The following is a 224370-nucleotide window of genomic DNA, read 5'->3' as shown; positions in this document are numbered from 1 at the left end:
GCGGGCCCTGGTGGCGATCGTCTCCGAGCTGCTCACGGTCGACGCCGGCGTCGAGGACGACTTCTTCGAGCTCGGCGGTGACTCGGTCCTGGCGACGGCCACCGTGGCGCGAATCCGGAAGTGGCTGGACACCCCGACCGTCGGCGTGCCCGACATCTTCGCCGCCCGGACCGTGCGAGCGCTGGCGCAGCGGCTCATCGGCCGCGAGGACGGCAGCGGGCGACTGGAAATGGTCGCCGAGCTCTACCTGGAGATTGCTGAGATGAACCACGACGACGTGCTCACCGCGCTGGATCCGGCGGCTGTCTCATGACCGAAATGGGATCGGCCTCCGCGACTGGGCTGAAAGGCGCCTTCGCGCCATGGATCAAGCACTACCCGGGCACCGGCGACGCTGGGGCCGTGGTGGTCTTCCCGCATGCCGGCGGTGCCGCGGTGGCCTACCGGGACCTGGCAACTGCCTTGTCGGGCAAGGGGATCGACACGTACGTCGTGCAGTATCCGCGCCGTGCCGATCGGCTCGCGCATCCGGCGCACCCGACGGTCGAGCAGCTCGCCGCGGACCTGTTCGCCGCGGGCGACTGGGCGGCCGCGGGCCCGCTGCGGCTCGTCGGGCACTGCATGGGTGCGGTGGTGGCATTCGAGTTCGCCCGGGTCGCCGAACAGAGCGGAGCCACCGTGCACAGTCTCTGGGCATCCGCCGGCCAGGCGCCGTGCGATGTGGTCGACGCGCCTCCGCTGCCCACCGGACCTCGCGAAATGCTTGCGGAGATGGTCGATCTCGGGGGTACCGACCCCCGGCTGCTCGCCGACCCAGATTTCGTCGAACTCCTGTTGATGGCGGTGAGTGCCGACTACGAAGCACTCAACCGGTACCTCGGCGGCGGCCGCATCGCCGCCGACATCCACGCCCTCGGCGGACGCAACGACCATCGCATCGACCAGGACATGCTGCGCCGCTGGGAAGATCACACGTCGGGTGCCTTCACCCTGACCGAATTCGACGGCGGTCACTTCTATCTCAACGACCAGCTGGACGCGATCGCGGAAGTGATCAGTGCGCGCTGACTTGATGGGCACGGACGATCCGGTGGTCATCGTCGGGATGGCGGTCGAAGCGCCCGGTGACGTGGACAATGCCGAAAGCTATTGGCAGTTGCTGTCTTCCGGACGCGAGGCGCTGAGCACGTTCCCGGAGGACCGGGGCTGGGCCGTGCGTGACCTGCTCGCGGGCTCGCGCCGCGACGGATTCAAGCGCATCCACAACCGCGGCGGCTTCCTCTCGGGCGCCGCCCTGTTCGATCCGTCGTTCTTCGGTATCTCGCCGCGCGAGGCGGTGGCGATGGACCCGCAGCAGCGAGTGGCACTGCGGGTGACGTGGCGGGCGCTGGAGGACGCCGGGATCAACCCGGACGAGCTGGCCGGACATGACGTCGGCTGCTACATCGGCGCCTCGGGCACCGGGTATGGCCCCGACCTTGCCGAATACTCGGACTTGAGCGGGCATCTGATCACCGGGACGTCGCTGGGCGTGATCTCCGGACGCATCGGTTACCTGCTGGGCCTCGATGGTCCGGCGCTGACGGTCGACACGTCGTGTTCGTCGGCGCTGACCGCGTTCCACACCGCGGTGCAGGCACTGCGCGCGGGTGATTGCAGCATGGCGCTGGCCGGCGGCGTATGCGTGATGGGGTCGCCGGGATACTTCGTCGAATTCGCCAAGCAGCACGCACTTTCCGACGACGGGCACTGCCGGCCCTACAGCGCGCAGGCCAGCGGCACCGTGTGGGCCGAAGGCGCCGGCATGTTCGTGCTCGAGCGAAAGTCGGTGGCGCAGCGCAACGGGCACCGCGTGCTCGCGGAGGTGCGCGCCAGCTGCCTCAACCAGGACGGACGCAGCACCGGCCTGACCGCGCCGAGCGGTCCGGCCCAGGCCCGGCTGTTCGGCCGCGCACTCGACCAATCCGGCGCCCGGCCGGACCAGATCGGGATGATCGAAGGGCACGGCACCGGAACCAAACTCGGGGACCGGACCGAATTGAACTCGCTGGCCCAGACCTACGGTGCCACCGCACCGGGGCAGGGCGCGGTCCTGGGTTCGGTGAAATCCAATGTCGGACACAGCCAGGCCGCCGCGGGCGCGCTCGGACTGGCCAAGGTGCTGGTCTCGGCCGAGCACGCCACCATCCCGGCGAGCCTGCACACCGCGCAGGCCAGCGCTGAAATCGACTGGAACGCACAGGGACTGACGCTCGCCACCGACCACACGCCGTGGCCTGCGGTGAACGGCGAACGTCTTGCCGCGGTTTCGGCTTTCGGCATGAGTGGCACCAATGCGCACGTCATCGTCGCCATGCCCGAGGAGCGGGTGGCGTGATGAGCCTTTCGCACCTTCCTGACGGCCGCGTACCCGTGCTGCTCAGCGCGCACACCGAAGAGCTGCTGGCGGCTGAGGCGACCGGCGTCGCCGACTACCTGGACCGGATCGGGGCCGTGAGCCTCGGCGCGGTGGCCGCGATGATGTTGCGGCTGCGCCGTCGTCGTCGGTTCCGCGCCGTGGTCCGGGCGCACGACGCCGCCGAGCTGGCTGCCGCGCTGCGGGCGCTGGCGGCGGGCGAGGAGCACCCCCTGGTGGCGGTGTCCTCCCGGACCGCAGCCCCCCGGACGGCCTTCGTGTACCCGGGCAACGGCGGCCAGTGGCCGTCGATGGGCACCGACGCATATCGGCAGCTGCCGGTCTACCGCGCCGCGGTCGACCGCTGCACCGACGCGTTCGTCGCCGCGGGAATCGACTCGCCACTGGACTTCCTGGTCGACCCCGTCGACCGCAAATGGACCCAAATCCACAGTCAGAGCGCGCAGTTCACGCACGCCGTCGGACTGACCTCGGTCTGGCAGGCGCTGGGCATCGAGCCCGACGTCACGCTGGGGCACAGCCTCGGTGAAATCGCCGCGGCCCATGTCGCCGGTGCCATGACGCTCGCGGAAGCCGTCGCAGTGGTGATCGCCCGGGCCGGGGCATTGGACAGCCTGGCCGGCGACTTCGGCGCGGCGAGTCTGGGCGTGAGTGTCGACGAAGCGCGGCAAGCGGTTTCGGATGCCGCCGGCTGGATGGAATTGTCGGTGGTCAACTCGGCGGCCTCGGTGGTGGTGTCCGGGGACCGTACCGCCATCGCGGACCTGGTGTCCGACCTGCAATCGCGCGGTCGCTTCGCGCGCGTCATCGCCATGAGCTTCCCCGCCCACACCAGTGCGCTGGATCCGCTGCGGGCACAACTGCTCGCCGGGGTGCCGGAGTCTCGATTCGGCGATGGCACGGTGCCGTTCATCGGATCGGTGACCGGTGAGGTCGTCGGCGCGGACACGGAATTCGCCGAGTACTGGTACCGGAATCTGCGGAGCACCGTGCGGTTCGACCGGGCCGCCGAGACGGTCCGGGACAGCGGCGTCGAGGGATTCGTCGAGATGTCGGCGCACCCCGCGTTGCTGCACGCGCTCGCCGATACCGATGCGCCGCTCATCGTCGGGTCGGGACGCCGCGACGAGGCCCTCGTCGACGTGCTCTCCGACAACATCGCCACCGTGGCCGTGGCGGACCCCGACTACGACTGGGCCGAGCACATCGAGCCGAATCAACCGATGCTGCGCGGATTTCCGCATGCCCCGATGGCAGCGATGCACCTGTGGGCCGCGCCGGAACCGCTGCCCGCGGTGGCCGGACTGACGGTCAGCGCCGAACACTGGCTGCCGCAGCCCGATGAGACCGTGCCGTTGATCATTCGGCGTGCCGCGGTGCTGGACGTGCCGGGACCGCGGGGTGAGCTGGCCGACCGGATCCGCGACGGTGTGCGGGCCAACCTCGGCACCGTGCTGGTCGAGCCGGCCGAGGCCGATCTGCTCATCGTCGTCGCACCGATGCTCGACCACCCCGACACCGAGGCGGCGATCACGGACCTCGCCGAGCTGATCCGAGGTGGACTCTGCGACTACCCGAATGCCATTGGGTCACAATGCAACGACGTGTGGCTGGTGACGGTCGGCGGCGAGCACGTGCGCGACGATGAGCCGGTAGCGCTACCGGCCCAGGCGGCCCTCGCCGCCATGCACCGCAGTATCGGTTTCGACCATCCGGATCAGTCCTTCCGCCACCTTGACCTGGCCTCCTGGGAAATTGACACGTCGGCGGCGACCGCCGTCGTCGAGACCATGCTGGGCACGGGAACCGAAGTGGCGCTGCGTGATTCACAGCAGTACCGGCGCGGCCTGGCGGCCCTGCCGGATGCTGACGCTCCGGCGCCCGGGTTACTGGACAACGTGGTGATCACCGGCGGAAACGGTGCCGTCGGCCTGCATTTCGCGCGGACTCTCGCCGCCGCAGGCGCCCGGCGCATCGTGCTGGTCAGCCGCAGTGGCACCGATGCGCAGCAACTGGCCGGGTTCGACGGCACCGACGTGGTGTCGGTGCAGTGCGACATCACGTCGTCCGAACAGGTTTCGGCCGCCGCGGCCGCCCACGCCGGTGACGGTGCGACGCTCGTGGTCCATGCGGCCGGTGCGGCGGCGTTCGGCACGACGGTCGGCGCGGATGATTTCATCGCCACCGCGGCCGCGAAGGTCGCCGGTCTGGCCCGGCTGGCCGAGTCCTGGCCGTTGCGTCCTGATGCCCGAATCCTGGTGTGCTCATCGGTGTCCGGACTGTGGGGCGGGCTCGGTCATGTCGCCTACGCAGCCGTGAACCGCGTGCAGGATGTGCTGGCCGGGCAGTTCCGCGCCAAGGGGCTCGACTGTGTGGCCGTGCGGTGGGGACTGTGGCCGGGCGCCGGCATCGTCGGTGCCGAGGAGGTGGCGCGGATCGAGCGCGCCGGGCTGCGGGAGATGGATCCCGTCGTCGCCATCGAGGCGGCCCTGGGGACCTCCGCGCCCGCGCCGCTGATCTTCAGCGCCGATGCCGAGCGGTTGGCGACGCTGCTCGGTGCTGCCCCTACTGAGGCGGAACCGGCTGTACCGCAGCCGGTTCCGGTCGCCATCAGTGCCGGTGCCGACGCCGAAGACGTCGTCCGGCACGAGCTTTCGGCGGTGCTCAAACTGGGCGACCCCGGCGGCATCGACCTGACCGCGGCCCTGTTCGACCTGGGCCTGGATTCGCTGCTGGCACTGGACCTGCGCAAGCGGCTGCGCCGGGGCACCGGCCGGTCCGTGCCGTTGGCCGGGCTGCTGAGCGGCATCACCGGTATCGAACTGGTGGATTTGCTAACCGATAGATCAGAAAAGGTGGAGAGCTAGCGTGACCGAGACCGACATCCGGGCAGAAGACGCTCGCCTGGAGCTGTTGCGGCGCAAGCTGGCCGAGCGCGGCCTGCAGTCCCAGGGCAACACGCAGTCGAACGATGGGGCGCCGGTGGTGCCGGTGCTGTCCGACGGCCAGCGCCGGATGTGGTTCGTGCAGACCGCCGAACCCGCGGGCGCCCTGCTCAATGTCTGTGTGTCCTTCGCGATCACCGGCGAACTCGACCACCAGCGCCTGCGGGCTGCGGTGACCGCGGTGGCCGGCCGGCACGCGGTACTGCGCACCACGTACCGGGCGGACGCGACCGGCGAACCCGGCCTGACGGTGCACGACCAGTTGGCACCGGGCTGGAGCACCCACGACCTGAGTGAGCTCTCGGAAGCGTCGCGCGCCCTGCGCCTCGAGGTGCTGGCACAGCGGGAATTCGGCACGCCGTTCCAGCTCGACACCGAATCGCCCTTGCGGATCAGCCTGATTCGCACCGCGGCGGACGAGCACATCATGCTGCTCACCGCACACCACATCGCCTGGGACGACGCGTCCTGGCAGGTCTTTTTCGGCGATCTCACGCGGGCGTACGACGGCGCGCAGCTGGCCGAGGTGGTTCCGGCGGCGGTGCCCGCCGATGACCACACCGACGCCCTGGAGTACTGGCGCGGCGTGCTCGCCGATCCGCCTGAGCCGCTGGAACTTCCGGGCCCGCACGGTTCCCTGGTGCCGACCGGTCACCGCTCGCAGCGCGTCACCCGGCGCATCGATGCCGACGCCGTGGCCCGCATCTCCGAGTTGGCTCGCCAGACCGGATCCACGCCGTACACCGTGCTGCTGGCGGCGTTCGGCACCTTGCTGCACCGCTACACCCACGCCGACGATGTCCTGGTCGCGACGCCGGTGCTCAACCGCAGCGGTGGCACCGAGGAAGCGCTGGGGTACTACGGCAACACGGTGGCGCTGCGCCTGCGCCCCGAATCACGTCAGAGTTTCGGCGAATTCGTCACTCAGGCCAAGGACACCACCCACGGCGCCTTCGCGCATCAGCAGATCAACCTGGACCGGGTGGTGCGCGAGCTCAACCCGGACCGCCGGCACGGCGTGGAGCGGCTGGCACGGGTCTCGTTCGGCGCCCGCGAGGCCGACGGCCGCGGCTTCTGCCCGTCCGGTATCACCTGCCGCCGGGCCGAGTACCGGGGCCACCAGACGCAGCTGCCGCTGGGCTTCATGGTCGAGTTCGAGGACGACGGGGCAGTGGTCGAGGCGGAGTACCTGACCGAAATCCTCGATGCCGCACTGGCCGACCAACTGCTGCGGCACTACGTGGTGCTGCTGGAGTCCGCGCTGGCCGACCCGACCCGGGCGCTGGCCGAGCTGGATCTGATGGACGACCACGACGCCGACTGGCTGCGGCAGATGGCGGGCGGGGAGCAGTTCAGCACTCCGGACACCACGTTGGCCGCGTTGATCGAGGCACAGACCGAGCGCACGCCGGACTCGGTCGCCGTCGCGTACGAAGGCCGCTACTTCACCTACCGCGAGCTCAACGCCGAGGCGAACCGGTTGGCGCACTGGCTGATCGGCCAGGGCATCGGCACCGAGGACCGGGTTGCGGTCCTGCTGGAGAAGTCGCCCGAACTGGTGATCACCGCGCTGGCTGTGGTCAAGGCCGGTGGCGTGTACCTGCCGGTCGATCCGACGTACCCCGAGGACCGGCTGTCCTTCATCCTGGGCGACGGTGACCCGAAACTCGTGATCCGCGAACCGATCACCGACCTGGCGGGGCAGCGAGACGACAATCCCACCGACGCCGATCGGGTCCGGCCGCTGACGGCAGGCAACACCGCCTACCTGATCTACACGTCGGGTTCGACCGGTCTGCCCAAGGGCGTTCCGGTGCCGCACCGTCCGGTCGCCGAGTACTTCGTGTGGTTCGTCGACGAATACCAGATCGACGCCGACGAGCGGCTGCTGCAGGTCGCCTCGCCGAGCTTCGACGTGTCGATCGCCGAGGTGTTCGGCATGCTGGCGTGCGGTGCGCGCCTGGTCATTCCGCGCCCGGGCGGCCTCAACGACATCGGGTACCTGACCGAGCTGCTGCGCGGTGAGGGCATCACGTCCATGCACTTCGTGCCTTCGCTGTTGGGACTGTTCCTGTCCCTGCCGGGCGTCAACGAATGGCGCAGCCTCAAGCGGGTGCCGATCGGTGGTGAGGCGCTACCGGGTGAGGTGGCGGACAAGTTCCACGCCACCTTCGACGCGCTGCTGCACAACTTCTACGGACCGACCGAGACGGTCATCAATGCCAGCCGGTACCGCGTCGAGGGCAAGCAGGGCACGCGCATCGTGCCGATCGGCAAGCCGAAGATCAACACGCAGATGCACCTGCTCGACGACGCCCTGCGGCCGGTGCCGGTCGGCGTCATCGGCGAGATCTACATCGGCGGAACACATGTCGCGCACGGATACCACCGGCGCCCGGGCCTGACCGCCGAGCGCTTCGTCGCCGACCCGTTCACCGCGGGTGGCCGGCTCTATCGCTCCGGTGACCTGGCTCGTCTCAACAGCGACGGTGACATCGAATTCGTCGGCCGCGCCGACGAGCAGGTCAAGATCCGCGGCTTCCGCATCGAACTCGGCGAGATCGCCGCCGCCATCGCCGTGGACCCCAGCGTCGGCCAGGCCGTCGTCGTGGCGAGCGACCTGCCCGGGCTGGGCAAGAGCCTCGTCGGCTACCTCACCCCGGCCGATCGCGGTGACCTGGAATCGGTTGACGTGCAACGAATCAAGGCCCGGGTGGCGGCAGCGCTGCCGGAGTACATGGTGCCGGCCGGCTACGTCGTGCTCGACGAAATCCCGATCACCGCGCACGGCAAGATCGACCGCCGCGCGCTGCCCGATCCGGATATCCAGTCCCGCACCGCCTTCCGTGCACTGACCAGCGACACCGAGCGGAAGGTTGCCGAACTATTCGCCGACCTGCTCGGCGTCGACCAGATCGGTGCCGACGACTCCTTCTTCGAACTCGGCGGGCACTCGCTGCTGGCCACCAAACTGGTCGCGGCGATCCGGGCGCGCTGCAACGCCGAGATCGGCGTTCGTGAGGTGTTCGAGCTGGGCACCGTCGCCGAGATCGCCGCCCGGGTCGACACCGGGGCGCCGCACAATCGGCCGCCGCTGCTGGCGATCGAGCACACCGGCCCGCGCCAGATGTCGGCATCGCAGCTGCGCCAATGGTTCCAGTACCGCATCGACGGTCCCGGCCCGGTCAACAACATCCCGTTCGCGGCCCGGATCACCGGCCCGTGCGACGTCGACGCCTTCGTCGCCGCGCTCGGTGATCTGGTCGAGCGGCATGAGGTGCTGCGCACCACCTACACCGAAATCGACGGCGTGCCTTACCAGGTCGTGAACGACCCGGCGCCGCTGCCGGTCCGCCGCGCCCGCGGCGCCGACGAGGAGTGGTTGCAGGCCGAACTCGACCAGGAACGCCGGTACGTGTTCGACCTGGAGGCGCAGTGGCCGATCCGGGCCGCGGTGCTGTCGATCCCGGGGCAGCACGTGCTGTCGATCATGGTGCACCACATCGCCGCCGATCACTGGTCAGCCGGCGTGCTGTTCACCGACCTGGTCACCGCGTACCGGGCTCGCCTCGAGCAGCGCGCTCCCGAGTTCGCGCCGCTGCCGATCCAGTACTCGGACTACGCGGCCTGGCAGGCCACCCTGCTGTCCGATGAGTCGGGAATGCTTGCCGAGCAACGGGACTACTGGCGCGGCCAACTCGCCGCGCCGGCCGCCGACCCGGGTCTGCGGCCCGACTTCACCCGGCCGCCGGTGCTCTCCGGTGAAGGCGCGTCGGTGCCGTTCGTCATCGACCCCGATGTGCGGGCCAAGCTGACCGCGCTGACCCGCGAACTCGGTATCACCGACTTCATGCTGCTGCAGTCCGCGGTGGCCGTGGCGCTCGCGAAATCGGGGGAGGGGCTCGACATTCCGCTCGGCACCCCGGTCGCCGGCCGCACGGAAGCCGAACTCGATGCTCTGGTGGGCTTTTTCATCAACATCCTCGTGCTGCGCAACGACCTGAGCGGGGACCCGACCCTGCGCGAGATTCTGGTCCGGTCTCGGGACACCGCCCTGGCTGCCTACGCGCATCAGGACCTGCCGTTCGATCACGTCGTCGATGCGGTCAGCCCGGCCCGGTCGTTGTCGCGCAACCCGCTGTTCGGCGTCGTCGTGCACGTGCGGGAAGACCTGCCCACCGACCACGTCATCGATTCGCGTGCCGACGGCGACACCACGTTCACTGCGCTCGAGCCGACGTTCGATGTGGCGCACGCCGACCTGTCGGTGAATTTCTTTGCCACGCAGGACGGTTACCGCGGTCACCTGATCTTCCGCACCGATCTGTACACGCGGCAGACGGCGGAGCGGCTCGCTGATCGGCTGGTCCGGGTGATCACCGGCATCGCCGAGAACGCCGATCAGCGCTTGCGGGATCTGCGTGTCGATGAGGCGGTCGAAGGTACCGATGGGGTGCTGGTGCTCGACGAGTGGCGTCAGCCCGTGGGCGTCGGTGTGGTGGGTGACATCTACGACGCCGCAACAGGTTCGGAGCCGACCGGCGAACGCGGCAGGTGGCTGGCACACGGGCAGCTCGAGCGCATCGAGGCCGTACAGCTGCGCACGGCACGAATGGGGACGACCGTCCCTGAATTGTCCGTACCCGCGCGCACCGACACCGAACGCGCCCTCATCGCCCTGCTGGCCGAGGTGCTCGACGCCGACGCCGAGATCGGACGCAACGACGACTACTTCAGTCTGGGTGGCGACAGCATCAAGGCAGTGCAGCTGGCGGCCCGGGGCCGCGACATGGGCCTGAAGCTGACCGCTCGCATGGTGTTCGAGTATCCGATGGTCCACGAGTTGGCGGCGGCGATCGACGCCCGGTCGTCCGCGGAAACCGAAGAAGCTCAGGGTGCGGACCGCGAGCACGCGCCGATGACGGTATCGGGTCTGTCCGCGGCAGAGTTGGCTGAGTTGACCGCGTCGTTCGCGACGTCGCAGGAGCCGCAGTGACCACACTGCAACCGGCACCGGTAATCGAGGACGTGCTGGCGCTCAGCCCGCTGCAGCACGGGCTGTACTCGATGGCCCAGCTCGATCAGGCGGACGATCCGTACCTGATCGCGATGTCGGCCGACATCGATGGCGATGTCGACGCAGCGCTCCTGCGGGACTGCGCGGCAGCGTTGTTGGTGCGGCATCCGAACCTGCGTGCCAGCTTCGTGCAGGCCGGAACCCGGACGGTGCAGTTGATTCCGAGTGCCGTCGAGCTGCCGTGGCAGCAGCTCACGGCCGAGTCGTCCGAAGATGCGGACCACCTCGAAGCGCGGGAACGGCGCCGTCCGTTCGCTCTGGAGCGCGGTCCGGCCGTCCGCTTCCTGCTCATCGAAATGCCGGAGCGGCGTTGGCGTTTCGCGGTCGTCGCGCATCACATCGTGATCGACGGCTGGTCGCTGCCGTTGTTCGTGGGCGAACTGCTCGCGCTGTACGCCGCCGGAGGCGACATCACGGTGTTGCCCGCCGCACCTCGTCCGTATCGCGACTACATCGGATGGCTCGCGGCCCGCGACCCGGGGGCCAGCCGCCGGCTCTGGCAGCAGCACCTGTCCGGACTCGACGGCCCGACCATGCTGGCTCCGGCGCTCGGCTCGGGCGAACTCGGCGATGATCTGCCGCACAGCACCGAGATCAAGGCGTCCCGCGATGACACGCACCGTCTGGTCGAGGCTGCGCGGACGCGCGGCGTCACGGTCAACACTCTCACGCAGATGGCCTGGGCGGCAATACTGTCGGTGCTCACCGACCGGCGCGACGTCGTCTTCGGCGTCACCGTCTCGGGGCGGCCGGGAGAACTGGCCGGCGTCGAGTCGATGGTCGGGCTGTTCATCAACACCGTGCCGCTGCGGATCCGACTGGACCCGTTGCGGCGCGTCGGCGAGCAGTGTCTGGCACTGCAGCGGGACGCCGCCGAGTTGCGGGAGCACAGCTACCTGACGCACACCGAACTCCGATCCCTCGGCGGTGTCGGTGAACTGTTCGACAGCCTCTTGGTCTACGAGAACTTCCCGCCGGGCGCCTTGGTCGGCAGCGGCGAATTCGAGGTCCGCGGCGCCACTTTCCGGCCCCGGGCACTGCAGAGCCTCGCGCATTTCCCGGTCACCGTCGCTGCGCACCTGACCGACGGCGAACTGACCATCCTGGTCGAGACGAAAGACGGTGCCACCGGGCTGCTTTCGCCCGAGAGTCTCGGACGACAGGTGCTCGCGGTGATGCAGCGGCTTGTCGACGGCTGGGACCGTCCGTTGCGGGATATCGGCATCCATCTGACGGCGCCCGATGTGGCGGGCGCGTCCGCCACCACCGAAACCGGTGGCATCCATGAGAAATTCACCGCCGCCGCGCGCAGCAAGCCGGGGTCGGTGGCCCTGACCTACGACGGCGGCGCACTGACCTTCCGCGGTCTCGACGAAGCATCCGACCGCGTCGCCGCCGAACTGCGTCGCCGCGGCGTCGAGACCGAGACGCCGGTGCCGATACTGCTGCGCCGGGGCCCCGACTACGTGGTCGCGATGCTCGGTGTGCTCAAGGCCGGCGGACTGATCGTGCCGCTGGATCCGTCGATGCCCGCCGACCGGATCGAAGAGATCCTGGGCCAGACCAACGCGGCGATCGTCGTGGACGACGCCCTGCTGACCGCCGCGGGCAGCACTCCCGTCGGCGAATTCGAGCCGGCACCAACACGTCCCGGGCAGGGCGCCTACATCGTGTTCACGTCGGGTACCACCGGCAAGCCCAAGGGCGTGATCGGCACGCATGCCGCGGTGCTGGCGTACGCCGCCGATCATGCCGCTCGGGTGTTGCACCCTGCGGTGGCGAAAACAGGTCGGCCACTTCGGGTTGCGCACGCGTGGTCGTTCACCTTCGACGCGGCCTGGCAACCGCTGGCCGCCCTGCTGGACGGCCACGGCCTGCACATCGTCGGTGATGAAGTGCAGCGCGATGCCGAGGCGCTGGTGGCGACCATCGGGCAATACGGCGTCGACCTGATCGACACCACGCCGTCGATGTTCACCCAGCTGCAAGCTGAAGGCCTGCTGACGACTGTGCCACTGACCGCGCTGGCGCTGGGCGGCGAAGCCGTCGACCCGAATGCGTGGGCGGCCGTCCGCGCGGAGTGCGACCGCACCGGCATGTCGGCCTACAACTGCTACGGCCCAACCGAAACGACGGTCGAAGCCGTCGTAGCCGCATTCACCGAGCACGACGCGCCGTCCATCGGGCACCCGACCACCGCCACTCGCGCCTACGTCCTGGACGCCTGGCTGCGGCCGGTGCCGGACGGTGTCACCGGTGAGCTGTACCTGTCCGGTGAACAGCTCACGCGCGGCTATCTGGGCCGCGCCGGCGAGACCGCCGCACGATTCGTCGCCGATCCGTTCGTGCCCGGCGCCCGGATGTACCGCACCGGCGACGTGGTGCGCCGCGATCCCGCCAGTGGTGGACTGCAGTTCCAGGGTCGGTCCGACGATCAGGTGAAGATCCGTGGCTTCCGGGTGGAACCCGGCGAGGTCGCCGCGGTGTTGCACGCGCACCCCGGGGTGCGGCATACGCACGTAACCGTCCGGCGGCACGGCAGCGGGCCACGACTGGTCGCTTATGTCGCTGGAGCGGCAGCGGTCGCCGAGCTGCGGCGGATGCTGGCGTCCCGGCTGCCGAGATACCTGGTGCCGCACCACATCATCGCCGTCGACGAGATTCCGCTGACCGTCAACGGCAAGGTGGACGACGCCGCGTTGGCCGCGATCGACGCCGCAGCCGGCGCCGGGCAGACGGCAGCGCCGGCCTCCGCTACCGAACTGGCCGTGGCCGAGCTGTTCGCCGAGGTCCTCGGTGTGGCCGAGTCGTCCGGACTCGACGTCACCGCCGATTTCCTCGATCTGGGGCTCGACAGCATCGTCGCGCTGTCGGTGGTACAGGCCGCACGCCGCCGCGGACTGGCATTGCGTGCGCGGATGATGCTGGACTGCGCCAGCATTCGTGAACTGGCCGACGAACTGGACGCCGAGAACGAGTTGGCCGCCACCGCGGCCGAGGAGGCCGGCCCCGTACCGGTGCTGCCCAACGTGCATTGGCTGTATCAGTACGGTGACGGCCGGCGACTGGCCCAGACCCAGGCGTTGCGACTGCCGGACGCCATCACGGCCGAGCAACTGACCCTGCTGCTGCACAACGTCATCGCCGCACACCCGGCTCTGCGCAGCCGCCTGGACCGGGTCACGATGACCCTGGTCGACCATCCGGTGGGGGACATCTTGTCCGAGATCACCGTCGACGGCGACGTCGTGGCCGCGGTCGCCGAGCAGACCGATCTCGCGGTCGAACGGCTCGACCCGGAGCAGGGACGCCTGCTGCGGGCGGTGCTGATACACACCGAGTCCGGCGACAAGGTGCTGGTCCTCAGTGCGCACGTGCTGGCCGTCGATCCGGCATCCTGGCGAATTGTGCTCGGCGAGTTGGAGAACGGCTGGCATGCACTGACCTCCGGTGCCGAACCCGCCGCAATCCGCGAACACACCAGCTATCGGACGTGGTCCCGGCTCGTCGCCGAGCGGGCGCAGCGCCTCGACACCGCGGACTTCTGGGAGGCGCAGGTCGCCGGGCCCGATCCGCAGCTCGGCAGCCGCCGGGTGCGGCCCGAGACGGACTGCGCCGCAGATGTGGTGGTGGACATGGCGACCATCGACCCGGAGCTGACCGCGCGGGTGCTTGCGGCGGGTCAACCGGTCACCGATCTGCTGGCCGCCGCGACCGCACGCACCGTGACCCGCTGGCGGCAGCGCCGCGGACAGGACACCCCGGCTCCGCTGCTGGCTCTGGAGACCCACGGCCGCGCAGACTCGGTGGTTTCAGATGACGTCGACACCGGTGACACCGTCGGCTTGCTCAGTGCCATCTACCCGGTGCGGATCAGCTCCGAAGCGGCACACGAGGTCAGCGTCGAGATCGCCGCGGTCCCGGGCCACGGCATCGACTTCGGGCTACTGCGGTATCTGCGCGCGGACACCGCGGAGCGGCTGTCGGCCTACCCGGAACCTCAGGTGCTGCTGAACTACCTGGGCCGGGTGCACCTCGGGGCGAGCGGTGATGCGATGCAGCTCGACGGCGCACTGCTGGCCGGCGCGTCACCGGTACCCGAGCCGAACTACGCGGTGCACCACGAGCTGACCCTGATGGCCGGGGTTATCGACCACGGGGGGACCACGATGCTCGGTGTCCAATGGCGCACGGTGCCAGACATTCTCAGCGCAGACGACATTGCCGAATTGCAGCAGCTGTGGGAATCGCAGCTCAGGGAAGTGGTGAAATGACCGAGACCAGAAACACATTGGCCGTCATCGGCGCCGGAGCCAAGGCCGTCGCCGTGGCTGCCAAGGCCGCCGAACTGCGGGCCATGGGCGTGGACGCGCCCGACATCATCGCGGTGGAACGCCTAGGTGTGGGCGCCAACTGGCAGGCCGCCGGCGGCTGGACGGACGGCCGGCACCGGCTGGGTACCGGCCCGGAGAAGGACGTCGGATTCCCGTATCGGTCCGCGCTGGTGCCGCGCCGCAACGTCGAGCTCGACGAACGGATGATGCGGCACAGCTGGCAGTCGTACCTGATCTCGACGGGGCAGTTCGCCGAATGGATCGACCGCGGACGGCCCGCGCCCACCCACCGGCGCTGGAGCCAGTACCTGGCGTGGGTGGCGGAAAGCGTTGCCATGCAGGTGGTTACGGGCGAGGTCACGCAACTGTCCGTGGATGGCGACCAATGGGTGCTGCACTGCCGCGATCAGCAGGTTCGCGCTGACGGCGTGATGATCACCGGGCCCGGCCAGGCCGAGCGGTCCATCCTGCCGGGACATCCGCGGGTGCTGTCGATCGCCCAGTTCTGGCATCGCGTCGCCCAGGACGAGCGCATCAACGCCGAGCGGGTCGCCGTCATCGGTGGCGGTGAGACTGCCGCCACCATGCTCGATGAGCTGTTCTCGCACCGGGTTTCGACCATCACGGTGATCTCCCCGGGGGTCACCCTGTTCACCCGCGGTGAGGGCTACTTCGAGAACACCCTGTTCTCGGATCCGACCGGCTGGGCCGGGCTCAGCGTCTCCGAGCGCCGAGATGCGATGGCCCGCACCGACCGTGGCGTGTTCTCCGCCCGGGTTCAGGATTCGCTCCTGGCCGACGACCGCATCCGGCATCTGCGCGGCAGGGTCGCCCATGCGGTGCCCCGGGAAGACCGAATCCGGTTGACCCTGCAGACCGAACGCGAGTCAGGCAGCCTGGAGACGGTGCACGGCTTCGACCTGGTGATCGACGGTTCCGGTGCCGATGCCATGTGGTTCGCGCCGCTGCTGAGCCAGGACGCACTGGATGTACTGGAGCTCGGCATCGGTGCGCAGCTGTCGTCCGACTCGCTGCAGCGGTCCATCGGCTACGACCTCGCGGTCACGGGCGTCGCGCCGAAGTTGTTCCTGCCCAGCCTGTCCTGGCTCACCCAAGGCCCTGGTTTCCCCAACCTCAGCTGCCTCGGTCTGCTCAGCGACCGCGTGCTGGGTGCCGAATATTCCACACAATCCGCGAGGAGAAGCGATGAGCAGCAATCCGTTCGATGACGAGAACGGCGCGTTCTACGTCCTGATCAACGACGAAGAGCAGCACAGCTTGTGGCCGGTGTTCGCCGACGTGCCCGCCGGCTGGCGCGTCGTGTTCGGCGAGAGCACACGCGCGGACTGCCTGGCCTACGTCGAAGAGACCTGGACCGACATCCGGCCCAAGACGTTGCGGGACTCCCTGGTCGGCTGAGTCGCACGGCCAGGCTTTGCGTTGAGCCTGTACTCAGGGCGTGAAAAGCCGAGAACGGGCCGCCGTGGCGTCAGGGTCAACGGGCACTGCGGCCCACAGGCCCGTCGACCCTGAATTCACGGCGAAATGCACCCGCCTCTGGCGTTTGTGCCCGCCGACACCCGGCGTGAATCCGCTGTGGGGTCTCGTGACGCTGGCTGCGCAGCTCGACCGCAACTGGGTGGCGGAAAATCTGGCCAGGGAGGCCACCAGAGCCTGAATTTCAGCGTCATGTCCGATTCTCGACTCCCCGAGTAGAGTCGCGATAGCCAAAGCTGACCAGGGGGAGTGCAGCAATGACGTATCCGGATCCTCGGTATCCGCAGCAGCAACCACCGCCGGGGCCGTATCCGCCGCCGCAGGGCTATCCGAATCCGCAGCAGCAGTACCCGTACGCGCAGCCGGGCTACCCGCAGCAGCCGTACCATCAGCCGGGCTATCCGCAGCCGTACGGGTACCAACAGCCCTACGGCCACCCGCGGCAGGCCGAGCCGCCCAACGGCAATTCGACGGGCTGGCGGGCCGCCAGTATCGGAATGTCCCTGTTGTTTCGCGGCACCTACCGGCTGGGCGGCAGCGCCCGCGACCGCGTCGTCACGGCGTTGATGTGCATGGGGATCGCGCTCGTCGCGTTGGTGCTCATCGTGCTGGCCGGTATGTACCTGCGCTAGCGCGAGCTCACCCGCCGGTCGGCGAAATCTGCTGCGACAGTGGCACATCCATGTCGTACACCCGGGCATGCAGCACCACGCGGTTCCGCAACGCGGAGCGCACAGCACGGTGCAGGCCGTCTTCGAGATAGATGGTGCCCTGCCAGCGCACGGCATGCGGGAACAGATCGCCGTAGAAGGTCGAATCCTCGGACAGCAGCCGGTCCAGGGCGAGCACCGTCGTCGTGGTGACGATTTCGTCGAGACGCAGCTGCCGCGGTGGAATCTGGGCCCATTCGCGGTAGCTCAGCCCATGTTCCGGGTAGGGCTTTCCGTCGCGTACCCCTTTGAAAATCATGAGTAGATCACTCCGCAAGCTCCCCGTGCGCCGAACGGGTCCGCGGTGACAGCGTCGGCATACACCTGACCCTAGCGGGTCGACTCGGGTTTGCCGAGGCATGCAACCACCAGATGGCCTCTGACGCCCGCCCAAATCCATCGTCACCGTAAAATGGCAGGGAATCCGGAGGTAGCGAATGGGAAGTGCCGACGACCGTCGCTTTGAGGTGCTGCGCGCCATCGTTGCCGACTTCGTTTCCACCAAGGAGCCCATCGGCTCCAAGACGCTCGTCGAGCGTCACAACCTGGGCGTTTCGAGCGCCACGGTGCGCAACGACATGGCCGTGCTGGAGGCCGAGGGCTACATCACCCAGCCGCACACCAGCTCGGGCCGGGTGCCCACGGAGAAGGGCTATCGCGAGTTCGTCGACCGGATCGACGACGTCAAGCCGCTGTCGTCGGGCGAGCGTCGCGCCATCCTGACTTTCCTGGAGTCCGGGGTCGACCTGGACGACGTGCTGCGCCGCGCGGTGCGGCTGCTGGCGCAGCTGACCCGGCAGGTCGCCATCGTGCAGTACCCGACACTGTCGCGGTCGACGGTGCGCCACCTGGAGGTCGTCGCGCTGACCCCGGCCAGGCTGCTGCTGGTCGTCATCACCGACACCGGACGGGTTGACCAGCGGGTTGTCGAACTCGGCGACTCCATCGGTGAGCATGAGCTGGGCCAGCTGCGGGAGCGGCTCGGCGCGGCGCTGGAAGGCAAACTGCTGTCGGCCGCGTCGATCGCGGTCGCCGACCTGGCATCGCAGCTGGACGGTCACGGCGGCCTGGGCGACGCAGTGGGCCGCGCGGCGACGGTGCTGGTCGAGACCCTGGTCGAGCACCAGGAGGAGCGGCTGTTGCTCGGCGGTACCGCCAACCTGACGCGCAACACGGCCGATTTCGGTGGGTCCCTGCGGTCGGTGCTCGAGGCGCTGGAGGAGCAGGTCGTGGTCCTGCGGTTGCTGGCGGCCCAGCAGGAGGCAGGTAAAGTCACGGTACGCATCGGCCACGAAACCGAGGCCGAGCAGATGGCAGGGACGTCAGTCGTGAGCACCGCCTACGGCAGCTTGGGCAAGGTTTACGGCGGTATGGGCGTGGTGGGTCCTACCCGGATGGACTATCCGGGGACCATCGCCAACGTCGCGGCCGTTGCCCGGTACATAGGCGAGGTCCTGGGCACCCGGTGAGGGTGCACAGCGGTTCGAGAGATTAGGCAAGGTTCTTAGGCGTGGCACGCGATTACTACAGCCTGCTCGGCGTGAGCAAGGGCGCCAGCGACTCGGAGATCAAGAAGGCCTATCGCAGGCTGGCCCGGGAGCTGCACCCCGACGTCAATCCCGATGAGGGCGCACAGGCACGGTTCGCCGAGATCAGCACCGCCTACGAGGTCCTCAGCGACCCCGAGAAGCGGCGCATCGTCGACCTCGGTGGTGACCCCATGGGGAGCGCCGGAGGCGGCGGCGGTGCCGGGGGCTTCGCCGGTTTCGGCGGTCTCGGCGACGTCTTCGAGGCGTTCTTCGGTGGCGGTGCGTCCTCGCGCGGTCCGATCGGCCGGGTGCGCCCGGGTTCGGACTCGCTGCTGCGCCTGCGACTGGACCTCGAGGAATGTGCGACGGGTGTCACCAAGCAGGTCACCGTCGACACCGCTGTGCTGTGCGACCTGTGCCAGGGCAAGGGCACGCACGGCAATTCCCAGCCGGCCCGGTGTGATACCTGCCACGGTCAGGGTGAAGTCCAGACGGTCCAGCGGTCGCTGCTCGGCAACGTGATGACGTCGCGTCCCTGCCCGGTGTGTGGCGGTGTCGGTGAGGTCATTCCCGACCCGTGCCACCGCTGCGGCGGCGACGGTCGTGTGCGCGCGCGGCGCGACGTCAGCGTCAAGATTCCGGCCGGCGTCGGTGAGGGCATGCGAGTGCGCCTGGCGGCCCAGGGCGAGGTCGGCCCGGGCGGTGGACCCGCCGGCGACCTGTACGTCGAGGTGCACGAGCAGGCGCACGAGCTGTTCCTCCGCGACGGCGACGACCTGCACTGCACCGTCTCGGTGCCGATGGTCGACGCCGCGCTGGGCACCACGGTGAGCGTCGACGCCATCCTCGACGGGCCGACCGAGATCACCATCGCGCCGGGCACCCAGCCCGGTTCGATCACCACGCTGCGCGGCCACGGCATGCCGCACCTGCGGTCCGGGGTCCGCGGCAACCTGCACGCGCACATCGATGTGGTGGTGCCGTCCCGCCTCGACAACCGGGATCTGGACCTGCTGCGCAAGTTCAAAGAGCAGCGGACCCGGGACGTCACCGAGGTGCGGTCCACGCAGTCCGTCGCCGGTGGCGGCGGCGGACTGTTCAGCCGCCTGCGCGAAACCTTCAGCGGCCGTTAGCCTTCGGGGCTACTGGTGAGCCGGGCGCTGTTCTACGTCGACGCGGTACCGGAGGTCGGCGGGCTCGCCGTGGTCGACGGCGACGAGGGATTCCACGCGGCGACGGTGCGACGCATCCGTCCCGGCGAGGAACTCGACCTGTCCGACGGGGCAGGGACGTTGGCGCACTGCGTGATCGAGGACGCGGTGAAGGGCCGGCTGACGGCGCGGGTGCTGTCGGTCACCGAGGTCCCGGCCGCGGCGCCGACGGTGACCGTGGTGCAGGCCCTGCCCAAATCAGAACGTTCCGAGCTGGCCATCGAATTGGCCACCGAGGCCGGCGCCGACGCTTTCGTGGCATGGCAGTCCGAGCGGTGCGTCGCGCGCTGGGACGGTGCGGCCAAGGTGGAGAAGGGTTTACGGCGCTGGGGTGCGGTCGCCCGGTCGGCGGCGCGGCAGTCGCGGCGGCCGTACGTACCGTCGGTCAGCGGCCCGGTATCGACCGCCGAGTTGGTCGCCTCGATCGGTGCCGGCGTCGCCCTGGTCCTGCACGAATCGGCGGAAGTGGCTCTGCGCGAAGTGATTTCGCCGTCCACCGCGGCCGTGACGCTGATCGTCGGACCGGAAGGCGGCATCACCGACGGCGAGGTGGCGGCACTGGTTGCCGCCGGCGCGATCGCCGTTCGCCTGGGGCCATCGGTGCTGCGGACGTCGACCGCGGCCGCGGTCGCGTTGGGCGCCTTGGGCGTGCTGACGCCGCGCTGGCAGGTCTAGTACTCGCCGCGCAGGTACCGGGCGCGCGCTTCGGCCTCGGCTGCCAGCGACTGTTCGGGCGTCGGCAGCTGCATCTGCTGATCGATGTAGTCGCGGGCCGCGGCCCGATCCAGGCCCTGATAGGTGAGCATCTGTTCGACCAACAGGTGCTGCACCGCCCGGCCTTTCAGATTGGCCAGCCTGGCGGTGGTCAGAATCTGGTGCGCGAGTTGTGATTCCGGCATGCGGGCGACTTCGGGGGAGAGTGCCACGCGCTGGATACGCCCTCCGGTGCTGGCCTGCACCGTGACCGAACCGGCCGGGTTGGAGACATTCACCCAGACCGGGACAGAGGGGACCGGGGTGGCGTCCGGCGCCGGCTGCTCGTATTGCGCTACCTGCGGCTGCTGGTCACCGTCGTCGCCGGGCAGCCAGCGGTCCTCGCGCACCGGCTCGTCATACTGCGTTGGCACCCAAGCAGTTTCGGCCTGGTCTTCGCCGGGCCAGCCGGCGTCGTCCTCGTCAGGGTCATCCCAGTCACCGGGCATGTCGATCAGCGCGGCATCGGGGTGCGGTTGATGTTCTCGCCGCCTTGGGCGTCAGCCCGCTCATACTGCCCGGCAGCGGTCATCAGGTCTTCGGCGGTCTGCGTCACCATCCGCTGGAGGTTGGTGCATGCGGTGGCGCGCGCGGTCGTGGCAGTGGTCACGGCGGTGGCCGTCGCCGAGCAGATGGTGCCGTGGGTCGACGTCACCTTGGCGGCCGCGCCGGCGGTGGCGCTGCTCGCGGTGGGGTAGTGCGCGGCGGCTTCGCTCTGCTTGCCGGACAACTCCCGCAGCTTGCCCGGGATGACTTTCAGGTTGGTCATGATGCAGTCCTCTCGGGTTTAGGTCTCGGTGGTGATGCGGGGCGGCGCAGCCAGATTGGCCGGATCCAGGCTGACGTGGACAGTGCCCTGAGCCTGCTCGGGCTGGACGTCGAACTCTACGCGGCGGACACCGTCGTCCACCGAGACGTGGATCGGCGCGCGTCCTGCGGCGCCGTCGGCTGCGGCAGCACCCTCGGGCGCGGCGGCCGGGTCCGTCGACTCCTCGCCAGGCTTGTCCGCCTCGCCCTCTTTGTCCTTGCCGTCCCTGTCCTTTTCGTCGGCCGGGCCCTCTTCGCCCTCTTTGGTCTTGTCGTCCTTCTTCTCCTGAGCGGCCTGGATTGCCTGACCGATCAGTTGGCCCAGGGAGCCGAGCCCGCTGCCGGCTCCGCTGCCGCCGCCCCCGGAGGGGGATCCGCCGCCTGAGGGCGAGCCACCCGAGGATGGCATGCCACCGGTCGGGGAACCGCCGCCGGACCCGCCGGATGCACCTGTGGTGCTGGGCATTTCGGGCATCGTGGGCGCGCTGGGTGACCCTCCTCCGCCGGAGCTTCCGCCGCCACCGCCCTGGTTTCCACCCGCACCGGTGTTACCGCTGGGCGTGGTTCCCGGCGTGGTGCCGGGTGTCGTGCCCGGCGGGGTCTGAGGCGTCGGCGTCTGAGCCGTCGTGGCCGTCGCCACCGTCTGGTAACCGCTTGCGGCCGTGGTCATTTCGGCTGCGTTGGTGGCGGCGTGGGCCGTCATCGTGCTCATGACCTGGCCGGCCGCCGCCATCGCGATGTTGACCGCGGTGATCTGCTTGACCTGCCACCCCACGAGGTCGCCCATGTGCAGCGACATCACCGCCCCCGGGATGGCCAGGGACAGCATCGTGGAGATCGCGTTCAGCTGTTTGCGGGCCGTGGCGAGCTGCTGTGCTTCTCGGGCAAGGATTTTCGCGACGGCGCTGTCGGTCTTGGTGATGGCGTTGGTCTGCGCGATCTGGGTCTTGTTCTTCGTCGAGTAGGCGTCGGCCCCACTGCCGGACCAACTGTCTCCGGGCACCGCCTGGCCGAGAGCCGTAGCGCCCGAATTCAATTCGGTCGCGCCCTTGCTGAAGGACTCTCCGCTCTCGGGTGCACCCGTCCCCAGCTGCTTGGACATCTTGTCGAGGTCCTGCAGGCCACGCGCAATGATCGGCGTCTCGAACGACGCCATCTGGAACAACTTGCCGGCCATGTCGGCCGCGTCGGCAACCAGTCCGCCGACCGCCATGACGCCGTCCATGATCGCGGTGTTGACGTCACCGAGGAGTCCGAGTTCGGCTCCGACGATGTCTTTGACCCCGTCGACCAGACCTTCGACCAGGTTCTCGCCGCCGTCGAGGACACTCTCGCCGACCTCACCGAGGGTGTGGGTGTAGGTCTCGACGCCTTCGGCGAAAGCGTGGCCGGCTTCGTCGACGACGTGGTCGACTCCGCTCACCACCTGGGCCGCGCCGCGTCCGACGTCGGTCAGGAAGTCAGTGAGTCCACCGAACATCTAAGCCACCCAACCGTATTCGTTCAGGTCCGTTGCATCGAGGATCAATGCTCACCGCGAAGGTATGCGGCCTCGGCCTCGGCGACCGCGTCGTCGGCTTGTCTCACTGTCGGCAGGTCGGGTGCGTTGGCCTCGATGATGGTCTCGACACGATCCGCGTCCAGCCCCTCGGCCGCGAGGACGCCTTCCATGAGGGCGCGTTGCACCGCGCGGCCCTTCATGTTCGCGAGCTTCGCGGTCGCCAAGATGCTGCGAGCGAGCTCGGCCTCGGTCACCGATGCGGCCTTGGGGGCCAGCTTGATCCGCTGGATCGATCCGGCGATCGACGCCTCGGCGGTGACGTTGCCCGCGGGATCGGACACGGCGAACACCACCACCCGCGGACCTTCGTCACCCTGATCGTCGTCAGCGTCCGCTACTGGGGGGACTGCTTGCTCCATCGCGGCCGCGTACGAGTCGGTCTCAGCTGCTGCGCCGGGAGCCTCGTCGTCCGATGCCACAAACAGGTCCAGACCCGAGTCCTGCGGGTCTGCGTCGTCACCGCTGTCGGTGGCGAAAAAGTCGAGCGAGTCCTCGGGTTCGGCGAGATGCTCGTCGTCGTGGTCGTCCCAAGAATGGTCTGACATCGATCAGATCTGCATCTGCTTGCCGAGGTTGGAGCCTTCCTGCGCATCGGTCTGGTCGTATTGCGATGCGGCCGCGGTCAACTTCGAGGCCAGGTCGCGCGACTTGTTCATCATCTGCTCGCAGGCGGCCTTGCGCGCGTTGTTCGCGGCGCTCAGGGCTGATTGCGTCGACATGCACAGCGGCCCGTGGGTCGCGAGCACCTTGACCTCGACGTACGACGTGGTGTTGCCCGCCGCGCTGAACGTGGCGGCAGCGTCGTCTTGTTTGGTGGAGAGCTCTCGCAACTCTGAGGTCTCGACGCTGAGCTTGCTGCTCATGTGTTGCTCCTTTGCTAAGAACTAGATTTCGGTCGTGATGCGCGGTGGCGCAGTGGGATTCGCCGGGTCGAGGCTCACGTGGACCGGGCCTTTGGCGGTGTCGGGATCGACGGCCACCTCGACGTGATGGGTACCGTCGTCGAACGACACCTGGATGGGCGCACGTCCCGCGGGAGACTCGGTCCCGGCCGCGGCGCCCGGCGGATTCTCTTCCGCGGGTTGGGCATTGGGGTCGGCGGCCGGATCGTCCGGCTTGCCGTCACCGTCTTTGTCCGCGCCCGGGGCGTTCGGATCCTGGGCGTTCGGGTCCTGCTTGCCCTGCTGCGCAGCCTGAGCGGCCTGCGTCGCGGTTTGCGCGGCCTGGCCCGCGAGACCGGCGAGAGTACCGAGGAGACCGCCGCCTCCGCTGCCGGAGCCGCCGCCCATCTGCGGCAGCGACGGCATACCGCCCATGCCGGCACCCGCGCCAGTGCCCGCACCCGATGCCGCTGGGGCCGTGGGCATTTCAGGCATCTTCGGCATGCTCGGCGTACCGCCGCCACCACCGGAGCCCGAGCCGCCGCCCGAACCGCTGCCTCCGCCTCCGGTGCCAGTGCCTGTGCCGGTACCCGTCCCGGTGGGGTTGCCGGAACTGGGCGGGTTGCCCGTCGGCGGGCCGTACGGCGAGTTCGTTCCCGGCGGGGTAACCGGCTGGTTCGGGTTGCCCGGCGCGTTGGGGTCGCTGTTGCCGAAGTCTGGTCCGTCCCCTGGCTTTTTCGCGGGCGGCGGCATGGTGCTCAGCGGCGGAGCGTGCGACGCACTCTGGTACATGCTCGTCGCTTGGCTCAACTTCGCTGCGTTGCTTGATGATTGAGCCATCATGTTGTTCATCGCCAGGGCGGAGGCCGCGGCGGCGACCGCGACGGACGCGGCCTGCAGCGCAAGAGACTCTGGAGCGCCGATAACCGTCGCCTCAAGTGCCAGGCAGACGGGGATCATCGCGCCGAGGCAGGTGGCGATGTTGTCCATCTGCTCGCGCCCGGCGACCACCTGCTCAGCCTCGGCGCCGAGGATTTCCACGACGAGATTGTCGGCCTGCAGCAACTGTTCGGCGCTGCCGATCTGCTCGGCGTTCCGGTTGGAGTAGGCCGAAGAGCTGGTGCCGTGCCAGGCGTTCGGGTATGCAGTGCTGAGGCCGTCTCCGGCAGCCTGAAAAAGCTCGGCGCCGTCCGAGAACGATTCCCCGGTGTCCGGATCGCCGATGCCGAAGCCGAGCCCTGCCAGCTGCAGCCCCCACATGCCGCCCTCGATGATGGGTGTCGGCGCAGCCGCGGGCATCAGCATCTTGGCGATATCGCCCGCGTCGCTGAGCAGCCCGACGACGCCCATCGGGTCGCCTTCCATCAGCTTCTTGACGTTGTCCGCGATATCCGAGGCGGTGTCCAGGACGTCGTTGGCCTTGTCGAGGATGTCGTTGATCTTCTCGCCGAGGCTCGGGGAGTCACCGCCGTCGTGGTCGCCGCGCCGGTTCGAATTGCCGTCGTGATCGTCGTGGCGCCGCGGGTTGTGGTCGTTGCGGTCGTTGTGGTTTGGCCGGGGGATGCGCACCGTGGGCTCGTCGTCGTGGCGCGGGCGGTGGGTATGCGGCGAATTGTGCGATCCGCCGTGATTACCGCGACCCCTACCCATGCAGAACCCTCCCCGATTCCTCATCGCCCCGGCGGACCCTCGCCGGTGAAATCGAGCCTAACAGCGGCCGAAGCCCCTCCATTGCGCTAATTCGGAACTCCGCGGCGCGACCGGACGGGCCGGATCGTGTGGCCTGGGGCACAGCAATTCCTGCCAGGAAACAACAATTTCCTGCCAGCGGAATTAATCTCTTGACCTGCCTGTTTACATAAATGTCACAGCGGCAGAGGCCGCAAGGGGACAAAGACGGACAGAAGACGTGAAGGGGAACTCACCATGAAGAATTTCGGAATTGCAGCAGTTATCGCCGGCGGACTGGTCGCCGGCGCCATGGGGTTCGCCGTTCCCGCTGTCGCCGCCACCGGCCCGGCTCCCACAGGAGTGCAGGCAACAGTGGTGCCGACGGGGGTTGATCACCTGAACTGGCTGGACGACGTCCACCAGGGCGCCAAGTCGCCCAAGGTCGACACCAACGTCCACCAGAGTCGGTAATCGGCGACACCAACTACGCAACCCCGCGGGCGGTACCGGAAAGGTACCGCCCGCGGTTGCGTGACCAGCCAACTCATTGGGCGTGACATCGGCCCGGCGGTAGAATGTGCTTCTCAGCTCGACCCAAGAAAGCAGGCATCGAAAACCACGTGACGCCCCGCGATACGAACGCCGCCTCGTCGCGCTCCTCTGAGCTCGACCCGTCGGTTCGAAGCAGCATCACTGTTCCGCCTGATCTTGTGGTGGGCCTGCTCGGCTCGGCCGACGAGAATCTGCGTGCCCTGGAGAACCTGCTGGCGGCCGATATCCACGTCCGCGGCAATTCGCTGTCGATATCGGGCCGGCCCGCTGAAGTGGCGATGGCCGAGCGCGTCGTCAGTGAGCTGATCGCGATCGCCGCAGGCGGGCAGTCGCTGACCCCGGACGTCGTACGCCGCAGCGTGGGCATGCTCGACGGTGCCGACACCGAGTCGCCGGCGCAGGTACTCACGCTGGACATCCTGTCGCGGCGCGGCAAGACGATTCGGCCCAAGACGCTCAACCAGAAGCGCTACGTCGACGCGATCGATGCCCACACCATCGTCTTCGGCATCGGCCCCGCCGGTACCGGCAAGACCTATCTGGCAATGGCCAAGGCCGTCAGCGCACTACAGACCAAGCAGGTCAGCCGAATCATCCTGACGCGTCCCGCCGTCGAAGCGGGGGAGCGCCTCGGCTTCCTGCCGGGCACCCTGAACGAGAAGATCGACCCGTATCTGCGGCCGCTGTACGACGCGCTGCACGACATGATGGACGCGGAGATGATCCCGAAGCTGATGGCAGCCGGGGTGATCGAGGTTGCGCCGCTGGCCTTTATGCGCGGCCGGACGTTGAATGACGCCTTCGTCATCCTCGACGAGGCGCAGAACACCACCGCCGAACAGATGAAGATGTTCCTGACCCGCTTGGGGTTCGGGTCCAAGATCGTCGTCACCGGTGACGTCACCCAGATCGATCTGCCGGGCGGCGCGAGGTCTGGACTGCGGTCGGCCATCGAGGTGCTCGACGGCATCGACGACATTCACATCGCCGAACTCACCAGTGCGGATGTGGTGCGCCACAAGCTGGTTTCGGAGATCGTCGACGCCTATGAAGCAGCGGAAGCCAAAGTGAGCGAGCACGGTCTGGCCAACCGTTCACACCGCCGATCCACCGGCCGGACGAGGCGGTGACGGAGTGACGGTCGAGGTTTCCAACGAGTCGGGGATCGACGTATCCGAAGACGAGCTGATCAGTGTGGCGCGGTTCGTCATCTCCAAGATGGATGTGAACCCGGCCGCTGAACTCTCGATGGTCCTGGTGGACCAGTCGGCCATGGCCGATCTGCACATGCGCTGGATGGACCTGCCCGGCCCCACCGATGTGATGAGCTTTCCGATGGACGAGCTCGAGCCCGGCGGTCGTCCGGATGCGCCCGAGCCGGGGCCGTCGATGCTCGGCGACATCGTGCTGTGTCCGGAGTTCGCCGCGAATCAGGCTGAGACCGCCGGACATTCGCTGGGTCACGAGCTGGCGCTGCTGACCGTGCACGGCGTGCTGCACCTGCTGGGCTACGACCACGCCGAGCCCGACGAAGAAAAAGAGATGTTCGACCTGCAGCGCCAGCTGCTCGAAGAGTGGGTTGCCGACCAGGTGCACGCCTACCACCAGGATCGGCAGACCGAGAAAGACCGCAGGCTGCTCGACAAGTCGCGGTACTTCGACGAGCCGTGACCGGATTGACGCCGCTGATCGGCGCCATAGTGCTCGTCGTCGTCGGCGGGCTGTTCGCGGCGATCGATGCCGCGATCAACACCGTCTCCATCGCGCGCGTCGATGAGCTGATCCGCGATGAGCGCCCCGGTGCGGTGCGGCTGGCGAAGATCATCCGGGACCGGCCACAGTACGTCAATCTCGTTGTGCTGCTGCGGGTTATCTGCGAGGCGTCGGCCACCGTCCTGTTGGTGGACTACCTCGACGATCTGATGACGCGCGGTTGGGCACTGGTGTCCGCCGCGGCCATCATGGTGGTCGTCAGCTTCGTGGGTATCGGTGTCGGCCCGCGCACCGTGGGGCGGCAGAACGCCTATTCCATCTCACTGCTGTCGGCGCTTCCGCTGCAGTTCATTTCGGTACTGCTGACCCCCATCAGCCGGCTGCTGGTGCTCATCGGTAACGCCCTGACTCCGGGCCGGGGCTTCCGCAACGGACCCTTCGCGTCGGAAATCGAGCTGCTCGAGGTCGTCGATCTCGCGCAGCAGCGTGGCGTCGTGGCCGCCGAAGAACGGCGAATGATCAAGTCCGTCTTCGAACTTGGTGACACCCCCGCGCGCGAGGTCATGGTGCCCCGCACGGAGATGGTGTGGATCGAAAGCGACAAGTCGGCCGGCCAGGCAACCTCGCTGGCGGTGCGCAGCGGGCACTCCCGCATCCCGGTGATCGGGGAGAACGTCGACGACGTCGTCGGCGTCGTCTACCTCAAAGACCTGGTGGAGCGGACGTACAACTCCACCAACGGCGGTCGCGGGACCAAGGTCGCCGAGGTGATGCGTCCCGCGGTGTTCGTGCCGGACTCCAAGCCGCTCGACGAGCTGCTCAACGAGATGCAGCGCACCCGCAACCACATGGCGCTGCTGGTCGACGAGTACGGCGCGATCGCCGGTCTGGTGTCCATCGAGGACGTGCTCGAGGAGATCGTCGGCGAGATCGCCGACGAATACGACAACGACGAAGTGCTGCCGATAGAAGAATTGGGTAACAACAAGTTTCGGGTGTCCGCCCGGCTGCCATTGGAGGACCTGGCCGAACTGTACGACCTCGAGGTCGACGACGACCTGGACGTCGACACCGTCGGTGGGTTGCTCGGGCATGAGCTGGGCCGCGTGCCGCTGCCGGGGGTCAAGGTGCGGGTGTCCTTTCCGTCGCATCGCTCGCAGGACATCCGTTACCTCCAGTTACGGGCCGAGGGCGGGCGCGACCATCGTGGCCGGGTCCGCGTCGGCACCGTGCTGGTGAAGCCCGTCGAGCCGAAACGGTCCGCCGCGCCCGATGCTGTTGAAGAAGGAGAACCTGATGAGTGACGAATTCCATTCCGGCTTCGTCTGTTTGGTCGGCCGGCCGAACACGGGCAAGTCGACGCTGACCAACGCGCTCGTCGGCACCAAGGTCGCGATCACGTCGAATCGGCCGCAGACCACCCGGCACACCATCCGCGGCATCGTGCACCGCGAGAACTTCCAGATCATCCTGGTGGACACGCCGGGCCTGCACCGGCCGCGCACGCTGCTCGGCCAGCGACTCAACGAACTGGTCAAGGACACCTACTCCGAGGTCGACATCATCTGCCTGTGCATCCCGGCAGACGAGGCCATCGGGCCCGGCGACCGCTGGATCTATCAGCAGATCCGCACTGTCGCACCGCGAACCACGTTGCTGGTGGTCGTCACCAAGACCGACAAGGTGCCGCGCGACAAGGTGGCCGCGCAGCTGATGGCGGTCAGCGAGCTCACCGAGGGCACTGCCGAGATCGTCCCGGTTTCCGCGGTGTCCGGAGAACAGGTCGACGTGCTGATCGACGTGCTGGCGAGCAAGTTGCCGCCGGGGCCTGCCTTCTACCCGGACGGCGAACTCACCGATGAACCCGAAGAAGTGCTCATCGCCGAGCTCATCCGCGAGGCCGCGCTGGAAGGCGTCCGCGACGAGCTGCCGCACTCGCTGGCGGTGGTCATCGATGAGTTCACCGAGCGCGAAGGCCGCACCCCCGAACAGGGCGAGATGTGCGACATCCACGCCATCATCTATGTCGAGCGCGACAGCCAGAAGGGCATCGTGATCGGCAAGGGGGGCTCGCGGCTGCGTGAGGTCGGCACCGCGGCGCGCACTCAGATCGAGAAGCTGCTCGGCACGAAGGTGTATCTGAACCTGCGGGTGAAGATCGCCAAGAACTGGCAGCGCGACCCGAAACAGCTTGGCAAGCTTGGCTTTTAGCTGGCCCACCAGTTGTCGGGCTGCTTGGTGGCCCAGCCGCTGATCGCTTCGAGGCTGGCGGCCAGGGAGATCAGCAGCGGTTCGCTGCCCTCCGGACCCATCAGCTGCACGCCGATGGGCAGCCCGTCGGCGGTGAAGCCGGCCGGGATGTTGATCGACGGCCAGCCGAGCGCGTTCCAGGGCCAGCACACCGGGCAGGCCGCGATGATGGCGCGGTCGGTCGCCGTGCTGCCGAGCCGGTCGAAGGCGTCGATCAGCGGCGGCGGCAGCGCGGTGGTCGGTGCCAGCACCACGTCGAAGAGGTTGAAAATCCAGCCGATCCGGCGCTGAAGGGACTTTTCCCGCCGCCGTGCCTCCCGGAGCGCGTGCTCCGACAGCAGCCAACCGGTCCGGATGTTGCTGCGGGTCCGACGATCCAGAGCGACCCCGGGTCCGACGCGGTCGCGCCATTCGGCAAGTCCGGAGGTGGAGCGGGCCAGGAAGTCCATGGACAGTTGCAGCCCGTATTCCGGGTCGTCCGGCCGGACCGTGTGTCCGAGTTCTTCCAGTTGTCCCGCAACGTTGTTCAGTGCGGCCCGGATCTCCGGATGCAGCCGGGCCGGGAACAGGGTGAACGGAAACTTGGTCGACAGCGCGACGCGCAGGGGACCCGGCGCCCGCCCGACGGCCTCGGCCGCCGCGATGGGCGGCGGCTTGTGCAGGTCACCGTCTGCGTTGCCGGAGACGGCGTCGAGCAGCAGCGCGGCGTCGGCCACCGTGCGGGCCAGCACCCCGTTGACCGTGATGCCGTTGAAGGCCTCCGGCAGCGGCCAGGTGGAGATCCGTCCGCGCTGCGGCTTGATGCCGACCAGGTGGGTCCAGGCGGCGGGGATGCGGACGCTGCCCGCACCGTCGGATCCGATTGCGGCGGTGACCAATCCGGCCGCGACGGCCGCGGCGCTGCCGCCCGACGACCCACCCGGGGTGTGCCCGCGCGACCAGGGGTTGCGGGTGTGCCCGAATCCGGGGCCGCTGGTGAAAGGCCATTGGCCCAGCTCGCAAGTGTTGGTCTTGCCGACGATCACCGCGCCGGCTGCCTTCAGCCGGCGCACGACTTCGGCGTCCGCGGTGGCCGGACGCACCGTGCCGTCGGTGCCGAACCGGGTGGGCACTCCCTCGACGTCGACGTCGTCCTTGATCGCGACGGGTACGCCGAGGAGTGGAAGGTGTTGTCCGGCAGCGCGTTTGCGGTCCGCTTCGGTGGCGTCGGCCAGTGCCTGTTCGGTGAAGACCACCCGGAACGCGTTCAACTCGAGCTGGCTGGCGGCGATGGCATCGAGTGACTGCTGCACGATCTGCTGGGACGTCACCGCGCCGCTCGCGAGCCGGTACAACTGCTGGGTCAGGGTCGGGAATCGGGGCTGCGTGGAAGGTTCGGCCATGGCGATTCCGAGAATAGATTGGGCTCTCGCCCGGCGCTGCCTAACCGAAGTTGTCGGTCCGCGATGGGACAATCTCCCGATGCGGTTGTACCGGGATCGAGCGGTCGTGCTGCGCCAGCACAAGCTCGGCGAGGCCGACCGGATCGTGACGCTGCTCACCCGCGACCACGGGCTGGTCCGCGCGGTGGCCAAGGGCGTGCGCCGGACCCGCAGCAAGTTCGGCTCGCGGCTGGAGCCGTTCGCCCACATCGACGTGCAGCTGCATCCCGGCCGCAACCTCGACATCGTCACCCAGGTGGTGTCGATCGACGCGTTCGCCACCGACATCGTCAACGACTACGGTCGCTACACCTCCGGCTGCGCCATCCTGGAGACCGCGGAACGGCTGTCCGGTGAGGAACGCAACCCGATGCCGGCGCTGCAGCGGCTCACCGTCGGTGCGCTGCGGGCCGTCGCCGACGGCAGCAGGCCCCGTGAACTGGTGCTCGACGCCTATCTGCTGCGGGCCATGGGGATCGCCGGCTGGGCACCGGCCATCACCGAATGCGCTCGCTGCGCCGCACCCGGTCCGCACCGGGCGTTCCACGTCGCGGCCGGCGGCAGCGTGTGTGTGCACTGCCGGCCGTCGGGATCGGTCACCCCACCTCAGGGTGTGCTGGATCTGATGGCCGCGCTGCACGACGGCGACTGGGAGTTTGCGCAGGACTCACCGGCGGGGCATCGCACCCAGGCCAGCGGCTTGGTGGCCGCGCACCTGCAGTGGCATCTGGAGCGTCAGCTGCGAACATTGCCTCTGGTCGAGCGCGTCTATCGCCCCGATACCGCACTCATTGAACAGCGAGTAACCCTCCTCAGGCAGGATATTGCCCATGGCACTCAACCGGGCGCGCAAGACCAGCTATCCGCAGCTGCCGCAGGCGCCTGACGACTATCCGATTTTCCCGGACGTTTCGACCTGGCCGGTGGTCTTTCCGGAGCTCCCACCGAGGTCCAATGGCCGCTTCGCCCGGCCGCCGCAACACCCGTCCAAGGCCGTGGCCCCGCAGATTCCCGCCGACCAGGTGCCCAACCACGTCGCCGTCGTGATGGACGGCAACGGCCGGTGGGCCACCCAGCGCGGGCTCGGGCGGACCGAAGGCCACAAGATGGGCGAGGCGGTGCTGATCGACATCACCTGCGGAGCCATCGAACTGGGCATCAAGCACCTGTCGGTGTACGCGTTCTCGACCGAGAACTGGAAGCGCAGCACCGAAGAGGTGCGCTTCCTGATGGGCTTCAACCGCGAGGTGGTGCGCCGCCGCCGGGAGAACCTCAACGCGATGGGCGTCAACATGCGCTGGGTCGGGTCCCGGCCGCGCATGTGGAGCAGCGTGATCAAGGAGTTCGACATCGCCGAGCAGATGACGGTCGGCAACGACGTCATCACCGTCAACTACTGCGTGAACTACGGCGGGCGCACCGAGATCGTCGAAGCCGCACGCGAACTCGCCGAGCAGGCGGTCGCGGGCAAGATCAACCCGAGCCGGATCTCGGAAGCGTCGGTCGCCAAGCACCTGCACCGCCCCGACATTCCTGACGTCGACCTGTTCATCCGCACCTCGGGCGAGCAGCGGGCCAGCAACTTCATGCTGTGGCAGGCGGCCTACGCGGAGTACGTCTTCCAGGACAAGCTCTGGCCGGACTACGACCGTCGCGACCTGTGGGCCGCGTGCGAGGAATACGTCGGTCGCAACCGACGCTTCGGCAGAGCCTGATGATGAACCTGAGTGGGAGGGCCTGATGTCGAACTTGTTGCAGCGGTTGGCTTCTGTGTTGGCCGATACGGTAACCATCGTCGAGGAGAATGACGGCGCCCTGACCGTCGGGCACGACGGGACGGTGGCCTCGCTGCGGGTGGTGAACATCAGCGAGGGCCTGGAACTGATCTCGCTGACCCAGCCGCTGGCGTGGGACATCAAGCTGGACAGCAAGATTCGTGACCGGGTGTCCGATCACGCGGGACGCACCATGCTCGGCTCGGTGGTATTGGTCGAGCGGGCCGGCGACCCGCGGAGCAACGGCGCCAAGAAGGTCGGCGACGTCATGCTGCGCTACAACTTTCCGGCCGCCGGACTCAGCGACGACGCGTTGTCCACGCTGGTCCTGCTGGTGCTGTCCACCGGTGTCGACGTGCGGGCCGACCTGGCGTCATGACCGTCATCCGGATCGTCGCCGCGGTGGTGGTCGACGAGCACGGGCGGCTGCTGTTGGTCCGTAAACGCGGGACGACGGCCTTCATGCAGCCCGGCGGCAAGTTCGAGCCGGGGGAGGCGCCGGTCGACGCGCTGGTCCGCGAGGTCCGTGAAGAGCTCGGGGTCGGGGTGACCGACGTGCGGGAGTTGGGTCACCACACCGCAATCGCGGCCAACGAGCCCGGGCACAGTGTCGCGGCTGACCTGTTCTTCGTGAAGCTCGACGGCGTACCGCAGGCTGCCGCCGAGATCGAGGAGATGGCCTGGATCGATCCGCGCGATCCCGGCGACGTCGTGTTGGCGCCGCTGACCCGCGACATCGTGCTGGATTTCGTCCGGATCAGCTGACCGGCGCGGATGCGGTCAGGCCGTGCACCGACCGCAAATGCCGAAGATCTCCAGGGTGTGGCTGACGTCGGAAAAGCCATGGGCCGCAGCGGTTTCGGTGGCCCAGGCCTCGACCTCGCTGCCGGCCACCTCGACCGTCGCACCGCATTGCCGGCACACCAGGTGGTGATGGTGATGGGCCTGCGAGCAGCGCCGGTACAGCGCCTCACCGCTGTCGTTGCGCAGGCTGTCGACCTGTCCGGCCGCGGCCATCGACTGCAGGGTGCGGTAGACGGTCGTCAGGCCGATGCCCTCGCCGCGGCGGCGCAGTTCGTCGTGCAGCTCCTGCGCGGAACGGAACTCTTCGACGTTGGTGAGCAGCGCGGCGATCGCGGTGCGCTGTTTGGTGGACCGGGTGGGGGCGGTCACGGCCGGTCCTCCTCGACGTGGGCGATGGCGTCGACCACGATGTGCGCGAGGTGATGGTCGACCAGGCGGTACATCACCTCGCGGCCGGCGCGTTCACCGGCGACGACCCCCGCCGACTTGAGGATGCGCAGGTGCTGGCTGACCAGCGGCTGCGCCACGCCAAGGGCGTCGACGAGTTCGTGCACGCAACGTTGCGACTCCCGCAGTTGCATCACGATCGCGATGCGGATGGGGGCCGCCAGGGCGCGCAGCAGGTCGCCGGCGGCGTCGAGCGTCTCCCGCGGCGGGGACGACGGGAACGGCGCACCGCTGTGCTGGTGATCGAGCTCGTCATGCGTGGTGGTGGGTGGCACCCCGGTAACTCCCAAGCTATTGGAAATAGTTTTCATTTAGCTTTCCATGCGTGCATACGCATGTCAAAGGTGGGTGCGACATCGACCGGTGAGTGGGGCCTTTAGGCTGGACGGGTTGCATCCCACCTGACACAGGAGTGCTCGAACATCGTGGCGTCCATCATCGACACCGTTGCCAACCTGGCCAAACGCCGTGGTCTGGTCTTCCAGTCCGGCGAAATCTACGGCGGCACAAAGTCTGCGTGGGATTACGGGCCATTGGGTGTCGAGCTCAAGGAGAACATCAAGCGCCAGTGGTGGAAGTCGGTCGTCACCTCCCGCGACGACGTCGTCGGCCTGGATAGCGCGATCATCCTGCCGCGCCAGGTGTGGGTGGCCTCGGGTCACGTCGCGGTGTTCAACGACCCGCTGGTCGAGTGCCTGAACTGCCACAAGCGGCACCGTCAGGACCACATGCAGGAGGCCTACGCCCTGAAGAAGGGCCTGGACGACCCCGACTCCGTCTCGATGGACGAGATCGTCTGCCCGGACTGTGGCACCAAGGGCCAGTGGACCGAGCCGCGTGACTTCAACATGATGCTCAAGACGTACCTCGGCCCCATCGAGTCCGAAGAAGGCATGCACTACTTGCGCCCGGAGACCGCGCAGGGCATCTTCGTGAACTTCGCCAACGTGGTGACCACCGCGCGCAAGAAGCCGCCGTTCGGCATCGGCCAGATCGGCAAGAGCTTCCGCAACGAGATCACGCCGGGCAACTTCATCTTCCGCACCCGTGAGTTCGAGCAGATGGAGATGGAGTTCTTCGTCGAGCCATCGACCGCGCCGGAGTGGCACAAGTACTGGATCGAGACCCGCTTCCAGTGGTACACCGACCTGGGCATCAACCCGGACAACCTGCGGTTGTACGAACACCCGCTGGAGAAGCTGTCGCACTACAGCGCCGGCACCACCGACATCGAGTACAAGTTCGGCTTCGCCGGCAACCCGTGGGGTGAGCTCGAGGGCATCGCCAACCGCACCAACTTCGACCTGAGTACGCACGGCGAGCACTCGGGCGTCGACCTTTCGTTCTACGACCAGGGCACCGATACCCGCTTCGTGCCGTACGTCATCGAGCCCGCAGCCGGCCTGACCCGGTCGCTGATGGCGTTCTTGGTCGACTCGTATCACGAGGACGAGGCCCCCAACGCCAAGGGCGGCGTCGACAAGCGCACGGTGCTCAAGCTCGATCCGCGCCTCGCGCCGGTCAAGGCCGCGGTGCTGCCGCTGTCGCGCAACGCCGATCTGTCACCCAAGGCGCGCGACCTCGCCGCGGAACTGCGCAAGAACTGGAACGTCGAGTTCGACGACGCCGGCGCCATCGGCCGCCGCTACCGTCGCCAGGACGAGATCGGCACGCCGTACTGCATCACGGTCGACTTCGACACGCTCGAGGACCACGCCGTGACCATCCGCGAGCGGGACGCCATGACCCAGGAGCGCGTCGCGATCGACGCCGTCAGTGACTACCTTGCGGTGCGTCTCAAGGGCTGCTGACGGCTGACCGCCAACCACAACGTCGGGCTGAGCGCGTCGTTAACCGGATATCCGGTCAACGGGGCTCTCAGCCCGACGTTGTGTCTGTTCGTGAGTGAGAAATTGCCGCCGGGGACCTGCCGCGGGCTCGAATAGGCTTGTGAGCCAAGGGCCAAGGGACGCTGGAGGGGGCGACAGTGACGGTTCTCGGCGCATTTCTTTCGACTTGGGACGACGCGCGCGCGACGTTCGGGTCCGACACGCCGGTTGGCGGCTCCGAGTTCGACAGGAGTGCGCAGTTCCATGAACTGCGCAGCACGGTCTTGTCGGTGGCGCCCGGAGGGGAGTGGACGGGCACTGCGGCCGAGGCATACGACGGCCGCAATCGGGAGCATGCCGGGACCATCGGCAGGCTTGCCGCACTGGACCGGCGCCTTGGTGCCGAGGTCGATCGGTCCGCGGCTGTGGTGACGGCAGGTCGTCGCGATCTCGATTCCGTCAAGCAATGGGTGATAGATGCCGCGGCCAGCGTGCCGTCGACCGCGGTGGGTGACCGTGTGCTGCTTCCCGTGGTGGCCAAGGGGACGGCTGAGATCACCGCAATCATCAGTCGGTCGAACACGGATCTGGACGCCATCGCGGCGCGCATCCGCGAGATCGGCACGGCCTACACCGACGTCGCCGGGCGCGGCGGCGAGGCCGACGAGCCGAACGACAAACACCCATGACCCGATACCTGCGTGCGTTGACCGCAGTCCTGATGCTGTGTGCGCTGTCCGCGTGCTCGACCGAGAACCGAGAGCAGAAGGTGCCGGTTCCCGCTGAGATGGCTGCGGCGTTCGGCGATGTGACGTTGCCGCAGGGCGCAGCGGTCCTCGCCACTGTCACCGATTCGGACCGCGACACCCGCTATCGCGTGGCGCTGCGGATGACCGACAGCCAACTTCACGACTTTCTGGGCCAGTTCCCGGCGGCGCCGCGACCGTCCCAGATTCCCAAGACGATGACGGCGCTCGCGGGGCCGTCGCTGGCGAGTGCTCCCACGCCGTTGTTCCTGCAGGACAAGGTCACCACCAAGGATCACGGGCTGGTCAACCGCGAGGTCGTCGTCGACCAACGCGGGCCCGACGAGGTGTACGTCCACCTGTCGCTGTACACCACCTGAACCCGATTGCTGAGCAGTTTGTGAGCACCGGTCCGCGTCCCGTTGGGCTTCCGGTATAGCGTGCCGGTATGACTCGGGTTTCGGTGATCACCGGCGGTGCCAGCGGCATGGGTACAGCGACGGCCAAGGTGGTCGGGCAGGACCACGCGGTGGTGCTCGCCGACGTCCGTCAGGATCGCCTCGCCAAGGCCGCCGCCGAGTTGGCAGACCTCGGCATCGCCGCGACCATCGTCAACGCCGATGTCACCGACCGGGCCGCGGTGAACCGGTTGTTCGTTACCGCAACAGGTCTCGGCTCCATCGCGTCGGTGATCCACACCGCCGGCGTGAGCCCGAGCATGGGGGCGGCGGACTATGTGACGCGCACCAACGCGGTCGGCACCGTGAACGTCAACGAGGCCTTCTACCGGGTCGCGAACGAGGGCGCGGCGATCGTCAACGTGGCGTCGATGGCGGCACACCTGCTGCCCGACGAGATCATCCCGACCACGAAATTCCCACTGGCACTCACCGACGAGGACGCGTTCCTCGCCGAGATGGCGGCGGTCTGTGTGTTCGCGCCCGAGGAACTGCGCTCGGGCATGGCCTACGGGGTGAGCAAGAACTTCGTCAAGTGGTACAGCAGCTCGCAGGCCGAGCGCTTCAACGCCAAGGGGTTGCGCATCGTGTCGGTGTCGCCGGGTTCCGTCGACACCGAGATGGGGCTACTCGAGGCGGACGCCGGTGCGGGCGCGATGCTGACGAACGCCGCGGTTCCGCGCTGGGGCAAGGCCGAGGAGATGGCGGCGCTGTTCGCGTTCTGCGCCAGCGACCAGGCCGGTTACCTCACCGGCACCGACATCCTGAACGACGGCGGCGTGGTCGCCTCGATGCGCGAGCGCGCCCGCCTCGCCGCCACGCAGGGCTAGAACCGGCCGCCGCCGCCGGAGAAGCCGCCACCGGAGCCGCCGAAAGTTGTTGAGCTCCAACCACCGCCACCGCCACCACCGCCACCGCTGCTGCCGCCGCGAATCATGCCGGACAGGATGCCGCCGATGATGATGCCGCCCAGATCGGCGCCGGTGCTGGTGCCAGTGTAGGACTGCCGCGCGGCGGCGACGTCGTTCGCGGCCAGCGTCTGGGATTGCTTGAGCAGATCGGCCGCGGAATTGGCCTGCTCGATGCCGGCGGGCAGGTCGGTGCGTGACGTCTGTCGGGCGGCTTCGATTCGGCGTTGCGCCTCGGCCAGCCGGGTGCGGGCTTCGGGGCCGACGCTCCCGCGGTGCGTGTCGATGAAATCCGACACCCCGCGCACCTGGGAGGTCGCGGCCTGCAGGGCCTGATCGAACGACTGCTGCAGCCGTTGCCGGGCGGCGGCCTCGTCGGCGATGATCGCCAGCAGCTTGTCCAACTGGGCGTCGGCGGCGGTCAATTGAGTGAAAGCGCCGAATGGATCGGCCGCGCCCGACGCCTGCGCGTTCGAAACTGCTTGCACCGCAGCGGTACGCGCCGCCGTCAGTTCCGTGTAGCGCGCTCCGGGTGGGACCGCCTCCGCGGCGGCGATCCCGTGCTGGATGTCGGTGATCGCAGCGGGCAGGGCGCTGATCGCGTGCGTGATGTCGTCCGCGGCGCTGTCGACCGCGTCCAGCATGCGCTGCGTCTGACCCAGCGCTGACTCCGCGCCGTGGATCGCATTGACCAGGGCGGCCTGGCTGTCGCCGGCCTTGCTGACCAGCCCGCGCGCGGCGGTGATGTTCTGGTCCGCGAACGCCAGGCGCTGTTTGGCGCCGTCCACGTTGCCGGCGACCGACGCCAGTGCCGATGCGGTGAACTGGCTGTGCAACCCGGTCAGGGTCTGCTGGGCCGGCTCGACGCGCGCCGTCAGGACGACCATCTGCTGGGTCAGCGCGTCCAATCGGGTCGGTGCGTTGATGACCAGATCGCGCATCTGGTGGAAGGCGGCGCGCTGGTTCTCCAGTTCCTTGTCGGCGCGGGCGGCCGCGACGATCACCTGGGTCAGCAGGTCGCGCTGCTGCTGCGGGGTTTCGGGCACGTCGTCGTCGAGGATCTGGCGCACGCTGAACGCCTGTGCCATGGCGGTTTTCGCGTTCTGCACCGCGGTGGTGAACGGCGCGGTGTCGCGCTCGCCGAACTCGCCGACGGCCAGGGACAGCTCGTTGTCACTGGTGCGCACCGCGTTGTCGACCTCGACGAGGATCGACTTGGACAGGTCCTCCAAGGTCTCGAGCGACATCTTCGCGAGGGCACCGGCGTCGGTGGCATCGACCTGCTGCGCGGCGTTCAGATCAGCTTGCCGGCGCTGCCGGCGACTACGCCGGACCCACCAGATGAGTCCGGCCAGCGCGACGCCGATCACCGCCAGCGCAACCACCAACCCGACCCAGTTGAACGGCGCACCCGGCGCCCGAAGCCCGTCGGCGGCAGCGACGGCCGCGCCCGCCCAGTCGCCGTCGTGCAGCTTGGCTTCGACGACATCCCGGCGCAGGCGGTCGACGTCGACGTCACCCGTCGCGGCCTCCGGGACCAGGAGCGCGTAGGCGCGGTCCTTGATCGCAACGGCAAAGATGGCGTCGTGGTCGCCCAGAAAGCTCTGGCGCCAGCTGTTTTCCGCCCACTCGCGGGGATTCGCACCGGCGAAGGTGTCGACGTAGACCACCCACAGCCGCGTGCCGCGCTTGTCGTACAGCCGCTGCACCGCGCCCGAGACCTCGGTGCGCTGCTGCGAGTTCAGCACGCCGGCCTCATCGGTGACGTAGTCCGGCAGCCGCATCGGCGGCTCGGCGGTGGTGGTCGGGGCCAGCAGCGTCCCCACGATCAGGACCGAGATCATCAGCCAGAGCAGTCGCACAATGCGCATGCCGCCCAATGTAGTGACAGGGTATGTGGTAATTCGGCGCACCCGGGCTGGCAGACTTCGGCTGTGGGCATCGCAGGTGAGGGATACAGCGACTTCGACCGGCAGCGGCTGGTCGAAGAAGGCGTCAAGAGCGCCACGCTGCCCGGCACCGACGCCGGACACCGCACGGATTTCTCGCGCGACCGGGCGCGGGTGCTGCACAGCGCCGCGCTGCGCCGACTGGCCGACAAGACCCAGGTGGTCGGGCCCCGGCAGGGGGAGACGCCACGGACCCGGCTCACCCATTCGCTCGAAGTGGCCCAGATCGGGCGCCACATGGCGGTGGGCCTGGGCTGTGATCCCGACCTGGTCGACCTCGCCGGGCTGGCCCATGACATCGGCCATCCGCCCTACGGCCACAACGGCGAACGCGCGCTCGACGAGATCGCCAAACCGTTCGGCGGGTTCGAGGGCAACGCCCAGAATTTCCGGATCCTGACCCGGCTCGAACCGAAAGCGCTTGACAGCGAAGGACGTTCGGCCGGGCTGAACCTGACCCGGGCCGCGCTGGACGCCGTGATCAAATACCCGTGGTTCCGCGAGGACCGCGTCAAGTTCGGTTTCTACGACGACGACGCGGCCGCCGCCGCCTGGGTGCGCGAGGGCGCGCCCGCCGAGCGGCTGTGCCTGGAAGCGCAGGTCATGGACTGGGCCGACGATGTCGCGTACTCCGTGCACGATGTCGAGGACGGCATCATCTCCGGCCGCATCGACCTGCGCGTCCTCGCTGACGCGGACGCGGCCGACACCCTGGCCCGACTGGGCGCGCGGTCTCATCCGACGGTGACGCATGACGACATGCTGGCGGCCGCCGCGCGGTTGTCGGAGCTGCCGGTGGTCACCGCCGTCGGCAAGTACGACGGTTCTGTCGCGACGTCGGTGGCGCTCAAGCGGCTCACCAGTGAACTGGTCGGCCGGTTCGCCAACGCCGCGGTGACCGAGACCAAGTTGCAGGCGGGGCGCGCGACGATGCGCCGTTTCGATGCCGAGCTCGCGGTGCCGGCCCTGGTCCGTGCCGAGGTGGCGGTGCTCAAGATGCTGGCCCTGCAGTTCATCATGTCCGACCACCAGCACCTGCAGATTCAGGCCGATCAGCGCACCATGGTCGGTGAGGTGGCGCTGTCGCTGTGGGGCCAGGCCCCGGCGAGCCTCGACCCGCAGTTCGCCGCAGAGTTCGCCCTCGCGGACGACGACGGTGCCCGGCTGCGGGTGGTCGTCGACCAGATCGCGTCGTACACCGAGACCCGGCTCGAACGCGTCCACGAAGCCCGGTCGCCGCGACCGCTGGACTAGCCGGCCAGCGCGCTCAACACCAGGTCCGCGCGCGCCCACAGCAGCGACCCGCCGACGCCATCGACGATGGTGCGCGTCATGCCGGGGATCCGTAGTGCCAAGGTGGCGCAGCGGTCCGGGGAGTGCACGGTGTCGTCGCTGCCGAACAGCACGCGCACGTCGACCCCCGGTGTCATCAGCTCCGCCGGCCAGGGCGTCGTGGCGAGCAGCGTGTCCCGCGCGTAGCCGGCCGAGCCCTGGCTGAACCCGTCGGCCAGCGCGGCCCGCAGCATCGCGCGGAAATCGGGATCGTCGTAAACGGCGCCGTCGCTTGGCGGGTACTGCGTCATGATCATGTCGAAGAGCCGGGTTGCGGTGAAGCCCGACAGGTTGCTCAGCGCCTCGTAGGGGTCCGTCGCCATCGCTCTGACGAACTCGCGGGAGGCTGGCGGCAGCAGCGCGGCCAGCGGTGGATGGCCGAGATCGTCGATCGGGGAGGCCAACACGAGCCTGGTGACTCGCCCGGTCCGGGCGAGCGCGAGACCGAACGGTGCACCTTGCGAGTTGGCGACCACGGGCACGGGTCGACCGGCCACGGTGTCGACGATGGCGGCGAAATCGGCTGCGACGGTGTCGAACGTCTTGCTCGGATCGGGGTCGGAGCCGCCGATCCCGGGGCGGTCCACCGAAATCAGGCGTAGTCCGCGGTCGTCGAGCAGGTCGCGCCCGAAGGACATCCGCCGGCCGCAACCCGCGCCGGCGATGAACACCACGGGCGCGCCGTCGTCAGGGCCGTAGGTGGCATATGCCACGCGACGCCCGTGGTGCTCGACCCAACCGTCAGTCACGGTGTCACCGTACCGAGGCCAAACCCGGTCAACCTCCGGAAAAGCGCCGCCTACACTGGGCGCGTGGCCGGCCGGATTCCTGATCGCGATATCGCGGCCATTCGTGAACGCACCCGCATCGAAGACATCGTCGGCGAGCACGTGCAGCTGCGGCGCGCGGGGGCCGACTCGATGAAGGGTCTGTGCCCGTTCCACGACGAGAAGTCACCGTCGTTCCACGTGCGGCCCAACCACGGCCAGTTCCATTGCTTCGGTTGCGGTGAGGGCGGCGACGTCTACGCGTTCGTGCAGAAGGTCGAGCACGTCACCTTTGTCGAGGCCGTCGAACTGCTCGCCGACCGGCTGAACTACCCCATCAGCTACGAGGGGTCCTCGACCACCAATGTGCAGCGGGACAAGGGCAGCCGCAGCCGTCTGCTCGCCGCCAACACCGCCGCGCAGGAGTTCTACGCCGAGGCGCTGCAGTCGGCCGAAGCCGCCGCCGCCCGCCAGTACCTGATCGAGCGGAACTTCGACGCCGACGCGGCCAAGCGTTTCGGCTGCGGTTTCGCGCCGTCGGGCTGGGACACCCTGACAAAACACTTGCTGCGCAAGGGATTCACCTTCAAAGAGCTGGAGGCCGCCGGGCTGTCTCGGGAAGGTCGCCGCGGCCCGATGGACCGGTTCCACCGCCGGCTGCTCTGGCCCATCCGGGGCGCGACGAGCGAGGTGATCGGGTTCGGTGCCCGCCGCCTGTTCGACGACGACCAGATGGAAGCCAAGTACGTCAACACGCCGGAAACGGTGCTGTACAAGAAATCCAACGTGCTGTTCGGGCTCGACCTGGCCAAGCGCGACATCGCCAAGGGACACCAGGCCGTCGTCGTCGAGGGCTACACCGACGTCATGGCCATGCATCTGGCCGGGGTGACCACCGCGGTCGCGTCCTGCGGTACCGCCTTCGGCGACGAGCACCTGTCGATGCTGCGGCGACTGATGATGGACGACAACTTCTTTCGCGGCGAGCTGATCTACGTGTTCGACGGTGACGCCGCCGGCCGCGCCGCCGCCGTGAAAGCCTTTGAGGGCGAACAGAATCTGACCGGACAGTCGTTCGTCGCGGTGGCCTCCGACGGCATGGACCCCTGCGATCTGCGGCTCAAGTCCGGCGACAGTGCCCTGCGGGATCTGGTGGCGCGCCGAACGCCGTTGTTCGAGTTCGTGATTCGCACCGCGCTCGAAGAGCACGACCTGGACAGCGCCGAGGGGCGGGTGGCGGCGCTGCGCCGCTGTGTGCCGCTGGCCGCCCGCATCAAAGACCCCACCCTGCGTGACGAGTACGCCCGTCAGTTGGCCGGCTGGGTCGGTTGGGACGATGTGGCGCAGGTGATTTCGCGAGTCCGCGAGTCTGCCAAGGCAGGCCCCGCGACGTCGAAGCGCGACGCCCGTCGCCCGGCGGCACCGGCAGCCCCGGTCCCGGCGGTGGGGCGCCCGAACCCGAAAGACCCGACGTTGTGGCCGCAGCGTGAAGCACTCAAGTCGGCGCTGCAGCACCCGGCGATGGCCGGCCCGGTCTTCGACGGGCTGCCGGTCGACAGCTTCACCCATCCCGCATATGCCGCGGTCCGGCAGGCGATCACCGCTGCAGGCGGCACGGCCTCCGGTCTCGGCGGTGCAGAGTGGATCGAGACGATCAGGGCGGCCGACCCGGCGGCGGCGAGCCTGATCAACGAGCTGTCGGTCGAGGCGTTCCAGGTCGAAGAGGACAGGCTGCCGCGCTACATCGCGAGCGTGCTGGCCCGATTGCAGGAAGTCTGGGTCGGCCGCGAGATCGCCGAGTTGAAGTCGAAACTGCAGCGCATGTCGCCCGTGGAGCAGAGCACCGAGTACCACGCGTTGTTCGGCGACCTCGTCGCCATGGAGCAGTACCGACGCAGCCTGCTGCAGCAGGCCAGCGGCGACGACGTCAGCTGAGGCTTCAGCTGGTGTAACGCGCAGAACCACCGTGCGCGATATGGTGGGGCAGAACCGACCAAAGGGGAGAGGCCCACCATGACCATCGGAGCAACCCGGCTTTTCGCCGCAGCAGCGCTCGTGGCCACCGCAGTGGCAGCCCCGGTCATCGTCGCGCTGAGCAGCGCTCCGTCGTCACAGTCGACGGCTGACGGCGGTTGCCTCGCTTGGTTCGGCAACAAAGAAGACGGCAACTGCATGGGCCGGTCCAACGGTCAGCCCGTGAACGTGGGCACACCGTGGGGCGTGTGGGGCCCCAACGGCGGCGTCAGCAGCGGTCCGCTGCTGCCCGGCCAGACCTGGCACCAGCCGCTCGGCTGACGGTTCTCGAACCGATAACCGCCCGACTACCAGTCGGGTCAGTCGTGAATCGACTCCGGATGCAGCACCGTGGTCTGAGTGTCGATCGCCGTCAGCCGCACCATGTTCGGGTCCGGTGACACCTTGTCGGCCAGCTTGCGCCGGCCGGCATCCAGCATCGCCTTGGTTTTCGGGCTCTCGGTGATGGCGCGGTAGGTGCCGGCGATCTGCTCGTAACGGCGACGGCCTGCCTTGGCTCCCAGAACATAGCCAACGGCCATGACGGCGACGGCTCGGATCACTGGACCCCTCCCTGATGACGGTGCGTGGCTCCATCCTGCCTCACGATCGCCGATGCGTCTGGCCCGACCGGCGGCTACCAGCCGATTCAAAGATCCGCGCAGTCATGCGCTAGAGTCATGCCTCGGTTCAGGGACACGCGCCCGGGGCCTGAGCACAATCCCCTGTAGCTCAATTGGCAGAGCTCCCGACTGTTAATCGGGCGGTTATTGGTTCGAGTCCAATCGGGGGAGCAAGCATGACCAGCACGAAAGTGCTGGTCATTTTGCTTTCTAGAGCCGGGGTTCCGCTTCGCGTCCTATGCCGAGCGTGGGGCCTGCCGTGACTTTTGCGGCGTGTCGCCTCGGCAAGCCCCACTCTCGGCAGGGGCGCACCGGCGCCAAGCGTTTTGGTCGTCTCCCATGCGGGTATCCGCAATACATGAATGAATCACCTACCCCGGTCGGCGCCATGGTGCCGGGTCTGGTGACCATCGCCATCAGCTTCGTGGCCCTGGTTGCCGGCGCCCTTGCGATGGTGGCCGGATATCTGACGTTCGGCGCAGTGGCGATGATCGTCTCCCTGGCCGCTGCGACGTTCGGTGCCGTGTGGTTGCTGTCGGGCATGTTGCTCAACGAGCACCACCACCACCACCTGCACCACGGCTGATTCCCGCGCGGGACAGCGCGGGTAGAAGAACAGGGGAACAGATCGATGTCGGATGCGGTGACCCGGTTTGTCGGCGCGACCGTATATGACCTTGCGGGAGACAAGATCGGCAAGATTTATCGCGTGTACGTCGATCGGCGTACCGGGCATCCGAAATGGGCGTCTGTTCGCAGTGGGTGGTTCGGTAGCTCGGAGTCGTTCGTACCGTTGGTCGGCGCGCGAGGCGGTGACGGATCGGTTCGGGTTGCCGTCGCGAAGAACATCGTCGGGAACGCCCCGCCGATAGCCGGCGGCGATCGCATCACCGTGCCGGAGGTGGCCACGCTGCTCCGGCATTACGGGATGCCTGCAGAACACGCGACCGGACTCGAATCGGCGCCGCAGCAGTCGTCGGTGCCGGGGAAGCACCTCCGGGAGGCCGCGGCCGCGGCAGCTGGAATCGGGGGCACTGCCGCCAACACGTCCGCACGCACGACCGAGCCGGAGACTCCAGGTCAGTGACCGTCGACGCCTCCTAGCCGCGTTGCGCGGCAGACGCGGCGGGGCCGAGATGCAGGATCGGGAACGGCCGTCCGTCGCCGTCGGTCTCCGACCGGCTCAGGGTGACGAAGCCGTGGCGGTGGTAGAAACCGACGGCTTGCGGGTTCTGCTCGTTCACATCGACCAGCAGGCCCGGATTCTTGGCCATCGCGTCGGCCAGCAGCACCGAACCCGCGCCCCGGCCACGATGCTGGTGGTCGATGAACAACATCTCGAGGTTCCCGCCGGCGACGCCGGAGAACCCGACCGACACGCCGTCGGCATCCGCCACCGTCACGTCGACCATCTTCAAGTACTCCTCGGCGAGCCGGCGTTCGTAGAAGTCGATGTCGTCGGCGGTCAGGAAGTCGTGTGTCGCTTCGACCGCGCTGCGCCAGATGCGCACCAGTGCAGGCCATTCCGTGGTTCCTTGGCACGGACGGAGCGTGAAGCCGTGGGGAGTACTCACTGCCACAGGTTAATCGGCGGCCGCGGCCGAACCTCATCACCGTGCATCCGTAGGCTGGCCGCATGCGGTCCATCGGCTATACGTCAGCGTTCGTCCTGCTCTCGGCCTCGGCCCTGCTCGCCGCCGGGTGTGGTTGGAGCCCGAAAGGCCCGGACTCCGCCCCGCAGGCCGACAAGTGCACGCCCGCCGATGGACCGGCCCAGAACGTCGTGACCGCATCGATCTTCGCGCTGCCGGCACCGCCGTCGGGCAAGTGGACCCAGATGAGCAGCGGCCACACCGCGAATTGTGCGTTGTACTGGGTGCAGGTCGGCCAGAACAACTCGACGCCGGACAGCCCGCAGCAGGTCGTGTTCTTCAACAAGAACACGATGATCGGCACGCCGACACCCAACGCGCGGCCGTACATCACGGTGACCGCGAGCGCGCCGGACAGCGTGACGGTGCAGTACCAGTGGGAGCAGGCCAAGGATCAGCCGGGAATGCCGACAGGCATCGGTAGCACGCGATTCACCGTCGACGGTGGTGCGCTCAAGGCGCTGGATCCGATTCCCGGACCGAAGTAGCCGGCGGCCAACGTGAAGAAGATGGCGAAGAAAGCGCCAAGATTGGCCATTTAGTTCACGTTCGGCGTCAGTATGTGGCGAGCATGCCGCGCATGATCTCGACGGCAGCGGCCAGCGTTTCCCGGTCGGAGCTGTCGAGCGCATCCAGGACCGGGTCGATGGCGCTGCCGCGGTCGGCGCGGACCTGGGCCAGGGTGGCGATGCCCTGCGGGGTGATGCTGATGAGCACGGCGCGGGCGTCGTGGGGGTCGACGGTGCGGGACACGAGTCCGGCGTCCTCGAGCCGACGGACCTGGGTCGTCATCGTCGGTTGTGAACAGTGGTCGAGCGCGGCGAGATCGGAGATCCGGGCGCGGCCCTCGGCGTCGATGGTGGAGAGCAGCCGGGCCTGGGCGAACGGCAACGGGAGCCGGACGCGCTGATTGGCCAAGCGGTTGATGCGGGCAACGACGGCGAGGAGATCCGAGCCGAGAGTCGTGTCGGTCGCCGGTGCAATTGCCATGTTCAACATGGTTTCATAGATTCTCTATGTAGTCGAACTACCGTCGCGAGTGGTGACGGTCACATCAACGTCGAGTTTACTCGTCTACGCAGCTGGCAGAATTGTGCAATGACTGTTGCCGGCATCCGAGACAAAGCCGGTCCCCTCAATCCGGGCGAGTACGCCCAGGCCGCCGTGATGGCGGCGCTGAGTGCGGCCACCGCCATCATTGCCGTCGTCGTTCCGTTCGCCGCGGGCCTCGGCATGCTGGGCACGGTCCCGATGGGACTGCTCGCTTACCGCTACCGAATCCGGGTGCTGGTGGCCGCGACCGTCGCCGGCGGCACCATCGCGTTCCTCATCGCCGGCATGGGCGGCCTGATGACGGTGGTGTTCTGTGCCTACATCGGCGGCCTGACGGGCATCGTCAAGCGCACGGGCCGCGGCATCGGGACGGTCCTGTGGGCCTCGGTGGTCGCGGGAGCTGCGTTCGGCGCGTACGTCATCGGTGTCCTGCTGCTGGTGGGACGGCTGCGGGAGCTGATCTTCGCGTCGATGACCTCGAACATCAACGGCATCGCCAACATCGTCGGGGCGATGCCCGGCGGGGAGCGTGCCGCCGAGGATCTGCGCACGAGTTTCGCCGCATTCCTGCACTACTGGCCGGTGCCGGTGATGCTCTCGATGATCATGCACATCCTGTTCGTCACCCTGCTGGGCTGGTGGGCGCTGTCGCGAGTCTTGAAGCGACTGTTCGGCATTCCCGATGTGCACAAGCTCGACACTGCCGAATCCGCCGGCCCCGTGGCGCCGGTCCCGGCACGCCTGCGTGATGTTCGATTCCGGTACCCGGGTACCAATCGTGATGCGCTCGGACCGGTGAGCATGGACATCAACGCGGGCGAGCACGTCGCCGTCACCGGCGCCAACGGGTCGGGCAAGACCACCCTGATGCTCACGCTCGCGGGCCGCGCACCGACCGCCGGCAGCATCGACCGACCGGGGGCGGTCGGCCTCGGCCGGGCGGGTGGCACCGCGGTGGTCATGCAGCACCCGGAAAGTCAGGTGCTCGGCACCCGCGTCGCCGACGACGTGGTCTGGGGTCTGCCGTCGGGCACGACCATCGACGTCGAACGGCTACTGGGTGAGGTCGGTTTGAGCGGCATGGCCGACCGGGACACCGGCGGGCTGTCCGGCGGCGAGCTGCAGCGTCTGGCCGTCGCGGCCGCGCTCGCCCGCGAGCCGGCGCTGCTGATCGCCGACGAGGTCACCAGCATGGTCGACCAGGAGGGCCGCGACGTGCTGCTCTCGGTGCTGTCCGACTTGACGCGCCACCACCGAACCTCGCTGGTGCACATCACGCACTACAACGACGAGGCCGACTCGGCCGACCGGGTGGTCCGGCTGGACGGCGCCAGCGACAACATCGAGATGGTCGCGACCGCACCGGTGCCGATCGTGTCGACGGGCATCGAACCCGACGGCCCGGCGGTGCTCGAGGTCAGCGGGGTGGGGCACCAGTACGGCAGCGGAACACCCTGGGAATCAACGGCGTTGCGCGATATCAGCTTCACCGTCCACCAGGGCGAGGGCGTGCTGATCCACGGGCTCAACGGCTCAGGCAAGTCCACGCTGGCCTGGATTCTGGCCGGACTCACCGTGCCGACCACCGGCAGCTGCCTGCTTGACGGCAAGCCCGTGTCCGATCAGGTTGGCGCCGTGGCCATTTCGTTCCAGGCGGCGCGGCTGCAATTGATGAGGTCCCGCGTTGGCGCCGAAATCGCGTCGGCTGCGGGATTCTCGAAGCGCGACACCGCCCGGATCACCGAGGCACTCGCGATGGTCGGCCTGGACCCCGAGCTGGCAGACCGGCGCATCGATCAGCTCAGTGGCGGCCAGATGCGCCGTGTGGTGTTGGCCGGGTTGCTGTCTCGTCGTCCCCGGGCCCTGATCCTGGACGAACCGCTGGCCGGGCTGGACGCCGCGAGCCAGCGCGGCCTGGTGACGCTGCTCGCCGAGCTTCGTCGGACCACCGGGCTGACGGTCGTCGTCATCTCGCACGACTTCGCCGGACTCGATGAGCTCTGTCCGCGCATCCTGCGGCTGCACCGCGGGGAACTCGCTGAAGCGCCGATCACCGCGGGAGGACGATCATGACCGCCCCAGCCGCCCAGCGTCGGTCGATGGTGCTGCTGCGTCCCATACCGGGCACGTCGCCTGTTCACGAACTGTGGGCCGGCACCAAACTCATTGTGGTGGCGCTGATCGGCGCCGTCCTGACGATCTACCCCGGGTGGATACCGATCGGCCTGGTCGCGCTGCTGGTGATGGTGACGGTGTGGCTGGCGCGCATCCCGCGCGGAGTGCTGCCGTCGGTGCCGCGCCTGGTGTGGGTGCTGCTGTTGCTCGGCGGTGGGACGGCGGCCCTGGCCGGGGGCGAGCCGTTCATCGACATCGCCTCGGTGCACCTGGGACTGGGTGGTCTGCTGAAATTCCTGCAGATCACCGCGTTGTCCATCGTGCTGCTGGGTTTGGGTGGCCTGGTCTCCTGGACCACCAACGTCGCTGAAATCGCCCCGGCGGTGGCCACTTTGGGCCGACCGCTGAAATGGCTGCGGATCCCGGTCGACGAGTGGGCCGTCACGTTGGCCTTGGCGCTGCGGGCGTTCCCGATGCTGATCGACGAATACCGCGTGCTGTTCGCGGCGCGTCGGTTGCGTCCCCGCGCGCAGCCGGAGACCCGCCGCGAGCGCAGCCGACAGCGTCGCGTCGAGATCGTCGACCTGCTGGCGGCCGCGGTGACAGTGGCGCTGCGCCGCGGCGACGAGATGGGCGACGCCATCACCGCGCGTGGTGGAGTGGGCCAGATCGTCGCGAGTCCGGCACGGCCCGGACTGTCCGATGCGGTGGCGCTGCTGATGGTGGTCGCGATGTGTGCGCTGTCGGTGTACGTCGAGGTGTGGACCCCGCTGGCCACCAGCAAGCTTTAGCGCTCGGCTGCGGCGTTGGCCGCCTTCTGTGCGTCGGCCAAGGTCGACGTGACCGGGGTGCGGCCCAGGAACATCTCGTCGAAAAGCGGTCTGATGGCCAGGAATCCGGCCGGGAAGCCCGCGCCGCCGGGGGCCGGGATGCGGGGGCCTTCGAGGACCTCGAAGAACGGCTGCACGTCGATGTGGCGCCGCGCCCAGTAGTCGAAATAGACCCGTTGGGCCGCCAGCACGGCGGGCACGGCGGCGCCGCTCGTGCCAAGGAACGCGTTCCCGTCGGCGCCGCCCATCCAGGCCAGCACCGCACGCACCGCGTCGGGATGGCGGGTGGCCGAATTGGCCGCGGCGGCAATCCCGTTGGTGACGCTGACGCGGCCGGCTGGTCCGCTGGGCAGCATCGCCACACCCCAGCGGAAGGGCGCCTGATCGGCGATGGCGGCCAGGTTGTAGGTGCCCGACTGGAACAGTGCCATCCGGCCCTGCAGGAACTGGTTGCGGGAGAAGTCGCCGTTGCCGTTGGTGTCGGCGGCTGAGGGGGAGACGTGGTCGGTGTTGATCAGGTTGACCAGATACTCGAATGCCTGTCGCGCGCCGGGATTGTCGAAAGCGAAGCGGTCCCCGTCGCTGAAAGTGCCACCGGCCGAGCCGATGTAGTTGAGGTAGATGCCCTGCAGATCGTTGGCCGCGTTGTAGCCCCACTGCCGTATCTGGCCGGCGTCGAATCCGGGTGTCCCGGCCTGGTTTCCGTGCCGGTCCAGAGTGAGCCGGGCCAGCAGCGGACGCAGGGTGTCATCGGCGTCGGGGGACCAGTGCAGCCTGTCCAGTTCGGCCGGATCGATTCCGGCGGCCGCCAGCAGGTCGGCGTTGTAGTACACCGCGATGCCGCCGTCGGTCAGCTGCGGCACCGCCCACACCTTGTTGCCGCGGGTGAATTGCTGCGTCACCGAGGCATCCCACGCGTCGGCGGCGCCGGGGCCCAACAGCTGTCCGATGTCCAGCAGCCGATCGGTGTCGGCGTAGCCGGCCAGGTAGGCGTTGGACAGCCAGAAGATGTCGTCAGCACCACCGCCCGCGACATCGGTGCGCAGCGAATCGAAGTACGACGCATAGGCGACGACGTCGACCTGGACCTCGATGTCCGGGTGCCGGCGCGTGAACTCGGCGAATGACGACCGGTACGCGGCAGCGACCTGCGCGTCCCACAGCCGCACGGTGACAACGGTTTTCCCGGTGTCCGGCGTCCGGCCCATGAGCACGGCGGCCACCAGCAGCACCGCCATGGCGGCGGCCAGGGCGGTCACGAACCGGGTCGAGAACTTCATTTCAAGCCGGTGACGACGATGGAGCGCACGATGTGCCGGCCCAGCACACTGAACAGCAGGATGAGCGGCACGATCGCGACGGTCGTCGCGGCGAGCACCACGGTCCACTGCGCGTCGAACTGCGACTGCAGTCCGGCGGTGGCGACGGTCAGCACCCGCCACGATGAGCCGCTGGTGATCACCAGCGGCCACATGAAGCTGTTCCATTGCGAGACAACGGTGATCAGCCCCAGCGTCACGAGGATCGACCGGCTGGCCGGCAGCACCACGTGCACGATGACATCCAGCGTGCCGGCGCCGTCGATGCGGGCGGCGCGGATCAGGTCGGCCGGGATGGACCGGAAGTACTCGCGCAGCAGGAAAATCGCATAGGGCGAGCCGAACATGAACGGCAGCACCAACGCCCAGAACGTATTACGCAGCCCGGCTTCGGCCATCATCAGATACAGCGGCACGACGGTCACCGTTGCCGGCACCATCAGCGTCGCCAGGTACAGCCAGAACAGGGTGTCCCGGCCCGGGAATTCGAGCCGGGCGAAGGCGTAGGCGGCGGTCACCGAAAAGGCCAACTGGCCCAACAGGATCACCGCGGTCATCAGGGCGGTCACCAGCGCGGCCCGGCCGAAGCCGGCGTCGCTCAGGGCCGTGTAGTTGGCCAATGTCGGCGGGTTCGGCAGCGACAGCGGCGACTCGGTGTTGAACTGCCGGGCCGAGGTGAACGAGGTCAGCAGACCCAGGCCGAACGGCACCAGGGTGATCGCTGCGCCGGTCACCAGGACCAGGTAGATCAGCGCGTTACGTGAGGTCATAGCTGACCCGTCGGCGGAAGTAGATGTGCTGCACCAGGGTGATGCCGAGCAGCAGGACGAACAGGATCAGGGCCATCACCGCGGCGCGGCCCACCGCCGCCGAGCCGAACGCCTCGGCGTAGATGCGGTGCGCGATGAGATCGGTGCGGCCGTCGGGGCCGCCGCCGGTCAGCGCGTACACGGTATCGAAAACCTGTGCCGCACTCACGATTCCCGTTACCAGGACAAAGAACAGCGTTGGCCGCAGCATGGGCAGGGTGATGCGGCGGAATCGTTGCCACGCCGTCGCTCCGTCGATCCGGGCGGCGTCGTGAACATCATTGGGGATAGCCAGGATTCCCGCGAGAAAGAACAGCGTCACGTAGCCGACGTTGGTCCACACGGTCACCGCCGAAACCAGCGGCAGGGCCAGCGTCGGGTCCGTCAGCCATTCGATGCGGTGCCCGAGCGCTGTGCTGACCGCGCCATCGGTGGGGCTGAGAATCCAGCGCCACAACACCGCGATCGCCAGCGGCGAGCAGATCCACGGCAGGACATAGAGCGTGCGGAAGAACCCGGTGCCCGGCAGCCCGCGGGCCAGCAGCATGGCCGCCGCCAGACCCAGCACTGTTTGAACGGGCACGACCAGCGCGATGAAGCCGAAGGTCACTGCCATCGAGCGGCCAAACGACGGGTCGGTCAGCACGGCCTGCCAGTTGTCGAGCCCGACAAATCGGATGGGTCCCAAGAGGTCCCACCGCTGCAGGCTCAGCCAGCCGACCACCAGCATGGGCAGCAGCAGGAACATGACCACGCCGAACAGGCTGGGGGCGAGCAGCGCATACCCGGTCAGGGTGTCCCGGAACCTGCGGCGTGCCACCGGATCATTAAAGCCGGTCCTGCCATTACGGTGTAGCCGTGACTGCGCTGCGACGGGTTGACGCCGACTTCCTGGCCCTGCCGCGCCATTTGCTGGCCGAGGCCGCGGTGTCGGCCGCGCTGGCTGCTGGTGCGAGCTACGCCGACCTCCGGGTTCACCGAATCACCACCGAGCACATCCAGCTGCGCGACGGCGAGCTGGAGACCTCGGTGGTGACCCGCGAGATCGGGCTCGCGGTGCGCGTGATCGTGGACGGCACCTGGGGTTTCGCGTCGCATGCCGAGCTGAAACCTGAGGTCGCGGCCGAGACTGCCCGCCGCGCGGTGCAGGTCGCGGTGGCCTTGGCGCCGCTGAACGCCGAACGCATCGAGTTGGCCCCGGAGCCGGTGTACGCCGATGTGTCGTGGGTGTCGCCGTATGGTGTCGACCCGTTCGAGGTGACCGCGGCCGACAAGATCGTGCTGCTGGGCGAGTACTCGGGCCGGTTGCTCGCGGCCGACGGAGTGGACCACGTGTCGGCGGGGCTGCAGGCAGTCAAGGAGCAGGTGTTCTACGCCGATGTGTTCGGCTCGTCGATCACCCAGCAGCGGGTGCGGGTGCAGCCGATGCTCGAAGCCGTCGCCGTCGACAGCGCCGCCGGATCGTTCGAGAGCATGCGCACCCTGGCGCCGCCGACCGCCCGCGGCTGGGAAGCCGTCGACGGTGACGAGGTGTGGGACTGGACAACCGAATTGGCCGAGCTGCCGACGCTGTTGGCCGAGAAGGTCAAGGCGCCGAGTGTGACGGCCGGTCCCACCGACCTGGTGATCGACCCGACGAACCTGTGGCTGACCATCCACGAATCCATCGGCCACGCCACCGAATACGACCGCGCCATCGGTTATGAAGCGGCCTACGCCGGTACCTCGTTCGCCACCCCGGACAAGCTGGGCACCATGCAGTACGGGTCGCCGATCATGAATGTGACCGCCGACCGCACCGTCGAACACGGGCTGGCCACCATCGGATTCGACGACGAAGGCGTCCGCGCGCAGAGCTGGGACCTGGTGCGCGACGGCGTCTTCGTCGGCTACCAGCTGGACCGGGTGTTCGCGCCGAAACTGGGGGTGGCCCGGTCCAACGGCTGCTCCTACGCGGACTCGCCGCATCACGTGCCCATCCAGCGGATGGCCAACGTCTCGCTACAGCCCGGGCCCGACGATCTGAGCACCGACGACCTGATCGGTCGCGTCGAGAACGGCATCTACATCGTCGGCGACAAGTCGTGGTCAATTGACATGCAGCGGTACAACTTCCAGTTCACCGGTCAGCGCTTCTTCAAGATTCGTGACGGCAAGCTGGACGGGCAGGTGCGCGACGTCGCCTACCAGGCCACCACCACCGACTTCTGGGGTTCGATGGAAGCCGTTGGCGGAGAATCGACCTGGCGCCTCGGCGGGGCGTTCAACTGCGGCAAGGCGCAGCCCGGCCAGGTGGCCGCCGTCAGCCACGGCTGCCCGTCCGCCCTGTTCCGGGGAATCAATGTGCTCAACACGCGAACTGAATCGGGGCGTTGATGATCAGTGCACCGCAGGTTGTCGACCTGGTGCTGGCCGAGGCCGCCCGCCGGGGTCGAGCCGACGAGACCATCGTCCTGGTGACCGACCGATCCACCGCCTCGCTGCGCTGGGCGCGCAACACCATGACCACCAACGGCGAGTCGGTGAGCCGGGATACCACGGTCATTTCGATTGTCCGGCAAGGGGATAAGTCCCGGGTCGGCGCGGTGAAGTCCAGTGAGGTCGATCCGGCGACCATCGCCGGTCTGGTGGCGGCGTCGCAGGATGCCGCACAGGCGGCGCCGGAGGCCCGCGACAGCGCGCTGGCGCTGGCCGGCCAGGAGGTGTCTGACGACTGGGAGGCACCGTCGCCGCTGACCGGCGCTTCGGTGTTCGGGAACGTGGGCGCGCGTCTCGTCGACGGCTTCCACCGCAGCGATGCGCTGTACGGGTTCGCCCGTCATGAGCTCGACACCACCTATCTGGCCACCTCGGGTGGTATCCGGCGGCGCTTCACGCAGCCGACGGGCTCGGTCGAGGTCAACGCCAAACGCGGCGGGGCCAGTGCCTGGGCCGGGGTCAGCACCGCCGATTTCGTCGATGTGCCAATCGATTCCATGCTCGACGACCTGTGCCTGCGGCTGGGTTGGGCGTCGAAGACCGTGGAGTTGTCCGCCGGCCGGTACGAGACGCTGATGCCGCCGTCGACCGTCGCGGACATGATGATCTACCTCGGCTGGAGCATGGACGGCCGCGGCGCCCAGGAGGGGCGCACCGCGTTGTCGGCGCCGGGTGGCACTCGGGTGGGGGAGAAGCTCACCGATCTCGGACTGACGCTGTACTCGGATCCTGTTGCGCCCGGGCTGGAATGCCTGCCGTTCGTGGCGGCGTCGAGTTCGTCGGAGCGGGTGTCGGTGTTCGACAACGGCCTGGACATCGGCCGCGTGGACTGGATTCGCGACGGTGTCGTGAACGCACTGGCCTATCCGCGTTCTGCCGCAGCGGAATTCGACGCACCGGTGGCGGTGCCCGCCGACAACCTGCTGATGACCGGCGGCACCGTGAGCCTGGCCGAGATGATCGGCAGCACTGAGCGCGGCCTGCTGCTGACCACACTGTGGTACATGCGTGAGGTCGACCCGACGGTGTTGCTGCTGACTGGCCTGACGCGCGACGGCGTCTACCTCATCGAGGACGGCGAGGTGACGGGCGCGGTCAACAACTTCCGGTTCAACGAGAGCCCGCTGGACCTGCTGCGCCGCGCCACCGAAGCCGGCGTCAGCGAGACGACGCTGCCCCGCGAATGGGGCGACTGGGCCACCCGGGCGCAGATGCCGTCGCTGCGGATACCGGACTTCCACATGTCATCGGTCAGTCAGGCCCAATAACTTTCAGTGCCGCAGTTCGCTCTCGGCGTCGCGGCCTACTAGATCCGACGTGCTGTCAGGTGGCCCCCTGCTCGCCGTGACAACGCCATGCTGACGAACTAGCTGCGAGTATGCCGTTGGCCAACTACTGTTCAGTGCAGCATGTCGGGCTGCCAATCCGGCCAGCCCGGCGCGGGGCGAAGCGGGGTCGCAATGACAAACGGCGAATCGTCAACTGATAGCAGCGAACCGGTCACCGCGGTATTCGCTCGACTCGAATCAGGCAGAGCTAGTTTGGTCCAAGCTCTGACGACTTACAACACCGATGGCCAACAGCTCACGAAGGCAACGTTGGATCGCCTCGAGTGGCTGAACAAGGCGACTGTGAGCCCAGCCCGCACCGAGGCCGTGAGGGTCCTCAGATTTGAACTCGACCACTTCGACGAATTGTGGGAGCCACTCGCAGTAATCGTCGGAGACCTGTTCGGGGGCCTGCAGCACACCCTGATGGACCTCGCGAAACGGATTGTGCAGACCGTGGAAGATGAGGCGCAGGGTCTGGACAGTCCGCTGCACGCACTCATCGATGCAGTCACAAAGATCAGGGACGCACTTGACCGCACCGGCGGCAGGACAGATGAAGAAACCCTCGCTCAAATCGATGATGCACTCACCCAGGGGCTCCCAGCCAGTAAGCGCCTGAAAGAGGGAAAGCAGCTCAGAGCGGCCCTCATGGAGAGCGCCCTCGTCGCCACGGATGAAGTAGCCGCGACCGCGGAGGAGGCCGCGAACCTACTCATAGCGCGGCTGAACCTGCTTGTGACATTTCTATTCGTCAGCGACCCGACACGGCGGGGCGCCGACGCAGAACCCGGCTGGATCAAGACAGTCGGGAAAGCGACGGCCACCGAAATAGCTTTGAAGACAACAGAAGAGCTGCTGAAGTCTGTGCCGGGCGTGGGCATCGCGGTGTCAATCCTCTCGATCGGCAAGGACGTCCGCGAGAAACGAGAGCAGATCCGTGAGAAGCGCGAACTCGTACAGAAGAATATCGACGCCTACCGCGAACCAAACGCGACAGACGATATGTCGAATCTGGTGGCAGACTTCGAGGAAGACAACAACAAGATCGCTGAGTTCCTCATGCTCGTAGTCGATTTCGCTGACAAACTACGGCTAGGAACGGCATAGCCCGGCACTGCCGTCCAACGGCTCATTGCACAAGGAATCAGCATCTCCCGCCGAGGCAATACGCCCCAGATGCCGTCGCTGCGGATTCTGGACTTCCACATGTCATCGGTCAGTCAGGCCCAATGACTTTCAGGGCCGCGGCGACGTCCTCGTCGCTGGTGGCCCAGGAGCAGACGAACCGGACGATGGGTCGCATTGGGTCGGGAGCATGGACGGCGAAGCGTTGCCGGACGCGGGCCGTCGTCGCGGCGTCGAGGATGACGAACACTTCGTTGGCCTCGGTGGGCGAGGCCAACTGCAGGCCGGCCTCGACGATCCCGGCGCTCAATGTCGCGGCGAGACGGTTGGCGTGGGCTGCGGTCTGCAACCAGAGGTCGTCGCGCAGCATCGCCTCGAACTGGGCCGAGATGAAGCGGTGCTTGCTGGCCAGGTGACCGATTTGCTTCTGTACGAAGTGAATTCCGGGAAAGTGCTCGCGTCTACGGACCAACACGGCGTCGCCGAACAGCATGCCGTTCTTGGTGCCGCCGACGGTCACGATGTCGGCGTCTCCGATGGCGTCGCACGGGCGGACGTCCAGCGCGGCAATCGCATTGGCGACGCGCGAGCCATCCACGTGGACCAGCAGGTCGTGCTGGTGGGCGTAGTCGATGAAGTCCGCCAGCGCGGCGGGTGACCAGACGCGGCCGTTCTCGGTGGACTGGGTGATGGTGACGATGCGCGGCTGCGAGTGGTGCACCGGCCCGCGGCGGGCGATGTGCCGATCGAGTTCCTGTGGCGAGATCAGGCCATCATCACTGGGTAGGGGAGTCAGCTGCGCGCCGGACAGTCGCACGGGTCCGCCGGCTTCGTCGAGCAACGAGTGCGCGATGTCGCTGCACAGAATCTCCTGCCACGGCTGTACGGCGGAGGCCAGCGCGATGACGTTGGCTGCGGTACCCGTCAGCGCGAACAGCACGTCGGCGTCGGGGGCCTCGAAGGCTGCTCGGAGGGCCTGTGCTGCACGTTCTGTGCTGGGGTCAGTGCCGTACGAGCTCACCGAGCCCCGGTTGGCGTCGACGATGGCCTCGATCACCCGTGGGTGGGCGCCAGCAGCGTTGTCGGAGGCGAATGCGGCTGAGACGGTCGAACCCATGCGTCGATGGTCTCATCGCGGCCATAATCCACAGCGTGGAGGATCTACTGACGGCCCTGATCGCATTGTCGCCACCCGCCGATCGCCGGCTCAATGCGGTGATGCGGCAGACGTGTGCCGAGACCTTGAGCCTGGCCGCGTTGCCCTATGAAGAGGTGTTCGGGCCGGTGTCCGACGCCGAGCCGCTGGTGGCCGACTTCGCCGAGCAGTTCAGCACCGATGTGTCGGTGATTTCTGTGGCCCAGCGAGGACAGCTCACTGCAGCGCTGGGCGCCAATAGTTTTCGTATCGTGGCGCTGATGTTCATTGCCGATTTCGTGCCGCGGGTGCGGTCCGGATTCGCCGCTTTGGGGCTGCCGCCGGTAGCCGACCCCGACGGCTGGGACCACGCCACCGATCCGGTGGACCTGCTGCTGAACCGGTTCGCCAGCTCGGTCGGGGCGCGGCGCGAGCTCGATCCGGTGATGACCGAGGTGGTGCGGCTGCGCGGAGCGGCCGCCCACAACTGCCGGCTGTGTAAGTCGTTGCGCGAGGGCACCGCGCTGGACGCCGGCGGCAACGAGTCCCTGTACTCCGAGATCGAACTGTACGAGTCGTCAACGCTGCTCGACGAGCGGCAGAAGGTGGCGCTGCGCTATGTCGACGCGTTGGTGTGGACGCCGGCGCGGATTCCGGCCGAGGTGGCCGCCGGCGTGCGGGCGCACTTCTCCGACGCCGAGGCCACCGAGATCACGCTCGACGTCATGCGCAACGCCATCAACAAGGTCGCTGTGGCGTTGGGTGGCGACGCACCCCGGGTCTCCGAAGGCGCCGAGCGGTATCTGCTGGGAGCTGACGGTCAGCCGGTGTTCTCCTGAGGCGGTGCCGTCTTCTCGTGCTCTAGACCGCTGACCGCTTTCGCGATGCACCCCGGGGGAGGTGCGCTGCGACGAGTTCGCTGATGTGCTGGGAGACCAGGTCCAGCGGGGTCGTCGACTGCGCGGCGCGTGCCATCACCACTGCGCCTTCCATCGCGGCGACAATGGTGGTTGACAGCGATTGCGCGACTTGGGGTTTGATGCCCGCTTCGGTTAGTCGCGAGGCGATCAGTTGGACCCAGTCCGCAAACACCTCGGCAGCGGCGTCGGCCGCCTCGGGTGCTTCGTCCCGGCTCGTCGCCGCGGCGACGATCGCGCAGCCGCCCTCGAAATTCGTCTCGATGAGATGTTCGGCCCAAATCCTGGCGAAGGCCGCGACCGGATCGGGCCCCGACATGTTGTCGCGCAATATCGCCGCCAACTCATCGCCCGCCGAACGCGTTGCGGCAGCGACAAGTTCGGCCTTGCCGCCCGGAAAGTTGACGTAGATCGAGCGTCGGGTGATGCCGCTGGTATCGACGATTCCGGCGATGCCCGTCCCTGCGACGCCATGGCACCGCATCAGCGACGCTGTCGCCGCGATGAGACGTTCGCGTACCCGCACGCCTTGAAATATACCATTCGGTGTACTAGCGTCGCGGTCGGTATACCGATCGATATACTGCGACCGCGCGCCCGATGATTTCGCTTGCGCCCGAACATCTGATGGCCGACGAGAGGACCAGTCCGTGACCGCGTTGCACGACCCGTTGACCCTGCCCTGCGGTCTGGTGCTGCCGAACCGAATCATGAAGGCCGCCCTGAGCGAAGCGCTCGGCACCAAGCGCAACGCGCCCGATGAGCGTCTCGAAAGGCTGTACACCGCGTGGGGCAGCGGCGGCTACGGCTTGATCGTCACCGGCAACGTGATGGTCGACCGTACGCAACTGGGCGAACCGGGCAACGTCGTCATCGAGGACGAGCGCGACCTCGACGCGCTGTCGCGGTGGGCCAAGACGACCAAGGATGCCGGCGTCCCCATCTTCGTGCAGATCAATCACCCTGGGCGTCAATCCAATCCGCTTGCACTCGGCCATGTTCCTGTTGCGCCCAGCGCGGTTCCGCTCAACTTTCCTGGTGCGTCAACCCCACGCGAGCTGACATCCGGCGAGATCGAGGACATCATCGACCGCTTCGCGACGACCGCTGCGGTCTGCGAGACAGCAGGTTTCGACGGCGTCGAGATTCATGGCGCGCATGGCTATCTCGTCGCGCAGTTCCTGTCGCCGTTGTCGAATCAGCGCGACGATGAGTGGGGCGGTGACCCGCAACGGCGGATGCGCTTCCTGGTCGAGATCATCCGCCGCATCCGCAGCCGGGTCTCGCCGAGTTTTGCCGTTGCGCTCAAACTCAATTCAGCGGACTTCCAGCGTGGCGGATTCAGCGAAGACGAATCCCGCGGCGTGCTGGCGGCGGTCGCCTCGGAAGGACTGGACCTCATCGAGATCAGTGGCGGGAGCTATGAACAACCCGCCATGATGGGCGCTGCCGCGGAGAGCACTAGGGCCCGCGAGGCCTACTTCCTCGAGTACGCCCGCACTGTGCGCGAGTTGATTGGTGATGTGCCGCTGGCCGTTACCGGTGGATTCCGGTCGCGCGCCGCGATGCACGATGCCGTCTCCAACGGCGAATGCGATGTCATCGGTCTCGGACGGCCCACCGCGACCACCACCGACGCCGCCCAACAAATCCTGGCTGGTCACACGGAAGCTCTTACCTCGCACACCATTCGGTACGGCATGCCGCCCGTGGTCGGGCGGGTCGTCGATCTCAAGTCGATGGATGGGCTGCTGGATCTCAGTTGGCACACCGATCAACTCCACCGCCTCGGTGCCGGTCTGCAGCCCGACGTCAAGCGTGGCCGTATCGCGACCACCGTGGCGATGGTGCGACGTAACGGGCGCGCGTCCTTCGGGCGCAAACGCGGAGCCTGAAGGACGGTCTCGCGGTGACGCTGTGCGCGCGTCAGCCCTTGAAGTAGACGATCTGATGGGTGCTGGCCAGCAGCGCACCGTCGCGGGTCCACACGTGGGCGCTCTGGTCGAAGTAGCCGTCCGAGAAGCGGTTTGCGTGAGCGCTGCCCAAGACGTAGTCACCACCGATGTTCTCGAGCTCGTGTCCGTTGGCGTGGAAGTACGTGGTCAGCGAGATGGTGCCGGCCGGGAAGAAGCCGCCGCGCCGCAGGAAAACCCGCGGATAGAAGATGTCGGACATCGCAGCGAGCGCGGCGAAGTCGAGGCCCCGTTGGTTCGCGTCCCGCACCCATAGCGTCGTTCTCGACGACTCACTGGGCTGGGCATCCTCTGCCGGAAAAGGGTTTTCGACGAAGCGCATGTCGTACTGGCTGACCCACGGCAGGGGCGGGCCGCTCATGGCGAGTCCCTCGGGTCCCGGCACGCTCGGCATCCGCGACTCGTCGTCCGACCACGTGTCCCGACGGACGCCGAAGACCATGGTCGCCGTGGTCTTGATGTCACCGTCTTGGCTGAGTTCGGCGATCCAGTGTTGGTTGGTCCGGTTGGTGCGGGCGGCCTTCAGCGTGATGTCGAACTCGCCGTCGGCGATGGGTGCCGCGTAGTTGACGGTGAGGGCCAACGGTTCACCGATGCGGTCCGGCCGCAGTTCGACCGCATGCAACAGTGTCGCGGCCGTGACCCCGCCAAACGGGCCGACCATGTTCGCCCAGTCCGGTTGAGTGCTGCCGCGCATGCGCGTGTCATCGACGGGCTGCAGGTCCAGGGCTTGGTCGAACGAGTGAGAACTGGTCACGCTCAACATGATGCCTGGCGTCGCCCGCGTGCCCGCCGTCAGTGTGTTGCGGCGCGGCTGGATACCTTGCCGGCGGCGTCGGCGCGGAAGAGCGCGTCGTTGTAGTGGCAGCCCGCCGGAATCCATCCGAAGGTCTTTTCCTCGGCGAACTTGTAGTACAGGACCCTGCGCCCGGCATTCGGCGCGGTCGGCGGGGGAGTGCTGTGCAAGATGTCGCCGTAATGCAGGGTGAGATCGCCGGGTTCGGTGTCGAGCTTGACGACGGGGAGATCGCCCTCATGTCCCCATTGGAGCCAGTGCTTGGTGTAGCGGTGCGACCCGGCCAGCACCATCAATTGGCCGTTGGCCGCGTTGGCCCGATCGAGCTGAATGCCCGCCTGGATGAGGGGGCACATGACGGGGTGCCCGCCGATGCCGTCATCGACGTGCCAGCCGAGATCGCCGTCTCCCTTGACGACGTCGGAGTTCTTGATGAAAACCATTGGCCCGTCGAGCCGGTCGTCGCAGACCCGGAGGTCCGCGCCGGCCAGGCGGGCGTACGCGGTCGTTCGTGGTTCCGTACACAGCGCCTGCAGGACGTCGGAGTAGCGGCCCAGATAGTTGATGCGCGTGACGATTTCGGATCCGCTGGAGTTCAGCGACCACCACGAGAACGGGTCGCCCGGCGTACTCGTGGCTCGGACTTTCTCGACCTCGGCGCCCCACGCGGCGATTTCGTCGGGGCTGTAGACGCCACGGATGTGCAGGTAGCCGGCGACGTTGAAGAAGTGGCGCAGGTCGTCGATGTCGTCGTTGATGGTGAAGGTCTGGTTCAGGTCGAGCGGCCGGCCGTCACGGTCGATGAGAGTGTCCCGCACCGCGGACGTGTAGATCGGGACACCGCTCAGCAGGGTCTGGATGGCGGGCTCCCAGCGTTGCCAGTCCTGCAGCGTGCCCCGGGCCAGACGCGCCCGGCCGGTGCGGACGGCGCCGGAGGCTGACAGCAGTCGGTGCAGGAACGCCGAGAACGTGGTCTCGTCGAGCTCGACGAGGGTGGGGGCGTTGCCGTCGGCTGCGCCTGTTTCCACTCCCGTTGGCGTCGCGCGCCAGGTGTAGGTCGTGCCGTCCGGGAGCTGGAAGGCGAGCGGCGGAACACCGGCCAGGTCGTCGACGACGAGGGCGCCGTGCCGGGCGTTGAATGCGGGCAGGTCGCGGGTGTGGAACGCGTCGAACGAATGCTGGGGAAACGACGCCGCGATGGCGTCGACCCACGGCAATCCGGTGCCCAGCTCGTCGGTCGCCATGCTGTCCCTTCCCTACGACGTCGATTATCAGCCCGTGGAGCGTCGCTCCGCGGCGACATGCGACCATGGTGGCCGCGATCTTCGCGATGGGGCGGTAGCTCAGTTGGTTAGAGCCGGGGACTCATAATCCCTTGGTCGCGGGTTCGAGCCCCGCCCGCCCTACCATGTAGGCCCTGTTAGGCGGTCTGAATGGGGTATTTCGGTACCCCGTTCAGGCCCGCCGCCCCGGCGTCACCCCGACGGGGTGAGACCGGCGGATCCGTCACCCTTCTCCGCGAAAGCCCCGGTTCAAGCCCGGCCGCAGGCACAACTCCACGCCCCGGTGCCGAACAGGTATGTGACCACTGAGGGCGACACGCCGAAAAGTGTCGGTGGCCGTCAATACGCTGTGTGTATTGAGTGCCGCCAACTTCTAGGAGGAAACAGCGGATGCTTCCGCACGACATAGACGGCAAGACTATGAAGCTGCGCCGCATAGCGGACGAGGGCTCGGTGATCGAATTCGACATCCAAGCCCTGGACATGGGGAGCGAGCACGGGCTCACCTTCGCGGTTGACGCGGATGTCGAGGACGGCGACGAAGTGACCGACACGCTGCCGAACGGCAAGCAGAAAACTATGCGTCTGCGGGACGTTCAGGTGAATCAAAGTCCATTCGGTGACGATCTTCTTGATCACACCAGCGCCAAGTACGACGTAGTGTCTGGTCGAGCCCCGCTCCGACAGCCGACGCCTGTAAGCCTTCCTGGTCTGCACCCCTTGGTTTCTGCGAGTAGCGGTTCCCAAATCGCCAGTCGCCACTACGACGACGCAGTCTTCAACGCGTTCAAGGTGATTGAAGACCGAGTTAAGACGTTGACTGGGCACGCCGACATCGGCAAGCGGTTGATGACGGCAGTATTCAACGAGCAGAATCCTCAGCTCGATGTCACATCAGATCGCGCTGACGCGAGCCAAAAAGCTGACGAGCGTGAGGGTTTCAAGTTCTTGTTCATGGGCGGAGCGCAGGCATTACGCAATACGCGTGGACATGGCCCATCGCTACTGACCGACGAGCAAGAGGCAATGGAGATGCTCGCAACGGCGAGTCTTTTGATGCGTGCACTCGACCGAGCCGACGCACGTCTAGGTGGGGGCCAGCAGTAAGACTCAAACCAGGGCGGGCGTCTGAAGGGAACCATGGCAAGCGGTAAGGGCGGCGGCCCGCACCCGGCCTGAGGCTAGGGACCGCCGTCCCGCACCCCAGCATTTGGTAGTCGGGCCATCGCGTCGATTACGTCGATTGAGTGCGAGCAGTTCCGTGCGGACTTGATCGCGCGAGGCATCGCCCCAGCGACGGTAAAGCACAACGGTAAAGCTCCACTGGTGCACTCTCGGTCTCGTGTTCAAAGTGCGGGCGTGCACTTCATGCAGGTGATCAATTGGCTGGGCCACTCGACCTACACCTCACCTTGGACGTGTACGGCGACTACAGCCCGGCCGCCGATGGGGCGCGGCCAACGGCCAACCCGCTACCTGAACCCAAGGCCTCGGCCAAAGCGGAGCCGATGACGGCGCTGCCGAGCAACGTCGTGAGTCTCTTTGGGAGGAAAGCGAATTAGAGTCCGCGCATGTGACCAACCTGATAGATTGAAGGCGTGACAGGGGGCTCTGCGCAATCGTCATTCGATGTAGTGCTAGGTCAGCGGCGGGCGCACCTAGAGTCCCTGCTTGGATTCACATTGAAGGAAGACCTCGAAGCACTCAAACGGTGCCTGCACGTCTTCACCAGGAACGCGTCTGACCTTGCCGCCCACATTGGACAGTTCTTAACCTCGCCGCAGATCGCGAAGGAAATTTCCGAAGATTACGTGAACGAGCTTGTGAGGTTGCTTCACAACTACCTCACTTCCGTTACCTCGGTTATTGATTCGCAGCGGGTCGTCATGCGTCACCGTTGGCCGACCGAACGCAAGACGGAACGGTGTCCAACATGCAAACAAGCGCTACCGACGAACGACGGTCTGTCTGAGTTTGAGACAGAGGTCTATTCCAAGAAGCTCGCCGAGGCATTCGAGACCGGCGAAGGTGTGTTCATGACGAAGCTTCGGAACTATTGCACCCACTACTCGATACCGGTCCCGAGCCTTGGCGCTCAGTTGTCCTGGTCGCAGGCCGTGCCCGGTACGGTCCTAGTAAATACGCTGCAGCTCGACCGGGACAAACTTCTCAGATGGAGCGGGTGGACGGCTCCCGGCAAGGCCTATCTGAAGAAGTTGCCGCAATATTTCGACCTTGCCCCAACCATCGAAAGATACGTGAACGCGGCGGGCCTCTTCGCGAGCTGGTTCTGGGAGCAAATCAATGAACTCAGCCAGGAGCTCATCGACGAACTAACGATCAAGGGTGCCGAACTCATGGCGTGGTACCAAGAAAACGTTGGTATGCCCGACTGGTTTCGGCAATCAGGCGGCGAAGCGCCTCCCTGTTGGAACGGGAGACGGTGGAAGCTGGGGCTTCGGAGGGATCGGTTTGCTCTCGGCACACGCGGGTTCAGGCTGTGGGCGGTCGATGGCCACGGCGTCGTGACGCTTGAGAAGGACGATGCCTGGACGCCGTTCCAACTGCGGTACTACTAGTGGCCTAAGGGGAATTGAACTCCCGCCTCTCGATCCGCAATCGAGCGCTCTACCACTGAGCTATGGCCCCACCGCGCGGCCGAGGCCACATAGGACTTGCCAGCTTACTGGCGGCAGACGAGGCCATGTCCAACTCAGAGAATCCCGGCGTTACCCCGGCGGCTAGGGGCTTACCGGAGCCCGACCGGAACCCGCCCTCGCGACGCCGAAAACATTGTTTAGCAGGCATTTTGCGGAGCAGCACCAGCCGCTTACTAGGGGAAATAGGGCGGTGAAAACGGACTCATGATCCCTTGGTCGCGGGTTCGAGCCCCGACAGCCCTACTTAGAGGCTGTATGACGTCGGCTGATGGTTGACGTTTCGTCTTCGGTTGATGCCTGACAGTGTTTCGGCTGATGCTTTACGTCTACTTCGGTTGATCCTTGACACTCCCGAGATGAGGGAGGTTTGGCGGCCGCTCTGCGGGTGAGACCGGCACGCCCTATCAGTGCGCTGCCGGATCTCCCACGCGGTCGTGTCCCCGCGAGGAACCGCGCAGATCGCGCTGAATTCCGGCCGACGCCAAGCTTATTCGTGGCATGTTCGCGTAGATTGCCTCGAACTGTCCCGCCTGCACCTTGTATGCCTCGTGCCAAACTCCGACGTTTCCGTTGTAGGCGGTCCGTTTGACGAATGCCATTTTCGCCGGTTTGTGCTGCAGGTCGCTATTGTTCGCCCACGCCATCAGCTCGTCGAACGAGCGCCAGTGCTGGACGAAGAAGAGCAACCGCCGATCGTTCTGTGACCAGACGGTGTTTGAGTTCAGGAGCGGCGTGTTCGGCAGCGCGAGGGCCCCCTTGGTCATGGCGAACGCGCTGGTGAGCACCGGCCACCATTCTCTGAACCGCCACAACTTGATCAGGCGGAGGCCGATGACAAAGCACCACGAAGTCGTCGGGGTGATTGGCGGTGGTGCGGCTTGCTTTGATGTCCATTTCGGCGGGAGCCCTCCTTTTCGGTCCGACAACGGTCGAACGACGGCGCGCTCTCGTGGCGTCAGGGCGCGCGACGATCTCACGTGGCCGATCCGTCGGCGACGTGTCAGAGCCGGCATGTCGACGGCCCGGGGGAGGACATTGGCGTCGGCATTCCCGGCAGGCCGGTGGGCCAGCCACCCGCGATCTTCGCGAAGGGGCGGTAGCGCAGTTGGTTCGTCTAGCGAGCGGGGTCCAGTCAAGACTAAATGCGGACCGTGGTCGTGGTGGCTGGGTCGCCTAGTTCTGCAACTTCATGCGGAACATACTGCGATTCAAGCTGTTTGGTCTGATCATCCGTGAACCTGACCTCGAGTGAGGTGACAACGTCGGCGAGGTGATGGGGGCGGGTAACGCCCACGATCGGTGAGACGACTTGGGGGCGTTGGAGCAGCCAGGCCAAGGCAATGCTGGCCATGGACGCGCCGTGTTCCCGCGCGACGTTGGCAACGGCGTCGATGACGGGAGCGTCCATATCGGCGGTGCGGGTGTAGAAGCGGTCCAGGATTGGATCCTTTGAGGCGCGCGCGGTTTGTTCACGTGAAGCGCTCCGTGCGAGTTTTCCGCGCGCTAGTGGGCTCCATGGCGTTAGTCCAACGTCAAGGTCGCTGCACAGCGGCAGCATTTCACGTTCCTCTTCGCGGTAGAGAAGGTTGTAGTGATTCTGCATGCTGATGAAGGGCGTTAATCCATTGTGTGTTGCGGAATGCTGGGCTTTGGAGAACTGCCAGGCGTACATCGACGATGCCCCCAGGTACCGAACTTTGCCGGCGCGTACGAGCGAGTCGAGGGCTGCCATTGTTTCGACGATAGGGGTGCGGGGATCCCAGCGATGGATGATGTACAGGTCGATGTAGTCGGTGTTGAGGCGGCGCAGGCTGGCATCGACTTCGGTTAGGATGCTGCGCCGGGATAGACCGCCCGACAACGGATTTGCCGGGTTCATGGTTTCGAAGACTTTGGTGGCCACGACAACGTTGTCGCGGCCGAACTCGGCGATCGCTTCGCCGAGGATTTCTTCGCTGTGGCCAAGGGAGTAGATGTTGGCGGTGTCGAAGAAGTTGATGCCGGCCTCGTACGCGTCCCGTAGCAGCGGCAGCGCGCGGTCGCGGGTGAGCGTCCACGAATGAGCGCCACGATCGGGGTCGCCGTAGCTCATGCATCCCAGCCCGATCCGCGAGACAGTCAGTCCCGAATTGCCCAGCTTGGCGTATGTCATGGCGCTCATCCGGTGAAACTCCTTATCTCAGTGCGTATCGGCGGCGGCGATATCGGCGAGGTTGTCCCAAGAGGCGATGTCGTCATCGAGGGGAATCTGCAGGCTGGCCAAGTACATGGCGGTGAGCGCTGCGTGGCCGGCCAGGTGGGTGATTTCTGCGATCTCACGGACCGAGTAGTAGCGCCGCAGATCAGCGAAACTGCCCTCGCTGGCCGCGTGCTGCAGGATGCAGTCATCGACGTAGCGGACCAATGCAGCGCGCTCGGCGGGCATCTTGGTGACGAATCCGCTTTCGATGTCGGCGATGTCCTCGGTGGACAGGCCTGACTTGAGCGCCAGATGCAGGTGCAAGTGCCGTTCGAACGCGCTGTTGCGCAGGTAGGCCACGCGAAGGACGATGACCTCGCGGTCCAGGTCGCTGAGCAGTCCCTCGGTGAACGCGGCGCCGAGGTCGAGGTGAGGAGCAGCCGATTGCTTGGTCAGCAGTAGCGCGCGGGTGAGGTTGGACTGGAACCGGTCATAGACGGTGCGCTGCTCGTCGGTGAATGACTCAATCGGGGGCAGGGTAACGCGGGTCATCGGATTTCCTTTCGGTTGGCGGACAGTGAGATTCGGGCATCGGCTACGTCGTTGTGGGGCCGGTGTACGAGCGAGGAGAGGGCCATTGCGATCGCGTGGCGGCTGTCGTCGGCGCGGGCGCTGAGGTCGGGCTGCAGGACGTGCTCGAGGTGGCCGTCCGGCCGGGCTAGGAGCACGACCGGTTCGACGGGCAGCAGGGGTGTCAGGTTTCCCGGTGGGCGGCCGGCGAGGTTGATCACGCGGGCGTCGGTGCTGTGGCGGTCTTCGATGTCGGTGGCGAAGTCATGCCATTGCTGCCAGCGGTAGGTTCGGCCCGGCGAGAGCAGAATGGTGTACCGGTGCAGGTCCAGGACCGGCTCGGCGGAGGTGGTACGCCATCGTAGGGGGAGCCGTTGCCCGACGGTGAGGACACCGGGTTTGGGCGTGGGGCCGTAGCAGGTGGTGGTTTGGGCCAGGCGCGGCGCGAGGTGGCGTTCGAGCATGCCGGTTGCTGTGCCGAGGCGGTAGAGGGTGTCGCGGGCGAGGATTTTGGGGGTGGAGCTGTAGAGCCCGACACGGGCCAAGGTGGTCGATAGACGCGAGACCGTCGCGACGGCGGGCCGGCGCTCCTGATCGTAGGTTTCCAGCAGCCGTTGGGGAAAGCGGCCTTCGATGACACCGGCGAGTTTCCAGCCGAGATTGGCGGCGTCCTGCAGGCCTGTGTTGAGTCCTTGGGCCCCAGAGGGACTCATCGAGTGGGCGGAGTCGCCGCAAAGAATGACGCGCCCGCGGCTGTAGGTGCTGGCGGCGCGGATGTTGGCGTTGAAGATTCCGCTGAACCGCATCTCGCCGAGTCTGCGTTGGCCTGGGACGCGCTGTCGGAGCATGTCTTCGAAGAACGCGCGGGTGGGCTGGTCGGGTCCGGTGTAGTTGTCGGGCACGGTGGTGCCGACGCGGAAGACGCCGTCTCCCAGTGGGGCGAGAACCATGTTCCCGCCGCGGGTGAGGTAGTAGGCGGCTTCGCTGCTGGTGGTTTCTCCGAGGATATGGGCGTCGGTGATGGCTAGCCGGGTGCGCAGAGTTTCGCCGGCGAATTGGAAACCGAACGCGTCGCGCACTGCGGAGTGGTATCCGTCGGCGCCGATGACGAAATTGTATGTGCGCTCGACACATTGGCCGTCGGGTTCTTTGATGGTGCAGGTGACGCTGTCGGGGGTCTGGTTGCCGGCGATGAATTCGTGGTCGTAAGCGATGTGGCCGCCGAGGGCGGTCAGTCGATCCTCGATGGCCTGCTCGATCTTCCACTGTGGGCAGGTGACGGCGAACGGGTACTGGATGTCGGGGAGCCTGTCGAAGCGGATGAGGCCGATCCGGTGCTTGCCGGAGTAGTAGTTCATCTGGTCGAAGTAGTGGCCGCGAGCAATGATGGGTTCGGCGATGCCGACGCGGTCGAGCAGCTCCAGGACGCGGGGCCAGATGATGGTGGCTCGCGAGTGCGGGCTGTGGCGGCGGGTATGGGAGATGATGTCGACCTCGACGCCGGCGGTGCGCAGTTCGCATGCCAGGGTCATGCCGACTGGACCGGCGCCGACGATCAGGACACGAGCGTGCAGGGTGGCTGTTGTCATGGGCCTTCTTTGCTGGGATTCATTGATGTGCAGTCGATTTCGGAGGCTCTGTTACAGCAGAGTCAGCCGATTGACGATGGGTGGTGTTTGGAATGCGTTCGCGGTGGTGGCCCGGAACTGGTCGGTGTGGGCGTGGGTCATGTGTTTGTCGATGGCGGCCTGATCGGCCCATTCCTCGACGAGGACCACGCGGTGTGGGTGCTCGTCGACGGTGAAGGCCTCGAACCGCGTGACACCAGGTTCTGCGCTGGTCTCCTTGGCCAGGAGCCGGAACGCCTCCAGCACGGCCGGGACGTTGTCGGGAAGAATGTCGAACTGCACGACGATTTGAATGGTCACGTCGTAACCCGCCTTTCGCGATGGTGGTCGAAGATTTTGGGCAGCAAGGTAAGCGAGATACCGGCGGCGACTGTGGTGAGGCCGGTGTCCTCGACGTCGACGATCGCGGCGTGCAGTGGGGCTACCTCGTTGATCGATCCGCCGGTGAGGGCGGCGATCACCGCGCCGTGGGTGACCGCCAGGACCGGTCCGTCGGGCATGCTGGGCTCGGCGAGCGTGGCCGCCGCGGCCAGCGCGCGTGTGCGCACCGCCTCCAGCGATTCCCCGCCACCGGGTGGGATGTAGTCGCGGTCATGGATCAGCCGGGCGGCGGTCCCGGGAGACTCGGCTTCGACGCAGCCGCGGCAGCGGCCGTCGATATCGCCGAGATGGCGTTCGCGCAGGCCTGCCAAGATCCGTACCGGATGCCGCGTGCCGCCCAGTAACGCGCGGGCGGTGGCGCGGGCACGCAGTTGTGGCGATGAGCAGACCAGCGACCAGTGCAGCGCGGTGACCGCGGCCGCGGCGCCGGTGGCGTCGCGTTCCCCTGCCGGGGACAGCGGGGGATCGCACTGGCCTTGATAGTGGCCGTGCTCGTTGAGCAGTGTGGTGCCGTGGCGGACCAACGCGATACGCATCTATGCGGCCTTGCGCAGGCTGTCGATGGTGGCTATCGCCTCGGCGATCGTCTGGGTGCTTTCCAGCGTGCCTTCTGGAACCGGGATGTCGAGGTCGCGTTCTAGGCGCAGTGACACCTCGACCAGGAAGATGGAATCAGCGCCGATTTCGTCGAAAGTGCTGGTGTCCTTGACCGATTTAGGGTCGGTGCCAAGTTTGTCGTGCAGGCAGTCGATGATGACGTCGCGGGTGGAGGGAAGCGTATCGGGCATGGTGTGGCCTTTCGTGTTCGTCGGTGGGTTAGGCGGTGCGCAGGTAGGCGGCCTGGGCGGTGTCTATCGGGACCACTGAGGGGATCGCCGGCCACGTCAGTGTCGTTGCGCCCCAGGTGGTTCCACCGCCGAACGCGGTCAGAACGATGCGCTGTCCAGGCTGGAACCTGCCGGCCGAGGCTGCGTCGGCAAGTGCGAGGGGAATCGACGCCGCTGACGTGTTGCCCACACGGTCGAGATTGATGACTGCCCGGTCGGCGCTCACACCGAGCTGATCGCCGATGGCGGCGATGATGCGGGCATTGGCTTGATGTCCCACCAGCCAGTCGACTTGTTCGGCCGACCAACCTGTCTGCGCCATCACCTGTTCGCACGACTGCGACATGCGCGCGACTGCTTCGCGGAAGACGGCGGCGCCCTGCATCTGGAAGAACGGGCTGTACATGGTGTCGGGGTCGCTTGCCGTGCGTTCTCGGGAGCCTCCGGCCGGCACGCAGATGAGGTTGGACTGATCGCCGTCACTGCCCAGGATGAAGTCGATGACTTCGCCTTCTGCGCCAGGCTGGGCCGCCTCGATCACTACCGCGCCAGCACCGTCGCCGAAGATCGGTCGTGTGGTGCGATCACTGGGATCGAGGATGGTGCTGAACGTCTCGGCGCCGATCACCAGTGCGCGCCGGGCCATCCCCGACTTAACGGTGGCGGTCGCCGCAGACAGGCCGTAGATGAACCCGGAGCACACTGCTGCCAGGTCGTAGGCGGGGATGCATCCCAGACCTAGTGCTGACGCGACGGCGGGCGCGGTGGCCGGGCAGGGGTGATCGGGCGTGGTGGTGGCCAGCACCAGCAGATCGATGGTGCTGTCGCCGGAGACGTTGTCTAGTGCGCGGCGGCCGGCGATGGTGGCCAGATCGCTGGTGGCCGTGCCGTCGGTGACGATGTGGCGGTGGCTGATCCCGGTGCGGGTGCGGATCCATTCGTCGTTGGTGTCCAAGGTTTCGGCGAGCTGGTGATTGGACACCACCTGGGGTGGCACATAGCCGCCCAACCCAACAACTTTGGCTGATCGAAGCATCATGGAGTCACATCCTCTTTCGCGTCGTTCGAACTACTTCGGAGGCAGTTGGTGAGCGACCGCGCAGCGCACGGTCATCCCAGCAACGGCACCGACGACATCGGCGGTGCGCCAGTGCGCGCCGCCCAACTCCAACCGCTGGATGCGGTCGAGATGAACGGCCATGTCATGAGATTCGTTGGGACTGAGGATGTTAGGGACCGCTACCGTCAGCGTGGTCTGGCGCATCCAGAGCGTGTTGCTCTGTCCTCGCGACATGTGGTCGAGTTCATAGAGCAGGACTTGGCCGAGTTGCAGGGTGGCGACGAATGCGTCAACGAGGCTCGGCCGGCCGTCCACGGCGAGGCGGCGTCCCAGTCGGGATTCGGGGATCAGGTCCACGGGTGTGCCGGCGGTCAGTGTGGCGCGGCTGTTGTGCGCCGCAGTGTCGATGACCACGTCGGTGAGCTCGCTAGGTTCGCCGTGACCTCGACGCGGAAGAACGGCGGAGTGGTGGACGTGCTGTCGTAGCAAGAAGGACAGGCGCATGTTGCCGACGGTGACCTGCCAGGTGCTGGTCCGATCATCGCTGCCCGCCGCCGTGGTGGTGACATCGATGTCGGTGAGGTCCTCTATCGGGGTCTTGCCGGCGTGAATGGTCACCGACTCGACAGCCCAGGTCTCGATCGTCGCGGGGGCCACGCCCAGTGTCGTCCTTGCCGCGATCTCGGTCGCCCACTGGCCGAGCAACAGCGCGTCGATGGTGGACAGGTGGGGGCGCTGGTCGCCATCGGCTTTGGTTGACCAGTTCGCCGGGCAGCGGATCGACGCGCGGAATTGCGTCGCCGCGCCGGCTGCCGGCGCTGCAGCCGGCGGCCCGAGTTCGTAGTGGATGCGACGGTAGCCGTGGCCGAAGAACCGCTTCTCGGCCGGACCAAGGAAGACGTCGACTGACGGCACCGTGTCGGCGTTGATGGGTGTTGTTGTCACTGCGGAGCCTCCGCTCGGACGTGTGAGACGGCAGCGGTCAGACGCGCCGTGCATGTCAATTGACCTCGGTAGTCGGTGATTTCGATGTGGTAGGTGGCGAATCGGTCACCCTCGAACAGAGGGGTGCACACGCCGGTGACCTCACCGCGGGACACCCAGCGGTGATGTGTGCACGACAGGTCGACCCCGAACGCGCTGCCACCGAGGCCTGCATGCAGATAGGCTGCGACGCTACCGACGCTCTCAGCCAAAACCGCGTTGGCGCCGCCGTGCATGATTCCCAGAGGCTGCCGGTTTCCGGCGACCGGCATGCGTCCGCGTACCCGTCCCTGCTCGTCGATGTCGAGGGTGATGTTCAACCGGGTAATGAGCTGGTCGGCGGCAGGGCTGTCTAGAAATGCCTGCAAGTTGTCGGTGGTCATGCTTGCCCGACCGGTGCGGCGGCGACGCCGTCATCGACGTAACCCACCTTGGCCCCAGATGTTTTCGCGGCTCGGCTCAGCCATGTGTAGGCCGCCAATACCACCGTGCACAGGACACTGACGCCGATCAGCGCCATGCTCTGGCTTGCGGTGAACGCGTCGGGGTGACCAGAGGCGCCTGCGGCTGTCTGCTCGGCGGCGGCTGGATCAGCAACACGGCTGGTGATGAGCGCGGCGATCGCTCCGCCGTAGGCGGCGACGAAAACCGCTTCGGACCCGATCCGCATCAGATTGAACACGCCTGCCGCGCTGCCAGCGCGATCCGGCGGAATGTGCGAAAGCGCTTCTCCGTCAACAAATCCGAGCGGTATCCCAAAACCCAAGCCGCACAAGATCATCGGCACCGCCGCCGCGATCGGCGACACATCCGGCCGGATCGCCAGCAGCCCCAATGGTCCCAGCACCAAGCACACCAAGGCGATCAGTGCGAGCACCGGTGCGGTGGAGCGCCCATTGCTCAGCAGTCGATGGGAGATCACGGGCGCCACGAACACCGGCATCGTCATCAGCAACATGAAGGCCGCTGCGTCACCGTCTGACCAGCCGTGAATGGCCTGCAACCCACTGGGCAGGTACGTCAAGATTGCTACAAACCCGATCGCACCCGCCACCGGCACCAACGCCATCCGCAGGAATGCGGCATTTCTGAACACCACTGGGTCCAGCAGCGGAGGATGCCCAGTCTCGGACCGATCGTGCACACCCGGCGGAAGGGCCCAACTACCCAGCAACGCAAGCAGCAGTAGCAGCGCATGCAACGCGAACATCGCGCGCCAACCCAACAACGACACGGTGGCCCCGGCGATCGCGGGCCCCGCGGCGAGTCCGAAACCCGAGACAGTGCCGAATGCGGTGAAGGCGCGTGCGCGCTGCGGCCCGTCGAACGTGTCGGAGATGATGGTGGCAGCCAGGGTCAGCACAGCCGCCGCCCCGACGCCAGTGACGATGCGGGCCAGATCGAGCAGCACCAACGTCGGGGCTGCGGCGCTGGCCGCGGAGCCCACGAAGGTGGTCAAGACGCCGGCTTGGAATGCGCGGCGATAGCCGATGCGATCTGCCAGCCGACCCCACACGATGGTGAAGACGGCAAAGCAAATGTTGAAGCCGTTGATCACGAGTTGTAACTGGCTTGGATCTGACCCAAGATCACGTGCTATCGACGGCAGCGCCACCGCGGTACCTGCCAGCGATAGCGGGAGGACGAATTGCGCGCCGATGGTCACCGGGAGGACCAATGCATGCACCGGATTTGAGGAGCCGAGCCGTGAGGTGGTGTCCGTCATGCCTGGTGACGCTAGGAACTAGACGCGCGTCTAGGTCAACGTAGGAAAAATCACATCAGAGGGGGAGAAAAGGTGTTGAGCATCGGAGAAGTGGCCGCACGCACGGGTTTAAGCGTTCACGTCCTGCGCAAATATGAACGGGAAGGCTTGCTGCTCAGTCCAGTTCGTCGCGACGGCGCCGGCCGAAGGCTTTATGATCCCGTCGACGTCGACTGGCTACGCAATTGCGTGCGGCTGCGTGAATCCGACATGCCGTTGGCCGAAATTCGGCGTTACGTCGAATTAGTCAAGTCGGGCAACGGAAATGAGCGCGAACGCGTCGCCATCTTGCAACGCCATCAGGCGCGGCTCCAGGGCCGGCGCAACGCAATCGAGGCTGCGATGTCCTTGATCGATCACAAAATCAAGCTGTATGAAGACCACCTGGAGTCGGGAGCCACAGATGCGCCATGGGCCGAACCCGTGCACGAAGCCGACTGACGGCATCGCGAAGGGCAGCGCTCAGTTCAAGTCTCGGCCCGTCAGTGCCACGCTGAGGTCCCACAGTTCGGCTGCCTTGTCGCGGTCCACCGCATAGGACTTCACCCCGGTGCCGTCCGCTGCAGCCGGGCCCGCAACATCGCAATCCTCGAGGTACAGACCACCGAGGGCGGCCAGCTGCGGGCTGGTCGCCGCCCATAGACCTGTTGCGGCGCCCTGGGACACGGTCTTGAACGTCGGGTCTGCGACGTCGCCGTGCTCGTCAATCCAGCCGCGATCGACCATCTCGGCCGACTCAAGGTGCCGTTGCAACGGAGTCAGGATGGATCCCGGATGCAGAGAAAATGCGTGCACGCCCGTGCCTGCCGCGAGTGAATCAAGGTGCAATGCGAAAAGAATGTTGGCCGTTTTCGCCTGGCCGTAAGCGTCCCACTTGTCATATCCGGTGGTGAAGTGCGGGTCATCCCAACGGATATCCGAAATATGGTGCCCTGCCGACGAATACGCGATCACCCGGGCACTGCCGCGCACCAAGGCCGGCCACAGTTCCGCCACGAATGAGAAGTGGCCGAGGTGATTGACGGCGAACTGACTTTCCCAACCCGGTCCCACTCGCTGCAGGGGAGCGGCCATGATGCCAGCTGCGCCGATGAACAGGTCGATCTGTGGCCACGCATTACGGATGCGCTGCGCGCACACCGATACTGAATCCAGGTCGGAAAGATCAGCGTTGAGCACCGTCACGGCGTCCCCGAGATGGTCGACGGCGCGAGCGGCGACATCGACCCGGCGGGCGGGGACAACGACATGTGCCCCTGCCCGGACTAGATGACTGGTGGTTTCCAAGCCCAGGCCCGAATAGCCGCCAGTGACGACCGCCACAGCGCCGATGAGATCCACACCGGCCATGACGTCATCGCTACTCGATTCATGCCCGAACCCAGAGAGGATCGAGTGCTGTGTGGTGGTTTCAGTCATGCCACCACGCTAGAATCTAGAGTGCCCTCTAGGTCAACCCCGGGGATGAATACTCTTATGACACAGACTTTTACGATCGGTCAAGCAGCAAGGTGCACGGGCCTGAGCATCCACACCCTCAGGTTCTACGAACGCGAAAACCTACTGGTCAGCAACGTCACGCGGACCAGCTCCGGTCGCCGCCGCTACACCCAAACCGACATCGATTGGCTGGCAATCTGCGTACGACTACGCGAATCCGGAATGCCACTTGCCCATCTCGCCGAATTCGCTGCCCTAGTGCGACAAGGGCCAGGTAACGAAGCCCAACGCCTCGAACTACTCCGGAAACACGAAACTCACGTCCGCGCGCAGCTGGCCAACCTCCAGCATTGCCTCGACGTCATCGAGATGAAGGTAGCCATCTACAAAACGCAAGTCGAAGATTCCTCGGCTCGCGGGCTCTGGGACCCCACCATCGCACAGCACGGATAGTTCACGGGAATAGGCCAACCTGCTCGCCGCAAACCTTGGTGAACCGGTCGCCAGCTACGTCGACGTCGCCTTTGCGGGTGCGCCCTGGACCCCGATCCCCAGCGCGCCGCGTCGCCACCACGAACCGGCGCAGTGACATGCGGGATGTCTTGGGGACACACACCGGCCTCTTCAGCCGCGTATCCGTATTCCCAGTGCGCCCTTCGGGGAAACAGGCCTCACGCCAGTCCTCGATGTCGCGGGACCTAACGGGATGAATTTCGGCAATAGCCTCGTCTAAAGGGGCAGGGCAGCGCCCGGTAGGAATGGACATGGCTATGAGACAACATCTGTTGGACATCGAGTGAGACTGGTTGCATCGCAGATGGTCGAAGCATCAACGCTGGACGTGGGGTTTGAGAACCTGCAACCACACCGGGATGGCTGAGGACGCGGTCCAGCTTGGTGACGCAGAATCGACCTGTGCAGTTATCGGCGGCGGTGCGTAGAGCGAGTGTCCGCAACGCTGCTGACCCCGGCCACATTCGGCTGCGCAGCGCGGCGGCAACTACCTGTTCGCTACTGGTCGCAATCGTCGCCATGCTGGCGTTCACGCACGTGGCGGGCCAGCCTGTGACGGTGGCGATGCTCGGCGCGGTGGTCGCGATGCAAGCCTCCGCCGCGGTCAAAGACCGCGACCAGCGCAGCCGCAACATCACCACGGTCCTGCTGTTTTTCCCGGCGATCGGCGCCATGGCCCTGGCGGCATTCCTGGCGCCGCACGGGAAGATCGTCGACGTCGGCTTCGTCGCCGTGCTCTTCGCCGCGGTCTGGGGGCGGCGGTACGGCCCGCGCGGAAACGCGCTGGGGATGGTTGCCTTCATCGCGTACTTCTTCGTCATGTTCCTGCGCACACCCGTGGACCACATTCCGGTGCTGGCCATCGCCGTCGCGGTGGGGCTCGCCGCGTCGCTGTTGGTGCACGTGGTGTTGTTTCCGGAGCGGCCGCGCGTGGAGGCGCGCCGGCTGTTGTCGGCATTGCGGGCCACGTCGCTCTCGACGCTGGATGTAGCCACCAAACGTGGTCAGGTCAGCGTCGACGTCGCCCGGCACCAACTCGACCTACTCGGTGAGACGGCGCTGCTCATCGATGACTGGCTGGACCGGCACGAGGCGGCGAAATCCCTCAGTGTCACCAGTAAAGACTTGGCGCTGCGGGTATTCGAGGCGCAGATCATGCTCGAGCAGGCGGCGTCGTTCCTGTGGTGGCTGGACGAGGACGAGCCATGGCCGGACGGTCTCGTTGATGCGGTTGCGGCACTGCGGATCTGCCTGGACAACAACCCCACTGACGATCAGCTGCGGCGGGCCCGTCGGATGGGTGCGGCAGCGGCGGACAAGGCCGACCTGTCGACATCAGCCGGGGTGGCCACCGTGACTGCCTACCGGGCGATGCAGGCGCACTTGGCAATTCATCACATCACCACCAACGCCCGCGGCATCAGCGACGACGACGTCGCCGCAGCCGCAGCCGCCGCCGCAGCCGCAGCCGCCGCCGCAGTCGACGGCGACGGTCAGGACGCACCGCCCGGCCTGAATCCCAGCACCAAGGCAGCGATTCAGGTCGCCGTGGCAACCAGTGCGGCAACGGTTTTGGGCAACATGGTCTCGCCCGATCGCGGGTATTGGGCGGTGCTGACGGCCTTCCTGGTGTTCACCGGCGTCACCACACGCGGTGAAATCCTGTCGCGCGCAGGCCATCGCATCGTCGGCACCATTGTCGGCGTGGTGGCGGGCGTGCTGCTCGCCGCCGAGATCGGGCGGAATCCGGGACTGCAGATCGTCGTCCTGGTGGTCTGCGTGTTCTTCGCGTTCTATCTGGCGACCGTCGCCTACTTCTGGTTGACCTTCTTCGTGACGGTCTTGCTGGCAATGTTGTATGGGCTACTCGGCAACTTCAGCGCTCAGGTGCTCGAGGTGCGGATCGCCGAAACAGCCGTGGGCAGCCTGGTGGGAATCGCGTCGGCGTACTTCGTCTTCTCCACCAAGACCCGGGCCACGTTCGCCGAAAAGGTCAATGCCTACCTCGACGGGATGGAGCAGGTGATCGACACCGCCGTCACCGCGGTACTCACCGCGGACGCCGCCGACGACCTCGTCGCCGATACCCGCCGGCTGGACAACGCATTGAAGGAAGCCGTCACGGCTGGCAAACCGCTTCAGATGGGCCCGTTCTCGGAACTACGGCATGGGGTCCGGCGCCTGATGCTGGGGTTGCAGGTCGCCAATCGCTCCGCGCACGCTCTGGCTCGCACGGGCGTCGCCGCGTCACATATCGGTCCGGCTCCCGAGGGCGCCGACGAGGCGCTGCACCAAGCGGCCACGCGCACCGGTACCGCGGTGGCCGGGATCCGGAAGCTGATTGCCGGTGACGACGTCACCCCGACAGAAAAGCGCAGCGATGCAGTTCTTTTCGACGTTGGCCTGCCGGAGATGCGGCCAGGACCGGTGCGGGCGGCCATCCGCGCACTCAACGTCATCGACCGTGCCCTGACCGAGGTGACCATTCGGGTGTGATGCCGGCGTGTTGCAGGCCCTCAAAGATCAATTCGTAAAAAAGTGTCCCCTCCTGCGGGACGCGGCGCTCCTACCTGTGTAAGGGGCCAACCAGGGCCCCGATAACATCGAAGGAGCACTTCATGATCGCCGATATCAACCCCCAGCCCGCACCGAAGCCGACGTCTGCGCGTAAGCACCGGCGACTGCTCGCCGCCGCCGGTGTTTCGGCGATGGCCGTCATGGCGGTGAGCCTGTCCGGTGTGGCCTCGGCGGCTACCCCGACAAAGACCAACTGCACTTTCAAGACCGCCAATGGGCACTATGTGACGGCAGTCAATAGCGGCGGGTTGACGGGACTCGGCCAACCATCATTCGACGTAATGCACACGGACGCAGTGCGGGTCGGGACCTGGGAGACTTTTGCGCTCGTCGACGCCGGTGACGGAACCCACTACGGCATCCGAGCCTTTGATGGGCATTACCTGACTGCTGTCGGCGGTGGCGGACGGACCACCGACGTCATCCACTCCGACGCCACGCAGCTGCAGGCGTGGGAGAAGTTCACCGTCACGAAGCTTCCGTCGGCTCCCGGCGGCCAGACGGTGTATTCGATCGGCACCATCGACGGGCACTTCCTCACCGCCGTGGGCGGTGGCGGACGGACCACCGACACCATCCATTCCGATGCGACCGTGGCGAACGGCTGGGAGCAGTTCCACATCCACTGCGGAAGCTGAGCGCACGCCGCGATATCAAGCGGCAGATAGCCGCAGGCCGCAGGTTAGACCTGCGGCCTGCGGTAATCCGTTGTCGCCCAACGCTGTCAGCGCATCCCCTCGACGGTGAACCGCCGACACCACTGCGGGTGTTGGCGGCCACCACCGAGTGGCATCAGGTAAAGGCTGCCCCGTACGAAGCTGCGCCGATCACGAAGGTGAACACCAGGTAGATCACGAGTACCACGGCGCCGGCAATCGCACCCCACGTCGCCCACTTCTTGGCTTCGTCAGCGGCTGCCTGCGCCGCCTGGGGCTGGCCCTGGGCCCACAGACCCGAGACCTGAGTCGCCTTGACGATGGACACGATGCCGAACGGCAGGCAGCAGAAAATGGTGACGAGGATGCCCAGCACCAGGTTGTTGTTGGGTGGTCCGCCTGCGGGCGGGAGGCCGCCGGCCGGCGGCGGAGGGTAGTTCCCTGGCGGTATCTCAGTCATTGCAGCCTTTCTCTGTTTCTGGTCACTACTCGGTAGGAGACCCGTCTGTTGGACGCGGTCAGCATCGACCGTTTCGGGACGCTACGGCGCACCGATTGGAATCCGTTTGGGACGCCTACAGAGCAAGGACACAACAGAGACGCGGCTACCGATCCCAACATTGGAGCGGTGACAGCTGGCTGCGGTTACCGGATGGATTGGACGACCGTCGTCAGTGCAGGCCACTCTTGATGGCCGCGGCCTGCTTCTGCGCGACGTCCTTGACGAAATCGGGCGGTGCGTCGGCGTCCTTGGGACCGTCGAATTCCAGGGTGACGAACGCCTTGCCCTCGGTGAACAGCACGACGGTCACCGATTTGGAGCCGTCGGGCGAGTTCCCCGACACCGTGGTGCCGCCGGTGCCGGCCTCGATCGGCGCAGGTGCACCGCCGACGACATTGGTACCGAGCCCGGCTTTGGCTGCCTCGAGCGCGGCGGTAGCGGCGGCGGGGTCCGGCAGGATCAGGATGGTGTCGCCGACGACGTGGGTGCCGTCGGGGTTGCTGAATGCGGTCGCGACGCCAGGGTTACCGCTGGGGTTCTGCGTCGCTTCGCCCGCGGTGAACACCTCCGGCGCAACCAGATCGGCGCCCTTGATGAGCAACGCGGTGTAGTCGGCGGGCTGGGCCGGAGCAGCGCTGGTCGCCGACGTGCTGGAACTGGACGACGACGATGCAGATTTCGAGGCGGCCGGAGGCGCGGAATCCTTGCTGCAACCGCTCATCGCTGCGACCAGCGCAATACTGGCCGCCACGGCGACCGTCATACGTGCCTTCATCGGATCGGTTTCCTTTCTCCGGGCCGTCAGTTCAACGGACCGTCGGGCATCGGGGCGTTGCAGCGCTCGCGGAAGTCGGCCGCGGGCTGACGCACACCCTGGACCTCAGCCTTCACCTGCGGATTGGCATCCATGTATGCCGTGATCTCGGTGCGCATCTGATCCCGCGTCTTGCCCTTCAGACCGGTGAAGAACGCGTTCACATCGGGGTGGCTGAACAGGTACGACGCGGTGCCCGCGTTCACCCCGGACATCACGTTGGCGAGATCGGCGGCCGTGCAGTCCGGCGGATCAGCGATGGCCGTTGTGGCTGTGCCGATGAACGTCGCACCGGCGATCACACCGGCACCGATGATGTTGCGAATCTTCATGTGGGTTGCTCCTACAGGGTTGTTGGGTTTAGGGGTGATCAGCGACGCGGACCGATACCGCCACCGCCACCACCGCCATTGGGCGGGCGAATCGGGCGGATCGGGACATTGATGTCGATGCCCCAGCCGTCGTCGCAATACCAGGGGTCGGCGCAGTAGGACGGGTAGGCCGGCCCGGCGGACGGCGGCGTCGGCCCGCCGCCGCGGACGTCGCCCTGGGCGCACACGGTGGCGTATCCGGCACCGCTGCAGTCTGCCGACGCCGGCGCGGCAGCGCTGAGACCGACAGGGATGAATGTGAGCGCCAGCCCCAGACTCAAGTAGCGCTGCTTCAGTTGCATGGACTTCTTCTTCCGGACGGCTGGGTCCGCGGTGGTCGGCACGCCGCCGGTGCGCGGAAACCGGTGTCGGCTCAGAGTAATTGGACCGGGCCGAGCAGGAGAGGCAGTTGGCAGTTATTGCGCTCAGATATTGACGATTGCCTCGGACAATTCGCGGGCGGTGTTAGCGTCCGGCGTAGGGCACAAGACGTGAGGAGCCGACATGGGTGAGAGCACGCAGGACTGGACCAAGCCGGCTGCCATGGCGATCCCCAAGGAGGGCTACTTCGAGGAGGTGCGCGGCCGCTACGGCCCGGTGTTCCCGAAGACCCCTGCCTGCTACGGCTTCTCGATCATCGCGAAGGTGAAAGAGGGGCGCGAGGAAGTGGTCCGCGCCTACGGCAAGACCATCGAAGAGACCATCAAGGCCAGCCCGGAAGCTCTGGCGCCGCTGCGCCTGCATTACCTGCGCTGGAATCTGTTCGACGTCGGCTCGGGCCTGCATTTTCAGTACATGGGCATCTTCGACACCGACTTCGACAAGTACACCGAGGATGCGGTGGCGCTCTTCAGCGCGACCGGCGTCACGACGGTGTTCACCAATCTCGAAGGCTTCCCGGAGGATTGGCAGACCAACACCGACGCGTTCATCAAGTTCGTCCGTGACCACCAGCAGCCGAGCTTCCTGGAGTACGGCGAGTACCCCTATGTGACCGCGGACGAGATCAAGAAGGCGCTCCGGTTGAAGGCGGCGTTCTCGACGATGCTCGATCAAATGCAGTAATGCTCGAGTTCGACGACATTCAGCACATCCTGCTGACGCGAACTCCCGCCCTCACCGGCCGCTACGAGTTCCTGACGTTCGACACCTCCGAAGGTGGCCGGGCATGGCTGTCGGAATTGCAGGACAAGGTGCAGTCGGCGGCCGCCGCGAAGGCCTCGATGGACGAGTCCGATCGCTGGGTCACCTTGGCGTTCACCTGGAATGGCCTGCGCGCGCTGGGGGTCCCGGAGGATTCGCTGGCGACCTTCCCCGATGCGTTCCGGGAAGGAATGGCCTCGCGTGCCGGCATTCTGGGGGACACCGGGACGGCAGCCCCGGAGCACTGGGTGGGCGGGCTGGCGGGCGACGATCTGCACGCCATCGCAATCCTGTTCTCCCGCAACGACGAACAGAACGCAAGGTCCATCGCGGCGCACGACGACCTGCTCGCACGGACCGGCGGGGTGCGCAGCCTGTCGTACCTCGACCTCAATGCCACGCCGCCGTTCAACTACGCCCACGATCACTTCGGCTTCCGGGACAGGCTGTCGCAGCCGGTGATGAAGGGCTCGGGGGAGGAGCCGACGCCGGGGTCGGGCGACCCGCTGGCGCCCGGTGAGTTCATCCTCGGATACGACGACGAGAACGGTCCGGTGGTGGATCTGCCGCAGCCCGAGGCGCTTTCGCGCAACGGCAGCTATATGGCGTACCGCAGACTCGAAGAGCACGTCGGGGTTTTTCGGGATTACCTGCGCGCGAACGCCGACACCCCCGAAGGCGAAGAGTTGTTGGCCGCGAAGTTCATGGGCCGGTGGCGCAGCGGCGCCCCGCTGGTGTTGGCGCCGGACCAGGACGACCCCGAGCTGGGCGCGGATCCCATGCGCAACAACGACTTCAACTACAAGGAACAGGATCCGTTCGGCTACGCGTGCCCCCTGGGCTCCCACGCGCGCCGGCTGAATCCCCGCGACACTGCGCACTACATGAATCGCCGCCGGACGATCCGGCGCGGCGCGACGTACGGTCCGGCGCTCCCCGAGGGGGCACCGGACGACGGCGTCGACCGCGGTATCGCGGCGTTCATCATCTGCGCAGATCTGGTGCGCCAGTTCGAGTTTGCGCAGAACGTCTGGATCAACGACAAGGCCTTCCACGAACTCGGCAACGAACACGATCCGATCTGCGGCACGCAGGACGGCACCCTGGACTTCACCGTCCCCAAACGGCCGATCCGCAAGGTGCACAAGGGCCTTCCGGCATTCACGACGATGAAGGGCGGCGCCTACTTCTTCCTGCCGGGCATCGGCGGAATCCGCTACCTGGCGTCGCTGGGGGATTGAGGGCTCGTCGCGGGGGCATGTTTCGCTTTCGGTTGTAGGGGAACCCTCACAGTGACGGCCGTATGCACGGTCGGTGTGAACCTACGATCGGAAAGAGAGCCTCATGGGCGAGAGCGGTCCGGAAGAAGCTGCCAAGGGCGTCGTCGAAGGCATCAAGGGCAAGGTCAAGGCGGTGGTCGGTGCGCTGACCGGTCGCGATGACCTTTTCCGTGAAGGTCAGGCGCAACAGGATAAGGCCGAAGCGCAGCGCGATGCGGCGAAGAAGGAAGCCGAAGCGGAATCGGCCCGGGCTGCGGCCCGTGTGGCAGAAGCGCGTCAGCGGGCCAATCAGTCTGATCAGTAGTTCTGGCATCGGACATAGGCGACCGTCATTCGCCGTGGCCGGCGTTGGGCGCGGCACGGTCTCACAGGGACGTGCCGCGACACGCGCGCGGCACGCCAACGTGCGCGACATGTGATGCAGCCGTAGTCAAAATGTGACGCCTGTAGACCAGTGTGATCAGAGTGGCTTGAGGGCAGTCAGGCCATTCGGTTCGTGGTTGGGAGCGTCCAATGTCTACAGCTCACAGGGTGGAACGCATCGTCGCGCAGGTCGCCGCCGCCGTCACCCGTCGTCCGTCGGACGACCAGGCCTATCGCGCCGAGATGGAGCGCTTGGTCACTCAGCAGGAACTCGCCCTGCTGAGTAAGTAGCCCTCCCGCGCCTCAGCGGAAGACGTTCAGCAGCGTCCGGCAGAGGAACGGCAGGTTCGACAGCGGGATGAACTGCACCAGGGTGCGGCACACGTTGGGTGCCGACGTCTGTCCTGCCTGGCTTCCGCATACCGGCCAAGCGCCGATGCCCTGCGTACGCATGACATTTCGGGCCACCCGGATTTGTTCTCCGCGGCTGGCCGCTGCCGGTGATCCCATGCCGCCGTTGGCGGTCCAGGTGCCCGGGCTGAACTGGAGTCCGCCGTAGAAGCCGTTGCCGGTATTGGCCGACCAGTTGCCGCCCGATTCGCATTGCGCGATGGCGTCCCAGTTGGGTTCGGCGTTGGCCTCGGAGATCGACAACGACAGTTGAGAGATCGCGAGTACGCCGGATATGGCGACCGCACGAACAAATAGGTGCCCGCTCATACCCACCTCGATCCTGTTGTGCGAACGGCCCTATACCGATCGCAAAATGGTTCGCAATTGACGCGTGGTGCTGTCCATACAGACGTTAAGCCTGATAATCAGCTGTGCTAATGGGGTAATTGTTATTCTTCGAGTAAATTTAGTGTTTCTGCATATTTCTGATGCAGAAGAGACGGCACTGACAGTTGTTATCTAGCGTGTCGCTGCAGGTCAGTGAGCTGTTACGGGAGTATTGTTTACCGTGTGGTTATAGGTACGCATGGGGCCTGTGATCCTTTTGTTATTAGTGATTCAGTCGCGCTTAGTGATGCACTTGTTATTGAAGTGATCTGAGTTACCAATACACATTAGAGTTTCCTATGTGACAGCTGTGACTGGTGTGACTAGAGTGAATTCGACGCCAAGTGGTTGCGGGAATGGCCCTGGCGTGTGGCTCGGTCAGCGCGCAGACTTCTCATAGGGCCGAAATTCGGTGTGGTCGACGAATGCCGGGCAAGTGATGACGAGCGCAGAGATCAGGGCAGCACAGTCGTGGCGGATGGCCGCCGGGCTGCTGGTGGCAGCTGTCTGCCTCGGAGTGGGATTTCTGACGGCGCCGACCGCGGCCGCTGATCAGCCGGCCACCTGCCAGAGCCGGCACGTCGACGGTGTCGAAGAGGACGTCTGCGTCGGCATTCCGGGACAGGCCGGTGGCGCCAACCCGCGTGACCTGTATCCGGGCGTCGTGCCCGAACTGTATTTCGGCATCGGCATCGGCTAGGCCGCAAGCTCACGAGCCTCATGCGGTCAGCACAGCGGGCGCACAGCTGGCGCGACCATCATCGAATTCTGTGACGACGACGTTTCTTGCCGACGCCCCGGGCGGCCCTGCCGCCCCGCCGCTCCCACCTGTTGTCGCGCCCAATCACCACGGGCTTTCTCTGCTCTACGGATGGCTGCCCGTCACCATCCAGGTGATCGCCGCGATTGTGCTGATCCTCGCCATCGGCTGGCGCGGTCGCCGGTGGCGGTACCTGTGGCTGCCGGTCTGTGCCGTCCTCGGCATCGCCGCCGCCGCGTGGGCGAACTGGTACACCACATCGCAAGGGCTGGCAGGGAACCCGGCACCGGCGTCCCTGTGGATCTGGGTGGGTCTGTCGGGGCTGGCGCTGGGCGTGCTGGTGCTCGGCTGGCGCGGGTCGAAGTGGTGGCGCCGCGGCGTCGCCGTCCTCGCCGTACCGCTGTGCCTGCTCAGTACCGGCGTCGCCCTCAACGATTGGGTCGGCTACTTCCCGACCGTCCAGACCGCGTGGGGCGAGCTCACCGCCGGCCCGCTCACCGACGAAACCGAGATGTCCAGCGTCACCTCGATGAAGGCCGCCGGCATCGTCCCGTCGCATGGTGCGGTGGTTCAGGTGGACATCCCGGACACCGCGTCGGGCTTCGCGCACCGCACCGAAGTCGTCTATCTGCCGCCCGCGTGGTTCGCGCACAACGCCCCGCCGCTGCCGACGGTAATGATGGTCGCCGGCGAGTTCAACACCCCGGCGGACTGGTTGCGCATCGGCAACGTCGCCAGCCTCTTCGACAACTTCGCGGCCGCACACGGCGGCAACGCGCCGGTATTCGCCTTCGTCGACGCGGGCGGTTCCTTCAACAACGACACCGAGTGCGTCAACGGCCCCCGCGGCAATGTCGCCGATCACCTCACCAAGGACATCCCGCCATATATGGAGTCCACGTTCGGCGTCAGCGCAAAACCGGCCAACTGGGGCGTCGTCGGCTGGTCCATGGGCGGTACCTGTGCGGTGGATCTCACCGTCATGCACCCCGAGATGTTCGGCACATTCGTCGACATCGCCGGGGACATGGGCCCCAACGCGGGTACCAAGGAGCAGACCATCGCCCGGCTCTACGGCGGTAGCGAAGCGCAGTGGGCGACCTTCGATCCCCAAACCGTGATGACCAAACACGGCCCTTATCAAGGTGTTTCGGGCTGGTTCTCCATCTCGTCGGATGCCCCGACCCAGTGGAAAGGGGCCAAAGCGCACCCCGACGCCGTCGGGCTCGGCGGCCGTGACGGCGCCGGCAACCCCGGCGACCAGACCGAGGCAGGAAAGACACTCTGCGCGGTGGGCCGTCAGATGGGGATCGACTGCGCAGTCGTCGCGCAACCCGGAAAGCACGACTGGCCCTTTGCGGTGACGGCGTTCCAGGCCAGCCTGCCGTGGTTGGCCGGACGCGTCGGCACGCCCGGCGTCCCGGTGACCGGGTTCCCGGCGGGATCGGCCGCACCGGCATCGCCCGGTGGCCCCGCCGCGTCGGTCGCAGCCGGACCAACTCCGGCCAAATAGCCCTCGGATGTAACGCCGAGCCCGTCTAAGTAGATGGACTCGGTGAGATCGTTGCGACACAGCAGGGAGTCGATACGCGATGGCTACTCAAACCGATAAAACCGATAACAAGAACATTCAGCAGTCACGTCGTCAGGGGCGGCTCGTAGGAGCGGTCGCTGCCGGCGTGGCGACGACATTGACCGCGCTCACCGTGGGCGCGGCTCCGGTGTCGGCCAAACCGAGCAGCGATTCCGACAGCTCGAGCACCACCACACTGGTGCCCAAGCCGCCCAGGCAGGATTCCTCGTCCTCGGCGCAGGACGGCTCGGGGTCCGGTGGTGGCTACGGGCAGGACGGTGGCCAGCGCGGCCGTAAGCAGCGGGAGCAGACGGCGGAGGCCGAGGCGCCGAGCCGGCCGGCTCCCGCCGACGCCCCGGTCGTCCAGGCCAAGCCGCCGGCCGACCCACCCGCGGCTCCGGTGGCTCCGGTGGCTCCGGTGGTGACCGCCGCCCCGGAGAGCAAGGTGCCGGAGAGCAAGGCACCCGAGAAGACGCCGCAGGCGCCGACCACGACGACGGCTGTCGAGACGCCCGTCGTCGCGGCTCCGCCGTCGCACACGGAAACCCCCGCGCCGACCACCAAGGTCACCAAGGCACAGGAAGTACCTGCTGAACCGACGACGCCGGCGCGTCCGTCGACCGTCGTCGCCGAGCCGGCCCCGTCGGCTCCGTCGGCTCCGTCGGCGACCTCGGTGACGGCGAGCCCGACCACCGCCCTCGCAGATCGCCCGTCGCCGGCCGACGCCGTCCAGCCGGACAAGTCGGACAAGTCGACGGCGCCCACCGATCGCACTGTGGCTGAAGGCAAGCCGCTCGCGGGCGTGGAGGGCCAGTTGGGCGAGCACGCGGGTATCGAGGCCGGCCCCGGCCGGATCGATGCCACCGCCACGGCTTCGGCGACGGTGACCGCCGGATCGTCGAAGTCGGCGTCGCCGTCGACCACTGGGGCTCGCGAAGCCCGCGAGGTCCGGCCGATCGAGCTGCTCAAGCCCGAGACGCTGACCGCCCCGGTCGCGGATATCGCGACCGCAAAGGCAGCCGCTGCGGTCGATGTGAAGCTGCCCGAACCGGCTCCGGTGCACGACGTGGCCGACCTGGCCAAGGTCGTCAAAGTCGCCAACTTCCAGTTCGACAGCCGTGCCGACTGGAACCGCCGCGACAACCGAGACAACCGGGACAACCGGGCTGATTGGGATCGTCACGACGACCGTCCGATGGGCCGGGACTGGGACAACCGGGTCCGGCAGTGGCGGCCCGACTGGGTGCAGTACGACGACTACTACCGCCCGGTGATGTTCAACCCCTACCGTGACCCCGTCCGGGTGGTGTACGTCTACCGCAACCAGCCGCGCATCGTGTACATCCCGCCGCTGCAGCGCATCGTCATGGAGGTCGCCGACCTCGCGGCGTACAGCTTCACCGCGGTCGTGGTGAACGCCGTCAACACCGCCGTCAACGTCGCGGTGGGCAGCTTCTTCGGCGGCGGCTACTACCCGGGCGTCGGGATGCCGCTGCCTCCGCCGCCTCCACCGGTGCTGAGCTACGCGAATGTGCCTGTGCAGGTTCGCTATTCGGACGCGGTCTACCAGCCGTTCCGGGTGCAGCGCATCGTCGATGCGGGTGACGACGTGCAGTACGGCGAACGCCGCGTACTGCTCGACGGCGTCACCCCGGCCTGGGGCCAGTGGACCCAAAGCCCCGCCGGCGAACGGCAATTCGAGGTGCACCGGACCCAGCAGTTCCCGGGCCTCGACGAGCCGCGTGAAGCACCGCTGCCCGGCGACTACAACCTGCAGCTGGTCAACGACCAGAAGGGGTTGGAGAACCCGAACAAGGCGCTGACCATCGCCGCGGTGACCTGCGGCCTGCTGAGCCTGGGTGCGGTCGGTCTGAGCATCTACATCGGGCGCCGGCGCCGCGAGGTTGTCTGACGTTGTCCCCGCGGTCAGTCGCGCTGCTCGAGCCGGCTGCCGCGGGGAAACGTGATCGACATGATGTCGCTGGGACGGGTCAACGTGATGCGGTGCCAGGTCCCGCGCGGCACCACCATCGCGTGCCCCGTCGTCAGTGCGACGCCGGGGTCGTCGCCCTCAGGCGTGCGTAGGTAGAGCCGTACCTCACCGGAGAGGCAGACGACGAGTTCGTCTGCCTCCGTGTGGATTTCCCAGTGATCGGCGTGCACCTCGGCGTCGGTTTCCGCGTGGAACGTCATGACATGCCAGCCCGGCTCTCCGGAGCCGAACCTGCGCTCGGTGGGTGCGACGCGGCCGTCGTCGTACAGGTGCACGAAGGACGCGAAAAGGTCGACTGTGGCGGTCATGCGGACACCGCCCGCGGGTGCGCCGAGTCGGTGGTCAAGCCGCGACGCAGCGCGCCGCTGAGTTCCGCGAGCTGACGCCCCGAGACATCGGCGTCGAGAATCACCTGCGACCCGTGGAACGTGCCGGGCCACTGGTGCAGCTCGACCGAAACGCCGGCCTGCAGCAGCCGGATGCCGAACTCGAGCGCTTCGTCGCGGTTGGGGTCGAACTCCGCGGTCGCGATGTAGGCGGGCGGCAGCCCGGACAAGTCTTCGGCCCTGGCCGGTGCGGCGTACACCGTCGCGGGTCTGCCGTCGAGATAGTGCCGCCAGATCGCGGCGACCTTCGCCCGCGTCATGAAGACGGTGTCGGTGAAGGCTCGGGCCGACCACGTGAGTTGGCGGTCGTCGAGCACTGGTTGGTTGAGCAGTTGGAAGGCGATCCGCGGGCCGCCCTCGTCGCGTGCCCGCAGCGCGGCCGCGGCGGCCAGATTAGCGCCCGCAGAATGACCGCCGACGGCGATGCGGGCGTCGTCGATTCCGAGCGCCGCCGCATTCGCGGCCACCCAGGTCAGCGCCCGATAGACGTCGTCCAACGCTGCGGGGTAAGGGTTTTCGGGGGCGCAGCGATACCCGACGGACACCACGACAGCACTCGTCGCCTGGGCGATGCGAGCGGCCCACGGGTGCTCGGTGTCCAGGTCGCCCATGACGAATCCGCCGCCGCGCAGCCACAGGATTGCGCCGATTGGTTCCGCGGGTTGGTACAGGCGTACCGGAATATCGGGGCCGCCGGGCACCAGCCGGTCGCTGATCTGCAAGCCGGTGGTGTCGGGAGCGGGCACCGCGGCGGACAGCTCGGCGAGCCAGCGGCGGGCGATCACCGGATCGTCCAGCTCGGCTTTCGGGAACAGCGATGTGAAGGGCTGCAACTCGGGGTCCATGGCTACCACGATGATGGTTGGACGCGCCGGCGTCTTGGACGAATGTTCCCTTACCGCCAGGCGACGGGGTCGACGTCGAGCCATGGCGCTTCGGCGATGGCCGCCGGTGTCAGCCCGGCGAACGACCGTGCATCGCGGTGCAGATGCGACTGATCGGCGTAGCCGCAGGCGTAGGCCACCTCGCCCGGCGCGCTGCCGGTGGCGAGCCGGTGCGCGGCATCGTCGAACCTGATCAGTTGTGCGGCGCGTTTGGGGCGCAGGCCGGTCTGCGCGCCGAACCTCGACCACAGCCGCTTGCGGCTCCAGCCGATCTCGTCGGCGATGCGGTCGACCCGAACCTGGCCGTGGCTGCGCAGCATCGCGTGCCACGCCGCGGCGACCTCGGGATCCGCGGCGGGCCCTGATTCGCGGCGCCGGGCGAATTCCGTTGTGGCGATGGCAAACCGCTCGTCCCACGACGGAGCCGCGTGGAGCCGCTCGCACAGGCGTTGGGCGCCCGGGCCCCAGACCGCGTCGAGGGGGATGACGCCCGTCGGGTCGGAGCCGCCGAACACCGCGTAGGCAAGCAATGGTGACAGCCGGATTTGCAGGCAGTCGACGTCGCGGCCGACCGCGGTCAACGTGCCGGGTGCCGGACCGACGACACCACCGCCGGTGCGGCGCGTGCCGGACGCGTCGACCAGCGCACCGTCACCGAACTCGATGAACACCGTCACGGCGGGGTAGGGAACGAGCTGCAGCGCGAGCTGTATCGGGGCCCGGCCGCGGAACCCTGCCATGGCCAGGCCCGGCTGCCGGTGCGCCGGAATCGCGAGGTCCCACACGGTGGCACTCAGCCGCCCCGTGCTCGCCGTCATGCCTCGATGGTATGCGCGGCCCGGGCTTGCCGAGGGTTGTCGACACAGCCGGATCCGGACTCCGTAAGGTGACCCTGTAACACCGTTACGGAACACCGGATCAGCAGAGGTGGACAGTTGAGAACCGTATTGATCGACGCCCCCGGCAACGTCTACGTCGATACCGTGCCCGACCCGGTGCTGCCCGGGCCGGACGGCGCCGTCGTCCAGATCACCACGGCGGCGATCTGCGGATCGGACCTGCATTTCTACGAAGGTGACTACCCGCTGGCCACACCGCTGGCGCTCGGCCACGAGGCCATCGGCACCGTCGTCGAGGTGGGTGCGGAGGTTCGCACCGTCAAAGTCGGTGACCCGGTATTGATTTCGTCGGTGGCGGGCTGCGGCCACTGCGTCGGCTGCGACACGAAGGACCCGATCACCTGTGTGTCAGGCCCGCAGATCTTCGGTTCCGGCGTGCTCGGCGGCGCCCAGGCCGAATTGCTCGCCGTGCCGTACGCGGATTTCCAGTTGCACCGGCTGCCAAGCGATCTCAGCACCGAGGCCGCCCTGTTGCTCACCGACAACCTCGCCACCGGCTGGGCTGCGGCGCAGCGCGCCGACATCCCGCCGGGCGGCACGGTCGTCGTGTTCGGTCTGGGTGCGGTCGGCCTGTGTGCGGTGCGCTGCGCCATCGCGCAGGGTGCGGGTCAGGTGTTCGCCGTCGACCCCGTCGAGGGGCGCCGCGAGTTGGCCGCCCGCAGCGGAGCCACCGCGATCACCCCCGACCAGATCGGTGCCGTCCACGAAGCGACGGGCGGCAGGGGAGCGGCCTCGGTGATTGACGCCGTCGGCAACGACACCACCATGAACGCGGCGCTGGCCGCGGTGCGCGCCGGCGGCACGGTGTCGGTGGTCGGCGTGCACGACCTCAACCCGTTCCCGTTCCCCGCGACACTGTCGCTCATCCGCAGCATCACCCTGCGCATGACGACGGCGCCGGTGCAGCAGACCTGGCCCGCGCTGATCCCGCTGCTGCGGACGGGTCGACTCGACGTCGACGGCATCTTCACCCATGCCATGTCGCTCGATGACGCGCCCAAGGCCTACGCCGCCGTCGCGGCGCGGACCGCGGATTGCATCAAGGTCACGCTGACCCCGTAGCGATGATGGCCAATCAGGAGACCCTGGACCTCGCGCTGCCGCGCCTGCGCATGCGGGCGTTGGCGTGGGGTCCGGCCGACGGGCGATTGATGTTGTGCCTGCACGGATTTCCGGACAGCGCACATGGCTGGCGGCGGGTCGCGCCGCTGCTGGCGGAAGCGGGCTACCGCGTCGTGGCGCCCTTCATGCGCGGCTACGCACCGAGCGGTGTGCCGGCGGACGGCAACTATCACGTCGGGGCCCTGGTGTCCGACGTGCTGGACCTCTACGACGCACTGGGTGGTGGGCCCGACGCCGTGCTGGTGGGACACGACTGGGGTGCCTTCGCCGCCAATGCCGTTGCCGCGTACCCGAATTCGCCGTTCGATTCGGTGGTTTCGATGTCGGTCCCGCCGCTGGCGGCGATGAGCCAGACCCGGTTCAGTGCTGCCCGCACCGTCCGGATGAGCCTGATCCAACTCCGAATGAGTTGGTACATCATGTACTTTCAGCTTCCCGGCCTGCCGGAGCGCACTCTGCACCGGGTCATCCCGCGGCTCTGGCGAGACTGGTCTCCGGCCGGAACTGATGTGTCCGACGACGTCGCCACCACGCTGGCCGCGCTGCCGACCCCCGCGCATCGGGCCGCTGTGGTCGGCTACTACCGGGCACTGGTTCGTCCCGGCGGCGTCAACGGGCCGTATGCCGAGTTCGAGCGGTATCTGCAGGAACTGCCGTGCGCCCCGATCCTGTACTTGCACGGGACGCAGGACGGCGCGATGCAGGTCGGCTACACCGAGCAGCTGCTGAATGCCCTGCCTGCCGGGTCGGTGGTCCAAACCATCGATGGCGCAGGGCATTTCCTGCAGGTCGACCGCCCGGCCGAGGTGGCCGCGGCGATTCTGGACTACGTCGGGAATTGAACGGAAGGCAACCGACCATGCGGGTACAACTCCAGATCGACGGCGCACCCCAGCGGGCCGCCGAGCACGCGCGCGAGCTGGCCGGCCTTGGCGCCGACGGGGTGTTCACCTTCGAAGGCCCGCACGACGTCTTCCTGCCACTGGTCGCGGCGGCCGGCGCGGCCGAGGTGGACCTGATGACCAACGTCGCGATCGCCGGCCCACGCAGTCCGCTGCATCTCGCGCACGCCGCCTACGACCTGCAGGTGTACAGCGGCGGACGCTTCCGGCTGGGCCTGGGCTCACAGATCAAGGTGCACATCGAAAAACGTTACGGCGCACAATGGGCCAAACCCGCCGAACGCATGGCCGAGACAGTTACGGCGATCAAGGCGATCTTCGACTGCTGGGAAGGCAAGGCGCCGTTGAATTTTCGCGGCAAGCATTTCACCCACACGCTCATGCCGCCGAACTTCAACCCCGGGCCCAACCCCTACGGGCCACCGGCCGTGCTCATGGGCGCGCTGGGGCCGATCATGACCCGCACCGCCGCCCAGGTTGCCGACGGGCTGCTGGTGATGCCGTTCCACAGTGCCCGGCATTTCGCCGACCGCACCCTGGCGGCAGTGGGGGAGGGACTGCAGCGCGCCGGGCGCGCACCGGGTGACCTGGAGATCATCGCGCAGGCCATGGTGGCGGTGGGGCGTACCGAGGAGGACCTGACCGCGGCGATCAACGGCGTCGCGACGCTGATCGCGTTCTACGGGTCCACACCCGCCTACCTGCCGGTGCTGGAGACCGAGGGGTGGGCCGACCTGCAGTCGACGCTCAACGCCATGTCCAAGGTCGGTGACTTCGCCGGCATGCGGGCGTTGATCAGCGACGACATGGTCCGGACTATCGGCATCGTCGGTACGCCGGAGGAGTGCGCCGCCGAGATCGGACGCCGATTCGGCGCACACGTCGACGAAATCTGTTGCTACTTCCCGGGTTACGAACAGCGACCCGAGGACGTGCAGGACCTGGTCACCGCGCTGCACGCGCTATGAAAACGGCGTGATTCGTAGCGGTCACCGCTACGAATCACGCCGAAATCAGGAAGCGGACTACGGCGCCTGGACCCAGTTCCAGACGTTCAGATCGCCCTTGGGGTAGCTCTGGCAGACGTCGGTGGCCTTGGCCACGACGCCCTTGTTGTTGAAGAAGATCTTCGCCCAGTTGCCCCAGTGGGTGGCCACCTGCTCGTAGTAGATGTTGGTGGCGGTGTCCTCGGAGTACTGCCGGCGGCCCACGGCGTCCAGCGAGAAGAACCAGTGGATGCGGTCCTGGGCCATCTGCTGGATGTCGGCCGGGCGGTTGTGCATGTCGATCATGTACCGCGAGAAGTAGACCGGGCTGGTGTCGCGGGCGGCGGCCAGGTACTGCTCGGCATCACAGGTGGTGATGATGATCCGGTGGGGGATGGGGTAGTCGTCGGTGGCATCGGCGGCCGCCGGTCCGGCGAGCGTCGTCGCGACCGCGCCCAGGGCTGCGACCGCGGTACCGGCGCGCTTCAGGCCACGCATGATCTGGACCATAGTCTGTACTCCTGTTTCCTAGATACCTGTGCTGCTGGAGGCTGATTGCAGTTCGCCGGCCTGCTTGGGCTGCGGCCACGGCTCGGGCACCGGACGCTGACGCACGCGCTGCGGCCACCAGAACCACTTGCCCATCAGGGCGGCGATAGCCGGCGTCATCAGAGATCGGATGATCAACGTGTCGAACAACAGACCCAGACCGATGGTTGTTCCCACCTGACCGACCACGTGCAGCTCGCTGACCGCCATGGACATCATGGTGAAGGCGAAGACCAGACCGGCCGAGGTGACCACGGAACCGGTGCCGCCCATCGACCGGATGATGCCGGTGTTGAGCCCGGCGTGGATCTCCTCCTTGAACCGGGCGACCAGCAACAGGTTGTAGTCCGCGCCGACGGCCAGCAGGATGATGACCGCCATCGCGATGACCATCCAGTGCAGGTTGAGCCCGATCAGGTGCTGCCACACCAGAACCGACAGACCGAAGGACGCGCCCAGCGACAGCACCACGGTGCCGACGATGACCGCGGCGGCCACCACCGATCGGGTGATGATCAACATGATCGCGAAAATCAGTGCGAGGGCGGAGATTCCGGCGATCAGCAGGTCGTAGTCAGCGCCCTCCTGCAGATCCTTGAAGGTCGCCGCGGTGCCGCCGAGGTAGATCTTGGAGCCCTCCATGGGAGTGCCCTTGATGGCCTCCTTGGCGGCGTTCTTGATCGCGTCGATGTGCGAGATGCCTTCGGCGCTCATCGGTTCGCCCTCGTGCGAGATGATCAGCCGCACTGCTTTGCCGTCTGGCGAGATGAAGTTCTTCATGCCGCGCTTGAATTCGGCGTTGTCGAAGACCTCGGGCGGCAGGTAGAACGAGTCATCGTTGCGGGAGTTGTCGAACGCCTCGCCCATGGCGCTCGCGTTGTCCTGCTGCGCCTGCATCTGATCCTGCAGACCCTTCTGGGTCTGGTACATGGTCAGCATGTATTGCTTCATGTTGGTCATCGTCGAGATCATCTCGGGCATCAACGCGACCATCTGAGGCATCAGCTTGTCGAGCTTCAACATGTCCGGCATCAGGTTCTGGATGTCGTCGGTCATGGTGTCGATACCGTCGAGGGTGTCGAAGACCGAGCGCATGGTCCAGCAGACCGGGATGTCGTAGCAGTGCGGTTCCCAGTAGAGGTAGTTGCGGATCGGCCGGAAGAAGTCGTCGAAGTCCGAGATGTGGTCGCGCAGGTCGGCCACATCCAGGGTCATCGTCACCATCTTGCCGACCATGCTGTGCGTCGTGGCCGCCATTTGGGTGGTGATGCCCTGCATCTTCTTCATCGTGTCGATGTTGACCTGCATGTCGTTGGCCTGCTTGAGCATGTTGGCCATCGAGTCCTGCGCGTACTTCTCGTTCATCTTCTGCGAGGTGCCGCTCATGCTCATCAGGAACGGGATCGAGGTGTGCTCGATCGGCTTGCCCTCGGGACGGGTGATGGTCTGCGACCTGGAGACCCCGGGGACCTTGAAGATGGCCTTGGCGATCTTGTCGATCACCAGGAAGTCGGCGGAGTTGCGCAGATCGTGGTCGCTCTCGATGAGCATCAACTCGGGGTTCATCCGGGCCGGCGAGAAGTGCCGGTCCGCCGCGGCGTAGCCCTCGTTGGCGGGGATGTCGGCGGGCAGGTACAGGCGGTCGTTATAGGCGGGCTGGTAGCCCGGCAGCGTCAGTAGGCCGACCAGGGACAGCGCGATGGTGCCGACCAGGATGGGGGCCGGCCAGCGGACCACTGCGGCACCGACCTTGCGCCAGCCGCGAACCCGCATCGCGCGCTTGGGCTCGAGCGTCTTGCGGAACCGGCTGGCCAGCGAAATCACGGCCGGACCCAGGGTCAGCGCGGCGAGCACCACGGTGACCATGCCGATGGACAGCGGGACGCCCAGTGACACGAAGTACGGCATCCGGGTGAAATGCAGGCAGAACGTGGCGCCCGCAACGGTCAGACCCGAACCCAGCACGACGTGGGCCGTGCCCTCGAACATCGTGTAGTACGCCTCTTCGCGGGACTCGCCGGCGCCGCGGGCTTCCTGGTACCGGCCGATCAGGAAGATGGCGTAGTCGGTGGCCGCTGCGATGGCCAGGGTGACCAAGAGGTTGGTCGCGAAGGTCGACAGGCCGATGATGTCGTAGTAGCCCAGTGCCGCGACGACGCCCTGCGCCGCGGACAGCTCGAGCACCACCATCAGCAAGGTGAGCAGCACGGTGATGAACGACCGGTACACCAGCAGCAGGGTGACGATGATGACCAGGAACGTGACGCCCTCGATCATCTTGACGCTGCGATCACCGGCGATGTGCTGGTCGGCGGCCAACGCTGCCGGGCCGGTGACGTAGACCTTCAGGTCGGGCGGCGTCTTGATGCTCTTGATGATGTCCTGCGCGGCCTGAACGGATTCGTTGGCCAGCGCCTCACCTTGGTTGCCGCGCAGGTAGACCTGCACATAGGCGGCCTTGCCGTCGTTGCTCTGGGAGCCGGCCGCGGTCAGCGGGTCGCTCCAGAAGTCCTGGACGTGTTCGACGTGCGAGGTGTCGGCCTCGAGCTTCTTGATCATCTCGTCGTAGTAGGCGTGTGCCTCTGCGCCGAGATGTTGATCGCCTTCCAGCACGACCATCACCGAGCTGTTCGACTTGTATTCCTGGAACACCTCGCCGACGCGCTTGGCCGCGATCACCGAGGCGGCCTGGTCCGGCGACATCGAGACCGAGCGCATCTTGCCGACCTCGTCCAGCGACGGCACGGCGGTCCCGAGCACGACGATGACGCCGATCCAGAACAGGATCACCGGGATCGCGAAGGTACGCAGGAACCGTGGGATCAAGGGCCGGTGGGGCTTTTCAGCCTTCGGGATGACCGCAGTCGGTGCGTCCGCGTAGTTGTCGGAGGTGGGATGGCTCATGCAGATTTCACCAGGCAGAAGGTTTGGGCGTGCACGCCGGTGGAGGTGCGGGTGTCTTTGAGTTCGTCGTCGACGTGGACGGTGCAGGTGATGGAGTCACCGTCGCCTTGGGCGACGATGTTCGGCGACGCTGCCGGTGCGGTGGTGGACAGGACGAGTTTCCAGGGCAGCATGGCGTGGTCGACGCGTTGCGGTTTGGCGTCCAGGTCGAGGTAGTTGATGTCGGCGTAGGCGCCGGGTTCGCCGGTGATCTCGTAGGTGACGACCTTGGGCTTGAACGGTTTGGCGTCGTCGGCGAAGTTGCGCGGGGTGACGATGACGGGGTTCTGGCCGAAGTAGCCGCGCACGCGCTGCACGGTGAAACCGGCGACGAGGGCCACGGCGAGGATGAGCAGCGGGATCCACGCCTTCTTGAGCGCAGTGCCGATCACGCTGCGAACACCATGGTCGACTGCACTTGCTGCTCCCCGCTTCCGGACCCTGACCGCGACAGATTAGGTCATTTAAGTGTTAGATTAGACCAGTTAAGTTAATCATGGGAAACCTTCGCTGTGGGTGGCTCGTATCACCGTAGCCGGTAGTGCGCAGCGGATCGAACCAAATACGCAGCAGTTCAATGGGATTGAACATGCGGCGACGACTGTTCAGGGAGCAGGGGCAGATGGCAACCAGCACGAATAGACTCCGTCACATGAAGGCACGCACTCTGGTCGCAGTTGCGGGCGCCGCGGCGGCAGCAATCACCATGGCCGTCCCTGCTCAGGCCGACCCCGACACCGATTTCGCCAACCAGCTGCACACCTATGGAATCTACGGTCCCAAGGACTACAACGCCTGGATCGGCAAGATCACCTGCCAGCGGCTCGACAACAACGTCGACCACAGCGCCACCGACTCGGCGGCGTTCCTGAAGAAGAACCTGCCCCGTAACAGCAGCTCGGAGCAGCAGGTCTACCAGTTCCTCAACGCCGCGTTCGACACGTACTGCCCCGAGAAGCACGACCTGCTGGTCGCGCTCGCGCACTAGTTCCGGGCATCGGCCCTGACGGTGCGTCAGTGCACCGTCAGCGCCGAGACGTCCCAGATGTCGTCGCAGTATTCGGTGATGGCGCGGTCTGACGAGAACTTGCCGCTGCGCGCGGTGTTCAGGATCGACATCCGGGTCCACGCTGCGGTGTTGTGCCACGCGGCGTCGACCCGGTCCTGGCAGGCGACATACGACGCGTAGTCGGCGAGCACCAGGAACGGGTCGTCGAAACGCAGCGAATCGACCAGCGGCCGGAACACGTCCGTGTCGCGGTCGGAGAATGTGCCGTCGGCGATCAGGTCCAGGGCCGCACGCAGCTCGGCATCCCCCTCGATGTAGTCGCCCGGCCGGTACCCGGCCGCCTTCACTTTCTCGACCTCGGCTTCGGTCAGCCCGAACAGGAAGAAGTTGTCCGCGCCCACCTCGTCGCGCATCTCGACGTTGGCGCCATCCAGGGTGCCGATCGTCAGCGCCCCGCTGAGCATGAACTTCATGTTTCCGGTGCCGGAGGCTTCCTTGCCCGCCGTGGATATCTGTTCGGAAAGATCCGCGGCCGGGTAGATCAGGTGCGCGTTCTGCACGTTGAAGTTGGGCACGAACGCGACCTTGATGAACCGGCTCACCACCGGGTCGTCGTTCACCGTCTCAGCCACCGCGTTGATCAGCTTGATGATGCGTTTGGCCATGAAGTACCCCGGTGCAGCCTTGCCGCCGAAGACGAACGCGCGCGGTGCGATTTTCAGGTCCGGGTTCTGCTTGAGCCGGTGGTACAGGGTGGCGATGTGCAGCACGTTGAGGTGCTGCCGCTTGTATTCGTGAATCCGCTTGACCTGAATGTCGAAGAGCCAATCCGGGTTCAGCTCGACACCGGTGGTGCCCTGGATATAGTCCGCCAGCCGGGTCTTGTTGGCCCGCTTGACCGCGCGCCACTGCCTGCCGAAGGCGACGTCGTCGGCGAACGGGTCCAGTTCACGGAGCTTGCCCAGGTCCGTCAGCCAGCCCGGGCTGATCGTCTTGTCGAGCAGATCCCGCAAGCCCGGATTGGCCAGGGCCAGGAACCGGCGCGGCGTGACGCCGTTGGTCTTGTTGCTGAACCGTTCCGGCCACAGCTCGTAGAAGTCCTTGAGGACACTGGCTTTCAGCAGTTCGGTGTGCAGCGCGGCGACGCCGTTGATCGCGTGGCTGCCGACTGTGGCCAGGTGCGCCATCCGCACGTTCTTGCCGTTGTCCTCGCCGATCAGCGACATGCGGCGCAGGCGGTCCGTGTCACCAGGGAACTTCGCGGAGACCTCATCGAGGAAGCGCCGGTTGATCTCGTAGATGATCTCGAGATGGCGGGGCAGTGACTCTTTGAACATGGCCAACGGCCAGGTTTCGAGCGCCTCGGGCAGCAGCGTGTGGTTCGTGTAGGCCAAGGTTGCGACGGTGATGGCCCAGGCCTCGTCCCAGCCGAGCCCGCGCGTGTCGACCAGCAACCGCATGAGTTCCGCGACGGCGATCGAGGGGTGGGTGTCGTTCAGCTGCAGGGCGAACTGCTGCGGCAGCGCTTCAACGGACAGCTCCGCCAAATCTTCCAGGATGTGCAGGATGTCCTGCAGCGAGCACGACACGAAGAAGTACTGCTGCAACAGCCGCAGCCGCTTGCCGGCCTCCGGCTCGTCGTTGGGGTAGAGCACCTTGGTGACGGTTTCGGAGCTCACCTCGTCCTCGACCGCGCGATAGTAGTCGCCGCTGTTGAAGGCGTCGAGCGCGAACGATTCGATGGCCCGCGCACTCCACAACGTCAGGGTGTTGCAGGTGTTGACGCCGTAGCCCTGGATCGGGGTGTCGAACGAAATGCCTTTGAGCACCTGGCGGGGAATCCAGCGCACGCGGTAGTCGCCGTTGTCGTCGAGGTAGGCCTCGGTGTACCCGCCCCACTGCACCGGGTAGTTGACGTCGGGCTTGGCGATTTCCCACGGGTTTCCGTTGACCAGCCAGTTGTCGGTCTTCTCGACCTGCCAGCCGTTCCGGATTTCCTGCTTGAAGATGCCGAACTCGTACCGGACGCCGTAGCCGATGGCCGGGCGTTCCAGGGTGGCCAGTGAATCCAGGTAGCACGCCGCCAGCCGGCCCAGCCCGCCGTTGCCCAGTCCCGGCTCCTCCTCGCAGGCCAGTACCTCGTCGAGGTCGTGGCCGAGCGCGGCGAGGGCTTCCCGGGCCTGCCGCTCGATGCCGAGATTGAGCAGGTTGTTGCCAAGTTGCGGGCCCATCAGGAACTCGGCGGACAGGTAGCACGTGACCTTCCGGGACAGGTCCAGGAACGCCTGCGTGCTGGCCATCCAGCGTTCCTGCATGCGGTCTCGCACCGCGAGTGACAGCGCGCGGTAGTAGTGCTCGGGCGTCAGCACCGACGCCGGCCGGCCGATGGAGTAGAGCAGGTGGTCCTCGACCGCCTGGCGCAGTTCGTCGGTGTGCAGTCCGGCGCGGATGTCCCGGTCGTCAGCGGCGTCGAAGTGGGTCATTCACGGATTGAACCGCTCTGGCACGACCACCACGTGAACACCGGCTGACGGTTCACCGCCGACCTGTCAGGCCGGGCCCTTGCCGTTGTCGACGCGGTACACCGAACCGTGAATCGCGGCGGCGTCGTCGCTGGCCAGGAACGCGATGACGTTCGCGACATCGCGCGGCTCCATGAAGCCACGCGGAGCGGCGATCCGCATGATCAGATCCCAGTCGGCGTTCTCTGGTGCCGCGAATTCGGTGACCTGCGCGGTCAGCATGCCACCCGGGCACACCGCGTTGACCCGCAGTTTTTCCTTCGTGTATTCCACGGCCAGCGCCCGCGTCAGCCCGATCAGCCCATGCTTGGCGGCGCAGTAACCGGCCGAGTAGATCTCGCCTTCGACGCCCGCGATCGAGGAGACGTTGACGATGTTGCCGCCGTTCTCCAGCAGCTGCGGCAGCGCCGCCCGGGTCAGGTAGAACGGGCCGTTCAGGTTCACCGCGAGGTCGCGGTCCCAGTCGTCGTCGGTCATCGACAGGGTGTGCCGCATGACGTGGAAGCCGGCGACGTTGACCAGCACGTCCAGCCGGCCGAATTCGGCGATGCAGTCCTCGACCGCCTGGCGGCAGGCGTCGGCCGTGCTGATGTCCACCGCGGAGAACGCGCCGCCGGGCTCGTCGCCGTAGGCGTCGGCGAACACCGTTGCCATCCGCTCGGCATCGCGCGCGATACCGAAGACCGATGCGCCGCGTTCGGCGAAAACCTTGACCGTGGCGGCGCCCAAGCCGGCTGAGGCGCCCGTGATCAATGCAACTTTCCCGCTGAGTGAACTCATACGGTGACTTTCTCACGCCGCGGACGAGTCGCCTGCGATACTCAGGCGGTGAAAATGAAACGTGTTCTCGCTATCGTTTCGAGTCTTGGTTTCGCCGCAGCGGGCGCACTCTTCTCGGCAGCTGCGCCGGCGCATGCAGACATCCGGCTGCCCGAGGGGATCTACACCTTCATCCAGGAGGGCACGCCGATCAGCGTGTGGACCATCTATCCGGTCTGCGCCCCGACGGTCGGCGATCTGCGCAACAACATGGAACTGCCAGTGGGTTGCCTCGTGCACATTGGGTCCGACCAGTACGGCGCAACCTACGGCGGCGACGCCCGGCAGACCGGCGGCGAGGGGCACTGGGCGTTCACCCAGACCGACCTCCAGGGCTTCAAGTGCCCGGACGGATCCAAGTCCAAGGTCGTCGAGAACTACGAGTTCGAGGACACCAACTGGACCGGAACCCGGACCATCATGAACGCCGAACAGTGCGGCGTGCAGGCGGCCATGGTGAAGAAATCCTTCCGACTGGAATTCCAGAAGCCGCTGCCGATTCCGGTGCAGCAGTACCCGCTGTTCTGCGACCCCAATGACGGTCTGAAGCGCTGCCGCTGACGGACGTCAGTCCGAACCCGACTCCTCGGCGACGGCGGCGGCCGCTTCGTCGATGATGGCGCGCATCGCGCGTTCGGCGCCGGCCGGATCGCGCAACCGCACGGCGCGGGCCACTTCGTCGTGCAGCGCGATGGCGGCCGGGTTGGGGGAGTCGGGCATCATGCCGTGGTGGGTGCGTCCGGCGAGGATCTCGGAGACCACCGCGTTCAGCGCGCGGAACATCTCGTTGCCGCTGGCCTCCAACAGGGTCTGATGAAAGATCTTGTCCGCCTGAAGATATGCGGCGAGGTCGCCGTCGCGACCGTGCACAGCCATGTCCGACACGGCGGCGGCCATGATGCGGCACTGGTGTGGATTCGCGCGCTCGGCGGCCAATGCGGCCGCCACCGGTTCGAACCCGCGGCGTAGCTCCGACAACGACACCAGTTGCGCGGCTCGATCGCCCGAATCGAGTCGCCAGCGAATCAGTCTGGGGTCGAACACATTCCAATTCGCCGCGGGCTGAATGGTGATCCCGACCCGGCGGCGCGAGGCGACCATCCCCATCGATTCGAGGACCCGGATCGCTTCCCGCACGACACTGCGGGAGACCCCGTGTTGTGCGCTCACGCCTTCGAGGGTGATGACCTCGCCCGGGGCGTAGGTACCGGATACCACCGCGGTCCCCAGCGCGCCCAGCACGTTGTCGTGCAGAGCGCTGACGTTTGAGGGCGTAACCACGCATAACATCCTGTCATAACTCTGCCCCGCCGGGCTTAAAACTCATCTATTTCGATTGGGTCTTGAAATAGTCTGACTTTTGAGCCACGCTGTGTGAGTCAAACCACAGCAAGGGCGGGTGTAGTAGATGCCATCACCGATCGTCGTCATGGGCGTTTCCGGATCCGGCAAGTCGACCGTCGGCGCGGCGCTCGCGCAGCGGTTACGCGTGCCGTTCGCCGATGCGGACGACTTCCACCCGGCCGCCAACATCGCGAAGATGGCGGCCGGTCACCCGCTGAACGACGACGACCGCCGACCCTGGCTCGAGACCATCGGGCGATGGCTCGGGGAGCACTGCGGCGATGGCGGCGTGATGAGCTGTTCGGCCCTCAAGTACCAGTACCGCGTCCAGCTGCGCAGTCACTGCCCGGGCACGCAATTCCTGCACCTGTTCGGCACCCCCGAGGTCATCGGTGCCCGGCAGGCCAGCCGGCCGGGCCACTTCATGCCGGCGTCGCTGCTGGCCTCACAGTTCGAGACCCTGGAACCACTGCGCGCCGACGAGGCCGGCGTCGTCATCGACGTCGGGCAGAGCATCGATTCGATTGTCGACGAATACATTTCACGCACCGGAGGCGATCACCGGGGCGAGCGGAGCGACGGGGAGAACATCTGATGTACACCTCATTCCTGGCCGACGCGCCCAAACTCGTCGAGCCCGTCGCCTCGGCCACCCAGCTGATCCTGGCGTTCGTCGTCGGCATCAGCGTCATCGTCGTACTCATCACGCTGGTCAAACTGCACCCGTTCCTGGCGCTCATCTTCGGTGGCCTGACGGTGGGACTGACAGCCGGAGAAAACCTCACCGCTGTCCTCAAATCGTTCTCCGACGGCTTCGGCGCCACCGCGGCCGGTGTGGGCATCCTGATCGCCCTCGGCGCGATGTTCGCCAAACTGCTCGCCGACTCGGGCGGGGCCGACGAGATCGTCGACACCATCGTCGGTGCCGCCTCGCCCCGCGCCCTGCCCTGGGCGATGGCGCTGGTGGGCGCGATCATCGGGCTGCCGATGTTCTTCGAGATCGGTCTGGTGCTGCTGATGCCGGTCATCTATCTGGTGGCCCGACGCTCGCAGCAGTCGCTGATCACCATCGGCATCCCGGCGCTGGCGGGCCTGTCGGCCATGCACGGTTTCGTACCGCCACATCCGGGGCCGCTGACCGCTGTCGGGCTGCTCAATGCGGACCTCGGTGTCACGCTCGGGCTCGGGGTGCTCGTCGCCGTTCCGACGATCGTCGTCGCGGGCCCGCTGTTCGGTCGGCTGGCCGGAAAGTGGGTCGTCGTCGCGGCACCGGACACCTTCGACACCGATCCGGAAGCCCTTCGGGCACACGGCAAACGACCACGCTTCAGCGTCACGCTGTGCTCGGTGTTGCTGCCGGTCGCGCTGATGCTGGGCAAGGCCCTCGTCGACATCTTCATCGACGACAAGACGCAGTGGTTCCGCCGGATCTTCGACGCGGTGGGCACCCCGCTGGTCGCGCTGCTCATCGCTGTCGTGGTCGGCACCGTCACCCTCGGCCGCGGTGCAGGGATGGATCGCGCGGCGGTCACCAAGTGCATCGAGTCGAGCCTGCCCCCGGTCGCGGGCATCTTCCTGATCGTCGCCGCCGGCGGCGGATTCAAACAGGTTCTGGTGGACACCGGTATCGGCACGATGCTGGCGCGCTGGGCCGAAGGCGTGCACATCTCCGTGCTCGTGCTGGCGTGGGTGCTCGCGGTCCTGATCCGGCTGGCCACCGGGTCGGCCACCGTCGCCACCATCACGGCGTCGTCGCTGATTCTGGGCCTGGTCCACGGGATGGACTCCGGCGAGCTGTCGTTGGTGGTGCTGGCCGTCGGTGCCGGCTCGCTGTTCTTCTCGCACGTGAACGACGCGGGCTTCTGGTTGGTCAAGGAGTACTTCAAGCTCAGCGTCGGCCAGACGATCAAGACCTGGTCGATCATGGAGACCGTGCTGTCAGTGTCGGGTCTGGCTGCAGTCCTGATCCTGGATATCTTCGTCTAGCTCAGCGCAGCTGTTTCTGAACGACGATGTGCGCCACGGGAATCGGCATCGGGCGCGGCGCGGCGGACAGCAGGTCGACCAGCGCGGCCTCCAGGGCGTCGGAGAGCCGACATCGTCGCGCCGGGTCAGTCGGGTCCAACGCGTCCAGGAGCGTGTCGAACACCGCCGCTCTGGTGAACCCGACCCAGCTCTTCGCGAAAGCCGTTGCGTCACCATCATTCTGGTATTGAAGCCAGAAGCGGTCCGGCTCGTCGGCAACCGTCAGGTGAGTGATCTGCAGCCGCTCGAAGCGCCCCGACGGGGCGAAGGGCGACCGGAAGTCGGCTTCACTGCGGCCCACGATCGGCAGCTGCATGCGCCGCAGTTCGTCGTCGGTGACCAGCCGTTGCACCCGTAGCTCGGCCAGCGCATGCATGATCCCGTCGAAAAGCGGCTCGAGACCGGGGCGTCCGTCGTCGTGCTGCCCCATCGTCATTATGACCAGGCGCCCACCCGGACTCAACTCACGGCCGCGGAACGCGATGAATTCGTGCCAGTCGTGCGCCGCCTGCCGGGCGCACGCGGCGCGCACCTGGGCGTCGGCGCTGAAGGATGCCTGGACGTGATCGGGGATGTCGGCCGGCATACGGCTGAGCCAGTGGATGGCCCATGCCGACCATCCCACGTGCACACCGTCCGACGGCAGAATCTGGCTGAGATACGAACGCCCCACCGCCGAGGCGTACGTGGCCCGGTCGGTGCGCAGGTAGCTGAACGGGTCGTCGCGCAGGGTCCGGAACAGGGCGCTGAAATCGTTGTCGGGGATATCGGTGTGCGTCACCACGATGGGATGCTCGGGCCGGATGCGTTTGCGCAAGGCGGCGATGCCCGCGCCGATCGGCAGCAGGCCGTTGTGCGCGTTGCCCGAGCCGTACTCGGCGATCACCACCGGCTGCGGTGCCGCCGGGAGCGGCACCTCGGCGGCGGCCTGTTCGAAAAGCTTTGTGGCCGTGCGGAGTCCGACGGTCTGCAGGCGCGAGCTCCCGAGCGGGTCGGGCTGCACCACCACGCTGGACTCGGGCATGTCTCACGGTAGCGCCTCAACCGCCTGAGCGCGTGACAGACTGCGAGCCATGAGTCGCTGGACTGCGCCGAGGGTGCTCACTGTGGCCGCCGTTTCGACGATGGTCACGGCGGCCGTCGCATTCATCGTCGCGCTCATCCTCAACGCGTTCGTCTTCGACGATTTCGATGCCTACGGCGAGGTTCCGATCCCCGGTTCGGGCACGGTGCACCTGCCGGCCGGCACCGCGACCATCAGCTTGCACACCATGGTGATCGGCAGTGGCGGCGGGCTTCCCGTCCCGAAGATGTCGATCGGCATCGTGCCGCCGACCGGCGTGCCGGACCCGGCGCTGACCGAGGACATCAGCGGCAGCACGACCATCAACAACGACGCCCACGTCCGGGTCTGGTTTGCACAGGTCGCGGCAGAGGGCGACTACGCCATCACAACCGACGGCAACGTGACCGCCTACGTCAACCCGACGCTCGCGTTCGGACACGACACCCCGTATGGGCACCTGCCGCTGGTGTTCGGCGTGACCTTCGGTGGGGCGACCGTCGTGCTGGTCCTCGCGCGGGTGTGGGCGTCGCGGGCCCGACGCCCGATTCAGCGCAGCGCCTTCGAGATAGACCTCGGCTAGTGGCCGCGGGCCACCCATTCGTCGTAGTTGACCAGCTCGCCGCCGATGGTGGTGGTGTCACCGTGGCCGGTGTAGACGACGGTGTCGTCCGGCAGCTTGCTGAGCTTGTCCGAGATCGACGCCAGGATGGTCGGGAAGTCCGAGTACGAGCGGCCGGTCGCGCCGGGGCCGCCATGGAACAGGGTGTCGCCGGAGATCACCGCCCCCAGTTCCGGGATGTGCCAGCACACCGAACCGGGGGAGTGCCCCGGAGTGTGGATGGCCTTGATCTCGATGCCGCCGACGGTGAGCACCTGGTCGTCGCACACGGTGTGAAAAGGGTTGTCCGGGTGGACGACCCGCCACAGCATCTCGTCGGCCGGATGCAGCAGCACCGGGGCGTCGAGCGCTGCTGACAGCTCCGGGGCGACGGTGATGTGGTCGTTGTGTCCGTGGGTGCAGATCACGGCCACGACGTTGCGGGCGCCGACGGCCTCGATGATCGGTTCGGCGGTGTGGGCGGCGTCGAACACCACGACGTCCGTGTCGTCGCCCACGAGCCAGATGTTGTTGTCGACGTCCCAGGTGCCACCGTCCAGGCTGAAGGTGCCGCTGGTGACAACCCGCTGGATATTGCTCACTTCAGGACCACCACCGACCGCAGCACCTCACCGCTGTGCATCTTGTGGAAGGCATCTTCGATCTGGTCGAGCCCGATGCGCTCGCTGACGAACTTCTCCAGCGGCAGCCGGCCCTGCAGGTACAGGCTGATGAGGGTGGGGAAGTCGCGCTCGGGCAGGCAGTCGCCGTACCAGGACGACTTGAGGGCGCCGCCGTGGGAGAAGAAGTCCACCAGCGGCATCTCGAGCTTCATATCGGGCGTCGGAACACCAACGAGCACAACGGTTCCCGCGAGGTCACGGGCGTAGAACGCCTGCTTCCAGGTCTCGGGCCGGCCGACGGCGTCGATCACCACGTCGGCGCCGTTGCCGTCGGTCAGGTCCTTGATGGTCTCGACGGGGTCGAGGTCGCGGGCGTTGATGGTGTGGGTGGCGCCGAATTCGCGGGCCCAGTGCAGTTTCTTGTTGTCGGTGTCGACGGCGATGATCCGCTTGGCGCCGACCAGCGCCGCACCGGCGATGGCCGCGTCACCGACGCCGCCGCAGCCGATGACCGCGACGGTGTCGTCGCGGGACACGTTGCCGGTGTTGATGGCGGCGCCGATGCCGGCCATCACGCCGCAGCCCAACAGCCCGGCGACGGCCGGGTCGGCTTCGGAATCGACCTTGGTGCACTGGCGCTCATGCACCAGGGTCTTGTCGGCGAATGCGCCGATGCCCAGGGCGGGGGTGAGTTCGGTGCCGTCGGTCAGCGTCATCTTCTGGGTGGCGTTGAACGTGTCGAAGCACAGGTGCGGGCGGCCGCGCTTGCAGGCCCGGCACTCGCCGCAGACGGCCCGCCAGTTGAGGATGACGAAGTCGCCGGGCTCGACGTGCGTGACGCCCGCGCCGACCGACTCGACGGTGCCGGCGGCCTCGTGGCCGAGCAGGAACGGGTATTCGTCGTTGATGCCGCCCTCGCGATAGGTGAGGTCGGTGTGGCACACGCCGCAAGCGATGATGTCGACGACGACCTCGCCGGGTCCGGGATCGGGGATGACGATGTCGACCAGTTCGATGGGCTGCTTCTTGGCCCGGGAAATCACACCACGCACTGTCTGACTCATGGCTACAACCTAATGCCTCGCGCAATTATTGGAATAGTGTCCAGACAAATGTCTGGTTAACGGTGCGTCGGCCCTCACCCGTGGACATTTTGTCCTATGACAGGGTCGTGTGGTGACCGCACTCGAGCTACTTGATTCCTGGCCGGTACCGAGTGCCGCGGCCGCGGTCGTGTCGCCGGCGGGCGTGCTCGCCGCGCACGGACCCGTCGACCGGGCGTTCCGGCTCGCGTCGGTGACCAAGCCGCTGGTGGCCCGCGCCGCACAGATCGCGGTCGAAGAGGGCGTCGTCGACTTGGACACCCCGGCCGGCCCGCCGGGGTCGACGGTGCGGCACCTCCTTGCGCACACCTCGGGGCTGGCGATGCTGACGCCCGACGCCATTGCCACGCCCGGGTCCCGGCGCATCTACTCCAACGCCGGGTTCGCGGTGCTGGCGCACGTGCTGGAACACGAGTCCGGTATCGAGTTCGGGCAGTACCTGCGGGAAGCGGTGTTCGAGCCGCTGGGCATGAGTGATTCCGACCTGCCGGGCGGATCCGACACCGCCGGTTACGGCGCCTGGTCGACCGTGACCGATCTAGCGGGGTTCGCCGGTGACCTGCTGCGTCCGACTCTGGTGTCGGCACCGATGCATGCCGACGCGATCTCGGTGCAGTTCCCCGGCCTGGACGGGGTGCTGCCGGGATTCGGATCGCAGCGACCCAACGACTGGGGTCTGGGCTTCGAGATCCGGGACGGCAAGAGCCCGCACTGGACGGCTGGGGGCAACTCGGCGCGGACGTTCGGCCACTTCGGCCAGTCCGGCACGTTCCTCTGGGTCGATCCGGAGGTAGACCTGGCGCTGATCGTGCTGACCGACCGCGATTTCGGGGACTGGACGCACGCGGTGTGGCCCGAGGTGTCCGCGGCCGTCTTGCGCGAGTTCGGCTAGGGAGTTCGCCTAGGGGAGTTCGCTTAGCGGACGACGCCGATCATGCTGTCGATCCAGCCGCGCGCGAAGAACAACAGGAACCCGGCGGCGACAATCCACAGCAGCGGGCTGATCTCCTTGATGCGGCCCGACGCCGCGCGCAGTACCGCCCAGGCGATGAAGCCGACGCCGATGCCGTTGGCAATCGAGTAGGACAGCGGCATCACGGCCACGGTCAGCACCACCGGCAGCGCCACCGAGAAGTCGGAGAAGTCGATCTCGCGCAGCACCGAGACCATCAGGGTGCCGACGATCACCAGCGCGGCGGCCGCCACCTCGGTGGGCACGATCTCCGTCAGCGGGGTCAAGAACATTGCGGCCAAGAACAGTCCGCCGGTCACCAGGCTGGCCAGGCCGGTGCGGGCACCTTCGCCGATGCCCGTGCCGGATTCGACGAACACCGTGTTGGACGACGCCGATACCGCGCCGCCGACGACCGCGCCGGTGCCCTCGATCACCAGCGCGGACTGCAGGCGCGGGAAGTTGCCGTGTTCGTCGGCCAGGCCGGCCTGCCGGGACAGGCCCGTCATGGTGCCCATGGCGTCGAAGAAGTTGGTGAACAGCAACGTGAACACCAGCATGAGTGCGGCGATGGCGCCGATCCGGCCGAAGCTGCCGAAGTCCACGTGACCGATCAGCGACAGGTTGGGCACCGCGAACGGGGAACCGGACAGTGTCGGAACCGACAGGCTCCAGCCGCCGGGCTTTTCGGTGGCCGAGCCGAGGTGCCAGATCGCCTCGATGATCGCGGCCAGTGCGGTACCCGAGATCAGGCCGATCAGGATGCCGCCGCGCACCTTGCGCGCCACCAGGACACCTGAGGTCAGCAGGGTGAACACGAAGACGAGGGTGGGGATCGCGCGGACCGATCCGGTGCCGCCGGCGCCCAGCCCCAGCGGCGGCGACGGATGACCCGTCGACGCGACGAAGCCGGCGTTGACCAGCCCGATGAACATGATGAACAGCCCGATGCCGGCGGTGATGGCCAGTTTCAGCGGCATGGGCACCGCGTCGAAGATCATGCGGCGCAGGCCCGTCACCGCCATCGCGACGATGATGAGGCCTTCGATCACCACCAGCCCCATGGCTTCCGGCCAGGTCAGGACGCCCACCACGGAGCTGGCCAGGAACGAGTTGATGCCCAGCCCGGCGGCGAACGCGAACGGCAGGCGGGCGACGACGCCGAACAGGATCGTCATGGCGCCGGCCGCCAGCGACGTCACCGCCGAGACCTGGCCGAACGCGAGCTTGTGCCCGGCGATATCTGCCGTGCTCGACAGGATGATGGGGTTCAGCACGATGATGTACGCCATCGCGATGAAGGTCACCGCGCCGCCGCGCAGTTCAGCGGCGACGGTCGAGCCGCGTGCGGAGATCTCGAAGAACCGGTCCAGGGCAGTCACGGTTAGAAGATAGATGGCGGCCTGACACTCCGCTCGAGTGTTGGCTTGTGTTCGAGGTCCGCCCGATTTTTCGACCACAAGTCGACACTGGGCGTCTATTCCTGAGGCTGCGCTGAGAGATTGCGCGACAGACTAGCGCAACAGGGGTCTCACACGGCACAATAGACACGCACTAAACAACTGCAACATTTCGGCATCACCAGGTCGTTGGGGAAGACGTCCCTCGTGTAGCTGAAGGAGCAGATGATGCGTGCGTCGAACCAACTCGCCGACGCGACGACTGGCGTGGTGTACATCCACGCCTCTCCCGCGGCGGTATGCCCGCACGTTGAGTGGGCGCTGTCGTCGACCCTGTCGGCGCGGGCGAACCTGAAGTGGACGCCCCAACCCGCCATGCCCGGTCAGCTGCGCGCCATCACCAACTGGATGGGGCCCGTCGGCACCGGAGCCCAGCTCGCCAGCGCCTTGCGCTCGTGGTCGGTGCTGCGCTTCGAGGTGACCGAAGACCCGAGCGCCGGCGTCGATGGACACCGCTGGTGCCACACCCCGACCCTGGGCCTGTGGAGCGGTTCGATGAGCGCCAACGGTGACACCATGGTCGGCGAGCAGCGCCTGCGCACGCTGATGTCTGCTGGCGCCGACATGCTCGCCGCCGAACTCGACACCGTGCTCGGCACTGCCTGGGACGAGGCTCTGGAGCCTTACCGCGGTGGCGGCGCCGAGGTCGGCGAAGTCAGCTGGCTGAACCGGGGCGTCGGCTAACACTCGCTTGGTCCCGCGCCGCGGCCCCTCTTGCCATGTTTGGTTGGCGGCCGTCAGCTTTCCTTGACGTCAAGGAAAGCTGACGGCCCCAGACCGAACATGTGACCAGAGCTGGCGACTCGCCGGCGAGCGCCGATCTATCCCCGGCTAGCTGTACTGACCACGGACGTTAGGTACGGCGTGGCGTGGTGACATGAAGAAGACCTCCGAGTGAAGTGCGAGCTGTCTAGGAACGCACCAACTCAATCTCGGAGGTCTTCGTGTCCCACCGTAATGCTCCGCTGTCGGAAACTGGTCGTCTGCGCTTGGCCCGTTGTGTCGTCGAGGACGGCTGGTCGCTGCGCCGCGCAGCCGAGCGATTCCAAGTCGCGGTCACCACAGCGGCGCGTTGGGCGGGTCGCTACCGCGAGCAGGGCCCAGCCGGCATGGTCGATCGCAGTTCACGTCCACAGCGAAGCCCCAACCAGACACCGACTCGTACCGAGCGCCGGATCATCAAAGTGCGGGTCATCCGGCGTTGGGGGCCAGCACGAATCGGCTATCTGCTGGGAATTCATCCCTCGACCGTGCACCGGGTGCTAACCCGTTACGGGGTGGCCAGGTTGCGTTGGCTCGACCGGCCCACCGGCACGGTGATCCGCAGAATTCACGCCGCGCGACCCGGCGAACTGGTGCATGTTGACGTCAAGAAGCTGGGCAAAATTCCTGCCGGCGGGGGCTGGCGGATGCTGGGCCGAACCGCAGGCAATCACAACACGCGCGCCGATAAGAGTTCCGGACGCGTCAGCAAGCACGGTCACCCGATCAAGGGCCATCACTTCCTGCACACCGCGATCGATGCCTACTCACGGCTGGCCTACTCCGAGCTCCTGGCCGACGAGCGCAAAGAGACAGCGTCAGCGTTCTGGGCCCGGGCCAACGCATGGTTTAACCAATGCGGGTTCACGGTGTCGAAGGTGTTGACCGACAACGGATCCTGCTATCGATCTCACGCGTTCCGTGACGCACTCGGGGCCATCGAACACCGCCGAACACGTCCCTACCGGCCCCAGACCAACGGCAAGGTGGAGAGATTTCACCGCACCTTGGCCGATGAATGGGCCTACGCCCGGCTCTACACCAGCGACGCCGAACGCTGCGCCGAGTACCCCCGATGGCTACACACCTACAATCACCACCGCGGCCACACCGCACTGGGCGGTCAACCACCCGCCAGCCGCGTACCTAACCTCTCAGGTCAGTACAGCTAGCTGACCCGGTAGTGGTCCGGCTGCGGCTCGGTCAGCATCTTGGTCAGCGTCCCGCGGTCGAACGGCCACAGGTCGATGGTGCCGCCCTCGCTGAAGTACCAGGAATTGCAGCCGGTGTTCCACACCGTCGGCTCCATGGCCTCGACCGCCGCGGCGTTGAACTCGTCGGTGGCCTCGTCGGTCACCTCGACCTCGTTGATCTCGCCGCGCTCGAAACGCTTGAGCCACTTCACGATGTACCGCGCGGTGAGTTCGGCGGTGTACTGCAGTGAGATGGACCCGGTCGGTGAGTTCGGGCCGAGCACGGTGAACAGATTCGGGAAGCCCGGGATCGCGGTCATCCGGTAGGCGCGAGGGCCCTTCACCCAGGCGTCGTCCAGGGTGAGACCGTCACGGCCCACCACCTGCATCGGGCGCATGTAGTTGTGCGCCTGAAAACCGGTGGCCAGCACGGCGATATCGATCCGGTGGTGTTCGCCGTCTGTGGTGCGGATGCCGGTGGGGGTGAATTCGGCGATGCGATCGGTGACCAATTGGGCGTTGGGGGCGGTGATCGCCTGGTAGTACGTACCCGACAGCACCTGGCGCTTGCACAGCGGCTGATAGTCGGGGGTGAGCTCGGCACGCAGCTTCGGGTCGCGGATCTGGGCCCGCAGGCTGAGGCGGGCGTATTGCTGGACCAGCTTGCGCCGCCAGGTCGGTTTGGTCACGATGTCGACAAGAACGCTGGAGCCCCAGAGTGGAATGCGCTCGGCAACAGCCTGATACAGCTGTGGCATGGCGCGCAGCAGCGCGGTGACGACGCCCAGCTGAGGCAGTTTCATCGGCGCCCACAGCATCCACTGCGGCGACCGGGCGAAGTGCAGCAGCTTGCCGGCTTTCGGCTGCAGTGCCGAAACCACCTGCACCCCGGTGGATCCGGTGCCGATCACGGCGATGCGCTTACCGGCGGTCTCCAGTTCGGGGTCCCACCGCGCGGTGTGCACGACAGCGCCCTCGAAGGTGTCCATGCCGGGGATGTCCGGGGTGAAGGGATGGTGCAGCACGCCGGTGGCGCAGATGACGAAATCGGCTGTGAGCGTTTCGTTCTCGGTGGTGACGGTCCAGGTGTGCTCGTCCTGGTCGTAGTGCAAGGCCTTGACTTCGGTGTTGAGCCGTAGGTGCTCGTCGAGGCCGAACCGCGTGACGACGTCCCGGTGGTACTCCTGAATCTCCTCGCCGCCGGCCCAGACGTGGCTCCAGTCGGGTTTGGGGGCGAAGGCGAACTGGTAGATGTGCGACGGCACATCACACGTCAGACCGGGGTAGCGGTTCCAGTGCCAGACCCCGCCGACGTCGGAACCCTTCTCCAGGATGGTGAAGTTGGTGAACCCGGCTTGCTGGAAGGTGTACGCGGAGGCGATCCCGGCTACGCCGGCGCCGATGATGACGATGCGCGGATCACGTTTGCTCATAAGGACTCCCAGGCTCGGCGCACCGTGTTCGGTGCGGTGGTCATGGCGGACTCGAAGGCTGCGCGCCGCCGGCTGCGCAGCATGAAGTTGGCGCCCAGGCCGGCCAGATCGGTGGCGTCGGGCTGGATCAGGATGACCTCGGTGCCACGGGCTCGCGCGGCGCCGATCTCGGCGTCCAGCACCGTGGACATCGGGCGGCGGAGCAACCGGTGTTCGAGGATGCCGCCGAATCCCGGTGCGCGAACGCCGCTTTCGGAGGCCATGGGGGTGATGACGTAGATCAGGTCGGCTTCGTCATGGCCGATGAGGTCGACCGACGCGGTGGACGCGGCGCCGCCGTCGACGAACTTGCGGTCGCCGATGCTGACCGGGGGCATCCAGCCGGGTACACCCCAGGATGCCCGGAGTGCTTCGCCGGCAGTTGCTTTCGGCGCGCCGGGCGCACCGAAAGCAACCCGCTCGCCGCGCTGGTAGTCGAAGGCCACCATGCGAGCCCCCGGGTGATCCACCCAACCGGATGCATTGGCGAATCCAGCTGCCAAGCGCTGCAGCCAGGTTGCGTCGGCACGTCCGGTGGGCGCGATACCGGTCACCGCGGCCAGGCCGGATTGGCTGCGCAGCAGCGCCGGGTTCAGCAGGCGGAGCGCCGGCAGGGGAGGCAGGCTCGGCGGCGTCGCGTCGATGTGCCGACTCAGGCGTTCGTCGGTGCTGGTGCCGCGGTGCATCGCCACCAGGTCGTCGACGGATGCTCCGCCCCCGAGCATCGTGACGATCTCGGCACCCGCCGACGTGCCTTGCAGCACGGAGGCATCGCGGGGATCCCAACCCGTCTGCTCCTGCAGCGCGTGCAGCGCCGCGACAATCCACGCGCCGCCGATGGTTCCGCCGCAACCGATGACGAGTGCTCGCTTCACGCCCGCAGCTCCGAGTCCGGTTCGGCGGCATGCTCTTTCGACTGCCGCTCGATCCGCTCCAGGTAGGCCGACCGGCCGACGGGATCCATTGCGGTCAGGGCCCGCCGGTCGTCCATGAGGGAGCGCGCCGCGCGTTGGACGAACTCCGGGACCAGTGCGTCGACCAACGCCCATCCGGGTGCCACCCATTCGGGCACCGACGTGCGAGCGGCCTTGGTGCGCAACGTCTTCAGAACCGCCTGCGCCACATCTTCGGGGTCGACCGTCGGCATGCCGCCGCCGAGTTGGACGCCCGATGAGAGTTCGGTGCGCACCGCCGAAGGCAGCACCGCGCACACGGTGACGCCGGTGCCGGCGTACTCGCTGCGCGCCGCCAGTGACGCTCCGACCGCGGCGAACTTGCTGGCGTTGTAGGTGACCATGCCCGGGATGGGGATCATGCCGGCCATCGAGGCGACATTGACGACGTGGCCACTGCCGCGGGTGATCATCCGCGGGATCACTGCGCGCATGCCATTCAGTACGCCCCGGACGTTGACGTCGAGAATCAGATCGGTCGTTGACTCGGCCTCGGACTCGAAGGCGCCCAGCGGCATCACGCCGGCGTTGTTCACGAGGATGTCGATCCGGCCGGACTCTTTGAGTACCTGCCCGACGAACTGGTCCCAGGAGTCGCGCCGGGTGACGTCGAGACGGGCGCTGCGACAGCGGGGGATGGTGCGGGCCGTCTGATCGGCGATGTCGGCGTCGACGTCGCCGATCCACACGTTGGCGCCGTGCTGCGAGAAGAGCTCGGCGGTCTTGGCGCCGATGCCCCTGGCGCCTCCGGTGATGACTGCAGTGGCACTGTCGAGTGCGATTGAACGTCGTGCTAGCTGCATCGATAGCCTCGAATCTGCTGGTAGGAGCCTTGGCGGCTCATTCGAATACTCACGGTATCCGAAGTCTCCGAGTAAAGCTAGTACTCGCGGTATCGCAAACCAGTAATATCAGCGCATGCCGCGATTGACCAGGGTGCAGCGTCAGGAACAGACGCGCGCCGAGCTACTCGACGCGGCGAAGGCCCGGTTCCTCAAGCACGGCTATGCGTCCACCAGCCTCGAGGACATCGCCGACGACGCCGGCTACAGCAAGGGCGCGGTGTACTCGAATTTCGGCAGTAAACCCATCTTGTGCCGGGAAGTGCTCGAAGCCATCCACCGCGAGAAGTTCTCCGAGATGTCCCAGCTGGCGATGTCCGATGCTGACATCCCGAGCCGCGTCGAGGCGGTGAACGCCTGGCTGGAACGCACCGCCGGCGACGTGGGCTGGACGATGCTCGAGCTCGAATTCGTGGTGCTCTCGCGCAACGATCCCGAGCTGGGGCAGATGGTCACGGCGCTGCGCAACGAGGCGGCCCAGATGGTCGTCGACGTATTACGTTCTCTGGCGGCCGATTTGGGGATCAACGAAGAGCAGTTGGTCGCGGTTGGCGTGATGGACAGCTTCGATGACATCGGCAACCTGTTCCTCAGCGCCGGCATCGGGCTGGGGATTCAGCGTGCGGTCGATCCGACGCTGCCGGCGCGACCGGTCACCGGCGCCATCACCCGGTTGATGAATCTGCTTGCGCTCCTTGCGGCTACGCAGGACTGAAAGTCGGGTTACGGAACCAGGACCCGCAGCGCGTTCGGTACCGCGGACACCGTCACCGGCAGCGGGCAGACGAATTCGCCGTCGGCATAGGCGTTTATCCCGGGCACGTCGATGGTTACCGTGTGTGCCCGCCGCGTGGTCACCTCGTCGAGGTGCACGTGCGTGCCCTTGAACACCGTCGGGAACAACCGGATCAATTTGGTCCGTGATGCCGAGGCCGCCATGGTGACGTCGAGCAGGCCGTCGTTGAGGTCGGCGCCCGGGCAGATCAGCATGCCGCCGCCGTAGCTGCGGCCGTTGCCGAATGTCGCCAATGTCATGGGCATTTCGGTCTCGGGGCCGCCGTCGAAGCTCACCCGGCACGTCAGCAGCCGCAACTGCGACAGTTCGACGAGCATCGCCGCGTTGTAGCGCATCCGGCCGCGCGGCCATGTCATCCGGTTGGCGCGGTCGGTGACCAGCGAGTCGAATCCCGCCGACATCACCGTGCCGAACCACCGCAGCGTGCCGTCCGATCCGTCGATCCGGCCGAGGTCGATGGTCCGGGTCTTGCCGGACGCCACGATATCCGCGGCGGCTTCGGGGTCGTCCCGCGGAATCCCGAATTCGCGAGCATGGTCATTGCCGGTGCCGGCGGGAATGATCCCCAGCGGCACGTCACCCTGCGCAAGTGCTTGTAGCGCAAGGGAGATGATGCCGTCACCGCCGGACACCACCACCGCATCGGTACCGTGGTCCAGCGCCTCGTCGAGCAGCTGGCGGGCGTGGGCGGCATCGGATCCGATCAGCTCGACCACGTCGACGCCGCGGCGCTGCAACCGCGCGACGGCACGCTGGGCCGCCGCGGACCCGCGCCCCTGGCCGGACGCCGGGTTGGTCAGCAGGGTGACTCTCACGGGATCAGCTTGCCCGGGTTGAGGATTCCGCCGGGATCGAGCACGTTCTTGACCGCACGCAGCACCTCGACACCGAGGTCGCCGACCTCGGCCGTCATCCACGGTTTGTGGTCGGCGCCGACCGCGTGGTGGTGGGTGATGGTGGCGCCGCAGCGCACCATCGCCTCGGACGCAGCGGTTTTCGCCGCGCGCCACTGCTCGATGGGGTTACCGCGCTGGCCGGCGACGACGGTGAAGTACAGCGAGGCGCCGGTGGGGTAGACGTGCGAGATGTGGCACATCACCAAAGCCGGTGTGCCGCTTTCCTGGAGCGACGTCGTCAGCGACTCGGTGACGGCCGCCTTGAGCGTCGGCACATTGGACCACGTTGTCGCGGTCTCCAGGGTCTCGCACAGGGCGCCGGCGCTCAAGAGCGAATCACGCAGGTACGGGGCGCCGAACCGGCCATGCTGCCAGGCGCGGGCGGGGGCCTCACCGAGCGAGGTGCCGCCCTGGGCGGCCAGCAGCGCGCAGGTTTCGTCGTGGCGGCTTTCGGTGTGTGCGGCAGTGCCTTCGAACAGCGTGATGGCCAGGCAGCCGCCGGTGATGGTCTGCTCGCCGATGCTCTCGGTGGTCGCCAGGTTGATGCCGGTCTCGACCTCGTCGGACAACCGGATGACCGTCGGGCCGGTGCCGGTCTGGACGACCGCCCGCAATGCCGCCGCGCCGGTGGCGAAGTCAGGGAAGGACCATGCTTCGTAGCGGGTCGTCTCGGGCACCGGATGCACGCGCACCCGCACGCGGGTGATGACCCCGAAGGTGCCCTCCGAGCCGACGATCAGCTGACGCAGGTCGGGACCGGCCGCCGATGCGGGCGCACGGCCCAGGTCGAGGACGCCGGCCGGGGTGACGACCGTCAGGCCGCGCACCATGTCGTCGAACCGGCTGTAGCCGGCGGAGTTCTGCCCCGACGACCGCGTCGCGGCGAACCCGCCGATGGTGGCGAATTCGAAGCTCTGCGGGAAGTGGCCGAGGGAAAAGCCTTCCGCGCCAAGGAGTTCCTCGGCTTGCGGGCCGGTGACGCCGGCTTCGAGCTCGGCTTCGCCGGTCTCCTTGTCGATGGCGACCAGCCGGTCCAGGCGGCGCAGATCGAGCGAGACAACGGCGTTGAAGCCGTCGCGGATCGGGTCGACTCCGCCGACCACGCTGGTGCCGCCGCCGAACGGGACGACCGCGATGCGGTGTTCGGTGCAGTAACCGAGGATGGCCGCGATCTGTTCTTCGTTGCCCGGCAACAGGATCGCGTCGGGCGCATCCTGCTCGCCGGTGTCCTTGCGGCGCAGCAGGTCCAGCGTCGACTTGCCGCCGGCGCGCAGCAGGCGGTCGTGAGCATCGGTGCGGCAGAACTCGTCGCCGACGATGGCCGCCAGCGCGACGCGGTCGGCGTCGGCCAGGGCGGAGGGCCGCAGCGTGACCTGATCTGCCTCGAGCTCATCGACCGGGTTGGCGTCGATGCCGAGGGCCGCGGTCAGCAGGCCGCGAATGCCGTCCGACAGTGGCTTGGCGGCAGCAGGGTCACCCCAGGCGTTCCACTTCATCGGCGGTTCGAGGTGGTCACGTGTTGCGGTCATGCGTTACAGTATTACACATGATGTCAATCAGTAACGATGAATCTCGGGATTCCCTGGATGCCCGAATCATCGACGCTGCGGCCGACTGCGTGATCGCCTTCGGGGTGGATCGCGTGACGTTAGCCGAGATCGCGCGCCGTGCCGGAGTCAGCCGGCCGACGGTGTACCGGCGCTGGCCGGACACCCAGGCGATCCTCGCGGCGCTGCTGACGACACGAATCACCAACTCGCTCAACGAGGTCGCCGTCAGCGGCGCCGACCGCGACGCGATCGTCAAGCGGATGGTCGGCATGGCCGAGCGGCTGCGCGACGACGAGGTCATCATGTCCGTGCTGAGCAGCGCACCGGACCTGGCCATGGTCTACATCGCGCAGCGGATGGGTACCAGCCAGCAGATCCTGCTGGAAGTCCTGGCCGGCGCGTTGGCCACGGCGCAAGCCGACGGCAGCGTCCGCCCCGGCGACCCCAAGCAGCTCGCCGCCATGTGCCTGCTGATCGTGCAGTCGGCCATCCAGTCCGCGCAGATGGTCGCGCCCGTCCTCGACGTCGCCGCGCTGGACATCGAACTTGCCCACTCGCTGAACGGATACCTGAAGCCATGACCAGCACTCCTGATGCGGCCCGCCGCAGTGCCCTCAACGCCGCGCGCCGCACCGCCGAGCTGACGGCCCTGGCCGACGGTGACCGGGTCGACGTCGTCGTCATCGGCGGCGGCATCACCGGCGTCGGCATCGCGCTGGACGCGGCCAGCCGCGGACTGTCGACGGTGCTGGTGGAGAAGCACGACCTGGCCTTCGGTACGAGTCGTTGGAGTTCCAAACTTGTCCACGGCGGCCTGCGCTACCTCGCCACCGGCAATGTGGGCATTGCCCGGCGCAGTGCCATCGAGCGCGGCATCCTGATGAGCCGCAACGCGCCGCATCTGGTGCACGCCATGCCGCAGCTCGTGCCGCTGCTGCCCGAGATGAACCGGGCCTCAAGGGCTTTGGTGCGCACCGGCTTCATCGCCGGCGACGGCCTGCGCCGCCTGGCCGGCACGTCGGCCTCGGTCCTGCCGCGGTCGGGCCGCGTCAACGCGACGCGTGCCGCCGAACTGGTGCCCGCTGTCCGTCGCGATGGCCTCGACGGCGCGTTGCTCGCCTACGACGGCCAGCTGATCGACGACGCTCGCCTGGTCGCCGCGGTGGCGCGGACTGCCGCCCAGCACGGTGCCCATATCCTGACCCGCGTGGCAGCATCGGATGCCACCGGGACCTCGGTGCGACTGACCGACCAGCTCACCGGCGAGTCGTTCGAGTTGGCCGCCCGCGCGGTGATCAATGCCGCCGGTGTGTGGGCCGGCGAGCTCGACAGCGCGATCAAATTGCGGCCCAGCCGCGGCACCCACCTGGTGTTCGATGCCGCGGCATTTGGCAATCCGACTGCGGCCCTGACGGTTCCGATCCCTGGTGAGCTGAACCGGTTCATCTTCGCCATGCCAGAGCAGCTCGGCCGCGTCTACCTCGGTCTCACCGACGAAGACGCACCGGGCCCCATTCCCGATGTGCCGGAACCGACTTCGGCCGAGATCACATTTCTGCTAGACACCGTCAACACCGCCCTGGCGACGAGCCTGGGACCCGACGACGTCTTGGGCGCATACGCCGGGCTGCGGCCGCTGATCGACACCGGCGAGGGCAACACCGCCGATGTCTCCCGTGACCATGCCGTCGTCGAATCCGGGGACGGCGTGCTCAGCGTCATCGGCGGCAAGCTGACCGAATACCGCTACATGGCCGAGGACGTGCTGGACCGGGCGGTGGTGCTGCGCGGGCTCGGTGCGGGGGAGTGCCGGACCCGGAACCTGCCGTTGGTCGGCGCCCCGGAGAACCCGGTGTCTGCGAATCATATTGCAGCGCTGCCGGAATCGCTGGTGGCGCGCTACGGCGCAGAGGCGTCGAACGTGTTCGCCGCCGCCACGTGTGACCGTCCCACCGAACCGGTGGCCGACGGAATCGACGTCACCCGAGCCGAATTCGAATACGCCGTCACCCACGAGGGCGCACTCACCGCCGACGACATCCTGGACCGTCGGACCCGCATCGGGTTGGTCGCCGCCGATCGCGAACGCGTCGCTGCCGTGGCGCAGGAGTTCATCTAAGGGTCGCGCGTCTGACGCCGTCGTACTGTCGCCGAAATTTCCGTCGGTATGGTCCCGCGCGATCCGCCGGATTGGGTGCGTTGGAATCAGCATGATTTTTGCGGATTCGGCGACACGTCCGGTGGTCAAGCCTCTCGTGGCAACTCGAGCCGATTCAGGGCCGGTATCCGGTGGCACTGCTTGCCTTTACATTTCGCAGATGGCAATCACTTTGCACTGGTTCCTGCCGACCAATGGTGACTCGCGCACCGACATGAGCCTTGGCAACGCGGTCGGTGCGGCAGGGAGTCGGGCAGACGCCTTCGGCGCGGACCGAGCTCCCGACCTCGACTACCTCAGTCTGGTGGCCGGTGCCGCGGAGAAGCTCGGGTTCACCGGGGCATTGACCCCCACCAGTAGCTGGTGTGAGGACGCCTGGGTGTTCACGGCGGCACTGACCCAACGGACCGAACGCTTCAAGTACCTGGTGGCCTTCCGGCCGGGGCTGCAGGCGCCGACGCTGGTCGCCCAGGCCGCCGCCACATACCAGCGAATCTCGCGGAACCGATTGCTGCTCAACGTTGTTACCGGCGGCGACGACGTCGAGCAGCGCCGCTTCGGTGACCACCTCGGCAAGGCGGAGCGCTACGAGCGGGCCGCCGAATTCCTCACGATCCTGCGGCAGCTGTGGTCCGGCGAGCCGGTCACTTTCACCGGCAAGCACCTGTCTGTAGAGAACGCGACCATCATTCCGGCCGAGACCTGGCCAGAGATCTATCTGGGCGGCTCCTCGGCCGAGGCGCTGGAAGTGGCTGCCGAACACGCGGACGTGTACCTGACCTGGGGTGAGCCACCCGCTCAGGTCGCCGAGAAGCTCGATGCGGTGCGCCACCAGGTCAAGAACCTGGGTCGAGCGCGGCTGGCGGCCGGAGAACTGCGGTTCGGGATTCGCCTGCATGTCATCAGCCGCCCCACCGAAGAGGAGGCGTGGGCACAGGCCGACAAGTTGTTGGCGGGCCTTGATCCCGAGAGCATCAGTCGCGCCCAGCAGGTCCAGCGCAACTCGCAGTCTGAGGGTCAGCGGCGGATGTCTGCCCTGCACGGCGGCCGGACCGACAACCTGGAGGTGTCACCCAACTTGTGGGCCGGCATCGGACTGGTTCGTGGCGGCGCCGGCACCGCGCTGGTCGGCAGTCATGAGCAGGTCGCCGACCGCATCGCCGAGTATCACGAGCTCGGCATCGACGAGTTCATCCTGTCCGGATATCCGCACCTGGAAGAGGCCTACTCCGTCGGCGAGGGGGTCACCCCCATTCTCGCGGAGCGTGGCCTGCTCGCTGAACGGCGCTCCTGAGCATGGTGCGAACCGGGGCTCCCAGGACGCACGAGCACGTCCTCGCCACTGCGGAAGAGTTCGCGGCAGCGGTGAAGCCCGGTGCAGTAGAACGTGACCGGGTCGGCGCTGTGCCCCGCGCAGAAGTCGCGGAGTTCGAGAACCTGGGCCTGCCGGCCATCACGGTGCCGGCCGATGATGGCGGAGATGGGCTCGGGCCGCGCACGCTGGCAGAGGTCATCAGGATCGTCGCGGCCGCCGATCCGGCCCTCGCCCAGACTCCGCAGGGTCACTACCTTGCCGTAGACATCCTGAGGCTCCTCGGCACGCCACTGCAGCGAGCCCGAATCCTGCCCGCTGTCGTCGAAGGCGCGCGCATCGCCCCGGTGCTCGCCGAGCGTGGTGGCCACCACGCCCAGGATCTCAAGACTCGCCTGATCAGCGACGGCACGCGTTGGCGAGTCCATGGCACCAAGTACTACTGCACCGGTGCCATCACGGCTCGCTGGCTGGCAGTCAGCGCGCTCGATCCCGACGGCCGTCTCGTGCTGGCGTTCGTCGAACGTGACGCACCCGGCGTGATCATCGACGAAGACTGGGCCGCCATGGGGCAGCGCTCGACCGTGAGTGGCACCACCACCTTGGATGGCGTCGCGATCGACAGCGACCTGGTGGTGCCATATTGGTCGGCATTCGAGAAACCGCAATTGCTCGGCGCTCGCGCCCAGCTGGTCCACACCGCCATCGAAGCCGGTATCGCGGAGGGCGCCCTGGCCGATGCCGCCGAGTTCGTCCGCACTCGGAGTCGCCCGTTCTTCGAGGCGGTGCGCTACGGCGGCGCCAACGCCGCCAGCGATGATCCGCACACCGTGCTGCGATTCGGTCAACTCGCCACCCGGACCCGCGCGTCGACCCAGCTACTGCGTTGGGCCGCAGGCAAACTCGAAGACATCGGGCTCGACGTCGCCGATCCCGACGCTGCCGCGCACGGCTCGATAGCGGTCGCTCAGGCCAAGGCCTTCGCCAGCGAAGTGGCCGTCGACGTCGCCAGTCAACTCTTCGCTTTGACCGGCGCGAGCGGAACCGACCGCCGCCATGACCTTGACCGGCACTGGCGTAACGCGCGGACCCACAGCGTGCACGACCCCGTCGACTGGAAGTACCACCACATCGGCGCGTGGGAACTCTCCGGCGTGGCACCGCCGAATCACGGACAGATCTGAGTGCACTTGCGATCCGGCGGATTCTGAATGTTCAGGCGCTGCCAGGTACCCGATAACGTCGCCACATGGCCGCGAATCTGGAAGAGGCACAAGTTGATTCGCCTCCGCTGAAATCGCAACCGTTCAAGCCGGCGCTATTTGTCGCGGTGACGGCGGGACTTGGGTACGGCTTCGACTCCTACGCAGTGAACATCTACGGCTTGGTCCTGCCCGAGATCAAGAAGACCCTGCAGATCACCGAAGCTCAGGCCGGTTACATCGGGTCGATCTTCCTGGTCGGTTACACCATCGGGACCATCGGTTTCGGTATCGCGGCCGACCGGTGGGGACGCAAGGCCACCCTGGGCGCGTCGATCCTGCTCTACGGCATCACCACGGCATTGGCCGGCATCACCACAAACCTGGCCGTATTCACCGGTTTACGTTTCCTCACCGGTGTGGGCGGCGCCGGCGAGCTGGCGGTCGGCGCCCCCTACACCGCCGAGGTTTGGCCGACCAAGACGCGGGCAATCGGTGTGGGCGGGGTGATCTTCTCGCTGTTCTCGCTCGGCTACGTCCTCGCGGCGGCCGTCGCGCTGGTGTTGGTGCCGCGCTACGGCTGGCAATCGGCGTTCATCGTCGCCATCGTCCCGGCCATCATCTTGTTCCTTGTCCGCCAGGGCATTACCGAGTCGCCGCGCTACACCGAGGTCAACGAGGCGCGGAAGCTGCACCGCATCCCGAGGGCAAAACTGTGGCAGCTACCCGGTGTACGCCGGCGGCTGATCGTGGGCTGGCTGATCTACACGGCCAACGCGGTCGGCTACTGGGGTTCCACCCTGTTTCTGACGACGTACATCGTCAAGAGATTCCACGCGTCGACCACCGATGCAATTCGCTACGCCCTGGTGTTCTTCCTGCTGCAGGTCGTCTTCGTCTTCATCGGTACCGCGCTGGCCGACAGATTCGGACGTCGCCCTTCCGCGATTCTCGGCGCTGTCATCGAGGCTGGTTCCGCGATCCTGGCGGCCACCTCGGATTCGCTGGCCGAATACCAGATCTACGGAGCAATTTCCATCGCCACCCTCGGCTGGCTGTGGGGAGTCGGGGATGCGTACATTTCCGAGTTGTTCCCAACAGTGCTGCGTGGCACGGGATTTGGGGTCGCCGTCGGCGGCGGGCGCATCGCGTCGATCGCCGCGCCGACCGTCGTCGGCTGGGCCATCGGTCATTACGGCGTACAGACGCCCTATCTGGCGCTGTCGGCCATCTGGCTGTTGACCATCGTCGGCTATCTGTTCGGGCCCGAGACCAAGGGCAAGGAGCTCGACGACCTCGCCGACGAGGCTCTGGTGGCACGCATCGGCTAAACAGCGCCGAATGGCCAGTTATTGCACGGGTTTTCGAGAGATGCGTGCCGCAACTGGCCAGTGGGCTAAGGCTGCTGGGTGAGCAACAGGTCGCGAATCGTCGAATGCGTGTGTCGCTGCCACATGGCCTGCACCGGTACCAGTAGCGGTGGCTGCAGGTCGACGACCGTAACCCTGCCGTCCATCACCGGCCCGACCGGATGCGTGACGAACGCCGCGGCGCCCGTCGTCAGCGGGGCGGCCACCGTCGCCGCGCCCTGGACGCGGCTGATCACGTAGTCCGGCTCGAAGCCGGCCCGTCGGCAGGCACCGAGCAGCAGGTCGCTGTAGTACGACGCGCCGGGCGGCGCCCAGAGCGCGATCCGTTCGTGGGCCAGGTCGGTGAGGTCGACGGCGTCGCGCTGCGCCAGCGGGTGCGAACTCAACACGGCCACGCGGACCGGGTGATAGCCCAGCACCGCGGTGGCGAGGTCGCGATCCGGCACCACGCCGCGGCGCAGGGCGAGCTGGATTGATCCGTCGAGCAGCGCGGGGGACAGCTGATCCGGAAACATCTGGCGGAAGGTGAAGGACACGTCGTCGAAGGCGTCGATCACCGGTTCCAGCAGCGTGTACGCCTCGATGCTGTCGAGCGCGGGGGTATGGCCGACGACGTAGTTCTCCCGCGCGGCGCTGGCCGCCCGCTGCACGTGGTCGGTGACGGTGTGGGCGGCAGCGAGCAGAGTGCGCGCATCGCTGTGCAGTTGGCGGCCTGCGGGCGTCAGCGTGACCCGCCGGCCGTCGCGATCGAAAAGTGTTGCACCCAGCTCCTTTTCGAGTTGTCGGATGGAGCTGCTCAGGGCCTGCTGGCTGAGGTGCAGCTGATCCGCGGCGCGGGTGAAACCGCCGGTATCGGCGACCGCGAGGAAATGCTGCAGCCGGCGCAGATCGGGATACGGCCTGGTCATGTCGCCACCCTATCTACAACTATTGCTTGTGAATAGGTAGAAAAGATTCGTTTCTGTTTGTGGTTTGGCGTGGCTAGCGTGGGCGTCATGAGCAATCTCGAAGGCAAGTCAGCAGTCGTCGCCGCCGGAGCCAAGAACCTGGGCGGTCTGATCAGCACCACGCTCGGCGCGCGCGGCGTCAACGTCACGGTGCACTACAACAGCGCCGCCACCGAGGTCGACGCCGACCAGACCGTCGCCGCGATCGAGGGCTCCGGTGCCAAGGCCATCAAGGTCCAGGGCGACCTCACCATCCCCGGCAACGTGGAGAAGCTGTTCGACGCGGCGGCCGAAGCGTTCGGCGGCGTCGACATCGCGGTCAACACCGTCGGCAAGGTGCTGCGCAAGCCGATCGTGGAAACGACTGAGGCCGAGTACGATTCGATGTTCGATATCAACGCGAAGGCCGCGTACTTCTTCCTGCAGCAGGCCGGTCGCCGGCTGAACGACGGCGGATCGGTCATCACCATCGTGACGGCGCTGCTGGCGGCGTTCACCGACGGGTACAGCACCTACGCCGGCGCCAAGAGCCCTGTCGAGCACTTCACCCGCGCCGCGGCGAAAGAGTTTGCGGCGCGCGGGATCAACGTCAACAACGTCGGCCCCGGACCCATGGACACGCCCTTCTTCTACGGCCAGGAGACCCCGGAGCGTGTGGCGTTCCACAAGTCGCAGGCGATGGGCGGCCGGCTGACCCTCATCGAGGACATCGTGCCGCTGGTCGTCTTCCTCGCCGACGAAGGGCACTGGGTGACCGGCCAGACCATCTTCGCCAACGGTGGCTACACCACGCGGTAGTAGCTGCCGAGCAGACGCGAAAACCCCCAAAATCGGATGATTGAAGTGCTCCCCAGAAGTTGGACCGAGAAATTCGGTTCCTTCGTCTGGGGAGTACTTTTTTGCATCCACAGTGTTCGTTGACTGAGGCCCAACGCAGTGTGGCGGTAGCGTTGTTCGAGCAGGGTCGGGGCTATGGTGCCACGGCGAGTTATCTGGGAGTGAGCCGTTGGGCGGTTCGCGATCTGCGTCGTCGATGGGTCCTGCACGGCAGGAAGGCGCTAGTGGCTAAACCGACCAACACGCAGTATCGGTTCGAGTTCAAGCTCGAAGTGGTGGGCAAGGTCGTCAACGATGGCGCGACTGCAGCCGAAGTGGCCATGGAGTACGGGCTGTCCTCGGACCAGCTCGTGCGATCGTGGGTGCGGTCCTATCGCCGACTGGGTGAGGATGGGTTGAAACCCAAACTCAAAGGGCGTCAACCCAAAAACGCCGACTCCCCGCCACAGGAGCTGACCGATCTGCAGCGGCTCGAGCAGGAGAATCTGCGGTTGCGGGCGGAAAATGCCTACCTAAAAAAATTGCGGGCCTTGATGGCGCACGAACAGCGGTGAAAGCCGCCGCTGTTGCCGCACTCAAGGCTGACCATCGGTTGCCGTTGTTACTGCAGGTCGCGGGACTGGCGCGGTCGACGTTCTACTACCACCAGGGCAAACCTGAGGTGCCCGACCCGCGGGCTGACCTCAAGACCGCGATCGCCGAGGAGTTCGAGGCCGCCTACGGCCGCTACGGTCACCGCCGGCTGCACACCGTGCTGACCAGACGGGGTTTTGTGGTGGCCAAAAAGACCGTGCTGGCGTTGATGCGCGAGCTCGCGCTGATCTGCCGGGTGCGGCGCCGCCGCCGCTACAACTCCCACACCGGTGAGACCGGGCAGATCGCCGACAACGTCCTCGATCGCGACTTCGCCGCCACCGCGCCGAATCAGAAGTGGGTCACTGACGTGACCGAGTTCCGGATCGGCGATCGCAAGGTCTATCTGTCGCCGGTGCTCGACCTGTTCGACCGATCGGTGGTGGCGCACTCCCGGTCACTGTCACCGAATCTGGAGTTGACCAACTCATCGCTGGCCTCGGCGATCGCCACCCTCGAACCCGGCGAGCGGCCCCTGGTGCATTCCGATCAAGGCTTCCAGTACCGGCACCGGTCCTGGCGTGGCCTGCTCAACGATGCCGATGCCTCGCAGTCCATGTCACGCAAGGGCAACTGCTACGACAACGCCGTCGCCGAGAACTTCTTCGGCCATCTGAAGTCAGAAATGTTCCACCACAACCGATTCGACACCATCGAGGACTTCACCGCTGAGCTCGATGACTACATCTGCTGGTACAACACCGAACGCATCTCCACAAAGCTCAAGGGCCTGAGCCCGGTCCAATACCGGGCCCAGGCCCTTGCCGCTTAAGCTCCAACCCTCAGAGTCCAACTTTCGGGGACCACTTCAACCTGGGTATTTTGGGGGTTTTCACTGGGGGTACCGCCCGCTTGCGGGGGACTGCTCGCGAGAGAACTCAGCGGCGCCAGAACAAGTGGTGGATGACGCCGCTGGAGCTGGGCACCACGTCGCAGTTGTACCGGTCGAGCAGCTCGTCGGGGGACTCCCAGAGTCGTGAGCCCTCGCCGAGCGTCACGGTGGGGGACACCACCACGTGCAGGGTGTCGATCAGGTCGGCGTCGAGGAACGCCCGCACCGTGGTGGCCCCGCCGCCGATGCGAATGTCTTTGCCCTGCGCTGCTTCTCGGGCGAGTTCCAGCACCTCGGCCGGCCCCGCGTCGACGAAGTGGAACGTGGTGTCCGACAGGGTGAACGACGGCCGCAGGTGGTGCGTCATCACGAACACCGGGGTGTGGAACGGCGGCTCGTCGCCCCACCAGCCCTGCCAGTCGAGGTAGGCCGGTCCGCGGTAGGGGCTGAACTTGTTGGCGCCCATGATCTCTGCGCCGATGTTGTGGTGGAAGTCGCGGACGAGGAAGTCGTCCAGGCCGCGCGTGCCGCCCGGCTCGGTGCGGTTGGGCCAGTTGGCGGTGGCGCCGGCCCAGGCGAACATCACGCCCGGATCGGCGTGGCCGAAGGGCCGCTCGAAGCTCTGTCCGACACCGGCGCCGAAGCCGTCCGCCGAGACGTTGAAGTTCTGCACTTTCACCAGTTGCGTCACGGCTGTACAGACTCCCATCGCCGGCAGAACTCATCGCCCATCAACGGCGAATGGCCAGTTATCGCACGAAATTCTGGAGAATACGTGCAATAACTGGCCACTCGGCGCCGGGAAAAACCCTAGAGCGCGATGTTCTTGTGGCGACCGCGGCGGGCCGGGGCCTCGGCGAGGGCCTGAGTGATCTTCGACCGGGTGTGGGCCGGATCGATCTTCTCGTCGACCACGCCGATCTCGATGGCGGAGTCGACGCCACCGGCAATGCGCTCGTGCTCGAGGGCCAGCTCTTCGTGCAGCGCCTCGCGCTCGGCGGCGTCCTCGACAGCGGCCAGCTTGCGCTTGTGCAGGATGCCGACGGCAGCCTTGGCGCCCATGACGGCGACCTCGGCGTCCGGCCAGGCGAAGACCTTCGACGCGCCGAGCGACCGCGAGTTCATGGCGATGTAGGCGCCGCCGTAGATCTTGCGGGTCACCAGCGTGACGCGGGGGACCTCGGCCTCACCGAACGCGTGCAGCAGCTTCGCGCCGCGGCGCACCACGCCGCCCCACTCCTGGTCCACACCGGGCAGGTAGCCGGGGACGTCGACCAGCACGACCAGCGGGATGCCGAAGGCGTCGCACAGGCGCACGAAACGTGCGGCCTTCTCGGCGCTTTCGGAGTTCAGGCAGCCGCCCAGGCGCAGCGGGTTGTTGGCGATGACGCCGACGGAGCGGCCGGCGAGGCGGCCAAGGCCGACCACGATGGACGGCGCCCACTTGGACTGGAACTCTTCGAACGGCACGCCCTCGTCGAGCAGGGCCTCGACGATCGGGTGCACGTCGTAGGCGCGCCGGGCCGACTCGGGCATGAGGGCGCGGATGTCGGTGTCGCCGGCCTCGGCCTTGTTGCGGTCGAAGTGGCCCTGCTGGCTGAACAAGCCGACCAGGCGCTGGCCGCGCGCGTAGCAGTCGAGTTCGTCGTCGGCGACGATGTGGCACACGCCGGACTTCTTGTGGTGGGTGTCGGGTCCACCGAGGGAGACCATGTCGACGTCCTCACCGGTGACGCTGCGGACGACGTCCGGGCCGGTGACGAAGACGCGGCCCTCAGGGGCCATGACGATGACGTCGGTCAGCGCGGGGCCGTAGGCGGCACCACCGGCGGCGAAGCCGACGACCAGCGAAATCTGGGGGATGTAGCCCGAGGCCCGGATCATGGCCTCGAAGACCTGGCCGACCGCGTGCAGCGCGCGCACACCCTCGGCCAGACGGGCGCCACCGGAGTGCCAGATGCCCACAATGGGGGCCTGCTCGTCGATGGCGGTGTCGTAGGCGCGAACGATGTGCGCACAGCCGTCGACGCCCATGGCGCCACCCATGACGGTGCCGTCGGTGGCGAACGCGATGGTGTGCACGCCGTTGACGGTGCCGGAGGCGGCCAGGACGCCCGACTTGTCGCGCTCGTGCAGCGGCTTGACGCTGCCGGCGTCGAAGAACGTCGACAGGCGCAGCAGTGGGTCACGAGGATCAAGTGATTCGGCGGCCGTCGCCTCAGGTGCCAGGGTCGTCATTTTCTAATCTCCTTGATCTCGCGGACTGTGCTTGGCGCTCAGTACCGGCCGAAGGTGAGTGCGACGTTGTGTCCGCCGAACCCGAACGAATTGTTGATTGCGTACTTGTAGTCGCCGAGCCGCGGAGCCTTGGAGACCACATCCAGATCGATCTCCGGATCCAGGTTCTCCAAGTTCAGTGTGGGGGGAACCACGCCATCGCGCAGCGCCATCACGGTGAGGATGGACTCCACCGCGCCAACCGCGCCGACCGAGTGGCCCAGCGCGGACTTGGGGGCGTACACCGCGGGCTTGTGGCCCTTCATGGCGTTGTTGATGGCCACGCCCTCGGCGACGTCGCCGACGCTGGTGCCGGTCGCATGTGCGTTGATGTGGTCGATATCCGTCGGCTGCAGGCCCGCGAGCTGGATGGACCGGCTCATGGCGTGTCCAGCCTGCTCACCGTTGGGGTCCGGCGCCACGATGTGGAAGCCGTCCGAGGTCACGCTGGCACCCATCAGGCGCGCCAGGATGTTGGCGCCGCGGGCCTTGGCGTGCTCCTCGGTCTCGATGACCATGAGGGCACCGCCTTCGCCGAACACGAAACCGTTGCGGTCCCGGTCGAACGGCCGACAGGCGCCGGTCGGGTTGTCATTGGAGGTGGACAGCACGATGCGCATCTGAGCGAAGCCTGCGATCGGTACTGCCTCGATCTTGGTTTCCACACCACCGCAGATGGCGATATCGGCCTCACCGAGGACGATGTTGCGCCACGCGTTGGCGATGGCCTCCGAGCCGGAGGCGCATGCCGAGATCAGGGTGCTGACGCCGGCCTTGGCCTTGCGATCGAGCCCGACCGCGGCGGCCGAGCCGTTCGGCATGAACATCTGCACGACCAGCGGGGACACCCCGCGCAGGCCTTTCGACCGCATGTTGTCGTAGGCGAACACCAGCTCTTCGGCCGAACCGATGCCGGTGCCGATCGACACCATCAGGCGCCGGGTGTCGACATCGGGCGCGCCGGCGTTCTCCCACGCACGGCGGCCGATGACCGTCGACATTTTTTGCAGATACGACAGCCGACGCAGCTCGACGCGCGTCAGCTCACTCTCGAAGTCCTCGTGGAGGTGACCGCCGATGCGGACAGGCAGGTCGTACTCCTCGATGAACGGGTCATCGAGGAGGCGGATCCCGCTCTCGCCTGCGAGCAGCTTCTGCCAGGTGGTTTCTGCGTCGGTCGCCAACGCGGTCGTCATGGCAAAGCCAGTGACGACCACGTTGGGCAGTCCGTTCCCCGTCGAGAGTGGAGACATCTACGTGCGACTTTCCTCTTTTGCCTCAGTACTTACCGAAAGCGAGTGCCACATTGTGGCCACCGAAACCGAACGAGTTGTTGATGGCGTACTTGAAGTCGCCATAACGAGGCTCGCCCGCAACCACATCGAGATCGATGTCGGGATCCGGCGTCTCGTAGTTCAGCGTCGGGGGGATGACCCCGTCGCGCAACGCGAGCACTGTCAACACCGACTCGAGCGCACCGACCGCACCGATGGAGTGGCCGAGCGCCGACTTGGGTGCGTACACCGCGGCGTTCTGACATCCGGCAACCCGGATGGCATTGGCCTCGGCGGTGTCACCGATCGGAGTCGCCGTGCCGTGGGCATTGATGTGGTCAATGTCCTTGGCGTCCAGCCCTGCGGTCTCCAGTGCACGCTTCATCGCGGCACCGGCCCGCAGGCCGTTGTCTGCCGGGGCCACCATGTGGAACGCGTCCGAGGTGATACCGGCACCCAGCAGCCGGGCCAGCGGCTTGGCGCCACGGGCCAGGGCGTGCTCTTCGGTCTCGATGATCATCAACGCGCCGGCCTCGCCGAACACGAAGCCGTCCCGGTCCTTGTCGAACGGGCGGGACGCGCGCTCGGGCTCGTCGTTACGGGTCGACATGGCGCGCATCATCGAGAACGCCGCGATCGGCAGCGCTTCGATGGTGCCCTCCACACCGCCGACGACGGCGAAGTCCGCGTCGCCCATGACGACCTGACGCCAGCCGTGGGCGATGGCCTCAGAACCCGACGAGCACGCAGACACCGGGGTGATGACCCCGGCGCGGGCGCCGAGCTCAAGACCGGCGACAGCAGCCGCGCCATTGGGCATGATCATCTGAACGGCGAGCGGGCTGACCTTGCGTATGCCGCCCTCGTTCATCGCGTCGTAGGTTTCGACGATCTTCTCGCCACCACCGAGACCGGTGCCGATCACGACCGAGAAACGATCGGGATCGACCTCGGGTGCGCCGGCGTTCTGCCAGAGCCGCCGGGCCAGCACGAGCGACAAGCGCTGCACATAGGAATTGCGGCGCAGTTCGACACGAGTCAGCTGGCTCTCGATGTCATCGACCAGGTGGCCACCGATACGCACCGGAAGGTCCCACTTGGTGACGAAGTCGTCGGTCAACTCACGGATGCCGCTTTCGCCTGCCAGGAGGCCCTTCCACGTGCTCTCGATGTCAGCAGCGAGCGCCGTGGTTGCCTCCACGGCGGTCACCACTACGTTCGGGAAGCCTCCGTTAGCAGTGGAAGGCCTGGTCACTTCGTGAACTTATCGCGCAGCGCGGCAGCAGCCTCGGGGTTCTCTTCCTCGAGCTTCTGGATGTAGGCGACGACGTCACCAACGGTGCGCAGACCGGCCAGGTCCTCGTCCGGGATCTTCACGCCGTACTTGTCCTCGGTCTGAACGGCGATCTCAACCATCGACAGCGAGTCGATGTCCAGGTCGTCGACGAAGGACTTCTCAGGGGTGACCTCAGACGGCTCGATACCGGTGACCTCTTCGATGATCTCGGCGAGGCCGGCGATGATTTCTTCTTGGTTGGCAGCCACGATGGCTCCTTCTTTTTGTTGTGTCGGCACACCGGATTTGGTGTGCCGGGTTGGTTGTTTCGGCAAACAGCCCTGTTAGAACTCGGTGAGTCCGTCCAGGTCTGCAGGTGTCTTGATGGCGAAGGTGGGCACGCCCTTGACCTCGCGCTTGGCGATCCCGGTGAGGGTGCCGGCCGGCGGGAACTCGATGATGCCGGTGATTTCCTGGCCGTCGAAGCGCTCGCGCAGCGTGGCCGAGCACAGGTCCCAGCGGACCGGACGGGTCATCTGGGCGACCAGCTTGGCCATGGCGTCCGCGGCGTCGGCGACCGGCTGGCCGTCGGCGTTGGACAGCAGGGTGGTGGTCGGCTCGCTGGGGCTCACGGTCGCCGCGGCAGCCGCGTACGGCTCCTGCGCCGATCCCATGAAGTGCGTGTGGAAGGCGCCGGCGGTGGCGAGCACCCGGACCCGGGCCTTGGCGGGCGGATCCTCGGCCAGCTTCTCCAGCGCCGCGACGGCACCGGCGGCGACGATCTGCCCCGCCGCGTTGCGGTTGGCCGGGACCAGTTCCAGGGCTTCGAGACGGGCCAACACCTCGGTCTCGTCGCCACCGAGCACCGCGGCCATACCGGTGGGCTCCAGCGCGCAGGCCTTGGCCATCTCCGCGCCGCGGGTGGCCGCGAGCTTGATGGCCTCGTCGGCGGAGATGACGCCGGCGATGGCGTAGGCGGCGATTTCGCCGACAGAGTGGCCGGCCACGATCGTGGTGGCACCGGCCAGCAGGCCGCGCTTGGTCAGCTCTTCGTGTGCGAGCAGCGTGGCCGCGACGACCAGGGGCTGGGTCACCGCGGTATCGGTGATCTCCTCAGCGGTCGCCGTGGTGCCCAGCTGGGCCAGATCCAGGCCGCTGATCTCCGACCAGGTGGCCAGACGGTCAGCGGCGCCAGGCAGCTCCAACCAAGCGGTGAGCATGCCGGGCGTCTGAGATCCCTGCCCGGGGGCAAGCAGCGCAAGCACAGGTGTTTGAGGCACGGATTAAGAAAACACTGTGAAGCGGGTTTTATGCCGTGTAAGAGATTATGAACCTCGTCTTAAAGTTTTGTGGAATGTCTACAAAAACGCACGTTATGCAACGTTGGCGAGACCTCGCTGCGATGTGGATCACCCCGCGGAGCCTCTTGTTACCGTCCAGTAGGCCATGGCCGGGTGCTCTGATCAGGCGATTTGTGGGTTGTTTTGGGGTGTCTGACGGCTCAATCGACCCACCGTGGACGCCACACGGAGCACATACGCATCCCTGGGCACCATCGGATCGCGGCCGGTGAAGTCCGCGATCCGGCGCAACCGGTACCGGACGGTGTTTGGATGAACGAACAATTTGCGAGCGCACGCTTCTATGGCGCCGCCCGTGTCGAGGTAGGCGTCGAGCGTCTCAGTCAGCGCCGGACCCGCGTCTGCCAGCGGCCGGACCACCTCGAGTTCCAGGGCTGCCATGGCCAAACGGTCGCCCAATAGCGCGCGTTCGGGCAGCAGTTCACGGGCCGGCACCGGGCGGGGCGCGCCTGTCCAGCCACTCACCGCATTCATCCCGGCGATGGCCTCTGTGGCGCTGTAATGCGCCGCCGTCAGCGTGGCGGCCGTCGGCCCGATCACCACGGGGGCGTCGGCGAACACGGCCATCAGTTCACCCAGGAACCGGTCGGTGGGGGAGATCTGTCCGGACACGATGGCCACCAGCCAGGTGCCGTGTACGTCGGACAGCGCGACGCGGCCGTGGCGGGTGACGACGTCGTGCACGTCCTCGCTGGCCAGATCGGCCCGGTCAGGCCGGGGAAAACCCACCACGACGGTCGCGGGCGCGGTGGCGTCCCAGTTCAGCGCCGCGGCCTGGGATTGCAGTCCGGGGCCGACGTCGCCGCGCACGACAGCGTCCACGACGTTGGCTTCCATTCGGGTATCCCAGGCGCCGCGGGCCTCGGCCTGGTCGGCGTAGGCGCTGGCGGCCGCGAAGGCCAGATCGCGGCTGTACCGCAGAATGCCGGCGGTCAGCGCGGTCAGTTGCTCCTCGGTGCGGGCCAGCAGCGGCACCACTTCCTCGAAGAACTCCATGGTGGTTCGCACCATCTCCACCGACTGCCGCAGCGCGATCCGGCGCCGCAGATCCTGGGGCACCACCTCGAAGGCCTCTGCGGTGTAGCTGACGTCGCTGTTCGGATCGCGCATCCACTCGACGAAGTTGACCACCGCGGTCTGTACCACCAGATGCACGCTGGCGCGCTGGGAGGCCTCCAACTCGGCGAAGAACGGCAGCCGCTCTTCGAGGGCATGTACCGCCTGGGTCGCCAACGTGCCGGAGTACTGCTTGAGGCGACGCAGCACCGTCTCGGGCACGTTCTCGAGCACTTCGAGCGTCGACTTGGGCGGAACGAACCGATTGCCGGCCGTGTTGTCGGGCATAGCTAAAAGCTACGCTTGATTTCTGGAGATTACTGCCAACTTGAGACGCCGAGATGACGCTTTCCGCTGGAAAGCGTCATCTCGGCGCACGTGTTGCTATGCGCTGCCGGTGTCCGCGTACGACACCTCGGCCGCGGAGACGTCGTCGATCCGGTACTGCTTGGCGGCAGCGACGGCCACCGACGGATCGATCTCGCCGTCGCGGGCGAGCGCCTCCAGCACCGCCACCACCACCGACTCGGCGTCGGTGTTGAAGTAGCGACGGGCCGCCGGACGGGTGTCGGAGAAGCCGAAACCGTCAGTGCCGAGGGTGACGTAGGTGTTCGGCACCCACGGACGGATCTGCTCGGGCACCGCGCGCATCCAGTCCGACACCGCGACCACGGGGCCCGCGGTGTTCGCGAGCTTGGCGGTCACGTACGGCACCGGCGCCTGCTGGTCCGGGTGCCGCAGCGCGTGCCGGTCGATGGACACGCCGTCGCGGTTCAGCTCGCCCCAGCTGGTCACCGACCACACGTCGGCCGCCACATCCCAGTTGGCGGACAGCATGTCCGCCGCGCGCAGCGCCTCGGGCATCGAGACACCGGACGCCAGGATCTGCGCCGTGCTCGAGCGCTTGTCCGTCGCGGCGCGGAACCGGTACATGCCGCGCAGGACGCCCTCGGGATCGAAGTTCTCGGGCTCGGCCGGCTGCTGGTACGGCTCGTTGTAGATGGTGATGTAGAAGTAGACGTTCTCCGAGTTCTCGCCGTACATGCGCTCGAGACCGTTCTCGATGATGTACGCGATCTCGTACGCGAACGCCGGGTCGTACGCCACCACCGCGGGGTTGGTCGAAGCCAGCAGCAGCGAATGTCCGTCCGCGTGCTGCAGGCCCTCGCCGGTGAGCGTGGTGCGCCCGGCGGTGGCGCCCAGCACGAAGCCGCGGCCCATCTGGTCGGCCGCCGCCCAGAACCCGTCGCCGGTGCGCTGGAACCCGAACATCGAATAGAAGATGTAGATCGGGATCATCGGCAGGTCGTGGGTGGCGTACGAGGTGGCGACTGCGGTGAACGACGCCGTCGACCCGGCCTCGTTGATGCCCTCGTGCAGGATCTGGCCGATCTCACTTTCCTTGTACGCCAACATCAAATCGGCGTCCACGGCGGTGTAGAGCTGGCCGTTGCGGTTGTAGATCTTCAGGCTCGGGAACCACGAGTCCATGCCGAACGTGCGGGCCTCATCGGGGATGATCGGCACGATGCGCGGCCCGATGTTCTTGTCGCGCAACAGTTCTTTGAAGGTACGCACCGTCGCCATGGTGGTGGCCACGGCCTGGTTGCCCGAGCCCTTCTTCAGCGACTTGTACACGTCGCGGCCCGGCAGCGGCAGCGGCTTGGACTTGGTGCGCCGCTCCGGCAGGAAGCCGCCGAGGGTCCGGCGGCGGTCGAGCATGTAGCGGAGCTCCGGCGACTCGGTGCCCGGGTGGTAGTACGGCGGCAGATACGGGTTCTCTTCGAGCTGGGCGTCGGTGATCGGCACCCGCGTCGCGTCCCGGAATTTCTTGAGGTCGTCGAGCGCCAGCTTCTTCATCTGGTGCGTCGCGTTGCGACCCTCGAAATGGCTGCCCAGGGTGTAGCCCTTGATGGTCTTGGCCAGGATGACCGTCGGCTGCCCCTTGTGCTCCATGGCCGCGCGGTAGGCCGCGTACAGCTTGCGGTAGTCGTGGCCGCCACGCTTGAGGTTCCAGATCTCCTGGTCGGACATCGGGTCGACCAGCGCCTTGGTGCGGGGGTCGCGGCCGAAGAAGTGGTCGCGCACGTACGCGCCGTCGTTGGCCTTGTAGGTCTGGTAGTCACCGTCGGGCGTGACGTTCATCAAGTTGACCAGCGCGCCGTCCTTGTCGGCGTGCAGCAGGGCGTCCCATTCGCGGCCCCACACCACCTTGATGACGTTCCAGCCGGCGCCGCGGAAGAACGACTCCAGTTCCTGGATGATCTTGCCGTTGCCGCGGACCGGGCCGTCGAGGCGCTGCAGGTTGCAGTTGACGACGAACGTCAGGTTGTCCAGCGCCTCGTTGGCGGCGACCTGGATCAGGCCGCGGCTCTCGGGCTCGTCCATCTCGCCGTCGCCGAGGAAGGCCCACACATGCTGGTCGCTGGTGTCCTTGAGTCCGCGGTCGTGCAGGTAGTGGTTGAAGCGCGCCTGGTAGATGGCGTTCATCGGGCCCAAACCCATTGACACCGTGGGGAATTCCCAGAAATCGGGCATCAGGCGGGGGTGCGGGTACGACGGCAGGCCGCCGCCGGGGTGGCTGTGCTCCTGCCGGAAGCCGTCCAGCTGGTCGGTCGACAGGCGGCCCTCGAGGAAGGCGCGGGCGTAGATGCCGGGGGAGGCGTGGCCTTGGATGAAGATCTGGTCGCCGCCGCCGGGGTGGTTCTTGCCGCGGAAGAAGTGGTTGAAGCCGACCTCGTACAGCGACGCCGACGATGCGTACGTCGAAATGTGGCCGCCCACACCAACACCGGGGCGCTGCGCGCGGTGCACCATGATGGCGGCGTTCCAGCGGATCCAGCGGCGGAAGCGGCGCTCGACCTCTTCGTCACCGGGGAACCACGGCTCGAGATCGGTCGGGATGGTGTTGACGTAGTCGGTGGACGTCAGCGCGGGGATGGACACGCGCATCTCGCGCGAACGCTCCAACAGCCGAAGCATCAGGTAGCGGGCACGCGCGGGCCCGGAACGACCCAACAGGTCGTCGAACGATTCCAGCCATTCGGCGGTCTCGTCGGGGTCGATGTCGGGTAGGTATGACGCGACACCGTCACGAATCACCCGGACCCGGTCGGGTTCGGCTGAAGTACTGGAGTTTTGAGCCAGGTCTTGGCGCACGAACTCAGTGGTCAACTGCCACTCCTTGCTATTCGATTTTGGCGGTGCTTTTGGCACTGCCAATCGTCCACCTATCGTGCCGCAGGATAGGCGGCGGGGTGGGCTACCGGCGAGTACGCGTTGTGATGACGATGATTGGCGGAATCACCCTGTACGGTCAGCTGATGGTGACGAGCGCGGTAGGTGTCTCGCGGCTTCGCGCAGCCGCTCTGGCGTTCGGGGGCCTGGCGGTATCCGCCATGGTGATCGTCGGTTGCAGTAAGTCCGTAGAAGGCAGCTCCACGGTCGATCAGCCTGGCGCAGCGGCGTACCGAACTTCGGTGTCGTTGTCGGCAGCGGCGTCAGCCAGTTCGAGTTCGTCGAGTGCCTCGGTCGCGGCGACCCAGGCAGCGTGCCAGGTCTTCGTCGACACCGGTAAACCGGCGATGCAGGCGGTCAACGCCTACGTCGATGCCGAGAACGCCGGTGGCACCGATGCCGCCAAGTTGCAGGCCGCGGTTGACGCGCTGCACCACGCGGCCGACTCGGTGACCAAGAGTGCGACGACAGTGCAGTCGGACACTCTCAAAGCCGCGCTGGCCGGCTGGGCCGCAGCGGCCCAGACGCTGGCCACGGCGATCAGTACCAATGCGTCGACCTCTGATTTCAATGCGGCGGTCGACTCGTTCAATGAAGCCAAGTCGTCGACCGAGACGGCGTGCGGGTAAATCTCGCGCTTATCTCGGCGAACAAAGATGTGTCTTGCGTCGAATGAATCGTCGTCGCATGCGACTATTGGGTTCCACACACACAGACTGCATATCAGCAGGTAAGAGGAGGACACCGGTGGCCGCGGCGGACGCGCCGAACTACGCCCAGAGACTGGGCATTCAAAAAAATCAGATCGTCCAAGAGCTGGGCTGGGACGAGGACACCGACGACGACATCCGTCTCGACATCGAAGATGCGTGCGGTGCAGAGCTTCTCGACGAGGATTCCGACGAAGTCGTGGACGTCGTGCTGCTGTGGTGGCGCGATGACGACGGCGACTTGGTGGACCGTCTCATGGACGCCATCACCCCGCTGGCCGAGGACGGTGTGATCTGGGTGGTCACCCCGAAGACCGGCAAGAGTGGCCACGTCCAGCCTGCCGAGATCGCCGAGTCGGCGCCGACGGCGGGCCTGGTGGTCACCTCGTCGGCCAACCTCGGGGACTGGATCGCCAGTCGCCTGGTGCAGCCCAAGTCGAAGGCCGCGGGCCGGCACTAGTGCGGTTGGGTTTGCTCCCGCAGGCTTCCTGTGGCGCGAGCCTGACCGGGTGGCGGAATTTCGAACCCCATTTCGCCCTGTGGTCAGGCTCGCGACCGTGATCGACGTCGGGTCCGTCGCGCCGGACTTCACGCTGAAAGACCAGCACGGCCGCGCGGTGACGCTATCGGCGCTGCGCGGCCGGTCTGTGCTGTTGGTGTTCTTCCCGCTGGCGTTCACCCCGGTGTGTGCGGGGGAGCTCGGCGAGATCCAGGAGAACCTGGCCCGGTATCGCAATGACTCGGTGGAAACACTGACCATCTCGGTCGGCCCGCCGGCCACGCACAAGGTCTGGGCCCGTGAATCGGGCTTCGAGTTCCCGATCCTGTCCGACTTCTGGCCGCACGGCGCGGTGTCCCAGCTCTACGGGGTGTTCAACGCCGATGCGGGCTATCCGGACCGTGGCACGTTCCTCGTGGATCGGGACGGCGTGGTGCGGTTCTCCGAGTGCACATCGCCGGGCGAGGCGCGCGACCAGTCTGTCTGGGTCGGCGCCCTGGCCGCCCTCGACTGATTTTCCCTTGGCACGTCATCCCGTGTAGCGTGCCCGAGGCGGGGCGCGTAGCTCAGTGGTAGAGCTCTGGTTTTACACACCAGCGGTCGGCGGTTCGATACCGTCCGCGCCCACCAAACTCCCCTGGTAGCGGCTTTGTCGGCCAGTGGGGCTGTTTCTAGTCGACCGGGCTCATGTCGTCGGCGCTCCACCGCACGGCCGTGACGGCCGGTGCCTTGATGACGTCTGCCAGCGCGGCCTCGATGCGGTGGTCATCGCGTTCGTCGGCGATGACCGTGGCGGTGATGCGCACCCCCTCGTCGTCGGGCAGATCGACCGCGGAGATGGATCGCACCGTGAGGTTGGGGTGCGAAATCGCGTCGAAGATGAGGCTGCGGATGTGGAGTTCGGCGCTGGTCGCGCACCGCACCTCGAACCGATATTCGGCGGCGGACTCTTCAGCGCCGGGGCGGCGGTGCCGGTCCAGCGTGCGTCCGACCGGTCGCAGGAAGATGTTGGCGGCGATGACCGCGCAACTTCCGATCACCGCGGGCACCATCAGTCCGCCGCCGGCCAAGGCGCCGATGGCGGCCGACGCCCATAGGGTGGCCGCGGTGTTGAGCCCGGAGATCGTGGCGCCTTGCTGCATGATCACGCCGGCACCAAGGAAGCCGATACCAGAGGCGACCTGGGCGGCGACCCGGGTGGGGTCAGCGTGTTCACCCGCGAAGGTGTAGCCGCCCATGATCACGAACAGCGTTGACCCGAGGCTGACCAGTGCGGCGGTGCGCAATCCGGCGTTGCGGGAGCGCCACTGTCGCTCGAGCCCGATCGCCGCGCCGAGGCCCAGGCCGGCGCCGATCCGCAGCGCGATATCCAGTGTGTCGATCACCTTGTGCTCCTGTTGCTTTCGAGTTGACGGACGCGCTCGAAGCGCGTCTATCGGCTGCGACGGCAGTAGGGGCGGATGGTAGGGACAGACTGCGAACTCAAAGTGAACAGTGGCCGACTCGTAGTGAGACGCGCGTACCGTTGATGCTCGACCTCAGGCGGCGGCCTGCGTCGTCGACGCGGCCTTCTGGCCACGGGTCTTGTTGCCGGCCTTCGGCTTTGGCTTCTTGGTGCTGGTCTTCTTCTCGGTCTTGCTGCCGGTGCCCGACGTTCCCGAATTGGCATTCGAGGTGGTTCCGGCGCCGGTGGTGTCCGGCTTGGTGGCGTCCTTGGTGTCTGTCGGGTCCTTGGTGTCTGTCGCCGCGGGTTTGGCTGCCGTGGGCACGAGCTTCAGCGGGGGCTTGACCTTCGTCGCGGTGATCTTCGGTATGGCGGTGACCGCGACCCCGGATGCCGGGGTGGGCGTCGTCGCCGCAATCGGTGCCGGTTGAGTGGCCAGCGCGTGGGCGATGGTCTGCTGGGCGAAGGCGATCCCGTCGACGATCTTGCCGGCGCCGGTGCCGAGTCCCTGGACGACGAGCTTGACGCCGTCGACCACGGCGGTGACGAGATTGCCGATGTTGATGGGCAGCAGGGCGGCCACGACGTTCTGACCGGCGATGATCGCAGAGGCCGCGAAATCGTTGAAGCCGCCGAGCAGGCCGGCGCCGAGTCCGATGAGCGCCGCGGGCACCGCTTGTTGCAGCGCCTGGTCGACGGCCAGTTGGCGCTGGTTGCGCTCGATGACGGAGACCAGAATCGGCCCGCCGATGACGGTGACCGCACCGATCAGTCCCGATTCGACAGTGCCGAGTGCCCCTACGAGATCGCGGGCGAGGATCTGCTGGGCGACGGTGACCACGAGCCCTGGAATGGCACTGATCGTTTGTCCGACGCCCTGGCCCGCCTTGGCCAGGCCGACGCCGATCGTCAGGGCGTCATCGACCTGATTGATCACCCACTGCCTGAACGCGGGGAACTGCAGGATGTCGGCGATCGTGGCGGTGAGCTGAATATCCGGTACCTGCACGCTGTGGATCACCGGTGCCGGGAGGGCAGTCAATGCCGGTGGCGGAGGAGCGGTGACGATGACGCTGGCGGCCATGACAGCGGCGGCGGTGGGCAGGCTCAAACGAGTGGTGAGTGTATGCATTTGAAAGCTCCTGACCGAGGTATGGAACTCAAGCAATATTGACGGTATCGACAAATTTGCTTCGGTGCTGAGCTATTTGCAATGTTTTGTGGTGCGACGGCTTTGGCTGCAGCTAGTGCTGCGGCCGATGCCCATCGGGGTGGAAGTTCCCGGGCGCCATTTTCGGCGCTTCGGGATCGGACGCCAGGGTGCGGCGCAGGCGTTGGCCCAGTTCGTGGTTCTGTACCGGCTTTCCGGCGTGTGGCGCGAGCGCGCGCGCAATGGCCTGCAGTACGGGCTCTCGGGGCGGTATCGGATAGAAGTGATCGCCGATGACCAGCCAACCGTTCCCGCCCGCGGCGGCGCCACCGATCAGCTTGCCGACCAGATCGGGAAGGTCGATGCCCCCGAGCAATGTGTGCAATTGCGCGATCACCGACACCGTGTTGTTGAACCGGTTGGTGACGTAGATCCGCGACCCATTGGGGGAAACGGCAACGGCCCCTGCGTAATTACCGACGTTGACGGTGTCGGTCACGGTCATGGTCGCAGTGTCGATCCGGCTCACATCGCCGGTCAGCTGGGTGACGTAGACCGCGGAGCCGTCGGGTGCGACAGTGATGTCGTTGAGCTCCTGGCCGAGCGGGAAGGTGACGCCGGTGGTGACCGTACCGGTGCCGACATCGACCACGGTCACATTGCTCGTGGTCACACCGAACTTGACTCCGCCCATCACATAGACGCGGCTGTTGTCGGGGCTGACGACGAGCCCGCTGATCGGCTTGCCGACGGCAAATGTCTTGACGACGCTGTGGGTGACGGTGTCGATGGCCCAGATCAGGTCGCCGGTGTAGCCCGCGACGTAGAGCCGGGAGCCGTCGGGGCTGACGGCCAGGTAGTAGGCCTCGTCGACCTTGATGGTTCCGGTCACCGTGTTGGTGGCGGCGTCGATCAGCATGACCTTCGGGTCGGAGGTGCCATCGCTGTCGCCGCCCGAGGCGAGATAGACGGTGGAGCCGTCGGGGTGGACGGCCACCTGTCCGGCCCAGCCGGACAGCACCACGGCTACAACGGATTTGGTGCTGACGTCCATCACCGACAGCCCACCGAGGTTGTTGCAGTACAGCCGCGTACCGTCCGGATGCACGACCAACTGCTGGGCGCCCTGCAATCCCACGCCGGGTCCGATGGCGTCGACCACGGCGTTGGAGGCCGTGGCGATCACGGAGACCGTCTGGCTACCGCTGTTGCCGACATAGAGGCGATCGCCAGCCGGACTCGGCACCGCCGATGTGGGACCGCCGCTCTCGGGGATCGTTGCGATGACTGCGAGCATGGCGACGGCTCCTTCGGGTTACAGGGATTCGATGACCCGGGTCGCGGTGGGCAGGTCGACTCCGGCCTCGTCGCGGTAAGCCTTGACGGCGGCAATCTTGTTGCCGGAGGCGAGCAGTTCGAGCACGCGGTCCGACACTTGTGTTTGCGCCATCGACCGCACGTCGGGCAGGGGAATTCCGGTCTGCGCGTAGAGATGTCGAACCAATTGCTCCAGCGCGCCGAGTCGCTCGTAGATATCGTTCGTCGTCACGTGGCCAGTGTGGCACCTATGCGCCGGCTGTGGACCGAAAGTGACATCCGCGGTCAGGCCTCCAGCCGGGCCCGCACGCTCGCGAGTCGTTCCTGCAACTCGGCCTCGCTGATGACGCCGCGGGCGACGAGCGAGTGTGCGAGCGAGACCAATTGGCTCTCGGGGTACGGCAGGCCGGCGTACACGGTTGCAGAGAGGGCGTCTTCCTCGTCTCGGCGTTCCTTGAAGCTGAGCACCTCCGCGTCGCACGCCGAATGGTCGAGCGCGTCGCACAGGCCGTCGAGGCTGGTTTTCCATGGGGGAACCGGGTTTTCCACGCCCCACTTCGCTGCCATCCGTGACCAGACCTGGTCGCGTGCCACGATGTCTTGCAGCGGGGCGATGTTGCTCATCCGGCCGTCCCTGGGTGCATGGCCGGGCGGGTTGTCACGATCACGTTGGTGGTCACGCCCGGCTTGGGGAGTGCCACCCCGATCAGGCAGTCGCGCGTGATGATCTCGGCGAGTTGATCTTCGGTCCACCCGTCGGTGCCCTCGGGGCGCATAGGCATCACCATGAAGCGGTGTTTCTGGTTGGAGTCCTCGACCCTGACTTCGACGTCGTCGGGCAGATACAGCCCGAACTCGGCCAGCACCTGACGCGGCCAACGGACCAGCCGCCGTCGGTAATTGGGCGTCCGGTACCACTCGGGGGAGTTGCCCAGAATCGGCCGCGGATAGCACGAGCACAGCGCGCAGACGATGACGTGATGCACCGTGGGCGTATCGGCGAGGATCTGGAAGGCGACGAAATCGCTTGGGGTGCCGAAGCCCGTCGGCTCCAGCCAGTCGACGCCGACAGCCTTGCTGGCGGCCAGCGAGTCGTTGACGGCGAGTTCGGCGAACTCGGGATCGAGCCAGGCCCGGGCGACCAGCCGGGCCGCGGGGCTGGGGCCGATCTGCTCGGCGAATTCGGTGAACCGCCGATGCTCCTCGGCGGTGAAAATGCCCTTCTCGATACACAATTCGCGCAGCGCGATCTCGAGCACCTCGAAGTCGGTGATCTCGTCGACCATGGGCTTCACCGTGCGGGCGTGATCGTGGTCGTGATCATGGTGGTGATCGGACATGCAGATCCTTTCTGGCAACAGTGAATTGAGCTAGACGGCGGCTTCCAGCCAGCGTTCGGGGATTTCGGTGCGCAAGGTGTCCTTGGTCGTCCCGGTGTAGTCGTGCCACAGCTCGGACTGGTTGAACTCGACGACGTAGAACCACTCGGGCGGCGCTTCAGGGATGTCCCAGGTCTCGTCCTCCGGCGCCGGGCTTTCGTAGGCCTGCGCGGCGATCGTGCCGGTCGCGCCGCGCACATATTCGGGGGTGCGGGTGTAGAAGATCACCGGTAGCTCCCGCACCACCACCGTGTCGCCGACCTTGAACTTCGGCGTGCCGGCCTTACCTGCGTAGATCTGCGGATCGCCGATGCCGACAGCGTCGATGTGGTGCTTGTTGCGTTTGACGTTCGAACCGTCACCAACCGACTTGGGCTGGGCGTCGAGCGTCTTCCCGTCGAGCCCGCCCTCGTACCGGGCCTTGACCTCGGCCATGCGCTCCATCAGCTCACCGAGGCTGATGTGGTGCTTCTCGATCAGCACCCGGGCAACCGACAGCAACCAGCGGCCGTAATAAGGCAGGCCCAGGTATTCGGCGCGGCCGACGTCGACGTTGCCGATCCGGCGCCGTTCCTCCGACAGCCAGATCCCGCGCCAGGCCAGCACCTCGCAGATCACGTACGTCATGTGCTCCCACAGTTCGTACTGCTTGTTGACGTACTCCATGGGCGCATCCGGCTCGCCGCCCACGTCGTGGACGGGTTTGAGGTACGCCGTGATGCGGGCGGAGTCGAGCATGTCGGGGTAGGGGGCGTCGGGAAGTTCCGGATAGGACGATTTCAGTCGGGACACCAAGCCCAGTTGGGCTGCGCGCTCGGCCGCTGTGCTCATGACAGCTCCTCGTGTTGTGCAGACGCAACAATCTGACGCGAGGGGCCGATTCGGCATCCGAAACATGCTGAGGAACGAACGCACCCCCGGCGTCCTCGCTCACATGACTACGTAAGCGACCTTAACTCCGCGGTGGCGGTCTCGTGCCAGTTTGCGCCGCCGCACCCAGCGTCTTCATATCAATATCTGAGCTGATTCATTGCTGGGCCGTTCACTGTGGGCTCATGTCCACTACAACTCGTGCGCGGCGCTACGGCGTCGTCACCCTCGCCGGATTCGCTGCGCTCTCCCTGTCGGCCTGCGGATCGTCGAACACACCAGCGCCCAGCTCGAAAGCTGCCAGCACCTCGTCGTCGCCGTCCGCCAGCCCGGCTCCCGGAGGTCCGGGCGGCAAGGACCGGGTGTCCGGGCTCGTCAACTCGGTGTCGGGCGGCACCGTGTCGGTCACGGGGAAGGACGGGCCGGGCACGGTGAACATCACCTCCTCGACGCGAATCACCCAGCTCGCCCCCGGCCAGCTGACCGACGTCACCGCCGGCGAGTGCGTCGCCGTCCGCCCGGTCAAGGGCAACGACGACAACAACAGTCCCGCGGTGACCGCCGCGAACGTCCTCGTCGGCCAACCGCGCAACGCGCAATGCGGTGAGAAGGGCGGGAAGCGCGAACATGGCATCAACGGCACGGTCGCCTCGGTGAACGGCAACACGATCATGGTCACCGACGCCGACAACAGCCAGATCACCGTGACGGTGACGCCCGATACCCGCTACACCAAGAGTGCCGGCGCGGACGCGAAGGCGATCGCCGCCGGGATGTGTCTGGGCGCGCGCGGTACCAAGGACGGCAGTGGCGTCCTGCAGGCCACGTTTGCGATGGTGCGGCCCGCGATGAATGGTGCGTGTGGCGGCGGAGGCGGCGAGCACCAGCACCGCTGAGATCATCCCGGCGGCGCGAAGAACTCCAGCGCGATGCCGTCGGGGTCGCGGAAACTCAGGCCCGACCCGTAGGGCGCGTCGATGACGCCGCCGTGCGTGACGCCCAGCTCCTCGAGCCGGCCGGCCCAGTCGACGAGGTCGGCCCGGGAGGCGCAGCCGAAGCCGACGTGATCGAGGCCGGCCCGGAACTCGCTGAACTGGCCGGGCTCGATGGCGCGGTCATGCTGGTGGATGCCGAACAAGGTGCCGCCGGGCAGTGCCCACACCAGATGTCGGTAGCCGGCGTCGGTGTGCTCGTCGAGCACCGGGTCGTCGCCGATCAGGGCGCGATACCAGGGACCGCTGACCGTCATGTCGCTGACGGTGACCGCGACATGGTTCAGTGCTGCGAACGCCATGAGATGCCTCCTGATTGTGAATGTTGGTTCATACCAACGGTTTTCCGCGCCGTGCGCGGGCCCGCATATCCCACAGGTACAGCTGGTAGCCGAACAGCCACACGTCGCGCGGGATCACCCGGTCGGCCAGCCGCAGCGCCGTCATCAGCCGGTCGAACCAGCGCTGCTGCGCGGGTGTCCACGCCAGCTTCATGTGGGTGCGGAACTCGGCGGGCAGGAAGCCCGTCGTCGCGAAGAGGTTGAAGGGACCGGCCAACTGCCGCAGCGGGGTGGGCAGGAACGCCAGCGACGCCACGCCGTGCAGGTGTTCGCGCACGGGTTCGTCGATCTGCAGCTGGTCGAGCGTGCGTTTCCAGTACTCGTCGAAGGCGAGCCGGTCGGCCGGCCACATGCTCTCGCGCACCTGCAGCGTGGCGCCGAGGGTGCGGGCGTCCTGATAGATGGCGTCGGCGGCTTCGGGGCTCAGCGGGCCGTACAGGAACTCGTGCTGATCGATGTAGTAGCGGTAGAGGCAGGATGCCACCCACAACTGCAGCTTCGGATCGAACGCGCTGTACTTCACCGGACTGGACGCCGTCGACCGCACCAGGGCGTGCACCCGGTCCACCTCGCGGCGGATCAGGGCGCGGTCGTCGTCGGTGCCGTACACGGCGGCCGCCAGGTAGGTGCCGGTGGTGCGGGCGCGTTTGAACGGATGCTTGTAGACATTGCCGCTATCGACGGGGCTTTCCAGCACGCCGTAGCCGACGCCGGGGAGGGCCAATTGCATGATCACGTTGGCTGCCGGCGCCAGCGCTGCCGCGGGGTTGATGAGGTCGACAACTCGCTTCGGGTGCCGTGGTGGACCGAGCCGCATGATGCCGAGTAAACACCTTGTGAGACGCTGCCCGGCGTGTTTGACAGAAGCGCCCCGAGGGCGGCCGGTCTGGCGCTCGGCTACCTGGCAGATGTGTGCTGGGCCGACCCCCGCCGCGGCCATCCCGTAGCGCTGTTCGGGACGGCGGCCGCCGCCCTGGAGCGCCGTACCTACCGCGACAATCGGCTGGCGGGGGCCGGTCATACCGCGGCGCTGCTGGTCGGGCTGGGGGCACTGGGTTTCGGGCTGGATCGCATCGCGCGGGGTCCGGTTGCGAAGACCTTGGTTACTGCCGCGGCGACGTACACGGTGCTGGGTGGCACGTCGCTGGCCCGTACCGGCGCCGACATGGCGGCCCGGTTGGACCGCGATGACGTGACCGCGGCCCGCGAACTGCTGCCGTCGTTGTGTGGGCGGGACCCGGCGTTCCTGGACGCCGACGGGCTGGCTCGGGCCGCACTGGAATCGGTCGCGGAGAACACCTCCGACGCGCAGGTCGCGCCGATCCTGTGGGGTGCGGTCGCCGGGGTGCCGGGCCTGCTGGTGTATCGCGGCGCCAACACCCTCGACGCGATGATCGGGCACCTCAATCCGCGCTACACCCGGTTCGGTTGGGCGGCAGCACGATTCGACGACATCCTCAACTACCTGCCGGCCCGCGTGACGGGGCTGTGTGTGATGGCGGTGTCCGGTCGCCCGGCTGCGGCGTGGCGGGCCTGGCGCGCCGACGCGCACAAGCACCCGAGCCCCAATGCCGGTGTGGCAGAGGCGTCATTCGCCGGGGCCCTCGGCGTGCAGCTCGGGGGACCGACGCAGTACGCGCATCGTCTGGAGATGCGGCCGACGCTCGGTGACGGTCCTGCGCCGGCCGCCGCGGATCTGAAAAGAGCTGTGCGGCTTACCCGCCGGGTTCAGGCGCTGGCAGCGATGGTGGCCCTGGTCGTAGGCGCCCGTCCCCGGCTGAAGGGTTCGGGCAGCTAGCCCGTCAGCAAGTCCATGCCGATGCCGACCAACGCGTCGGTCACCTTTTCGTAGCGACGCAAGTGCCCGGTCAGTGCGATGTCGTTGATCATGTTGATGACCGCCTGGACCCGAATCCTGGCGCTTGTCGAGTCGCAACCAGGGTGAGCCGATCGGACCAACTGAACCCATTCCGCCACATACTGATACTGAGCCGCCCGCATCCGGTGTTGATCCTCTGGTGGCAGCTGCACGATCTCGGTGATCAAGAGCTGGACAAGTTGCGGGTATTCGAAGGCGAATTCGCTGTAGCTCGTCAGGAGGCGACGAAGGCCATCCGCGCCATCGGCGGCTCGGGCCAGCGTGCGTTGCATGTCGACCCGCAGCCATTCGTCTCCACGGTCCATGGCAGCGATGAGGATGTCCGCCTTGGTGTTGAAATGGTTGTACACACTGGGTCCGGCGATACCTACTGCGGCACCGATGTCTTCGATGCCGACGTTCGAATAGCCTTGTTCGGCAAAGAGTTTCACGGATCGAGTGATGATCGTGTCGTGGCGCGAACGCTCCAAGGTTTCACTGCTCGCCGATTCGACGGCGCGCGTGATCAGTGTCGGTACATCGCCTTCGAGCACCGCGGCAACCAATGCGGTCAAGAGCCGACTGAAATCTGGCTCGGGGAGAGAGAGGTTGTGGAAGGAAATGCTGGTTCCGACCCCGAGCACGCACCACGCGAGCAGGTCGGCCTCGGCGGCTCCGATATCCGGTCGCTCGCCGGCGATCATCGCCGCCAGCCGCGCCCCGATGTCGCGCACCTGCACGCGAATGGCAGCCCGGCTGTCCGGGTCGAGGTTTCGTGACTCCCGGTGCCACAGAATCCCCACCGAACGGTGTTCGATCATGCTGGTCGCGACATCGGCGGCGAGCACCTGTGTCGCAGGGCCCGATTCGGCCAACATCTTGTCGGTCGCGTCCAGCCCGTTGACCACTACCTGCGCCAGCAGCTCCTGCTTGCTGCGGAAGTGGCGGTAGAGCGCCGAAGCTCCGATTGCGACGGCGTCCGCGATGTCACCCATGCCGACGTGCGCAAAGCCATCGCGATAGAACAGGTCCTCGGCGGCGACCAGGATGAGTTCCCGACGGTTCGACGGCCGGGTACCGCGTGCCGGCTTGTCACTCATCCCGGTCCTCCTCGATGACCTAAGAAACCTGTGTTGCAGTGTCCTCCCAGAATTTCTTCCGGAGCTCGCGCTTGAGAATCTTGCCAGCCCCCGACAGGGGCAACGCATCGACGAACTCGGCGCTTCGTGGAATCTTGTAGTTCGCGATCAGCGCCTTGCAATGTTCGCGGAGCTCATCCTCGGTTGTCGTCCGACCGGGCAGTAACACGACCACCGCGTGTACGCGCTCGCCCCACTGCGGATCCGGTACTCCGATGACCGCGCACGACGCGACGGCGGGATGCTTCGCCAGTGCATTCTCGACTTCGGCGCTGTACACGTTCTCACCGCCGGTGATGATCATGTCCTTGATGCGGTCGACGATGAACACGTATCCGTTCTCGTCCATCCGGCCGCCGTCGCCGGTGTGCATCCAACCGTCGACGATCGCGGCTTCGGTGTCTTCAGGCCGATCCCAATATCCGAGCATGATGTTGTCGCCCTTGACGACAACCTCACCGACCTCACCACGCGGGACCTCGTTGCCATTCTGATCGACGATCCGCACTTGTACGTGCACGCACGCGCGCCCGGCTGAGCGGCGCAATTCGGGTACGTCGTGATCCTCGGGCGTCAACACGGTGGCCACGGCGGACAATTCGGTCATGCCGTAGGCCTGGGTGAATCTGGCGGCAGGCAAAGCCGCTTGCGCGCGATCCAGCACCGCGTCGGCGATCGGCGATGCGCCGTAGATGACGCTCTGGACGCTGCTGAGGTCGTGGTCGGTCAGCGCCGGATCGTCGACCAGCATCTGGATCATGGTCGGGACAAGCAGTGCGGAGTCGATCCGGTGCTCCGCGATGGCCTTCAAGACGCCGGCCGAGGTGAACATCGGCACGATGACGTGTGTGACCCCGACGAGGTTGCCGATCGTCCATGCCGCGAAGTCGGCAAGGTGGAACATCGGAGCCGCGTGCAGCAGCCTGCCGCCCGGCGTGACCACCCGCGTCGTCGCCTGAGGACCGAGCGCCGCTGTCACGATGTTGTTGTGGCTGAGCATCACCCCCTTGGGATGCCCGGTGGTCCCTCCGGTGTAGAACACGCCGAGAAGATCATCGCTGCCGGCGTAGGAGTCATCGACGGGATCGCTTTGCGCGACAAGCGTTTCGTAGGAGACGGTGCCGGCCGGTTGCGCACCGTCGCCGATGAAGATGACGGTCTCGAGTCCGGGGAAAGCCGTTCGGATCGGCTCGATCATGGGAGCGAACGCGTCGTCCACGAGCAGAATCTTGGTGCGGGACTCTGCCAGTGAGTACACGATCTCCGCGGGACTCCAACGAATGTTCACCGGGTTCAGTACTGCGCCGAGCCACGGCACCGCGTAGAGGTACTCGTGATACCGATCGGAGTTCAGGCTGAGAATTCCTACCCGGTGACCCTCCTCGACTCCAAGCCCGCGCAATGCGCCCGCAAACCGAGCAATGCGGTCAGCGGACTCGGCGACCGTCCGGACTCGGTCGTTGAATATCGTCGCGATCGAACCGGGACGCTGCTGAACCGCGCGATGGAGTGATTGGGTCAGATACATCGATGTGCTCCTGGTCGGGCGAAATTGGGGGAGTCCCGGGCCGTCACAGCACGGAGTCGAGGTACTGCTGCCGGATACGGCGCTTGATCAACTTGCCGGTCGCCTCACGTGGCAGATCGTCGTCGAAGACGATGACCTTCGGGACCTTGAACCGCGCCAGCCGCGCGGCGAGGTAGCTGCGGATCTCCTGCTCGTCGAGACCCGCTTCGGGGTCGACGTCGATGTGTGCCACCAACTTCTCGCCGAATTCGGGGTCTGGGACGCCGAATACCGCTGCGTCCCTTACTCCTTCGTGCGAGATCAGGGTGTTCTCGATCTCGCTCGGATAGATGTTCACCCCGCCTGATATCACCATGTCGATGGCCCGGTCATTGAGGTAGAGGAATCCCTCAGCGTCAAGGTATCCGACATCGCCGATGCTCACGTAGCCCTCGAAGTCCATGCGGGCCCGCTTCCCGGGGTCGCCGATGAAGGTGAAGTCGGGCCAGCACGACGGCGGCTTGAGGAACACTTCTCCGGACTGTCCTAGCGGGACGTCGCGACGATCGGGGTCGAGAATCCGCACAGCGCCATCGCGTAGCGGCTTGCCGACCGTGCCAGGATGCGCGAGCCATTCCACGCTGTCGCAAGCGACCACCCCGCCGGTCTCGGTGCCACCGTAGAACTCGTTCACGATCGGACCCAGCCACTCGATGATCCGATGTTTGACCTCGGGCGGACACGGTGCCGCGGCGTGCACCACTGCTTGCAGGGAAGACAGATCATAGCGAGCGCGCACCGCTGCGGGCAGTGCAAGCATCCGCACGAAATGTGTTGGAACCAACTGCACATGGTTGATGCGATGCCGTTCGATCAGTGCGAGCATCTCCTCCGCGTCGAACCGCGGCATGATCGTCGTGTCCAACCCGAGTTTGGCGGCGAATGCCGCGTGCGCGTTCGGCGCTGAGTGATACATCGGCGCGACAACAAGGGTCCTGCTGCCGGGCGCGACCGCAAGTGTCTGCATGAAGAGGCCCGCGACGTCCAGTTGGCAGTCCGGGGCCACCGGATCCCGCAAGACGCCCTTGGGCGAGCCGGTCGTTCCCGAGGTGTAGATGACGCTCATCGGCGCCTTTTCGGCCGGCCCGGTGAACGGCTTCTGCTCCGCGCGCCAGGCATTGAGCTGCAGACAGCCGCCTCGCGCAGCCGTCTGTTCCGCGGTGAGATTGAGTGCATCCGTGAGCGCACCCGCGGTCGATACTTCGATCAGAGTCCGGTCCGGCGCCGCCTCGCGGATCACCTCCATGAACGGGCTGTGTACGAAAATAACTGAGGCTCCGCTGTTTTCGACGAGATAGTGCAACTCGTTGGCCCTCAGGTGCCAATTCAACGGCACCGACGCCGCGCCGATCAGACTGGCCGCGCCGATGATCTCGACGAACGAGATGTCGTTGTAGAGCAACAGTGCGATCCGGTCGCCTGGACGGACACCGAGTCCACGCAGTCCGGTGGCTATTCGTGCTGTCCGATCGGCCGCTTCCTCGTGGGTGCGGGTCTCGTCGGCGCATCGGATCATCGGCAACTGCTCTGACATGGCCATCCTTTTCGATTGGGCCCGACTACAACGAGCGCGCGATCAGTTCCTTCATCACTTCATTCGCGCCGGCGTAGATCTTCTGCGCGCGGGAATCCGCATACATTCGAGCGATCGGGTACTCGAGCATGTAGCCGTAGCCACCGAATAGCTGGACGCAGCGATCGATCACCTCGCACTGCACCTCGGTCGCATACGACTTGGCCATCGATGCGCTGGCGGCGTCGAGCTCGCCACGTAGGTGGCGTTCGATGCAACTGTCGACGTACACCCGCGTCACCCGGGCAAGCGTCGCGCATTGCGCGAGCTCGAAACGCGTGTTCTGCAACTCGAACAGCGGGCCACCGAACGCGTGGCGTTCCTTGGTGTACTTGACGGTCTCAGCGACGGCGGCCTCGGCCATTGTGGCGCCAGCGTCGGCGATCAGGAGCCGCTCGTGCGCGAGTTGGGTGATCGCGTACGAATAGCCCTTTCCCTCTTCACCGAGAAGGTTGGTCACCGGAACCGCCATGTCCTCGAAGAACAACTCAGCGGTGTCCTGTGCCTTCATCCCAACTTTGTCGAGCACCCGGCCGACGCGGTATCCGGGTAGGTCACGCGTCTCCACGACGAGCAGCGAAACTCCCCTGACCCCGGCGGATGGATCGGTTTTGAGCACGAGGATGACGATGTCTGCGTTGAAGCCGTTCGAGATGAAAGTCTTGGAACCGTTGACGGCATAGTGGTCACCGTTCCGGATCGCAGTCGTGCGGATTGCCTTCAGATCCGACCCACCACCGGGCTCGGTCATGGCGATGGCTCCGATGAACTCACCGCTGGCCATCTTCGGCAGCCAACGCAGCTTCTGCTCGTGCGTTCCGTAGACGTTGATGTAGTTCGCGACGAGACCGCTGTGCACGGATGCACCGGTGCCGAAACCCATCTCGGTGAGCTCGAGCGAGGCCTGGAAGATCGCGAGGTCGTGGGCGAATGTGCCGCCACCACCTCCATACTCCTCCGGGATCGATGCGCAAAGCAGGCCCTGCTGGCCTGCCTCGAGCCAGAATTCGCGGTCGACGCGCTTCTGCTCGATCCACCGTTCGCGGTGCGGAAGCGCTTCGTTGACAAGGAACTTGGTTGCCATTTCCTTGAGTGCGACGACTTCGTCGTCGGCCCAGGGCGATCTGTACTTGAATTCAGCCACGGTTGTCACGTCATTCTGTCCTTTAGAAGTTGAAGCCACCGCCGCAGAGCAATGTCTGCGCGCTTACGTAGTCGGATTCGGGGATGCAGAATAGGTAGACAGCGCCTGCTGCTTCGGTGGGTTCGCCGCCGCGGCCGAGCGGGATCATCTGTTCCATCGCAGCGAGCAGATTCGGGTTGACGCCGACCTTGATCTCTTTTCCGCCGACGTCGATGGTGCCGTCACCGCTGGCAGGTGCCGAGGTCAGACGCGTCTTGATCAAGCCGAATGCGACTGTGTTGACGGTGACGTTGTAGCGGCCCCACTCCTTGGCGAGGGTCTTGGTCAGACCGGTGACGCCGGCCTTCGCCGCGGAGTAGTTGGCCTGGCCCGCGTTGCCGCCGGTGCCGGCCATCGACGAGATGTTGACGACCTTGCGGCACGGGATCGGCTCGCCGGCTTCCTTGGCCTTCTTCACCTGGGCGGCGATCACCGGTTGGGCGGCGCGCAGTATCCGGAAAGGTGCCTTCAGATGTACGTCGAGGATCGCGTCCCACTGCTCGTCGGTCATCTTCTGGATGACCGAGTCCCAGGTGTAGCCGGCATTGTTGACGATGATGTCGAGGCCGCCGAAATTGTCGACGGCGGCCTGCACGAAGCGCTCGCCGAAATCAGCGTCGGTGACGCTACCCACACACGAAACTGCCTGTCCACCAACTGCTTCGATAGCGGCGACGGTTTCTTTGGCCGGTTCGGCGTCGAGGTCGTTGACGACGACCTTCGCGCCCTCGGAGGCCAGCTTCAACGCGATCTCGCGGCCGATGCCGCGGCCCGAGCCGGAGACGATGGCGACTTTGCCGTCAAGAGTTCCCATGTTTGCAGTGCCTTTCAGAGTGCGACGGTGGCGTCGCCGGTGAGTGTGACGGTGCCGTCTTCGAGAGTGACGGTGAGTTCGATTGTGGCCAGGCCGTTTTCGACGGACGTGATCTTGCCGGTGGCGGTCGGCTTGCCGTGTACCGGTGTGATGGATGCGAATCGCACCCGGTAGGAGCGGATGCTCGCCAAATCGAAGTTGTCGGTCAGCAGCCGGCCCAGGTAGGCCATCGACAGCATCCCGTGCGCGAACACGTCGTCCAGACCGGCGGACTTCGCCACGTCGATGTCGATGTGCATGGGGTTGTGGTCGCCCGAGGCGCCGGCGAACAAGGCCAGCGTGGTCCGCGAGATCGGACGAATCTTCAAGGGCGCCAGCTCGGTTCCGGCCGTGAGTGTTTGTGTGGTCACTTGCCTGCTCCTGGATTCCTGACGACGATGACGGTCTTGAGATCGGCTACCAGCGAACCGTTGGCGCGTGTCACTGTCGTCTCCTTGACGATGAACTCGAGCGCGCCGCCCTTCTTGCTGTAGATGTCGGTGATCCGCGGCGTCGCGGTCAGGACATCGCCGGCGTGCGCGAGTGAGTGATAGATGAACGACTGCTCGCCGTGCAGCACGAACCGCAGATCGATGCCGAGCTGGTCGGCCCAGGCGAACGGATTCGGGTTCTCCAGTTCTATCGAGAACAGGAATGTCGGTGGCACGCGCAGATCGTCGTCGACGGTGTCGCCGATCGCCTTGGCGAAGAACCGCAACCGTCCGGCGTCGACGGTCAATGTTGTAGCGGGAAGCTCGGTTCCGATGGCAGCGGTGTCGATGGACATGTCAGCTCACCTTCTCGTACAGCGTGACGACGGCCGCGCCGCCGAGCCCGATGTTGTGCTGCAGCGCTACCGTCACGCCGTCGACCTGCCGCGCTCCGGCAGTGCCCCGCAACTGCCAGACCAGCTCGGCGCACTGCGCCAAACCGGTCGCACCGAGCGGGTGCCCCTTGGACAGCAGCCCGCCGGACGGGTTGGTGACGACGCGGCCGCCGTAGGTGTTGTCGCCATCGAGGATGAACTTCTCGGCAGTACCTTCGGGAGTGAGACCCAGGACCTCGTAGGTGATCAGCTCGTTCGCGGTGAAGCAATCGTGCAGCTCGACGACGCGAATATCGGTGGGCGATACGCCCGAGGCTTCATACACCTTGTCGGCCGCGGCCTTGGCCATGTCGTAGCCGACGACGCGCATCATGTCGTTGGATTCGAAGGTCGACGGGGAGTCGGTTGTCATGGCCTGAGCCTTGATCGCGACCGACGCGTCGAGATTGTGCTTGCGTGCGAACTCCTCGCTGCAGACGACGGCTGCCGCGGCACCGCAGGTAGGTGGGCAACACTGTAGCCGGGTGAGGGGCCCGTAGATCTGGGGTGAGGCCATGACTTCCTCGACTGTCACGGCGTCCCGGAACACCGCATAGGGGTTGTTGGCCGCGTGCTGGCGCGCCTTCACCGAAATCCTGGCGAAGGTCTCGGGCGCGGTGCCGTACTTCTCGGCGTATTGACGTCCCGCGCCACCGAAATACTGTGCGGCAAAGGGTGACTCGTCCACACCCTGGATTGCGTGGGCGACTTCGTCGAAACGCCGGAAGGGGGTCGGGCGGTCGCTCCACATCGAGCCGAGGGCGCCGCGTTGCATCTGCTCGAACCCGAGAGCGAGAACGCATTCGGCCGCGCCGGACTCCACGGCCTGGCGGGCGAGGAACAGGGCTGATGAACCCGTCGAGCAGTTGTTGTTGACGTTGATCACGGGTATCCCGCTCTGGCCGATACCGTAGAGCGCTGCCTGCCCGCTTGTCGAGTCTCCATACACATAGCCGACAAATGCCTGATTCACATCCGCGTAGTCCACGCCGGCGTCGGCGAGTGCCGACCGAGCGGCTTTCTCGCCAATGACATCGTACGATTCACTTGCGCGCGGCGTTGTAAAGGGAATCATTCCGACTCCCGCGACGATGACCCGTCGTTTCATTGCCCGTCCACCTAACTATTAGTAATTCACTTAAGTAGAGCACGGGGCGGCGCCATGGGCAAGAACCGTTTTTGTGGATCGCCGGTGTGGTCCGAAATCGGCATAGCGAGGCAAGGCGGGTCGAGGTTTACGGGCTAGCGCTGCAGAGTGCAGACCGACAGGTTGGTGGGCCGCGTTTCAGGAAGGTCGCGCAACCTGCTGGGCCGCCGTTTCGGCGGGTAGATGTTCGCGGCGCGGGTCGCCGTCAGCGGCGCCGGCCGTATCGGTCGGCGAGCTTTTCCTCGGCAGTGAGCGGGGTCGCCGGTTCGTCAGGGTCGGGGCCGCCGGAAGTCTCTGTGCTCGAACCGGATTGGGCTTTCTCCAGCCGGCGCTGCCGCATCTCGGCAACCACGAAGTAGCCCAGGCCGATGGGCGCGACGATGCCGAACGCGATCCACTGGATGCCGTACGACAGGAACGGGCCGGCATCGAGGTGAGGCAGTGCGATGACCCCGAGCCCGCCCGGCTGGCCGTCGACGAGCTGTAGGTATTCCGCGGTCAACGGCACGCCGGTCAGCTGCGCGATCTGAATCGTGCTGATCGAGTACACCTGCGTGATGCCGTCCTGCTTGAACGGTTCCTTCCCCGACATGACGGGTTCGGCGTCCCGGAGCCGCCCGGTGATCGTGACCGTTCCCGGCGGCGGCGCCGCAAAAGGCGGCACGCCCTCGCCGGCCTTGATGTAGCCGCGGTTGACCAGCACCGTCGGGCCGCCGTCGACCGCGAACGGCGTGAGGACCTCGTAGGACGGGTCGCCGTCGTCGGTCCGCAGCCGGACCAGCACCTGCGCCTCGGGGCGGTAGTGGCCCGTCGCCGTCAGCTTTCGCCACTGCGCGTCCGGAGCCGACGAATCCTGGTGCGGCAGGACCGAAGTCAGCGGCACGGGCTCGGTGTTCAGCGACGACGCGATCTGGTTGTTCTCCCGCGAGGTGCGGGTGTTCTTGCCCAGCTGCCACGGCGCGAGCACCGTGAAGCACAGATAGGCGAACGCGATCACCACGACGAACAGGGCCAGCCACTGCGGCCGGAACAGGAACCCGAGCCGGCGCATCAGTCGCCTCGCTCCGCCAGCTGCTTGTCGACCCAGTCGTGCAGACCCGGCAGCGAGGCCTCGATCACCACGAAGGTCTCTTCGAAGTCGTCGATGCCGCCGTAGTACGGGTCTTCGACGTCCAGTGCGTGGGCGCCCGAACGCGGGTCGAACGAGCGCATCATGCGGACCCGGTCCGGGTCGGCGCCCAGGTCACCGAGGATGCGGGTGTGGTTGCGGCCCATGGCGACGACCATGTCGGCGGCCAGGTGCTCGTCGCTGATGGCCGCCGCGGCGTGCGCGGTGGGGTAGCCGTGCGCGCGCAACACGCGCTCGGCCCGGCTGTCGGCGGGGTCACCCGCGTGCCAGCCGCCGGTGCCGGCGCTGGTCACCCGGACCAGATCGGCCAGCCCGCGCTCGTTGATCTGGTGGGCGAACATCTTCTCGGCCATCGGCGACCGGCAGATGTTGCCCGAGCAGATGAACGTCACGTGCACGGGGTCAGACACCCAGCACCTCCCGTAGTTCGTCGACGGTGGCGACCCGCCGGACCGTCGAGTCCTCAGTGAAATCGGTTGCGCCGTAACCCCAGTCGACGACGACGGTGTCGATGCCGTGGTGTGCGGCACCGTGGACGTCGTGCGAGCGGTCGCCGACCATCAGCACCTCGGCGGGCACCGGGGCCAGCTGGGCGAGCGCATGGGCGACGACGTCGGCCTTCGCCGACCGGGTGCCGTCGATGCTGGCGCCGGCGACGACCTCGAAATGCTCGTCGATGCCGAAGTGCTCGACGATGCGCCGGGCGGTCGGCTCGGCCTTCGACGTCGCGACGGCCAGGCGCACCCCGGCGGCCTTCAGGTCGGCCAGCAGGTCCTCGATGCCGTCGAACATGCGGTTCATGGACCAGCCGCGGGTGGTGTAGTCGGCGCGGTAGGCGGCGATGGCTTCGTCGGCTTTCTCGCCGAGGCCGAGCGAGCTCAGCGTCACATGCATCGGCGGGCCGACGATGCGTTCGACGAGGTCACCGTCGGGCACGTCGGCGCCGATCGCGCCGAGGGCATGGCGGAAGCTGGCGACGATGCCCTCGGCGGAGTCGGTCAGCGTCCCGTCGAGGTCGAATAGCACCAACTGCGGGGTCACGGTGCCATTGTCCCTGATGTACCTGGGCGCCTGCGCCGCGCACCAGACGAGTTCCTGCTCGAGAAGGACCAAACGGCTGCGTTGAGGGCCCTACGAGCGACCATTTGGTCCTTCTCGGCTGCTGGCACCTCTGATCTAGGGTTTACCTGTGGAACCCGGGGCGCGCTATCACGGTGATCAGGCCGTGGCGCCCGGCATGCTCGACTTCGCGGTGAACGTCCGGGGTGCCGGCCCGCCGCAATGGCTGGCCGACCGGCTGGCGGCCCGGCTGGCCGATCTGGGCAGCTATCCGACCTCCTCGGACGTGGACGCGGCCCGCTCGGCCGTGGCGGCTCGGCACGGGCGTGACCTCGACGAGGTGGCGCTGCTGGCCGGCGGAGCCGAGGGGTTCGCGCTGCTCCCGCAGCTACGACCCCGCCTGGCGGCGCTGATCGCGCCGTCGTTCACCGAGCCCAAAGCGGTGTTCGACACCGCGGGGGTGTCCGTCGCCCAGGTGGTGCTGGAGGCACCGTTCCGGCTGTCCGGCGCCACGGTGCCGGCCGACGCCGATCTCGTGGTTGTGGGCAATCCCACCAACCCGACCGGGGTGCTGCACCGCCGCGACGAGATTCTGGCACTGCGGGCCCCCGGACGCCTCGTCGTCGTCGACGAGGCCTTTGCCGACGCGGTACCCGGCGAACCGGAGTCGCTGGCCGGCCGGTCACTGCCCGACGTCGTGGTGCTGCGCAGCCTGACCAAGACCTGGTCGCTGGCCGGGCTGCGGGTCGGCTATGCGCTGGGTGCGCCCGAGGTGTTGGCGCGGCTCACCGCACAACGGCCACACTGGCCGCTGGGCACGCTGCAGCTGGAGGCGTTGACGGCGTGCAGCGAGCCGGCCGCCGTCGCCGAGGCCGAGGCCGGCGCGCGCCGGTTGGCTGAACTGCGCACCGAGATGGCGGCGGGTCTGACGGCGGCCGGTTTCCCGGTGGCCGACGGCGTCGCACCCTTCGTCCTGTTCTCGGTGCCGGATGCTGAACTGGCCCGGAAGCACTTGGCGGAGAAGGGGATTGCGGTGCGCCGCTGTGACACGTTCTTCGGGCTGCCCGACGGCTACCTGCGTGCGGCGGTCCGGCCCGAGTGGCCGGTCCTGGTCGAGGCTCTACAGGAGGTGCTCTGGTGAGTGTGCCGTTGCGTGACGTGATCGCCGCGCTGGACCGCGCGTATCCGCCGGCGCTGGCGCATAGCTGGGACTCGGTGGGCCTGGTCTGCGGTGACCCGGCCGAGGACGTGGAGTCGGTGACCATCGCGGTCGATGCCACCGCGGACGTCGGGGCGTCCGTGCCCGACGGCGGACTGCTGCTGGCGCACCACCCGCTGCTGCTGCGCGGGGTCGACACCGTGGCCGCCGATACCGGCAAGGGCGCGCTGATCCACTCGCTGATCCGCCGCGGCGCGGCGCTGTTCAGCGCGCATACCAATGCCGATGCCGCCGCACCGGGGGTGTCGGACGCGTTGGCCGAGGCGTTGGGACTGCAGGTCGACGGCGTGCTCGACCCTGCTGAATCGCGTACTGAACTGGACAAATGGGTTGTCTTCGTGCCCCATGTGAACGCCGATGCGGTCCGGGACGCGATGTTCGCCGCCGGTGGCGGCCAGATCGGTGACTACTCGCACTGCAGCTGGATGACGATGGGTGTCGGTCAGTTCCTGCCGCACGAGGGCGCGACGCCGACCATCGGCATGGTCGGCGCCATCGAGCAGGTGGCCGAAGACCGGGTCGAGGTGATCGCGCCGTCCCGGCTGCGGCGGGCGGTGCTGACGGCGATGCGCGCGGCGCACCCCTACGAGGAACCGGCGTTCGACGTGCTCACCCTGGCGCCGCTGCCGTCGGACGTCGGGATCGGGCGCATCTGCTCGCTGCCCGAACCGGAACCATTGTCGGCCTTCGCTTCCCGCGTCGCGCGCGGCTTGCCCACCACGTCGTGGGGGGTGCGGGCGTCAGGCGATCCGGACGCGCTGGTGTCCCGGGTCGCGGTCTGCGGGGGAGCTGGCGACTCGCTGCTCGGCGCGGTGACCCGGTCGGGTGTCGACGTCTACGTGACCTCCGATCTGCGCCATCATCCGGCCGACGAGCACCGTCGCACGTCGGACGTCGCGCTGGTCGATGTGGCGCATTGGGCCAGTGAATTTCCATGGTGCGAGCAGGCCGCCGGGGTCTTGCGTGCACAATTCGGTGATGCGTTGCCGGTGCGGGTCAGCCAGATCCGTACCGACCCCTGGAACGTCGAGATAACCTGCTGAGAGACGTGAACATGAAAGCTGAAGTGTCGCAACAACGTTTGTTGCTCGAGGTGGCCGAAGTGGACGCCGCGCTGACCCGCCTGACGCACCGGTCGACGCACCTGGTCGAGCAGCAGCGCTTCGACGCTGTGCAGGCCGAGCACCGCGAAGCCAACGACCGGCTGGCGGCACTGAGCATCGCCGTCGAGGATCTGGACGCTCAGATCGCCAAGTTCGAGTCCGAGATCGACGCGGTCCGCCAGCGTGAGACCCGCGATGAGCAGCTGATGGACAGTGGTTCGGTCGGGGCCAAGCAGGTGGCCGAACTGCAGCACGAGCTGGAGACGCTGCAGCGCCGGCAGGCCGCGCTCGAGGAGCAGCAGCTGGAGATCATGCAACGTCGTGAAGAGCTGCAGGGCGAGCAGGCCGAGGAGTTGGCGCTGATCGACGCGCTGCAGGGTGATCTGACCACGGCTCAGGTCGAGCGCGACAACGCACTGGTGTCCATCGACGAGTCACGGACGGTGGCAGGTGACCGCCGCGTGGCTCTGCTGGGCTCGGTGGCGCCGGAACTGGCAGAAATGTACGAAAAGCAGCGCAAGCAAGGCGGCCCTGGTGCCGGGCTGCTGCAGGGGGCCCGCTGCGGTGCGTGCCGCATCGACCTGGACCGTGGTGAGCTGTCCCGGATTTCGGCGGCCGCCGACGACGACGTGCTGCGCTGCCCCGAGTGCGGGGTGATTCTGGTGCGGGTCAAGGACTTCCGCGTCGGAGAAACCGGTCTGTGAGAGTTCTGGTCGAGGCTGACGGCGGGTCGCGCGGTAATCCGGGACCCGCGGGCTATGGCGCCGTGGTGTTTTCGGCCGACCGCGCCGAGGTGCTGGCCGAGCGCAACGACTCCATCGGGGTGGCGACCAACAATGTCGCCGAATACCGGGGGCTGATCGCGGGCCTGGAGGCCGCGGCCGCCCTGGATGCCGATGACGTTGCCGTGTCGATGGATTCGAAGCTGGTGGTCGAGCAGATGTCCGGCCGCTGGCAGGTCAAGCATCCGGACCTGATCCCGTTGAACCGGGAGGCAGCCGCGTTGGCGCGGCGGTTCGGGCAGGTGAGCTACACGTGGATTCCGCGGGCGCAGAACTCACATGCCGACCGGCTGGCCAACGAGGCCATGGACGCGGCGGCGGCTCCGGCTACTTCGGTTCCTGAGCCGAAAGCCGCTGCGGCACAACCATCCCCACCTGGTTGGACCGGTGCTGTGGGCGCGCCGACCCGGTTCCTGCTGCTGCGACATGGGCAGACGGAGCTGTCGGTGCACCGCCGTTACTCGGGTCGGGGCAACCCGCCGCTGACGGAGTTGGGTCGCGAGCAGGCCGCCGCGGCCGCCGCGTATGTCGGTGGTATCGAAGGAATCTCGGCGGTGATCAGCTCACCCCTGCAGCGGGCGTTGGACACCGCGAAGGCGGCAGCGAGCGCGCTCGGGCTGGAAGTCACCGTGGACGACGACCTGATCGAGACCGACTTCGGCGATTGGGAAGGCCTGACGTTCGGCGAAGCGGCCAAACGGGATCCGGAGTTGCACCGCAGCTGGCTGGGGGACACCAGCGTCGCGCCACCGGGCGGCGAGAGCTTCGATACGGTGACGCACCGGATCCGCCGGGCTCGCAACCGGATCATCACCGAGCACGGCGCGACGACGGTGCTGGTGGTCTCGCACGTGACGCCGATCAAGACGATCCTGCGGCAGGCGCTCGATGCCGGGCCGGGCATCCTGTATCGGCTGCACCTGGACCTGGCGTCGCTGAGCATCGCCGAGTTCTACGGCGACGGCGGCTCCGCGGTGCGATTGGTCAATCAGACCGCCTATCTGTAGACCCTCCCTCTGTGCCGCGCTGGGGTTTGCTGGTTCACAGGTTTGTTGCGTCAGGACAGAGCGGGACGGGTAGTTCTCGTTTTTTCGTCGGTTGCGGACATAGTCCGAAAGCTGTCGCCCGCGCAGAATCTGCGTAGCAACATTTCAAACGGTTGTTGAACGCGTATTGACCGCAGCTGGGCAGAGCTGCCGGCGTTGCCGACCCGTTTGGCCATGGACGTCGTGGAACTTGCTGACATCAGTCATGATTCGACCTCAAGGCAGGGGAGTGAATGGTCACGGTCATCGCCGGGCGCGCTGAGGTGGCGACAGACGCTGACCATCTGCACGCGCCAGTGTGCAACCACCGCGGATCCGGCCTGCACCGCCAGTTGGATCGTCAACTGGATTGCCTTCGGCACCGCCTCGAACGGCAGCGCGCTGCCGGTGGCGCGACCGATGACCTGTTGGCCGGGGTTCAGCGGCTCCGGCGGGAGCTCAATGGTCGTGAGGCGGCTCGTGGGGTCGGGCGCCTGAACGCCATTCGCCACGCCGTCGATGCACTACGCGGATCGTCGTCGCGAGAGACCATCAAGACCGCGATGACGTTGTTGTGCCGGGACTTCGGATTCACCCGGGTGATGGTCTCCACAGTTCGCGAGCGCGACTGGCTGCCGCGGCATCTGCACGGTCGTGCCGCCACATCTGGCTCCTTCCAAGGGTTCTCGGTGGGCGCGCCCGTCCAGTTCGAGGATTCCGAGCCGGAGGCCGCCCTGATCGGCGGGAGACACGGGGTCGTGGTGTCCCGCGCGACCGCGTCCGCTCGCCAGGACTACCTCGCGGCGCCGATCACCGTGGGCGGCACGGTGATCGGAATGCTTCATGCCGACTTCCCTGAAGGCCCCGACACCACGGTCATGGATCAATTCGATCTGCTCGAAGCATTCGCCGAGTGCCTGGCAGTGGTGTACGAGCGGGCCGCACTCGCGGAAAAGGTGTCGCAGCAGCGCATCGAGGTCGACAAGCTGTGCGCCACAATGGATCAACTCATCACGCGGCCGGTGCCCGGGGGCGCCTCGGTGCCGGCCGCAGGTGACCCTCACGCGGCGGCTCAGCCGGTCGGTGATCAGCCCGCGTCGCCCGAGCTGACCCCGCGCGAGCGGGAGGTCATGTCCTACGTCGCAACAGGCGCCACCAATCGGGACATCGCGCGGTGTCTGCTGATTTCCGAAGGCACCGTGAAGTCGCACCTCAAACGCATCGCCGAGAAGTTCAACACCACCAACCGGGCGGCCGCCCTCGCGATGTACCTGGCGATGGACGCCGGTGTGGGGAGCGGACGTCCACGATGACGCGCCGAGCGATGGTGACCAGGCTCAACCAGATTGACGGACACCTGCGCAGCGTGCTCAACCTGCCGCGGTCGACCAAGGCGACCACCCTCGAGCAAGCCATCGCCAACTCGGCGGCCACGACTGAGGAGGTGCTCTTCGGTGATGACGGCGAAGGTATCGCCCTCATGCCGGCCGTGGCTCAGCGGCTCCTGATGGCGTCCCTGCAAGCGCAGGTCGAGGCGCGGCTGATCAGCGGTGACGACTCCGGCGCGACGGCGCGGTCGGTGATCGACAGCATCCGGCGGTTGAAAGCCGCCCCGTCCGTGCAGGCGCTCGAACGCCAGGTGTGCACAGAGTTGTGTCACACCATCGGGTTCAGCAGCGCGGTGTTGTCGTCGATAGCGCCCGACAAATTCATCCCCGTCACATCGCACGGCACACGCGGCACGGGAAAACCGGTGCCGCGCACGGCCTGTATCGCTGAGCAGGACTGCGTCAGGTTCCGGCGGATCGTGCACCCCGACGGCGACGAGGTGCCGGCCACCGAAGCCTTCTGCGAAGTGCTGGGTGCCCCGGACTATCTGGTCGCGCCGATCGTCGTCGAGGCGAAGGTGGTGGCGCTGGTCCACATGTCGCGCGCCCGCGGCGCCATCGCTGACGGTGATGTCGACACGCTGAGCTTGCTGCTGTCGGTGTACTCCTTCGTCTACGAGCGGTTGTTGAATTCGCAACGGGTGGAACAGCTTCGGGTATCGATCATCGGTGCCGCCGCGCGGCTGGCCGAGGAAGCTGATCGCATTGCCGGAACAGCCGTCAGCCTGGACGCGGACGGCGACGATGGCGCGTTCGAGTCGGACGCCGCGGTCGATGTGTTCACGGCGGCGTTATCCAACCGCGAACGTGACGTGTTCGTCAGGATGGTGCGTGGCGATGCCAACGCGGAGATCGCTGAAGCGCTCGTCGTCTCGGTCGAAACGGTGAAGACGCACGTGAAAAGAATCCTGCGCAAGATCGGCGCCGCCAATCGGCTGGAAGCCATCACTCTTTACATGGACGCACAGTCCGGATTCGGTGAACGGGCGCAATAGTCGCGCCCTTTTTTCTGTATTCACGGGGTCGGCGATGCGTCGAATTATTGCCGCCACGGTGAATTAAGTCGCCTTTGTCTGGTTATTCGGACGCCGATTCGGCAATCGCCTTCGATGGATTATTCATGCTGTCCTGACGGAATTCTGATTCCGCGGCCCGAAGTGTGGGCCAGTTCACAGCTGTCCCCCCGATGGGTGGTGTATCACACCGTTAGATCCCTCCATCTGGAGGTGTTGGTCGATGACCTGCATTGATAACGTCTCCACTCATGTTGGCCGCAGCGATCGCTTATCGACCATATGTAATGGATTACGCGCAATGGCTGGAAAGCGCGGGCGATAAATGGTAGCGATTGCTCGCACTGCGGCTAAGCCGGTCACCTCATTGGGTGGCTTCTTCGCCATGACTTTCGACACCTTTGTGCAAATGTTCCAGCCGCCATTCGCGTGGCACGAATATGTGATGCAGACATGGTTCGTCGCGCGGGTATCGGTGCTGCCCGCCCTGCTGTTGACAATGCCGTTCGCGGTGCTGCTGACATTTACCTTCAACATTCTGCTGACCGAATTCGGCGCGGCCGACTTCTCGGGCACCGGCGCCGCGATCGGCACGGTGAACCAGATCGGCCCGATCGTCACGGTGCTCGTCGTGTCGGGGGCGGGCGCCACGGCGATGTGCGCCGACCTCGGGGCCCGGACCATCCGCGAAGAACTCGACGCGCTGCGCGTCATGGGCATCAACCCCATCCGGTCCCTGGTGGTGCCCCGCGTGCTGGCTGCGACGACGGTGGCATTGGCCCTGTCCGCCACGGTGATTCTCGTGGGTCTGATCGGCGCCTTCCTGTTCTGTGTGGCGGTTCAGCACGTCTCGGCGGGCGCATTCGTCGGCGGACTGGACCTGCTCACCGGCCCCGGGGACATCATCGTCGCGTTGATCAAGGCGACCTTGTTCGGCATGGCTGCCGGCCTGATCGCTTGCTACAAGGGCACTTCCGTCAAAGGCGGTCCGGCGGGTGTGGGCAACGCGGTGAACGAAACCGTGGTGTTCACCTTCATGGTGCTGTTCGCCATCAACGTCATCGTGACCGCGGTCGCGATCCAATACACGGTGTCGTGAGGTGAATCGATGACTGTCGACGTCCCCAGCCGCATGCACCCGCGGCTCGACAAGCTGTACAAGACCGTGGTCAATCGGTGGAACAGGTTGGGCGAAGAGGCCGCGTTCTACGTGAAGACCATCACCGCGATTCCGGACGCGGTGATGAATTACCGCGCCGAGTTGTTGCGGCTCATCGCGGCAACGGGATTGGGCACTGGCGCGCTCGTGGTCGTCGGTGGCACCGTCGCGATCGTCGGCTTCTTGACGATGACCACCGGTGCCCTCGTGGCGATCCAGGGCTACAACCAGTTCTCATCCGTCGGGTTCGAGGCGCTCACCGGCTTCGCGTCGGCGTTCCTCAACGTCCGGATGATCGTGCCGGCGACCACCGCGGTGGCGCTGTCGGCCACGATCGGCGCCGGTGCCACCGCACAGATCGGCGCGATGCGCATCAACGAGGAGATCGACGCGCTCGAGGTCATCGGTATCCGCAGCATCACCTACCTCGCCTCGACGCGGGTGCTGGCCGCGGTGGTCGTGGTGATCCCGTTGTACTGCGTGGCGGTGATGATGGCGTTCTTCGCCGCGCGGATGGGCACCACCACCATCTACGGGCAGGGCGCCGGCGTGTACGACCACTACTTCAACACGTTCCTCAACCCGACCGACCTGATGTGGTCCTTCGCGCAATGCGTGGCCATGACGGTCGTCATCATGCTGGTGCACACCTACTTCGGGTTCAACGCCTCCGGCGGTCCGGCCGGGGTCGGTGAGGCGGTCGGCGGCGCGGTGCGCTTGTCCATGGTGATCGCGGCCATCGAGATCGTCTTCATCTCCCTGGCCATCTACGGGCAGACCGGCAACTTCAACATGGCGGGTTAGCGGGTGGAAACGCGCAAGGGAGATCGACGGATCCCGAACTCATGGTGGGCACTGGCGCTGGTCGTGTTCACGGCAATGTTCATGGTGGTGACCGTGGTCATCTTCACCGGCGCGGCGAAGTCCTACGTGCCGGTGACGGTGATGGCCGACCGCGCGGGATTGGTGCTGGAGAACAACGCGAAGGTGAAGATGCGCGGCGTGCTGGTGGGCCGCGTCAGCCAGATCGACGTGAACAAGTCGGGGGCGACCCTGCAACTCAAGCTCGATCCGGATCAGGTGAAGTACATTCCCGCCAACGTCGGTGCGCAAGTGAGCGTGACGACGGCGTTCGGCGCCAAGTTCGTGGATCTGGTGTATCCGCAGACACCCAGTAGCGCTCGCATTGCCGACGGCACTGTGCTGCACGCGGTCCACACGACCACAGAGGTCGACACGGTCTTCGAGAACATCGTGAATCTGTTGGACATGGTCGATCCGGCGAAGCTGAACTCGGTGCTCAGCGCCGTCGCCGACGGCGTCCGCGGCCAGGGCGAGCGAATGGGCCAGGCCACAACGGATCTCAACGAGGTGCTGACCGCACTCAATGCCCGCTCGGACAAGATCAAGGACGACTGGCGGTCGTTCAAACAGTTCAACGACACCTATGGCCAGGCCGCGGACAACATCGTGAAGATCTTGAATGCCGCCAGCACCACCAGCGTCACGGTCACGAACAAGTCCAAGTCGCTCGACAGCCTGCTGATGAACGTCATCGGATTCTCCGAGGCCGGCACCGACCTGCTGGGGCCGAGCAAGGACAACTTCGTCGACGCGATCAACACCTTGGAACCCACGACGAACCTCTTGCTGAAATACAGCCCGGGATACACCTGCTGGCTGGAAGGCACCAAGAAGTTCCTCGACTCGGGCGCCTGGGGAGTGTTCGGTGGCGACGACGGTCGGTCTCTGATCCTCGACGCGACGCTGCTGCCGGGCAAGAATCCGTACGTCTTCCCCGACAACCTGCCGATCAACGGGGCGAAGGGCGGACCGGGTGGAAAGCCGGGCTGCGGTTCGCTGCCCGACATCGCCAAGAACTTCCCGGTGCGACAACTGATCACCAACACCGGGTGGGGCACCGGACTCGATATCAGGCCCAACCCGGGCATCGGGAGCCCGTGCTACGCCCAGTGGTTCCAGACCACCCGCGCCGTGCCGCAAGCGCCCAGCGTTCGGCAGTGCCTGCCCGGTCCGGCTCCCGGTCCGATCCCGTACCCCGGGGCGCCGCCATATGGCGCGGCGCTGTACGGACCCGGCGGGGTTCCGCTGTGGCCGGGCGTGCCGCCTGCGGCGCCCAATCCCGCTGACGCACAACTGCAATCGGCGCCTGGGTCCGCTGGAGAGGTCCCGCCACCGGTGGACGCGCCTGCGTTGCCGGCCGAGGTGGGCGGGAACTGACGATGACGATCAACCAACGACCGAGACAGGAGGAGTGCCGTGGAGAGTCTTAAAGGCACGATGGTGCGTCTGGCCATCTTCCTGACGGTGTGTGCGCTCGGCACGGTGGCTCTCTGGGCCGTTTTCGCCGACCTGCGATTCGAGAAGGGCCGCAACTACTTCGCCACGTTCGCCAACGTCTCGAACATGAAGAAGGACAGCCACGTTCGCATCGCGGGTGTGGAAGTCGGCCAGGTCCAGAACGTGAAGATCAACCGCGACTCGACGGTGACGGTGGAATTCAGCGCGGACAGTTCCGTTGTGCTGACCGAGGGCACCCGTGCGGTGATTCGGTACGACAACGTGGTCGGCGATCGGTTCCTGGCACTCGAGGAAGGCGCCGGCGGTACCAAGAAGCTCAATGCCGGCGACACGATTCCCGTCAGCCGCACCCAGCCCGCCCTCGACCTCGATGCCGTCATCGGCGGGTTCCGTCCGCTGTTCCAGGCCCTCAGCCCGGACAAGATCAACGATCTGAGCGGACAGCTGATCCAGGCGCTGCAGGGGCAGGGACCGTCGATCGGATCGTTCCTGGCGCAGGCCGCGGTGGTCACCAACACTTTGGCCGACCGCGATCAGTTGATCGGAGAGGTCGTCGTCAATTTGAACTCGGTTCTCACCGCTTTCGGTGGCAAGAGCGACAAGCTCGACAAGGCCGTGGTCTCGTTGTCGGAGCTGGTTGACCGTCTGGCACAACGCAAGACGGACATCTCGAACGCCGTCGCCTACACCGACGCGGCCGCCAACTCTATTGCCGGCTTGCTGACCGAGGCCAGGCCTCCGCTGGCCAAGACCGTCCACGAAGTGGACCGGGTCGCGGGCCTCGTGGTGGCCGACCACGAGTACTTCGACAACTTCCTCAACACCCTGCCCGACAAGTACCGCGCGCTGTCCCGTCAGGGCATCTACGGCGACTTCTTCAGCTTCTACCTGTGCGACGCGGTGCTCAAGCTCAACGGCAAAGGCGGACAACCGATGTACGTCAAGGTCGCCAGCCAGACCACGGGACGGTGCACGCCCAGATGAAACCTTTTGCCGAGCGAAGTCATTTCGCCCTGGGCGCCATAGGGATCAGCGCCGTGGTGCTTGTCGCCACGGTTGCGCTCCTGTTCCAGAAGATTCCGTTTGTCAGTGGAATGACCACGTACTCGGGTTATTTCGAAGACGCCAGTGGCCTGCATACCGGTGCGCCCGTGGATATTTCGGGATTCCCGGCGGGTCGGGTCGCCAGCATCGACCTCGACGGTCCCCGGGTGCTGGTGAAGTTCAGCATCGACGACGACGTGCACCTCGGGGAACGCACCGAGGCCGCGATCAAGACCAAGGGCGTCTTGGGCAGCAAGATGCTCGAAGTCGTGCCCAAGGGCAGTGGGGATCTCACCGGCACCATCCCGCTGGAACGGACGACGTCGGCCTATCAGCTCCCCGATGCCCTGGGCGACGTGACCACCGCCATCAGCGGACTGGACACGCATCAGTTGTCGGACTCCTTGGCCACCGTCTCGGAGGCTTTCGCGAACACCGCACCGGACTTGAAGGAAGCGGTGAACGGCATTGCGCGGTTCTCCAAGACCCTCAACGACCGCGACGCCCAACTGCGCACCCTGCTCGAAAACGCTTCGAAAGCGACGACGGTGCTGGCCAAGCGCAGCGACCAGGTGGTGGGCTTGGTGCGGAACACCAATGCGCTACTGGTGCAACTGCGTTCGCAGAGCGCCGCGGTCAGCCAGCTGTGGAACAGCCTGTCGTCGGTCTCGCAGCAACTCAAGGGATTGATCGCCGAGAACCGGGCCCAATTGCGGCCGGCGCTGGACAAACTCAACGGAGTGCTGGCGATTGTCGACAACCGCAAGGAACGTCTGACACAGGCGATGAAGGGACTCAGCCAATACGCCATGGCGTTGGGTGACGCGGTCGGTTCGGGCCCGTTCTTCAAGGCGTACATCGTCAACCTGCTGCCCGGTCAGTTCGTGCAGCCGTTCGTCGATGCCGCATTCTCGGACCTCGGGGTGGACCCGAACACGAAACTGCCGTCGCAGCTTCAGGATCCGCAGACCGGTCAGCCGGGCACCCCGCCGTTGCCGGTGCCGTTCCCGCGGACCGGTCAAGGCGGCGAGCCGAACCTGACCATCCCCGACGCCATCACCGGTAAGCCCGGCGACGCCAATTGTGGCCCCCAGTTGCCCGGTCCCGGCTGCTACCCGTACCGCGAACCGCTGCCGGCACCGCCTCCGGGCGCACCGCCACCTGGACCGCCGGCGCTGGCGCCCGGTCAGACAGCCATGCCGGAACCGCCGAAGGCACCACCAGTGAATGTGTCGGACCCCGTTGAGATCCCGAGGGCAGGAGGACAGCAATGAGCAAGCTGCCCACGCGTGCGCTCATCGTGGCAGCCGTGGTGGCCCTGGTTCTCGGCGGCGGCTACTTCGCGCTGCAGGCGTTCGACCGCATGTCACACACCGAAGTCGTCGGCTACTTCGACAACAGCAATCAGCTGTTCGCGGGCGACGACGTGATGATCCAAGGCGTGCCCGTCGGCAAGGTCGAGAAGATCGAGCCGCAGCCGCAGCGGGTGAAGATCACCTTCTGGTTCGCCGACAAGTACAAGGTGCCGGCCGAAGCGAAGGCCGTCATCCTGTCGCCACAGTTGGTGACCGGCAGGGCGATTCAGCTGATCCCGCCCTACCGCGGCGGGCCGACCATGGGCCGCGACGCCGTCATCCCGCAGAACCGGACGGCCGTTCCGGTGGAATGGGACCAGGTTCGGTCACAGCTGCAACGTCTCGCCGATCTGCTCAAGCCGGACCAGCCGGGTGGGGTGAGCACCCTCGGCGGATTCATCAACACCGCTGCCGACAACCTGCGCGGGCAGGGCGCCAGCATCAGGGAGTCGGTGATCAAGCTGTCGCAGGCGGTCTCGATCCTCGGCGACCACAGCAACGACTTGTTCACGACGTTCAAGAATCTGTCGACCCTGGTGTCGGCGCTGCAGGACAGCACCGGACTGCTGGAGCGGCTGAACGGCAACCTGGCCGAGGTGTCCGGACTGCTCGCCGACGATCCGACCAAGATCGGTCGGGCGTTGAGCGACATGGGTTCGGTCGCCGACGACCTGCGGACCTTCGTCGCGGACAACAAGGAAGCCGCGGGGACGGCGTCGGACAAGCTGGCCTCGATCAGCACCGCGGTGGTGGGCAGCCTCGATGACATCAAGCAGGTGCTCCACGTGGCGCCTACCGCGCTGGCCGACCTCAACAACATCTACGAGCCCGCGGTCGGCTCGTTGACCGGCATCCTGGCGGTCAACAACTTCGCCAACCCGGTCAGCTTCATCTGCGGTGCGATCCAGGCCGCGTCCCGCCTCGGCGCAGACCAGTCCGCGAAGCTGTGCGCGCAGTACCTGGCGCCGATCGTCAAGAACCGCCAATACAACTTCCCGCCGCTGGGCGAGAACCTGTTTGTCGGCACCCAGGCCAGGCCCAACGAAGTCACCTACAGCGAGGACTGGATGCGGCCCGACTATGTGCCACCATCGCGGCCGACAGCAGCCCCGGTAGCGCAACAGGCGGCGCCAGCGCCCGAGCCGCCGGCAGCCCAGACAGTGACCACCGACGCCAACGCCGGGTTGGCAGGGATGATGACGCCACCAGCCGGCGGTGGGTCATGAGCCGCCGTCTGCGTTCGGCGGCCGGATGCGCCCTCGCCGCCGTGACGTTGCTTGCTTCGGCCGGTTGCTCGGGGTGGCGTGGCGCGAACAGCCTGCCGCTGCCGGGCACCGAAGGCGGGGGACCCGGGGCGTTCGAAGTCCAGGCCCAGATGACGGATGTCACCAACCTGCAAGAGAATTCGCGGGTCCGGGTCGCTGACGTCACCGTCGGCACGGTCACCAAGATCGAGCGACAGGATTGGCACGCGCTGGTCACCATGAAGCTCAACGGTGATGTGGACGTACCGGCGAACGCGATCGTCAAGCTCGGATTGACCAGTCTGCTGGGCACGCTGCACCTCGAACTGCTGCCGCCCAAAGATGCTCGGCCACAAGGCAAACTGCACCAGGGGTCGGTGATTCCGCTCGCGAACAGCGGGAGTTTCCCTTCGGTCGAGCAGACGCTGTCGGCGGTGTCGATGGTGCTCAACGGCGGTGGCATCGGCAACGTGCAGGACATCACCGAAGCGCTGAGCACGGCATTTCATGGGCGGGCGGAAGACCTGCGAAGCCTCATCAAGCAGCTCGACCAGTTCACCGGCAATCTCAAGGACCAGACCCCCGACATCATTGCCGCGTCGGAGAGCCTGAACCAGGTGGTGGGCAAGCTCGCCGCCAACCAGCCGGTCCTCGATCGCGCGATCGACACCATCCCGCAAGCACTGGCGGTGGTCAACGGTGAGCGCGAGAACCTGGTCACCGCGGCTGACAAACTCAGCAAGTTCGCCGCGCTGGCGACGGACACCGTGACCAAGTCAAGGGAAAATCTGGTCAAGGAGCTGCGGGAGTTGGGGCCGACGCTGGAACAGCTCGCCAACGCCGGGCCCGCCATGACCCGGGCGCTGAGCTTCATTCCCACGGTGCCCTTCCCGAGCGACACCATCGAGAAGTGGCAGCGCGGTGACTTCGCGAACCTCACCGCGGTCGTCGACCTCACCCTGAGCCGGCTCGATCAGGCGTTCTTCACCGGCACCCGGTGGGAGTGCGACCTGACGGAGATGGAACTGCAGTGGGGCCGAACCATCGGTCAATTCCCGAGTCCGTGTACCGCGGGTGGCCCGTTCAACCCGGGCAACCCACTGACCATTCCCTACCGCTGGGATCAGGGGCCGTAATGCATCTAGACAGACGAGTGAGAATTCAGCTCGCGATCTTCGCCGTCATCGCACTGATCGCGGTGACGATGATGAGCCTCATCTACATGCAGTTGCCCGCCAAGCTATTCGGCATCGGTCGCTACGTGGTGAGGATGGAGCTGCCCGAGACCGGCGGTCTGTACGCGACCGGCAACGTCACCTACCGCGGCACCGTGGTGGGCCGGGTGCAGTCCGTGGGGCTGACGCCCACCGGCGTGCAAGCGGAGCTGTCGCTCAATTCGGGCACCGACATTCCGTCGGATGTGCAGGCCGACGTGCACAGCCAGATGGCGATCGGTGAGCAGTTCGTGCAACTGACACCACGCGGTGCGAACTCGCGACCGCTCAAGGACGGCGACGTGATCCCGCTGGCGCACACTTCGGTGCCGGTGGATATCAACACCGTGATCGACTCTTTGACCAAGGGCCTCAAAGCGGTGCCCAAGGACAACCTGAAGACGGTCATCGATGAATCGGCCACGGCCGTAGGCGGTTTGGGACCGGAGCTCTCGCACATCGTCAAGGGCGGTAGCCAGCTGGCCATCGACGCGCGCGCCAACCTCGACCCGATGCTCAAGCTGATCGATCAGGTCAAGCCCGTGCTCGATTCGCAGTCCAACTCCTCGGGCGCGATCCAGGCGTGGGCAGCCAATGTCGCCACGGTGACCGCTGAACTGCAACAGCAGGACAAGGCGCTGGGCACGGTGCTCGACAAGGGCGGCCCGGCGTTCGGTGAAATGGGGCAGTTGTTCAACCGGTTGCGACCGACATTGCCGGTGGTGCTGGCGAATCTGGTCTCCATCAACAAGGTGGCGATCACCTACCAACCCAACCTCGAACAGCTCCTGGTCCTCCTGCCCCGCACGACGGAAGCAGCCCAGGGTGTGACTATCGCGAACCGCGATACCAAGCAGGCCTACAAGGGCGCGTACCTGAGCTTCAACTTGAACGTCAACCTGCCGCCGGTATGTAGCACCGGCTACCTGCCGGCCCAACAGATGCGCAATCCCGCGTTGGAGGACTACCCGGAGCTGCCGGCCGGCAACCTCTACTGCCGGACCCCGCAGGACGGCATGTTCAACGTCCGTGGCGCGAAGAACCTGCCGTGCGAGACGGTGCCCGGCAAGCGCGCCCCCACCGTCAAGCAGTGCGAGAGCGACGAACAGTATGTGCCGCTGAACGACGGCTACAACTGGAAGGGCGATCCGAACGCCACGTGGACCGGGCAGGACGTACCGCAGCTGCCGCCCGGTTCGCCGCCGCCGGCTGGTGCGCCGCCACCGCCGCCGGTCGCGGTGGCCGAGTACGACCCGGCGTCCGGGACCTACGTCGGTCCTGACGGAAAGACCTACACCCAAGCCGATTTGGCGAACACGGCTCCGAAGGAGAAGACATGGCAAAGCATGATGACGCCGCAGCCGGGGAGCTGACCGAGGGCGGCGGGGTCGCCGTACTCGATCCCGATATCGAAGTCATTGATGAGATCGATGACGCCGGTGTCGACGAGCTTGTCGACGATCTTGTCGGCGCGCCTACGAAGCCGAAGCCGGTGCGCAGGCTCGCGGCGGTGATCGGGCTGATCCTGGTGATCGCACTGAGCGCCCTCGTCGGGTGGTTGGCAGTGCGGACGCACCGCGCGACTCAGGTCGACGAGCGCCAGAGCCAGATCGTCCAGGCCGCGAGGCAGGGCGCGCTGAACCTGACGACCATCGACTGGCAGCGCGCCGACGCCGACGTGCAGCGCATCCTCGACAGCGCGACGGGCGAGTTCTACGACGACTTCGCCAAACGGTCAGCACCTTTCATCAAGGTGGTCAAGGAGGCGAAGTCAACTTCCAGCGGCTCGATCGTCGAGGCCGGGCTGGAATCGGAGTCCGGTGACGCGGCGCAGGTGCTCGTCGCAGTGGCGGTCAAGACCGCGAATGTCGGTACGCCGGCACAGGATCCACGGGAGTGGCGGATGCGGATATCGGTGCAGAAAGTCGGTGATGCGATGAAGGTGTCGAACGTGGAGTTTGTGCCGTGAAAATGATCAAGTCCCGCGGCGACAATGCCGCAGCTGAAAAGTCCGACGAGGCAATGGCTTCGGTGGATGAGCTCGACAACGCGGTCGAGGCCGACGACTCGGTACCCGGGTCGCTCACAGAGACCACCGACGCGGCGCCTGCCGCTGGGCGGCGCCGCGTCGCGTGGGGGAGCGTGGCTGTCTACGGACTGCTGCCCGCGCTCGTCCTGGCGCTCGGCGCCACGGCCGGCTACCTGCAGTGGAAAGACGTGTCCATGAGCCAGACTGACACGGCCACAAAGGAATCCACCAAGGCCGCCACCGACGGCACCATCGCCTTGCTGTCCTACAAGCCCGAGACCGTCGAGAAGGATCTGGAAGCCGCCAAGAAGTACATGACCGGCAACTTCCTCAACTCCTACACCTCGCTGACCAAGGACGTGGTGATCCCCGGGTCCAAACAGAAGAAGATCTCGGCCGTTGCTACGGTGCCCGCGGCGGCCTGGACCAAGGCAGCGCCGTCGCATGCCGTGGTGATGCTGTTCGTGGACCAGACGATGATCATCGGCGACAGCGCCCCGACCAGCACCGCGTCGAGTGTTCGCGTGACCCTCGACAAGGTCGAGGGGCGTTGGCTCATCTCGCAATTCGATCCGATCTGAGCCCCATGACAGCGAGGCGATGGACCTGTGGATTGCTCACCGCGGCGGCACTCGGGGCGCCGGCGGTGTTCGCGCCGGCGGCGGCAAACGCCGATGCGACGGCGTACCTGATCGGCGTGCAGGTGCGGCCGGGCTACAACTTTCCCGATGCCGATGCGGCCCTGGGCTATGGCTACGGCATCTGCGACAAGGTGGCGGCCGGGCAGCCGTTCGGCCAGGTGATGGGCGATGTACGAGGCGATTTCAATACCGACGACGACTACCAGGCGTCCTATCTGATTTCGCAGGCCGTCAACGAACTGTGCCCCGCGCAGATCTGGCAGCTGCGCAAGTCAGCGGCGCACTACCAGTCACCGCCAGGTGTCCATCCTTGATGCAAAGGAATTCAACATGAGGTGTCGGCCAGTGGTGCTGTCTGCGTTGGCTGTCGTGCCCGTCAGCGCCGTGCTCTGCATGCCGTTCGCGCACGCTGACAACGGGAACACTCTGATTCCGAATAACAAGCGGCTCAACGATTCCGTCGTGTCGAACGTCTACACCGTGCAGCACCAGGCCGGGTGCACCAACGACGTCGCGGTGAACCCGCAGCTGCAGCAAGCCGCGGAGCGGCAGGCCAAAGACATGATGGCCAACCGGGACCTGGACGGGGACATCGGTTCCGACGGATCCACGCCCCAGACGCGGGCCGCGGACGCGGGTTACCGCGGTGGTCCGGTGGCGCAGACGGTGGCCACCAACCCGGCGCTCGCGATCAGCGGCGTCGAGCTGATCAACCAGTGGTACTACGACCCCGCCATCAAGGCGATCATGGCCAACTGCGCGAACAATCAGATGGGGGTGTGGTCGGAGAACAGCCTGGACCGCACCGTCGTCGTCGCCGTCTACGGGCAGTTGCCCGAACCGCCGCACCGCGACGAGAGGCAGGGTGGTGGCGTCAACGGCTTCGACCCGAGCCCCGACTACGACGGCAGCGACGAAGTCGAGCACTTCTTCACCTGGTTCCCCTGGATCCTCCGCGGGGTCAACCCGCCTCCGGCGTATCCGGCGAACTGACCGGGCCGTTCGGCGTGTCGGTTCTCTTGTGACACATTCGATCTGGAGCCGTCAGCTTTCCTTGACGTCAAGGAAAGCTGACGGCTCCGGGCGCGAGTTGTGTATGGAGACAGCTCGTCAATCGGGCGCCCGGCCACGGAACCGGCTGTGCAGGGCCTGCTTGGTAACGCCAAGAACGCGGGCGACTTCGGCCCAGCTCCACCCGGCCTTGCGAGCTTGGGAGACGGCCTCGTCGTAGCGTTTCTTCGCAGCGGTAAGACCGTCACGGCTTCGGCCAAGGCGCGCAAACTGTTTCCGCTGTAGAAATCGGCCAACACCGAATCGGGTTCCGGCTCGCGCTCCTCGTACACGTCATCGTCAGGCAAGTCGAGTTCGAGGCCGTTGACGGCTCGATAGGCGCCGTCGTCGCCCAGCAGGTCCACCAGCGCCCGACGGCCCAACTCTCGCATGTACGGATCATCAGATGGCCCACCCATTTTCTGTCCCTCCCCGAAGGCATTTCGGGAAGTATGCGCCGCGGCACCGACAACGTCGGAGGGCCGAGGACCAGTCTCTAGGACATGTTTGATTTGGGGCCGTCAGCTTTCCTTGACGGTCAAGGAAAGCTGACGGCTCCGGGCGCGAGTTGTCTAGAGAGATAGCTCGCTCGTCGCGCTAGATCTCGCTCGTCGCGCGCTAGAACTCAGTTGCGCACGTGCAGCTTTTCGCCATGAGGGCCGAAGATGGCGATCGCCTCCACGGGGCCGTCGACGGTACCGAACCAGTGCGGAGTCCAGGTCGAGAACTCCACGGCCTCACCGGGTTTGATGGTGAAGTCGCGATCGCCCAGCAGCAGCCGCAGGTGCCCTGACAGCACGTACAGCCATTCCTGGCCGTCGTGCACCGGCAGCGTGGCAGGTGGCGTCCGACGTCGGGTGCTCACCCGGATCTTGAACGTGTGCAGACCTCCGGCCGGACCGCCGCGCGTCAGCGGCCAGTACGTGATCCCGTCGCGGCTGTGTGACGCACCACGGACCCGCGGGTCCTCGGCCTCGGGTGCGCGCATCAGCTCGTCGGTGCTGATCGAGAGGGCCGCGGCGAGGCGGGGCAGGTGGTCGAGCGCGAATCGGCGCTTGCCCGATTCCAATCGGCTCAACGTGGAGATGTCGATATCGGCCGCGCGCGCAACGTCTTCCAGCGTCATGCCGCGTTGAATGCGCAGCTCCCGCAGCCGTCGCCGGACCCGCGCCTCGATGTCGTCGTCCTCAGGGTTTGCCTGCATGGCAAATTAGCTTGGCATTTTCGGCACGGCCCGGCAAGGTCGGTGTCATGAACAACGAATGGGAATGCGCCATCGTCGGTGGCGGGGTGGCGGGACTGAGCGCCGCGCTGGTGCTGGGCCGCGCGAGACGACGCACGCTGGTCATCGACGCCGGCGAGCAGAGCAACCGCGCGGCACACGGCATCGGGGGACTGCTGGGCCACGACGGGCGGCCGCCGGCCGACCTGTATGCCGCCGGGCGCCGTGAACTCGCCGAGTATCCGTCGGTGCAGGTCATCGACGGTCAGGTCACCGGCGCGACCGCGCATGACGGCCCCACGTTCCGGCTGGAACTCGCCGACGGCTCCGTACACCACGCGCAGCGGATGCTGCTGGCCGGCGGCATGCACTACGAGGTCACCGACATCCCAGGATTGGACGAACACTGGGGCCGCTCGGTCTTCCACTGCCCGTTCTGCCACGGCTGGGAAGCGCGCGACCAGGCGTTGGCCGTCCTCGCCGACGGCGACCGGGTCGTGCACATGGCGCTGATGCTGCGGGGCTGGACCGACGACATCGTCGTCGTGACCAACGGCCCCTCCGGTCTGGACGCCGACCAATACCGCGCGTTGACCGACGTCGGTGTGCACGTCGATGAACGCAAGATCGTCGAATTCGTCTCGCACGATGGCGCATTGGCGTCCGTGGTGTTCGCCGACGGTGACGAGTTGAAGCGCGAGGGCGTGTTGGTGGCCAGCGCGCTGCGGCAGCGCAACGACCTGGCGACGCAACTCGGCGTGCGGATCGCCCCGCCCAGCCCGGTCGTCGTCGACGCTGTGGTGGTCGACCCGATCAACCGCACCTCGGTTCCCGGCGTTTTCGCCGCGGGCGACGTCTGCGCGCAGATGCCTCAGGTGGCCACGGCCATCGCCACCGGTTCCGCCGCGGCCGCCGCCATCGTGCAGAGTCTGCTGCACGACCAGTTCGGCCTACCCGTCATGCCCTGGCCCGTCTTCGATCAGCAGGAGAATTGATATGTCCGCGACTGAAACACCGCAGGAACACTGGGAAGGCCGGTACGCCGAGAAGCCGCAGATGTGGAGTGGACGGGTCAACGCCCACCTCGCGACGATCGCCGGCGGCTTGACCCCGGGCCGCGCGCTCGACCTGGGCTGCGGCGAAGGCGCCGACGCGATCTGGCTGGCCACCGCGGGCTGGCAGGTGGTGGCGGTCGACATCGCCACCAACGCCCTCGATCGGGCCCGCGCCGCGGCCGTGGACAGGGGAGTGGCCGAGCGCATCGACTTCCAGCACCACGATCTGTCCCACAGTTTCCCGGCGGGCAGCTTCGATCTGGTGTCGGCGCAGTTCCTGCATTCCACGGTTCATCTGGAGCGCCGGCAAATACTGCAGCAGGCGTCAGCTGCCGTCGCGCCGGGCGGCACGCTGCTGATCGTCGACCATGGCGAGGCGCCGCCCTGGGCCTCGAAACACATCCATGACCACCACTTTCAGTCCGCGGACGAGGTCGTCGCCGAGCTCGGTCTGGCGGACGAAGGCTGGCACACGGAACACGTCGGTACGCTGGAACGTGAGGCGATCAGCCCTGCTGGCGAATCCGCCGTTTTGCGGGACAATCTGATTGTCCTGCGTCGCACGCCCTGATCGGAGGTCACCAGGTGGTCAAGCACCGGCTCGACATCCGGCTGGTTGCCGAATCGATGCTGCTGGTGACCGCCTGCCTGTGCCTGCTGCTCGGTGGCCTCCAGGCGGTTCAACTGATCAACGATGCCATGGGCAACTCATTGGCCACCTCCGGTGACTGGTCGCTGGGACCGGCTGCCGCACTACTGGTGTACGGACCGCGGCAAGTGTGGTCCGAGTGGGCCATCACGGTGCCGGTGATCGTGGTCCTCGGCATCGGCCTGGCGGTCGCCCGGACGCGTCACGACGGGCCGCGATGGCTGAAACAGGTGCTCTTGGCGTACGGCGCGATCGTCGTCCTGGACTCGCTGGTCGCGGCGCTCTGACCAGCTGATATGGTATCGGCGCGGACGAGTTGGCCGGGCGGCCGCGGGACCGGGAGGTTTCGAGGAAAGTCCGGACTTCACAGAGCAGGGTGATTGCTAACGGCAATCCGAGGTGACTCGCGGGACAGTGCCACAGAAAACAGACCGCCGACTTGAGTGCCAGGGCGAAGCCCTGGGGTTCAGACGGTAAGGGTGAAACGGTGCGGTAAGAGCGCACCAGCATTCCGGGTGACCGGAGTGGCTAGGTAAACCCCACCCGAAGCAAGGCCAAGAAGGCCGCAACCTGGTTGCGGTTGCGCAGGTGCCCGAGGGCTGCTCGCCCGAGCCTGCGGGTAGGCCGCTCGAGGTACCCGGCGACGGTGTACCCAGATGGATGGTCGCCGCCTCGCCACCAGCGATGGTGGCGGGGAACAGAATCCGGCTTAGAGGCCAGCTCGTCCGCCCCGCTACCTCTTCACCTTGCGCATCGCGCGGGCCAGCGCCTTGAGCGAGGCATCCAATTGCAGCCGGGCGTACTCGGCGACCTCCGCCTCCTGCTGGTGCAGGATGCCGTACGTGAAGGTGTCCTCGCCCGCGGCGTGGGCGGCCTCCGCCTGCTGCACCAGATGCCCGCGGCTGACGTAGCTGTCCTGGTGATCGCCCAGCAGCGTCTGGATGTCCTTGGCGCAATCGACCACCTTCGACTCGCCCATGGCGGCGGCGGTGTAGCGAAGGCGCTTGGCGCCCTTGCGGATCCGGTGCAGCGCCTCCTCACTGTCCTCGGCGCCGGCAGCCTCCGCGGCCTCCGCCAGCCGCACCGACTTGCGGACCCGGCGGTAGGCGCCGGCGACGGTCACCGGCTGCGCGTCCTCGTCGGCGGCGGCCGGCTGGGTGTTGTCGACGACGATCGCATCGAGTGCGTCGAGCAGCCGGAAGTACCGCTCCGAGCGCATGGCCGTCAGCGACCGCCGCAGCCCGGACTGATAGCGCCGCTGCGAACCGTCGACCAGCCGCTCATGGACCTGCCCGCGAACCAGGTCCGGTGCGAGTCCCTTCAACGCTTCTTCGTACCGCTGGGCGAGCACCTCGGCGTCGCGCGCCGTGCCCAGAATCCCGGCCAGCAGCTTCAGCTCCTCGAGCACCCACTCGCGGTCACCCAGATCGCCCGTCTCCTGCAGCAGGCTGCGGATCTTGCGGATGGTGACCCGCATCTGGTGCACCGAATCGAAGGTGTCGGCGCGCACCGCGCGGTCCCAGTCGATCAGTTCGGACACGTGCGCCGCGATGGCGCGGTGCACCTTGTCCGTCGGCTCGGGGGATGGCTCCGGTGCGTCCTCGCCCCGGGCCGCCGCGAGGACCTTGGCCAGCTTCGACCCGTGCCCGGCCGGTTCCGCGCCCGCGTCGAAGAGCCGGTTGGCCAGCCGGTCGAGCAGCTCGGCAGCCGAGTCAGCGCCCTCTGAGCCGGCACCGACCAGTTCCAGCTCCCACTCGCGCCAGTTCTGCAGCGATTCACCCGCCGTGGCGGTCACCCGGTCGTCGCAGAACTCGGCCAGCTCGGTGTCGTCGGGCGCGTGCAGCATGGAGACGGTGCGCTCGGTTTCGATCCGCGCGACGGGCTGCAGCGAGCGGTCGCGAACGATAGCCAACACGATGTCGCGCAGTTCCTCGGGCACGCTCTCGCGCGCTGCGGTGATCGGCAGCCGGACCTCGGTGCGCGCGTCGGCACCGGCGGGCAGCTTCAGGTGCCAGCCCGCGTCGGTGCCACCGGTGCGGCGGCGCAAGGTGATCTTGTGTGCCGCGAGATCGTGGTCCGGGGTGTCGAAGTACACCGCGTCCAGGTGTGCGACGGGCAGCTGCTCGACCCGGCTGACGGCGGACAAGCCGTCGAACGACGGGGATACCGTGCTGTCGACCACCGCGAACTTGCGTTCAATCTCGGTGTGGCGGGACGGTTTACGCTTGCCAGCGGCCATGTTCACCTTCGTTTGCGACCCGGGACGGGCAGTACCAACGCTGCCATTAGCGTGCCACATCGCAGTGCGCGGCCGGCTGCCGATAACGTCTTGACCCGTGACCGAATTCGAGACACTGAAGTTCGCCCAGTCCGGCGCCGTCGTGAATATCGTGCTCGACCGGCCTGATGCGGCCAACGGCATGAACGACGTCCTCACCCGCGACCTGGCTGTGGCCGCTGCGCTGTGCGATACGTCCGCGGTGAAGGTCGTCACCCTGACCGGTGAAGGCCGGTTCTTCTGCGCCGGCGGCGACCTCAAGGCAATGGCTGCCGCCGCTGACCCGGGTGTGTTCGTGAAGGGCATGGCCAACGATCTGCATCGCGCCATGTCCACCTTCGCCCGGATGGACGCCGTGCTGATCACCGCCGTCAACGGCGTCGCCGCCGGCGCGGGCTTCCCGCTGGGCGTCTCCGGTGACCTGGTGCTCGCTGCGGAGTCCGCGTCGTTCACCATGGCGTACACCAAGGCCGGCCTGAGCCCCGACGGCGGATCGTCGTACGTGCTGCCGCGGCTGATCGGCCTGCGACGCACCCAGGAACTGATGATCACCAACCGCGTGCTCACGGCGGCCGAGGCCGCCGACTGGGGCCTGGTCACGCGCGTCGTGCCGGACGCCGAGCTGCCCGCCGCGTTGGACGCCCTGGCGGCCGAGGTCGCCACGCAGGCCGGCGGCTCGAACGCCGCCGTCAAGCAGCTGCTGCTGACCACCTGGGGAGCCGACTACGAGACCCAGCTCGAGCGTGAAGGCCGGCTGATCGCCAAGTGTGCGTCGTCGGCCGACGGCAAAGAGGGCGTCGGCGCCTTCGTCGGCAAGCGCAAGCCGGAATTCGCCTGACCCAATCTGCCCAGCAGACGTGAAAACCCCCAAATTCCACGGAAAATGGGGGTTTTCACGTCTGCTCGCGCAGAAAAATTAGTAGGAGTGCTCCTCGGCGGGGAACACGCTCGAGGCCACCTCGGCGGCGTATTGCCGTGCGGCCCGGCCCAATTCGGCTCCGACATCACCGAAGCGCTTGACGAACTTCGCCGTCTTGCCGCTCGTCATACCGGCCATGTCCTGCCACACCAGCACCTGCGCGTCGCAGTTGGCGCCGGCACCGATGCCGACGGTCGGGATGGTCAGCTTGCCGGTGATCTGGGTGGCCAGCTCGGCCGGCACCATCTCGAGCACCACGGCGATCGCGCCGGCCTCGGCCACCGCGATGGCGTCGTGGATGGTCTGGTCACCGGCATCGCCACGGCCCTGGACGCGGAAACCGCCCAGCCCGTTGACGCTCTGCGGGGTGAAGCCGATGTGGGCCACGACGGGGACGCCGGCCTGCGTCAGTGCGGCGATCTGCTCGACCATTCGCTCACCGCCCTCCAGCTTGACCGCGTGGGCACCGGTTTCCTTCATGAAGCGCGTCGCCGTGGCGAGCGCCTGCTGCGGGCCGGCCTCATAGCTGCCGAACGGCAGGTCGGCGACCACCAGCGCGTGCGGGGCACCCTTGACGACCGCGCGGGCCAGGGGGATCAGCTCGTCGATGGTGATGGGCAGGGTGGTGTCGTAGCCGTAGACCACGTTGGCCGCGGAATCGCCGACCAGCAGTACCGGAATCTCGGCGTCATCGAAAATGCGGGCGGAGGAGTAGTCGTAGGCCGTGAGCATCGCCCACTTGTGGCCTTCGGCCTTCCATTTCGCCAGGTGGTGAGTGCGGACCTTGGTGCGCGGGGTCGTACAGACAGACTCCGGGGCAGCGCCGTAAAGCTGATCAGACATCGTCGTCCTCAAATGTGTTGGTCGGTTCGAACCTCGAGGCCCAAATCGGGTCCCCGGGACGTATGACGGGGTCAAGTCTGCCACCACCAGACCCCGAAGGTGAACGACACGTGAAGTGGAATGCCTCACACTGGGGCGATTTTGTCCTCCTCAGGTGCGGAGCAGGGCCGCCGCCTACGATCACGCCCATGCCCGGATACCAACGGCTCAGCGGCCTCGACGCCAGCTTCCTCTATCTGGAAACGGCGGTTCAGCCCCTGCACGTGTGCTCCGTGCTGGAACTGGATGCCGCGACCATCCCGGGTGGCTACACGTTCGACAAGATGCGGCAGATGCTTAGCGAGCGCATCGCCGCCATGCCCGAGTTCCGCGAGAAGCTGGCGGACTCGCCGCTGAACCTCGACCACCCCGTATGGGTCGAGGACCCGGATTTCGACATCGACCGGCACCTGCACCGGATCGGGCTGCCGGCCCCGGGCGGCCGTACCGAGCTCGCCGAGATCTGCGGGCACATCGCGGCGCTGCAGCTCGACCGCAGCCGCCCGCTGTGGGAGATGTGGGTCATCGAGAACATCGCAGGCACCGACGCACACAACGGCGGCCGGCTGGCCGTCATGGTCAAGATGCACCACGCGGGAATCGACGGCGTCACCGGCGCCAACCTGATGTCGCAGCTGTGCACCCTCGAACCTGACGCACCGGCGCCCGAGCCCGTCGCGGGCAGCGGCACCGCCTCCGAACTCGAGATCGCCGTCGGCGGCGCGGTCAAGTACTTCAGCCGCCCGCTCAAGCTGGCCAATGTGCTGCCCTCGACGGCGACCAGCGTCATCGACACCGTCCGCCGCGCCGCCAAGGGCCTGACCATGGCGGCGCCATTCGCCGCGCCGAAAACCGCGTTCAACGTCAACGTCACCGGGCACCGCAACGTGGCGTTCGCCCAGCTGGACCTCGAGGACATCAAGACCGTCAAGAACCACTTCCACGTCAAGGTCAACGACGTGGTGCTGGCGTTGGTGTCCGGCGCGCTGCGGCGCTACCTGCTGGAGCAGGACGCGCTGCCGGAGTCCACCCTGGTGGCCATGTGCCCGGTGTCGGTGCACGGGAAATCCGACCGCCCCGGCCGCAACCAGGTGTCCGGCATGTTCTCCAAACTGGAGACCACCATCGAGGACCCGGCCGAGCGGCTGCGCGCCATCGCCGACTCGAGCACAGTTGCCAAACAACACAGTTCGGCGATCAGTGCGACGCTGCTGCAGGACTGGTCGCAGTTCGCCGCACCGTCGGTGTTCGGCGCGGCGATGCGGGTGCTCGCGGTGACCAAACTGGCCGAGGCCAAGCCGGTGCACAACCTCGTCGTCTCGAACGTGCCCGGTCCGCAGGATCCGCTGTACATGCTGGGCGCCGAGGTCAAGGCGATGTACCCGCTGGGCCCGCTGTTCCACGGCTCCGGGTTGAACATCACCGTGATGTCCCTCAACGGCACGCTCGACGTCGGCCTGATCTCGTGCCCGGAGCTGGTTCCGGACCTGTGGGCCATGGCCGACGAATTCGCCACCGAGTTGGACGAGCTGGTTGCTGCCGCCACCGTATGACGGCGCGCGGCAACGCCCTCAGCAGGTCGGACCTGGGCACATGGCACCATGGTCGACCATGAACCTCAGACGGGGGAGTCTCGCCTGCGCATCGGGACTGGCAATGGTCCTGGTGCTCGCGACGGGCTGCAGCACGGTGATCGACGGACGCGCCATCCGCGCGGTGCCGAAGCCGGGCGCGCCCCTGCAGTGGTCGCCGTGCCAGACCACGTCCCCCGACTCGCAGTCGCGCATTCCCAAGGGGGCCGAGTGCGCGATGCTGTCGGTGCCCGTCGACTACAGCAAGCCCGACGGCGATGTAGCGCAGCTGGCGTTGCTGCGGATCAAGGCGACCGGCGACAAGATCGGTTCCCTGGTGATCAACCCCGGCGGTCCGGGGGAGTCGGGCGTCAGCGCGGCAGTGTCGTTGCTCAACAACATTCCCGACTCGGTGCGGCAGCGCTTCGACCTCGTCGGCTTCGACCCCCGCGGCGTCGGGTCCTCCAAGCCCGCGGTGTGGTGCAACTCCGATGCCGACAATGACCGGCAGCGCGCCGATCCGCAGGTCGACTACTCGCCGGCCGGTGTCGCGCACATCGAATCCGAGACCAAGGCGTTCGTGCAGCGCTGCGTCGACAAGATGGGCAAGGACTTCCTGGAGAACGTCGGAACCGCCAACGTCGCCAAGGATTTGGATGCCATCCGGGCCGCGCTCGGCGACGACAAGCTGACCTACCTGGGTTACTCGTACGGCACCCGCATCGGCGCCCAGTACGCCGAGGACTACCCGGACAAGGTCCGCTCGATGATCCTCGACGGCGCCGTCGACCCCAACGCCGATCCGATCGAAGCCGACATCAACCAGGCCGCCGCGTTCCAGACCGCGTTCAACAACTACGCCGCCGACTGCGCGACCAGCCCGGACTGCCCGTTGGGCACCGACCCGGCCAAGGTCAACGACGTCTACCACAGCCTGGTCGACCCGCTGGTCCAAAAACCCGCTGCCACAAAGGATCCGCGTGGTCTGAGCTACAGCGACGCGTTGGTCGGCACCATCCTGCCGCTCTACTCGCCGGCCATGTGGAAGGACCTCACGGCGGGCCTCACCGAGCTCAAGGAAGGCCACGGCGACATCATGCTGCGGCTCGCCGACGCCTACATGGGCCGCGATTCCGATGGCCACTACGACAACTCGACCGACGCCCGGGTGGCGGTCAACTGCGTCGACGAGCCGCCGATCACCGACCGCACCAAGGTCATCGCGGAGGACAAGCGCACCCGCGAGGTGGCGCCCTTCATGAGCTACGGCCAGTTCACCGGCGACGCCCCACTGGGCACCTGCGCGTTCTGGCCGGTGCCCCCGACGTCGAAGCCGCACGAGATTTCGGTCAAGGACCTGGCCGCGCCGCTGGTGGTGTCGACGATCCACGACCCGGCCACGCCATACAAGGCCGGCGTGGACCTGGCCAAGGAACTCGGTGGCAGTCTGCTGACGTTCGACGGCACCCAGCACACCGTGGTGTTCCAGGGCAACAGCTGCGTCGACGACCATGCCAGCAGCTATCTGGTCAACGGCACCCTGCCCGACGCCGGCGCGAAATGCTGAGTCGCGAAAGGCCGAGTGCTGTCGCAAGATAACTGTTTGGTCACCGTCTGATTGCCGGGTTGTCTCCCTCCCCGGCCAGGCTTCGACTCGGCTGTGCGCCGTGCGACCATGTTTGCCATGTTGCGGGCGGGCAGTCGAGGACGACGGTGTGCGGTAGGGGTCGTCGGATTGCTGGTGGCCATCAGCGCCGCGCCGGGATCGGTCGCGCACGCGGCCCCCGAATCCCTGCAGTCCTACTACGAACAGGCGCCGGCCTGGAGTGGTTGCGAGCCGTTCATCGGTGACACCACGGACCTGCCGACGGCGCGGTGCGCCAACATCAGCGTCCCCATCGATTACGCGGATCCGCAAGGGCCGCAAGCGAAGCTGGCTGTCATCCGGGTCCCGGCCTCAGGTCAACGACTGGGCGTCCTGCTGGTCAATCCCGGCGGTCCGGGAGCGTCGGCCGTCAACACCGTCGCGGGCATGGGCGCCGTCCTGGCCGATACCGAGATCGGCCGCAGCTTCGATCTGGTCGGCTTCGATCCGCGCGGCGTAGGACATTCGACGCCGCAACTGCGGTGCCGCAGCGACGCCGAATTCGACGCCAATCGTCGGGACCCGATGGTCGATTACAGCCCGGCCGGGGTGGCGCACATCGAAGCCGTCAGCCGCCGCACGGCGCAGGACTGCCTGCAGCAGATGGGCAGCAGCTTCCTCGCCAACGTCGGAACCGCCTCTGCGGCAAGGGATATGGACGTGGTCCGAGCCGCGCTCGGGGAGCCGCAGATCAACTATCTGGGCTTCTCGTACGGCACCGAGCTCGGTTCGGCGTACGCCGAACGGTTCCCGGACCGGGTGCGGGCCATGGTGCTCGACGGCGCCGTCGACCCCAACGCGGACCCGGTCACCGAGAACCTGCTCCAATTGGCTGGATTCCAAACGGCTTTCAACGACTATGCGGCGGACTGCGCGCAGGCGCCCGGCTGCCCGCTGGGCACCGACCCGACGCAGTTCGTGGCGCGGTACCAGCAGCTGGTCAATCCGCTCGCCGTGCGCCCGGGCTTGACGTCCGATCCGCGTGGCCTGAGCTACTCCGACGCGATCACCGGCACCATCAACGCGCTCTACACGAAGAAGTACTGGAAGTTCCTGACCAGTGGGCTGCTCGGCCTGCAGCGCGGCGGCGACGCGGGAGACCTGCTGCTGCTGGCCGACGATTATCAGCACCGTGATCAGAACGGTCACTACGCGCCGCTGCAGGACGCGTTCACCGCGATCCGGTGCGTCGACGCGCCGTTCCCGACCGATCCCGCGACGTGGGCGGCAGCCGACCAACGGGCGCGCCAGCTGGCACCGTTCATGAGCTACGGCCAATTCACCGGCTACGCGCCGCGCGACGTGTGCACCATGTGGCCGGTGCCCGCGACATCCCGTCCGCACGCGCCGGCGTCGCCCGGTCCGGGCAAGGTCATCGTCGTATCCACCACGCATGACCCGGCGACGCCGTACCAGGCCGGCGTGAACCTGGCGCGCGAACTCGGCGCCTCGCTGATCAGTTACGAGGGCACCCAGCACACCGTGGTGTTCAACGGCGACCGGTGCGTCGACACGGCCGTGGTGGCGTTCCTGACCCAGTCGGTGCTGCCGGCGGCGGGATTGCGGTGCTGACCACAGCGTCTCACCGGTGATACATGCCGAACAGAGTCCACTTGGTAACACGGATTTAACAGCCGCTGCCTACGCTGCGGACATGGATCGCCAGAAGGAATTCGTGCTGCGCACGCTGGAGGAACGCGACATCCGTTTTGTCCGGCTGTGGTTCACGGACGTGCTCGGATACCTCAAGTCCGTGGCGATCGCGCCGGCCGAGCTGGAAGGCGCCTTCGAGGAGGGCATCGGCTTCGACGGATCCGCGATCGAGGGCTTTGCCCGCGTCTCGGAAGCCGACATGGTGGCCCGTCCTGATCCGTCCACTTTCCAGGTGCTGCCGTGGACCACCAAGAGCGCCGGCAAGCACTACTCGGCCCGCATGTTCTGCGACATCACCATGCCCGACGGTTCGCCGTCCTGGGCGGATTCGCGCCATGTACTGCGTCGTCAGCTGTCCAAGGCCGGCGATCTGGGCTTCTCCTGCTACGTGCACCCGGAGATCGAGTTCTTCCTGCTGCAGCCCGGCCCCAACGACGGCTCGGTGCCGGTGCCGGCCGACAACAGCGGCTACTTCGACCAGGCCGTGCACGACTCGGCGCCCAACTTCCGCCGGCACGCCATCGACGCGCTGGAGTCGATGGGCATCTCGGTGGAGTTCAGCCACCACGAGGGCGCACCCGGCCAGCAGGAGATCGACCTGCGCTACGCCGACGCCCTGTCGATGGCCGACAACGTCATGACCTTCCGCTACCTGGTCAAGGAAGTCGCGCTCAACGAAGGCGTGCGCGCCACGTTCATGCCCAAGCCGTTCAGCCAGTACCCCGGCTCGGCGATGCACACCCACATGAGCCTGTTCGAGGGTGAGACCAACGCCTTCCACAGCGCCGAGGATCCGCTGCAGTTGTCGGACGTCGCCAAGTCCTTCATCGCCGGCATCCTGACGCACGCCAGCGAGATCAGCGCCGTCACCAACCAGTGGGTGAACTCCTACAAGCGGCTGGTGCACGGCGGCGAGGCGCCGACCGCAGCCTCGTGGGGTGCGGCCAACCGCTCCGCCCTGGTCCGGGTCCCGATGTACACGCCGCGCAAGGCCTCGTCGCGCCGCATCGAGGTGCGCAGCCCCGACTCGGCATGCAACCCGTACCTGGCCTTCGCGGTGCTGCTGGCCGCCGGCCTGCGCGGCATCGAGAAGGGCTATGAGCTCGGGCCGCAGGCCGAGGACAACGTCTGGAACCTGACGTCCGAGGAACGCCGCGCGATGGGTTACAAGGAGCTGCCCGGCAGCCTGGGTGTGGCACTGGCGGAGATGGAGAAGTCCGAGCTCGTCGCCGAGGCGTTGGGAGAGCACGTCTTCGACTATTTCCTGCGCAACAAGCGCGCGGAGTGGGAGTCCTACCGCAGCCACGTGACACCGTTCGAACTCAAGGAATACCTGTCGCTGTAACGGCATGACTGTGCGCTAACGTCGGGTGGTGCCCAACCCCTCGACGCAGCGCCCCACGCAGCCCAGCGTCGGCCGGCTCGGGTTGGTGGCACCGACGGCCCGGGCAGACCTGGATCGGCTCGGCTGGAACACCGACGCCCATGTGGCGTTGTTGTGGTCGCTGTCGCGCGCCCCGGACGCCGACAGCGCGCTGCGCGCCGTGGTGCGCATTGCGGACGCCCTCGAAGCCGACTGGGCCGAGCTCAGCGCACTACTGGTAACCGACACGTCCCTGCGGGGCCGGCTGTTCGCCGTGCTGGGGTCATCGCTGGCCCTGGGCGATCATCTGGTGGCACACCCCCTTTCGTGGCGCCTGCTGCACGGCGACGTCACGCTCCCGTCCCGCGCCGAACTGCTGGACGACTTCGAGCGGCTGGCGGCCGAAATCGCCGGTACCGCTGGCGCTTCGCACGTGCTGCAGACCTACTACCGTGACCGGATTCTGGTGCTCGCAGCGCTGGATGTCGCGCCCACGGTCGAGAACGAACCGGTGCTGCCGTACGTCACCGTGGGGGAGCACCTGTCCGACCTCGCCGACGCGGCGCTCGGCGCGGCGCTGGTCGTCGCCACCCGGACCGTGTGCGGCGACGATCCGGGTCCGCGGCTCGCCGTCATCGCGATGGGCAAATGCGGTGCGCGCGAACTGAATTACGTCAGCGACGTCGACGTCATCTTCGTGGCCGAGGCGGCCGACTCGATGACCACCCGGGTCGCCGGCGAGATGATGCGGTTCGCCGGCGAGACGTTCTTCGAGGTCGACGCGGCGCTGCGGCCCGAGGGCAAAGCCGGTCAGCTGGTCCGCACCCTGGAGTCGCATGTCGCCTACTACCAGCGGTGGGCGAAAACCTGGGAATTCCAGGCGCTTTTGAAGGCCAGGGCCGCGGTGGGCGACCCGGAGCTGGGTGAGCAGTACATCGACACGCTGATGCCGATGGTCTGGACCGCTTGTGACCGTGAGGATTTCGTGCCCGACGTGCAGGCCATGCGCCGCCGCGTCGAGGAGCTGGTGCCCGCCGGGGTGCGTACGCGGGAACTGAAACTGGGCAAGGGCGGCCTGCGGGACGTCGAGTTCGCGGTCCAGCTGCTGCAACTGGTGCACGGCCGCAACGACGATTCGCTGCACGTCGCCTCGACCGTCGATGCGTTGGCGGCACTCGGCTCCGGCGGTTATATCGGCCGCGACGACACCGCGAATCTCACTGCGTCCTATGAATTTCTGCGGCTGCTGGAGCACCGGCTGCAACTGCAGCGGCTCAAGCGCACCCACCTGTTGCCCGAGGATGGTGACGACGAGGCGTGGCGCTGGCTGGCGCGGGCGGCGCACATCCGGCCCGACGGGCAGCACGACGCACTCGGGGTCCTGCGCGAGGACCTGAGGCGACAGAACACGCGGGTGTCCCGTCTGCACGCCAAGCTCTTCTATCAGCCGCTGCTGGAAGTGGGTAACCAATTCGGCCCGGGGCTGACCACCGCCGCGGCCGAAAGGCAGTTGGCCGCACTCGGTTACGAAGGACCGCAGAGCGCACTGACCCACCTGGCCGCGCTGACCAGTTCCAGTGGCCGCCGCGGCACCGTGCAGCAGGTGCTGCTGCCGACGCTGCTGGACTGGCTGTCGGACACCCCGGACCCGGACGCGGGCCTGCTGGCGTACCGGCGCATCAGTGAGGAACTGGGGGATCAGCGCTGGTTCCTGTCCACGCTGCGCGACGAGGGCGCCGTCGCCAAGCGGCTGATGCGGGTACTCGGCACGTCGGCCTATGTGCCGGACCTGCTGATGCGGGCACCGGAGGTCATCCGGCAGTACGCCGACGGTCCGCAAGGTCCGAAACTGCTTGACGTGGAACCGGATGCGGTGTTCCGGGCGCTGGTCGCCTCGGCCGGCCGGCACGCAGACCCCGCCCGGGCCATCGCCGCGGCGCGCACCCTGCGCCGCCGGGAACTGGCGCGGGTCGCTTCGGCTGACCTGCTGGGCCTGCTCCCGGTGGTCGACGTCTGCCGGGCGCTGACCTCGGTGTGGGTGGCGGTGCTGCAGGCCGCGCTGGAAGTGGTGATCCGCGCGAACTCGAGCACCGACGGTCCGTTGGCGCGCATCGCCGTCATCGGGATGGGCCGGCTCGGCGGTGGCGAACTTGGCTACGGGTCCGACGCGGACGTGATGTTCGTGTGTGAACCCACGGAGGGCGCGGGCGCAGCGGACGAGTCCGCTGCGGTCCGTTGGGCAATCGGGGTGGCCGAACAGGTGCGGACCTTGTTGGGGCAGCCCAGTAGCGATCCACCGCTCGAGGTTGACGCGGGATTGCGTCCGGAAGGCCGAAATGGCTCTCTGGTACGGACTTTGGCGTCGTACGAGCAGTACTACGCGCAGTGGGCGCAGCCGTGGGAGATTCAGGCCCTGCTGCGGGCACACCGGGTGGCCGGGGATCTGGAACTCGGCGAGCGCTTCCTGCTGATGGTCGATCGCACGCGGTACCCTGCCGATGGTGTGTCGGCGGATACGGTGCGCGAAATCCGCCGGATCAAAGCCCGGGTCGACGCAGAGCGGCTGCCCCGCGGCGCGGACCCGAACACCCACACCAAGTTGGGCCGCGGTGGCCTGGCCGACGTGGAGTGGACCGTGCAGCTGCTCCAATTGCGTTACGCGCACAAGGTTCCCACGCTGCACAACACTTCGACGCTGGAAGCGCTCGATGCCATCGAGGCGGCTCAGTTGATCGAGGGCGACGAAGCGGACATCCTGCGGCAAGCCTGGCTGACCGCCACCCGCGCGCGCAACGCGCTGGTGCTGGTGCGCGGCAAGCCCACCGACCAGTTGCCCGGGCCGGGCCGTCAGCTCAACGCGGTCGCGGTGGCCGCCGGGTGGCCGAGCGGCGACGGCAGCGAATTCCTGGACAACTACCTGAGGGTGACTCGTCGTGCCAAGACCGTGGTGCGCAAGGTGTTTGGGGAGTAGACAGCGTGAACAATGTCCCGTTCGACACGATCAGCGATGCGGCATACGAGCGAGAGCTGGCGCTGTACCGGCCATTCACTGACGCGGTGCGCCGGCTGATCGACGCGGGTATTCGCACCGGTGTCGACGAGGCCACCATCGCCGAGGCACAGGCCGCGATCGAATCGGTCACCGAGCAGCTCGTCACGGTGCAACGTGTCACCACCTCGACGTTGCGGCACGAGGATACGGGGCGCCCGCTGGCCTACACGAATCCTGCTGTGGGCGTGCGTAATGCGATCTCGCCTCCGATGGAGGTCGTTCATGAGGGCGGCGAAGGCGACGGCGGCCGGTGCTGGGCCGAGTTCGAACTTGGCCTGCCTTACGAAGGACCGCCCGGCCTGGTGCACGGCGGGATCTGTGCTTTGGTGCTCGACCAGCTGCTCGGGGAAGCCGCCACCGACGGGCTGACGAAGCCCCACTTCACCGGCACCATCACGCTGCGATACATCCGGGGCACCAAACAGGGGCCGGTCCGCGCCGAGGCCTGGATCGATCGTGTCGACGGCATCAAGACCTTCGCCCGCGGCACGCTGTCCGATGTCGACGGCGTCAGCGTCGAGGCCGACGGTATCTTCATCCGGCCGTCCTGGGCGCGAGAGTGAAGTTCTACGTCAGCCTGGCCTTCCTGGATGTCGGTGAGCTGGTCGAGATCGCCCGGGCCGCTGACGAACTCGGCTACGACGGCATCGCGATCCCGGACCATGTGGTGAACCTGGAGACACTGAGCACGCCCTACCCGTACACGCCTGACGGGCAGCGGCGCTGGCAGCCGTTCACGCACTGGCCGGACCCGTGGGTGCTGGTCGGTGCGCTGGCGCAGGTGACGAGCCGGGTGAAATTCGTGACGACGGTGTACATCCCCGGCATGCGCGACCCGTTCTCGGTCGCGAAATCCGTCGGGACGGCGGCCTGTCTGTCCGGCGGCCGCGTCGAATTCGGTGTCGGCGTGGGCTGGTGCGCCGACGAATTCGCCTTGATGGGGCAGGCTTTCGAGCGCCGCGGCAAGCGCACCGACGAGATGCTGGAGTTGATCCAGCAGCTGTGGCAGCCGGGGTGGACGTCGTTCGACGGAGAGTTCTACCAGGTGCCGCGGCTGGAAATGGAGCCGACGCCGCCGCGGGTGCCCATCTACGTCGGCGGGCTCAGCGAGATCGCCCTGCGCCGCGCCGCGCGCAACGACGGCTGGATCGGCGACCTGATCACCACTGACCAGGCCATCACCGCGGCGACGCGGGTGCGCGAGATACGCGCCGAAAACGGTTTGCCGCTCGAAGGTTTCGAGATCCTGACGCCGCTGGCCGACGCCTACCTGCCGGAGCATTTCGTGCGCGCCGAGCAGGCCGGCATCACCGGCAACATTACGATGCCGTGGATGTTCTACAGCGGTCCGTCGGCCACGCTGGCCGAGAAGATCGACGGACTCAAGCGCTTTCGCGCGGACCTGGGCCTCTAGCTAGCGTTTGCGTAGCGCGTCCAGGCCGATGGCACCACCGCCGGTGAACACCAGCAGGAACAGCGAGAAGCAGTAGAGTACGGCGGGCTCACCGCCGTTTGCGATGGGCAGCAGACCCTGCGGCTGGTGGGCCATGAAGTAGGCGAAAGCCATCTCGCCGGAACCGATGAAGGCGGCGATGCGGGTGGCCAGACCGGTGACGAGCAGGACGCCGACGATCAGCTCGATCGCGCCGGCGTACCAGCCCGGGAAACTGCCGAATGCCGGTGCGGCAACACCGGGATTGGTGTCGACAGGCCACTTGAACAACGTGGTGACACCGTGCACCGTGAACAGGAAACCGAGGACGATCCGGAAAACGGACAGTACGAGTGGGGCGACAGCGTCGAGCCGGGATTCGATGTCAGTCTGAGCCATTGCTCGATCCTAAGGGGCAGCGAGCCACGGCACAGATGTGCGTCAGCCTTTTCGGCGCATCGCGTCGAGCGCGTACGCGCCCCCGCCGATGAACACCAGCAGGAAGAAAGCGAAGCAGTAGAGCACTGCGAGTTCGCCGCCGTTCTCGATGGGCAGCAGGCCCTTGGGCTGGTGCTGGGTGAAGTACGCGAAGGCCATCTCGCCCGAGGCGACGAAGGCGGCGATGCGGGTGAACAGACCCGTCAGGATCAGCAGACCGACGACCAACTCGATGAGGCCGCCGTACCAGAACGGCCAGGTGCCCACCGGGACCGCGGCGCCGACGAGCTCGCCGGCCGTGTTCGGCATGCCGACCGGCCAGGCGAACAGTTTCTGCGCGCCGTGGATCGTCAGGAGGAATCCCATGACGACCCGGAACAAGCTGATGACAGCGGGGGACTGTGCGGTGAGCCGGGCGTCCAATTGAGTCGTCATGAACTGACGGTACGACTCGCGGTCGATGTTCGGTGGTGGCGTTATCGGACCGTCATGGTTGCGTGTCTGAGTGTTGGGTGAGCAGACGTCAAACCCCCTGAACCGCACGATTCAGGGGGTTTGACGTCTGCTCGCGCGGGGCAGCTACCCGAGCGCGGCTCTGCCGTAGTTGTCCGCGTAGGCGTTCGCGACGCCGGGCAGGATCTCGACGACGGCGAAATACCGGTCCCACAGCGGTGTTTCGCGGAGCTCTTCGACGGCCAGTTCGTACTCGTGCGGGTCGGCGGCCTCGAGCACCCACACGTCGGTGACCCGGGCGGTGTAGAACTCGGTGTCGACCCACTTGAAGGTGACCGCCTGATGGCGGGCGAGGATCGGCTGCAGATGCAGCGCGAGTTCGTCGAACCGTTTGGCGACCGGGAAACCGAGCCACTCGGGATTTGTCTTGACCAACATGAAAACCGTGAACATGGGCGAACCTCGTTCTCTCGCTTGTGAATAGGAGTGGAGAGAAACGAAAAGGCCAACGAATCTCTCCGTTGACCTGTGAGGTTGTCAGCACCGCGAGCAGTGACGCTTGCGGTAGTCAGGCTACCGTAATTTGTTGGTGCCTGGTAGACGCGCCGGTTCGGCCGCGCGCCGAGCAGACGCGAAAAACCCCTAAACCGCGAGGTTTAGGGGGTTTTCACGTCTGCTCGGGCTAAGACTTAGCAGTCGTAGTAGAGCGAGAACTCGTACGGGTGAGGGCGAATCTGCACCGGCAGGATTTCGTTCTCCCGCTTGTACGAGATCCAGGTCTCGATCAGGTCCTCGGTGAACACGCCACCCTCGGTGAGGTAGTCGTGGTCGGCCTCGAGGCGGTCGATGACGGCAGCCAGCGAGGTCGGAGCCTGCGGGATGCTGGCGGCCTCGTCCGGCGGCAGCTCGTAGAGGTCCTTGTCGATCGGGGCCATGGGCTCGATCTTCTTCTTGATGCCGTCGATACCGGCCATGAGCATCGCCGAGAAGGCCAGGTACGGGTTACCCGAGCTGTCCGGGCAACGGAACTCGAGGCGCTTGGCCTTCGGGTTGTTGCCGGTGATCGGGATACGCACACACGCCGAGCGGTTGCGCTGGCTGTACACCAGGTTGATCGGGGCCTCGTAGCCCGGCACCAGACGCTTGTAGGAGTTCACCGTCGGGTTGGTGAACGCCAGCAGCGACGGGGCGTGGTGCAGGATGCCGCCGATGTAGTGGCGCGCCATGTCGGACAGGCCCGCGTAGCCGGACTCGTCGTGGAACAGCGGCTTGCCGTCCTTCCACAGCGACTGGTGGGCGTGCATGCCCGAGCCGTTGTCACCGAACAGCGGCTTCGGCATGAAGGTGACGGTCTTGTTGTTCGCCCACGCGGTGTTCTTGATGATGTACTTGAACAGCAGCACGTCATCGGCCGCGGCCAGCAGCGTGTCGAACTTGTAGTTGATCTCGGCCTGGCCGGCGGTGCCGACCTCGTGGTGGCCGCGCTCCAGGGTGAACCCGGAGTTGATCAGGTTGGTCGACATCTCGTCGCGCAGGTCGACGTAGTGGTCGTACGGCGCGACGGGGAAGTAACCACCCTTGGGGCGGACCTTGTAGCCGCGGTTGGGGGAGCCGTCTGCCTCGAAGGGCTCGCCGCTGTTCCACCAGCCCGACTCGGAGTCGACCTCGTAGAAGGTGCCGTTCATCTTGGAGTCGAACGCCACCGAGTCGAAGATGTAGAACTCGGCCTCGGCACCGAAGTAACAGGTGTCGGCGATGCCGGTGCTGGCCAGGTAGTTCTCGGCCTTGCGCGCGACGTTGCGCGGGTCACGGGAGTAGGCCTCACGCGTGAACGGGTCGTGCACGAAGAAGTTCATGTTCAGCGTCTTGGCGGCCCGGAACGGGTCGATGCGCGCGGTGTTGGCATCCGGCAGCAGCATCATGTCGGACTCGTGGATCGACTGGAAGCCACGGACCGATGAACCGTCGAAGGCCAGGCCGTCTTCGAAAACGCTCTCGTCGAACGCCGAAGCCGGGATCGAGAAGTGCTGGACAACACCAGGCAAATCGCAGAAACGAATGTCCACGTACTCGACGTTCTCGTCCTTGATCAGCTTGAAGATGTCGTCAGACGTCTTTTCTGCCACGTAAGTGATCTCCTTTACTGGTGTTACCCGCGGTTGAACCTAGGGACACGATGTTGCACGCCAATCAACCGTATGTTTCGCGGACGTTACGCGATCCCATGTTTATGAATCGCGGACCACCCACCGCACGGTTCGGTTGGACGAGTGTGCACGCCTATCCTGACAGCATGTCCGGTGCAGATGGATTTCGGCTCGGTTCGTGGCTGTCCGGGCCCGAATCTGAGCGCCCCGTTGATGAGTCTTCGTACCCGGGTAAAGCCCTCGGTCTGCCGGAAACAGGCTCGCGATCCTTGGCCCGAATGGGACGCCGCACCGTGGCCCTGCTGGTCGACTGGCTGATCGGCTACGGGCTGGCCGGGCTCGCCATGGCCTTCGGTCTGCTGTCGGTGTCCACGCTGTCCACGGCCGTGCTCGTGGTGTGGCTCGTGCTCGGCATCGTGTCGCTGTCGCTGTTCGGATTCACGCCCGGTCAGCTGGCCCTCGGCCTCATGGTGGTGCCGCTCGACGATGCCCCGCGCGTCGGCGTCATCCGTGCCGTGGTGCGCGGGGTAATGGTCGCCCTGGCCGTGCCGGCACTGCTGACCGACGCCGACGGCCGCGGCCTGCAGGACAGGCTGACGAACACCGCCGTCCTGCGCCGCTGACCCGTCGACCTGTGCACGAAAATCCGCGGTCGCCGCGGAAAATCGTGCACAAATCGCTGGGTTTACTTGCGACGGGCGGTGCGCTGCATGCCCTTCATCTTCGCGCCGGCAGGCAGCGGGCCCTTGGGTAGACCGCCGGGACCCAGCTTGGAACCCAGGGCGGCCAGGCGGGACTCCAGCGCATCCATCTGCTTGGCGGTGATGTTGGCGGGCAGCTTGGTCAGGTGCCGTTCCAGCTTGGACAGCGGCACCTGGTCCTCTTCGTTGCCGACGACGACGGTGTAGATCGGCACTTCGCCGATCAGCCGTGCGGTGCGCTTCTTCTCCTGCGCCAGAAGCGGTTTCAGGCGCTGCGGCGAACCCTCGCCGACGAAGATCACGCCCGGCCGGCCGACCACGCGGTGCACGGCATCGAAGCTGCCGGTGGCGGCGACGGCCTGCGTGACCCGCCACTGGCCACGCATGTTGTCCAGCGCCCAGGCCGCCGCGCCGGTCTGGCCGTCAGCCTTGCTGTAGACCGACTTCTGCGCCCGCCGGCCGAAGATGATGAACGCGATCAGCCCGCCGAGCAGCACACCCAGGATGGGCAGCGTGACCCAGCTGAAGATGCCGCCGGAGTACGCGGCCATCGCGACGGCGAGCGCCACGATCAGCACGAACGCGCCGATCATGTACGGCAGCAGCCGCTTGTCCTCTTTGCGCTGAATCTGGAACGCCTGCCAGAGCTGGGCGCGACGCTGCTTGGAGGCGGCCTTGCGGGCAGCCTTCGCCTCGGCCTTCGCAGCCTTCACAGCGGCAGCATTGGTGGTCTTTGCCATGCCACCAGGATAGGTTCAGGAAACCGGTGGCCGTAATCGGGCAGCTTGGGCGTACAGCTTTCCGGCCCGGTACGACGAACGGACCAGCGGTCCGGCCAGCACTCCGGCGAAGCCAAGACCCTCCGCGAACTGCTGGTGCTCGACGAATTCCTCCGGCCGCACCCAGCGCTCGACCGGATGGTGCCGCGGCGATGGGCGTAGGTACTGGGTGATGGTGACGATGTCGCAGCCCGCGTCGTACAGGTCCTGCAGCGCCATCCGGATCTCCTCGGGCGTCTCACCCATGCCGAGGATCAGGTTGCTCTTGGTCACCAGGCCGTAGTCGCGGGCCGCGGTGATCACGCCGAGGCTGCGCTCGTAGCGGAACGCGGGGCGGATGCGCTTGAAGATGCGGGGCACGGTTTCGACGTTGTGCGCGAACACTTCTGGCCGCGAGTCGAAGACCTCTTCGAGCAGCGCGGGCACGCCGTTGAAGTCGGGGGCGAGCAGCTCGACGCCGGTGTTCGGGTTCAGCGCGTGGATTTGGCGGACCGTCTCGGCGTACAGCCAGGCGCCGCCGTCGGGCAGGTCGTCGCGCGCCACCCCGGTGATCGTGGAGTAGCGCAGGCCCATGGTCTGCACACTCTCGGCGACCCGGCGGGGTTCGTCACGGTCCAGATCGGCGGGCTTGCCGGTGTCGATCTGGCAGAAGTCGCAGCGGCGGGTGCACTGCTCGCCGCCGATCAGGAAGGTGGCCTCGCGGTCTTCCCAGCACTCGTAGATGTTGGGGCAGCCCGCCTCTTCGCAGACGGTGTGCAGGCCCTCGCGTTTGACCAGGCTCTTGAGGTCCTTGTACTCGGGGCCCATCTTGAGCTTGGTCTTGATCCACGGCGGCTTGCGCTCGATCGGCGTCTCCGCGTTGCGGACCTCCAGGCGGAGCAGCTTGCGGTTACCGGGATCGACGCTCATGGTGACGATATTAGTGCGGTACGGGGTGCGCCGACGGTCGCCCCGAGTGCCGAGCACACCGCGGAGGCCACCCGATCGATGACGTCCTCGGGCGTGATCTCGCGGCCCAGCTCCTTCGTCAGCGACGTGACGCCGGCGTCGGCGATGCCGCACGGGACGATGCCGCCGAACGCGCCCAGGTCGCAGTTGCAGTTGAGGGAGAAGCCGTGCAGCGTCGTGCCGCGGGCGACCCGGATGCCGATGGCGGCGATCTTGCGCTCGGGCCGTAGTCCGTCGGCGGCCAGCCACACGCCGGACCGCCCGTCCACCCGGATGGTCTCCAGGCCGAGCTCGGCGCACACCGACATCAGCGCATCTTCAAGCAGCCGAACGAATTTCACTACGTCGAGCGGCTGAGCCAGGCCGATGATCGGGTAACCCACCAACTGTCCGGGGCCGTGCCAGGTGATCTTGCCGCCGCGGTCGGTGTCGATGACGGGGGTGCCGTCGGTCGGGCGCTCGTGCGGTTCGGTGCGACGGCCGGCGGTGTAGACGGGCGGGTGCTCGAGCAGCAGCAGGGTGTCGTTGCCGCGCTCGTCGGAGCGGGCGGTGGCAAGCTCGCGCTGCAGCTCCCAGGCGTCGTTGTAGTCGATGGTGCCCAGGCGGCACACGTCGATCGGGCCGCCGGCAGATCGGATCGTCACCGAACTGACGCTACGCCTGCGGCAGTCAGGCTGCGTTGGGGGCGGTGACGTACGACAGTGCCTCGCCGATGGTCCGCTGGTGGAACTCGAAACCGGCGTCCTCCAGCGCTGCGGGAATGGCCCGCTGGCCCCCGAGCAGCCCCTCCTCGGCGAACTCACCGAGCGCCGCGCGCAGCGCGAAACCGGGCATCAGCAGCGGCGTGGGCCGGTGCAGCGCACGTCCCAGGGCTTCGGTGAACTCACCGTTGGTCACCGGTGCCGGACCCGTCAGATTCAGCGGACCGGACAGATCGTCGTGATTCAGCGCGAACAGCAGGGCCCGCACCTCGTCCTCCAGCGTGATCCACGGCATGTACTGGCGCCCGCTGCCCAGCCGGGCCCCGAGACCCAGCCCGAACACCGGCCGCAGCCGGGCCAGCATGCCGCCTGCCGGCGCCAGCACCAGGCCCGTGCGCGCGAGCACGACGCGGACCCCCGCGTCGGCGGCCGGGCGCGCGGCGGCCTCCCAGTCCAGACAGAGCCGGGCCAGGAAACCTGCGCCGGCGGGCGACCGCTCGTCGGCGATCCGATCCCGGGTATCGCCGTAGAAGCCGACCGCGCTGGCATTGATGAGCGTGGGTACCCCGGCGTCGACGACGGCCTCGGCCAGCACCTCGGTCGGGCCGATGCGGCTGTCGCGCAGGCTTTGCTTGAACGCCCCGGACCACCGGCGGGATCCGATGCTCACGCCGCACAGGTTCACCACGGCATCGACGTCTTGCAGTGCGCGCCAATCGAAGTCGCCCGTGTCCGGGTTCCAATACACCTCGTCGGCGTTGGCCGGTTGCCGGCGCACGATGCGCACCACCCGATGGTCGGTGGCACGGAGTGCCGACACCAGTGCGGAACCGATGAGTCCCGACGAGCCCGCGATGGCTATGACCGCGTGCGCCATGCGATTACCGCCCGGGCCTAGAGACCGAGGTCGGCCTCGAACGCACCCTCTTCGAGACGACGTTTGATGGTGGTCACGAACCGGCCGGCGTCGGCGCCGTCGATCAGGCGGTGGTCGTAGGTCAGCGGCAGGTAGCAGACCGACCGGACACCGATCGACTCGTTGCCGCCCTCGTCCACGACGACGCGAGGCCGCTTGACGATGGCACCGGTGCCGAGCATGGCCGCCTGCGGCGGAACCAGGATCGGGGTGTCGAACAGGGCGCCCTGGCTACCGATGTTGGTGATCGTGAAGGTGCCACCGGACAGCTCGTCGGGCCGCAGATTGCCGGAGCGGGCGCGGTCGGCGATGTCGACGATCGCGCGAGCAAGACCACCCAGGGAGAGGTCACCGGCGTTGTGCACGACCGGCGACAGCAGGCCCTGCTCGGTGTCCACCGCGAAGCCGAGGTGCTCGGCGTCGTAGTAGGTGATCTCCTTGGTGTCCTCGTTGTAGCTGGCGTTGACGTTCGGGTGGATCTTCAACGCGTCGATCACCGCGCGGGCGATGAACGGCAGGTAGGTCAGGTTGACGCCCTCACGCTCGGCGAACGAGTTCTTGGCGCGGGCCCGCAACCCGACGATGCGGGTCATGTCGACCTCGTGCGTCTGGGTCAGCTGCGCCGTGGTCTGCAGCGACTCCCGCGTCTTCTTGGCGGTGATCTGACGGATCCGGGTGGCCTTCTGCGTGGTGCCACGCAGGTGGGCCAGCGCCGGTGCGGGCGCTGCTGCCGGAGCCTTGGCAGCCGGAGCGGCGGGGGCCGATGCGGCGGCGGCAGGAGCGGCCGGGGCCTTGGCGGCCTCAGCCGCGGCGAGCACATCCTGCTTGCGGATGCGGCCGCCCACGCCGGTGCCCTGCACCGAGGCAAGGTCAACGTTGTTCTCGGAGGCCAACTTTCGCACCAGTGGGGTGACGTACGGGCTGGCGTCGTCGGACGGGGCCGCGGCTGCGGGGGCCGGCGCTGCAGGAGCCGGCGCGGGGGCCGGCGGCGGGGTCGGTGCAGCCGGGGCCGGGGGAGGCGGGGTCGGTGCGGCAGGGGCCGGCGGAGGCGTGGGCGCGGCCACGGGCTCGGGTGCCGGAGCGGGAGCCGGAGCTGCGGGGGCCGGCGCGGCAGCCGGTGCCGAGCCGGCGGCGCCGATCTTGGCGAGCTCGCCGCCGATGGACACGACGTCGTCCTCGTCTGCGGTGATGGACAGCAGCACGCCGGCGATCGGCGACGGGATTTCGGTGTCGACCTTGTCGGTGGACACCTCGACCAGGGGCTCGTCGACCTCGACGGAGTCGCCGACCTTCTTGAGCCAGCGGGTGACGGTGCCTTCGGTGACCGACTCGCCGAGCGTCGGCATCACGATCGAGGTGGCGTCGGCGGCATCGGAGGCGGCCGGGGCGGGGGCTGCGGCGGGTGCCGGGGCGGGTGCTTCAGCGGCGGGGGCCGGGGCAGCGGCGACAGGCTCGGGTGCCGGGGCCGGGGGAGCTGCCGGTGCGGCCGCCGGGGCGGGGGCTGCGGGTGCGGGAGCGGAGCCGGCTTCACCGATGACGGCGAGCTCGCCGCCGATCTCGACGACGTCGTCTTCCTGCGCGACGATCTTGGTCAGGACACCTGCTGCCGGCGACGGGATTTCGGTGTCGACCTTGTCGGTGGACACCTCGAGCAGGGGTTCGTCGACCTCGACGGTGTCGCCCTCCTGCTTGAGCCATCGAGTGACGGTCCCCTCGGTAACGCTCTCACCGAGTGCGGGCATCTGGACGGAGATGGCCATTGCGTTGACTCCTCGAAAAGGTCGCTCGTCACTTCGAATGTCTCGGCCCCATCCTGTCATGCCGGTGCATGCGAGGTGTGGCGGGTCGGGACTTTGTCGCGCTGTCTTGACACCACTTCTGAGCAGGCTACTGTCGCATTCAAACCAGTACCGGCGGTACGGGATACTTTGAGCTCAGCGGGGTTTGACGATGCAGTTTGTGGACAGCGCGGACGGGACGCGGATCGCGACGTACGAGGAGGGCAATCCGGACGGCCCGGTGGTCGTGCTGGTGCACGGCTGGCCCGACTCGCACGACATGTGGGACGCCACGGTGCCGCACCTTGCCGACACCTACCGGGTGATCCGCTACGACAACCGTGGTTCGCGCAATTCCGGTGTGCCCAAGAAGGTTTCGTCGTACACGATGGCGTACTACGCCGACGACTTCGCGGCCGTCATCGAGGCGCTGGCGCCCGGGCAGAAGGTCCACGTGCTTGCCCATGATTGGGGCTCGGTGGGCATCTGGGAGTACCTGTCCCGGCCCGAATCGGTGGACCGCGTCGCGTCGTTCACCTCGACTTCTGGGCCGAGCGCCGACCACACCCGTCGCTACATCATGGACGGCCTCAAGCGACCCTATCGGCCGGTGCGGTTCCTGCGCTCGGTGTCGCAGTTCCTGCGGCTGACGTACCAGGGTTTCTTCTCGATCCCGTTGGTGGCGCGAGTGTTGGTCCGGGCCACTGTGCCGACCGTCCTGCCTCAGCTGATGAAACGCCTTGATGGCATGTCCGACAACCAGATTCGGCATTCGGATACCTTCGCGACCGACGCCGCGAACAGCCTCAAGGTGTACCCGGCCAATTATTGGCGCACCCTCTTCAAGGGTCGGCGTGACCACTACGTCAATGTGCCGGTTCAGGTGATCGTCAACCGCGGCGACCAGTTCGTCCGCCCGCACCTGTATGACGAGACGCCCCAATGGGTTCCGCAGCTGTGGCGCCGGGACATCGACTCGGGTCACTGGTCGCCGATGTCGCATCCGGAGCTGCTCGCCACCGCGACCCGCGAACTCGCCGAACATGTAGCGGGCGCCGAGCCGGCCCGGGATTTGCAGCTGGCTCAGATCGGCTAGGCCGGTTTCGCTCAACGTCAGGGGCGGTCGCCGTTGACGTTGACGTTGTGCGTGACTTCGCCCTCGTGGTTGACGTTCACGTTGACGGTCGGATCGCACGCCGGATTCTTGAACGCGACGCTGTCACACGGCATGCCGTTGTTGTAGAACAACCCGCCACCGTTGTCGTTGTTGAACCCCGGGTCGCACTGATCGTCGCCGCCCAGCGAATCGATCACGTTGCGGAACGGGCACAGCTGGTCGGCGATGATGTCTTCGTCTTCGGGATCAGCCATTGCGTGGGCGGCGCCGTTCAGGCCGGCTAATTCCATGCCGATAACAGTGGCCGTCGCGGCAGCCGGGTGAATGAACTTATTCATGCAGGAAAGGTACGCTGCAGGTTTTCTCGGCGGTAGAAAAATGCGGTAACTGGTGCCGCCTCAGCTACCGACTGAGGGCCGGGTGGTGCGACTGTTCGGAAGAGCGTGGCCCGTACGCCTCCCTGGCAGCGGTGAGGACTTGCTGCCGTAGCGCGTCGGACTGTGTGTCGGCGGAATCCGGGCGTTGCGCGTGGCCGTGTTCGCTATTCGACTGGATGAACCATCCGCGGGAGACGCGTGCGAGTTGGTGGCTCAGGGTGACCATGTCGGCAATCCGCTCGCCGTATGCCCGAAAGGCGCGCAGGTGATCGGCGGGGGTGGCGACGAGCTCCTCGGCGAGCACCGCGGCACCCAGTATCGCCAGGGATGCACCCATGCCGGACAGTAGAGACGGACTGTAGGCGGCATCGCCGACGAGGGCGACGCGGCCGCGATACGGTTCGGTTGTAACCACCTGCGCGATGGAATCGAAATAGAAGTCGTCGGCGCGGTCCATGGCGTTGAGCAGTTCGCCAGTGCGCCAGCCCATGTCGGCGAAGACCTCGGTCACCCAGTGTTGTTGCGCAACAGTGTCTGCGCGGTCGTAGGCGACCGTCGGCGAGTCGAAGAACAAGCCGACGACGATCTCCCGGTTCTGGTGGACGCTGTAGCAACCCACGGTGCGCCCGGGTTGGTTGAGCAACAACCCCGAGTGGCGGAGGTCGAGAAGGTTGTCGGTGGTGAAGTGTGCTTGATAGCAACCCAGGTGGTGGACGAACTCAGGTTCGGGCCCGAACGCGAGCTTCCGGGTGTGTGAGTGCAGTCCGTCGGCGCCGATGACGAGGGCGAAGTCGTGTTGCAAGCCGCTCTGGAAGGTGACCGCGACGTGGCTGCCGGTGTCATCGACCGTGGCGATGGAATCGTCGAAGCTGTAGGTGATGCCACTTTGTGCAGCGGCGAACAACGCGGCGTTGAGTTCGGTTCGGAGCACTTCGATGTCACCGGCGATCACCTCAGGTGCCATGGTGACGATGCGGTTGCCTGCGGGGTCGATGCGGTGGAACTCGGCCAGTTCGGTCGCACGCCTGCGAAGCTCGCCGAGGACGCCCATGCCGGCGACGACGTCCACCGCTGGCCCGCGAAGGTCCACGGCGTTTCCGCCACGGCGCAGATTCGGCGATCGTTCGACGACGGTGGGCCGTAGTCCGCCGCGAGCCAAGCCGTGTGCCAACACGGTGCCGGCGATTCCCGCGCCGCAGATGAGGATTTCGCTGCCGATGCCGCTGTCCGACCGGGGCCCAGCAAATGCTCCATTCGACACGTCGCACGTCCTTTCGGTGTGCCGAGCCTGCTACTCGGTTCGACGGGACCCAGGCTAAAGCCGTACTTGACCAATGGTCAAGTACGGCTTTGTTATGGTGCTCCGGACCTGGAAGGAATGCGATGGCACGTCTTGACCGAGCAGCGGTACTCGCCGGAGCGTGGCAGTTCATCGAGGATCACGGTGTGGACGCGTTGACGATGCGCAAACTCGCATCGTCGCTCGGGGTGAATCACGGCACCTTGTATTGGCACGTGGAGAACAAGCACGCGTTGACCGACGCCCTGGCGGATGACCTTCTTGCCGGCGTGGCCGATGACACGGATTCGGGCGCGAGTGGCGCGAACCGACTCCTCGAGTTGGCACACCGTCTGCGGTCGGCGCTGCTGTCGCGTCGAGATGGTGCGCGAGTACTCGCGGGCACATTTGTCCGCCAGCCCAATACGTTGGCTTTCGGCGAGGCGGCGATCGGCGCCGCTCTGGCCTCGGGCGTGCCCGAGCCAGAAGCGGTATTGGTCGCATTCTCCGTGCAGTACTACGTCATGGGTTTCGTGATCGAAGAACAGGCCGCCTACGATCTCACCCGCACCAATTCCTCACAGGCGCAACGTGAAACGGCAATCGACGTCGAGCATTTCCCCAACATCGCGGCAGGATTGCAGACTCTGCGAAATACCCCGCGCGACACCCAGTTTGCCTACGGCCTGACGCGACTGCTCGCCAGTACCGACCGATCGCACTGATGGCGTCCGTCGACAACGTCCCTGGGCATCACAGTCAGCCGTTGGCTGCGATGTCCTCCAGGACCGCGAACATCGTCCGCGTCGGCACGCCGGTACCGCCCTTGCCGGTGTAGCCCCAGGGGCCGCCGGTGTTGTAGGCCGGACCGGCGACGTCGAGGTGCGCCCACTGCACGCCGTCGGCGACGAACTCCCGCAGGTACACCCCGGCCACCAGCATGCCCGCGTTGCGCACGCCGCTGACGTTCGCGAGGTCGGCGACCGTCGACTTCAGGTCGTCCTTGAGCTCTTCAGGCAACGGCATCGGCCAGGCGTTCTCGCCGACGTCCTGCGACAGCTTGGCGACCCGGTCGCGGAACTCGTCGGTGCCCATGACGCCGGGGGTACGCGCGCCGAGTGCCACGAGTTGCGCGCCGGTCAGCGTCGCCGTGTCGATCAGGTAATCGGGGTTGTCCTCGCAGGCGCGGACGATGGCGTCGGCCAGGATCAGCCGACCCTCGGCGTCGGTGTTGAGCACCTCGATGGTGGTGCCGCCGTATTGGGTCAGCACGTCGCCCGGCCGCTGCGCCGTCGACGACGGCATGTTCTCGGCCATCGGCACGGTGGCGGTGACGTCGACCGCCAGCTGCTGGCGCGCGGCCAGCACCACGGTGGCGATGACGGCTGCCGCGCCGCCCATGTCGGAGGTCATCTGGTGCATGTTGGCGGCCGGCTTGATCGAGATGCCGCCGGTGTCGAACGTGATGCCCTTGCCGACCAGCGCCACCTTCTTGGCGTCCTTCTTGCCGGAGCGGTAGGTCAGCCGCACCAGACGCGGGCCGCGGGACGAGCCCTTGCCGACGCCCACGATGCCGCCGTAGCCGGCATCTTCCAGTTCCTTCTTGCTCAGCACCTCGACCTCGAGGCCCGCCGACTTGCCCAAAGCCTTTGCGCGCTTGGCGAATTCGCCCGGGAACAGGTGGCTCGGCGGGGTGTTGACCAGATCACGGGCGGTCGCCACAGCGGTGGCGACATCGACGCCGCGGGCCGCCGCCGTCTCGGCATCGTCTGCGGTGGACAGCACGGTCAGCGCCGTCAGGCCTGCCTCTTTCGGGGCGGTCTTCGCGCTGCGGAATTCGGAGAAGCGGTAGGCGCCGAGGATCAGGCCCTCGACGGCCGCCGCCACGTCCAACTCGGACAGGGTGGTCACCACGGTCTCGGTGCCGTTGAGCGCGCGGGCGGCCACGCCGGCGGCGCGGCGGACGACATCGGCGGGCCACTCGTCGCGGTCCTTGCCGAGGCCGACGGCCAGCACACTGGCCACCGGCAGCGACGGGACGAGCACGCGGGTCAGCTGCTCGGTCGAACCTTTCGCGCCGAGGGCCTTCAGCGCGACCTCGATCTCACCGGTGGCCTCGGCGTCCAGGAATGGGTTGGCCAGGACCCTGGCCTCGTCGTTGTCGCCGCTGATGACCGGCACGATCAGCACCGCGGAATCCAGATCGGATGGCAGGACGGATGCGACGGTGACGGCGGGGGACTGGTAACCGGGTGCGCTGCTCACCTGTCCCACCCTAGTCACTGTGTCTGCCGGGCCGCCCGCTCAGCGTCGGCGCAGACCTCGAATGCAGTCACCGGGTCGTTGAACCCCTTGAGCACCAATGGCTCCCGCGGCGCGACCGGCCATTTGCCTGGCATGTCGCACCAGGGAGCGGCGACCAGAATCTGCCCGGGCTCGGCCGCGGCGACCAGCCGGGCCGCCAGATTCACCGGATTGCCGAAGTAATCGCCACCGGTGGCCACCACCGAGCCGAAACTCAGGCCGGCCCGCACGCTGATGTGGGCCATCTTCGGCCGAGGGTGGTGCACCAGGTCACACGCCACCCGCGCGAGCGATTCGGGTGTGGCGCTGACCCACATCACCGCATCCCCGATGAACTTGACCACCCGGCCGCCGTCAGCGTGCACCACGTCATTGGTGATGGCGTTGAACTCGTTGAGCAAGTTGGTCAACTCGTCCGGCCTGAGCATCTGCGTGAGCTGGGTGAAGTTCGATAGGTCGGCAAACCCGACGCCACAGTCCAGCGTTGACGACTCGTGATGGACGACACCGTCGAAATACGTTCGGGCAGAGGCGACATGGTGTCGGTGTACGGCGTCGATCATGCCGCCGATGCGTGGAATGAAATTGGCCGCCGCCCGGTAAGCCCGGGCGGTGACGAGTTCGTCGTGGCTTTGGGCCAGATCGAGGTTGGGCAGGCCGACGCGGCTCATCGACGCCAGGGCCTCGGCCACGCGCGCCACGCTCGCACCGATCACCCGCAGGAAGCCCCGTGCGGCATCGTCGCCGATCGCGGTCCGCAGATCCGCCCATGTACGCAATGCCTCGATGTCGTTGGCGGTGAGCATCGGCGCCGTCGGGTCGGCGACCGTCAAGCCCAGGACGGCCCAGGCCTGTTCGACGTCGGCCAGGGGCAACCCGAGCGCTTCGGCCGCGGAAGCCAGGCTGTGGCTGGGCTGCCCCGACCACTGCGCGACGTCTCCGGCCAGCCCGAACAACCGGCCCCGGCGCTCGGCCTCCACCATCTCCTCGGCGGTGAAACCGAGCCCGTCCAGGTATTCGATGAGCGGCGCGCGATCGCGCGCATCAGCGATGCCCGCGGCTTCCAGGGCGTCGAAATCGACCACGAAACGAGTCTGCCAGCTATGGGGCGGTGATGGGGCGGACTGGGCTCTGCGGATGTGTGGTTACCAGCCGTCTCGATCCTGGTCCGAGGGTTGGTCGTACGGGACGTAGAAGTCGAATGGGTCGACGTCACTCGGCAGCTCGTCAGCGCGAGAGTTGGCAGTGATGCTGCGGAGAGCCTCGGCCGCAGAGGCGTCGACACCGTCGAAGTCGGAAAGTAGCAGTTCCTGTAGGCGATGGACGTCGGCCATCGCTTCGGCGACTTTCGTCGCCATGAGTTGGCTGGCTTTCTGGGCGGTCGCCGCGATCAGCCGTCCGAGCTCTTCGCGGTCGAGGCGCACGGTCTCGTCGGCCAGGTCGACATCAGTCACCAGGCCTGAGACTGCGACGGTGACGCGAACCAGATCGTCGGGGGAGCAGGCCTGAACTTCGCCGATCTCGTCGACCGCTCGGCGGGTACGGGCGATCAATTCGGCTTGGCCTTCGAGGCTTTCGATATCGATGAACCGGTTGTCGGTCATTTGGGTAACCGTTCGACGTGAGTTGACAGGGGTACTCAGTTGCCGCCATGCCTGAAGATTTCGTAGGCCTCCTGGATTACCGGTGCCACGGCGTCGTACGTTTCCCACGTGTCTGGTGCGGCGTAACTGACCTCGTACCTGGCGATTTCGGGGATAGCGCCGTAGATGCGCAGATACTGACGATAGGCCGCTTCGCAGAACGCGGCACCGCGTGCGGTGACATCGGCTGAGTTGATCTCTCCGCAGCAGTGGTCGACCAGGAACTTTCCTGGAGTGATCGACCGGGCAAGGAGCGGTGCGGTATTCGTTCTCTCGGTGTCGACCAGATCGTTGTGCGCCAGCCATGCGAAGAACATGCCGATGTGGGTGACAGCGCAGTCGGGGTCCAGGTCGTGTTCACCGACTGTGTCTTGGTGCCAACCAGCGTCGTCGTAGGTCATCGGCGTGTTTCTCCTTCAATGGGGCAGGCAGCTCGGTCGGATGCCCAGAAAGTTCTGGAGCGTTGGTGCGGTGCACGTCATTCGGGGAGCCGTTCCATGGCACGTTTGGCGACTTTCCGCACCCAGGGATCGTGGTCGTTGACGTAGGGCGCGACGCGGTCGCGCACGCCAACGGCTTTCATTGAAACCAGTGCCTTGATGGCGAAGTATGCGTAACCGTTGTCGAGCCAGTGCAGTGCGATTGCTTGTGCTTCCGAGGTCTTTACCCTGCCGAGGTACTCGATCAACGCTCCTCGCGGATAGTCCAGAGGCAATTCGTCGATCAGGGCAGCGATGGCCGGGAAGTCGGTCTTAGTTGCGATATGAGCCAATGCATATTGGGCGAAGTCTCGCACAGGTCCGGATAGTGGCGGTTGACGCCGCAATTGCTGGATGAGCAGGTCGATCGCCCGTTGGTTGCCGCGCGCGGCCTCGTCGTCCAGAGCGCAGATCAGCCCCGAACGCACGATGTCCCGGTGGTCAGAATCAGGTCCGGGGATACGTTCTTCCAGGTGCGTGAGCCAGTCGATGAAGATGGGGATTCCTTGTGGGACCGTCTTGGCACGGTCGGCCAACTCGCTGACGGTGTAGCAGGGAACGCCGACGGCGGCGAGCTCTTCCATGATTCTGCGGTCGTAGCCGCGTTGGCCGTGGTGGTAGCGCGCTGGGAGGTTGGTCATCCAGTCGTCGCCTTCGGGCATGCCGGGGTAGGTGATCGGTGGCCAGCTGCCGTCGGGGTTCTGCTTCGATGGTGTGCGTCGCTTTTTGGGCGGCGGGGCTTCCTGCGGTGGCGGCGGTTTGCGGACTAAGTCGGCGCTGGTGGCCTCGACTGCACCGATTGCCTCGCGCAATGCGGCGACGGTGGCATCCCGTGCACCTTGCGGATCAGATGTCATCGTTGTCGTCCAGTTCTTTGCGGATCAATTGGATCTGTCCAGAATCGATCATGGCCTGAATACGCGGATCGTTAATCACGGTGCGGTGATCGACCACCAACGTCATGGTGAAACCCTGCTGACGTGCCCACTCGGTCTCCGCGGCGATCTGGTCGTAGTTGCCACGAATCTCGTTGGTGTTCTTGACTTCAACGACATTCTTGTTGGCTCGGTCGATGTAATCCGGTTCGACGATCCTCGGGACACCGTTGACCGTGACCCTCACCCATCGTTTCTTGTAATTGCCCGGCACCCCGGCCCGGTCCTCGCCTCGATTGCCGGCCGCGCCATTGTCACGGTCGCCGCGGTTTCGGATCGGATTGGTCTGCCGAGGTGTGCGGTTCAGAATTGAGGACAGCCCCTGGGTACTGCCGGTCGCGAGCGAATAGATGCCCTGATTGGACTTGGCGGCAGTGTCGACCGTGCCATTGATGCCTTCGATCAGCTTGTCCATGCCGCGGGCGTAAGCGATCTTGTTGGTCTTGATCAATTCGTCGAGCTGACGGACCATCCATGACCCAAACGGAAGCCGGCGCGCGGCGATCTTGTCGATCTCGTACGACTTGATGATCAAATCGAGAATCTTTAGGGACGTTCGGCCTGTGCTCTTGTCGATATCGGCAACCCGGTGAACTTCCGAGCATGCGGTGCCCAAGGCGCTTGCTGCGTCCCCAGTGTCTCGTAACGATCTGCAGACGGCCGCGACTTCGTCAACGATTCCGTTGACCTCGGGACTCTGGTGTTGCGCGTCGGCGGTGAACACTGTGGTGACGTCGTTCCACAGCTGCACCGCTGCGGCGCCCTTGCTGTTGGCAAAACTTGTGAATTGTTTTCCGGCGCCGTCGATTCGGCCTTCGTCACAGTCGGCCCACTGCTTGGTGACGTACTCGGCAATCAACTCCCAGCGGTCGGGCTTCTCGTGCGTTCCGCCAACCGCATGCTCACTCGGATGGAGATTCGTCTCCAGCGTGCACCCCTGGGGTGCCGGTGGAGTCGGCTGATTCCCGCCACCTCCGGATTCGTTTTCGGCATGGGCATGGTTGAGGCCAGCCTGATGAACGAGGTAACCCAGTTCGCGGGCGGCGATGGCGGTGGTTGACCCGAGTTCGAAGACGTCGGAGGCGGACTGGTCAAAGCTCTGGGCCCATGTCGGTCCACCGGAGGTGTAAGTTCCCGCAGACTGGCTGACTTTGAGCGCGTCGTCGAGATTCTTTACGTCCGTTGCGAGCGTCGCGGACGCGGCGCACAGTTTGGCGGCCACGGCGTAGTAGTTCTCCGGCGTGATCTTCGTCAACAGACCTGTCCTACCGGAACATTTCGATGTTCTTGCGCCGAGCTTCGGCGTAGTTGTCGCGAGCCGTGGCCACGTACGTCCGGTATGCCTTCAGCGATTCCAGATGTTCGCGGGCGGTGGCCTGCCAGCCATCGTGGAATTCGGTGAAAGCTGTTGCAGCCGAACCGGAGTAGTGGTCAAGCACGGCCGCCACCGTGGATCTCGCGTTGTCGCAATGGGTCGTAATCTCCTCGATCGACCGGTCCAGTGCAGCGACGAATTCGTTCATCTCGTCGAGGTCGTATTCGTACGTGGGCAACGCCGTCTCACATCTGCTGTGCGATCTCAGCGCCCGACGACGCATCTTGATCGCGGTACAGGTCCGCTGCGATCGACAGTTTCGTGGCGTTGTCCGCCAGCGCGTCGAGGTGCCGACGGAACTTATCGTGTACATCGGCCCACATTTGGGCACCCGCTTCGGCGGCACGGCCATGCCACGCGCACTGAAGAGCCTCGTGACTGTCGCGAGCTTTCGACAATGCGGATTGAATGGTGTCATGCACCGCATGGAGCTGGCCCGCACCATGATCCAGAACGTCTGGATTCACCCGTAAGCTGTTGTCCATCCCCACCCCCCCACGAGGTATGAGATCAGCTGATGGACTGGCGTATGCAATTCAGCCCCGCAACCCAAGCTGATCTCAACGAGCTGCTGCAGGCCAGCATACAAGCGGCCGCCACGGCATTGAGTTTTCAGAACCTGGCCCCGTTCATGTTGGTCATCGACGCTGGCGGCCACCGCACCATGCGCGCTTTGGGTTCCCCCGTTGACCACACCGCGGCGGCGGTGACGTCAGCGCTTCAGAACGACGACGACGCTCAACTGTTGCGGGCCCGTGCCACCGTCTTGGACGTCACCGTTCGGGCACCGTTCGCTGGCGATGCGATCAATATCCGGCTCGAACATCGCGATGGCCCGGCGGTCGATGTTTTGGTCCCGTATCGCACCACCGCTGAAGGCGTCATCATCGACGCCGAAGCCATGACAACCAGCGTCGATACCCCGAATCTCTGGCCGCAGCACTAGGCTTTCTGGCCGTGAGCGAACTGTTGCAGGGCCCGCTGGAAGACCGTCACCGCGAACTCGGCGCGAGTTTCGCCGAATTCGGGGGCTGGTTGATGCCGGTGTCCTATGCCGGCACGGTGGCCGAGCACAACGCGACCCGCGAGGCCGTCGGCCTGTTCGACGTCAGCCATCTCGGCAAGGCTCTGGTACGTGGCCCCGGCGCGGCCGAGTTCGTCAACGCCGCCTTCACCAACGACCTGCGCCGCATCGGGCCGGGCAAGGCGCAATACACATTGTGCTGCAACGAGTCTGGCGGCGTGATCGACGACCTGATCGCCTACTACGTCTCCGACGACGAGATCTTCCTGGTGCCCAACGCGGCGAACACCGCCGCCGTTGTCGCTGAGCTGCAGCGCCTGGCCCCGCCCGAGCTGACCATCACCGACGAACACCGGTCCTACGCCGTGTTGGCCGTGCAGGGGCCGAAATCCACCGAGGTGCTCACCGCGCTCGGGCTGCCGACCGACATGGACTACATGGGGTACGCCGACGCCGAGTACGACGGCGTCCCGGTCCGCGTGTGCCGCACCGGCTACACCGGCGAGCACGGCTATGAACTGCTGCCCGAGTGGGACCGCGCGGGCGTCGTGTTCGACGCGCTGGCCGCCGCGGTGAAGGCCGCCGGCGGTGAGCTCGCCGGGCTGGGCTCGCGCGACACCCTGCGCACCGAGATGGGCTACCCACTGCACGGACATGAACTGTCGCTGGATATTTCGCCGCTGCAGGCCCGCTGCGGCTGGGCCATCGGCTGGAAGAAGGACGCCTTCTGGGGCCGCGATGCCCTGCTCGCAGAGAAGGCGGCAGGCCCCGAGCGGACGCTGCGCGGCCTCAAGGCCGTCGGCCGCGGCGTGCTGCGTGCCGACCTGACGGTGCTCGACGGGGACTCCCCGGTGGGCATCACCACGTCGGGCACCTTCTCGCCGAGTCTGAAGGTCGGTATCGCGCTGGCGCTGCTCGACACCGCGGCCGACATCGCCGACGGCGCGCGAGTGACCGTCGATGTCCGGGGCCGGGCGCTCGAATGCGAGGTTGTGGCCCCGCCGTTCGTGGCAGCCAAAACGCGGTAGGGGGCGAGCGGAGCGACCGGGAAACGCGGTAGCCACGGGCGATACAATCGGCATATGACCGATGGCCCCCTCGAATTCACCGTGTCGCGCGCGAGCAACCCAGCGAGCGACGAGGTAAGGGCCCAGGTCCTCGCTGACCCCGGATTCGGGCGGTTCCACACCGACCACATGGTGTCGATCGACTACAGCGTCGACCGCGGCTGGCACGATGCCCGCGTCAGCGCGTATGGACCCATCGAACTGGACCCGTCGGCCATCGTCCTGCACTACGCGCAGGAAGTGTTCGAGGGGCTGAAGGCCTACCGCTGGAACGACAATTCGATCGTCTCGTTCCGCCCGGAGGCCAACGCCGCCCGGCTGCAGTCGTCGTGTCGGCGCCTGGCCATCCCGGAGCTGCCCGCGGACGTGTTCGTCGAGTCGCTGCGTCAGCTGATCGCCGTCGACAACGAATGGGTGCCGGCCGCCGGTGGTGAGGCGTCGCTGTACCTGCGGCCGTTCATCATCGCCACCGAGCCGGGCCTGGGTGTGCGGCCCGCCAACGAGTACCGCTACCTGGTGATCGGCTCGCCGGCCGGCGCGTACTTCAAGGGCGGCATCAAGCCGGTGTCGGTGTACCTGTCCACCGAGTACGTGCGGGCCAGCCCCGGCGGTACCGGTGCGGCCAAGTTCGGCGGCAACTACGCCGCCTCGCTGCTGGCGCAGGCGCAGGCTGCCGAGATGGGTTGCGACCAGGTGGTCTGGCTGGACGCCATCGAGCGCCGGTACGTCGAAGAAATGGGTGGCATGAACCTGTTCTTCGTGTTCGGCAGCGGTGGTTCGGCGCGGCTGGTCACCCCGGAGCTGTCCGGTTCGCTGCTCCCCGGCATCACACGGGATTCGTTGCTGCAGTTGGCGGTTGACGCCGGCTTCGCCGTCGAGGAACGCAAGATCGACATCGACGAGTGGCAGAAGAAGGCCGCCGCGGGGGAGATCACCGAGGTGTTCGCCTGCGGCACCGCGGCCGTCATCACCCCGGTGGCGCACGTGAAATACGGCCACGGCGAATCGGCCGGCGAGTTCACCATCGGTGACGGCCAGCCCGGTGAGGTCACCATGGCCCTGCGCGACACCCTGACGGGTATCCAGCGCGGCACCTTCGCCGATACCCACAACTGGATGACGCGTCTGGGATGACGCCGGGTGTGGGGTTGTGTCCCAGCTTCAGCTGATTTTTGGGACACAATCCGACATTCGGCGGCTAGTGGACGGCCAGCCCCAGCGCGGTCAGCGTCGTCGTGACTTCGACGGCGGCACCCAGCACATCACCGGTGATCCCGCCGAATCGGCGGACGCAGTGCGCCACCAGGAGCGCCGCGATGGTCAGTGCCACCAGCACGACCACCGGGCCCTGCCACAGCCGCGGCGTTGCCCAGGCTGACGCAACGGCCAGGGCCACCGCCCACGTCGCCACCACCCATACCGGCTGACTGCCGGCGACCATCGCGCCCAACGTGCTGCCGGGTGCGGCCGGTACCGACGTGCGACAGGCCGCCAGGGCGGCGACGCGACCCGCGGTGACGGCGACGACGACCGCCACCGGGTTCAGCGCGGCGAATGTCATGCTCTGCGCGCCGATCGCCACCACGATCGCGGCCACGCCGAAAGGGCCTGCGGTACCGCCGCGCATGACGGCGAGCGCCCGCTCGGGCGGCCCGTAACAGCCGAGGCCGTCGACGGTGTCGGACAGCCCGTCGATGTGCAGGCCGCGGGTCAACAAGAGCAGTGCCGTCACCGCGAGCAATCCGGCCAGCGGGCCGGTCGAGTACACGTGCCCGGCACCCCAGACGACTGCCGCGGCAATGCCGCCGAGGACGATGCCCACCACCGGAAGTGCGGTCAGGGTGCCCCGCCCGAACGGCCGGTTGCTGCGCGCCGGGAGGACGGTGCTGAATGCGAAAGCCGAAGCGAGGGAACCGATCACGACGGTTTATCGGTGACGTTCGCCTCGCCGAACGTGGCCATGGACGCCAGCGTCGCCACTGCGGCCCGCAGTACCGGCAGCGCCACCGCGGCGCCGCTGCCTTCACCCAGGCGCATGCCGAGATCCAGGATCGGGGTCATCTGCAGTCGCTGCAGCGCCACCGAATGAGCGGGTTCCGTGGACAGGTGGGCGGCCTGCCACCAGGCTTTCGCGCCGGGGGCCAGTCGGTCGGCGACCAGCGCCGCGGCCGTCACCACCACGCCGTCGAGCAGCACCGGGGTCCGGCGCACCGCGGCCTGGGCCAGGAAACCGGCCATGGCGGCCAGGTCCGCGCCGCCGCAAACGGCAAGCAGCGCAACCGGATCGGCCTTCACCTGGCGGGCGCGGAACAGTGCGTCACGGATGGCCGCGGTCTTGCGGGCCCAGCCCTCGTCGTCGACGCCGGTACCGCGGCCCACCACGGCGACGGGCTCGGCGGCAGTCAGGGCGGCAACCAAAGTCGTTGCCGGAGTGGTATTTCCGATGCCCATATCCCCGGCGATGAGCAGGTCGGCCCCCGCGTCGACCTCTTGGTCGGCGATGGCGCGACCCGCCGCGATCGCCGCGACGGCCTCCTCGGTGGACAGGGCGTCCTCGACGGCGATGTTGCCGCTGCCGCGCCGCACCTTGTGGGCACCGATCGCGGGGGAGTGGGCCTCGCCATCGACCGCGATGTCGACCACGCGCACGGTGGCCCCGGCGACGTCGGCCAGCACGTTGATGGCTGCGCCGCCGGCGTCGAAGTTCGCCACCATCTGCGCGGTGACCTCGGACGGGAAGGCGGATACCCCGGACGCCGTCACCCCGTGGTCGCCGGCGAACACCACGATCCTGGCCCGCTCGAATTGCTTTGGCGGACAACTGCCTTGGCATGCCGACACCCAGACCGACAGTTCCTCCAGGCGTCCCAACGAGCCCGGCGGTTTCGTCAGGGTGTTCTGGCGTGCGAGGGCGGCCTGCCGCACGTCGGCATCCGGTTTGGTCAGATCGGGAAATTGGGCACGGGGATCGCTCATCGGGGCTCCTTGACAGTGAGAGGCTGACCAGCCACCACCAGGACCACCCGGTCGCAGACCGCGGCCAGTCGCTGGTTGAGCGAGCCCAATTCGTCGGCAAACCGGCGGCCCGATTCCGTGGCCGGGACCACGGTCAGGCCGACCTCCGGGCTGACCAGGGCCAGGGGCGCGGTGAATTCGCTGACCGCCGAGGTCAATCCGTCGACCTCGGCCTGAATCGACCCGCCGGTCCAGGCGGCGCATCGGTCCATCGCGGCGACCAGCCACCCGCCGATGTCATCGACCATGGTGGCGGCGCCGGAGGCGGGCAAAGTGCTTGCCACATCGGCGGATTCGACAGTCGACCAGTGATTCGGCCGTCGGTTCTGATGCGCCGAAACCCGGGCCGCGAAGTCGGTGTCGCCGTCGACGGAACCGGTCGCGACGTAGCGCACCGGCCCGCTCGGCCCGGCCGCACGGCCGATCCAGTCTTCGGCCCACTGCGACTTTCCCGACCGGATGCCGCCGAGCACCAGGGTGCGCACCGGGCTCAGTCGACCTTGTCCCCGCGGCTGACCTGCGGCTTCGGCACGCGCATCCGGCGCAGCTGCGACGCCCGGCTGGACGCGTAAAAGCCCAGCTTCCAACCGCTTTCGGTGTTGTCCGGGAACTTCGCGTCGACGCGCTTGTTGACCCGGCGGCTGAGCAGGACGCCGTCGATGGCCATGACCACCATCAGACCCAGCATCGCGACGGACAGCAGGCCCTGGGTCTGCACCGGCGGCAGCGCCATCATGAAGAAGACCAGCACCAGTGCTGACGGCATGAACAGACCGAGCACGTTGCGCCGGGAGTCGACGAGGTCGCGGACGTAGCGCTTGACCGGGCCCTTGTCGCGGGGCAGCAGGTAGGCCTCGTCACCGGCCATCATCTTGGCGCGCCGCGAATCCATATCGGCCCGACGGGCCACCCGATCGGCCTTGCGCTCATCCTTGGACTTCGAGTTGCGAAGTTCCTTGCGCCGCTTGCGTGCCTCGGACGTCGTCATGGGCGCCGGCGCCACCGGGCCGCGCTTGCGGGCCGCGGCGCTCTGCTTGGGCGTCGGGCGGCCCTTGGGTGCGGTGGTGCGCACAGCGGCGTCGACGTCCGAGTTGCCGGTCACGGTGACGTCGTCAGCGTTGCTGCCGTCGTCTCCCGAGTCGGCGTTGTCCTTCTTGCGGCCCAGCAGATTCACGCTCCCAGGTTACTTCGGTGGCCATGGTCGGCCGTCATGCACCCGAGCGTCGGGCGGCTTAACCTGCTTCGATGAGAGTCCTCGTCGCCCCCGACTGTTACGGCGACAGCCTCACTGCCGTGGAGGCCGCGGCGGCGATCGCCGCGGGCTGGACCGCCGCGCGGCCGGCCGACACCCTGGTGCTGGCCCCGCAGTCCGACGGCGGTCCCGGCTTCGTCGACGTCCTGGCCGAACGGCTGGGCGGTGTGCAGACGGCCACGGTGCGCGGCCCGCTGGATCGCGAGGTCATCGCGCAGTGGGTGCTGCACGAGGACACTGCGTACATCGAGTGCGCGCAGGCCTGCGGGTTGGCGCTGCTCGGCGGGCCGCCCACCGTGCGGACCGCGCTCGACGCCGGCAGCTTCGGGGTAGGGCAGCTGGTGGACGCCGCGCTGGTGGCCGGGGCGCGGCGGGTGGTCGTGGGCCTCGGCGGCAGTGCCTGCACCGACGGCGGCCGGGGGCTCGTCGACGCGCTGGGCGGGCTGGCGTCCGCGCACCGCAGGCTGGCCGACACGGACCTGATCGTCGCCTCGGACGTCGAGCACCCGCTGTTGGGACCGATGGGTGCCGCGGCGGTGTTCGGCCCGCAGAAGGGGGCCGATCCCGCGACGGTGGCGCTGCTCGAGCAGCGCCTCACGGCGTGGGCCCACGAACTCGAGTCCGTCGCCCGCCGCGACGTCGCCGTCGAACCCGGCGCCGGCGCCGCGGGCGGCCTCGGGGCGGCGCTGCTGGCGCTGGGCGGACGGCGCGAATCCGGCGCGACGGTGATCGCCGCCCACACCGGGCTGGCCGCCGACCTGGCGGCCGCCGACCTCGTCGTCACCGGCGAGGGCCGGTTCGACGACCAGTCGCTGCACGGCAAGGTGATCAGCGCCCTCGCCGCGGGCGCCCGGACGCACGGATCGCCGGTCCTGGTGCTGGCCGGGCAGGTGACGCTGGATGCGTCCGCGCTGGCCGACGCCGGGGTCGAGGCGGCGCATTCGATCACCGACCACGCCGGTTCGGTGGAGCTCGCCATCGGCGACGCGGCCAACCAGCTGACCGGATTGGCTGCGGCTGTCGCCGCTGGAGTCGGGAATAACGGCCGGACAAGGTACCGTTGAGAGTGCCTGGATACTGCCAGGCAATCGATGCACCAGGGAGAAGCAATGACTGTTGAGGAAGCGACCAGCACCGGTACCTCGACCGAGACCCACGGCGTGATCCTGAGCGACGCCGCGGCCGCCAAGGCCAAGGCCCTGCTGGATCAGGAAGG

At 66.8% G+C, this 224370-nt stretch carries 225 protein-coding genes, 3 tRNA genes, 1 other RNA gene and 1 pseudogene (2 of these 230 cut by a window edge); 118 read left to right on the top strand and 112 right to left on the bottom strand.

All coding sequences use genetic code 11. The features are described 5' to 3' along the window. The 9 genes from ACNO8X_RS22420 to ACNO8X_RS22380 form a co-directional block, all read left to right on the top strand. On the top strand, positions 1 to 313 hold the final stretch of the coding sequence (locus ACNO8X_RS22420; RefSeq protein WP_418002777.1) for an amino acid adenylation domain-containing protein. The gene continues 3176 nt to the left of window position 1, outside the view; only the last 313 of its 3489 coding nucleotides appear in the window; the start codon falls outside the window, past its left edge; its stop codon occupies positions 311 to 313. Next, positions 310 to 1068, top strand: coding sequence for a thioesterase II family protein (locus ACNO8X_RS22415; protein ID WP_418002776.1), 759 nt, complete (start codon positions 310 to 312; stop codon positions 1066 to 1068). The genes ACNO8X_RS22420 and ACNO8X_RS22415 overlap by 4 nt, the downstream gene beginning before the upstream one ends. A 4-nt stretch (positions 1069 to 1072) precedes the next feature. Then, the gene (locus ACNO8X_RS22410; RefSeq protein WP_418005995.1) at positions 1073 to 2377 is read left to right on the top strand and encodes a polyketide synthase; all 1305 of its coding nucleotides are present in this window, start codon (positions 1073 to 1075) and stop codon (positions 2375 to 2377) included. Beyond that, positions 2377 to 5283, top strand: a complete 2907-nt coding sequence (gene mbtD, locus ACNO8X_RS22405; protein WP_418002775.1) for a mycobactin polyketide synthase MbtD — start codon at positions 2377 to 2379, stop codon at positions 5281 to 5283. The genes ACNO8X_RS22410 and mbtD overlap by 1 nt, the downstream gene beginning before the upstream one ends. 1 nt (position 5284) lies before the next feature. Beyond that, positions 5285 to 10357, top strand: a complete 5073-nt coding sequence (locus tag ACNO8X_RS22400) for an amino acid adenylation domain-containing protein (protein WP_418002774.1) — start codon at positions 5285 to 5287, stop codon at positions 10355 to 10357. Continuing rightward, complete coding sequence (locus tag ACNO8X_RS22395; protein WP_418002773.1) at positions 10354 to 14712, top strand: amino acid adenylation domain-containing protein; 4359 nt, start codon at positions 10354 to 10356, stop codon at positions 14710 to 14712. The genes ACNO8X_RS22400 and ACNO8X_RS22395 overlap by 4 nt, the downstream gene beginning before the upstream one ends. Beyond that, positions 14709 to 16001 (top strand): NADPH-dependent L-lysine N(6)-monooxygenase MbtG, encoded by a 1293-nt coding sequence (gene mbtG, locus ACNO8X_RS22390; RefSeq protein WP_418002772.1) that lies wholly within the window; start codon positions 14709 to 14711, stop codon positions 15999 to 16001. The genes ACNO8X_RS22395 and mbtG overlap by 4 nt, the downstream gene beginning before the upstream one ends. After that, a complete protein-coding gene (locus ACNO8X_RS22385) occupies positions 15979 to 16191 on the top strand; it encodes an MbtH family protein (RefSeq protein WP_043394144.1) in 213 nt (70 codons plus the stop codon). The genes mbtG and ACNO8X_RS22385 overlap by 23 nt, the downstream gene beginning before the upstream one ends. Positions 16192 to 16526: 335 nt before the next feature. Beyond that, positions 16527 to 16901, top strand: coding sequence for a hypothetical protein (locus ACNO8X_RS22380; protein WP_418002771.1), 375 nt, complete (start codon positions 16527 to 16529; stop codon positions 16899 to 16901). Between the two features lie 7 nt (positions 16902 to 16908). Here the strand turns inward: ACNO8X_RS22380 and ACNO8X_RS22375 are convergent, their stop codons facing one another. Continuing rightward, a complete protein-coding gene (locus ACNO8X_RS22375; RefSeq protein ID WP_418002770.1) occupies positions 16909 to 17238 on the bottom strand; it encodes a type II toxin-antitoxin system VapB family antitoxin in 330 nt (109 codons plus the stop codon). 178 nt (positions 17239 to 17416) lie between these two features. On the opposite strand from ACNO8X_RS22375, the gene hrcA reads away from it, so the two are divergent. Genes hrcA through ACNO8X_RS22360 form a run of 3 tightly spaced genes read left to right on the top strand, consistent with a single transcriptional unit; the run spans position 17417 to position 20394 of the window. Continuing rightward, positions 17417 to 18448, top strand: a complete 1032-nt coding sequence (gene hrcA / locus ACNO8X_RS22370) for a heat-inducible transcriptional repressor HrcA (RefSeq protein WP_418002769.1) — start codon at positions 17417 to 17419, stop codon at positions 18446 to 18448. A gap of 41 nt (positions 18449 to 18489) precedes the next feature. Beyond that, positions 18490 to 19641: a molecular chaperone DnaJ gene (gene dnaJ, locus ACNO8X_RS22365; RefSeq protein ID WP_043394137.1), complete on the top strand. Its 1152-nt coding sequence runs from the start codon at positions 18490 to 18492 to the stop codon at positions 19639 to 19641. A 15-nt stretch (positions 19642 to 19656) separates the two neighbouring features. Next, entirely contained in the window at positions 19657 to 20394 is a 738-nt protein-coding gene (locus ACNO8X_RS22360) for a 16S rRNA (uracil(1498)-N(3))-methyltransferase (protein ID WP_418002768.1), read from the top strand. Here the strand turns inward: ACNO8X_RS22360 and ACNO8X_RS22355 are convergent. The 6 genes from ACNO8X_RS22355 to ACNO8X_RS22330 are packed head-to-tail and all read right to left on the bottom strand — an operon-like array spanning position 20391 to position 25371. Next, entirely contained in the window at positions 20391 to 20921 is a 531-nt protein-coding gene (locus ACNO8X_RS22355) for a hypothetical protein (protein WP_418002767.1), read from the bottom strand. The genes ACNO8X_RS22360 and ACNO8X_RS22355 overlap by 4 nt on opposite strands. Positions 20922 to 20926: 5 nt before the next feature. Next, the gene (locus ACNO8X_RS22350; RefSeq protein WP_418002766.1) at positions 20927 to 21241 is read right to left on the bottom strand and encodes a type VII secretion target; all 315 of its coding nucleotides are present in this window, start codon (positions 21239 to 21241) and stop codon (positions 20927 to 20929) included. Between the two features lie 18 nt (positions 21242 to 21259). Continuing rightward, a complete protein-coding gene (locus tag ACNO8X_RS22345; RefSeq protein WP_418002765.1) occupies positions 21260 to 22759 on the bottom strand; it encodes an EspA/EspE family type VII secretion system effector in 1500 nt (499 codons plus the stop codon). Between the two features lie 44 nt (positions 22760 to 22803). Beyond that, complete coding sequence (locus tag ACNO8X_RS22340; RefSeq protein ID WP_418002764.1) at positions 22804 to 23385, bottom strand: hypothetical protein; 582 nt, start codon at positions 23383 to 23385, stop codon at positions 22804 to 22806. A gap of 3 nt (positions 23386 to 23388) precedes the next feature. Further along, the gene (locus ACNO8X_RS22335; protein ID WP_418002763.1) at positions 23389 to 23703 is read right to left on the bottom strand and encodes an ESX-1 secretion-associated protein; all 315 of its coding nucleotides are present in this window, start codon (positions 23701 to 23703) and stop codon (positions 23389 to 23391) included. Between the two features lie 21 nt (positions 23704 to 23724). Next, positions 23725 to 25371 (bottom strand): EspA/EspE family type VII secretion system effector, encoded by a 1647-nt coding sequence (locus ACNO8X_RS22330; RefSeq protein WP_418002762.1) that lies wholly within the window; start codon positions 25369 to 25371, stop codon positions 23725 to 23727. 276 nt (positions 25372 to 25647) lie between these two features. Between ACNO8X_RS22330 and ACNO8X_RS22325 the strand changes: the two genes are divergently transcribed. The 5 genes from ACNO8X_RS22325 (at position 25648) to era (ending at position 29868) form a co-directional block, all read left to right on the top strand. Continuing rightward, positions 25648 to 25863 (top strand): hypothetical protein, encoded by a 216-nt coding sequence (locus ACNO8X_RS22325; protein WP_418002761.1) that lies wholly within the window; start codon positions 25648 to 25650, stop codon positions 25861 to 25863. Positions 25864 to 26012: 149 nt separating this feature from the next. After that, positions 26013 to 27074 (top strand): PhoH family protein, encoded by a 1062-nt coding sequence (locus ACNO8X_RS22320; protein ID WP_418002760.1) that lies wholly within the window; start codon positions 26013 to 26015, stop codon positions 27072 to 27074. Positions 27075 to 27078: 4 nt separating this feature from the next. Continuing rightward, entirely contained in the window at positions 27079 to 27615 is a 537-nt protein-coding gene (gene ybeY / locus ACNO8X_RS22315) for an rRNA maturation RNase YbeY (RefSeq protein ID WP_418002759.1), read from the top strand. Then, entirely contained in the window at positions 27612 to 28961 is a 1350-nt protein-coding gene (locus ACNO8X_RS22310) for a hemolysin family protein (protein ID WP_418002758.1), read from the top strand. Before ybeY ends, ACNO8X_RS22310 begins: the two co-directional genes overlap by 4 nt. Beyond that, positions 28954 to 29868 carry a GTPase Era gene (era, locus tag ACNO8X_RS22305; RefSeq protein WP_071286926.1) on the top strand — a complete coding sequence of 305 codons (915 nt, stop codon included), beginning with the start codon at positions 28954 to 28956 and terminating at the stop codon, positions 29866 to 29868. The genes ACNO8X_RS22310 and era overlap by 8 nt, the downstream gene beginning before the upstream one ends. On the opposite strand, the gene ACNO8X_RS22300 is transcribed toward era, so the two are convergent. Continuing rightward, positions 29865 to 31289 (bottom strand): amidase, encoded by a 1425-nt coding sequence (locus ACNO8X_RS22300; protein WP_418002757.1) that lies wholly within the window; start codon positions 31287 to 31289, stop codon positions 29865 to 29867. The genes era and ACNO8X_RS22300 overlap by 4 nt on opposite strands. Before the next feature lie 79 nt (positions 31290 to 31368). Between ACNO8X_RS22300 and recO the strand changes: the two genes are divergently transcribed. From recO to ACNO8X_RS22280, 4 genes are read left to right on the top strand one after another with little or no spacing between them, the layout of a single operon-like run. Next, complete coding sequence (gene recO / locus ACNO8X_RS22295) at positions 31369 to 32214, top strand: DNA repair protein RecO (protein ID WP_043394116.1); 846 nt, start codon at positions 31369 to 31371, stop codon at positions 32212 to 32214. After that, positions 32159 to 33043 carry a decaprenyl diphosphate synthase gene (locus ACNO8X_RS22290; RefSeq protein WP_418002756.1) on the top strand — a complete coding sequence of 295 codons (885 nt, stop codon included), beginning with the start codon at positions 32159 to 32161 and terminating at the stop codon, positions 33041 to 33043. The genes recO and ACNO8X_RS22290 overlap by 56 nt, the downstream gene beginning before the upstream one ends. Positions 33044 to 33068: 25 nt before the next feature. Beyond that, a complete protein-coding gene (locus ACNO8X_RS22285; protein ID WP_418002755.1) occupies positions 33069 to 33482 on the top strand; it encodes a hypothetical protein in 414 nt (137 codons plus the stop codon). Further along, positions 33479 to 33868, top strand: coding sequence for an NUDIX hydrolase (locus ACNO8X_RS22280; RefSeq protein WP_418002754.1), 390 nt, complete (start codon positions 33479 to 33481; stop codon positions 33866 to 33868). The genes ACNO8X_RS22285 and ACNO8X_RS22280 overlap by 4 nt, the downstream gene beginning before the upstream one ends. Positions 33869 to 33883: 15 nt before the next feature. Here ACNO8X_RS22280 and ACNO8X_RS22275 read toward each other — a convergent pair whose 3' ends face one another. Both ACNO8X_RS22275 and ACNO8X_RS22270 read right to left on the bottom strand, forming a co-directional pair. Beyond that, a complete protein-coding gene (locus ACNO8X_RS22275) occupies positions 33884 to 34276 on the bottom strand; it encodes a Fur family transcriptional regulator (RefSeq protein ID WP_418002753.1) in 393 nt (130 codons plus the stop codon). Beyond that, positions 34273 to 34665: an ArsR/SmtB family transcription factor gene (locus tag ACNO8X_RS22270; RefSeq protein WP_418002752.1), complete on the bottom strand. Its 393-nt coding sequence runs from the start codon at positions 34663 to 34665 to the stop codon at positions 34273 to 34275. The genes ACNO8X_RS22275 and ACNO8X_RS22270 overlap by 4 nt, the downstream gene beginning before the upstream one ends. Before the next feature lie 114 nt (positions 34666 to 34779). Between ACNO8X_RS22270 and ACNO8X_RS22265 the strand changes: the two genes are divergently transcribed. The 4 genes from ACNO8X_RS22265 (at position 34780) to ACNO8X_RS22250 (ending at position 38217) form a co-directional block, all read left to right on the top strand. Beyond that, complete coding sequence (locus tag ACNO8X_RS22265; RefSeq protein ID WP_418002751.1) at positions 34780 to 36165, top strand: glycine--tRNA ligase; 1386 nt, start codon at positions 34780 to 34782, stop codon at positions 36163 to 36165. A gap of 176 nt (positions 36166 to 36341) precedes the next feature. Next, positions 36342 to 36872, top strand: a complete 531-nt coding sequence (locus tag ACNO8X_RS22260) for an EspA/EspE family type VII secretion system effector (protein WP_418002750.1) — start codon at positions 36342 to 36344, stop codon at positions 36870 to 36872. After that, positions 36869 to 37309, top strand: coding sequence for a hypothetical protein (locus ACNO8X_RS22255; protein WP_418002749.1), 441 nt, complete (start codon positions 36869 to 36871; stop codon positions 37307 to 37309). The genes ACNO8X_RS22260 and ACNO8X_RS22255 overlap by 4 nt, the downstream gene beginning before the upstream one ends. A 68-nt stretch (positions 37310 to 37377) precedes the next feature. After that, the gene (locus tag ACNO8X_RS22250; protein WP_418002748.1) at positions 37378 to 38217 is read left to right on the top strand and encodes an SDR family oxidoreductase; all 840 of its coding nucleotides are present in this window, start codon (positions 37378 to 37380) and stop codon (positions 38215 to 38217) included. On the opposite strand, the gene ACNO8X_RS22245 is transcribed toward ACNO8X_RS22250, so the two are convergent. Next, positions 38214 to 40166 carry a TPM domain-containing protein gene (locus tag ACNO8X_RS22245; RefSeq protein WP_418002747.1) on the bottom strand — a complete coding sequence of 651 codons (1953 nt, stop codon included), beginning with the start codon at positions 40164 to 40166 and terminating at the stop codon, positions 38214 to 38216. The genes ACNO8X_RS22250 and ACNO8X_RS22245 overlap by 4 nt on opposite strands. A 63-nt stretch (positions 40167 to 40229) precedes the next feature. Here ACNO8X_RS22245 and ACNO8X_RS22240 point away from each other — a divergent pair, with 63 nt between their 5' ends. Further along, a complete protein-coding gene (locus ACNO8X_RS22240; RefSeq protein ID WP_260940428.1) occupies positions 40230 to 41498 on the top strand; it encodes a deoxyguanosinetriphosphate triphosphohydrolase in 1269 nt (422 codons plus the stop codon). Here ACNO8X_RS22240 and ACNO8X_RS22235 read toward each other — a convergent pair. Beyond that, positions 41495 to 42325, bottom strand: coding sequence for an alpha/beta fold hydrolase (locus tag ACNO8X_RS22235; protein ID WP_418002746.1), 831 nt, complete (start codon positions 42323 to 42325; stop codon positions 41495 to 41497). The genes ACNO8X_RS22240 and ACNO8X_RS22235 overlap by 4 nt on opposite strands. Positions 42326 to 42388: 63 nt before the next feature. Here ACNO8X_RS22235 and dnaG point away from each other — a divergent pair, with 63 nt between their 5' ends. Together dnaG and ACNO8X_RS22225 are read left to right on the top strand one after the other, a co-directional pair. Next, positions 42389 to 44278: a DNA primase gene (dnaG, locus tag ACNO8X_RS22230; protein ID WP_418002745.1), complete on the top strand. Its 1890-nt coding sequence runs from the start codon at positions 42389 to 42391 to the stop codon at positions 44276 to 44278. Between the two features lie 78 nt (positions 44279 to 44356). Continuing rightward, positions 44357 to 44638: a hypothetical protein gene (locus ACNO8X_RS22225; RefSeq protein ID WP_418002744.1), complete on the top strand. Its 282-nt coding sequence runs from the start codon at positions 44357 to 44359 to the stop codon at positions 44636 to 44638. A 38-nt stretch (positions 44639 to 44676) separates the two neighbouring features. Here the strand turns inward: ACNO8X_RS22225 and ACNO8X_RS22220 are convergent, their stop codons facing one another. Continuing rightward, positions 44677 to 44919 (bottom strand): hypothetical protein, encoded by a 243-nt coding sequence (locus tag ACNO8X_RS22220; RefSeq protein ID WP_071286920.1) that lies wholly within the window; start codon positions 44917 to 44919, stop codon positions 44677 to 44679. A gap of 158 nt (positions 44920 to 45077) precedes the next feature. On the opposite strand from ACNO8X_RS22220, the gene ACNO8X_RS22215 reads away from it, so the two are divergent. From ACNO8X_RS22215 to ACNO8X_RS22205, 3 genes are all read left to right on the top strand, one after another. Beyond that, a tRNA-Asn gene (locus ACNO8X_RS22215) sits at positions 45078 to 45150 on the top strand. 187 nt (positions 45151 to 45337) lie between these two features. Then, positions 45338 to 45565 (top strand): hypothetical protein, encoded by a 228-nt coding sequence (locus ACNO8X_RS22210; RefSeq protein WP_418002743.1) that lies wholly within the window; start codon positions 45338 to 45340, stop codon positions 45563 to 45565. Positions 45566 to 45610: 45 nt separating this feature from the next. Further along, the gene (locus ACNO8X_RS22205; protein WP_418002742.1) at positions 45611 to 46066 is read left to right on the top strand and encodes a PRC-barrel domain-containing protein; all 456 of its coding nucleotides are present in this window, start codon (positions 45611 to 45613) and stop codon (positions 46064 to 46066) included. A gap of 13 nt (positions 46067 to 46079) precedes the next feature. On the opposite strand, the gene ACNO8X_RS22200 is transcribed toward ACNO8X_RS22205, so the two are convergent. Further along, entirely contained in the window at positions 46080 to 46553 is a 474-nt protein-coding gene (locus ACNO8X_RS22200; protein WP_418002741.1) for a GNAT family N-acetyltransferase, read from the bottom strand. Between the two features lie 62 nt (positions 46554 to 46615). On the opposite strand from ACNO8X_RS22200, the gene ACNO8X_RS22195 reads away from it, so the two are divergent. Further along, complete coding sequence (locus ACNO8X_RS22195; protein ID WP_418002740.1) at positions 46616 to 47119, top strand: LppP/LprE family lipoprotein; 504 nt, start codon at positions 46616 to 46618, stop codon at positions 47117 to 47119. Positions 47120 to 47186: 67 nt separating this feature from the next. On the opposite strand, the gene ACNO8X_RS22190 is transcribed toward ACNO8X_RS22195, so the two are convergent. Beyond that, complete coding sequence (locus ACNO8X_RS22190; protein ID WP_418002739.1) at positions 47187 to 47630, bottom strand: MarR family winged helix-turn-helix transcriptional regulator; 444 nt, start codon at positions 47628 to 47630, stop codon at positions 47187 to 47189. Between the two features lie 99 nt (positions 47631 to 47729). On the opposite strand from ACNO8X_RS22190, the gene ACNO8X_RS22185 reads away from it, so the two are divergent. Next, a complete protein-coding gene (locus tag ACNO8X_RS22185) occupies positions 47730 to 49757 on the top strand; it encodes an ATP-binding cassette domain-containing protein (RefSeq protein WP_418002738.1) in 2028 nt (675 codons plus the stop codon). After that, complete coding sequence (locus ACNO8X_RS22180; RefSeq protein WP_418002737.1) at positions 49754 to 50590, top strand: CbiQ family ECF transporter T component; 837 nt, start codon at positions 49754 to 49756, stop codon at positions 50588 to 50590. Before ACNO8X_RS22185 ends, ACNO8X_RS22180 begins: the two co-directional genes overlap by 4 nt. Here ACNO8X_RS22180 and ACNO8X_RS22175 read toward each other — a convergent pair. Genes ACNO8X_RS22175 through ACNO8X_RS22165 form a run of 3 tightly spaced genes read right to left on the bottom strand, consistent with a single transcriptional unit; the run spans position 50587 to position 53577 of the window. Beyond that, positions 50587 to 51909, bottom strand: a complete 1323-nt coding sequence (locus tag ACNO8X_RS22175) for an ABC transporter substrate-binding protein (protein WP_418002736.1) — start codon at positions 51907 to 51909, stop codon at positions 50587 to 50589. The two genes, ACNO8X_RS22180 and ACNO8X_RS22175, sit on opposite strands and share 4 nt — an antisense overlap. Beyond that, the gene (locus tag ACNO8X_RS22170) at positions 51906 to 52718 is read right to left on the bottom strand and encodes a carbohydrate ABC transporter permease (RefSeq protein WP_418002735.1); all 813 of its coding nucleotides are present in this window, start codon (positions 52716 to 52718) and stop codon (positions 51906 to 51908) included. Before ACNO8X_RS22170 ends, ACNO8X_RS22175 begins: the two co-directional genes overlap by 4 nt. Further along, positions 52705 to 53577 (bottom strand): carbohydrate ABC transporter permease, encoded by an 873-nt coding sequence (locus ACNO8X_RS22165; RefSeq protein WP_418002734.1) that lies wholly within the window; start codon positions 53575 to 53577, stop codon positions 52705 to 52707. The genes ACNO8X_RS22170 and ACNO8X_RS22165 overlap by 14 nt, the downstream gene beginning before the upstream one ends. Before the next feature lie 38 nt (positions 53578 to 53615). Between ACNO8X_RS22165 and ACNO8X_RS22160 the strand changes: the two genes are divergently transcribed. The 3 genes from ACNO8X_RS22160 to ACNO8X_RS22150 all read left to right on the top strand — a co-directional run bounded on the left by ACNO8X_RS22160 (position 53616) and on the right by ACNO8X_RS22150 (position 57673). Then, positions 53616 to 55133: a TldD/PmbA family protein gene (locus ACNO8X_RS22160; RefSeq protein ID WP_418002733.1), complete on the top strand. Its 1518-nt coding sequence runs from the start codon at positions 53616 to 53618 to the stop codon at positions 55131 to 55133. Continuing rightward, positions 55133 to 56503 carry a metallopeptidase TldD-related protein gene (locus ACNO8X_RS22155; protein ID WP_418002732.1) on the top strand — a complete coding sequence of 457 codons (1371 nt, stop codon included), beginning with the start codon at positions 55133 to 55135 and terminating at the stop codon, positions 56501 to 56503. The genes ACNO8X_RS22160 and ACNO8X_RS22155 overlap by 1 nt, the downstream gene beginning before the upstream one ends. Positions 56504 to 56695: 192 nt before the next feature. Then, positions 56696 to 57673 (top strand): hypothetical protein, encoded by a 978-nt coding sequence (locus tag ACNO8X_RS22150; RefSeq protein ID WP_418002731.1) that lies wholly within the window; start codon positions 56696 to 56698, stop codon positions 57671 to 57673. Between the two features lie 109 nt (positions 57674 to 57782). Here ACNO8X_RS22150 and ACNO8X_RS22145 read toward each other — a convergent pair whose 3' ends face one another. Beyond that, positions 57783 to 58808, bottom strand: a complete 1026-nt coding sequence (locus ACNO8X_RS22145) for a threonine aldolase family protein (protein ID WP_418002730.1) — start codon at positions 58806 to 58808, stop codon at positions 57783 to 57785. Positions 58809 to 58822: 14 nt separating this feature from the next. On the opposite strand from ACNO8X_RS22145, the gene ACNO8X_RS22140 reads away from it, so the two are divergent. After that, positions 58823 to 59665 carry a carboxymuconolactone decarboxylase family protein gene (locus tag ACNO8X_RS22140; RefSeq protein WP_418005994.1) on the top strand — a complete coding sequence of 281 codons (843 nt, stop codon included), beginning with the start codon at positions 58823 to 58825 and terminating at the stop codon, positions 59663 to 59665. A gap of 22 nt (positions 59666 to 59687) precedes the next feature. Here the strand turns inward: ACNO8X_RS22140 and ACNO8X_RS22135 are convergent, their stop codons facing one another. Then, positions 59688 to 60269, bottom strand: a complete 582-nt coding sequence (locus tag ACNO8X_RS22135) for a TetR/AcrR family transcriptional regulator (protein WP_418002729.1) — start codon at positions 60267 to 60269, stop codon at positions 59688 to 59690. A 124-nt stretch (positions 60270 to 60393) separates the two neighbouring features. Between ACNO8X_RS22135 and ACNO8X_RS22130 the strand changes: the two genes are divergently transcribed. Then, complete coding sequence (locus tag ACNO8X_RS22130; RefSeq protein WP_418002728.1) at positions 60394 to 61638, top strand: NADH:flavin oxidoreductase/NADH oxidase family protein; 1245 nt, start codon at positions 60394 to 60396, stop codon at positions 61636 to 61638. 31 nt (positions 61639 to 61669) lie between these two features. Here the strand turns inward: ACNO8X_RS22130 and ACNO8X_RS22125 are convergent, their stop codons facing one another. Continuing rightward, entirely contained in the window at positions 61670 to 62473 is an 804-nt protein-coding gene (locus ACNO8X_RS22125; protein ID WP_418002727.1) for an acyl-CoA thioesterase, read from the bottom strand. A 38-nt stretch (positions 62474 to 62511) separates the two neighbouring features. Continuing rightward, positions 62512 to 63756, bottom strand: a complete 1245-nt coding sequence (locus ACNO8X_RS22120; protein ID WP_418002726.1) for a phytanoyl-CoA dioxygenase family protein — start codon at positions 63754 to 63756, stop codon at positions 62512 to 62514. Between the two features lie 88 nt (positions 63757 to 63844). On the opposite strand from ACNO8X_RS22120, the gene ACNO8X_RS22115 reads away from it, so the two are divergent. The 4 genes from ACNO8X_RS22115 (at position 63845) to ACNO8X_RS22100 (ending at position 66374) form a co-directional block, all read left to right on the top strand. Then, positions 63845 to 63921, top strand: a tRNA-Ile gene (locus tag ACNO8X_RS22115). Positions 63922 to 64185: 264 nt separating this feature from the next. Continuing rightward, positions 64186 to 64902 carry a TIGR02391 family protein gene (locus ACNO8X_RS22110; RefSeq protein ID WP_418002725.1) on the top strand — a complete coding sequence of 239 codons (717 nt, stop codon included), beginning with the start codon at positions 64186 to 64188 and terminating at the stop codon, positions 64900 to 64902. A gap of 275 nt (positions 64903 to 65177) precedes the next feature. Next, on the top strand, positions 65178 to 65357 hold the full coding sequence (locus ACNO8X_RS22105) for a hypothetical protein (RefSeq protein WP_418002724.1): 180 nt from the start codon (positions 65178 to 65180) through the stop codon (positions 65355 to 65357). Positions 65358 to 65477: 120 nt separating this feature from the next. Next, positions 65478 to 66374, top strand: a complete 897-nt coding sequence (locus ACNO8X_RS22100; RefSeq protein ID WP_418002723.1) for a hypothetical protein — start codon at positions 65478 to 65480, stop codon at positions 66372 to 66374. A gap of 485 nt (positions 66375 to 66859) precedes the next feature. Here the strand turns inward: ACNO8X_RS22100 and ACNO8X_RS22095 are convergent, their stop codons facing one another. The 11 genes from ACNO8X_RS22095 to ACNO8X_RS22045 all read right to left on the bottom strand — a co-directional run bounded on the left by ACNO8X_RS22095 (position 66860) and on the right by ACNO8X_RS22045 (position 75810). After that, complete coding sequence (locus ACNO8X_RS22095; RefSeq protein WP_418002722.1) at positions 66860 to 67468, bottom strand: monooxygenase family protein; 609 nt, start codon at positions 67466 to 67468, stop codon at positions 66860 to 66862. Between the two features lie 125 nt (positions 67469 to 67593). Then, a complete protein-coding gene (locus ACNO8X_RS22090; RefSeq protein ID WP_418002721.1) occupies positions 67594 to 68616 on the bottom strand; it encodes an aldo/keto reductase in 1023 nt (340 codons plus the stop codon). Between the two features lie 18 nt (positions 68617 to 68634). Continuing rightward, positions 68635 to 69186 carry a carboxymuconolactone decarboxylase family protein gene (locus ACNO8X_RS22085; protein WP_418002720.1) on the bottom strand — a complete coding sequence of 184 codons (552 nt, stop codon included), beginning with the start codon at positions 69184 to 69186 and terminating at the stop codon, positions 68635 to 68637. Then, positions 69183 to 70793 (bottom strand): FAD-dependent monooxygenase, encoded by a 1611-nt coding sequence (locus ACNO8X_RS22080; RefSeq protein ID WP_418002719.1) that lies wholly within the window; start codon positions 70791 to 70793, stop codon positions 69183 to 69185. The genes ACNO8X_RS22085 and ACNO8X_RS22080 overlap by 4 nt, the downstream gene beginning before the upstream one ends. Before the next feature lie 51 nt (positions 70794 to 70844). After that, positions 70845 to 71132 (bottom strand): putative quinol monooxygenase, encoded by a 288-nt coding sequence (locus ACNO8X_RS22075; protein ID WP_418002718.1) that lies wholly within the window; start codon positions 71130 to 71132, stop codon positions 70845 to 70847. Then, positions 71129 to 71749, bottom strand: coding sequence for a histidine phosphatase family protein (locus ACNO8X_RS22070; protein ID WP_418002717.1), 621 nt, complete (start codon positions 71747 to 71749; stop codon positions 71129 to 71131). The genes ACNO8X_RS22075 and ACNO8X_RS22070 overlap by 4 nt, the downstream gene beginning before the upstream one ends. Beyond that, complete coding sequence (locus ACNO8X_RS22065; protein WP_418002716.1) at positions 71750 to 72001, bottom strand: acyl carrier protein; 252 nt, start codon at positions 71999 to 72001, stop codon at positions 71750 to 71752. Positions 72002 to 72029: 28 nt separating this feature from the next. After that, positions 72030 to 73079: a beta-ketoacyl-ACP synthase III gene (locus tag ACNO8X_RS22060; protein ID WP_418002715.1), complete on the bottom strand. Its 1050-nt coding sequence runs from the start codon at positions 73077 to 73079 to the stop codon at positions 72030 to 72032. Positions 73080 to 73109: 30 nt separating this feature from the next. Beyond that, positions 73110 to 74045, bottom strand: a complete 936-nt coding sequence (locus tag ACNO8X_RS22055) for an AvrD family protein (protein ID WP_418002714.1) — start codon at positions 74043 to 74045, stop codon at positions 73110 to 73112. Next, on the bottom strand, positions 74042 to 74467 hold the full coding sequence (locus ACNO8X_RS22050) for a hotdog fold thioesterase (protein ID WP_418002713.1): 426 nt from the start codon (positions 74465 to 74467) through the stop codon (positions 74042 to 74044). Before ACNO8X_RS22050 ends, ACNO8X_RS22055 begins: the two co-directional genes overlap by 4 nt. Next, positions 74464 to 75810, bottom strand: a complete 1347-nt coding sequence (locus tag ACNO8X_RS22045; protein ID WP_418002712.1) for an MFS transporter — start codon at positions 75808 to 75810, stop codon at positions 74464 to 74466. The genes ACNO8X_RS22050 and ACNO8X_RS22045 overlap by 4 nt, the downstream gene beginning before the upstream one ends. Before the next feature lie 72 nt (positions 75811 to 75882). Between ACNO8X_RS22045 and ACNO8X_RS22040 the strand changes: the two genes are divergently transcribed. Further along, positions 75883 to 76290 (top strand): MerR family transcriptional regulator, encoded by a 408-nt coding sequence (locus ACNO8X_RS22040; protein WP_418002711.1) that lies wholly within the window; start codon positions 75883 to 75885, stop codon positions 76288 to 76290. 21 nt (positions 76291 to 76311) lie between these two features. Here the strand turns inward: ACNO8X_RS22040 and ACNO8X_RS22035 are convergent, their stop codons facing one another. After that, positions 76312 to 77268 carry an oxidoreductase gene (locus ACNO8X_RS22035; protein WP_418002710.1) on the bottom strand — a complete coding sequence of 319 codons (957 nt, stop codon included), beginning with the start codon at positions 77266 to 77268 and terminating at the stop codon, positions 76312 to 76314. Here ACNO8X_RS22035 and ACNO8X_RS22030 point away from each other — a divergent pair. The 3 genes from ACNO8X_RS22030 (at position 77221) to ACNO8X_RS22020 (ending at position 81017) form a co-directional block, all read left to right on the top strand. Next, positions 77221 to 77742: a MerR family transcriptional regulator gene (locus ACNO8X_RS22030; RefSeq protein WP_418002709.1), complete on the top strand. Its 522-nt coding sequence runs from the start codon at positions 77221 to 77223 to the stop codon at positions 77740 to 77742. The genes ACNO8X_RS22035 and ACNO8X_RS22030 overlap by 48 nt on opposite strands. 462 nt (positions 77743 to 78204) lie before the next feature. Next, positions 78205 to 80298 (top strand): FUSC family protein, encoded by a 2094-nt coding sequence (locus ACNO8X_RS22025; RefSeq protein ID WP_418002708.1) that lies wholly within the window; start codon positions 78205 to 78207, stop codon positions 80296 to 80298. Between the two features lie 122 nt (positions 80299 to 80420). Beyond that, positions 80421 to 81017 (top strand): fascin domain-containing protein, encoded by a 597-nt coding sequence (locus ACNO8X_RS22020; protein WP_418002707.1) that lies wholly within the window; start codon positions 80421 to 80423, stop codon positions 81015 to 81017. A gap of 154 nt (positions 81018 to 81171) precedes the next feature. Here ACNO8X_RS22020 and ACNO8X_RS22015 read toward each other — a convergent pair whose 3' ends face one another. From ACNO8X_RS22015 to ACNO8X_RS22000, 4 genes are all read right to left on the bottom strand, one after another. After that, positions 81172 to 81495: a CD225/dispanin family protein gene (locus tag ACNO8X_RS22015; RefSeq protein WP_043400440.1), complete on the bottom strand. Its 324-nt coding sequence runs from the start codon at positions 81493 to 81495 to the stop codon at positions 81172 to 81174. 211 nt (positions 81496 to 81706) lie between these two features. Beyond that, a complete protein-coding gene (locus tag ACNO8X_RS22010; protein ID WP_418002706.1) occupies positions 81707 to 82312 on the bottom strand; it encodes a hypothetical protein in 606 nt (201 codons plus the stop codon). Between the two features lie 26 nt (positions 82313 to 82338). Beyond that, complete coding sequence (locus tag ACNO8X_RS22005; protein ID WP_043400445.1) at positions 82339 to 82683, bottom strand: heme-binding protein; 345 nt, start codon at positions 82681 to 82683, stop codon at positions 82339 to 82341. 38 nt (positions 82684 to 82721) lie between these two features. Continuing rightward, positions 82722 to 83024, bottom strand: a complete 303-nt coding sequence (locus ACNO8X_RS22000) for a hypothetical protein (RefSeq protein ID WP_418002705.1) — start codon at positions 83022 to 83024, stop codon at positions 82722 to 82724. A gap of 202 nt (positions 83025 to 83226) precedes the next feature. Here ACNO8X_RS22000 and ACNO8X_RS21995 point away from each other — a divergent pair, with 202 nt between their 5' ends. The 4 genes from ACNO8X_RS21995 (at position 83227) to ACNO8X_RS21980 (ending at position 85799) form a co-directional block, all read left to right on the top strand. Further along, a complete protein-coding gene (locus ACNO8X_RS21995) occupies positions 83227 to 83787 on the top strand; it encodes a hypothetical protein (RefSeq protein ID WP_418002704.1) in 561 nt (186 codons plus the stop codon). Further along, positions 83787 to 85106, top strand: a complete 1320-nt coding sequence (locus ACNO8X_RS21990; protein WP_418002703.1) for a Dyp-type peroxidase — start codon at positions 83787 to 83789, stop codon at positions 85104 to 85106. Before ACNO8X_RS21995 ends, ACNO8X_RS21990 begins: the two co-directional genes overlap by 1 nt. 103 nt (positions 85107 to 85209) lie before the next feature. Then, the gene (locus ACNO8X_RS21985) at positions 85210 to 85449 is read left to right on the top strand and encodes a CsbD family protein (RefSeq protein WP_071286898.1); all 240 of its coding nucleotides are present in this window, start codon (positions 85210 to 85212) and stop codon (positions 85447 to 85449) included. A gap of 209 nt (positions 85450 to 85658) precedes the next feature. After that, on the top strand, positions 85659 to 85799 hold the full coding sequence (locus tag ACNO8X_RS21980; protein WP_157850361.1) for a hypothetical protein: 141 nt from the start codon (positions 85659 to 85661) through the stop codon (positions 85797 to 85799). Between the two features lie 12 nt (positions 85800 to 85811). Here the strand turns inward: ACNO8X_RS21980 and ACNO8X_RS21975 are convergent. Further along, a pseudogene (locus tag ACNO8X_RS21975) lies at positions 85812 to 86132 on the bottom strand (transglycosylase family protein); the annotation flags it as partial. 595 nt (positions 86133 to 86727) lie between these two features. On the opposite strand from ACNO8X_RS21975, the gene ACNO8X_RS21970 reads away from it, so the two are divergent. From ACNO8X_RS21970 to ACNO8X_RS21960, 3 genes are all read left to right on the top strand, one after another. Then, a complete protein-coding gene (locus ACNO8X_RS21970; protein ID WP_418002702.1) occupies positions 86728 to 86988 on the top strand; it encodes a hypothetical protein in 261 nt (86 codons plus the stop codon). 70 nt (positions 86989 to 87058) lie between these two features. Continuing rightward, positions 87059 to 88561 (top strand): alpha/beta hydrolase-fold protein, encoded by a 1503-nt coding sequence (locus ACNO8X_RS21965; protein WP_418002701.1) that lies wholly within the window; start codon positions 87059 to 87061, stop codon positions 88559 to 88561. A 166-nt stretch (positions 88562 to 88727) separates the two neighbouring features. Further along, positions 88728 to 90533 carry a hypothetical protein gene (locus ACNO8X_RS21960; protein ID WP_418002700.1) on the top strand — a complete coding sequence of 602 codons (1806 nt, stop codon included), beginning with the start codon at positions 88728 to 88730 and terminating at the stop codon, positions 90531 to 90533. A gap of 14 nt (positions 90534 to 90547) precedes the next feature. On the opposite strand, the gene ACNO8X_RS21955 is transcribed toward ACNO8X_RS21960, so the two are convergent. Genes ACNO8X_RS21955 through ACNO8X_RS21945 form a run of 3 tightly spaced genes read right to left on the bottom strand, consistent with a single transcriptional unit; the run spans position 90548 to position 92702 of the window. Beyond that, the gene (locus tag ACNO8X_RS21955; protein ID WP_418002699.1) at positions 90548 to 90922 is read right to left on the bottom strand and encodes a cupin domain-containing protein; all 375 of its coding nucleotides are present in this window, start codon (positions 90920 to 90922) and stop codon (positions 90548 to 90550) included. Continuing rightward, the gene (locus ACNO8X_RS21950) at positions 90919 to 91845 is read right to left on the bottom strand and encodes an alpha/beta hydrolase (protein ID WP_418002698.1); all 927 of its coding nucleotides are present in this window, start codon (positions 91843 to 91845) and stop codon (positions 90919 to 90921) included. Before ACNO8X_RS21950 ends, ACNO8X_RS21955 begins: the two co-directional genes overlap by 4 nt. A gap of 50 nt (positions 91846 to 91895) precedes the next feature. Then, the gene (locus ACNO8X_RS21945) at positions 91896 to 92702 is read right to left on the bottom strand and encodes a helix-turn-helix domain-containing protein (RefSeq protein ID WP_418002697.1); all 807 of its coding nucleotides are present in this window, start codon (positions 92700 to 92702) and stop codon (positions 91896 to 91898) included. Positions 92703 to 92819: 117 nt separating this feature from the next. Between ACNO8X_RS21945 and ACNO8X_RS21940 the strand changes: the two genes are divergently transcribed. From ACNO8X_RS21940 to ACNO8X_RS21930, 3 genes are read left to right on the top strand one after another with little or no spacing between them, the layout of a single operon-like run. Next, positions 92820 to 93845: a zinc-binding dehydrogenase gene (locus tag ACNO8X_RS21940; protein WP_418002696.1), complete on the top strand. Its 1026-nt coding sequence runs from the start codon at positions 92820 to 92822 to the stop codon at positions 93843 to 93845. Between the two features lie 5 nt (positions 93846 to 93850). Continuing rightward, the gene (locus ACNO8X_RS21935; RefSeq protein WP_418002695.1) at positions 93851 to 94747 is read left to right on the top strand and encodes an alpha/beta fold hydrolase; all 897 of its coding nucleotides are present in this window, start codon (positions 93851 to 93853) and stop codon (positions 94745 to 94747) included. 17 nt (positions 94748 to 94764) lie between these two features. Next, on the top strand, positions 94765 to 95775 hold the full coding sequence (locus ACNO8X_RS21930; RefSeq protein WP_418002694.1) for a TIGR03617 family F420-dependent LLM class oxidoreductase: 1011 nt from the start codon (positions 94765 to 94767) through the stop codon (positions 95773 to 95775). A gap of 57 nt (positions 95776 to 95832) precedes the next feature. Here ACNO8X_RS21930 and ACNO8X_RS21925 read toward each other — a convergent pair whose 3' ends face one another. Genes ACNO8X_RS21925 through ACNO8X_RS21915 form a run of 3 tightly spaced genes read right to left on the bottom strand, consistent with a single transcriptional unit; the run spans position 95833 to position 99677 of the window. Then, positions 95833 to 96291 (bottom strand): DUF5078 domain-containing protein, encoded by a 459-nt coding sequence (locus ACNO8X_RS21925; protein ID WP_418002693.1) that lies wholly within the window; start codon positions 96289 to 96291, stop codon positions 95833 to 95835. Positions 96292 to 96321: 30 nt separating this feature from the next. Further along, positions 96322 to 99246 carry an RND family transporter gene (locus tag ACNO8X_RS21920; protein ID WP_418002692.1) on the bottom strand — a complete coding sequence of 975 codons (2925 nt, stop codon included), beginning with the start codon at positions 99244 to 99246 and terminating at the stop codon, positions 96322 to 96324. Next, entirely contained in the window at positions 99243 to 99677 is a 435-nt protein-coding gene (locus ACNO8X_RS21915; protein WP_260940947.1) for an MmpS family protein, read from the bottom strand. The genes ACNO8X_RS21920 and ACNO8X_RS21915 overlap by 4 nt, the downstream gene beginning before the upstream one ends. A 260-nt stretch (positions 99678 to 99937) precedes the next feature. On the opposite strand from ACNO8X_RS21915, the gene ACNO8X_RS21910 reads away from it, so the two are divergent. Beyond that, on the top strand, positions 99938 to 100273 hold the full coding sequence (locus ACNO8X_RS21910) for a DUF732 domain-containing protein (protein WP_043400571.1): 336 nt from the start codon (positions 99938 to 99940) through the stop codon (positions 100271 to 100273). A 26-nt stretch (positions 100274 to 100299) separates the two neighbouring features. Here the strand turns inward: ACNO8X_RS21910 and ACNO8X_RS21905 are convergent, their stop codons facing one another. Next, the gene (locus tag ACNO8X_RS21905; protein ID WP_418002691.1) at positions 100300 to 102777 is read right to left on the bottom strand and encodes a glycogen/starch/alpha-glucan phosphorylase; all 2478 of its coding nucleotides are present in this window, start codon (positions 102775 to 102777) and stop codon (positions 100300 to 100302) included. A 66-nt stretch (positions 102778 to 102843) separates the two neighbouring features. After that, a complete protein-coding gene (locus ACNO8X_RS21900) occupies positions 102844 to 103596 on the bottom strand; it encodes an SDR family NAD(P)-dependent oxidoreductase (protein ID WP_418002690.1) in 753 nt (250 codons plus the stop codon). 54 nt (positions 103597 to 103650) lie between these two features. On the opposite strand from ACNO8X_RS21900, the gene ACNO8X_RS21895 reads away from it, so the two are divergent. Beyond that, positions 103651 to 104196, top strand: a complete 546-nt coding sequence (locus ACNO8X_RS21895; protein WP_133764870.1) for a hypothetical protein — start codon at positions 103651 to 103653, stop codon at positions 104194 to 104196. 6 nt (positions 104197 to 104202) lie between these two features. On the opposite strand, the gene ACNO8X_RS21890 is transcribed toward ACNO8X_RS21895, so the two are convergent. After that, positions 104203 to 104916: a FadR/GntR family transcriptional regulator gene (locus ACNO8X_RS21890; protein ID WP_377042116.1), complete on the bottom strand. Its 714-nt coding sequence runs from the start codon at positions 104914 to 104916 to the stop codon at positions 104203 to 104205. Between the two features lie 127 nt (positions 104917 to 105043). On the opposite strand from ACNO8X_RS21890, the gene ACNO8X_RS21885 reads away from it, so the two are divergent. Together ACNO8X_RS21885 and ACNO8X_RS21880 are read left to right on the top strand one after the other, a co-directional pair. Further along, a complete protein-coding gene (locus ACNO8X_RS21885) occupies positions 105044 to 105574 on the top strand; it encodes a gluconokinase (protein ID WP_418002689.1) in 531 nt (176 codons plus the stop codon). Then, on the top strand, positions 105574 to 106965 hold the full coding sequence (locus ACNO8X_RS21880) for a GntP family permease (protein ID WP_418002688.1): 1392 nt from the start codon (positions 105574 to 105576) through the stop codon (positions 106963 to 106965). The genes ACNO8X_RS21885 and ACNO8X_RS21880 overlap by 1 nt, the downstream gene beginning before the upstream one ends. Position 106966: 1 nt before the next feature. Here ACNO8X_RS21880 and ACNO8X_RS21875 read toward each other — a convergent pair whose 3' ends face one another. Then, positions 106967 to 108028, bottom strand: a complete 1062-nt coding sequence (locus tag ACNO8X_RS21875; RefSeq protein ID WP_418002687.1) for an SAM-dependent methyltransferase — start codon at positions 108026 to 108028, stop codon at positions 106967 to 106969. A gap of 49 nt (positions 108029 to 108077) precedes the next feature. On the opposite strand from ACNO8X_RS21875, the gene ACNO8X_RS21870 reads away from it, so the two are divergent. Beyond that, positions 108078 to 108650: an SHOCT domain-containing protein gene (locus tag ACNO8X_RS21870; protein ID WP_418002686.1), complete on the top strand. Its 573-nt coding sequence runs from the start codon at positions 108078 to 108080 to the stop codon at positions 108648 to 108650. On the opposite strand, the gene ACNO8X_RS21865 is transcribed toward ACNO8X_RS21870, so the two are convergent. Together ACNO8X_RS21865 and ACNO8X_RS21860 are read right to left on the bottom strand one after the other, a co-directional pair. Continuing rightward, positions 108647 to 109270: an MBL fold metallo-hydrolase gene (locus ACNO8X_RS21865; protein ID WP_418002685.1), complete on the bottom strand. Its 624-nt coding sequence runs from the start codon at positions 109268 to 109270 to the stop codon at positions 108647 to 108649. The two genes, ACNO8X_RS21870 and ACNO8X_RS21865, sit on opposite strands and share 4 nt — an antisense overlap. Next, positions 109267 to 110355: an S-(hydroxymethyl)mycothiol dehydrogenase gene (locus tag ACNO8X_RS21860; RefSeq protein WP_043400552.1), complete on the bottom strand. Its 1089-nt coding sequence runs from the start codon at positions 110353 to 110355 to the stop codon at positions 109267 to 109269. The genes ACNO8X_RS21865 and ACNO8X_RS21860 overlap by 4 nt, the downstream gene beginning before the upstream one ends. A 112-nt stretch (positions 110356 to 110467) precedes the next feature. On the opposite strand from ACNO8X_RS21860, the gene ACNO8X_RS21855 reads away from it, so the two are divergent. After that, positions 110468 to 111286, top strand: coding sequence for a serine hydrolase domain-containing protein (locus ACNO8X_RS21855; RefSeq protein ID WP_418002684.1), 819 nt, complete (start codon positions 110468 to 110470; stop codon positions 111284 to 111286). A 23-nt stretch (positions 111287 to 111309) separates the two neighbouring features. Here the strand turns inward: ACNO8X_RS21855 and ACNO8X_RS21850 are convergent, their stop codons facing one another. Then, entirely contained in the window at positions 111310 to 112728 is a 1419-nt protein-coding gene (locus ACNO8X_RS21850) for an NCS2 family permease (protein WP_051955160.1), read from the bottom strand. 246 nt (positions 112729 to 112974) lie between these two features. Between ACNO8X_RS21850 and ACNO8X_RS21845 the strand changes: the two genes are divergently transcribed. Together ACNO8X_RS21845 and ACNO8X_RS21840 are read left to right on the top strand one after the other, a co-directional pair. Further along, on the top strand, positions 112975 to 113490 hold the full coding sequence (locus tag ACNO8X_RS21845; protein WP_418002683.1) for a DUF3145 domain-containing protein: 516 nt from the start codon (positions 112975 to 112977) through the stop codon (positions 113488 to 113490). A 260-nt stretch (positions 113491 to 113750) separates the two neighbouring features. Then, positions 113751 to 114740, top strand: coding sequence for an IS481 family transposase (locus ACNO8X_RS21840; RefSeq protein WP_418002682.1), 990 nt, complete (start codon positions 113751 to 113753; stop codon positions 114738 to 114740). Here the strand turns inward: ACNO8X_RS21840 and ACNO8X_RS21835 are convergent. The 3 genes from ACNO8X_RS21835 to ACNO8X_RS21825 are packed head-to-tail and all read right to left on the bottom strand — an operon-like array spanning position 114737 to position 117989. Beyond that, positions 114737 to 116194 (bottom strand): flavin-containing monooxygenase, encoded by a 1458-nt coding sequence (locus ACNO8X_RS21835; protein ID WP_418002681.1) that lies wholly within the window; start codon positions 116192 to 116194, stop codon positions 114737 to 114739. The genes ACNO8X_RS21840 and ACNO8X_RS21835 overlap by 4 nt on opposite strands. Beyond that, positions 116191 to 117108, bottom strand: coding sequence for a patatin-like phospholipase family protein (locus ACNO8X_RS21830; RefSeq protein WP_418002680.1), 918 nt, complete (start codon positions 117106 to 117108; stop codon positions 116191 to 116193). The genes ACNO8X_RS21835 and ACNO8X_RS21830 overlap by 4 nt, the downstream gene beginning before the upstream one ends. Continuing rightward, positions 117105 to 117989: an SDR family oxidoreductase gene (locus ACNO8X_RS21825; protein WP_418002679.1), complete on the bottom strand. Its 885-nt coding sequence runs from the start codon at positions 117987 to 117989 to the stop codon at positions 117105 to 117107. Before ACNO8X_RS21825 ends, ACNO8X_RS21830 begins: the two co-directional genes overlap by 4 nt. 115 nt (positions 117990 to 118104) lie before the next feature. Here ACNO8X_RS21825 and ACNO8X_RS21820 point away from each other — a divergent pair, with 115 nt between their 5' ends. Further along, on the top strand, positions 118105 to 118743 hold the full coding sequence (locus ACNO8X_RS21820; protein ID WP_418002678.1) for a TetR/AcrR family transcriptional regulator: 639 nt from the start codon (positions 118105 to 118107) through the stop codon (positions 118741 to 118743). A gap of 8 nt (positions 118744 to 118751) precedes the next feature. Here ACNO8X_RS21820 and ACNO8X_RS21815 read toward each other — a convergent pair whose 3' ends face one another. Beyond that, positions 118752 to 119639, bottom strand: coding sequence for a diacylglycerol kinase (locus tag ACNO8X_RS21815; protein WP_418002677.1), 888 nt, complete (start codon positions 119637 to 119639; stop codon positions 118752 to 118754). Next, positions 119636 to 121216, bottom strand: coding sequence for an FAD-binding oxidoreductase (locus ACNO8X_RS21810; protein WP_418005993.1), 1581 nt, complete (start codon positions 121214 to 121216; stop codon positions 119636 to 119638). Before ACNO8X_RS21810 ends, ACNO8X_RS21815 begins: the two co-directional genes overlap by 4 nt. A 50-nt stretch (positions 121217 to 121266) precedes the next feature. On the opposite strand from ACNO8X_RS21810, the gene ACNO8X_RS21805 reads away from it, so the two are divergent. From ACNO8X_RS21805 to ACNO8X_RS21785, 5 genes are all read left to right on the top strand, one after another. Continuing rightward, positions 121267 to 121851, top strand: coding sequence for a TetR/AcrR family transcriptional regulator (locus ACNO8X_RS21805; protein WP_418002676.1), 585 nt, complete (start codon positions 121267 to 121269; stop codon positions 121849 to 121851). Next, entirely contained in the window at positions 121848 to 123389 is a 1542-nt protein-coding gene (locus ACNO8X_RS21800; protein WP_418002675.1) for a glycerol-3-phosphate dehydrogenase/oxidase, read from the top strand. The genes ACNO8X_RS21805 and ACNO8X_RS21800 overlap by 4 nt, the downstream gene beginning before the upstream one ends. Before the next feature lie 199 nt (positions 123390 to 123588). Beyond that, positions 123589 to 124722, top strand: coding sequence for an LLM class flavin-dependent oxidoreductase (locus tag ACNO8X_RS21795; protein WP_418002674.1), 1134 nt, complete (start codon positions 123589 to 123591; stop codon positions 124720 to 124722). A 2-nt stretch (positions 124723 to 124724) separates the two neighbouring features. Beyond that, positions 124725 to 125924 (top strand): acyl-CoA dehydrogenase family protein, encoded by a 1200-nt coding sequence (locus ACNO8X_RS21790; protein WP_418002673.1) that lies wholly within the window; start codon positions 124725 to 124727, stop codon positions 125922 to 125924. Positions 125925 to 125989: 65 nt separating this feature from the next. Then, a complete protein-coding gene (locus tag ACNO8X_RS21785; protein WP_418002672.1) occupies positions 125990 to 127273 on the top strand; it encodes an MFS transporter in 1284 nt (427 codons plus the stop codon). A 65-nt stretch (positions 127274 to 127338) separates the two neighbouring features. On the opposite strand, the gene ACNO8X_RS21780 is transcribed toward ACNO8X_RS21785, so the two are convergent. Next, positions 127339 to 128220, bottom strand: coding sequence for a LysR family transcriptional regulator (locus tag ACNO8X_RS21780; protein ID WP_418002671.1), 882 nt, complete (start codon positions 128218 to 128220; stop codon positions 127339 to 127341). A gap of 87 nt (positions 128221 to 128307) precedes the next feature. Between ACNO8X_RS21780 and ACNO8X_RS21775 the strand changes: the two genes are divergently transcribed. From ACNO8X_RS21775 to ACNO8X_RS21765, 3 genes are all read left to right on the top strand, one after another. Continuing rightward, the gene (locus ACNO8X_RS21775) at positions 128308 to 129057 is read left to right on the top strand and encodes an SDR family oxidoreductase (protein ID WP_418002670.1); all 750 of its coding nucleotides are present in this window, start codon (positions 128308 to 128310) and stop codon (positions 129055 to 129057) included. Positions 129058 to 129320: 263 nt separating this feature from the next. Then, entirely contained in the window at positions 129321 to 129650 is a 330-nt protein-coding gene (locus tag ACNO8X_RS21770; RefSeq protein WP_418002669.1) for a helix-turn-helix domain-containing protein, read from the top strand. Next, positions 129647 to 130501 carry an IS3 family transposase gene (locus tag ACNO8X_RS21765; protein ID WP_418002668.1) on the top strand — a complete coding sequence of 285 codons (855 nt, stop codon included), beginning with the start codon at positions 129647 to 129649 and terminating at the stop codon, positions 130499 to 130501. The genes ACNO8X_RS21770 and ACNO8X_RS21765 overlap by 4 nt, the downstream gene beginning before the upstream one ends. A gap of 106 nt (positions 130502 to 130607) precedes the next feature. Here the strand turns inward: ACNO8X_RS21765 and ACNO8X_RS21760 are convergent, their stop codons facing one another. The 8 genes from ACNO8X_RS21760 to aceE form a co-directional block, all read right to left on the bottom strand. After that, the gene (locus ACNO8X_RS21760; protein ID WP_418002667.1) at positions 130608 to 131252 is read right to left on the bottom strand and encodes a dihydrofolate reductase family protein; all 645 of its coding nucleotides are present in this window, start codon (positions 131250 to 131252) and stop codon (positions 130608 to 130610) included. A gap of 119 nt (positions 131253 to 131371) precedes the next feature. Beyond that, positions 131372 to 132799 carry an acyl-CoA carboxylase subunit beta gene (locus tag ACNO8X_RS21755; protein ID WP_043400516.1) on the bottom strand — a complete coding sequence of 476 codons (1428 nt, stop codon included), beginning with the start codon at positions 132797 to 132799 and terminating at the stop codon, positions 131372 to 131374. Between the two features lie 38 nt (positions 132800 to 132837). Continuing rightward, a complete protein-coding gene (gene kasB / locus ACNO8X_RS21750; RefSeq protein ID WP_260941000.1) occupies positions 132838 to 134091 on the bottom strand; it encodes a 3-oxoacyl-ACP synthase KasB in 1254 nt (417 codons plus the stop codon). A 25-nt stretch (positions 134092 to 134116) separates the two neighbouring features. Next, positions 134117 to 135367, bottom strand: coding sequence for a 3-oxoacyl-ACP synthase KasA (kasA, locus tag ACNO8X_RS21745; protein ID WP_418002666.1), 1251 nt, complete (start codon positions 135365 to 135367; stop codon positions 134117 to 134119). Then, on the bottom strand, positions 135364 to 135657 hold the full coding sequence (acpM, locus tag ACNO8X_RS21740; RefSeq protein ID WP_043400507.1) for a meromycolate extension acyl carrier protein AcpM: 294 nt from the start codon (positions 135655 to 135657) through the stop codon (positions 135364 to 135366). The genes kasA and acpM overlap by 4 nt, the downstream gene beginning before the upstream one ends. A 75-nt stretch (positions 135658 to 135732) precedes the next feature. Then, entirely contained in the window at positions 135733 to 136653 is a 921-nt protein-coding gene (locus ACNO8X_RS21735; RefSeq protein ID WP_418005992.1) for an ACP S-malonyltransferase, read from the bottom strand. Positions 136654 to 136851: 198 nt separating this feature from the next. Next, positions 136852 to 138093 (bottom strand): PucR family transcriptional regulator, encoded by a 1242-nt coding sequence (locus ACNO8X_RS21730; protein WP_418002665.1) that lies wholly within the window; start codon positions 138091 to 138093, stop codon positions 136852 to 136854. A 96-nt stretch (positions 138094 to 138189) separates the two neighbouring features. Continuing rightward, the gene (gene aceE, locus ACNO8X_RS21725) at positions 138190 to 140979 is read right to left on the bottom strand and encodes a pyruvate dehydrogenase (acetyl-transferring), homodimeric type (RefSeq protein WP_418002664.1); all 2790 of its coding nucleotides are present in this window, start codon (positions 140977 to 140979) and stop codon (positions 138190 to 138192) included. A 149-nt stretch (positions 140980 to 141128) separates the two neighbouring features. On the opposite strand from aceE, the gene ACNO8X_RS21720 reads away from it, so the two are divergent. The 4 genes from ACNO8X_RS21720 to ACNO8X_RS21705 all read left to right on the top strand — a co-directional run bounded on the left by ACNO8X_RS21720 (position 141129) and on the right by ACNO8X_RS21705 (position 142881). Then, a complete protein-coding gene (locus tag ACNO8X_RS21720; RefSeq protein WP_260971564.1) occupies positions 141129 to 141671 on the top strand; it encodes a hypothetical protein in 543 nt (180 codons plus the stop codon). Positions 141672 to 141729: 58 nt separating this feature from the next. Then, positions 141730 to 142212: a DUF3052 domain-containing protein gene (locus tag ACNO8X_RS21715; RefSeq protein ID WP_043986520.1), complete on the top strand. Its 483-nt coding sequence runs from the start codon at positions 141730 to 141732 to the stop codon at positions 142210 to 142212. A 97-nt stretch (positions 142213 to 142309) separates the two neighbouring features. After that, positions 142310 to 142765 (top strand): peroxiredoxin, encoded by a 456-nt coding sequence (locus tag ACNO8X_RS21710; RefSeq protein WP_418002663.1) that lies wholly within the window; start codon positions 142310 to 142312, stop codon positions 142763 to 142765. A gap of 41 nt (positions 142766 to 142806) precedes the next feature. Next, positions 142807 to 142881 (top strand) — tRNA-Val (locus ACNO8X_RS21705). A 41-nt stretch (positions 142882 to 142922) separates the two neighbouring features. Here ACNO8X_RS21705 and ACNO8X_RS21700 read toward each other — a convergent pair. The 7 genes from ACNO8X_RS21700 to ACNO8X_RS21670 form a co-directional block, all read right to left on the bottom strand. Further along, entirely contained in the window at positions 142923 to 143633 is a 711-nt protein-coding gene (locus ACNO8X_RS21700; RefSeq protein ID WP_418005991.1) for an MgtC/SapB family protein, read from the bottom strand. Positions 143634 to 143789: 156 nt separating this feature from the next. Further along, entirely contained in the window at positions 143790 to 144827 is a 1038-nt protein-coding gene (locus ACNO8X_RS21695) for a hypothetical protein (RefSeq protein WP_418002662.1), read from the bottom strand. A gap of 112 nt (positions 144828 to 144939) precedes the next feature. Continuing rightward, entirely contained in the window at positions 144940 to 146142 is a 1203-nt protein-coding gene (locus tag ACNO8X_RS21690; RefSeq protein ID WP_418002661.1) for a YncE family protein, read from the bottom strand. An 18-nt stretch (positions 146143 to 146160) separates the two neighbouring features. After that, a complete protein-coding gene (locus ACNO8X_RS21685; protein WP_418002660.1) occupies positions 146161 to 146394 on the bottom strand; it encodes a hypothetical protein in 234 nt (77 codons plus the stop codon). Between the two features lie 53 nt (positions 146395 to 146447). Next, positions 146448 to 146786: a thiocyanate hydrolase gene (locus ACNO8X_RS21680; RefSeq protein ID WP_418002659.1), complete on the bottom strand. Its 339-nt coding sequence runs from the start codon at positions 146784 to 146786 to the stop codon at positions 146448 to 146450. Continuing rightward, positions 146783 to 147502, bottom strand: coding sequence for a thiocyanate hydrolase subunit gamma (gene scnC, locus ACNO8X_RS21675; RefSeq protein ID WP_418002658.1), 720 nt, complete (start codon positions 147500 to 147502; stop codon positions 146783 to 146785). Before scnC ends, ACNO8X_RS21680 begins: the two co-directional genes overlap by 4 nt. A 30-nt stretch (positions 147503 to 147532) precedes the next feature. Beyond that, complete coding sequence (locus ACNO8X_RS21670) at positions 147533 to 148372, bottom strand: SH3-like domain-containing protein (RefSeq protein ID WP_418002657.1); 840 nt, start codon at positions 148370 to 148372, stop codon at positions 147533 to 147535. Between the two features lie 224 nt (positions 148373 to 148596). Between ACNO8X_RS21670 and ACNO8X_RS21665 the strand changes: the two genes are divergently transcribed. Beyond that, on the top strand, positions 148597 to 149307 hold the full coding sequence (locus ACNO8X_RS21665; protein WP_418002656.1) for a DUF5666 domain-containing protein: 711 nt from the start codon (positions 148597 to 148599) through the stop codon (positions 149305 to 149307). 2 nt (positions 149308 to 149309) lie between these two features. Here ACNO8X_RS21665 and ACNO8X_RS21660 read toward each other — a convergent pair whose 3' ends face one another. Both ACNO8X_RS21660 and ACNO8X_RS21655 read right to left on the bottom strand, forming a co-directional pair. Next, on the bottom strand, positions 149310 to 149705 hold the full coding sequence (locus ACNO8X_RS21660) for a VOC family protein (protein WP_418002655.1): 396 nt from the start codon (positions 149703 to 149705) through the stop codon (positions 149310 to 149312). Between the two features lie 28 nt (positions 149706 to 149733). Further along, entirely contained in the window at positions 149734 to 150561 is an 828-nt protein-coding gene (locus ACNO8X_RS21655; RefSeq protein ID WP_418002654.1) for an oxygenase MpaB family protein, read from the bottom strand. Between the two features lie 36 nt (positions 150562 to 150597). On the opposite strand from ACNO8X_RS21655, the gene ACNO8X_RS21650 reads away from it, so the two are divergent. Beyond that, positions 150598 to 151542: a cobalamin biosynthesis protein gene (locus tag ACNO8X_RS21650; protein ID WP_418002653.1), complete on the top strand. Its 945-nt coding sequence runs from the start codon at positions 150598 to 150600 to the stop codon at positions 151540 to 151542. On the opposite strand, the gene ACNO8X_RS21645 is transcribed toward ACNO8X_RS21650, so the two are convergent. From ACNO8X_RS21645 to ACNO8X_RS21595, 11 genes are all read right to left on the bottom strand, one after another. Then, positions 151539 to 152702 carry a TetR/AcrR family transcriptional regulator gene (locus tag ACNO8X_RS21645; RefSeq protein WP_418002652.1) on the bottom strand — a complete coding sequence of 388 codons (1164 nt, stop codon included), beginning with the start codon at positions 152700 to 152702 and terminating at the stop codon, positions 151539 to 151541. The two genes, ACNO8X_RS21650 and ACNO8X_RS21645, sit on opposite strands and share 4 nt — an antisense overlap. 19 nt (positions 152703 to 152721) lie before the next feature. Then, positions 152722 to 154269 (bottom strand): long-chain-fatty-acid--CoA ligase, encoded by a 1548-nt coding sequence (locus ACNO8X_RS21640; protein ID WP_418002651.1) that lies wholly within the window; start codon positions 154267 to 154269, stop codon positions 152722 to 152724. A 43-nt stretch (positions 154270 to 154312) separates the two neighbouring features. After that, positions 154313 to 155842 (bottom strand): AMP-binding protein, encoded by a 1530-nt coding sequence (locus ACNO8X_RS21635; RefSeq protein WP_418002650.1) that lies wholly within the window; start codon positions 155840 to 155842, stop codon positions 154313 to 154315. A gap of 25 nt (positions 155843 to 155867) precedes the next feature. Beyond that, entirely contained in the window at positions 155868 to 157025 is a 1158-nt protein-coding gene (locus ACNO8X_RS21630; RefSeq protein ID WP_418002649.1) for an acyl-CoA dehydrogenase family protein, read from the bottom strand. Positions 157026 to 157047: 22 nt separating this feature from the next. After that, positions 157048 to 157878 (bottom strand): SDR family NAD(P)-dependent oxidoreductase, encoded by an 831-nt coding sequence (locus tag ACNO8X_RS21625; protein ID WP_418002648.1) that lies wholly within the window; start codon positions 157876 to 157878, stop codon positions 157048 to 157050. A 14-nt stretch (positions 157879 to 157892) separates the two neighbouring features. After that, positions 157893 to 158288, bottom strand: coding sequence for a MaoC/PaaZ C-terminal domain-containing protein (locus tag ACNO8X_RS21620; RefSeq protein WP_418002647.1), 396 nt, complete (start codon positions 158286 to 158288; stop codon positions 157893 to 157895). After that, positions 158285 to 158704, bottom strand: coding sequence for a MaoC family dehydratase N-terminal domain-containing protein (locus tag ACNO8X_RS21615; RefSeq protein ID WP_418002646.1), 420 nt, complete (start codon positions 158702 to 158704; stop codon positions 158285 to 158287). Before ACNO8X_RS21615 ends, ACNO8X_RS21620 begins: the two co-directional genes overlap by 4 nt. A gap of 1 nt (position 158705) precedes the next feature. Beyond that, positions 158706 to 159890: a lipid-transfer protein gene (locus tag ACNO8X_RS21610; RefSeq protein WP_418002645.1), complete on the bottom strand. Its 1185-nt coding sequence runs from the start codon at positions 159888 to 159890 to the stop codon at positions 158706 to 158708. A gap of 244 nt (positions 159891 to 160134) precedes the next feature. Then, on the bottom strand, positions 160135 to 160980 hold the full coding sequence (locus ACNO8X_RS21605) for an SURF1 family protein (protein ID WP_418002644.1): 846 nt from the start codon (positions 160978 to 160980) through the stop codon (positions 160135 to 160137). Further along, positions 160980 to 161468: a low molecular weight protein-tyrosine-phosphatase gene (locus ACNO8X_RS21600; protein ID WP_418002643.1), complete on the bottom strand. Its 489-nt coding sequence runs from the start codon at positions 161466 to 161468 to the stop codon at positions 160980 to 160982. The genes ACNO8X_RS21605 and ACNO8X_RS21600 overlap by 1 nt, the downstream gene beginning before the upstream one ends. Then, the gene (locus tag ACNO8X_RS21595) at positions 161461 to 162099 is read right to left on the bottom strand and encodes an HAD-IA family hydrolase (protein ID WP_418002642.1); all 639 of its coding nucleotides are present in this window, start codon (positions 162097 to 162099) and stop codon (positions 161461 to 161463) included. Before ACNO8X_RS21595 ends, ACNO8X_RS21600 begins: the two co-directional genes overlap by 8 nt. A gap of 148 nt (positions 162100 to 162247) precedes the next feature. Here ACNO8X_RS21595 and cobC point away from each other — a divergent pair, with 148 nt between their 5' ends. The 18 genes from cobC (at position 162248) to ACNO8X_RS21505 (ending at position 180648) form a co-directional block, all read left to right on the top strand. Next, the gene (cobC, locus tag ACNO8X_RS21590; protein WP_418002641.1) at positions 162248 to 163258 is read left to right on the top strand and encodes an Rv2231c family pyridoxal phosphate-dependent protein CobC; all 1011 of its coding nucleotides are present in this window, start codon (positions 162248 to 162250) and stop codon (positions 163256 to 163258) included. Continuing rightward, entirely contained in the window at positions 163255 to 164379 is a 1125-nt protein-coding gene (locus tag ACNO8X_RS21585) for a Nif3-like dinuclear metal center hexameric protein (RefSeq protein ID WP_418002640.1), read from the top strand. Before cobC ends, ACNO8X_RS21585 begins: the two co-directional genes overlap by 4 nt. 11 nt (positions 164380 to 164390) lie before the next feature. Further along, on the top strand, positions 164391 to 165143 hold the full coding sequence (locus ACNO8X_RS21580; RefSeq protein WP_418002639.1) for a zinc ribbon domain-containing protein: 753 nt from the start codon (positions 164391 to 164393) through the stop codon (positions 165141 to 165143). Then, positions 165140 to 166228, top strand: a complete 1089-nt coding sequence (locus tag ACNO8X_RS21575; protein WP_418002638.1) for a bifunctional RNase H/acid phosphatase — start codon at positions 165140 to 165142, stop codon at positions 166226 to 166228. The genes ACNO8X_RS21580 and ACNO8X_RS21575 overlap by 4 nt, the downstream gene beginning before the upstream one ends. Before the next feature lie 272 nt (positions 166229 to 166500). Further along, the gene (locus tag ACNO8X_RS21570; RefSeq protein WP_418002637.1) at positions 166501 to 167559 is read left to right on the top strand and encodes a LuxR C-terminal-related transcriptional regulator; all 1059 of its coding nucleotides are present in this window, start codon (positions 166501 to 166503) and stop codon (positions 167557 to 167559) included. Further along, positions 167556 to 168629, top strand: coding sequence for a response regulator transcription factor (locus tag ACNO8X_RS21565; RefSeq protein ID WP_418002636.1), 1074 nt, complete (start codon positions 167556 to 167558; stop codon positions 168627 to 168629). The genes ACNO8X_RS21570 and ACNO8X_RS21565 overlap by 4 nt, the downstream gene beginning before the upstream one ends. 343 nt (positions 168630 to 168972) lie before the next feature. Then, entirely contained in the window at positions 168973 to 169746 is a 774-nt protein-coding gene (locus tag ACNO8X_RS21560; RefSeq protein WP_043399751.1) for an MlaE family ABC transporter permease, read from the top strand. 9 nt (positions 169747 to 169755) lie between these two features. Beyond that, positions 169756 to 170610, top strand: coding sequence for an ABC transporter permease (locus ACNO8X_RS21555; RefSeq protein WP_418002635.1), 855 nt, complete (start codon positions 169756 to 169758; stop codon positions 170608 to 170610). A gap of 3 nt (positions 170611 to 170613) precedes the next feature. After that, the gene (locus ACNO8X_RS21550; RefSeq protein WP_418002634.1) at positions 170614 to 172047 is read left to right on the top strand and encodes an MCE family protein; all 1434 of its coding nucleotides are present in this window, start codon (positions 170614 to 170616) and stop codon (positions 172045 to 172047) included. A 60-nt stretch (positions 172048 to 172107) separates the two neighbouring features. Continuing rightward, a complete protein-coding gene (locus tag ACNO8X_RS21545; protein ID WP_418005990.1) occupies positions 172108 to 173112 on the top strand; it encodes an MCE family protein in 1005 nt (334 codons plus the stop codon). Then, a complete protein-coding gene (locus ACNO8X_RS21540) occupies positions 173109 to 174446 on the top strand; it encodes an MCE family protein (protein WP_418002633.1) in 1338 nt (445 codons plus the stop codon). Before ACNO8X_RS21545 ends, ACNO8X_RS21540 begins: the two co-directional genes overlap by 4 nt. After that, entirely contained in the window at positions 174443 to 175753 is a 1311-nt protein-coding gene (locus tag ACNO8X_RS21535) for an MCE family protein (protein ID WP_418002632.1), read from the top strand. Before ACNO8X_RS21540 ends, ACNO8X_RS21535 begins: the two co-directional genes overlap by 4 nt. Further along, positions 175750 to 176907, top strand: a complete 1158-nt coding sequence (locus ACNO8X_RS21530) for an MCE family protein (protein WP_418002631.1) — start codon at positions 175750 to 175752, stop codon at positions 176905 to 176907. Before ACNO8X_RS21535 ends, ACNO8X_RS21530 begins: the two co-directional genes overlap by 4 nt. Then, the gene (locus ACNO8X_RS21525; protein WP_418002630.1) at positions 176907 to 178358 is read left to right on the top strand and encodes an MCE family protein; all 1452 of its coding nucleotides are present in this window, start codon (positions 176907 to 176909) and stop codon (positions 178356 to 178358) included. The genes ACNO8X_RS21530 and ACNO8X_RS21525 overlap by 1 nt, the downstream gene beginning before the upstream one ends. Next, the gene (locus ACNO8X_RS21520; RefSeq protein WP_418002629.1) at positions 178322 to 178954 is read left to right on the top strand and encodes a mammalian cell entry protein; all 633 of its coding nucleotides are present in this window, start codon (positions 178322 to 178324) and stop codon (positions 178952 to 178954) included. Before ACNO8X_RS21525 ends, ACNO8X_RS21520 begins: the two co-directional genes overlap by 37 nt. Further along, positions 178951 to 179595 (top strand): hypothetical protein, encoded by a 645-nt coding sequence (locus tag ACNO8X_RS21515; RefSeq protein ID WP_418002628.1) that lies wholly within the window; start codon positions 178951 to 178953, stop codon positions 179593 to 179595. Before ACNO8X_RS21520 ends, ACNO8X_RS21515 begins: the two co-directional genes overlap by 4 nt. Before the next feature lie 5 nt (positions 179596 to 179600). After that, entirely contained in the window at positions 179601 to 179969 is a 369-nt protein-coding gene (locus ACNO8X_RS21510; protein WP_418002627.1) for a DUF732 domain-containing protein, read from the top strand. A gap of 16 nt (positions 179970 to 179985) precedes the next feature. Further along, positions 179986 to 180648 (top strand): CAP domain-containing protein, encoded by a 663-nt coding sequence (locus tag ACNO8X_RS21505; RefSeq protein WP_418002626.1) that lies wholly within the window; start codon positions 179986 to 179988, stop codon positions 180646 to 180648. A 682-nt stretch (positions 180649 to 181330) separates the two neighbouring features. Here the strand turns inward: ACNO8X_RS21505 and ACNO8X_RS21500 are convergent. Beyond that, the gene (locus ACNO8X_RS21500) at positions 181331 to 181909 is read right to left on the bottom strand and encodes a helix-turn-helix domain-containing protein (protein ID WP_418002625.1); all 579 of its coding nucleotides are present in this window, start codon (positions 181907 to 181909) and stop codon (positions 181331 to 181333) included. Positions 181910 to 181956: 47 nt separating this feature from the next. Here ACNO8X_RS21500 and ACNO8X_RS21495 point away from each other — a divergent pair, with 47 nt between their 5' ends. The 4 genes from ACNO8X_RS21495 (at position 181957) to rnpB (ending at position 184359) form a co-directional block, all read left to right on the top strand. Further along, positions 181957 to 182922, top strand: coding sequence for an NAD(P)/FAD-dependent oxidoreductase (locus ACNO8X_RS21495; RefSeq protein WP_418002624.1), 966 nt, complete (start codon positions 181957 to 181959; stop codon positions 182920 to 182922). A 1-nt stretch (position 182923) separates the two neighbouring features. Beyond that, a complete protein-coding gene (locus ACNO8X_RS21490; protein WP_418002623.1) occupies positions 182924 to 183553 on the top strand; it encodes a class I SAM-dependent methyltransferase in 630 nt (209 codons plus the stop codon). A gap of 14 nt (positions 183554 to 183567) precedes the next feature. Next, positions 183568 to 183918, top strand: coding sequence for a hypothetical protein (locus ACNO8X_RS21485; protein ID WP_418002622.1), 351 nt, complete (start codon positions 183568 to 183570; stop codon positions 183916 to 183918). Between the two features lie 25 nt (positions 183919 to 183943). After that, an RNA gene (gene rnpB / locus ACNO8X_RS21480) (RNase P RNA component class A) lies at positions 183944 to 184359 on the top strand. A 5-nt stretch (positions 184360 to 184364) separates the two neighbouring features. Here rnpB and ACNO8X_RS21475 read toward each other — a convergent pair. Next, entirely contained in the window at positions 184365 to 185870 is a 1506-nt protein-coding gene (locus tag ACNO8X_RS21475; protein WP_418002621.1) for a CHAD domain-containing protein, read from the bottom strand. 97 nt (positions 185871 to 185967) lie between these two features. Here ACNO8X_RS21475 and ACNO8X_RS21470 point away from each other — a divergent pair, with 97 nt between their 5' ends. Beyond that, positions 185968 to 186747 (top strand): enoyl-CoA hydratase/isomerase family protein, encoded by a 780-nt coding sequence (locus ACNO8X_RS21470; protein ID WP_418002620.1) that lies wholly within the window; start codon positions 185968 to 185970, stop codon positions 186745 to 186747. 78 nt (positions 186748 to 186825) lie between these two features. Here ACNO8X_RS21470 and panB read toward each other — a convergent pair whose 3' ends face one another. Then, entirely contained in the window at positions 186826 to 187671 is an 846-nt protein-coding gene (panB, locus tag ACNO8X_RS21465) for a 3-methyl-2-oxobutanoate hydroxymethyltransferase (RefSeq protein ID WP_260941129.1), read from the bottom strand. A 62-nt stretch (positions 187672 to 187733) separates the two neighbouring features. On the opposite strand from panB, the gene ACNO8X_RS21460 reads away from it, so the two are divergent. The 7 genes from ACNO8X_RS21460 (at position 187734) to ACNO8X_RS21430 (ending at position 198408) form a co-directional block, all read left to right on the top strand. Continuing rightward, positions 187734 to 189263 (top strand): WS/DGAT/MGAT family O-acyltransferase, encoded by a 1530-nt coding sequence (locus ACNO8X_RS21460; RefSeq protein WP_418002619.1) that lies wholly within the window; start codon positions 187734 to 187736, stop codon positions 189261 to 189263. Between the two features lie 58 nt (positions 189264 to 189321). After that, positions 189322 to 190848: an alpha/beta hydrolase gene (locus tag ACNO8X_RS21455; RefSeq protein WP_110789111.1), complete on the top strand. Its 1527-nt coding sequence runs from the start codon at positions 189322 to 189324 to the stop codon at positions 190846 to 190848. A 108-nt stretch (positions 190849 to 190956) separates the two neighbouring features. Then, positions 190957 to 192498, top strand: coding sequence for an alpha/beta hydrolase (locus ACNO8X_RS21450; protein WP_418002618.1), 1542 nt, complete (start codon positions 190957 to 190959; stop codon positions 192496 to 192498). Positions 192499 to 192580: 82 nt separating this feature from the next. Beyond that, positions 192581 to 193924 carry a type I glutamate--ammonia ligase gene (gene glnA / locus ACNO8X_RS21445; protein WP_418002617.1) on the top strand — a complete coding sequence of 448 codons (1344 nt, stop codon included), beginning with the start codon at positions 192581 to 192583 and terminating at the stop codon, positions 193922 to 193924. A 28-nt stretch (positions 193925 to 193952) separates the two neighbouring features. Further along, a complete protein-coding gene (locus ACNO8X_RS21440; protein ID WP_418002616.1) occupies positions 193953 to 196913 on the top strand; it encodes a bifunctional [glutamine synthetase] adenylyltransferase/[glutamine synthetase]-adenylyl-L-tyrosine phosphorylase in 2961 nt (986 codons plus the stop codon). Positions 196914 to 196918: 5 nt separating this feature from the next. Further along, entirely contained in the window at positions 196919 to 197557 is a 639-nt protein-coding gene (locus tag ACNO8X_RS21435) for a PaaI family thioesterase (protein ID WP_418002615.1), read from the top strand. Then, positions 197554 to 198408: a TIGR03619 family F420-dependent LLM class oxidoreductase gene (locus tag ACNO8X_RS21430; RefSeq protein WP_418002614.1), complete on the top strand. Its 855-nt coding sequence runs from the start codon at positions 197554 to 197556 to the stop codon at positions 198406 to 198408. The genes ACNO8X_RS21435 and ACNO8X_RS21430 overlap by 4 nt, the downstream gene beginning before the upstream one ends. On the opposite strand, the gene ACNO8X_RS21425 is transcribed toward ACNO8X_RS21430, so the two are convergent. The 4 genes from ACNO8X_RS21425 to glnA (ACNO8X_RS21410) form a co-directional block, all read right to left on the bottom strand. Continuing rightward, positions 198409 to 198825, bottom strand: coding sequence for a DoxX family protein (locus ACNO8X_RS21425; RefSeq protein ID WP_418002613.1), 417 nt, complete (start codon positions 198823 to 198825; stop codon positions 198409 to 198411). A 42-nt stretch (positions 198826 to 198867) separates the two neighbouring features. Continuing rightward, complete coding sequence (locus tag ACNO8X_RS21420; RefSeq protein WP_418002612.1) at positions 198868 to 199299, bottom strand: DoxX family protein; 432 nt, start codon at positions 199297 to 199299, stop codon at positions 198868 to 198870. Positions 199300 to 199443: 144 nt separating this feature from the next. Further along, on the bottom strand, positions 199444 to 199770 hold the full coding sequence (locus ACNO8X_RS21415) for a darcynin family protein (RefSeq protein WP_418002611.1): 327 nt from the start codon (positions 199768 to 199770) through the stop codon (positions 199444 to 199446). Between the two features lie 236 nt (positions 199771 to 200006). Next, positions 200007 to 201443, bottom strand: a complete 1437-nt coding sequence (glnA, locus tag ACNO8X_RS21410) for a type I glutamate--ammonia ligase (protein WP_043399683.1) — start codon at positions 201441 to 201443, stop codon at positions 200007 to 200009. Between the two features lie 167 nt (positions 201444 to 201610). Here glnA (ACNO8X_RS21410) and ACNO8X_RS21405 point away from each other — a divergent pair, with 167 nt between their 5' ends. Beyond that, positions 201611 to 202087: an RDD family protein gene (locus tag ACNO8X_RS21405; RefSeq protein WP_418002610.1), complete on the top strand. Its 477-nt coding sequence runs from the start codon at positions 201611 to 201613 to the stop codon at positions 202085 to 202087. Between the two features lie 62 nt (positions 202088 to 202149). Here the strand turns inward: ACNO8X_RS21405 and ACNO8X_RS21400 are convergent, their stop codons facing one another. From ACNO8X_RS21400 to sucB, 5 genes are read right to left on the bottom strand one after another with little or no spacing between them, the layout of a single operon-like run. Continuing rightward, positions 202150 to 202905: a DUF4191 domain-containing protein gene (locus ACNO8X_RS21400; protein WP_418002609.1), complete on the bottom strand. Its 756-nt coding sequence runs from the start codon at positions 202903 to 202905 to the stop codon at positions 202150 to 202152. Positions 202906 to 202920: 15 nt separating this feature from the next. Continuing rightward, the gene (gene lipA / locus ACNO8X_RS21395) at positions 202921 to 203853 is read right to left on the bottom strand and encodes a lipoyl synthase (protein ID WP_133763015.1); all 933 of its coding nucleotides are present in this window, start codon (positions 203851 to 203853) and stop codon (positions 202921 to 202923) included. Then, entirely contained in the window at positions 203850 to 204536 is a 687-nt protein-coding gene (lipB, locus tag ACNO8X_RS21390) for a lipoyl(octanoyl) transferase LipB (RefSeq protein ID WP_418002608.1), read from the bottom strand. The genes lipA and lipB overlap by 4 nt, the downstream gene beginning before the upstream one ends. A gap of 25 nt (positions 204537 to 204561) precedes the next feature. Then, positions 204562 to 205470: a TIGR01777 family oxidoreductase gene (locus ACNO8X_RS21385; RefSeq protein WP_418002607.1), complete on the bottom strand. Its 909-nt coding sequence runs from the start codon at positions 205468 to 205470 to the stop codon at positions 204562 to 204564. A 17-nt stretch (positions 205471 to 205487) separates the two neighbouring features. Further along, positions 205488 to 207269 (bottom strand): 2-oxoglutarate dehydrogenase, E2 component, dihydrolipoamide succinyltransferase, encoded by a 1782-nt coding sequence (gene sucB / locus ACNO8X_RS21380; RefSeq protein WP_418002606.1) that lies wholly within the window; start codon positions 207267 to 207269, stop codon positions 205488 to 205490. Between the two features lie 190 nt (positions 207270 to 207459). Between sucB and ACNO8X_RS21375 the strand changes: the two genes are divergently transcribed. Then, positions 207460 to 208383 carry an alpha/beta fold hydrolase gene (locus tag ACNO8X_RS21375; protein ID WP_418002605.1) on the top strand — a complete coding sequence of 308 codons (924 nt, stop codon included), beginning with the start codon at positions 207460 to 207462 and terminating at the stop codon, positions 208381 to 208383. Positions 208384 to 208400: 17 nt separating this feature from the next. Here ACNO8X_RS21375 and ACNO8X_RS21370 read toward each other — a convergent pair whose 3' ends face one another. Together ACNO8X_RS21370 and ACNO8X_RS21365 are read right to left on the bottom strand one after the other, a co-directional pair. After that, on the bottom strand, positions 208401 to 208742 hold the full coding sequence (locus tag ACNO8X_RS21370; RefSeq protein WP_418002604.1) for a hypothetical protein: 342 nt from the start codon (positions 208740 to 208742) through the stop codon (positions 208401 to 208403). Between the two features lie 64 nt (positions 208743 to 208806). Beyond that, positions 208807 to 210042, bottom strand: coding sequence for an FAD-dependent monooxygenase (locus ACNO8X_RS21365; RefSeq protein WP_418002603.1), 1236 nt, complete (start codon positions 210040 to 210042; stop codon positions 208807 to 208809). Between the two features lie 122 nt (positions 210043 to 210164). Between ACNO8X_RS21365 and ACNO8X_RS21360 the strand changes: the two genes are divergently transcribed. Further along, a complete protein-coding gene (locus ACNO8X_RS21360; RefSeq protein WP_418002602.1) occupies positions 210165 to 210785 on the top strand; it encodes a TetR/AcrR family transcriptional regulator C-terminal domain-containing protein in 621 nt (206 codons plus the stop codon). A 34-nt stretch (positions 210786 to 210819) separates the two neighbouring features. Here ACNO8X_RS21360 and ACNO8X_RS21355 read toward each other — a convergent pair whose 3' ends face one another. The 8 genes from ACNO8X_RS21355 to ACNO8X_RS21320 form a co-directional block, all read right to left on the bottom strand. Further along, the gene (locus ACNO8X_RS21355; RefSeq protein ID WP_418002601.1) at positions 210820 to 212325 is read right to left on the bottom strand and encodes a leucyl aminopeptidase; all 1506 of its coding nucleotides are present in this window, start codon (positions 212323 to 212325) and stop codon (positions 210820 to 210822) included. Positions 212326 to 212339: 14 nt separating this feature from the next. Further along, entirely contained in the window at positions 212340 to 213449 is a 1110-nt protein-coding gene (locus tag ACNO8X_RS21350; RefSeq protein ID WP_418002600.1) for an adenylate/guanylate cyclase domain-containing protein, read from the bottom strand. Positions 213450 to 213509: 60 nt separating this feature from the next. Beyond that, positions 213510 to 213968 (bottom strand): YbaB/EbfC family nucleoid-associated protein, encoded by a 459-nt coding sequence (locus tag ACNO8X_RS21345; protein ID WP_418002599.1) that lies wholly within the window; start codon positions 213966 to 213968, stop codon positions 213510 to 213512. Positions 213969 to 214003: 35 nt separating this feature from the next. Further along, positions 214004 to 214408, bottom strand: a complete 405-nt coding sequence (locus ACNO8X_RS21340; protein ID WP_418002598.1) for a hypothetical protein — start codon at positions 214406 to 214408, stop codon at positions 214004 to 214006. A gap of 77 nt (positions 214409 to 214485) precedes the next feature. Continuing rightward, entirely contained in the window at positions 214486 to 215148 is a 663-nt protein-coding gene (locus tag ACNO8X_RS21335) for a HEAT repeat domain-containing protein (RefSeq protein WP_418002597.1), read from the bottom strand. A gap of 184 nt (positions 215149 to 215332) precedes the next feature. After that, positions 215333 to 216676 (bottom strand): putative toxin, encoded by a 1344-nt coding sequence (locus tag ACNO8X_RS21330; protein ID WP_418002596.1) that lies wholly within the window; start codon positions 216674 to 216676, stop codon positions 215333 to 215335. Positions 216677 to 216686: 10 nt separating this feature from the next. Continuing rightward, the gene (locus ACNO8X_RS21325) at positions 216687 to 216974 is read right to left on the bottom strand and encodes a WXG100 family type VII secretion target (protein ID WP_418002595.1); all 288 of its coding nucleotides are present in this window, start codon (positions 216972 to 216974) and stop codon (positions 216687 to 216689) included. 7 nt (positions 216975 to 216981) lie between these two features. Beyond that, positions 216982 to 217281, bottom strand: a complete 300-nt coding sequence (locus ACNO8X_RS21320) for a WXG100 family type VII secretion target (protein ID WP_418002594.1) — start codon at positions 217279 to 217281, stop codon at positions 216982 to 216984. Between the two features lie 32 nt (positions 217282 to 217313). On the opposite strand from ACNO8X_RS21320, the gene ACNO8X_RS21315 reads away from it, so the two are divergent. From ACNO8X_RS21315 to ACNO8X_RS21305, 3 genes are read left to right on the top strand one after another with little or no spacing between them, the layout of a single operon-like run. Continuing rightward, positions 217314 to 217742 carry a hypothetical protein gene (locus ACNO8X_RS21315; RefSeq protein WP_418002593.1) on the top strand — a complete coding sequence of 143 codons (429 nt, stop codon included), beginning with the start codon at positions 217314 to 217316 and terminating at the stop codon, positions 217740 to 217742. Positions 217743 to 217753: 11 nt separating this feature from the next. Further along, entirely contained in the window at positions 217754 to 218848 is a 1095-nt protein-coding gene (gene gcvT, locus ACNO8X_RS21310) for a glycine cleavage system aminomethyltransferase GcvT (RefSeq protein WP_418002592.1), read from the top strand. 54 nt (positions 218849 to 218902) lie between these two features. Beyond that, entirely contained in the window at positions 218903 to 220021 is a 1119-nt protein-coding gene (locus tag ACNO8X_RS21305; protein WP_418002591.1) for a branched-chain amino acid aminotransferase, read from the top strand. A gap of 64 nt (positions 220022 to 220085) precedes the next feature. On the opposite strand, the gene ACNO8X_RS21300 is transcribed toward ACNO8X_RS21305, so the two are convergent. The 4 genes from ACNO8X_RS21300 to ACNO8X_RS21285 are packed head-to-tail and all read right to left on the bottom strand — an operon-like array spanning position 220086 to position 223076. Continuing rightward, entirely contained in the window at positions 220086 to 220808 is a 723-nt protein-coding gene (locus ACNO8X_RS21300; protein ID WP_418002590.1) for an adenosylcobinamide-GDP ribazoletransferase, read from the bottom strand. After that, positions 220805 to 221863: a nicotinate-nucleotide--dimethylbenzimidazole phosphoribosyltransferase gene (gene cobT / locus ACNO8X_RS21295; RefSeq protein WP_418002589.1), complete on the bottom strand. Its 1059-nt coding sequence runs from the start codon at positions 221861 to 221863 to the stop codon at positions 220805 to 220807. Before cobT ends, ACNO8X_RS21300 begins: the two co-directional genes overlap by 4 nt. Continuing rightward, a complete protein-coding gene (locus tag ACNO8X_RS21290; protein ID WP_418002588.1) occupies positions 221860 to 222387 on the bottom strand; it encodes a bifunctional adenosylcobinamide kinase/adenosylcobinamide-phosphate guanylyltransferase in 528 nt (175 codons plus the stop codon). The genes cobT and ACNO8X_RS21290 overlap by 4 nt, the downstream gene beginning before the upstream one ends. A gap of 5 nt (positions 222388 to 222392) precedes the next feature. Next, on the bottom strand, positions 222393 to 223076 hold the full coding sequence (locus tag ACNO8X_RS21285) for a DUF3043 domain-containing protein (protein WP_418002587.1): 684 nt from the start codon (positions 223074 to 223076) through the stop codon (positions 222393 to 222395). Between the two features lie 71 nt (positions 223077 to 223147). Here ACNO8X_RS21285 and ACNO8X_RS21280 point away from each other — a divergent pair, with 71 nt between their 5' ends. Beyond that, positions 223148 to 224218 carry a glycerate kinase gene (locus ACNO8X_RS21280; RefSeq protein ID WP_418002586.1) on the top strand — a complete coding sequence of 357 codons (1071 nt, stop codon included), beginning with the start codon at positions 223148 to 223150 and terminating at the stop codon, positions 224216 to 224218. Positions 224219 to 224263: 45 nt separating this feature from the next. Continuing rightward, a protein-coding gene (locus tag ACNO8X_RS21275) for a HesB/IscA family protein (protein ID WP_043399648.1) crosses the window boundary here: on the top strand, positions 224264 to 224370 show its beginning. 262 nt of this gene lie beyond the right edge of the window; only the first 107 of its 369 coding nucleotides appear in the window; it begins with the start codon at positions 224264 to 224266; the stop codon falls past the right edge of the window.

Source organism: Mycobacterium sp. PDNC021 (assembly GCF_048282635.1).
Taxonomy (GTDB): domain Bacteria; phylum Actinomycetota; class Actinomycetes; order Mycobacteriales; family Mycobacteriaceae; genus Mycobacterium; species Mycobacterium llatzerense.
The sequence above is the reverse complement of the archived record's forward strand: the minus strand, read 5'-3'. Positions and strand labels throughout refer to the sequence as shown.

What these genes read in the sequence shown, in the direction of transcription:
- ACNO8X_RS22070 (WP_418002717.1), bottom strand. Translation starts at nt 71,749, where the DNA reads ATGCGTATCGCGTTGGTCCGCCACGGCACCACACTGCTCAACGAGCAC.
- ACNO8X_RS22030 (WP_418002709.1), top strand. Translation starts at nt 77,221, where the DNA reads ATGCCCGAACCCAGAGAGGATCGAGTGCTGTGTGGTGGTTTCAGTCAT.
- ACNO8X_RS22355 (WP_418002767.1), bottom strand. Translation starts at nt 20,921, where the DNA reads ATGCCCGGTGACTGGGATGACCCTGACGAGGACGACGCCGGCTGGCCC.
- ACNO8X_RS21970 (WP_418002702.1), top strand. Translation starts at nt 86,728, where the DNA reads ATGACGAGCGCAGAGATCAGGGCAGCACAGTCGTGGCGGATGGCCGCC.
- ACNO8X_RS21400 (WP_418002609.1), bottom strand. Translation starts at nt 202,905, where the DNA reads ATGGCAAAGACCACCAATGCTGCCGCTGTGAAGGCTGCGAAGGCCGAG.
- ACNO8X_RS21520 (WP_418002629.1), top strand. Translation starts at nt 178,322, where the DNA reads ATGGCAAAGCATGATGACGCCGCAGCCGGGGAGCTGACCGAGGGCGGC.
- ACNO8X_RS21415 (WP_418002611.1), bottom strand. Translation starts at nt 199,770, where the DNA reads ATGTTCACGGTTTTCATGTTGGTCAAGACAAATCCCGAGTGGCTCGGT.
- ACNO8X_RS21955 (WP_418002699.1), bottom strand. Translation starts at nt 90,922, where the DNA reads ATGACCGCCACAGTCGACCTTTTCGCGTCCTTCGTGCACCTGTACGAC.
- ACNO8X_RS21860 (WP_043400552.1), bottom strand. Translation starts at nt 110,355, where the DNA reads ATGAGTCAGACAGTGCGTGGTGTGATTTCCCGGGCCAAGAAGCAGCCC.
- ACNO8X_RS21555 (WP_418002635.1), top strand. Translation starts at nt 169,756, where the DNA reads ATGACTGTCGACGTCCCCAGCCGCATGCACCCGCGGCTCGACAAGCTG.
- ACNO8X_RS21315 (WP_418002593.1), top strand. Translation starts at nt 217,314, where the DNA reads ATGGACTGGCGTATGCAATTCAGCCCCGCAACCCAAGCTGATCTCAAC.
- ACNO8X_RS22015 (WP_043400440.1), bottom strand. Translation starts at nt 81,495, where the DNA reads ATGACTGAGATACCGCCAGGGAACTACCCTCCGCCGCCGGCCGGCGGC.
- ACNO8X_RS22300 (WP_418002757.1), bottom strand. Translation starts at nt 31,289, where the DNA reads ATGGCCGAACCTTCCACGCAGCCCCGATTCCCGACCCTGACCCAGCAG.
- cobT (WP_418002589.1), bottom strand. Translation starts at nt 221,863, where the DNA reads ATGAGCGATCCCCGTGCCCAATTTCCCGATCTGACCAAACCGGATGCC.
- ACNO8X_RS22180 (WP_418002737.1), top strand. Translation starts at nt 49,754, where the DNA reads ATGACCGCCCCAGCCGCCCAGCGTCGGTCGATGGTGCTGCTGCGTCCC.
- ACNO8X_RS22270 (WP_418002752.1), bottom strand. Translation starts at nt 34,665, where the DNA reads ATGAAAACTATTTCCAATAGCTTGGGAGTTACCGGGGTGCCACCCACC.
- ACNO8X_RS21640 (WP_418002651.1), bottom strand. Translation starts at nt 154,269, where the DNA reads ATGTATCTGACCCAATCACTCCATCGCGCGGTTCAGCAGCGTCCCGGT.
- ACNO8X_RS22410 (WP_418005995.1), top strand. Translation starts at nt 1,073, where the DNA reads ATGGGCACGGACGATCCGGTGGTCATCGTCGGGATGGCGGTCGAAGCG.
- ACNO8X_RS22035 (WP_418002710.1), bottom strand. Translation starts at nt 77,268, where the DNA reads ATGACTGAAACCACCACACAGCACTCGATCCTCTCTGGGTTCGGGCAT.
- ACNO8X_RS21565 (WP_418002636.1), top strand. Translation starts at nt 167,556, where the DNA reads ATGACGCGCCGAGCGATGGTGACCAGGCTCAACCAGATTGACGGACAC.
- ACNO8X_RS21580 (WP_418002639.1), top strand. Translation starts at nt 164,391, where the DNA reads ATGAAAGCTGAAGTGTCGCAACAACGTTTGTTGCTCGAGGTGGCCGAA.
- ACNO8X_RS21280 (WP_418002586.1), top strand. Translation starts at nt 223,148, where the DNA reads ATGAGAGTCCTCGTCGCCCCCGACTGTTACGGCGACAGCCTCACTGCC.
- ACNO8X_RS21495 (WP_418002624.1), top strand. Translation starts at nt 181,957, where the DNA reads ATGAACAACGAATGGGAATGCGCCATCGTCGGTGGCGGGGTGGCGGGA.
- ACNO8X_RS22280 (WP_418002754.1), top strand. Translation starts at nt 33,479, where the DNA reads ATGACCGTCATCCGGATCGTCGCCGCGGTGGTGGTCGACGAGCACGGG.
- ACNO8X_RS21375 (WP_418002605.1), top strand. Translation starts at nt 207,460, where the DNA reads ATGCAGTTTGTGGACAGCGCGGACGGGACGCGGATCGCGACGTACGAG.
- panB (WP_260941129.1), bottom strand. Translation starts at nt 187,671, where the DNA reads ATGTCTGATCAGCTTTACGGCGCTGCCCCGGAGTCTGTCTGTACGACC.
- ACNO8X_RS21665 (WP_418002656.1), top strand. Translation starts at nt 148,597, where the DNA reads ATGTCCACTACAACTCGTGCGCGGCGCTACGGCGTCGTCACCCTCGCC.
- ACNO8X_RS22170 (WP_418002735.1), bottom strand. Translation starts at nt 52,718, where the DNA reads ATGACCTCACGTAACGCGCTGATCTACCTGGTCCTGGTGACCGGCGCA.
- ACNO8X_RS21825 (WP_418002679.1), bottom strand. Translation starts at nt 117,989, where the DNA reads ATGCAGCTAGCACGACGTTCAATCGCACTCGACAGTGCCACTGCAGTC.
- ACNO8X_RS22350 (WP_418002766.1), bottom strand. Translation starts at nt 21,241, where the DNA reads ATGACCAACCTGAAAGTCATCCCGGGCAAGCTGCGGGAGTTGTCCGGC.
- ACNO8X_RS21660 (WP_418002655.1), bottom strand. Translation starts at nt 149,705, where the DNA reads ATGGCGTTCGCAGCACTGAACCATGTCGCGGTCACCGTCAGCGACATG.
- ACNO8X_RS22175 (WP_418002736.1), bottom strand. Translation starts at nt 51,909, where the DNA reads ATGAAGTTCTCGACCCGGTTCGTGACCGCCCTGGCCGCCGCCATGGCG.
- era (WP_071286926.1), top strand. Translation starts at nt 28,954, where the DNA reads ATGAGTGACGAATTCCATTCCGGCTTCGTCTGTTTGGTCGGCCGGCCG.
- ACNO8X_RS21885 (WP_418002689.1), top strand. Translation starts at nt 105,044, where the DNA reads ATGCCATCACCGATCGTCGTCATGGGCGTTTCCGGATCCGGCAAGTCG.
- mbtG (WP_418002772.1), top strand. Translation starts at nt 14,709, where the DNA reads ATGACCGAGACCAGAAACACATTGGCCGTCATCGGCGCCGGAGCCAAG.
- ACNO8X_RS22065 (WP_418002716.1), bottom strand. Translation starts at nt 72,001, where the DNA reads ATGCCCGATACGCTTCCCTCCACCCGCGACGTCATCATCGACTGCCTG.
- ACNO8X_RS21505 (WP_418002626.1), top strand. Translation starts at nt 179,986, where the DNA reads ATGAGGTGTCGGCCAGTGGTGCTGTCTGCGTTGGCTGTCGTGCCCGTC.
- ACNO8X_RS21460 (WP_418002619.1), top strand. Translation starts at nt 187,734, where the DNA reads ATGACGGGGTCAAGTCTGCCACCACCAGACCCCGAAGGTGAACGACAC.
- ACNO8X_RS21670 (WP_418002657.1), bottom strand. Translation starts at nt 148,372, where the DNA reads ATGAGCACAGCGGCCGAGCGCGCAGCCCAACTGGGCTTGGTGTCCCGA.
- ACNO8X_RS21305 (WP_418002591.1), top strand. Translation starts at nt 218,903, where the DNA reads ATGACCGATGGCCCCCTCGAATTCACCGTGTCGCGCGCGAGCAACCCA.
- ACNO8X_RS22225 (WP_418002744.1), top strand. Translation starts at nt 44,357, where the DNA reads ATGACCATCGGAGCAACCCGGCTTTTCGCCGCAGCAGCGCTCGTGGCC.
- ACNO8X_RS22000 (WP_418002705.1), bottom strand. Translation starts at nt 83,024, where the DNA reads ATGCAACTGAAGCAGCGCTACTTGAGTCTGGGGCTGGCGCTCACATTC.
- ACNO8X_RS21540 (WP_418002633.1), top strand. Translation starts at nt 173,109, where the DNA reads ATGAAACCTTTTGCCGAGCGAAGTCATTTCGCCCTGGGCGCCATAGGG.
- ACNO8X_RS21935 (WP_418002695.1), top strand. Translation starts at nt 93,851, where the DNA reads ATGGCCAATCAGGAGACCCTGGACCTCGCGCTGCCGCGCCTGCGCATG.
- mbtD (WP_418002775.1), top strand. Translation starts at nt 2,377, where the DNA reads ATGAGCCTTTCGCACCTTCCTGACGGCCGCGTACCCGTGCTGCTCAGC.
- ACNO8X_RS21990 (WP_418002703.1), top strand. Translation starts at nt 83,787, where the DNA reads ATGCTCGAGTTCGACGACATTCAGCACATCCTGCTGACGCGAACTCCC.
- ACNO8X_RS22285 (WP_418002755.1), top strand. Translation starts at nt 33,069, where the DNA reads ATGTCGAACTTGTTGCAGCGGTTGGCTTCTGTGTTGGCCGATACGGTA.
- ACNO8X_RS21345 (WP_418002599.1), bottom strand. Translation starts at nt 213,968, where the DNA reads ATGACCGACAACCGGTTCATCGATATCGAAAGCCTCGAAGGCCAAGCC.
- ACNO8X_RS22290 (WP_418002756.1), top strand. Translation starts at nt 32,159, where the DNA reads ATGGCACTCAACCGGGCGCGCAAGACCAGCTATCCGCAGCTGCCGCAG.
- lipA (WP_133763015.1), bottom strand. Translation starts at nt 203,853, where the DNA reads ATGAGCGTCGATCCCGGTAACCGCAAGCTGCTCCGCCTGGAGGTCCGC.
- ACNO8X_RS21780 (WP_418002671.1), bottom strand. Translation starts at nt 128,220, where the DNA reads ATGACCAGGCCGTATCCCGATCTGCGCCGGCTGCAGCATTTCCTCGCG.
- ACNO8X_RS21525 (WP_418002630.1), top strand. Translation starts at nt 176,907, where the DNA reads ATGCATCTAGACAGACGAGTGAGAATTCAGCTCGCGATCTTCGCCGTC.
- ACNO8X_RS22195 (WP_418002740.1), top strand. Translation starts at nt 46,616, where the DNA reads ATGCGGTCCATCGGCTATACGTCAGCGTTCGTCCTGCTCTCGGCCTCG.
- ACNO8X_RS21635 (WP_418002650.1), bottom strand. Translation starts at nt 155,842, where the DNA reads ATGTCAGAGCAGTTGCCGATGATCCGATGCGCCGACGAGACCCGCACC.
- ACNO8X_RS22110 (WP_418002725.1), top strand. Translation starts at nt 64,186, where the DNA reads ATGCTTCCGCACGACATAGACGGCAAGACTATGAAGCTGCGCCGCATA.
- ACNO8X_RS21655 (WP_418002654.1), bottom strand. Translation starts at nt 150,561, where the DNA reads ATGCGGCTCGGTCCACCACGGCACCCGAAGCGAGTTGTCGACCTCATC.
- ACNO8X_RS21560 (WP_043399751.1), top strand. Translation starts at nt 168,973, where the DNA reads ATGGTAGCGATTGCTCGCACTGCGGCTAAGCCGGTCACCTCATTGGGT.
- ACNO8X_RS21450 (WP_418002618.1), top strand. Translation starts at nt 190,957, where the DNA reads ATGTTTGCCATGTTGCGGGCGGGCAGTCGAGGACGACGGTGTGCGGTA.
- ACNO8X_RS21875 (WP_418002687.1), bottom strand. Translation starts at nt 108,028, where the DNA reads ATGCCCGAGTCCAGCGTGGTGGTGCAGCCCGACCCGCTCGGGAGCTCG.
- ACNO8X_RS22120 (WP_418002726.1), bottom strand. Translation starts at nt 63,756, where the DNA reads ATGGCGACCGACGAGCTGGGCACCGGATTGCCGTGGGTCGACGCCATC.
- ACNO8X_RS21545 (WP_418005990.1), top strand. Translation starts at nt 172,108, where the DNA reads ATGGTGCGTCTGGCCATCTTCCTGACGGTGTGTGCGCTCGGCACGGTG.
- ACNO8X_RS22045 (WP_418002712.1), bottom strand. Translation starts at nt 75,810, where the DNA reads ATGACGGACACCACCTCACGGCTCGGCTCCTCAAATCCGGTGCATGCA.
- ACNO8X_RS21715 (WP_043986520.1), top strand. Translation starts at nt 141,730, where the DNA reads ATGCGACTATTGGGTTCCACACACACAGACTGCATATCAGCAGGTAAG.
- ACNO8X_RS22150 (WP_418002731.1), top strand. Translation starts at nt 56,696, where the DNA reads ATGACAAACGGCGAATCGTCAACTGATAGCAGCGAACCGGTCACCGCG.
- ACNO8X_RS21340 (WP_418002598.1), bottom strand. Translation starts at nt 214,408, where the DNA reads ATGACCTACGACGACGCTGGTTGGCACCAAGACACAGTCGGTGAACAC.
- ACNO8X_RS22080 (WP_418002719.1), bottom strand. Translation starts at nt 70,793, where the DNA reads ATGACAACAGCCACCCTGCACGCTCGTGTCCTGATCGTCGGCGCCGGT.
- ACNO8X_RS22010 (WP_418002706.1), bottom strand. Translation starts at nt 82,312, where the DNA reads ATGAAGGCACGTATGACGGTCGCCGTGGCGGCCAGTATTGCGCTGGTC.
- ACNO8X_RS22005 (WP_043400445.1), bottom strand. Translation starts at nt 82,683, where the DNA reads ATGAAGATTCGCAACATCATCGGTGCCGGTGTGATCGCCGGTGCGACG.
- ACNO8X_RS21335 (WP_418002597.1), bottom strand. Translation starts at nt 215,148, where the DNA reads ATGCCCGAAGGCGACGACTGGATGACCAACCTCCCAGCGCGCTACCAC.
- glnA (WP_418002617.1), top strand. Translation starts at nt 192,581, where the DNA reads ATGGATCGCCAGAAGGAATTCGTGCTGCGCACGCTGGAGGAACGCGAC.
- ACNO8X_RS21920 (WP_418002692.1), bottom strand. Translation starts at nt 99,246, where the DNA reads ATGAGCCATCCCACCTCCGACAACTACGCGGACGCACCGACTGCGGTC.
- ACNO8X_RS21995 (WP_418002704.1), top strand. Translation starts at nt 83,227, where the DNA reads ATGGGTGAGAGCACGCAGGACTGGACCAAGCCGGCTGCCATGGCGATC.
- ACNO8X_RS21805 (WP_418002676.1), top strand. Translation starts at nt 121,267, where the DNA reads ATGATGTCAATCAGTAACGATGAATCTCGGGATTCCCTGGATGCCCGA.
- ACNO8X_RS21385 (WP_418002607.1), bottom strand. Translation starts at nt 205,470, where the DNA reads ATGGCGCACGCGGTCATAGCCATCGCGGGCTCGTCGGGACTCATCGGT.
- ACNO8X_RS22330 (WP_418002762.1), bottom strand. Translation starts at nt 25,371, where the DNA reads ATGGGTAGGGGTCGCGGTAATCACGGCGGATCGCACAATTCGCCGCAT.
- kasB (WP_260941000.1), bottom strand. Translation starts at nt 134,091, where the DNA reads ATGTCTCCACTCTCGACGGGGAACGGACTGCCCAACGTGGTCGTCACT.
- ACNO8X_RS22085 (WP_418002720.1), bottom strand. Translation starts at nt 69,186, where the DNA reads ATGACCCGCGTTACCCTGCCCCCGATTGAGTCATTCACCGACGAGCAG.
- ACNO8X_RS21680 (WP_418002659.1), bottom strand. Translation starts at nt 146,786, where the DNA reads ATGAGCAACATCGCCCCGCTGCAAGACATCGTGGCACGCGACCAGGTC.
- ACNO8X_RS21405 (WP_418002610.1), top strand. Translation starts at nt 201,611, where the DNA reads ATGTCCGGTGCAGATGGATTTCGGCTCGGTTCGTGGCTGTCCGGGCCC.
- ACNO8X_RS22245 (WP_418002747.1), bottom strand. Translation starts at nt 40,166, where the DNA reads ATGCGCATTGTGCGACTGCTCTGGCTGATGATCTCGGTCCTGATCGTG.
- ACNO8X_RS22335 (WP_418002763.1), bottom strand. Translation starts at nt 23,703, where the DNA reads ATGAGCAGCAAGCTCAGCGTCGAGACCTCAGAGTTGCGAGAGCTCTCC.
- ACNO8X_RS21905 (WP_418002691.1), bottom strand. Translation starts at nt 102,777, where the DNA reads ATGACCCACTTCGACGCCGCTGACGACCGGGACATCCGCGCCGGACTG.
- ACNO8X_RS21730 (WP_418002665.1), bottom strand. Translation starts at nt 138,093, where the DNA reads ATGCCCGACAACACGGCCGGCAATCGGTTCGTTCCGCCCAAGTCGACG.
- ACNO8X_RS21880 (WP_418002688.1), top strand. Translation starts at nt 105,574, where the DNA reads ATGTACACCTCATTCCTGGCCGACGCGCCCAAACTCGTCGAGCCCGTC.
- ACNO8X_RS22375 (WP_418002770.1), bottom strand. Translation starts at nt 17,238, where the DNA reads ATGATTTTCAAAGGGGTACGCGACGGAAAGCCCTACCCGGAACATGGG.
- ACNO8X_RS21425 (WP_418002613.1), bottom strand. Translation starts at nt 198,825, where the DNA reads ATGGCTCAGACTGACATCGAATCCCGGCTCGACGCTGTCGCCCCACTC.
- ACNO8X_RS21475 (WP_418002621.1), bottom strand. Translation starts at nt 185,870, where the DNA reads ATGGCCGCTGGCAAGCGTAAACCGTCCCGCCACACCGAGATTGAACGC.
- scnC (WP_418002658.1), bottom strand. Translation starts at nt 147,502, where the DNA reads ATGTCCGATCACCACCATGATCACGACCACGATCACGCCCGCACGGTG.
- ACNO8X_RS21370 (WP_418002604.1), bottom strand. Translation starts at nt 208,742, where the DNA reads ATGAATAAGTTCATTCACCCGGCTGCCGCGACGGCCACTGTTATCGGC.
- ACNO8X_RS22145 (WP_418002730.1), bottom strand. Translation starts at nt 58,808, where the DNA reads ATGGGTTCGACCGTCTCAGCCGCATTCGCCTCCGACAACGCTGCTGGC.
- ACNO8X_RS21455 (WP_110789111.1), top strand. Translation starts at nt 189,322, where the DNA reads ATGAACCTCAGACGGGGGAGTCTCGCCTGCGCATCGGGACTGGCAATG.
- ACNO8X_RS22210 (WP_418002743.1), top strand. Translation starts at nt 45,338, where the DNA reads ATGAATGAATCACCTACCCCGGTCGGCGCCATGGTGCCGGGTCTGGTG.
- ACNO8X_RS21980 (WP_157850361.1), top strand. Translation starts at nt 85,659, where the DNA reads ATGTCTACAGCTCACAGGGTGGAACGCATCGTCGCGCAGGTCGCCGCC.
- ACNO8X_RS21695 (WP_418002662.1), bottom strand. Translation starts at nt 144,827, where the DNA reads ATGCATACACTCACCACTCGTTTGAGCCTGCCCACCGCCGCCGCTGTC.
- ACNO8X_RS21510 (WP_418002627.1), top strand. Translation starts at nt 179,601, where the DNA reads ATGACAGCGAGGCGATGGACCTGTGGATTGCTCACCGCGGCGGCACTC.
- ACNO8X_RS22340 (WP_418002764.1), bottom strand. Translation starts at nt 23,385, where the DNA reads ATGTCAGACCATTCTTGGGACGACCACGACGACGAGCATCTCGCCGAA.
- ACNO8X_RS21320 (WP_418002594.1), bottom strand. Translation starts at nt 217,281, where the DNA reads ATGGACAACAGCTTACGGGTGAATCCAGACGTTCTGGATCATGGTGCG.
- ACNO8X_RS21845 (WP_418002683.1), top strand. Translation starts at nt 112,975, where the DNA reads ATGCGTGCGTCGAACCAACTCGCCGACGCGACGACTGGCGTGGTGTAC.
- ACNO8X_RS21985 (WP_071286898.1), top strand. Translation starts at nt 85,210, where the DNA reads ATGGGCGAGAGCGGTCCGGAAGAAGCTGCCAAGGGCGTCGTCGAAGGC.
- ACNO8X_RS22020 (WP_418002707.1), top strand. Translation starts at nt 80,421, where the DNA reads ATGATCGCCGATATCAACCCCCAGCCCGCACCGAAGCCGACGTCTGCG.
- ACNO8X_RS21900 (WP_418002690.1), bottom strand. Translation starts at nt 103,596, where the DNA reads ATGAGTTCACTCAGCGGGAAAGTTGCATTGATCACGGGCGCCTCAGCC.
- ACNO8X_RS22250 (WP_418002748.1), top strand. Translation starts at nt 37,378, where the DNA reads ATGACTCGGGTTTCGGTGATCACCGGCGGTGCCAGCGGCATGGGTACA.
- ACNO8X_RS21945 (WP_418002697.1), bottom strand. Translation starts at nt 92,702, where the DNA reads ATGACGGCGAGCACGGGGCGGCTGAGTGCCACCGTGTGGGACCTCGCG.
- ACNO8X_RS22415 (WP_418002776.1), top strand. Translation starts at nt 310, where the DNA reads ATGACCGAAATGGGATCGGCCTCCGCGACTGGGCTGAAAGGCGCCTTC.
- ACNO8X_RS22155 (WP_418002732.1), top strand. Translation starts at nt 55,133, where the DNA reads ATGATCAGTGCACCGCAGGTTGTCGACCTGGTGCTGGCCGAGGCCGCC.
- ACNO8X_RS21930 (WP_418002694.1), top strand. Translation starts at nt 94,765, where the DNA reads ATGCGGGTACAACTCCAGATCGACGGCGCACCCCAGCGGGCCGCCGAG.
- ACNO8X_RS21925 (WP_418002693.1), bottom strand. Translation starts at nt 96,291, where the DNA reads ATGCGTGGCCTGAAGCGCGCCGGTACCGCGGTCGCAGCCCTGGGCGCG.
- ACNO8X_RS21870 (WP_418002686.1), top strand. Translation starts at nt 108,078, where the DNA reads ATGAGTCGCTGGACTGCGCCGAGGGTGCTCACTGTGGCCGCCGTTTCG.
- ACNO8X_RS21820 (WP_418002678.1), top strand. Translation starts at nt 118,105, where the DNA reads ATGCCGCGATTGACCAGGGTGCAGCGTCAGGAACAGACGCGCGCCGAG.
- ACNO8X_RS21775 (WP_418002670.1), top strand. Translation starts at nt 128,308, where the DNA reads ATGAGCAATCTCGAAGGCAAGTCAGCAGTCGTCGCCGCCGGAGCCAAG.
- ACNO8X_RS22385 (WP_043394144.1), top strand. Translation starts at nt 15,979, where the DNA reads ATGAGCAGCAATCCGTTCGATGACGAGAACGGCGCGTTCTACGTCCTG.
- ACNO8X_RS21950 (WP_418002698.1), bottom strand. Translation starts at nt 91,845, where the DNA reads ATGGACCCCGAGTTGCAGCCCTTCACATCGCTGTTCCCGAAAGCCGAG.
- ACNO8X_RS21530 (WP_418002631.1), top strand. Translation starts at nt 175,750, where the DNA reads ATGAGCCGCCGTCTGCGTTCGGCGGCCGGATGCGCCCTCGCCGCCGTG.
- ACNO8X_RS22380 (WP_418002771.1), top strand. Translation starts at nt 16,527, where the DNA reads ATGACGTATCCGGATCCTCGGTATCCGCAGCAGCAACCACCGCCGGGG.
- ACNO8X_RS21720 (WP_260971564.1), top strand. Translation starts at nt 141,129, where the DNA reads ATGGTGACGAGCGCGGTAGGTGTCTCGCGGCTTCGCGCAGCCGCTCTG.
- ACNO8X_RS21360 (WP_418002602.1), top strand. Translation starts at nt 210,165, where the DNA reads ATGGCACGTCTTGACCGAGCAGCGGTACTCGCCGGAGCGTGGCAGTTC.
- ACNO8X_RS22185 (WP_418002738.1), top strand. Translation starts at nt 47,730, where the DNA reads ATGACTGTTGCCGGCATCCGAGACAAAGCCGGTCCCCTCAATCCGGGC.
- ACNO8X_RS21615 (WP_418002646.1), bottom strand. Translation starts at nt 158,704, where the DNA reads ATGTCCATCGACACCGCTGCCATCGGAACCGAGCTTCCCGCTACAACA.
- ACNO8X_RS22095 (WP_418002722.1), bottom strand. Translation starts at nt 67,468, where the DNA reads ATGCCGGCTCTGACACGTCGCCGACGGATCGGCCACGTGAGATCGTCG.
- sucB (WP_418002606.1), bottom strand. Translation starts at nt 207,269, where the DNA reads ATGGCCATCTCCGTCCAGATGCCCGCACTCGGTGAGAGCGTTACCGAG.
- ACNO8X_RS21800 (WP_418002675.1), top strand. Translation starts at nt 121,848, where the DNA reads ATGACCAGCACTCCTGATGCGGCCCGCCGCAGTGCCCTCAACGCCGCG.
- ACNO8X_RS22060 (WP_418002715.1), bottom strand. Translation starts at nt 73,079, where the DNA reads ATGATGCTTCGATCAGCCAAAGTTGTTGGGTTGGGCGGCTATGTGCCA.
- ACNO8X_RS21535 (WP_418002632.1), top strand. Translation starts at nt 174,443, where the DNA reads ATGAGCAAGCTGCCCACGCGTGCGCTCATCGTGGCAGCCGTGGTGGCC.
- ACNO8X_RS21790 (WP_418002673.1), top strand. Translation starts at nt 124,725, where the DNA reads ATGGTGCGAACCGGGGCTCCCAGGACGCACGAGCACGTCCTCGCCACT.
- ACNO8X_RS21895 (WP_133764870.1), top strand. Translation starts at nt 103,651, where the DNA reads ATGAAACGTGTTCTCGCTATCGTTTCGAGTCTTGGTTTCGCCGCAGCG.
- ACNO8X_RS21420 (WP_418002612.1), bottom strand. Translation starts at nt 199,299, where the DNA reads ATGACGACTCAATTGGACGCCCGGCTCACCGCACAGTCCCCCGCTGTC.
- ACNO8X_RS22325 (WP_418002761.1), top strand. Translation starts at nt 25,648, where the DNA reads ATGAAGAATTTCGGAATTGCAGCAGTTATCGCCGGCGGACTGGTCGCC.
- ACNO8X_RS21570 (WP_418002637.1), top strand. Translation starts at nt 166,501, where the DNA reads ATGGTCACGGTCATCGCCGGGCGCGCTGAGGTGGCGACAGACGCTGAC.
- ACNO8X_RS21610 (WP_418002645.1), bottom strand. Translation starts at nt 159,890, where the DNA reads ATGAAACGACGGGTCATCGTCGCGGGAGTCGGAATGATTCCCTTTACA.
- ACNO8X_RS22345 (WP_418002765.1), bottom strand. Translation starts at nt 22,759, where the DNA reads ATGTTCGGTGGACTCACTGACTTCCTGACCGACGTCGGACGCGGCGCG.
- ACNO8X_RS21835 (WP_418002681.1), bottom strand. Translation starts at nt 116,194, where the DNA reads ATGAGCAAACGTGATCCGCGCATCGTCATCATCGGCGCCGGCGTAGCC.
- hrcA (WP_418002769.1), top strand. Translation starts at nt 17,417, where the DNA reads ATGGGAAGTGCCGACGACCGTCGCTTTGAGGTGCTGCGCGCCATCGTT.
- ACNO8X_RS21625 (WP_418002648.1), bottom strand. Translation starts at nt 157,878, where the DNA reads ATGGGAACTCTTGACGGCAAAGTCGCCATCGTCTCCGGCTCGGGCCGC.
- ACNO8X_RS21490 (WP_418002623.1), top strand. Translation starts at nt 182,924, where the DNA reads ATGTCCGCGACTGAAACACCGCAGGAACACTGGGAAGGCCGGTACGCC.
- ACNO8X_RS21500 (WP_418002625.1), bottom strand. Translation starts at nt 181,909, where the DNA reads ATGCAGGCAAACCCTGAGGACGACGACATCGAGGCGCGGGTCCGGCGA.
- ACNO8X_RS21645 (WP_418002652.1), bottom strand. Translation starts at nt 152,702, where the DNA reads ATGAGTGACAAGCCGGCACGCGGTACCCGGCCGTCGAACCGTCGGGAA.
- ACNO8X_RS21910 (WP_043400571.1), top strand. Translation starts at nt 99,938, where the DNA reads ATGAAGGCACGCACTCTGGTCGCAGTTGCGGGCGCCGCGGCGGCAGCA.
- ACNO8X_RS22190 (WP_418002739.1), bottom strand. Translation starts at nt 47,630, where the DNA reads ATGTTGAACATGGCAATTGCACCGGCGACCGACACGACTCTCGGCTCG.
- recO (WP_043394116.1), top strand. Translation starts at nt 31,369, where the DNA reads ATGCGGTTGTACCGGGATCGAGCGGTCGTGCTGCGCCAGCACAAGCTC.
- ACNO8X_RS21795 (WP_418002674.1), top strand. Translation starts at nt 123,589, where the DNA reads ATGGCAATCACTTTGCACTGGTTCCTGCCGACCAATGGTGACTCGCGC.
- ACNO8X_RS21605 (WP_418002644.1), bottom strand. Translation starts at nt 160,980, where the DNA reads ATGCGCCGGCTCGGGTTCCTGTTCCGGCCGCAGTGGCTGGCCCTGTTC.
- ACNO8X_RS22090 (WP_418002721.1), bottom strand. Translation starts at nt 68,616, where the DNA reads ATGAGCGCCATGACATACGCCAAGCTGGGCAATTCGGGACTGACTGTC.
- ACNO8X_RS21755 (WP_043400516.1), bottom strand. Translation starts at nt 132,799, where the DNA reads ATGACGACCCTGGCACCTGAGGCGACGGCCGCCGAATCACTTGATCCT.
- ACNO8X_RS22255 (WP_418002749.1), top strand. Translation starts at nt 36,869, where the DNA reads ATGACCCGATACCTGCGTGCGTTGACCGCAGTCCTGATGCTGTGTGCG.
- ACNO8X_RS21690 (WP_418002661.1), bottom strand. Translation starts at nt 146,142, where the DNA reads ATGCTCGCAGTCATCGCAACGATCCCCGAGAGCGGCGGTCCCACATCG.
- ACNO8X_RS21810 (WP_418005993.1), bottom strand. Translation starts at nt 121,216, where the DNA reads ATGAAGTGGAACGCCTGGGGTGACCCTGCTGCCGCCAAGCCACTGTCG.
- ACNO8X_RS22050 (WP_418002713.1), bottom strand. Translation starts at nt 74,467, where the DNA reads ATGACCACCGACAACTTGCAGGCATTTCTAGACAGCCCTGCCGCCGAC.
- ACNO8X_RS22205 (WP_418002742.1), top strand. Translation starts at nt 45,611, where the DNA reads ATGTCGGATGCGGTGACCCGGTTTGTCGGCGCGACCGTATATGACCTT.
- ACNO8X_RS21785 (WP_418002672.1), top strand. Translation starts at nt 125,990, where the DNA reads ATGGCCGCGAATCTGGAAGAGGCACAAGTTGATTCGCCTCCGCTGAAA.